The organism is Embleya scabrispora (assembly GCF_002024165.1).
Classification (GTDB): domain Bacteria; phylum Actinomycetota; class Actinomycetes; order Streptomycetales; family Streptomycetaceae; genus Embleya; species Embleya scabrispora_A.
In genome coordinates, this window is record NZ_MWQN01000001.1 from 5,327,672 (window position 1) to 5,558,357 (window position 230,686).

Below are 230,686 nucleotides of genomic sequence, written 5' to 3' on the forward strand. Positions count from 1 at the left end.
TACCAACTGCCCAACTGCATCCAGTTCGTCTACGCCGACCTGAACGAGAACGAGTTGCAGCGGCAGCGGTTGCGCGCCGCGCCGCCCGCGCACCGGGCCGCCGCCGACCGCAACGCGCACCTGACCACGCAGCTGGTGCCGCCGCTGAACACCTATCCGGAAGTGGCCCGTTCGCTGCGGATCAACGCGGCGGAGGAGACCATCCCCTGGCTGCCCGCCCGCGAGGGCGAGCCCCGGGTGACCCCGCTGCGGCGCGGCGCCGGGCAGTTGCCCACCGTCGGGCGCGCCGCCCTGTTCGAGACCTTCCGGCACGGACTCGCGCCGGCGATGGACCCGTTGCGCCGTGCGGTCGGCCTGATCAGCAACGGCAACGACCACCTGATGGCGCTCAGCGGCAGCCAGAACAACCGCAACACCTGCGACGTGTTCGTCGCCTTCTCCATCGCCGGCGGCACCGGGTGCGGGATCTTCTACGACTACCTGCACCTGATCGGCGAGGCGTTCTCGCAGGGCTACGACGGGATCAAGATCTACCCGCTGGTGCTGATGCCGTCCGCGTTCGACGAGGAACGCGGGGGCGGCCGGCCCGCAGTGCTCAACGCCGGGCGCGCGCTGCTCGACCTGTTCCAGCTGGTCGACGACCAGAACGGGCAGTACGCGCAGGAGGAGTTGGACACCGGCCTGGGCGCGCCCGCGGGCAACCTCGCGGTGCGCTACCCCGGTCTGGAGTCGACCCGGCTCAAGGCCGGCACCGTGCAGACCGGCTTCCTGTTCAGCCGCACCAGCGGCATCGAGCGCGAGGACCTGCATCGCTCGGTGGTCTCGCTGGTGATGTCCCTGATCGGGACCGGACTCAACTCCGGCGCACCGGAGTTGGAGAACGCGGTCGTCCAGGGCGACCTCTACCAGTCGTTCGCGGACAGCTTCATCAACGAGGGCGTGCGGCGCGAGGTGCCCGCACCCAGCGGGATCGGCGCCTGCGGGGTCTCCACCAGCCTGGTCGCGTCGATGACCGTGCCGGTGGACGAACTCGCCGACATCGTGGCCGGTCGGCTGCTCGCCCAGGCGGTGCGCGATCTGACCTCGGACGTGCGGGTGTCCGCCGAGGCCAACCTGGAGCAGATCAAGTCGTTCATGTCGGTGGCGGGCCTGAGCGAACTGTGGTTGTGCGCGCCGCCGCACGTCGCCGACCCCTCGCCGGCCAAGGGCGCCGCGGGCATCATGCAGGCGCTCAACGCCCGAACCCGGGCGATGGAACAGGCGTTGCGCCAGCAGGAGGCGCAACTGCGCACCCATACGGCCCAGTTGGCCGAGGAGTTCAACCACGCCCGCGGGATTCGCCAACTGCTGGCCGACGGCGACCTGTTCCGGGCCCGCCGGGTGCTCTTCGGCGACCGGCGGCTCTACTCCGACGCGGATCGGCCCGGGGTCGCCGGTCTGCTCGCGCACTGCAGCACCGAGCCCGCCCCACCCGCCGGGGTCAACGTCAACGCGCCGCACATACCGGCCATCAAGGACCGCGCGGGCGGGGTGGTCAAGGCCAAGTGGGGCGACCCCGAGGTGCAGCGGGCACTGGCCGCCCAGCAGCGCTGGTTCGAGTGGCGCTCGCGGCGCAACTGGCATGCCCAGTGGGGCGCTCAGGCCGAGGTGTGGGACCGCAAGATGGTCTATCTGCGGCATGTCGTGGACGGTCTCGCCCAGGCGTTCAACGACCACCGCGACACCGAGGAGGCCAACTTCGCCCGGGCCACCCGCGAGTTGTACCGGCAGCGCTCCGGCGTGTCCTACCTGCTGCCGCCGCAGGGCAACCTCGAGTCGTTCTACCGCCAGGTGCTGCGCCGCTTCGTGGACCGCGAACGGCTGCCCGAGACCGCCGGCGCCGCGCAGATCGTCGGCAAGCTCCTCGGCACGGGCATCTGGCAACGCGCGTACGAGATGGGCGAGGAGCGCGAGGGCGGCCCGGCCGCGGTCACCTACGTGCGCGACCAGATCAAGCAGCAGGTCAAGTCCCTGTTCGTACAGGCCGGCGAGCTGAACGCGCAACCGCTGCTGCCGCCGGTGCGCGACCTGCTCACCCGTGCCGCCACCAAGCGCGGCGCCTCGGTGGGCGAGGAGGACCTGGAACAGTTCGTGCAAAAGCTCGCGGGCATGTTGCCCAACGGCTTCTCGCCCGAAGGCAGCGGCGAACTCAAGGTGCTGATCGCGCACCCGGGCACCGCGCACGACGCGGACGTGCGGCAATACCTGGAACGGATGCTCAACATCCCCAACGAGCCCTCCCGCAAGATCGAGTTCCGCGCGGTCGAGCAGGAGTCGATCGTGGTGGTGCTCTTCCGCAGCGCGATGAGCCTGACCGAGGTGCCCGAGGTGCGCCAGGTGCTCGCGCAGTGGTCGCGCTCGCTGGACCGGCAGGACCCGGTCGACTTCCTCAAGTGGCGGCAGCGGCTGGGCTTCACCTACGACTGGCTGGCCACCACCGAGGGCCACCGGGCCTACATCCTGCACCGGCTGTTGTGCGCGATGTGGAACGGCCAGGTCGAGGTGGCGCGCGGGGACCGGTCCTCGCCCGAGGTGGTCGACATCCGGCTGCCGCACGGGTCGACCGTGATGAAACTGCCGCTGCGCCCGTTCGACCGGGCCTCCTCCTGGGGCAGCCTGCTGCGCGCCTACGAGGAGTGGACGCTGACCGACGACGCGTCGGTGCGACGGGAGTTCGCCAAGCAGCTGATGCTCACCTACCCCGAGGGGCTGGGCTCGCGGGTGCGCGAACCGGCGCCGCTGTACCGGCACTTCGTGCACGAGGTGGCCCCGCGCCAGGTGCGCACGCTGCACGAACTGCGTGACCGGTTGCCCGAGCGCAGCCGGGGCTGGGCGGAGGAGCTGCTGCGGTTGTGGGAGATCACCCTGCCCGCCGCGCTCGACCTGTCGTTCTCGCACCAGGGCGCCAACCGGGACTCGTTGCGCGAGCTGGAGTATCGGGACGAGGAGGACGGGGGATACCCGGGCGCGGGGTACGACGACGCACCCGGTGACGGATGGGATCGCGCGGACGAGCGCGGCCGGGAGCGGGACCGCCGGAGGGACGAGCGCGACGACGCGTGGGACCGGGAGGCGGACCAGCGGGCCCGGGAGCGCAAACGCGACCGCGACCGGGACGAGCGCGGTTCGGAGCGGGAGCGGCGCGGGCCCGAGCGGGTGCGGGACGAGCGGGATCCGTGGGACGAGCGGAATGCGCGGGACGTGCGGGAGGGGCGCGGCCTGCGGGATCGGCGGGACGCGCCCGATGCGCGGGACGCGCGTGACGTGCCGGAGGCGCGGGGTCTTCGCGGCGAGCGTGATGCGCGCGATCCGCGCGACGTTCGGGACGTGCGCGAGGCGCGCGAGGTGCGGGACGAACGGGAACGGGTGCGCGAGGACCGGGAACGGGAGCGGCGCGAGGCGCGTCGACCCCGGGACGACCGGGAGGACCCTCGGGAGCAGGAGCGCGAGCGGCGGGCCGTTCCGGAGCCGCGCGGCCCGGTGTTCGAGAAGGAGGAGCGGGAGCGGCGGGACGTACCGGAGCCGCGCGGCCGGGACGCGTGGCGCGACGCGGACTCGCCCGAGGCGACCCGACCGAGCCTGGACAAGCCGGCGCCGCGGTGGGACGACCGGGACGACAGGGACGACAGGGATGCCTCGGAGCGCCGTGGGCGGACCGAGCGGGACGAACCCTACGACCCGTATCCGCCGGCGCTGCCGCGCGCGGACCGGGACGCGCGCGGTGCCCGGGACGCGTACGACCCGCGCCCCGCGCGTGATCCGTACGACCCGCACGACCGGCCCGGCCTCGACGAGCCCGATCCGGACGACCACACGATCCGCCTCGACGGCCTGGACCGCACCCGACGGCTCGACCCGCCCGAGGACCACGACGAGCGCGAACTGCCCGGGGGTGGCTGGTGACCGACACCGCCGTTCCGGGCGCGGGCATCCCGCGCCCGCTGGTGATCGTGGTCGACCTGCGCACCGAGTACGACACGGTGATGGCGGCCCGGACCTTCGCCGACGTACAGACCGCCTACGCGCGCACCCGGGTGCCCGCCGGGACCCGCAACGTGGACGCCGACCGGGTGCTCGTGCTCGACTCCGTCGACGAGTTGGTGGCGCACCGGCACGCGTACGAGCGGATCTTCGCCGGCATGTACAGCAAGGTCGTGTGCGTCGCGGTCGGCGCGCCCGTGGACGGCTCGATCGTGCTGCGCCGACCCGGCCAGCTCGCGGGCAGCGACGCGGCCACGCTGTGGGTCGGCGACGTCCGGGGCACCGAATGGGCGCCGGGACGGGCACCCGGCGTGGTGCTCACCCCCGACGACGCGGACGCGCTCGCGCCGCTGGTCGACGTGCTGAGCCAGCCCGAGGTGTTCGACCAGGTGCTCGCCGGGGTGACCGAGATGCCCCGCTCGATCGCCGCCCCCGGGATGAACGTGTTCGTGCACCGGATCCGGGACGACGCGGTACAGCGGGCCCGGATACGCGCCGTGCAGCGGCTGGCCGGCGCCGAGGGCGGGGTCGACGAACCCTGGCCGGAGCCGCTGGCGGCGCTGGCCGACGAGCAGGGCGCCGGGTTGGCCACCACCACCGGCGGGGTGCGCGAGTGCGTGCGTCCGGACGGTGTGCTCGGGGTGCGGTGGGCGCATGCCGAGCAGGGGTTCAAGCGGGCCCAGCAGCGGCTGACCGCGCTGGCCGCGCCGGTCGCGCTCTACGGCTCGGCCGGGCGGGGCGGGCGCTCGATCGACGGCGAGATCGCCGACGCGGCGACCGTGCTGCGGGACTACCGGGACCTGGTCCGGCAGACCGTGGGCCGGGGCGCGGCCGGATTCGACGCGGACGGGCGGGCCTGGCTGGACCAGGTCGGCGTGGTCATCCCGGAGCCCCCCGGGCTCGGCGCGAACTCGGTGGCCGCGGCCCTGTACACCCGTACCGCCGCCGCCTTCGACCGCCCCGAGGGGCTGCGCGGGCTGGCCGAACGACTGCGCGAACTCGCCGACCGGATCACCCCCGGGGCGGGCGCCGCCCGGGCCCACGAGGTGGACCAGAGCTGCTCGGACGGCTTCCTCACCCGCTACCTGCGCCCGGCCGCGTTCCCGCTCGGCCCGGCCCACGTCGGCATCGTCGCCGGCCTGCTGGTCGGCGCGTTCCTGACCGCCCTGTGGCCCGCCTTCGGCGTGGCCGGCGCCGGGTTGGCGGTGGTGCTCGCGCTGTTCGGATCGATCCTGATCACCGCCCGGCGCCCGGACCGCGAGGGCCGGGCCGTGCTGCCGCCCGAGGCGCTGCCGATGATCGTGGTCACCGGCCTGGTGACCCTGGTCGGCGCGGTCTGCGGGGTGCTCGCGGGGCGGGCGTGGGATCCGCCGACCGGCGTCGGGCCGCTCGCCCTGGTGCTCGGCCTGGCCGTACTGCTCGTGCTGCCCGGCCTGGACTGGCGGTTGCGGGTGCGGCACTGGGACCACGTGCTCGGCCTGGGCGCGGCCACCCGTGCGCTGCACGGGCTGCACGGGCTGCTCGTGCGCACCGTGTGGAACGACTGGGCGCTGGCCGGCCCGCGCCGCGAGGCGGTGGACCGGGCCACCGTGCTGGCCGCGTTGCTGGAGGAGAGCGCCACACTCCTGACCGACGACGCGGCCGCGCTGGAGCGGCAGTTCACCGGCGAGCCGGCCGGACCGGACCCGGCCGCGGACACCTTCGGCAGCGGCGGTCGCCCGACCCCGGGCTTCCCCTCCGCGCCGGCGTACCCCGGCGGAGGCAATCCCGGCACCGGCGGCTACCCGCCGCCGGGGCGCCCGGTACCGCCGTATCCCGGCGCGGAGGCCTTCGGCACCGGTGCCTACCCGCCCCCCGGCCGTCCCGCGCCGCCCTCTGGCCCGCCGCCGGGCGCGGCCGGGGCGAGCCTGTACGACACCGTGCTCGGCGACCTCGTGGACGCGCTCCACGCCGCGTTCGAGCCGCTGTGGCCGCTCCTGGAGCGCGACCCGGCGGAGGTCTCCCGGCGCGGCGCGGCGCCCGAACTGCGACCCGTGCTGCGCGCGTACGCCGACCACCTCGCGCACAACGGGGTACAGGCCGCGCCGCCGTTCGGCCGGCAGGGCCAGGACCGTCCGCACGTCGGCGAGGCGGTCGGCGGCGACGCGGACCGGATCGCCGAACTGCTCGGGCAGCCCGCGGCGCACTCGATGTTGCAGCTGTGCGCGAGCGACCAGCTGATCCTGCTCGACCACGCGCCGACGCACACCGTCAGCGTGCGCTTCGCCCCGCGCGGGGTGCGCCCCGCCGTGCGCGAGGCGCTGCGCGAGCGCCGCACCGGGCACCCGATAGAGCACGAACTGGTGTGGACCGGCGGCGGGCGGATGGCCGGCGTGTTGCGCCTGCTGCCGCTGCTGCCCGGCTCGGTGGACGACGCGCGGATCTGGGAGGAGAGCGCCGGCGGCGCCGACCGACCCGGTGCGGGTGACGACCGGTACGACGGCGGATGGGCGCCGTGAGCGGGGGCGCGGGGCAGGCGGGCGAGCCGTCGGCCGAGGGCAAGCTCGGCTACACCGACCCCGAGGGCTACTCGGTGGAGCGCCGGGTCGAGTTCGGCCCGGACCGGCCGGCCCCGCCCGGGCAGCCGTTCCGGATCCGCGACGTGCGCGACGTGGAGGACGGCAGCGTCTTCGTGCAGAAGCGGCTCGGGCGGCTGGACCCGCGACGCCGGGTGGGCGCCGAGGCGAGCCTGGAGACGGAGATCCGGGTGCTGCTGCGCCTGGTGCGCACCTTCGGCGGCGCCGGATATCCGCGCGAGCTGGCCCGGGTGGCCGGACACGACTTCGACGGGGTCGAGCCGTTCCTGCTCCTGGAGGCGAGCCCCTGTCCGCCCGCCGAGGACGTGGTGGGCAAACTCCTCACCGAAGAGCAGGACGCGTTCCGCCGGGCCATCTTTCGTACCGTGCGCTACCTCGAGTCGGCCGGCGTCGTCCACGGCGACCTGACGCCGAGCAGCGTGCGCTGGCAGCGCGAGCAACGCCGGCTCCAGGTGGTCGACTTCGGCCACGCGGCGCTGGCCGGCGAGCCGCGCAGCAGCCTGGGCACCGCGCTGTGGGCCGCGCCGGGGCCGCTGCGCGGGCCCGGACCGGCCGATCCGCACGACGACGTCTGGTCGGCCGCGCAGGTCGCCTACCACGTCACCACCGGACGCCCGATCCGCCAGGGCCGCGTCCCGGTCGGCGTGGAGACCCAGGGCCTGCTGCTCGACCTGTTCCAGGGCGTGTTCGAGGCGGACGCGGTACGCCGCCCGGGCGCCGCCGAACTGCTGCGCCGGCTCGGCGAACCGGACCCGTACCTGGCGGGCCACGCCCAATACGACCCGCTCGCCGAGGGGCGGCGCGGCTACGAGGCGGCGATGGAACGCAAACGGCAGCGCATGCCGCTGCCCGGACAACCGCCGCCGGCGTACCGGGCGGGCGCCGAGGACCGACCGCCGCCGGTGCTGCCGCCCAGGCCCCCGGAGCCGCCGGGCAGGCCCGGCGAGCCGCCGAGGACCGGACGGTTTCGGCTCTTCGGGAAGGACCGGATGGGGTGAACACGACGGGCCGGGTCGGACCGGGCACATCGGACGAGTCGAACGCGACGGCAGGTGAGGTCGGCTGATGTTGCATCAGATCGTGTACCGCTGGGACCCGGACGGGCTGCTCGGGCGCCGCGGCATCGTTCCGGTCGCCACCTCGCTGGGGCGCGACGAGGTGTTCGGTTGGCACACCCGCACCGGGCTGGCCGAGGCGGTCACCATGGACTACGGCGACCCCGCCTGCCCGGCGTCCAGCGTGTGTCTGCTCGACACCCCGCTCGGAGTGGCGCTGATCCGCCGGGAGTTCTCCGCCGACGCGCGCCGCCAGCGGCTGAACAACTCCGCCCACGTGCTGGTCGGCCCCCGGGACGCGATCGCGCCGTTCGACGCGATCGCGTGGGGCTCGCTGGAGCGGCGCGCGCCCGGGGCGTTGGACCCGGACCGGGTCCAGCCGGGCTACGGCCTCAAACCGCTGCCCGACGAGCGCCTGGCCGCGGCCTTCGAGGTCGCCGCCGGCGACCTGCACGAGCGGTCCCAGCGACTGGCCGACCCGCTCGAAGTGCTCGTCGCCGCCGTGCTGCGCCGCCCCCGGGCCCGGCTGGCCCTGCTGCCGGCCGGCGCGGAGGACGCCACCGTGCTGCTGTGGGGCCTGCAACACCTGCTCACCGCGCTGCTCCCGGGACCGTGGACGTTCTCCACCTTCGAGGTCGACGACGCGGTCGACGACCCCAACGGGGCGCCGCGCTTCATCGCGCTGCCCCGGGTGCCGTCCGGTCCGCCCGGGCCGCGCGTCCGGGTCGATCTGACCGGCCACGGCGAGCCGTTCGACCCGCACCGCGAACTGGCCCGGCGGATCGTTCGGCACTACGTGGGCTCCGGCTGGTCGGGCTTCCACCGACTGCTCAACGTACCCACCGAGGTGCACACGCTGCCCGAGGCGGACCGGGTGAACGCGATCCGGCAGCGGCTGGACGCGCTGGGCACCCGCCAGGAGGCCCGGACCACCCGACCGCGCGAGGAGCCGCCGGCGGGCCAGGCCTCCGGACCGGTCGGCGCCCCGCCCGGGACCGCCGGCCGGACCCCACCACCCCGCGAGCCCGCGCGCGGGGCCGGCGAGACGATCACCGTCGTCACCGCGTCCGCCGGCGCCCCGGCGGCCGATCCCACCGACTCGAATCGACCCGTGGTGCGCTGCCCCTTCTGCCTGGACCTGGTCCGCTGGAACGAGAACGACCTCTACGAGCGCGACGCCCGGCTACGCTACGAGCGGGTCGACCTGAGCACGGTCACCGACCCGGTCAAGCGGCACGACCGCATGATCACCACCTTCATGCGCTGCCCCAACCCCACCGGCGACGAGGAGCGCGAGCACTTCCTGCCGACCAACTACATGATCCACGAACCGCCGCTGGTGGTCGGTCTCATCGGCGACGGCCTCTCGGGCAAGACCCACCTGCTGGCCGCGATGATCGCCGAGATCGACGCGGGCGGGTTGCGCCGATACGGGGTGACGCACGTGCCGGTGGACGCCGGCCACCACCAGGAATACCTGCGGGACCGGGTCGACCTGTTGCAGCGCGGACAGATGCTCGGGACCACGGTCAACCACCAGGGAAACCTCGTGCAGTTCGCCGACGCGCTGCTGCTGCGCGCGGGCGGGCGGACCCGGCCGATCGCCTTCTTCGACGTCAGCGGCGAGGACCTGGCGCGGGGCGGCAGGGAGATGCAATTCCTGGCCGCCGCGGACGCGTTCGTGTTCGTGGTGGACCCGGTGGTCGCGGTGGACCTGCCGGAGCTGCGCCGGCTGACCCGGGACGGCGAGGACACCGCGGGCCTGCGCCGGGGCGACCGCACCTTCGCCGCGGTGATGGACCGGCTGCCGCGTACGGCCGCGCTGCTCGACCAGCCCGTCGCCGTCGCGGTGACCAAGTCCGACCTGATCCGCTTCGAGCCGCCCGTGGACGCCTGGTTGGGCTCGCAGCCGCCCCGACCCGGGGTGGTGGACCCGGCCCGCACGGACGCCGAGAGCCGCGACGTGTACTCGTTCCTGTACGCGCACGACGCCGGCGCCTGGCTCAGCCCGTTCGAGGAATTCCGGCGCTGCACCATGCACTTCGTCTCGGCGACCGGCGCGCGAGAGCGGGACGGGCACTTCCCCGGCGGCATCCGGCCGCGCCGGGTTCTGGAACCGGTGGTGTCCATCCTCGCGATGTGCGGCATGCTCGATCAGGCCGGCATCGAGCGGGTGGGGGTGTGAGATGGCAGCGGACGCGGTGGACGCCACAGCGGATCGACTGGACGAGATCGTCTATCGCTGGAGCTACGATCACCTCCTGGGCGGGCGCGGCATGGGCCCGGTCGCCACGTCGCTGGGTCTGAGCGAACTCCGGGACTGGCACGGCGGCTTGGAGCAGCACGTCTCGATGGACCGCTCGTTGCCGGAGACCCCCGCCTGGAGCTTTTGCCGGGTACGCCTGGAGAACCGGCACGCGCTGGTGCTGCGCGAGGCCGCGGTCCACGCCGGCAACCGACCGGGAACCAACGCGCACGTCCTGGTGGACCCCGAACTCAGCGTCGGGGCGCACACGATGCTGGCCACCGCGTGGCTGCACGAGGAACGCGGCGGCGGACTCACCGGGTCCAGGACCCCGCTCGCCGAGGTGCCCGAGAACGCACCGCTGCGCGGCACCACGATCCGCCCGGAGGCGTTCGACCCGGCCATTCTCGGACAACTGCGCGAGCGGGCCCGGGCCCGGCCGGAGTTGCTGGAGGTGGTGCTCGCGGCCGTACTGCGCGACCATCACCGCACCTTCACCCTGCATCAGAACGACGTCGGCGCGGACATGGTGCCGCTGCTGTGGGGCGTGTTCGACCTGGCGCAACCGATCGCGCCCGGCATGTGGACCTTCTCCACCTACGAGACCAGCGACGCGGCGCTGAAGCCGCGATTCGTCCTGGTCCCGCGCTGGCCGAACGCGCCGGAGCCGGCCAACCGGTTGCGGATCGACCCGCGCGCCGAGCCGCAGCCGGGGCAGGACGTGTTCCGCGACGCCGCCGGCCTGCTGGTGCAGTGGTACTGCACGCGCCCGTGGACCGAGGTGGATGCGCTGCTGGCCCGGATCGAGACGGCGATCGGCGCCGACGGGGCTTCGTATCGGGAGGTCGCCGATCTGGTGCTGGCGCTCGAATCGGACGCCACCCGGCCGGCACCGGCGGTCGCCGCCGCGCCGGAGCCCCGGGCGCCGGAGCCGCCGCGGGCCGCACAGGCCCCGCCGGCCTCGCGGGGACCGCAGGGACCGCCCGTGCCGCCCGAGTCGCAGGCCGGCGCCGAACGTTGGGAGAACGGCTATACGGAGACCTGGATCAACGGGAGCGAGGACGACGAGCAGGACTGCGCGGGCGAGACCGGTGGGTATCCCGAGCGGGATCGGTACGGCCGGGGCGCCGCGCCGGGATACGCGCGGCCGGGCCCATCGTCGCCCGGGCCCGGGCAGTCGGGTTCGGCGCTGTCGGGGCCCGGGCAGTCGGGTTCGGCGCCGCCGGGGTCCGGGCGGTCCGGGCAGGCCGACGCGTGGCGGGCGGGCGACGGGGCGAACCGGGCCGGGCCGATGCCGGCATATCGCCCGACGGTGGGCGGCGACGGGCCGGTCCCGCCCCGCCCGGACCGGCTCGCCCCCGTGCCGGGGGCGTCCCCCCGGCCCGAGTCCGGCTCGGGCAGCCGTCCGGTGTTGCCCCCGAACGGTCCGACGGGCCGACTCGCGCGCGGCACGTGGGACCCGGGGGAGTGGGAACGCCTGGGCGCGTCCCGCAACGGCTACGCCGCGCTGGAGGCGGCCGACGGGCTGCTGGCCCGGAGTAGCGGGCACGAGACGAGCGATTTCCGCGACGTTTTGACCAAGGTCGACTCCGCCTCGCTGGCGGTCGCGCTGCTGCTGGCCCGGCCGCCGCTGTTGGCCCCGGTGGTGTACCGGCTGGATCGGCTCCTGCATCCCGCCTACGGCGACGGCGGTCGGCCGGAGCGGCACACCAGGCAGACCTACGCGAGGGTGCTCGGCCGGTTGTCCGAGGACATCAACACCCTCGACACCTGCGGCGCCCCGAGGGAGACGCTGTGTCGGCTGGTGGAGATGGTGGCCCGGCACACCGTGGCCGAGGTCAAGCGGCCCAGATTCGGCGCCGACGTGCTGCCCACGCTGGCCGTCGACGTCGCGGGCACGGTCTGGGCCCTTCGGACGTCCTTGCGGGTGTGGGCGGATTATCAGAACGTGCTCGTGGACGTGCTGTGTTCCTCCCGCTATCGCGAGCCGTTTCTGCTCGAGATGGGGCGACTGACGGTGGAGAGCTTCCAGACCATGCCACACAGGACGGGACCGTAGCCATGACGGCACGCACGGCACGCACGGCGCAGCCGGGAGGGAACCAGCCGCCGACCGGGGCCGAGGCGGACGGGTTCCGCCAGATCGTCTACCGGCGCCAGGACGACAGCCTGCTCGGCGGGCGCGGCCTGGGGCCGATCGCCTCCTCCGTGTCTCGGGACGAACTGCTTGGCTGGCACGACGAGTTGCGCGAGCACGTGGCGGTCGACGCGGAGGACCGGGGGGCGCCGGTGACCAGCGTCGCGCTGGTGCACACCGGTCGCGGCGCGGCGGTGGTCCGGCGCGAGTACGTGGTCGACGGGAACAACGCGCGCGTACTGCTCGACCCCGGCCGCGACCTGGGCCCGCATGCCGCGCTCGTGCTCACCCAGGAGGCCGTGTGGGCGGGGGAGCCGGCCCTGGAGGACATCCCGCGCGGCTACGGACTCGCGCCGCTGGCCCCGGACTTCGTGGCCGCCGCGCTGGACGGGCACGCCGAGCGGCTGCGCGGCCGGGCACGCGAGCAGGCCTATCTGCTGGAGGTCGCGGTCGCCGCCGTACTGCGGCACCCGGGCCGGTTCTTCTCGTTCCGCCAGGCGGACGTGGGCATCGATCCGGTGCCGATGTTGTGGGGGTTGTCCGACCTGCTGCTGTGGCTGGTGCCGGTGTCCTTCACGTTCTCCACCTTCGAGACGCTGGACCACTCGGGCAAGCCGAGGTTCGTGGTGCTGCCGCGCCGGCCGCGCGACGCGCAGCCGTGGGCGGGCCGCTACCGGTTGGTGGTGGGGGAGGAGCCCAAGGCCGGTTCGGACGTGCACGCGCATGCGGCGGCGCTGCTGGTGAGCCGGTACACCGACACCGACTGGCCGGGGATCCACCGGCTCCTGGAGGGCATGCGCGACCTGCGGCCGCTGCCGCACGAGCGGGCCGAGGAGCGGTCCCGGGAGATCTGCGCCCGGTTGGGACGGCGGGGCTCGGGGTCCGGGTCGGGTGCGGCGGCGGTCGCGCCCGCGCGTGTGCCCCTGTACGAGCCCGCGCCGGTGCCGGTGCCCGCGCCGCCGCGCGCCGCCGCGGTCGCGCCGGCGCCGGTTCGGGACCGGGGGCTGGCGAGCGAGAAGGCGCTGGTGGCCGCGGCGGAGCGGGTACGGCGCGGCGACGCGGCGGAGCGCGTCGAGCGGGAGCCCCGGGTGGTGACGGTGACCACGGCCGAGGAGGAGCCGGCGTTCCCCTACCCGGCGGAGCCCTCGGCGCCCCGGGCCGCGTCGACCGTGTCGCCGCCCCGGCCGTCGCTGCCGTACTCGGCTCCGGCCGCCGCGAGTGCGGACGCCGCGGATGTGACCTGGTACGCCGACGACGGTGCGGTGTTCGAGGAGATCGAGGACGCCTTCACCGGGCCGTGGCCGGGCTTCGAGGAGGAGCGCGGCGAACTGCCGATACCCGCGCTGCCGCACACCGACGACGACCTCGACGCGGACCCGGACGCCGAACCGGGCGCGGTCGGCGGACGCGAGAGCCCGCCGACCCCGGGCACGCCGCCGACCAGCGCCGGGAACGCGCCGTGGAGCGTGTGGGCCGAATTCGGCATCCCGGACACCGAGGTGAACAAGATACGGCGCGCGGTCAAGCGTCTTCCGGACAAGCCGACGCTGCGCGAACGCGCGCTCGGCGGCGGCGCGGCCAAGACCGAGGTCGCCGCGATCGACAACATCGTCACCCTCGCGGTCGCGCTGCGGTTGGCCGACCTGCGGGTGTTGCCGGTGATCGCGGACCGGCTGACCACGCGCCTGGAACAGCGCCGCCGCCAGCTGGCCCCCGAGGCGTGGAACCCGGACGACATGCGGGCGATGCGCGAAACGGTGCTGGACGCCGAACAGTTCGGGGACCGCCTGGAGGCGGCCGGCGCGGGCGAGAAACGCACCCGCAAGCTGCTCGAACAGCTCCTCGTGGTGGTGCTGGCCCCCAAGACCGACACGAAGGGGGTGCTGCGCCAGATCGCGATCTGCGTACTCTCCGACCGCCGGGACCGCTCCCCGAACCCGCTGATCGAGGAAATCCTCCTCAACAGCCAATGGGGCGAGGACTTCCGCACCGAACTGGGCCGCCGCTGGTCCGAACAGAACCCACCCCGCTGAAGCCTCCCGGCGCCGGGGACGGGTGATGGCCCGCGGCGCGGCCGGGGTGGTGTGGTGGTGGGGCCGGGTGTGGCGCGAGGGGCTCGCTCGGCCTGTTCGGGGCGGGGCGGAAAAAATGTGGCCGACCGTGTCGAGATCGCGTGGCCGGCTTCGTCCCCGGGGTGAGCGCGACCACAATGGGCGCACCGCCTTCGAGGAGAACGATCATGGCCAAGTACCTGCTGCTCAAGCACTACCGCGGCGCTCCGGCCTCGGTCAACGACGTGCCGATGGACCGTTGGACGCCGGAGGAGATCACCGCGCACGTGGGATACATGAACGACTTCGCGGATCGCCTGAAGGAGACCGGCGAGTTCGTCGACAGTCAGGCGCTGACCCCGCAGGGGGCCTGGGTCCGGTACGACGGCGAGGGGCGCCCGCCGGTCACCGACGGCCCGTTCGCCGAGACCAAGGACCTGATCGCCGGTTGGATGATCATCGACGTCGACACCTACGAGCGCGCCGTCGAGTTGGCCGGGGAACTGTCGGCCGCCCCCGGCGCGGGCGGCAAGCCGATCCACGAGTGGCTGGAGGTGCGCCCGTTCATGAGCCCCTCGCAGCACACCATCGCGGAGTGACGTGACCACCGGCATGAACGAGACACTGCTCCGCGGCCTCACGCCGAGCGTGCTCGGGATCCTCGTCCGCCGCGGAGCCGACTTCGCGGCGGCCGAGGACGCCGTACAGGACGCGCTGGTCGAGGCGATCCGCGTCTGGCCGACCGACCCGCCGCGGGACCCGAAGGGCTGGTTGGTCACCGCGGCGTGGCGCAAGTTCCTCGACGCGACCCGCGCGGACGCGGCCCGGCGCCGGCGCGAGGACCTCGTCGACGAGGAGCCGGCGCCCGGGCCCGCGCCCGCGGCGGACGACACGCTCCGGCTCTACTTCCTGTGCGCGCACCCGTCGCTGACGCCGTCCTCGGCCGTCGCGCTCACGCTGCGTGCCGTCGGCGGGCTGACCACCCGCCAGATCGCCCAGGCGTACCTGGTGCCCGAGGCGACCATGGCACAGCGCATCAGCCGGGCCAAGCGCACGGTCGCCGGCGTGCGGTTCGACCGGCCCGGCGATGTGGCCACGGTGCTGCGCGTGTTGTACCTGGTCTTCAACGAGGGCTACTCCGGTGACGTGGACCTGGCCGCCGAGGCCATCCGGCTCACCCGGCAGCTCGCCGCCGCGATCGACCACCCGGAGGTCGCGGGCCTGCTCGCGCTGATGCTGCTCCACCATGCCCGGCGCGCCGCCCGGACCTCGCCGGACGGCGGCCTGGTGCCGCTCGCCGAGCAGGACCGGGGCCGGTGGGACACCCGCATGATCGCCGAGGGCGTGGCGATCCTGCAGGCGGCGCTGGTCCGCGACCGGCTGGGCGAGTACCAGGCCCAGGCCGCCATCGCGGCGCTGCACGCCGACGCGCCGGCCGCCGAGGAGACCGACTGGGTGCAGATCGTCGAGTGGTACGACGAGCTGATGCGCCTGACCGACAACCCCGTGGTCCGGCTCAACCGCGCGGTGGCCGTGGGCGAGGCCGACGGACCACGCGCCGGACTGGCGGCACTCGCGGCGCTGGACGACTCGCTGCCGCGCCACACGGCGGTGGCGGCGTACCTCCACGAACGCGACGGCGACCCGGCGACGGCGGCACGGCTGTACGCCGAGGCGGCCCACAAGGCCGGCAACCTCGCCGAACGCAACCACCTGACCCGCCGAGCCGCCCACCTCAACGCCCTTCGCTGACCGCGGAGCGGGAATGGGGTGTGGGGTCGCCGCCGGTCCTCATGCGCCGGACGGGCTGGGGGTCGGCTCGCCTGTGCCCGATGCCGGATCGGTGGCGGGTTGGCCGGCCTGCGGCCCGCTGGTCCTCAAGCGCCGGACGGGCTGGCTGTGCGCTCGCCTGTGTCCGATGGCCGTCCGGCGGCGTGTCGGCCGGCCTGCGGCCTGCTGGTCCTCATGCGCCGGACGGGCTGGGTTTTGGTTCGCCTGTGCCCGATGCCGGGCCGGTGGCGTGTCGGCCGGCCTGCGGGCCGCTGGTCCTCAAGCGCCGGACGGGCTGGGGTTTGTGGTCCGAGCGTTTTTGGTTCGGCCTGCGGGCCGCTGGTTCTCAAGCGTCGGGCGGGCTGGGGTTTGTGGTCCGAGCGTTTTTGGTTCGGCCTGCGGGCCGCTGGTTCTCAAGCGTCGGGCGGGCTGGGGTTTGTGGGCGGAGCGTTTTGGCTTGGGTTGGTTCGGTTTTCGGGCGGGGTGGGTTTTGGCTCGTCTGTGTGCCGGATCGGCGGCGGGCGGATCCGTTCGATGGGTCGGGTGGCGGGGTTGGTTGGGTGACCGTTTCCGCCGGTGATGGACCTCGGGGGTCAGCGTTGTACCGTCCAGCCGCTGTTGCGTAGGGCGAGGGTGAGGGCGTCGGCGCGTTGGGGGGCGACCTGGAGTTCGACCAGGCCGGCCGGGCGGCCCTGGGCGTGGTCGATGCGGATGTCCTCGATGTTGACCTCGGCGCGGCCGACGTCGGCGAAAAGGCGGGCCAGTTCCCCCGGGCGGTCGGGGACGACCACCGGGATCGCCTCGTAGACGGCGGCCGGTTCGCCGTGCTTGCCAGGAATCCGCGCGTGGCCGGCGTTGCCGCGCCGCAGCAGCGCCTCGATGCCGCGCGTGCCCACCTCGCGCTTGGCCGCGTCGTCGGCCGCCAGCGACCGCAACGCGCCCACCACGGCGTCCAGATCGCCGGCGAGGCCCGCCAGCACGTCGGCCACCGCGTCGGCGTTGGCGCCCAGGATGTCGATCCACAGCCGCGGGTCGGAGCCCGCGATCCGGGTCACGTCCCGCACCCCCTGCCCCGCGAGCCGGGTGTCGGTGTCCTGCGCGTGTTCCAGCCGCGCGGCCATCAGCGCGGACACCAGGTGCGGCGCGTGCGACACCAGCGCCACCGCGTGGTCGTGGTCGCGCGGCTTCATCACCACCGGTACGGCGCGACACAGCGACACCATCTCCAGCGCCCGGTTGAGCGTCTCGGTGTCGGTCTCCCGCGAGGGCGTGAGCACCCACGGCCGCCCCTCGAACAGGTCGCCGCGCGCCGCCAGCGGCCCGGAGCGCTCCCGCCCGGCGAGCGGATGCCCGCCGATGTAGCGCCCGAGGTCGCAGCCCAGCGCGGCGACCTCGGCCAGCGGCTGCTCCTTCACGCTCGCCACGTCGGTGTAGCTCAGCGCCAACCGCGACTCCTGTACCTGCCGCAGGGTTTCCGCGATCCGCCCCGGCGGCACCGCGAGCACCGCCAGGTCCACCGGTTCGGCCGGCGCCGCGTCGAGGCCCGCGCCCATCGCCGCCGCCGTCTGCACCGCCGTCTTGTCGTGGTCGCGCAGATACACCGTGACCCCGCGCGAGGTCAGCGCGAGCGCGACGGATGTGCCGATCAGTCCGGTGCCGACCACGGCGGCGGTACGCACGACGGGAACTCCAAGGGGCGGGTGACGGAATAATGGGGGAACCGACCAAGGCTATCCGTGACGGTACCCTCGGGCGGTGTCCTATCGCCCCGCGGCCTCCGCAGCGCCGCCCGGTTCGGCAATACCCGCGACGGCCCCCGGGCCGGCAAGCAGCCAGACAAGTGAAAGGTCGGCGACCGTGGAAGCCCGTACGCCGCTCGCGACCGCCGTGGTCGCCATCGACGGCCCGTCCGGTTCCGGAAAGTCCAGCGTCTCGCGTGCGGTCGCCGCCCGCCTGGGCCTGCGCTACCTGGACACGGGCGCGATGTACCGGGCGATGACGTGGTGGATGCTCACCAACGGCGTCGACATCCACGACCCGGCCGCGGTGGCCGCGGCCTCCGACAAGCCGCAGATCGTCTCCGGGACCGCGCCGGACGGGCCCACCATCACCGTCGACGGCCGGGACGCGGCCGGCCCGATCCGCACCGACGAGGTGACCAAGGCGGTCAGCGCGGTCAGCGCCGTGCCCGAGGTGCGCACCCGCCTGGTCGACCTGCAGCGGGCGGTGATCGGCGCGGGCGGCATCGTGGTCGAGGGCCGCGACATCGCGAGCGTGGTGGCCCCGGACGCGCCGGTCAAGGTGTACCTGACCGCCTCCGAGGCGGCCCGCGCCGCGCGCCGCAACGCCGAGCTGACCGGTACGCAGGCCACCAGCGTCGAGGACACCCGGGCCGACCTGGCCCGCCGGGACGCGCTGGACTCGGGCCGCGCGGTCGCGCCCGCCGGGATGGCCGAGGGCGCGATCCTGGTCGACACCACCGAGCTGAACCGCGAACAGGTGGTCGACCACCTGCTCGCCCTGGTCGCGGAACACGTGCGGTGACCGCGACCCTCGGCGCCACCGCCAAGCCCGCGCCTACCACGCCCGCACCCCCCAGGCCCCCGCTCGCCGGCGCCGCGCACTTCATCGGCGAGCCGCTGCTGCGCAGTTTCTGGAAGGTGCGCGCGCTGGGCACCTGGCACGTACCGACGAGCGGTCCGGTGATCCTGGCGGGCAACCACGCCAACTTCGTCGACGGGCCGATGCTCTTCGCGTTCGCCCCGCGACCCACGCAGGTGCTGGTCAAGCGCGAGATGTTCGCCGGCGCGCTGGGCCCGATCCTGCGCGGGATCGGCCACATCCCGGTCCAGCGCGGCGTCGCGGACCGCCGGATGATCACCGATTCGCTCGACGTGCTGGCCGCCGGCGGCGCGCTCGGGGTGTTCCCCGAGGGCACGCGGGGGCAGGCCGACTTCTCGGCAGTGCACAATGGACTTGCATATCTGGCATTGCGCTCCGGGGCACCCATCGTCCCGGTGGCCTGCCTCGGCACCGGTGCGCGGGGATCCTCGATCGGTGCATTGCCGGGTCTGCGCTCCCGGATCGACGTGGTCTACGGCAAGCCCTTCCGGGCCGTCGAGAACGCCGACCGCCGGGCCACCCGCAAGGCCGTCCAGGCCGCGTCCGACCGCATCGTCGAACGGCTCACCGCGCACCTGCGCGAGGCCGAGCGGATGACCGGTCGCGCCAGCTGACCAGGACCCCGACCGAGCTCACCCGAACCGCTACCCGAACGAGGAACACCCCCATGGAGCAGCACGCCGACGCCACGACCGAGGGCGCCTTCGACCCGGAGGCGTGGGAGGCGGGCTACGACCCCGACGAGTGGGTCGACGTCGAAGGGGACGCCCCCGCCCGCGGCGGGCACGACGGGGAGGCGTCCGGCCCGCTGCCGGTGCTGGCCGTCGTCGGACGACCCAACGTGGGCAAGTCCACGCTGGTCAACCGGATCATCGGGCGCCGCGAGGCGGTCGTGGAGGACACCCCCGGGGTGACGCGCGACCGGGTCTACTACGAGGCCACCTGGAACGGCCGCCGCTTCACCGTCGTGGACACCGGCGGCTGGGAGCGCGACGTGGTCGGCATCGACCTGTCGGTGGCGGTCCAGGCCGAATACGCGATCGAGTCGGCGGACGCGGTGATGTTCGTGGTCGACGCGATCGTCGGCCCCACCGACAGCGACGAGGCCGTGGTCCGGGTGCTGCGCAAGGCCGGCAAGCCGGTCGTGCTGGCCGCCAACAAGGTCGACAACATGGCCCAGGAGGCGGACGCCGCCGCGCTGTGGTCGCTCGGCCTGGGCCAGCCCTGGCCGGTCTCGGCCGTGCACGGACGCGGCAGCGGCGACCTGCTCGACGCGGCGCTCGCGATCCTGCCGGAGGCCCCCGCACAGCGCTTCGGCGTCACCGAGGGCGGCCCGCGCCGGGTCGCCCTGCTCGGCCGCCCGAACGTGGGCAAGTCGAGCATGCTGAACAAGGTCGCCGGCGAGAACCGGGTGGTCGTGGACAAGATCGCGGGCACCACCCGCGACCCGGTCGACGAGCTGATCCAGCTCGGCGGCAAGACCTGGAAGTTCATCGACACCGCCGGCATCCGCCGCCGGGTGCACCTGACCCAGGGCGCCGACTTCTACGCGTCGCTGCGCACCACGGCCGCGCTGGAGAAGGCCGAGGTCGGGGTGATCCTGATCGACGCCAGCGAGCGGCTGACCGAGCAGGACACCCGGATCATCTCGCTCGCCGTCGAGGCGGGGCGCGCGATCGTGATCGCGTACAACAAGTGGGACCTCATGGACGAGGAGCGCCGCTACTACCTCGAACGCGAGATCGAGCAGGACCTGGTCCAGGTCACCTGGGCGCCCCGGGTGAACGTCTCGGCGCTGACCGGGCGGCACATGGAGAAGCTGGTCCCGGCCATCGAGACGGCGCTGGCCAGCTGGGAGAAGCGCATCCCCACCGGGCAGCTGAACGCGTTCCTGGGCACGCTGGTGGCCTCGCACCCGCACCCGATCCGCGGCGGCAAGCAGCCCCGCATCCTGTTCGGTACCCAGGCGGGCACCAAGCCGCCCCGGTTCGTGCTGTTCACCAGCGGCTTCCTGGAGGCCGGCTACCGTCGCTTCATCGAGCGCCGGTTGCGCGAGGAGTTCGGCTTCCCGGGCACGCCGATCGAGATCCGGATGAAGGTCAGGGAAAAGCGGGGTCGCAAGACCGGTCGGTGAGTGCGGCGGGCTGTGGTGGCCCGTGGACGACCAGGAAGGGCCTGGACGCGCACGGCGTCCGGGCCCTTCGTCTTCGCGTCTTCGTCGTTTCGGGATCCTTGCGCGCGCACCCTCGGGCTACAGCGGCAGGTGGCCGTGCGGGCCCGATGCGCGCGACGGTTGGGCGGGGACCAGGGACGCGCCCCGGTGCCGGCCGTATGGGGAGTAGCCACCCTGGGTGGGCAGCGTGAAGTTCGGGAACGGGGGGTCCTGCGCGTAGGCGTGGCTGATCGCGGCGGGCGCGCCGTACGAGGGCCGGCTCGCGGCGTAGTCCTCGTTCGTACGCTCGTGCGGGACCGCGCGGAACATCCGCCGCCACTCGGTCTCCAGCGTGTTGTAGATCGGCGTCAGGACGTCGTGACCGGACGACGCGGCGGCCCCCACGGAGAGGGCGGGGTGGCCGAGGGCCCGGCTGCTGATGGAGTCATCGAAACTGAACACACCGGGTCCAACGAGCGGAAGCTGCGGCGGTTGCGGGGGCGGATTCGAACGGTTACTGGATATATACGGAGTGCTACGGGTGGTGGGGGCGTTTGGGTGTTTGCGGTGGCGGCGGCGGGTGGGGCTGTGGGGCGCCGTGTGGCGAGGGCGGGGTGGGCGTTGCGGTCTCAGGGGGTGGCGGGGGGTCGGAGTCGTGTCGGCGGCGGTGCTTCTTGTTGGGCGCTTCGCGCCGGCTCGCGAGGGGCCACTTTTCTGCTCCCCCGCTTCGCTCCTCCGCAGAAAAGTGGCCCCTCGCTCGGGGCCGGCTGTCCCTCCGCTTCGCTCCGGGCCATCCGGCCCAAAACTGGCGGCTCCGCCGCTCTCCGCGCTGCGCGCGTCGATCGCGTGGGCGGCCCCCCTCGTGGGCGCTGACGCGCCATGGGGGTGGGGGCTTGCGTGGGGTGTCCCACCGCCTCTGGCGGCCGTGTTCGTGCGGAGGGTGGGGGTCAGGTGTGGGTGTGGATGACCTTGATCATCGCGGTGGTGATTTTGGTTAGGTCGTTCGGGGGTGTGATGTAGGGGGGCATCGTGTAGACGAGGCGGCCGAAGGGGCGGATCCAGACGCCCTGTTCTACGAAGGCGGGTTGGATCGTCGCCATGTTTACCGGGGTGGCGAGTTCGATGACGCCGATTGCGCCGAGGACTCGGACGTCGACTACGCCGGGCAGGGTGCGGGCCGGGGCCAGGCCCTTGCGTAGGCCGTCGGACAGGGTGGTGATTCGGTCGCGCCAGGGTTCTGAGAGGAGCAGGTCGACGCTGGCTGCGGCGATTGCGGCGGCCAAGGGGTTGGCCATGAAGGTTGGGCCGTGCATGAACGCGCCGCCCTCGCCGCGCGAGATGGTTCGGGCCACCTCGTCGGTGCAGAGCGTGGCGGCCATGGTCAGGTAGCCGCCGGTCAGGGCCTTGCCCAGGCACATGATGTCGGGCGCGATGCCCGCGTGGTCGCACGCGAACAGTTCGCCGGTTCGGCCGAATCCGGTGGCGATCTCGTCCGCGATCAGCAACACCCCGTGTCGCGAGCACAGTTCGCGGATCCGGCGCAGGTAGGCCGGGGAGTGGAAGCGCATACCGCCCGCGCCCTGCACGATCGGTTCGAGGACGACGGCCGCCACCGTCGAGCCGTGTCGGTCCAGCAACTCCTCGATCCCGGCGGTGTCTTCGTCGCGCAGCGGAGTGTCGAAGCCCGCCGGCGGGATCGGCGCGAACAGGTGCGTGGGCAGGACCCCGGAGAAGAGGTGGTGCATCCCGCCGATCGGGTCGCACACCGACATCGCGCCGAACGTGTCGCCGTGATAACCGCCGCGCACGGTCAACAGCCGGGTGCGCTCGGGCCGGCCGCGCCCGCGCTGGTACTGGAGCGCCATCTTCAGCGCCACCTCGACCGCGACCGAGCCGGAGTCGGCGAAGAACACCTTGGTCAGCGGCTCGGGGGTGATCTCCACCAGGCGCCGGGCCAGCCGCACGGCCGGCGGATGGGTCAGCCCGCCGAACATCACGTGCGCCATCGTGTCCACCTGCGCGTGCGCGGCGGCGTTCAGGACCGGGTGGTTGTAGCCGTGGATCGCGGCCCACCAGGACGACATGCCGTCGACCAGCTCACGCCCGTCGGCGAGCCGGAGCCGGACCCCGTCGGCGCCGACCACGGGGAACAGCGGCGCTTCGCCCTCGGTGCTCGCATACGGGTGCCAGATGTGCCGCCGGTCCTGGGAAACCAGTTCGTCGCCGTAGGCCGCGTCGTAGTGCTCCATGGCTCGGCACGCTATCGGAGCGTCGGGAGGCGACCCGGTACAGGTCGCCTCCCACGCGGGCCGCGCGCGGTCGAGGCTGCCGCGCGGCCGGGTCAGATGCCGCTGACCGGGACCGATCCGGCCGCGAGCAGGTTTCGCCGACCCGCCTCGCCGAGCGCGGCGGCCAACTCGTCGTTGCCGGTGTGGATGCCGATGGTGCCGACCGGGGCGGCGAACAGCAGTACGACGCTGTGCGTCTTGGCGGCGTTCAACCACGCCTCGGGCACCTCGGCCGGGGTCTGCGCCTGCCACCACGCCTCGGTGCGCCCGCCCGCGCCCGGGAACAGCACCGCGGTCAGGTAGCCGTCGGTCATCTGTACCGACCAGCCGCCGAGCAGCGGCGGCAGCGTCTCCTCGGGGGAGGCGATCGGCGCGAACCCGCGCTCGCCCAGCAGCGACAGGAACTCGTCCTGCGCGCCGGGCGTGCCCGGACGGGCCACGGCCGCCCCGGGCTCGACCACGAGCGCCGCGTAGGTCACGCCCGCGCACACCACCATGCTCCCGGTGATCGAGATCGGCACCGGACCGCCCGGCACCACGGTCTGCACCGCGAGCCCGGGGTTGGCCTGCGCCGCGAGCAGTGGCTCGACCGCGGCCTCGGACACCGGGATCACCTGGGAGGGGATGCAGCGGGTGTGCGCGAACGCGAGCACCGCGGTCTCCTCGGCCAGATACAGCAGCGCACTGGTTTCCACGGAGGTGGTGTCGCCCTCACCGCGGCACGAGGCGCACGCGTAGGTCTGGGGGCCGGTCTCCCCCGCCACCAGGCGGGCGGCCTCGTCGTCGCCGATCTCGGCGCGGACCTCGGGGCTGACGTCGAGCAAGCGTGACACGGAAGGCTCCATCGGTAGGGGGGTGTGCGACAGTGAGGGATCGCCGCTTGCGTTCTCGCGCCGGGACGTTACCGCCTGGTGACGTTGTGTCACCTGGAGAATGCGGGAACGTCACCCCTATGGGGCATGTGCGCCCCGCCCGCGCCACGGCCATTCGGGCGACGGCGCCGGAGTGCGCGCCCGTGCGCGGCGATTGAGGTGCGGAGTGCGCCGTCGAGTGGTCATTCGATGACCGAGGGTCATGGATGTGGCCATGTCGTCACGTCGGAATTACGTGATGATCACCGGGAGATCACAGTGAATGGGTGAGGTCGAATGCGATAAATGGTGGTGAATTTGGACATATGGGTTTGCGTTGATGAGACGTGAATCTCTCTATGTTTCCTCTCGGAATCACTCGGGCAAGTCACGCCCGGTAACAAATGCGGGATACAACTTTCTCGGGGGACTCGGGAAAGGCGTTCGACCCCGGACGTGCGCCGCTGCCGTGACGTTTTTGCACCGGCCGTACTCCCGCATCCAGCAGCCCGCGGCGCCGGCGCCCTCTTCACGGCGGTGCTCCGGCCCGGAACCGGTATCAACCGTTCCGTTCCTCCGCGGCCCGAACCACGAGGTATCCGTGTCCAGACTCCGGGCCGAAGGCCTGTACAAGATTTTCGGCCGTCGAGCCGACGACGCTCTCGACCGGCTGCGCGCCGGCGAAAGCCGGGACGACGTACGAGGGGGCAGCACCGTCCCCGCCGTCATCGACGTCTCCTTCGAGGTCGCCGAAGGCGAGATCTTCGTCGTGATGGGCCTGTCCGGCTCCGGCAAATCGACCCTGCTGAGGATGCTCAACGGCCTCCTGGACGCCACCGCCGGCGCCGTCTACATCGACGACCGGGACCTGACCACGTTGCCCGCCAGGGAATTGCGCGACGTGCGCGCCCGGCGCATCAGCATGGTCTTCCAGCACTTCGCGCTGTTCCCGCATCGCACGGTGCTGGAGAACGCGGGCTACGGCCTGTCGGTCCAGGGGGTGCCGGCCGCCGAGCGCGACCGGCGGGCCCGTGAGGCGCTCGCCCTGGTCGGCCTGGCCGGCTGGGAGGAGTCCGCGCCGGGCGAGTTGTCCGGCGGCATGCAGCAGCGGGTCGGCCTGGCCCGCGCGCTCGCCACCGACGCCGACATCCTGCTGATGGACGAGTCGTTCAGCGCGCTCGACCCGCTGATCCGTCGCGAGATGCAGGACCAACTCCTGGAACTCCAGGAGAAGTTGCACAAGACCATCGTGTTCATCACGCACGACCTCAACGAGGCGATGCGGCTCGGTGATCGCATCGCGGTGATGCGCGACGGCCGGGTGGTGCAGATCGGTACCGCCGAGGACATCCTGACCGACCCCGCCAACGACTACGTGGCGTCCTTCGTCGCGGACGTGGACCGTACCCGGGTGTTGACCGCGGGCTCCATCATGGAGGACTCGCGCGCCACGGTGACCAGCGGAGAAGGGCCCCGCGTCGCGATGCGCACGATGCGCGAGGCGCAGACCACGGCGGCCTTCGTGGTGGACACGCGCGAGAACGGCCGCCGGTTGCTCGGCGCGGTCACCGATGCCGCCGTCACCGAGGCGGCGCGGGTCGGCGAGCGCACCGTCCGGCCGGACCCGGGTCTCGACGTGGTCACGGTGACGCCGCAGACGCCGGTGGCCGAGTTGTTCGCGCCGAGCGCGGAGAGCAGGCTGCCGCTCGCGGTGGTGGACGAGGGCATGCGACTGGTGGGCGTGGTGCCCCGGGTCAGCCTGCTGGCCGCCCTCGGCAACGCCGCGGGGGGATCGGGCGAGGCCGACGGCGGCACGCTCGGGGTCACCGACACCGGGAGCGTGAAGATGCTGGTGCCCGCGGGGCCGGGGGAGAAGTTGGTACCGGTCGGGCCGGGGGAGAAGTTGCTCCCGACCGGCGCGGACGGTGTGGGCGGGTCCGGCGCGGCGGCGGTCGACGCGGCCGGGGTGCGGATACCGGCGCCGGCTGCGGAGTCGGTCGTGGAGCGGGTCGGGGCCGAGGGCGAGGTGCGCGACGATGCCTAGGATCCATCTGGGCGACTGGGCCGAGAGCCTGGTCGACTTCATGCGCGACCACTTCTCCTGGTTGTTCGACTTCATCCGGAGCGTGGTCGGCGGCGCGGTCACCCACCTGGCCGATTGGCTGACGGATTCGCCGCTGCCGGTCGTGGTCGTGCTGTTCGCGGTGATCGGTTGGGCGGTGCGCGGGCCGGTGTTCGCGCTGGTCGCGGCGGCGGGGTTCCTGCTGATCGACGGCCTGGAGATGTGGAAGCCGGCCATGTCCACGCTGGCCCTGGTGCTGGTCTCGGCGGTGATCGCACTGCTGATCGCCATCCCGCTGGGCATCCTGACCGCGCGCAGTCGCGCGGTCGGCACGGTGTTGCGGCCGGTGCTCGACTTCATGCAGACGATGCCGGCGTTCGTGTACCTGATCCCGGCGATCACGTTCTTCGGCATCGGCGAGGTGCCGGGCGTCGTGGCCACCGTGGTCTTCGCGCTGCCGCCCGGGGTGCGGATGACCGAATTGGGCATCCGCAGCGTCGACGCCGAAATGGTCGAGGCGGCCGAGGCGTTCGGCACGAGCGAGTGGCGGATCCTCAAGGACGTGCAGTTCCCGCTCGCGTTGCCGACCATCATGGCCGGGGTCAACCAGGTCATCATGTTGTCGCTGTCGATGGTGGTCACCGCCGGCATCGTCGGCGCGGGCGGCCTGGGCAGCGAGGTGTTCGGCGCGTTGTCGAACAACAACGTGGGCCTGGGCGTCGAGGCCGGCGTCGCGGTGGTCGTGCTCGCGATCTACCTGGACCGTACGGTCGGTGCGGCCGGACAGCGGGCCGAGGCTCGGGCCAAGCGCGCCAAGGCCGTGCGCGGTGCCGACGGCTTCACGCCGAAGTGGCTGCTCGACTGGCGTCCGCGCCCGGCCGTGGCGGTCGGCGGCGTGGTGACCGTCGCGCTGGTCGCGGGGCTGCTCGGCGGCTTCGGCCTCGGTACCTCCGACGGTGGTCGCAAGAAGATCACGGTCGGCTGGATCCCGTGGGAGGAGGACGTCGTGGTCACCAACATGTACAAGCAGCTGTTGGAGAAGCGCGGCTACGACGTCACGATGAAGCAGCTCGACGTGGGCCCGCTGTTCCAGGGTCTGGCGCGCGGCGACATCGACCTGTTCCTGGACGCGTGGCTGCCCACGCTGCACAAGAAGTACCTGGACGAGTACGGGTCCAAGCTCGAGGAGATCGGGCGCTGGTACAACAACGTGGACGTGCAGCTCGCGATCCCGAAGAATCTGCCGTACGCGTCGGTCGAGGATCTCAAGGGCCACGAGAACGAGTTCGGCGGCCGGATCGTCGGGATCGAGCCGGGCGCGAACATCATGGACCTGACCGAGAAGAAGCTGATCCCGGAGTACGGGCTCGACTTCGACCTGGTCAAGAGCAGTACGCCCGCGATGATCGCGGAGCTGGACCGGCAGATGGCGGCCGGCAAGCCGATCGTGGTGACGATGTGGCGTCCGCACTGGGCGTACACGAAGTACGACATCAAGCCGCTGGCCGACCCGAAGCAGTCGTACGGCGCGCCGGGGTGGATCAGCTCGATCGGCCGCAAGGGCTTCGCGAAGGACTTCCCCGACGTCAACACGTGGGTGAAGAACCTGAAGCTGGACGACTCGGTGCTCGGTCCGCTGGAGAAGAAGGTCTTCGTCGACTACGCGGGCAAGCCGAACGCGGCGGCCGAGGGCGTGAAGGCGTTCCTGAAGGAAAACCCGGACGTGGAGCGGAAGTTCCTCAGCGAACTGCCGCCCGCGGGCGGCACATCCGGGACGGGCGGCACCGAGCGGCCGAAGCACGACGGCGGCAAGGACGGGCAGAGCGCCCGGCCGCAGTCGCTGCCGGCGGCCACGCGGGAGCGGGCGGAGGCGTCCTGACGGCCGGTTCCCCAGGTGGGTGACGCGGTCGGCTGACGCAACCGCTCGGGGAGGGCATCGCGCGAGGTTCGCGCGGCGCCCTCCTTCGCGTTGCCGGCCCGCGTCGGGTCAGGAGCGGAACTTCCAGTCGTCCTCGGGGGCCTTGGGGTTGATCGGTTCGCACCGGAGGCCCCACTTCGAGGCGCCGTCGGCGAAGGCTCGGAAGAACTGTTCGGTGGGTTGGCCCAGGGTTCGGCCCGGGGGGTCCTCGCCGTTGTGGCGGGTGAGCTGGTAGGCCACGGTGTGCTTGTCGCACATGCCGATGACCTTGCCCTCGACGGTGCCCGAGAGTTGGGCGTCGTTGGCGATGCCGCCGGTGGGCAGCCGCTCGGACAGGATGGCGCGTTCGCCCGGGGCCTCGGTGCCGGGGGCAAGGTAGCCGTGCACGATCGCGAAGGAGAGCACCCGCCGGTTGTCCAGGAACAGGTCGCAGCCCTGGATCGCGCCGGCTCCCTCCGGCGTCGCGGCGGCCGTCCAGCGCGCGCGCTGATCGCCGGCGGCCTGGGGGCCGAGCGCGGCGGGGTCGAGCATGCCGCAGACGGGGGCGTCGGTGATCGGCTTGGGCTCGCTCGCGGGTTGGATGGGGCCCGGCCGGGGGGCGGGGTCCGACTCGCAGCCGGCCGCCTTGGCCACGCCGTTGGCCAGGTCCACCGCGAGATTGGCCAACTGCTGCCGCTGGTCCGGCCGGTCCGGGGTGCCGGCCGGGGCGAGGGTGCGCGCCCGGACCAGCATCGGAACCGGGTCCTCGACGTTCTGCACCTTGCAGTTCTGCACCAGCCACGCGTCGTCCGCGCCGGCCATGCCGTACAGCTTGTTTTCGCCGTTGCCCAGCGGCGCCGACCCCGTGGTGGTCAGCCCCGGCAACTGCACCCGCTCGGCGCCGGCCATGTTGAACAGGTACGCCGAACCGACGAACGAGCGCTCGCCCGCCGTCACCTGGCAGCGCAGCACGGGGTAGTGCGGCAGCGGCGTATGGTCCTTGGCGGTGAACGCGGGCGCGGCCGGGAGCAGCGCGGTGACCGCCGAGGTGGGCAGCAGACCCGCGCAGACCGTGTCGCCGACGGGTGTGGTCTCCGACCCCGTGGGCGTGATCGCGGAGGGTTCGGCGGAGGGGGAGGCGGAGCTCGAACAGCCGGCCACGAGCACGCCGGCGGTCAGCAGGCTCGCCACGTGTACGGCCGGACGCAGCCTGGAGCGAAGCATGCGGCCCAGGATATCGGGCGGCTCAGCGCCGGTTGGTCCTCACCCACCACCCGGTCAACATGCCCGCGGCGAACGTCCCGACCAGGACGATCCACAGCGGCGCCGCCAGCGTCGGGATCCAGAATCGGATGCTCACCGAGCCGGTGTTGGCCAGCACGAACCAGACGCTCAGGACGACGATCACCGCGACGCCGATCGTGCGGTACGAGATACCGCCGATATTGCCGCCCGTAGTGCCCGATTGAGGGGTCTTTGCCATGCCGCAGATCCTATCTGCGTAGTCGGTTGGTCACTTTGAGGCGCGCCGACTTGACCATCTCTTGAAAGTTGCTTGCAGCAACAAAGCTTGCTATGGTTGTACCAAGCAACGAGTGTCGGGGGTGGGGAAGCCGCGTCCGGGCGCAGAGCATCCGCAGCAGAAGGGGTAGGTATGAGCAACGCACCGGCCGCAGCGCCGGCCGCGCAGACATCGGCGGAGCCGATGTCCCACCGGCAGATCATGGAGGCCCTGTCGGGGCTGCTCCTGGGCATGTTCGTGGCCATCCTGTCGTCCACGATCGTGTCCAACGCCCTGCCGCGGATCATCTCCGACCTGCACGGCAGCCAGACCTCCTACACCTGGGTGGTCACCGCCACACTGCTCGCGATGACCGCGACCACCCCGATCTGGGGCAAGCTCGCCGACCTGACCAGCAAGAAGCTGCTGGTCCAGCTCGCGCTGGTGATCTATGTGGCGGGCTCCGCGCTGGCCGGCCTGTCGCAGAACACGAGCATGCTGATCGGCTGTCGGGTCATCCAGGGCGTCGGCGTCGGCGGTCTCACCGCCCTCGCGCAGGTGATCATGGCCGCGATGATCTCGCCGCGCGAGCGGGGTCGCTACAGCGGCTACCTCGGCGCCACCTTCGCGCTGGCCACCGTCGGCGGGCCGCTGATCGGCGGCGTGATCGTGGACACCCCGTGGCTGGGCTGGCGCTGGTGCTTCTACGTCGGCGTACCGTTCGCGGTGGCCGCGATCGTCATCCTGCAAAAGACCCTGAAGCTGCCGGTGGTCAAGCGTGAGGTCACCATCGACTACCTGGGCGCGACGCTGATCAGCGCCGGTGTGTCGGTGCTCCTCGTGTGGGTCTCGCTGGCGGGCAAGAACTACGCCTGGGTCTCCTGGCAGACCGCGGCCATGGTGCTCGGCTCGCTGCTGCTGATCGCGCTGGCCATCCGGGTCGAGGGTCGGGCGGCGGAGCCGATCATCCCGCTGTGGTTGTTCAAGCAGCGCACCATCGTGCTGGCCGTGCTCGGCAGCCTCGCGGTGGGTCTGGCGATGATGGGCTCGTCGGTCTTCCTCAGTCAGTACTTCCAGATCGCCCGCGGCAAGTCGCCGACCGTGTCCGGCCTGATGACGCTGCCGATGATCGGCGGCCTGGTGATCGCCTCGACGGTGGTCGGCAAGCTGATCACCGCGACCGGGTTCTGGAAGCGCTACCTGGTGATGGGCGGCGTCTCGCTGACCCTCGGGCTGACCCTGATGAGCACCACTCGCGCCGACACGAACCTGTGGGTGCTCGGGGTGTACATGTTCCTGCTCGGCATGGGCATCGGCGCGCTCCAGCAGAACCTGGTGCTCGCGGTCCAGAACGCGGTGCCGGTGCACCAGTTGGGCGCGGCCAGTTCGGTCGTCGCGTTCTTCCGCAGCCTGGGCGGTGCGGTCGGCGTATCGGCGCTCGGCGCGGTGATGGCGACCAAGGTCACCGGCTACCTCTCCGACGCGGGGCTGAAGTCGGGCGCCGGCGGCGGGGGCGGGATCCCCAACGTGCACCACCTGCGGGAGCCGGCGCGCGGCATCGTGGAGAACTCCTACGGCCACGCGGTGGGCGACATCTTCCTGTTCGCGGCGCCGTTCGGGCTGCTCGCGCTGATCGTGGTGCTGTTGATCAAGGAGGTCCCGCTGCAGACGGGCCAGGCGGTCGTGGTGGCCAAGGCCGAGCAGCGGCAGCCGGGAGCGGAGGCGGACCCGGCGTCGGGCCGCGAGCCGGTACGGATCGACAAGGTCGAGGCGCGCACGCCGTAGCCGGCCACACGCACCACGAGGGCGGCCCCGATGGGGACCGCCCTCATGGTGCGTGTGGGGCCGGGCTCAGTACTGGTAGAAGCCGCGGCCGGTCTTCTTGCCGAGCAGCCCGGCGTCGACCATGCGCAGCAGCAGCGGCGGCGAGCTGTACAGCTGCTCCTTGAACTCGTCGTAGAGGCTGTCCGCGACCGCCTTGATCGTGTCCAGGCCGATCAGGTCGGTCAGCCGCAGCGGGCCCATCGGGTGCGCGCAGCCGAGCACCATGCCGTTGTCGATGTCCTCGGCCGAGGCGAAGCCGGACTCGAACATCCGGATCGCGGAGAGCAGGTACGGCACCAGCAGCGAGTTGACCACGAAGCCGGCGCGGTCCTGCGAGCGGATCACCGTCTTGCCCAGCACCTCGGACGCGAACGCCTCGGCGCGCGCCGCCGTGCTCTCGTCGGTGAGCAGCGAGGGCACCAGCTCGACCAGTTTCTGCACCGGCACGGGGTTGAAGAAGTGGATCCCGACGACCTGCTGCGGCCGGGACGTGGCCATGCCCAGCTTCATGATCGGGATCGAGGACGTGTTGGACGCCAGGATCGCGTCCTCGCGCGTGACGACCTTGTCCAGGGTGGCGAAGATCTGCGTCTTGACCTCCTCGATCTCGGCCACCGCCTCGATCACCAGGTCACGATCGGCGAACTCGCCCAGGTCGGTGGTGTACGTGACCCGCGCCAGCGCCGCGTCGCGATCGGCCTCGGCGAGCTTGCCCGCCTTCACCCCACGATCGATCGACTTGGTCACCCGGGTCCGACCGGCCTCGGCCGCCGCCGCGTTGGTCTCCGCCACCAGCACATCGAGCCCGGCCTTCGCGCAGACCTCGACGATCCCGGACCCCATTAGCCCGGCCCCTACCACCCCTACGCGCCGTACATCGCTCACCGCGTACTCCTCGCTCCACTACTCGCTACCGTGTTCGCCTCCTCGCATCCTCTCAGGTGCGGGTCAGCGGGCGTCGATGCGCTGGACGGGTTGCCCGGTGAGCTTGGCGATGACCTCGAAGTCGCGGTCGGCGTGGAGAAGGACGAGGTTGTGCCGAGTTGCCGGAGAAACTCCAGGCGAACCGGCTCGCACAGGCCGACGCGCCCGGCCTCGAACGGCTCGTCCCACGCTTCGCTGGTTTACCTGCGGTAGAACCGGACGAGTGCAGACGTGTCCACGAGGTACGAATCCTGGGTCATCGAGGGTTCTCCAGCGGCTCGTACTCATCGGGAAATCCGAAGATCGAGAAGTCCAAGGCGCCTTCGTCGACCAACTTCCTCATGCCCTCGATAGCCGCCTTACGGCGCCGGACGTCTTCGGTGAGGAGTCGCAGGGCCTCGTTGACGGTGTCACTCTTTGTTGCGGTTCCCAGTATCTGTGCGGCGACTGCCAAGTTTTCACTGTCGAGGTCGGTCACGGTCTCGGACATGGCAGTTCCTCACGGCGGATCCGTCACTCGAAAAGAGCATATCTCCGTCTGCCGCCATTGAGCCGAAGGGCGCAACGGCCCATGTATGGCCTCTGACCAGCGCAAGGTTGCCAAACAGAGTCGCCCGGATTCACTCGAAAAGGCGATCTTCTCGGCTGTTCTCAGTGGGGCGCCACGTCCATGTCCGGTAGGGGGTACGGGAACTTCGCGCTTACCGCGCCGTCGACGGTGAGGACCTGGCCGCTGAGGTAGCGGGACAGGTCGGTGGTGAGGAACAGGAGGGGGCCGGCTATGTCGGCGGGGAGGGCCACGTCGTTCAGGGGGGCGTTGGCGGAGTTGGCCTTGCGGCCCGGTTCGCCGAGGTAGGCGGAGACCCTTGGGGTCCAGACGACGCCGGGGGCGACCGCGTTGACGCGGATGCCCCGGGGGCCCAGTTCGACGGCGGCGGAGCGGACCAGGGAGATCAGGCCGGCCTTGGCGGCGCCGTAGGCCGCGTGCATGGGGGCGCCGGTGAGGCCGGACACCGAGGCGACGAAGGTGATCGCGCCGCCGCCGTGCGCGGCCAGGTGCGCGCCGCCCAGTTGCAGGGCGAGCAGGGCGTGGCGCAGCACCACGTCCTGGTGCCAGGTCCAGTCCTCGTCGGTGATCGAGAGCAGGTCGGCGTAGCGGCTCATGCCGATGATGTCGACGATCGCGTGTGCCCGGCCCAGGCGCGCCTCGACGTCGGCCCACATGCGCGTGGCGTCGGCGCGGGAGGTCGCGTCGCCGGACCAGGCGATGCCGTCGACCTCCTCGGCGATGTCGGCGGCCAGGTCCGGATCGCGGTCCACGGCGAACACCCGGGCGCCGCACTGGGCGAGGGCGTGCGCGGTCTGCCGGCCGATGCCCTGGCCCGCCCCCAGCAGCACGACGCCGCGCCCGTCGAGGCGGAATCGGGCCGGGTAGTCGGGGACCTCGGAGTCGTCGGTTCGGGTCATGGCGCCGACGCTAGGCAGGACCTGACGCAGTGTCAATCATCGCTCCGGGCCTGGGTGGTGCCGGAACTGACGGTCTGTCAATCGAGCCCCGGGCGTGGCAGTGTACAAATGGTTGACCCAGGCAATCAAAAGGGGAGTGCGGTATGGGCGAGCACATGGGCCACGGCGTCAAGCAGCGGGACCGGGTCCGGATGACGGACGAGGAGGTCGCCGCGTTCCTGGCCGGGCGGCACTCGATGACGATGTCCACGCTCAACGCCGACGGCAGCATCCACTCGATCGGCATGTGGTACGGCTTCCTGGAGGGCGACGTCGCCCTGGAGAGCAAGGCCCGTGCGCAGAAGGTGCTGAACGTGCGGCGCAATCCGACCATCACCTGCCTGGTCGAGGCCGGCGAGTACTACGAGGAACTGCGCGGGGTGTCCATCGTCGGCAAGGCCGAGGTGGTCGAGGAGCCGGAGCGGATCTGGGAGTTGGGGGTGAGCGTGTTCAGCCGCTACGCGGCGCCGTACACCGAGGAGTTGCGCCCGGCCGTGGAGATGATGCTGAACAAGCGCGTGGTGATCAAGGTCGTCCCGGACCGGATCGTCTCCTGGGACCACCGCAAGCTGGGTCTGCCGTCCACTCGCCCGAACTGAACCCGGCGCGCCCGCGCCCGACCGCCACAAGCCGCCTGCCGCCCGGCCGCGCGGATCTGGCGACCCAGGATCCAGTCAGGTAGCCTGTCCGCTTACTTGATCGAGACAAGTATTGGTGAGGGAGTACACAGTGCCGATCGGATTCGCCACCGAGCATCGGGCGTTCGCGGAATCGGTAGCCGGTTTCGTCGCTCGCCACGCCTCGATCGAGAGCACCCGCCGCGCCGCCGAGCAGCTGTCCGCCGGCGCGCCGCCGGACTGCTGGGCCGCGCTGGTCGCCCAGGGCCTGACCGCCGTGCACCTGCCCGAGGAGTACGGCGGCGCGGGCGCCGGGCTGCTCGAACTGGCCGTCGCCGTCGAGGAGACCGGCCGCGGCCTGCTGCCCGGCCCGTACCTGCCCAGCGTGCTGACCAGCGCCGTACTGGCCCGCCACGCCGGCCCCGAACCGGCCAAGGCGCTGCTGCCGGCATTCGCCGAGGGCGCCACCGGCGCGGTCGCCGTCGTACCGGACCTGACCGCGCGCGCCACCCCGGGCGGCTGGCAGATCCACGGCGTCGTCGAGCCGGTCCCCGGTGCCGTGGGCGCGACCTACCTGCTGCTCGGCGCCCGGACCGACGCCGACCCGACCCGGGCCGAGGAGATCTGGTTCGTGGTCGAGCCCGGCGCGGCCGTCGAGGTCACCGCGCTCGGCCCGCTCGACCTGGCCCGGGGCGTGGCCCGGGTGCGTACGAACGGCCTGGAGATCCCCGCGTCCGGGGTCCTTCCCGGTGTCACCACCGCCCGGGTGCGCGAACTCGCCGCCGTCCTGGCCGCCGCCGAGGCCGTCGGGGTGGCCCGCTGGTGCTTCGAGACCGCGCTGGCCTATGTCAAGGTCCGCGAGCAGTTCGGCGTCGCGGTCGGCTCGTTCCAGGCCGTCAAGCACAAGGCTGCCACCCTGTTCACCCGGCTCGAACTCGCGGGCGCCGCCGCCTGGGACGCGGCCCGGGCCGCCGACGACGACGCCCCCGACGCCGGGGAACAACTGGCCCTGGCCGCCGCCGAGGCCGCCGTGCTCTGCCTGCCCCTGGCCCGTGAGGTGGCGCTCGACTGCATCACCATGCTCGGCGGCATCGGCTTCACCTGGGAGCACGACATCCATCTGTACTGGCGCCGGGCGATCTTCCTCGGCCAGTGGCTCGGCCCGGCGGGGGAGTGGACCGCACGGCTCGGTCGCGCCGCGCTCGCGGGCGGCCCCACCCGGCGCTTCGACCTCGAACTCGACGAGGACGACACGGGCGCCTTCCGGGCCGAGGTGGCGGCGAACCTGGCGGCGGCGAACGTGCTGCCCGAACCCGCCCGCCGACAGCGCCTCGCCGAACTCGGCTATGTCTCGCCGCACTACCCCAGGCCGTACGGGATCGCCGCCGACCCGGCCCAACAGGTGGTCATCCAGCAGGAGTTCGCCCGGATCGGGCTGACGCCGCCGAGCACGGTCATCGGCGAGTTCGCGCTGCCCACGATCATGGCGCACGGCACCGAGGCGCAGCGCGACGCGTACGTGCCGGCCACCCTGCGCGGCGACATCGTCTGGTGCCAACTGTTCAGCGAACCGGGCGCCGGCTCCGACCTCGCGGCGCTGGCCACGCGCGCCACCAAGGTCGAGGGCGGCTGGCGGCTCAACGGCCAGAAGGTGTGGAACTCCAAGGCGCACGAGGCACACTTCGGGATTTGTCTGGCCCGGACCGACCCGGACGCGGCCAAGCACAAGGGCATCACGTACTTCGTGGTGGACATGGCCACGCCCGGCATCGACGTGCGGCCGCTCAAGCAGGCCAACGGCCGGTCCGAGTTCAACGAGGTCTACCTGGACGACGTGTTCGTCCCCGACGACGCGGTGGTCGGCGAGGTGAACGGGGGCTGGCGGATCGCCCGCACGACGCTGGCCAACGAGCGGGTGATGATCGCCGGGGGGCCGGGCATGCAGGCGTTCGGCAAGCTGGTCGCCGACCTCGCGGGAGATGCTCCCGCCGCCGTCGACGACCCCGCGCCGCTCGCCCGGCTCGGCGCCTTCGCGGCGGAGAACTTCGCGCTGCGCGCCCTCACCCTGCGCTCGACCCTGCAGCGCCTGTCCGGGCTCGACCCGGGCGCCGCCTCCAGCGTGCTCAAGCTCGCGGTCACCGAGCACCAGCGGGCCGTGGTCACCGCGCGCCTGGAGCGGTTCGGCCCCGGCGGCACACACCTCGACGGCCCCGCCGGCGAACCGCTCACCGAGTACCTCTCGCTGCCCGCGGTCCTGCTCGGCGGCGGCACCCGGGAGATCCAGCTCAACGTCGTCGCCGAACGCATCCTGGGCCTGCCCCGGGGGTGAACCCGGCGACCGCCCGGGGTCCTCGACCCCGCGTCCCGCGACCGACAGACAGCGTCCACGGCCGGCAAGGTCCACGGCCACCAGGTCCACGGCTATCAGGGAGACCACGTGCACATCGCCTACACACCCGAGCAGGAGGACCTGCGACGGGAACTGCGCGAATACTTCGCGCGGATCATGACGCCCGAGATCCGGGCCGAGCAGGCCGCGGGCGAGACCAGCCTGATGGGCAAGGACGGCGCGTACTGCCGCGTCGTCAAGCGCATGGGCGAGGACGGCTGGCTGGGCATCGGCTGGCCCAAGGAGTACGGCGGCCAGGACCGCACCATGCTGGAACAGCTGATCTTCACCGACGAGGCCACCCTGGCCGGCGCCGCGGTGCCGTTCCTGACCATCAACACGGTCGGCCCGACCCTGATGGAGTACGGCACGCAGGAGCAGCGCGACTTCTTCCTGCCGAAGATCCTCGCCGGCGACATGCACTTCTCGATCGGCTACTCCGAGCCGGGCGCGGGCACCGACCTCGCCGCGCTGACCACCAAGGCGGTCCGCGACGGCGACGACTGGATCATCAACGGGCAGAAGATGTGGACCTCGCTGATCCACGTCGCCGACTACGTGTGGCTGGCCGCGCGTACCGACCCCGACGCGCCCCGGCACAAGGGGCTGACCATGTTCCTGGTGCCCACGAACGCCGAGGGCTTCTCCTGGACCCCGATCAAGACCATGGGCGGCCAGACCACCTCGCAGACCTTCTACGAGAACGTCCGGGTACCCGCGTCGGCGATGGTCGGCGAGCTCAACGGCGGCTGGAAGCTGATCACCGGGCAGCTCAACCGCGAGCGGGTGGCGCTGTGTTCGGCCGCGGGTATCCAACTCGCGCTGCACGAGACCCGGCGCTGGGCCGAGCGGGCGGTGTTGCCGGACGGCTCGCGCGTGATCGACCGGGAGCACGTCCAGGCCAACCTCGGCCGGGTGCACGCCAAGGTGGAGTTCCTCAAGCTGGTCAACTGGAAGATCGCCTGGGCGGTCGACCACGGCGCCAAGGTCGGCCCGGCCGATGCCTCGGCGACCAAGATCTTCGGTACCGAATTCGCCACCGAGGCCTACCGGTTGCTGATGGAGTGCCTGGGCGAGGACGCCTACCTCCAGCAGGACTCGCCGGGCGCGGTGTTGCGCGGCCGGCTGGAGAAGATGCACCGCACGGCGCTCATCCTCACCTTCGGTGGCGGCACCAACGAGGTACAGCGCGACATGATCGCGATGCTGGGCCTCGGGCTGCCCCGGCCGCCGCGCTGACCCGCCGTCACCACGCTGACAAGGACAGGTGAAATGGACTTCGGTTACACGGAAGAACAGCAGGACCTGGTGGGCCTGGCGGGGCGGATCCTCGGCGAGCGGGTCACCCACGAGGCGCTGACCGCGCTGGACCGGCGGGTCGAGCAGGACGGCGCGCCGCGCTTGGACCGCGAATTGTGGGCGGAGCTGGCCAAGGCCAACCTGCTCGGGATCGGCCTGCCGGAGGAGTTCGGCGGCTCCGGCTACGGCGTGTTCGAGCAGTGTCTGATCCTGGAACAGATCGGCCGCACGCTCGCACCGGTGCCGTTCGGGCCCTCGATCGCGGTCGCCGCGGCGCTGCTGAGCCGGCTGGGCACCGACGAGCAGAAGACGGCCTGGCTGCCGGGGGCGGTGGACGGCTCGCGGATCCTGACCTACGCGCTCGCCGAGCCGTACGGCCGGGACGGCGCCGCGCCCGCGACGAAGGCGGTGTGCACGGACGGGGTCTGGCACCTCGACGGGGTCAAGACCGGAGTGCCGGCGGCGACCGTCGCCGACCTGATCCTGGTGTCCGCGGACCTCGGCGAGGGCCACGCGGGTGTGTTCCTGGTCGACCCGAAGGCGCCCGGCGTGCGGATCGAGGCCCAGCTGACCACGGCCAAGGAGATCGCGGGCCTGGTCACCCTGGAGCGGGCCTCGGGCACCGCGCTCGGTGGTCCCGACGCGGCGGTGAACCTGCGCGAGCTGGCCACTCTGGCGCTGTGCGCGACCCAGCTCGGGGTGACCGAGAAGGCGATGCGCGAGACCGCGAAGTACGCGAGCGAGCGGGTGCAGTTCAAGCGGCCGATCGGCTCGTTCCAGGCGGTGGGGCACCGGCTGGCCGACGCGTACATCGACGTCGAGGCGATCCGGCTGACCACCTGGCAGGCGGCCTGGCGGGTGGCCGAGGGCCTGGACCCGGCCGAGGCGATCGCGACCGCGAAGTTCTGGGCGGCCGACGGCGGCCACCGCGTCGCGCACGCCGCCGTGCATGTGCACGGCGGGATGGGCGTGGCCGAGGAACACTTCGTGCACCGCTACTTCAACCACGCCAAGCAGCTCGAACTCTCCCTCGGCGGCGCCACCGAGCAGGCGCTGCGGATCGGCGCCGGCTTCGCGGCCACGCCGGCGGGGGAGTTCGCCTGACCGGCTCGCCCGAGCCCACCCCAGGTGCGGCCCCGCCGGCGCCGCATCCCGTGATCCCCGGATTTTCTGGAGACGAACAGACATGAGCGAACCGCACGCCCTGGTCGAGCGGGACGGCCCCGTCCTGGTCATCACGATGAACCGCCCCGAGGCCCGCAACGCGGTCACCGGCGAGATGGTCGAGATCCTGGAGGCCGCCTGGGACGAGGTGAACGACAACCCCGAGATCCGGGTGGCCATCCTCACCGGAGCCGGCGGCGCGTTCTGCGCCGGCGCCGACCTGAAGGCGATGAGCCGGCGCGCGCCCGGCGACGCGTTCAAGGGCGGCGAGGGCAGGCCGGCCATGGACATGTCCGTGATGAAGTGGTGTCTCAAGGGCTTCACCCTCACCAAGCCGTTGATCGCCGCCATCGAGGGCCCGGCCATCGCGGGCGGCACCGAGATCCTTCAGGCCACCGACATCCGGGTGGCCGGCGAGTCGGCCCGCTTCGGGGTTTCCGAGGTGCGCTGGGGTCTGTTCCCGCTCGGCGGGTCCGCCGTGCGCCTGCGCCGGCAGATTCCGTACACTGTCGCCGCCGACCTGCTGTTGACGGGCCGCCACATCAAGGCGCCCGAAGCCAAGGAGCTCGGTCTGATCGGGCATGTCGTACCCGACGGCGGCGCGTTGGGGAAGGCGAAGGAGATCGCCCACCAGATCGCCGCCAACGGTCCGCTCGCGGTTCAGGCGGTCCTGCGCGTTCTGCGTGAAACCGACCAGTTGACCGAGGAAGATGCGTTCAAGCTGGAATCGCAGATCGGAATGCGGGTATTCATGAGCGACGACGCCAAGATCGGTCCGCGAGCCTTCGCGGAGAAGAAGACCCCGGAGTTCAAGGGCACCTGATGTGCCATCGGAAAACTTCGGCATGAAACGGGCCCGCCGGGTCAGGGACGGCAATCCCCCGGCGGGTCCTCATCATCTCGACGCGTGTGCGCTCACGCGGGTTGCGTCGATCGACCGAAAAATTTCGGCGATGTCGCGGCCGGGCGCCGGGAGCGCACCTCGCGGGCCGATTCGATCGCGGTCAGCAGAGCCAGCACGACCCAGAGCGCGATCATCAGGCCGCCGTTGCCCAGCGACGTGCACGACCAACCGGTCAGCGCCGCGAACAGCCAGAACGCGGCGACGTACACGGCAGGGGCGTCGCGTCGCCGCAGGAACGCGACCAGGAAGACCAGGGCGAGCAGCGCGAACGGCACGATAGCGGTGAACTCCTCGCCGGTCGGGTCGGTCGCGCTCCAATGGTCGGAGTCGCCGTAGGCGGAGAACGGCTGCCGTCGGTAGCTTCGGCGGTAGGCCGGCGCGAACAGGGCGGCGGCCAACACCGCGAGCGGCCCCCACACCAGCACCACCGCCAGCCGCGCCGACCACAACAGCGCGACGGCGGCGAGCACCGCCGAGGCCAGACACAGGTAGTTGAACCCCTTGAACCCCTCGGGCCGGGTGCTCAGCCACGCGGCCGCCAGCATCGCGCCGCCCGCGACGGCGAGCAGACCGTCCGCGCCGAGCCGGAAGCGGACCGCCCAGGGGCCGCCGGAGCGCTGCGGCGCCGAGTCGACGGACGGCGGGAGATCGGGCCGCCACGGCGGCGGGCCGAGGTCGTATGGGGGCGGCGGGCCCGGGTCGGGCGGCCGGGCCCGCGTCGGCGCCGGTGTCGGCGGCGACATCGCAACGGGCGGCGGCCGGTCGGTGCCGGTGGTCGCGACCGGATCGGGGGTTCGCCCCGGCTGCCGGTCGGCGTTCGGGTTGTGGGCGGTGTCGGGGGCGGGCCTGCTCGCGGCCGACCGGCCCCGGACGTCCTCCAGCGCCGTGCGCAGCCGACTCGCGGTCGGAAACCTTTCGTCGGGGTGCTTGGCCAGCAGCCGCAACACCACCGCGTCCAACTCCTCGGGCACCTGCGGGCGCATCGCCGACGGCGGGGTGGGCGGCCTGGACAGGTGCTGGTGCATCACCGCGAACGGCGAATCGGCCAGGAACGGCGGCCGGCCGGTGAGCAATTCGTAGATCAGCGCGCCGAGCGAGTACAGGTCGGTGCGGGCGTCGACGTCGCGCCCCTCGATCTGCTCCGGGGACAGGTACGCGGGGGTGCCCACGGTCATCCCGGTCGCGGTCAGCCGGGTGGTCGTCTCGGCGAGCACCTTGGCGATGCCGAAGTCGAGCACCTTCACCCCGCCCGTCGAGGTCAGCATGATGTTGGCGGGCTTCAGGTCGCGGTGCACCACGCCGTGGCCGTGGCTGTGCACGAGCGCGTCGGCGACGTCGTGGGCGATCGAGACGGTGCGGCCGATCGGCAGCGGGCCCTCGCGCAGGGCCTCGGCCAGCGTGCGACCGTCGACGAACTCCATCACCAGGAAGGGGATCGGCTCGGCGCCGGTGGTGTCCTCGCCGACGTCGTACAGCGTGGCGACGCCCGGGTGGGACAGGCCGGCGACGGTGCGCGCCTCGCGCCGGAACCGGTCCCGGAACTCCTGCTGCCGGGTCAGCTCGACGGGCAACACCTTGACCGCGACGGTGCGGCCCAGTTCGCGGTCGACGCCGCGCCAGACCACGCCCATCCCGCCGTGCCCGACCGACTCCAGCAATTCGTATCTGCCACCCAGAACGCGCATGTCTCCCCCGGAGTTCGGTCGTGGATCGTGCCTGGCCGGGCAAGTCCGGAGCAACCGGCTGTTCGGGGACATATGCCGGGCCTTCGTGGCGAGAAAGTACCGCCGCGCGGGCAGGTTCCGACAGCGCTTTGCCGGAACGTGGCGCGGCTATTCTTTTGATCGAGTCAAGGGTAAGTTGGCCCGACCCTGCCTCCGACCGGATGGGATCCCCGCCTCGGCCCCGGATCCCCGGTGTCGGGAGCATCCGTACATCCGCCGTGGGAGCCGACCATGACGTCCGTCAGCCCGTCGTTCAACCTCGCCGACCTGTTCGAGATCGTGGTGGACGCGATCCCCGACCGCACCGCGATGATCGCGGGCGAGGTACGCCTGACGTACCGGCAACTGGACGAGCGGGCCAACCGGGTCGCGCACCACCTGCTCGGGGCCGGGATCGAGCCGGGGGACTTCGTCGGGATCCACGCGTGGAACCGCGCGGAGTGGGTCGAGGCGATGATCGGCTGCCACAAGGCGCGGGCGGTGCCGATCAACATCAACTACCGCTACGTCGAGGCCGAACTGCGCTACCTGTACGAGAACTCGGGCATGGTCGCGGTGATCGCCGAGCGCTCGTTCGCCGGCGCGACCGCGGCGATCCGGGCCGACTTCCCCACGCTGCGGCACGTGGTGATCCTCGAGGACGGCGCGACCGAACCGGCCGAGGACACCGTGGGCTACGAGGACGCGCTCGCGGCGGCCTCGCCCGCACGCGGCTTCGGCGCGCGCAGCGACGACGACCTGTACGGCCTGTACACCGGCGGCACCACCGGGATGCCCAAGTGTGTGCTGTGGCGCGGCGAGGACATCTTCTTCGCCGCCCTCCAGGCCGGGCGCGGCGCCCGGCCGAAGCTGCGCACGCCGGACGAACTCGCGCGGACGGTGCGCGAGTCGGCCGGAATGACCACGCTCGGCCTGGCGCCGATGATGCACGGCGGCGGGCAGTGGTCGATGTGGAACACCTTCTACATGGGCAACACGTTCCTGATGTGGACCGGGCGCGCCTTCGAGGCGGACGCGGTGATGGCGCTGGCGTCCCGGGAGAAGGCGCTGTCGATGGCCGTGGTCGGCGACGGCATGGGCCGGCCCCTCGCGGACTGGTTGGCGGCCAACCCCGACACCTACGACCTGTCCGCGCTCAAGGCGATCAGCAACGGCGGGGCGCCGATGAGCGCGGCGGTGCGGACCGCGCTCGAACAGGCCGGGATGTTCGTGATCGACAGCTTCGGCGCGTCGGAGACCGGCGCCGCCATGCGGCAGACCGGTGCGCCGGGCACGGCCACCCGGTTCGCCTCCTCGGAGACCACGACGGTCCTGGACGATCGCCTGGTGCCGGTCGAGCCGGGCTCGGGCGACGTGGGCCGACTGGCCGTCGGCGGGCACATCCCGCTCGGGTATCACGGCGACGACGAGAAGACGCGGGCCACGTTCGTGCGGGACGCGAACGGGCGGCGCTGGGTACTGCCGGGCGACTACGCCCAGTTGGACAAGGACGGCAGCATCCTGCTGCTCGGGCGGGGCAGCGCGACCATCAACACCGGTGGCGAGAAGGTGTACCCGGACGAGGTGGAGGACGCGCTGAAGTCGCACGCGGACGTGTTCGACGCGGTCGTGGTCGGTGTCCCCGACCCGCGCTTCGGCCAGGCGGTCACCGCGCTCGTGGTGCTGCGCGAGGGCACCGACCCGGGAGCGGAGGCGATCACCGCGCACGCCCGGACCCGGATCGCCGGCTACAAGACGCCCAAGCGCATCCACTTCGTCGAGTCGATCCCGCGCACGGCGGCGGGCAAGGTGGACCTGCGGGCGGCCAAGGCGCGGGCTGAGGAGTTGTCGCAGTCGGCGCGGCCGGGCGGCTGAGTGCGGCGGCGTCGGGGCCGGCTCAACCGAGCACCTGGGTGAGGGTGTGGATCAGCAGGCCGACCAGCGCGCCGACGACGGTGCCGTTGATCCGGATGAACTGGAGGTCGCGGCCGACGTTGATCTCGATCTTGCGGCTGGTCTCCTTGGGATCCCAGGCGCCGACGGTGTCGGTGATCAGCGCGGTGATCTCGTCGCGGTAGGTGGTCACCACGTAGGCGGCGGCCTGCTCGATCCAACGGTCGGCCTTGCCGCGCACGCGCGGGTCCTCGGCGAGCCGGGTCGCCAGTGCACGGATCGCGTCCGTGGCCCGGTTGCGCAGCGCGCTGTCGGGGTCCTCGGTGGCCTCGACGAGCATCGCCCGGGCGGCGCCCCACACCGACGCGATCAGGTCCTGCACGGCCGGGTGCGCGATGGTGCGGTCGCGCAGGCGCTCTATCTGGGCGATCATCGCCGGGTCGTGCCGGAGGTCGCGGGCCACGTCGGCGAGGAAGGTGTCCACGGCGAGTCGGGCCGAGTGCTCCGGGTCGTCGCGCACCGCGCCCGCGAAGCGCACGAGTTCGCGGTGCACCTTGTTGGCGATCTGCCGGTCCAGGAAGCGCGGGGACCAGCCGGGGGACTCCTCGCTGACCACGCGCAGCACGGCCTCGCGATGCGTCTCCAGCCAGTCGTGCGCCTTGGTCGCCACCAGGTCGACCAGGCCGTGGTGCGCGCCGTCGCGCACGAGCCGGTCGAGCAGTTCGCCGATCGGCTGGGCCACGGCCTGGGCGGAGACCCGACGGGTGATCGCCTGGCCGAACACGTTCTGCACGTCCTCGTCGCGCAGCACGGTCAGCGCGGCGCGGGCGAGCGCGCCCAATTGCTCGGTGACCCGTTCGGCGTGTCCGGGGGCGGCCAGCCAGGTGCCGGCGCGCCGGGAGACCTCCATGCGGGCCAGGCGCTGCCGCACCACCGCGTCGGAGAGGAAGTTCTCGCCGACGAACTCGCCGAGGTTGCGCCCGAGGGCGTCCTTGCGGGTCGGGATGATCGCGGTGTGCGGGATCGGCAGCCCGAGCGGGCGCCGGAACAGCGCGGTCACCGCGAACCAGTCGGCCATCGCGCCGACCATTCCGGCCTCCGCCGCCGCCTGTACATACCCGGCCCACGCCCCGGCCCCGCGAGCCTCGGCCCACCGCGCCAGCACGAACAACACGACGGCGAACACCAAAAACCCGGTGGCGATCACCTTCATCCGCCGCACCCCACGCAACTTCTCCACCTCGGCGGCGGTGCGACCGGCGCCGACGACGGGTCGAGAACGTGGGGCCGGGGCCACGGGTTCGGCCAGATCTTCCATGAGGGTCATTGTGAAGATCTGCCCACCCGAAAACCCCCCACGACACCACCCCACCAGGTGGCCCTCCTCACGCCCCCCGACAAGATCGCCACGGCCAAGCGCTTCTTCTGGACGAATATAAGCCAGGCGTTATATTTGACGCGTGATTCGCTCGCGGAAGCCCGATATCAGCGGTACCGCGAGGAGCAAAGGAGCAACGATCATGAGTCCCGCACGGCGCTGGCAGGACGTCAAGGCCGATGCCCACCGAGTCAACCCGGTTTTGGCCGATCCCGGGGTCCAGTCGCGGGCCCGGGCCGAACTGGACGCCTACGTCGTCGGCTTCCGCCTCAAGGAACTGCGCAAGTCCCTGGGTCGGACACAGGCCGAGGTGGCGGCGATTCTCGGCGTGTCCCAAGCGCGCGTGTCCCAGATCGAGACCGGCGACCTCGAGGCCATGGAGCTGGAGACATTGCGCTCGTACGCGGCCGCGTTGGGTGGTCGGCTCGACGTCACCGTCAGCATCGGCGACACGTCCTTCCGGGTGGCCTGACCGGTATCCCGTCGACGGGCCATCAGCCGGTGCGGCCCGTCGACGGGATGCGCGTGGCTCGGTTCTCGGGGTCCGGACCGCTCTGTGTGGATCGCTCGTCGATGGGTGAGCGGTGGGGCGGGGTCAGGTTCGGCGGGCCGGGGTGGTGAGGATGCCGTTGAGGAGGACTTCTATTGCCCAGGCGTCGCGTTCGTCGCCGGAGCCTTCGGTGAGGGTGGGGCGCATGGCGACCAGGTGGGGGTATGCGGTCGCGGACAGGCGGGCGAAGGTTTCGTTCATGCCGGCCACCGCGCTCTCCTCCGTCTGGCCCTGTTCGCCCTTGGCGGCGTAGGCGGACTGTTCGGTCGCGGCGGCGGTGATGTAGAGGTTGATCAAATCCAGGGCGAGCGAGCGGGTGAGGTCGTCGATGCCCGCGCCGGCGAGCAGGCCCAGGATCGTTTCGGCCAGGGCCAGCGCGTTGGGGCCGGTCGGGACGTCGCCCAGGGCCACCGACGCGATGCCGCGCCGGTTGCCGAGGACGGTGACGGCGTCGCCGATCAGGGTGGTCAGCTCCGCCCGCCAGTGCGGCACGGGCGCGCCGACCGGGCCGACGGCGGGCAGCGGGATCTCGCCCACCACCCGGTCGTAGACCAGCGCCAGCAGTTCGTCCCGGTTCGCCACATAGACGTACAGCGACGCCGCGCCCGTGTCGAGCGCCTGGGCGACCCGCCGCATGGTCACCGCCTCCAGCCCGTCCGCGTCCAGGATCGCGAGCGCGGCGGACACGAGCGCGTCGGCGCTGAGCGCGGCCTTGGCCGGGCGGGTGCGGCGGCTGACCGGGGCGGCGGGGGCGGACCGTCGAGGTGCGCCGGGAGGGTTCGACATGGTCCGAGCATAACGCCTTGACGGAACGCCGTTCGGAACGTACGTTGTTCGTAACGAACACCGTTCGGAGCGCGCAGGCCCCGGTCGACGCGCCACGACGGCCCATGCATACGTACGCAAGGACATCGATCCCCATGACCACCCTCGTCACCGGCGCCCGCGGCAGTGTCGCCCGCGGCGTCGTCACCCGCCTCCTCGCCGCCGGCCGCGACGTCCGGATCGCGAGCAGCGACCCGACCGCCCTCGACCCGGCCCCCGGCGTCGAAGCCGTCCGGTTGTCGCTGGCCGAGCCCGCCGCCGACGCCGCCGCCGCGCTGCGCGACGTGCACAGCGTCTTCCTCTATGCCGAGGCCGCCGGCATCGCCGACTTCCTGGCGGCCGCCCGTGCCGCCGGAGTCCGGCACATCGTGCTGCTGTCCTCGGCAGCGGCCGCCGCGCCCGACCCCGCCGCCAACCCGCTCGCCGCGAGCCACCACGCGGTCGAGGTCGCCGTCGCCGAATCCGGCCTCCCGTACACGGTGTTGCGCCCCGGCGCGTTCGCCGGCAACACGATCGGCTGGAAATACCGGCTGCTCGGCGCCGACAGCATCCAACTCCCTTATCCCGACGCCCAGCTGGCCCCCATCCACGAGGACGACATCGCCGACGTCGCCGCCGCCGTGCTGTTGACCGGCGACCGCCTCGGCGAGACGCTCGACCTCAACGGCCCCGAATCGATGTCCTTCGCCGACCAGATCGCGATCCTGTCCGATGTCCTCGGCCACGAGCTGCCGTTCGTCGAGGTGAGCCGCGAGGAGGCGCTGGCGGATCTGACCCGACACATGAACGAGGGCTACGCCAACGCCCTCCTCGACCTGTGGCAGCACTCCGTCGACCCCGAGCCCGTCTCCGGCACCACGGAGGCGATCACCGGCCGGCCCGGGCGCAGCTTCCGCGCCTGGGCCCTGGACCACCGCGAGGACTTCGCCGGACTTGCCGCCCCGCGCGGGTAAGTCCCCCGCACACAGGCCGACATGGGCCGAACCCGCCGGTCGGACGGACATTCCGCCCGACCGGTGCACGCTTTGGTGGGGTTCTCACTCCCGCGTTCCCCACGGGGCCTCCGTGCTGTCTACCCTGCTGTCCAGACCGGCCGTTTACCGAACTCTGGACGCACATGACCGTCGCGCTTCACACCGGCGCGGGTGCCGCAATCGAGGTACGCCGCGCACTCCAGGCTGATGAAGCCAGGGACGTGCCCGCCCATACGTGGGTCGGCCCGATCGTCCGGGTCCGCCCGCAGGGCGAACGGCACTACGAGGACGTCGCGTACATCGACGCGGCGCCCACCGACGGCATGGGCAGCTCCCCTTCGCGGCATCTGGTCCTGTGGGCCGACCGCGCCCGCCGACAGCGGATCGCCGCGGTGGGGACCTACTCCGCCGCACCCGACTACGCGGTCTACAGCATCACCGGACCGGCCGGGGAGCACCTGGCGACGGTGCACCGCGAGCAGGGCAGCATTCGCCGACTGCGCCGCACGTCCTGGACGATCCGCCCGGCCGAGGGCCCGACGCTGCACGCGGCCAAGGGCACCACGTTCGGCTGGATCGCGTGGTGGGCGCTGTCCCCGCTGTGGGGGCTGATGACGGCGGTGGCCGTACTGGGCGGAAAGGCGCCGAGGTTGCCGCTGCGCACCATCTGGCGCCACGACGGCAGGCGCGTCTTCGAATACCTGGGCAGCATGGGCACCACGGACTCCTACGAGTTGCCGCCGGGTCGGGCCGACTGCCGGATACTCCTGGCCCTCGCGGCCCTGCACAACAGCCACCCGGGCTGGTACGACCGCCTGTAGCGCGTGTGCCGGTACGGTCGCGACCGCTGCGGCCGGACCGGGCTCAAGCGTCGGTCGGCGCGGGGGCGGGGGTCCAGGCGGCGACCAGGTCCAGCAGGCCCGGGAAGCGGTGGTCCAGGTCGTCGACGCGGACGTGGCTGCGGCGTTCCAGGCCGTACTGGCGCTGCCGGATCAGGCCGGCCTCGCGCAGGGCGCGGAAGTGGTGGGTGAGCGAGGACTTGGGTTGGCCGAGCCCGAACCAGCCGCACGTGTGGTCGAACTCGGTCGAGTCCAGGAGCAGCGTGCGCACGATGCCCATCCGGAGCGGGGTGCTCAGCGCGCCCATGACCGCTTCGAGGCGCAACTCCCCGGCCGCGGGCTCCGGCAGCGGCTCGGGGGCGTCGTGGGGGACCGGGCGGACGACCGCGTTGTGGGCCACTGGGCATCTCTCCTCGCCGTGGGCGGCCGTGGCCGGCCGCTGCTGTACGAGTTGCATCGTACTGCACTTCATGTTCGAATCGACTCGTACAGATAGTACGACTCGACTCGTACAGCCGCGTCCTGGGGGTTCCATGTCACCGACCGACGTTCGCCACGCGCCCGCGCCCGCCGTGCCCGCTTCCGTCCCGCCCGCGCCCGCCTCGCCCGCCCGGATCGGGCTCGCCGCCTGGCCGGTGACCGCCGTGTTCGTGCTCTCCAACGCGGCGACCCCGCTCTATGTCCTCTGGCGGCGCGAACTCGGCTTCTCCTCCGGTACGTCGACCGTGATCTTCGCGGCCTACATCGTCGGCCTGCTCGGCGCGCTCACCGTCGCCGGCGTGCTCTCCGACCGGATCGGCCGCAAACCGGTACTGCTGCCCGCGCTCGGTCTGGCCGCGCTCGCCTGCCTCCTCTTCGCCACCGCCGCCTCGGTGCCCGCGCTCGTCGCCGCGCGCCTGCTCACCGGCATCGCCGTCGGCGCGACCGTATCGGCCGGGATGGCCGCGGTCGCCGACATCGCCGGATCGGCACACCGGCGGCTCGCGGCGTTGGCGGCCTCGTCCGCGATGGTGCTCGGCGCCGGGCTCGGGCCGATGCTCGCGGGCGGGTTGTCCGAGACCGTACCCGGGCCGACCAGCACCGTGTTCGTGGTCGAGGCGGTGCTGCTCGCCACGGCGTTCGCAGTCGTGTACCGGCTGCCGCTCGCCCGACCGGCCACCGCGCCTCCCGCGGCTGCCCGGTGGTTCCGCGTGCCCTCCGTGCCCGCCGCCGGCCGAGGCCGACTGCTCCTGGGCATCGCCGTGTTCGCCCCGGGCATCACCGCCACCTCGTTCGTGCTCTCGCTCGGCCCCACCCTCCTGGCCGACCTCCTCGACACGTCGAGCCGGATCGTCGCCGGCGCCACGGCGTTCGCCATGTTCGCCGCCGCGACCGGCGCGCAGTTCGCGGTGCGCCGGTGGGCGGTGCGCACGGTGCTGCTCGCCGGGGCCGCCGCGATCGCCGCCGGCATGATCGTGCTGATCGCCGCCGTACACCTCGCGTCCGCGCCCCTGTTGATCACGGCCGCGATCCTCGCCGGCGCCGGTCAGGGCCTCGGCCAACTCGGCGGCCTCACCCTCCTCGGCGCGCATGTCCCGCGCGAGCGCGCCGCCGAGGCCAACGCGGCCCTGAGCGTGGGCGGTTACCTGCCCGCCGGCCTGCTCCCGGTCGCCGCCGGCTACCTGAGCGACGCGGTGGGCCTGCGTACCGGAACCACGACGTTCGCGGCCGTCCTGATCGGCGCGGCCACCGTCGCGGCGGCCCTGGTCCTGACCAACCGCGCGGCAGACGACCGCGGTTGAGGTCGCGATCCGGCTCGGTCCGGCGACACGTCCCTGCGGAAACACCCTCGACTGCCCCAGGATTTCCATTACTTGACCCGAACCCGGTTGGTTCCCGCGGGTATCGAACGTAAGTTGGTCGGCGTCGTTCGATCACTACGGGGGCAGTGGCGCGCGGCGGCCGCAAGCGGGTCGCCCCGCATCGAACGGGCGGGCGCGCCTCGCGTCGGCCCCGGCGGCCTCGGTTCGCCCACTCCCGGAACGTCGTACGCACACGACGTCCTACGGGGAGGCGATCGGGGATGGGCAAGACGAAGACCGGTCCGAAAGGCGGCGATTCGGGCGCCTCGGGCACCGGTCACGATACGACCAAGCCGAGCGGCGGGGCACCGACCACGACCGTGCCCAAGGCACCCAAACGTCCCGGCGGCGACACCGGTGGCACACCCGGCGGCCCGCCAGCCACCACCACCTCCAAGACCGGCGCACCCGCCGGGCCGCCGCCCAGGGGCGGCAACGGCTTCAGCCACAAACCGGAACACGTGGAGTCCGGCGCCCGGGGCATCGACGCCTCCGCCGCCCGGATCGAGGCCGCGCACACGAAGTTGACCGGCGTACTCCAGGCCAAGGGCTCGTTCTGGAACAAGGACAGCCTGGGCCAGACCTTCGGCAAGGTCTTCGAGCCGCTGTCCACCGGCCACACCCGAGCCGGCGGAGCACTCCAGCAGGCGGTTGCCAAGACCGCCGGGAATGTGCGGGTCGGCGCCAAGAAGACGGCCGCCACCGAGGAGGCCAACCTCAAGAAGTTCGGGCAGCGGATCGACGGCGACCCGAAGAAGATCGGCGACGCCGACCGCGACGGCAAGGGCCCGTCGGGCAACGCCGCGCAAAAGCCCGGCCCGAACCGCACGCCGGTGTACTTCGTCGACGAGAACGGCCGGGTCCACCAACTGGTGAACGGCCAACTCGTGCCGGCCACCCACGGAGGCACGAACAGCGGCATCGACCGGGTGCTCAATCCGGACGGCACGATCAGGGTCAACATCAAGACCGACGCCAAGGGCAATCCCGAGGTCACCCCCAAGGGAAAACCGAAACGGGTCCCGGTGCCGGGCGGCAAGGGGAGATACGACCGGTTCTCGAAGAAGGAGCAGGCGGACAACGACAGCGCCAGTCCGCGCACTCCCGTGCAATCGCGGCCCCTGCAGCACCCCACGGACCTGTCCCAGGCGGTGGAGGACGTGCGCCGGGCGGGCAACGACTACGGCGGGAACAACTACGCGTCGCTGCACTACCGGGACCCCTCCGGACAGGCCGGCGGCGACTTCATCCTGGTGGGCAGCAGCGGCCAGAACGGCGGCCACTCGGAACGAGCGATCGGGTTGCCGATGGTGCACAACGGCATGCAGAACGACGTGACCCGGCTGTATACCGAACGTGCGCCCTGCCAGGTCTTCCCGCGGACCGGCGGGGCCGGCTGCGACCTGTGGGTCGACATGCATCTCAACGGCCCGGGGCGCAACTCCCCGCTGGAGGTGAGCCACGTCGCGGACTTCGATTCGACCCGGCTCGACGGAGCGGACCGCAACGGTCCGTTCAACCGCTACATGTTCGACCTGGAGCAGCACCACCGGGCCGGCAACACGAGTCCGCTGGCCGGTGTATACACGTACCGGTATCCCTGAGCCCGACGCTGGAGTAATGGATGATCTTCGACATCGACCGGGGCCGGCTCCTGGAGGCGTTTCCCGAGCGGCGGGTCGTGCGTGCCTCGCGCGCCGCACTCGCCGAGGTGGAGGGTCGGGCCGAGGATCTGGACTTCCTGTGCGACGTGGGCCTGCCGCAGGGGCTCTTCCAGATCGCCCCCGCGCTGGCCGGCGAGGAGGGCGCGCAGCCCTCGCGCCTGTTGGATCTCGGCGACCCGGACGAGGGTGTGGACCTGCCCGAGTTGGACGGCGTCGGTCCGGTACTCCTGCTGGGCGGAATCCAGCACTGGTACGTCTTCCTGCACCTGGAAACCGGCCGGATCCACGCCTTTGCGGAGGACGGGGCGGACTACTGCACGATCAACGGGGACCTGTCCTCGCTGTGCACCATGTTGTGGCTGTTGGAAAAGGAGACTCCGCGCACGGCACCGGGAACCCGGGGGCCGGGCAACGACGAATACGCGCACGTGGCCGACTCCGTTCGGGCCCGGATCGAGCCGCGCGACCCGCTGCCCTATCAGGGGGACAGCCTGTGGGTCTTCTATTTCGGCTCCTACGTCGACGGCCTGTATCCACTGAGCTGAGCCGAGCGATCGAGCCGAGCGATCGGGAAGGAAACCCGCACCACCATGAACGTCGACCTCTCCGCCGCCCTCCACCAGCGCTTCGGCCGGGACGGGCTGCGCACGTACGCGTCGCCGGACCTCGACGGCCTGCCGCTGCCCGTGCAGGTCGGCGCGTACTTCATCGCCGCGGAGGACGAACACCCGCTCACCATGGGGGCGTTCGCCGACGCCGTCGGTGAGGTGCTGCCCGATGCCGGACTTCGGGACCGGGTTCGGCTCGGAACCGATCAGGGGGCGGAGCTGTACGTCGCCGGCGACGGATCGGTGCGGGCCCTGTTCCTGGGCGTCGACCTGCCCGCGATGGCCGTGGCGAGCAGCGTGGAGGCGTTCGCCGACGGGTTGTTGACGCTCGACCAGGTGTTGCCCCGGATCGCCGCCGTGGACGAGCCGATGGAGGGGTTCCCGCTGTACCGGGAACTGCGCGAGGCGCTGACGGCGGCCGATCCCGCCGCGTTCGTCGAGCGCGAGTCCTGGTGGCCGCGGGTCCTGGACGACGTGCGACTCCCGCTCAACATCGGCAGTTCGGCCGCCTTCGAGATCGTGGACGCCGGCGGCGAACCGCGCATCCTGACCGAGTCGTCGCGCCCGGGGCTGCCGCATCCGGAGGAACTGCTGTGGTACCGGCTGGCGGCCGCGGGAGTGGACGCCGAGGACGTCCGGCGGGTCTACTGCGAACTCGAACCCTGCCTGATGCCCGGCCACTACTGCGCGCTGTGGATGGGCCGCCTGTTCCCCGACGCCGAGTTCACCCACGGCTTCGGCTACGGGGAGACCGCGCAGTCCCGGGAGGACGGCGTGCGGGCGCTGATGACGCACATCGCCGAGCAGGCGGGAAACCGCTGACGAAGCGCCACACGGACCGGGCACGGCACAGAGCGGTACGAGCGGTACGAGCGGCACAGAGCGGTACGAGTGGTGGAAATCGGGGGACGGAAACCGTGGTCGACCAGGACGGGCATCGGCTGCCGCACATGACGGGTGGGCGGCACCTCGCCGCCCGCGCGCTGCTCGGGTGGCTCGACGATCCGCGTTCGCCCCGGTTGTGCCTGGTCGGCGGCTCGCCGGGGGCGGGCAAGTCGCACCTGCTGGCCTGGCTGTACGCGGCCACCGCCGGGGCGGGCACGCCGCCCGCCCGCCGACTGCACGCGTTCGTCCCGGCCGGCGGGTCGACCCTGCCCGGGGTCACCGTGGAACTGGCGCGGCACCTCGGGGTCGCGGCCCGAACACCTCGCCACCTCGTTGCCTGGGCGGCCCTGGACCCCCGGCGCACGGTGATCACGATCGCCGATCTCGACCACGCCGGCGTGCCGGGCCGCCCCGGGGAGGGCGCCCGGATCGTCACCGACCTGCTCGACCCGCTGCTCGACCTGCCGCACGTACGGCTGCTCGTGGAGTGCGCGGACGCCGCGACCCGGGCCGCGTTCACCCGGGTCGCGGGGCCGGCCGCGCTCGATCTGGACGAACCCAGGTGGACCCACCCGGGCCGATTCGCCCGCTGGTACGCCGAACTGCTCGCCGCCACACCGGGCACGTCGCCGCCGGCCGCCGACGCCGCCTACCCGCACCCCGGCCTGGCCCGGCTCGCCGCCCGCGTGGACGGGGCCTCGGCGTCGTTCCTCGCGGCGGCCCCGGCGGCGGCCGACCTCGGCGGCCCGGCGGAGCGGTTCGCCCGGATCCACCGGGCGTGGTGGGCGGGCCTGACCGAGGACGTGCGCTCGGCCGTGGCCGCGCTGTACGGACTCGACCTGCCCGTGACCGCCCGGCAGTGGGCGATCGCCTGTTCGACCCTGTATCCGGGACCGGCGCCCGGTTCGGGCGGCGCCGCGACGGACCCGCCGATCGTGGCGGCGACGCGCGCGTTGCCCCCGCTGCTCGACGGCGGCGACACCTGGGCGCTGCCGGCCGGACCGCTCGCCGACTTCGTGGCGGGGCAGCGCCGGGAATGCCTCGATCCCGGCCGCGCGCCCCGGGTGCACGCGGCACTGCGGCGGGACGCGGACGCGGGCATCGTGGACCTGGCCGGGCTCCACGACGCGGGGGAGGAGCGGCTGTCGGCGATCCTGGAGCACAGCGTGCGGATCGGGGACGCGGCGGCGCTCGCGGTCGACCCGATCGTGCAGGCGCTGGCCCGGCCGCACGTGGTGGCCGGTGCGCTGGTGGCCACCGGACAGTGGGCGGACCCGGCGCAGACGGCGTTTCGCGGCGCGTACGGCACGCTGGTCGCGGAGCCCGCGTCGGGGATGCGGGCGGCCCTGCTCGCCATGCACCGACTCGGCCGCGACGACGACGCCGCGCGTCGACTCGCGGCCCGGGCCGCGGCGCCGGGCTGGCGGGCCGAGTGGGCCCGGTGGGGCGAGGGCGACCCGCAGCGGCCCGACCGGTGGCCGGGACCGGTGCTCGCCGCGGCGTCGGGCCGCGGCGCGCTGGCGGGGCAGGCGCTCCTGGTGGACGACACCGGCACGATCCGCACCGTGCGCGGCGCCGACGGCGGCATCGTCGGCCGAGTCGGCGCCGCCTTCGGGCCGATTCCGCTCCGCGCGCTCGCGAGCACCTACGGCGGCCGGGTCGCCACGCTGAACCGATGGGGCGGCGTGGACGTCCTGGACGCGGCCTACCACGGCCCGCGCGGTGCCCTGGAGGCCGGATTCCAGCGCCTGGTCGACACCTGCGGGGCCGAACCGACCGTGCTCTGCGCACACCCGCTGCCCGCGCTCGGCGACGCCGAGGGCGCCGTGTGGTGTTACGCGCCGGCCCCGACCTCGGCCCCGGCCGGCGACGAGCCGCCGCCGCGCGGCGTGTTCTCCGCGCCGCTGCACACCGGCCCGGTCACCGCGCTGGGCGCGGTCCGCACCGGTGCCGCCGGAGCGCCGACGCTGGTGATCAGCGGCGGGCGCGACGGCCGGGTGCGGATGTGGAGCCCGGGCGCCGAGCCGGGCCCGGACGCGCTGGACGCCCGCGCCGCCCCGGTGACCGCGCTCGCCTGCGAACAGACCACCGAGGGCCTGCTGATCGCGGTGGCCTGGGCGGACGGCCCGGTCCGACTGCGCCGACCGGGCGACGATACGACGGTGGAGCTGAACCCGGGTCTGCCGGTGACCGGGATCGCGGTGTCGGTGGAGGGCAACATCGTGCTGGGCACGGCCGCGGGGGTGATCGGCGTCCGCCTCGAACGGCCCTCCGGATGACGGCTGTTCGGTGGTTCGGCGTGAGCGTGGGACGGGCCCACCCGGCCCGAAAAGGATGTACAAGGCCGGAATCGGTGCGTAGCGTCGACGGGACGCGCCCCGCCGGTTCGGGCGTGGGCGAAGACGACGGGGGTCGACTGTGGGCATCACCGTACCGGGCTATCTGGACACGGCACTGGACGTCATCGGGGTCGACTGGCCCAACCTCGACGAGGACGAGTTCAAGGAACTGGCGGTCGCGTACCGCGAGTTCGCGGACGAGATCGACGAGGCGCGGGCGGACGGCAAAAATGGCGCGGCCTGGATCCTCTCCGGCACCAGCGGCATGGCCGCCGAGGCGTTCGAGGCGCACTACGGCAAGCTGAACAACGAGCATCTGCACGATCTGGCCGAGGGCGCCCGGATGTTGGCCAAGGCGCTGGACGCGGCGGCGGTGGTGATCGAGGTGGCCAAGGGCAGAGCCATCGCCCAACTGATCATCCTGGCCGAGGCGATCGCCGCCGCCGCCGCGGCGGCCACCTTCACCCTGGGCCTGTCCGCGATCGCCGGCCTGGCCGAGGTCGCCATCGTGCGCACCGCGGTCAAACGCATCTTCAAGGAACTCGAGGAAGAGTTGATGGCCAGGGTGATCGAGATCGCCACCGCACCCGCCGTCGCCGCCCTCGAAGGCACCGCCAACGAACTGCTGTCCCAACTGGTGGAGAACGAACTCGGCGCGCGCAACGGCTACGACCTGGACACCGTGATAGACGCCGGCAAGCAGAGCGGACGGGACGCCATGCCGACCGCGTCCGGCATCGTCACCACGCTGAACCCGGTGGCCTGAATCCGGTGGTCCGAACCCGCCGGCCCGAACCGGGCGTCCCGGCTCGCCGGCGCGCACCCGAACGCCCGTTCGAGCGTCTTGACTTCGTGCCGCCGCGTCGGGATCCTGCCGGCGGGGCGGCATCGCCACACCGCGCCCTGCCGCAACCACCGAGAGGAACCGCGGATGAGTCGCGACCAGGGTGGGGCGTACGCGTCGGCGTATCGGCGCAGCCTCGACGATCCGGACGGATTCTGGTTGGCGGCGGCCGAGGCGATCGACTGGATCACCCCGCCGACCCGGGCCCTGGACGACCGTGCCGCGCCGCTGTACCGCTGGTTCCCCGACGGCGTGCTGAACACCTGCTTCAACGCCCTGGACCGGCACGTGGCGGCCGGCCGCGGCGATCAGGCGGCCATCGTGTACGACTCGCCCGTCACCGACACCCGGCGCCGGCTGAGCTACGCCGAACTGCTCGACCTGACCGCACGGTTCGCCGGTGTGCTGCGCGGGCTCGGGGTCGGCCGCGGCGATCGGGTCGTGCTCTACCTGCCGATGGTGCCCGAGGCGGTGGTGGCGATGCTCGCCTGTGCCCGGCTCGGCGCGGTGCACTCCGTGGTGTTCGGCGGATTCGCCGCCCACGAGTTGGCGGTGCGGATCGACGACGCCCGGCCCACCGTGGTGGTGGCCGCGTCCTGCGGCATCGAGCCGACCCGCACCATCGCCTACAAACCGCTCGTGGACGCCGCCCTGGCCGAGGCCACCCACCGCCCGGACCACGTGGTGATCCTGCAACGCCCGCAACTGATCCCCGAGTTGGCGGACGCCGACGTCGACTGGGACACCGCCATGGCGAGCGCCGAGCCGGTCGGGTGTGTGCCGGTGGCGGCCACCGACCCGCTCTACATCCTCTACACCTCCGGCACCACCGGTCCGCCCAAGGGCATCGTCCGCGACAACGGCGGCCACGCGGTGGCACTGCGCTGGTCGATGGAGAACATCTACGGCGTGCGGCCGGGCGAGGTGAGCTGGACCGCCTCCGACGTCGGCTGGGTCGTCGGCCACTCGTACATCGTCTACGCGCCGCTGCTCACCGGCTGCACCTCCGTGCTGTACGAGGGAAAACCGGTCGGCACTCCCGACGCGGGCGCGTTCTGGCGGGTGGCCGCCGAGCACCGGACCACGATGCTGTTCACCGCGCCCACCGCGTTCCGCGCGATCCGCAAGGCGGACCCGGAGGGGAAACTGCTCGCCGGACACGATCTGTCCGCCCTGCGCGCCCTGTTCCTGGCCGGCGAACGCCTCGACCCGGAGACCTACCGCTGGGCCGGCGACCTGCTCGGCGTGCCCGTGGTGGACAACTGGTGGCAGACCGAGACCGGATGGCCGATCGTGGCCGACCCGATCGGACTGGAGCCACAGCCGACCCGGCCCGGCTCGCCGACCCTGCCGGTGCCCGGCTACGACGTGCGGATCCTGGACCCGGACGGCGTCGAGGTGCCGCCCGGCACGGACGGGTGCGTGGTGCTCAAACTGCCCATGCCGCCCGGCACGTTGACCGGGCTGTGGGGCGACGACGCGCGCTATGTCGCCTCCTACCTGACCGCCTTCCCCGGCCATTACCTCACCGGCGACGGCGGGCGCAAGGACGCCGACGGCTACGTCTACGTGATGGGCCGCACCGACGACGTGATCAACGTGGCCGGACACCGGCTGTCCACCGGCTCGATGGAGGAGGTCCTGGCGGGCCATCCGGACGTGGCGGAGTGCGCGGTGATCGGGGTGGCCGACGAACTCAAGGGCCAGGTGCCGCGCGGCCTGGTCGTGCTCAAGGCCGGCGTGGACCGGGAACCGGCCGAGGTGGCGGAGGAGTTGGTCCGCCGGGTCCGGGACACGATCGGCGCGGTGGCCGCCCTGCGGCGGGTGGACGTCGTCCCCACGCTGCCCAAGACCCGGTCCGGCAAGATCCTGCGCCGCACGATGCGCGACATCGCCGACGGCAAACGACCCGAACCGCCGTCCACGATCGAGGATCCCACCGTCCTCGACGCCCTGCGACCGACGCTCGTCGACGAATAGGAGCGGCGGATCGGGTGCGGCGCGATCAGCCCGCGTAGGACGCACGCGGCGGCGACTGCGGGCCCAGCGGCCCGGCCAGCCAGGTGTCGTACAACCGCTGCCACGACCCGTCGCGCTTCATCCGCTCCAGCAGCCCGTTGGCGAAGCGCACGAAGTCCTCGTGCGCCAACGGGAAGGCCATGCCGTGCGGTTCGTCGCTGAACGCCGGCCCGACCAACTCGGTGTCCGAATCCTGCGCGCGAAGTCCCTGCAGCAGTGCGGAGGTCGTCGAGACCGCGTCCACCTCGCCCTGCTGCAACGCGACCAGGCAGTCCGTCCAGTTCTCCACCGCGTAGGGCACCACGCCCGCCGGATCGTCGCGCAGGAACACGATCGAGGTGGTCGCCCGCACCGTGCACACCCGCCTGCCGCGCAGATCGGCGAGCGCGTGCACATCGGAGTCGCGGCGGACCAGCACCCGCTGGCCGTCGGTGTAGTAGTCGCTGCTGAACGCCACCTCGCGCTTGCGCTCGCACGTGATGGTCATCGTGTCGATCACCACGTCCACCACCCCGGACCGGAGCACTTCGGGCCGCTGGGCCTGGGTGATCACCTTGTACCGGATGTGCGCGGAGTCGTCGGGGCCGCCGAAGATCGCCTGCGCGAGGGTCTTGGCCATCTCGATGTCGAAGCCCTGGATCCGGCCGCTGCGCCGATCCATTTCGGCGAAGTAGCGGGTGTTCTGGTCCACCCCGACGATCAGGTAGCCGCGCCGCTGGATGGTCTCCATCGTGGACCCGGCGGGCATCCGACCGCCGGCGGGCAACGAGTCGGGCGGGGTCAGGCTCCGGCGCGGGTCGCACGGCGCGGCGGTGGACGGTTTGGGGTAGTCGTCCGGGCCGGCCGGATGTGCTCCCGAGACGACCGGGTCGGCGGCGGTGCGGACCTCGGCCGGCGGCGGGCCCGACGAGCCGGTACAGGCGGACAGCGTGGCGGCCAGGGCGACGGCTGCCGCCGTGGTCGCCGTGCGGCGGGCTCCCCAATGCATGCCATCCCCCGTGGGCCGGTGTTCCCGAGTGCCGTTGGGGTCCGATTATCGATCGGATCCGCCGGAGATCCGGCCCGGTTGCGCAAACAATGGGGGGTTCCCTCGGAGTGGTCGATCAACTTTGGAGCGCGTGTGACGGGCTATGGCATCACCGGGCACATCAACCTCGCGGCGGGGACGGCGCCGTTGGTCGATCGTGCGCTCCGGGATCTGCTCGCCGGTGTCGCGGCGGACGAACTGGTCGGCTACAGCTGCCTGGCGGCCGGTGCGGACGCGATCTTCGCCAGGGTCGTGCTCGACCTGGGCGGCCGGCTGGTGGTGCTGCTGCCGTCGGCCGACTACGCCGAGTCCAGGGTCGGCGCGGCCTATCGCACGACCTTCGACCACCTGCTGGCGGCGGCCGACGACGTTCGGGTGATGCCGTACCCCCGCGCCTCCCGAGACGCCTACGCGGCGGCCAACGAGAATCTGATCGCGGCGGCCGATGTGCTCTTCGCCGTCTGGGACGGCCGGCCCGACGACAACCGGGGCAGCACCGCCGAAGCGGTGACCCGCGCCCGCGCGGCCGGCAAGCAGGTCCACGTGGTGTGGCCCCGGGGCGCGGCCCGGGCCTGAACGGCCGGGGGCGGCGCGGGAGTTGCCCACGATGGTCGACCGGATGTTCGGGAATGCCGGGGGGAGCGGTACACCTGACCCATGAAGCCCTGCGCGTCGGTTCCCGTCTCCGTCGGCGTCCACGAACTCGCCTTCCTGGCCGGTGGCCCCGGCCGTGTGGTGGACACCACGATCGTCGGTCCGCGGGTTCGGGAAGTGCTGTGCGTAGCCCGGGACGGCCGGTTGACCGCGCCGGCGCGCACGGGGGAGGGGCCGATCGAGGACACGATCCTGGCCCTGGTGCCGGCCGGGAGCGGAGCCGATCTCACCGAGGTACGGCTTGCGGCGGCCGTGGATCCGGCGATCCTGGCGGTGCGGGATCGGCTGGTGGCGGCCGGATTGATGCGCCGGGCCCCGCGACCGTTCGGCCGGCGGGCGGCGATGGTGACGCCGGCCGGGGAGCGGTGCCTGGGGCGGCGCGCCGGGAATGGGGCCGGGTCGACTGGGCGGCGGAGGGCCCGCCCGACGTGATCGGGGGAGCGGCGCTGTTCGGGCGACGCGGGCTGTACGACGCCGAGATGGGCGCCGCCTTCCGTGCGTCCGACGTGCGGATCCGGCGGCTGCGGGAGGGAAAACGCCGCAAGCGCCCGGCGGACGGGGGTGGTCGGGAGATGTTCGACCCGAGCAGCGGCTACAACCCCACCTTCGGCCACAACCACAACATCGGCAGTCACTCGGACGCGTCGGGCGGTTGCGCCGGTTCGTACTGAGCCCGAAACCGGCTCCGCCGGTCGTCGGGTGGACGACCGGCGGACCGTAGGTGGTGTATCCGTGACCTCGCCTAGCGGTGTGAGTCCGCCTCGGTGGGGTGCTGCCGAGGGGTGGCGCCGTACGGGGGTGCGCCCTGGGCGGTGGGCTTGCGGGCGTCGATGACGGCGAGGACCAGCGTGCCCAGGCCGGCGAGGCCGGCCAGTACCGAGATGCCGGGGAGCACCATGCCCAGGATCATGTTCTGGGCGTCGCGCCAGGCGGAGTCGGTGAGCCGGAACAGCCCTATTCCGACGGCGGTCACGCCGAGCAGCGCGATCACCGCGTGCCAGAGCAGCGGTTCGGCCGGGCGCTGCTCGGTGGTGGGGCGCTGCTCGGTAAGTCCGAGCGGGAAGGGCAGGCCGGCGCCCGGTTGCGGGGCAGCCGTCGCGGCGGCTGCGGGGGTCGCGGTCGGGAGCGGCGGTGCGGCGGCCGGTGGCGCGGGGGCGGGCAGCACCGAGGTCGCGCCGGCCGGGCTCGCGGCCGGGTGCTCCACCTTGACCGTCTCGGCCCCGGCCCCCGCCGGTGCGGGACCGTCGGGCTTGCGCGGGACCTTGACCGACTCGGCGTTGTCGCCGCGCCGCACGACCGGCACCTTGACCGGCTCGCCGCCGTCGTAGCCCCCCTCCGGCTTGCCCGACCCGGGCGCGGGCGGCGCGGGATCGGCGGCCGGCGCGCGGCCGGCGGGCACCGCCACGGGGGTGGTCGCGTCGTCGTCCGCGACCCCGGCGGCCTTCGGCGCACCCTTCGCCCCGGCCTCGCCCTTCGGCTTGCCGTCGCGGGCGGCGGGCACGGTCACGGGAGCGGTCGCGTCGTCCTCGGCGCCGTCCGTGCCCGAACCTGCCTCGGTGGCGGGCTTGGCGGGCTTGCGGCTTCGCGCCGCCGGGGTGGCCGCAGGAGTTGCGTCGTCCTGGGCGTCGTCCGTGTCCGAACCTGCTTTGGTGGCGGGCCTGGTGGGCTTGGACTTGCCGCTCCGCGCCGCCGGGGTGGCAACCGGGGTTGCGTCGTCGTCGGCGTCGTTCGGGTCCGAACTCGGCTCGCTGGCGGGCCTGGTGGGTTTGCCGCTCCGCGCCGCCGGGGTGGCGTCGTCCTCGGGGGCTTCCGTGTCGGAATCCGGCTTCGGGGTGGGTTTGGCCCTGCCGGTCCTGTTGCCTCGTGCCGCCGCGCCGGCAACGGGCGTTGCGTCGTCCTCGGGAGTGTCCGCGGCGGAACTCGCGGCTGCCGTGGGCCTGCCGGGCTTGGCGCCGCGGATTGCCGGGGTGGTTACGGGAGTCGCGTCGTCCGCGTCGCCGTCGTTGTCGGCCGGCGCCGGGACGCCCGGCTTCGCCTTCGTGCCCTTGGCCGCCGGTCCAGCAGGCTTCGCCTCGGTGCCGTCGGCCGCCGCATCGGGCCGATCCGCCTCGTCGTCCGCCTTCCGGGCCGCCGCCGTGCCGGTGCCCGGCTTCGTCTTCCCGGTCGCCTTGGCCCCGGAGGCCGCAACGGCCGGCGGTGCGGCCGCGGGTGTCGCGAGCGCGGCCGACGCCGCTACCTCGGCCGTCTCCGCCGCCGGGTCCGAACCGTCCAAGCCGTTCGCGTCGCCCGGTTCCACCGTGTCCGCCTCGTCGGCGTCCGGTATCTCCACCCGCTTGGCCGAGGCCGACGCCGCCTCCGCCGCGTGGGTCGCGAGCAGGGCCGCCGTCGCCTTCGGCAGCCAGTCCGCCGCCGGGTCGGCCGCCGCGAAGCGGGCCACCAGGTCGGCCGCGGCAGGTCGCGCGGTGGGCCGCTTCTTCAGGCAGTCGGCGACGATCTCGCGCAGCCAGTCCGGGAGTTCGGTCAGGTCCGGCGTCTCCCGGACCACCCGCTGGGCCAGTTCGGCGGCCGACCCCGTGCCGAACGGCGCCACGCCCGCCGCATGGCAGAGCACACCGCCGAGGGCGAAGACGTCGATCGCCGGACCGATGGATCCGCCGGTGACCTGCTCCGGCGCCGGCAGCGCCGGTATCTCCACCACGCCGGTCCGGTTCAACCCGGCCGCACCCAGCGCCCGGGCCAGCGCGTAGTCCGCCACCCGGGGCCCGTCGGCGGCGAGCAGGACGTTCGCCGGCTTTAGGTCACGGTGCGTCAGACCCGCCTCGTGCACGGCCGCCAGGCCCTCGGCCAACCCGGCGCCCAGCGCGCGCAACGTCCGCTCCGGAAACGCCCCGTGCGCCTCGACGGCCGCCTCCAGGGACGGGCCGGCGACATGCTCGACCACCAGCCACGGCGGCGTACCGTCGGCATCGGCGTCCAGGACGTGGGCGACATGCGTGCCCTCGACCTCGCGCGCGGCCGCCATGTCCGTACGGAATCGTTCGAGGAACTTCTTGTCGGCCGCCAGGTCCGACCGCACCAGCTTGACCGCGACCTGCTCACCACCGGGTGCTCGACCGAGGAACACGGTCCCCAGGCCGGCCCGACCGAGTCGGGCCGACAGTCGGTACCGCCCGACAACCCCGGGATCGCCCGGCTTCAGCGGATCCATGACTGCCGCCCCCTCCACGTACGTGCGTTCTGTGCCAAGGCAGGGAGTGGCCCCAGGGCATGCCGACGGCCCTGTCGGTCTCGCCTCCCCGCGGACTTCGCCGCAGCCTACCCCTCGGGCCGGGGTGTCACCGAGGACCCGGACCGCCCCGTCGATCTCCTGTTACCGACTCCGGACGGGCGCCGGAAGACCGGGACATGTCCGGATTCCGACGTTCTGCCGGACCGTGTGGGCACACTGGCTTCGCGGCAACCACAGTCCGATACGACGAGGGAGTCGGACCGATGGCGATCGTTCTGGGGCCGAATCGATACGGCAAGGCGGAGGTGCGCGTGGCCCGGGTGACCCGGACCACCGCGACCGAGCACGAACTGTGCGATCTCGACGTCTCGATCTCCCTGTCCGGCGACCTCGCCGACACCCGTCTGCGCGGCGACAACGCCCGGGTGGTGCCCACGGAGACGATGCGCGCCGTGGTGTACGCCTTCGCCCAGGACCGACCGCTGCCCTCGACCGAGGAGTTCGGCCTGCGCCTGGCCGGACACTTCGTCGACGCGCACGCCTCGATCGACACCGCGCGGGTGCGCCTGCTCGAACGCCCCTGGGTCCGGATCGCCGGCACGCACGGTCCGCACCCGCACGCGTGGACCCGGGCGGCGGGGGCGCGCTGCGCCGGGGTCGTGCACGGGCCGGAGGGCGTCGAGGTCTGCTCCGGCCTGGCGGACGTGGCCGTGCTCAAGTCCACCGGATCCGAGTTCCACGGCTTTGCGACGGACCGCTACACGACGCTCGCGCCGACCCGGGACCGGATCCTGGCCACCACCGTGCGGGCGCGTTGGCGCCATCGCCGCGACGGCGACGCGCCGGCCGACTGGGACGCCTCGTTCCGCGCCGCCCGGGACACCCTGCTGCGCACCTTCGCCGACACGCACAGCCTTTCGCTCCAGCAGAGCCTGTACACGATGGGCGAGGCGGTCCCGGCGGAGCAGGAGCACCCGGCCGAGTACGCCTGACGCTGCCCAACCACCACCACGTCGAGGTCGACCCGAGCCCGTTCGGTCAACCCAACCAGGGGGAGGTGTACGAGGTCACGGACCGGCCGTACGGCCTGATCGAGGGCACGGTCCTGCGCGACGACGCCGCCCCGGCCCTGGCCGACCTGCCCTGGGAGTAGCGTCGGGGCCCGCTACGCCTTGGCGGGCGGCTCGGCGATCTCCCGGCGACCGCCCAGGGGGATCACCAGCGGGACGCCCGAGACCGGGCACGGGATGACCGACGTGCGCAGGTCGAACACCTCGTGGACCAGTTCGGGGGTGACGATGTCGGCGGGCGGACCCGCCGCCACGACCCGGCCGGCGCGCATCGCGACGAGATGGTCGGCGTAGCGGCACGCGTGGTTCAACTCGTGCAGGACCATCACGACGGTGCGCCCGTCGGTGCGGTTGAGGTCGGCGACGAGTTCGAGCACGTCCACCTGGTAGGCGAGGTCGAGGTAGGTCGTGGGCTCGTCGAGCAGGAGTACCTCGGTGTCCTGGGCGAGCGCCATCGCGATCCACACGCGTTGCCGCTGGCCGCCGGAGAGTTCGTCGATGGAACGATCGGCGAGGGCGGCGGCGCCGGTGACCTCGAGGGCCCGGTCGACCACGGCTTCGTCGGCCGAGGACCACTGCCGCCACCAGCGCTGGTGGGGCGTACGGCCGCGGGCGACGAGGTCGCGCACGGAGATCCCGTCGGGTGCGCTCGGCGTCTGCGGCAACAGGGCCAGCCGCAGGGCGAGTTCGCGGCCGGGCAGGTCGGCGATGTCGCTCCCGTCCAGATGGACGACGCCGGCCGCCGGCTTGAGCAGGCGGGCCAGGGCGCGCAGCGCGGTGGACTTGCCGCACGCGTTGGGGCCGACGAGCGCGGTGACCTTGCCGGCGGGAATGTGCAGGTCGAGGTCGTCGGCGACGACGCGGTCGCCGTAGCCCAACCGCAGGCCGCGGCCGGACAGTCCGGTGGTGTCGAGTGCGCCGGCGGTCATGTCAGCCTCCCTTTCCGGCCCGGTTGGTTCGGGCGAGCAGCCACATCAGATACGGGGCGCCGACCGCGCCGGTGACGATGCCCACCGGCAACTCGGTGGGCGAGAAGGCGAGTCGGGCGGCCAGGTCGGCGGCGAGCAGGGTCGCGGCGCCGACCAGTCCGCTCGCGATCAGCGGGATGCCGGCGGTGCCGGTCAGGCGGCGGGCGATCTGGGGTGCGCCGAGCGCGACGAAGGCGACCGGTCCGGCCGAGGCCGCCGCCACCGCCGCCAGGCACGTGGCCACCACGAGCAGCGCGATCCGGGCCCGGTGCAGCGGCATGCCCAGGCTGAGCGCGGTGTCGTCGTCGAACTGGAGGAGTTGGTAGGGGCGGGCCAGCGCGAGCGTGAGCGGCACCAGGACCAGCAGCGCCAGGCCCACCCAGCGCACGTGCGCGTAGTCGCGCCCGTTGAGGCTGCCGGTGAGCCACACCATGGCCCGCGACGCCTGGTCGATGTCGGCGCGCGCGAGCATCCAGCGGGTCAGCGCCATCAGCACGCCGTGCATGGCCAGGCCGACCAGTACGAAGCGGTAGCCGGTGATGGTGCCGCCGCGAAAGGCCATCACGTAGATCAGGGCCGCGGTGAGCAGCGCCCCGGCGAGGGCGCCGAAGGGCACGGCGCCGAAGGACGCGGCGCCCGCCGAGGTGACGCCGCCGAGCAGGATCGTGCCGACCGCGCCCGCGCTCGCGCCGGCGGAGATGCCGATCAGGTCGGGTCCGGCCAGCGGATTGCGGGTGACGGCCTGGAAGACGGCCCCGGCCAAGCCGAACGCGAGGCCGACGAGCAGTGCGGTGAGGGCGCGCGGCAGCCGTAGTTCGCGCACGATCAGGTCGGCGTCGCCGGAGCCGACGCCGAGCAGCGAGTCGACGACGTCGCGGACCGGGATGGAGTAGGTGCCGATGGACACCGACGCGACCAGGCCGCACGCGATGACCGCGAGCAGCGTGGTGGTGACGATCGCGACGCGCGGGCGTACGGACACGCCGACGGGGCCGAGTTCGACTCTCATCGGGCGTGCTCCTTGAGCTTGCCGCGCTTGACCAGCGCGATCAGGAACGGCGCGCCGAGGATCGCGGTGACCACGCCCACCTCGAGTTCGCCGGGGCGCGCCACCACTCGGCCGACGACGTCGGCGCCGATGGTCAGGGTCGCGCCCGCGAGGCCGGAACACGGTACGAGCCAGCGCGCGTCCGGGCCGGTGAAGGCCCGCACCACATGCGGAACGACCAGGCCGACGAAGGTGATCGGGCCGGCCGCGGCGACCGCGGCACCGGCGAGCAGGATGACCGCGAGGGCGCCGAGCGCGCGGGTGGCGCCGACCTTGACGCCGAGGGTCGAGGCGAGGTCGTCGCCCAGGGCGAGGGCGTTGAGCCGCCCGCACAGGCCCAGGGCCAGGAGCAGCCCGACGGCCACGAACGGCAGCAGGCGCACGCCGAGATCGGTGTCGCGCCCGGCCAGCGAGCCGACCGCCCAGAAGCGGTACTGGTCGAGGGTGCGTACGTCCAGGAGCACGAGCGCGTTGGTGAACGCGTCGAGCAGCGCGCTCACGGCGGCACCGGCGAGGGCGAGTTTGGCCGGGGTGGCGCCGCCGTATCCGGTGCCGCCGACGAGGTAGGCGAGCAGGCCCGCGACCGCGCCGCCGAGGAAGGCGAACCACACGTACTGGTAAGGGCTGGTCAGTCCGAGCAGGCCGATGCTCGCGGCGACCGCGCAGGCCGCCCCCGCGCTGACCCCGATCAGCCCGGGGTCGCCGAGCGGGTTTCGGGTGATGTCCTGCGCGACCGCGCCCGCCACGCCGAGCGAGAGGCCCACGAGCAGGCCGAGGAACGTACGCGGCACGCGCAGGTCCCGAACGATGACCGCGTCCCCCGCACGACTGCCGCCGAGGGCGTGCAGGACGTCCGCGAGTGGAACGGTCTTGGCTCCGATGGCGAGCGACGCGAACACCACGATCGCCAGGGCCGCGAGCAGTACGGCCGCCACCGTGACCCGGCGGCCGGCGCCGTGGCGGACGGGCTCCGCCGGCCGGGCGGGAGCCGCGCGTGGAGCGGCGAGATCGATGTTCGAAGGCACGAACGTAAGGTAAGGCACGCCTAATACCCGGAAAGCACGACCCTGCCGCTTGTGTCTGGATAGGTAAGGCTAACCTCATCCCCACTTCCCGGATGCTCCCGGATGCGGACGGCCGCGCGCCGCACCGGGTCCGGGCGTCCCGCCGTATCGCTCATCCCTGGAGGGCACATGCTCACGCTCGGACGCCGCAGACGGCGCGCCCGTCTCGGCCTCGCCGCACTCGCCATCGCGCTGACGGCGGGCCTGACCGCATGCGGCGAGGGCTCGGACGACAAGGCCGAGGGCGCCGGCGGGTCCACGGCGGCGTCCTCCGGCGGGGCCGCCTCCACGGCCTCCTTCCCGCGCACCATCACGCACGACAAGGGCACCACCACGATCAAGGAGAAGCCCAAGCGGGTCGTGGCGCTCGACAACAGCCTCGTCGAGGCGGTCGCCGGCCTCGACGTCCCGCTGGTCGGCGGCATCGGCTCCTACCGCGACCAGAAGGGCTTCCCGGCCCGCCTCGGCGACGCGGTGAAGAACACCAAGGACGTCGGCCCGCTGGACAGCCCCAACCTCGAACAGATCGCGCTGCTCAAGCCCGACCTGATCGTCTCCGCGACCGTGCGACACGACCAGCTCTACGCCCAGTTGGCCAAGATCGCGCCGACCGTCTTCGTCAAGACCACCGGCCCGACCTGGAAGGACAACGTCAAGCTCGTCGGCCGGGCGCTCGGCGAGGACGACAAGGCCGGCGCCAAGCTCACCGCCTACGAGACGCGCGCCAAGAAGATCGGCGACGCGATCAACACGAAGGCGAACAAGCCGACGGTGTCCATCGTGCGCTTCGTGGACGGCCCGACGCGCATCTACCTGAGCAAGACGTTCAGCGGCATCATCCTGAGCGACATGGGCCTGGCCCGCCCCGAGAACCAGCGCGACCCCGAGAAGTTCAACATCGAACTCAGCGAGGAGCAGATCGGGCAGGCCGACGCCGACCACATCTTCATGACCACCTTCTCCGGCGGCGAGGAGCGCAAGAACAAGTTCCTGGCCAACCCGCTGTGGCAGCGCCTGAAGGCGGTACAGGCCGGGCACGTGTACGAGGTCAAGGACGAGAGCTGGATGACCGCGGTGTCCCTCCAGGGCGCGGACGTGATCCTGGACGACCTGGCCCGCACGTTCGGGGTCGACCCGGCGAAGTAACCGATCCGGGCCGCGCGGCGAACGGCCGCGACGCGACGACGGAGGAGGCCGCCGACCGTGCACACGGTCGGCGGCCTTCGGCATGTTCGTCGCGGGTCGGGCGGAGCCCGTCCTCAGTCGCGAAACGCCAGCATCGGGATCAGCGCGTTGTCCACCAGGGATTCGATCTCGGCGTCGGTCATCGGCACGCCCGAGACGGTGAAGCGCTGGCACAGGAACGTGGGCCCGGTCAGCACGCACTCCGGGGCCAGCGCGCCCTGGCGGGCCTCGCCCCGGGCGATGGCGTCGGCGATCACCTCGGTCAGCAGCGCCGTCCACGGGCCGACCACGCGCTGCTCCCACATCTCGGCGAACTCGTGGTGTCGGCTCAGTTCGCCGCACAACATGCGCGTCCCCAGGCCCAGCGGGCCGAGCATGCTGCGCGCGATGGCTCCCAGGTAGACGATCAGGTCGCCGCGCAACGCGCCCGGGAAGGACAGGGATTCCGGGTCGGGCAGCGTCGCGGAGATCGCGTCGGCCACCATGCCCACCTTGTCCGGCCAGCGCCGGTACAGCGCCGACTTGCCGGTTCCGGCGCGGGTCGCGACGCCCTCGAAGGTGAGGCCCGCATAGCCGCGTTCGCCCAGCTCGGCGAGCACGGCCTCGGTGATCGCCCGCTCCAGCGTGACGCCGCGCTTGCGGGGGCGCTGTCGGTAGTCGGTGACCAGCAGGGCTGTCTCGACGTGACCGGCGCGTACTCCAGTGCTCACTGTCACCTCCGACTGCCATGCTACAGAAAACGTTTGCGTTCTCTAAGGCATAAGCTCTAGATTCACGTAGAGAACGCTCACGTCCACTAGCAAGTCCACTAGTAGCAATGCGAGGCAATCCATGACGACGGCACCTCCCGAGGTGGCCGGTTCGACCGGATCCCCGTCCGCCGAGGCGCCGCACGCGCGTCGCGGACTGGCCCTGGCCCTGCTCGCAGGGGCCCAGTTGATGATCGTGCTCGACGCGACCATCGTGAACATCGCCCTTCCCGACATGGGCAAGGCGCTCGACATCAGCGAAACATCGCTCTCCTGGGTGATGAACGCCTACATGCTGACCTTCGGCGGCCTGCTGCTGCTCGGTGGTCGACTCGGTGACCTGTTCGGCCGACGCCGGCTCCTGGCGCTCGGCCTGATCGTGTTCACGGTCGCGAGCCTGCTCGGCGGGTTCGCCGGCAACGAGGCCATGCTGCTCGCCTCGCGCGCCCTCCAGGGCGTGGGCGGCGCGATGGTGGCCCCCGCGGTCCTGTCGTTGGTGACCACCACCTTCGAGGAAGGCCCGGAACGCAACAAGGCGTTCGGCGTCTACGCCGCGGTGTCGGGCATGGGTTCGGCGGTCGGCCTGCTCATGGGCGGCCTGCTCGTGGAGTACCTGTCCTGGCGCTGGGTCATGTTCGTCAACGTGCCGATCGGCATAGCCCTGGTGGCCGCGCTGCCGCTGGCCATCCCGGACGACGCGAAGACCGGCGAGAAGGCCGTCTGGCGCGGCCGGTTGGACATCCCCGGCGCGCTCACCTCCACCCTCGGTGTCACCGCGCTGGTCTACGGCGTGATCCGGGCCGCGGACAAGAGCTGGGGCGACGGGCTGACCATCGGCTCGCTGGCCCTGTCGGCGGTGCTGATCGCCGCCTTCATCGTGATCGAGCTCAAGGTCGAGCGACCGCTCATGCCGATGCGGCTGTTCCGCAACCGCAACCGCTCCGCCAGCTACGTGGTGATGGCGCTCGCCGCCGGCGGCATGATGGGTTCGTTCTTCTTCATCACCCTCTACATGCAGCTCGTCGCGGGCTACTCGCCGATCAGGTCCGGTCTCGCCTATCTCCCGCTGTGCGCGGGCGTGATGGTCTCGGCCCAGTTCACCAGCGTGATGTTGCCGAAGATCGGCCCGCGGGTGCTGCTGACCGTGGGTCCGGTCCTGGCCGCGGTCGGCCTGTTCTACTACGCGATGCTCGACGTCGACTCGGGCTACGTCACCGGCCTGCTGCCCGCGATGATCATCTTCGGTCTGGGCATGGGCCTGATCTTCGTCGCGATCATGGCCACCGCGGTGGCCGGCATCGCCCCGGAGGACGCGGGCATCGGATCCGCGATGCTCAACGTCACCCAGCAGGTGGGCGGCGCCGTGGCGATCGCGGTGCTGACCACGATCTACTCCAGCGCCAAGGACGACAAGCTGCGGGACGAGGTGGCCAAGCTCGGCGGCAAGGCCCCGGACCTGCACGCGATCAAGGCCGCCCTCACCGAGGGCTACACGGCGGGCTTCATGACCGCCGGCATCCTGCTCGCCGTCGCCGCAGTGATCGCCGTCGCGGTACTGCGGGTCGACAAGTCGGAGCTGCCCGCCGAGACCACCGGCGGTCTGCACTAGGACGGGCATCAGCCGTCGTCGCCGGGCGGTCCTCCGCTCGCCCGTCGACACCTCGACACCCGGGCCGGTTCCCACGAACCGGCCCGGGTGTTCGCGGTCCGAGAGTGCGACACGTCCGAAAAGAACCGATCAGTGGAGTAATTTCCGCTTCGCCGGCCACTCTTCGTGTTCGATGCCTGGGGGATTCCCCCGTGTTTCGGTCCAAGCGGGACGCGGCGTGGGCGGCGGAGCGAGCAGGCGGGTACCCTGCGACAGGCAGCGGGTGCTCCGCCCCGGGGCACCTCTATCGCGACGACGGGACGACCGGCGCCGTGGCACTCCTCCCGCCTGTTCCTGTCGAAACAGCCGCTCGGCGGGGATGATGGGCGGTGGAGCGACTTCGGGGGGATTGTGACGGAACACGGATGGCCGGGTGAGCCACCGGCCAAGGGGGATCCGGAACGGATCGGCCCCTACGCGGTGCTCGGCCGACTCGGCGCCGGCGGCATGGGCCGTATCTATCTGGGGCGTTCGCCCTTCGGGCGACTGGTCGCGATCAAGACCATCCGCTCGGAGCTGGGCGGCGACCCGGGCTTTCGCGCGCGCTTCGCCCAGGAGGTGGCCGCGGCCCGCCGGGTCAGCGGCGTGTTCACCGCCGCCGTGGTCAACGCCGACCCCGACGCCGCGGTGCCGTGGCTGGCCACCGCGTACGTGCCCGCGCCCTCGCTGGAGTCGCTGGTGCGCGCCTGCGGCCCGCTGCCGCCGCGCGCGGTGCGCTGGATGGCCGCCGGCATCGCCGAGGCGCTGGAGTCCGTACACGCCGCCGGCCTGGTACACCGCGACCTGAAGCCGTCCAACGTGCTGGTCGCCAGCGACGGCCCCAAGGTGATCGACTTCGGCATCTCGCGCGCCGCCGACTTCGGCTCGCTCACCATGACCGGCGTCGCCGTCGGCACCCCGGCGTACATGTCGCCCGAACAGGCGCAGGGCGTGCGCGACATCACCCCCGCCAGCGACATGTTCTCGCTCGGCGCCACGCTGGTGTACGCGGCCACCGGGCACTCGCCCTACCCCGACCGCAAGCCCGCCGAGGCGCTGCTGCGCCTGGTCACCGGCTCGCCGGACCTGGAGGGGCTGCCGACCGAGCTGACCGGCCTGGTCAACCTGTGTATGCAGCGCGCCGCCGAACACCGGCCGAGCCCGACCCAGTTGCTCAACCAACTCGCCCCGCTCCTGGACGACAGCGACGCGGACAGCCAACTGCCCGACAACGCGTCGGCGATGGTGCAGCGGTTCGAGAGCCAGTACCGGCCCACGATGGGCCCGCGCACGCCGCCGGTCCGCGAACTCGTCGAGCCCGACGGGGAGCAGCGGCCCGAACTGCCGGAGAACGTGCGTCCGGACCCGAACAACATGGGCAAACTGCCCAACCAGGTGCGCCAGGAGCCGCGTCCGGCGCCGCGCCCGGAGACCCACCGGCCACCGCCGCCCCAGCGTCCGCCGACGAACCCGACCCGCAAGCCGCCGCCCCGGCCGCCGGCCCCGCCGACGAACTCGCCCACGGGCGGCCCGCCGGGCGGCTCGCGACCGGTCTCGGGACGACCGGTGTCCACGTCCTCGCCTTCGCCGGCGCTGCCGACCGAGCGGGTGGCCCGGCCGCCCGCCCCGATACCCAACTCTCCGGTCACGTGGCCGGAGAGCGGTCCCGACGTGCCCCGCCAGCACCCCACGCCGCCGCGCACCCCCACCGGCGGCATGGAGGCCGCGCCGGTGTGGCGGTTCGCCGCGACCGGCGAGATCCTGACCCCGCCGGTGCGCGCGGGCTCCGGGCGGACCGCCCGCGTACACGTGCACAGCAACGACAACGGGCTGCACACCCTGCATCTGGCCACGCGCGAGTGGCGGTTCGACTCCTCGGGCTGGTCGCACCCGCCGGCCGTGGACGGCGAGCTGATGTACCTCAGCAGCCAGGACAACCACGTCTACGCCCTGGAACTGACCTCGCGGCAGTGGCGCTGGAGCTTCCCCACCGGCGGTGAGGTCGTGGCCGCCCCCGTGGTCGCCGACGGCACCGTCTACTTCGGGTCCAGCGACAACGCGCTCTACGCCGTGGACGCGGCCACCGGGCGCTGTCGCTGGCGGTTCCCCACCGGCGGCTGGGCCACCTCGCCCACCGTCGTGGACGGCACGGTGTACTTCGGCTCCAGCGACCGCTGCGTCTACGCGCTGGACGCGGCCACCGGCTGGTGCCGCTGGCGCTTCCCCACCGGCGGCTGGGTGTCCTCGCCGACGGTGGCCAACGGGATCGTGCACGTCGGCAGCACCGACCAGTACCTGTACCTGCTCAACGCCGGCGACGGCGCGATGCGCGGCTGGTTCGGCGCGGGCGGCCCGGTCGCCCAACCGGCCACCTCGGGCAACCTGTCCTTCTTCGGCAGCGGCGACGGCGGCCTGTACGCGGTCGACGTCAACACCACGCGCTGCGTGTGGCGTTACGGCGCCGAGGGCTGGGTCACCTCGCCCGTGGTCGCCGAGGACATGGTGTACGCGGGCAGCAGCAACGGCTCGGTGCTCGCGGTCGGCATGGGCGGCGAGCCCCGCTGGCGGTTCACCACCGGCGGTCGGGTGACCTCCCCGATCGTGGCCGACGGCCTGCTCTTCGTGGGCAGCGCCGACCGCCACCTGTACGTCCTGGACGCGGTCACCGGCAAGGGCCCGTCGGCCGGGACCAACGGCTGAGCGCGGGGCGGGCGAACGCGCCCGCCCCCGACCCCCGCGACACGCGACGATCCCGGAGCCGTCGCCGGCGAACCGCGGTTCGCGAGCTTCGACTCCGGGATCGTCGTCGGGTGTTCGATCCGGGTCAGCGCGCACCGATGGGGGTGTAGTCGCGCAGCGCGACGCCCGTGTACACCTGGCGCGGACGGCCGATCTTGGCCTTCGGGTCGGCGATCATCTCCTGCCAGTGCGCGATCCAGCCCGGCAGCCGGCCGATCGCGAACAGCACCGTGAACATCTCGGTGGGGAAGCCCATCGCCCGGTAGATCAGCCCGGTGTAGAAGTCCACGTTCGGGTAGAGCTTGCGCTCGACGAAGTAGTCGTCGGCCAGCGCGCGCTCCTCCAACTGCATCGCGAGGTCGAGCAGTTCGTCCTTCTTGCCCATCCGGGACAGGACGTCGTCGGCGGCCTTCTTGATGATCGTCGCGCGCGGGTCGCGGCTCTTGTACACCCGGTGGCCGAAGCCCATCAGGCGGACGCCGTCCTCCTTGTTCTTCACCTTGTTCACGAACGCGTCGATGTCGCCGCCGTCGTTCTTGATCTGCTCCAGCATCTCCAGCACCTGCTGGTTGGCGCCGCCGTGCAGCGGGCCCCACAGCGCGTTGATGCCGGCCGAGATGGACGCGAACATGTTCGCCTGGCTGGAGCCGACGAGGCGCACCGTCGAGGTCGAGCAGTTCTGCTCGTGGTCGCCGTGCAGGATGAGCAGCTTGTCCAGCGCGTCCACCACGACCGGGTCGGCCTTGTACGACTCGGCCGGGACGGCGAAGGTCATCCGCAGGAAGTTCTCGACGTAGCCGAGCGAGTTGTCCGGGTAGAGCATCGGCTGGCCGACCGACTTCTTGAACGCGTAGGCCGCGATCGTCGGCAGCTTGGCCAGCAGCCTTATCGCCGAGAGCCGGACCTGCTCCTCGTCGAACGGGTTGTGGCTGTCCTGGTAGAACGTCGACAGCGCGGACACCACGGACGACAACATCGCCATCGGGTGCGCGTCGCGCGGGAAGCCGTCGTAGAACCGCTTGACGTCCTCGTGCAGCAGCGTGTGCTGGGTTATCTCGTCGCGGAAGTTGTCCAGCGCGCTCACCGACGGCAACTCGCCGTAGATCAGCAGATACGCCGTCTCCAGGAAGGTCCCCTGCTCCGCGATCTGCTCGATCGGGTAGCCGCGGTAGCGGAGGACGCCCTCCTCGCCGTCGATGAAGGTGATCGCCGATTTACACGCGGCGGTGTTGACGAACCCTCCGTCGTAGGTCACCAGCCCCGTCTTTGCGCGCAGCGTCGAGATGTCCATGGCGGTGTCGCCGATGGTGCCCTCGATCAGCGGGAAGGTGTGCTCGTTTCCTTGGTGGCGCAGTACTACCGAGTCCTCGCTCATGGGGGTCCCCTACTTCTCGGCTCAGGCTCCGGCAGCCACCCGGATCGTGTCCGTGCGGTTCCGGTCTTTGTGACATGTGTGCATCAGTACGAATAGCAGGCGCACGAGGCGGCCTCGCAGCCACCTCCCACCTGGGCGACAAACCGTGAGCCGCGTCACCTGACCCAGGGTGCCGGGTCGCAACGCCCTTGGTCACCGCCGACTCGGGGCGCGACGGTGCCCTGTGTTTCGGCTTCCCGCTTCGGGGGTCACCCATGCGGCGTCATGATGAGGGGCACACGATGGGGCGGCCGGGGGGACGTGGCGTGACCGACGACGGACGACGGGGGCCGGCGCCCCTGGACGCCTACGATCCGCGCCGGATCGGGCCCTATCGGGTGTTGTCCCGGCTCGGCCGCGGCGGCATGGCCCGGGTCTTCCTGGGGCTGTCCCCGGCGGGTCGGCTGGTGGCGATCAAGACGATCCTGGCCGAGTTGGACCACGACGAGGACTTCCGGCGGCGGTTCGCCCGCGAGGTCCAGGCGGCGCGGCTGGTGAGCGGGGTGTTCACGGCCGCGGTGGTGGCCGCCGACCCGGCGGCCGCGCGGCCCTGGCTGGCCACCGCGTACGTGCCGGCGCCGTCGCTGCGCGAGGTGGTCGACGAGTGCGGCCCGTTGCCGCCGGACGCGGTGCGGTGGCTGGCCGCCGGGGTGGCCGAGGCGCTGGGCGCGATCCACGGGGCGGGTCTGGTGCACCGGGACCTGGCCCCCGGCAACATCCTGGTCACCTTGGACGGGCCGAAGGTGATCGACTTCGGGCTCGCCCTCGCCCAGGACCAGGACACCGTCAACCTGGTCGGCACCATCGCCTACATGGCCCCCGAGCAGGTCGAGGGCGAATCGGGCACGGTCCGCTCCGACGTGTACGCGATGGGCGCCACGCTGCTGTTCGCGGGCGCCGGGCACGCGCCGTACCAGGGCAGTGCGATGCGGGTGATGAGCGCCGTGCGCAACCGCGACCCGGACCTGAGCGGGCTGCCGGCGGAGCTGCTGCCGCTGGTCGAATCGTGCCTGCGCCGCCGGGCCGATCGGCGGCCGACCCCGGAGCGGGTGGTGGCCGACTTCGCCGAGCTGCTGACCGGCCGTCGGCGTCCGTACGAGGCGGCCGCGTGGTTGCCCCGGCCGGTGCTGGACCTGCTGCACGAGCACGAGCGGCGGATCCGGCCCGGCGTGGACACGCCCCGGCCGCGCGCCCCGCGCCCCGCGCCGGAGCCGGAGGCGGTGCGCGCGCCCACGCCCGAGCGGCCGCGCCAGGGCGGGGCCCACCGCACCGGACCGGATCGGCCGTCGCCCGCCGAGCCGACCCGGCCGATGCCCGCGCCCGGCCCCACCCGGCCCTACACGCGCGAGCCGTACCGGTCGGCGCGGGCGCCGATGCTGGACCGGATCCTGTACGACCTGCCCGGAGCGGGACCGGCCGGCGTGCTCGCCTCGTCCCTGGCCGACGCCGACCTGCGCCGGTGGCACCCGGTGCTGGCGCCGATGATCGACCCCGAACCCGGCGCAGGGCGCGCGGCCGACCGGCCCGCGGTCCGGTTCGGCCCGCTCGGTGGTCGCCCGACGCTGATCCGGCGCACCCCCGGCCGCGCGCTGGTGCTGATGGCCCCGGCCCGCGCCGACCCCGCCGCGGTCTCGCTCGCCGGCCCCCGGCACGCGCTCGCCCTCGGCGCCGCCTCGGGGGATCCGGCCGGCCTGGAGCAGCCCACCGGCCGGCCCTCGCCGCGGCTCGACCCGAAGGTGCTCGACGCCGAACTGGCCCGCTGCGCGCCCCGCCTGCGGGCCCGCGCCGGCACATCCGCCGACGTGCTGACGGACGTGGTCGCGGCGGTGCTCGCCCGACCCGACGAGACCTTCGCGCTGTCCGAGGCGGACGGCGTACCGGACCCGGAGGCGGTGTTGTGGGGCCTGTGCGACCTGGTCGGCCCGCTGCTCCCGTACACGCTGTCCTTCTCCACGCTGGCCGCGCCGGAGCCGATCGACGAGCCGCGCCTGGTGGTGCACGCGCGGTGGCCGGAGCGGGAGGCGCGCTCGGCCGGGCGGCGGCGCCATCGCATCGTCCCGGGCGAGGAGCTGTACTCGATGGGCGACGTGCACCGCACCGCCGCCGAGGCCCTGGTGCGGTGCTACACCGGCCCCGACTGGACCGGCGCGGCGGCCGGGCTGACCCCTTCGGGCCCGCTCCGCGCAGCCGCGCCCGCCGACCGCTCCCGGCGCGTGCTGCGGGCCCTGGAGGGGCGCTGAGCGCCCGCCGTACCGGCTACCCCGGCGGTCGGAGCAGCCCCGCGGTCAGGCCCTCCAGCAGGCCCCGGCCCAGATCCTCGCCGAGCGCGGCGGCGCCGCGCAGGTCGGTGACGAACATGCGCAGCGCGCGGAAGGTCTCCCCGTACGCCCGCTGCCGCTCCGGCGGCAGCAGCGGGATCTCGATCCGCCGCACGTCGACCCGCACGATGCTGGAGCCGTAGCCGGCCCGCCGCGCGTGCGCCGGGTCGGTCAGGAACCCGGCCAGGAACCACGGATCCAGCGCGGCCGGGTCGGGGCGCAGCAGGTGCAGGTTGGGCCCGAGGACCGCGTCCTGCTCGGCCGACCCGGCGACCCGGACCGCGCTCGCCCACCCGTGCTCGTCGCCGCCCAGCAGGGTGGGCACGATCACGTCCCCGGCGTGGATCCGGGGGTGCTGCGCCTCGTCCGCCTCGGCCGCGGACAGGCGCCCGCTCGGCGGCACGGCGGCGGCCAGGTCGGCGGTGGTGAGCATCGGCACGGTCGGGCCGGGGGGCGTCTCGTGGCCGACCCGCCCGGGCCGCGACGCACTGCGGTACAGGGTGACCGCGCCGGTGCGGGCCAGGTCGGCGAGCGCGACCGAGCGCCACGTCCCGGCGCCCTCCTCGGCGGCCGGCACCGCGGGCACCAGGTGCGGCAGCCGGGCCAGCAGGGCGAGCAGCCGGGCGCGGGTGTCCTGCACCCGCTCGGCCACGTTCGCGTCGGTCTGCGCGGGCAGGTTGTGCGCCGGGGTCAGGTCGACGTTGTCGTCGAGGAGTTCGATCAGCGGTACCGCGCGGTGTCGGCCCGGGATCTCGGCCAGGCCCGCCGGGTCGGCGCGGAAGTCGCGCCAGGCGCGCAGCGCGGTGTCCGCCGCGACGGGGTCCGCCAGGTCGTCGAGCTCGGCGAACAGCACGTGTGAGGGCATTCGCTCGCCCGAGGGCCGCTCCAGGATCCACAGGTGCAGCGCCACCCCGAACGGCGGCGCGGCGCCGGCGGGCAGGCCGAACACCGCGCGCAGCGCGCCCCGGCGCAGCAGTTCGGCCCGGATGCGGCGGCCCGAGCCGCGGGCCGCCACCGCCGGCGGCATCAGCAGTACCACCCGCCCGCCCGCCTCGGTGTGGCCGAGCGCGTGTTGCACCCAGGCCAGTTCGGATTCGGTGCGCGGTGGCAGGCCGTACTCCCACCGCTGGTCGTAGGCCAGTTCGTCGTGCCCCCAGTTGCGGTCGTTGAACGGCGGGTTGCCCACGACGGCGTCGAAGCGGGCGCCGGGCCACGCGTCGGCGCGCAGTCCGTCGCCCTCGGCGATGGCGATGTCGGTATCCGGTGCGGCGTCCGGATGCAGCGCGAGGCGGACCCGGATCAACCGGGCCAGGGCCGGTGCCTCGGTCTGCCCGCGCAGCGTGCGCGCCGAGCGGACGAAGCCGAGCAGCAGGTCACCGTGGGTGGTCGCGGGGTTGAATACGGTGACCGGCTTCTCCCGTCCGGCGCCCGCGAGTTCGGCGATCAGCGCGACGGTGGCCGCCGGTGTGGCGCCGCCGGGGCTGGCGGGCGACTCGGCGAAGCGGGCGTACAGGTCGGCGAACACGGCGGGCGCGCCGCGGGTCGCGGCGAGGTCGCCGGCGGCGCGGAGTCGATCGGCGTGCGGGCCGACCGGCGCGGGTGCGCCCGCGAGCAGGTATTCGCCGATGTCGGCGAGCCGGTCGGCCACGTCGCCGTCGGCCGCGATCAGGCGCCACAGCCGCTCCTCGGGCGCGACCTCGGCGATCTTGCCCTGGGCGCGCAACCAGCCCTCCACGTCGGCCAGCGCGAAGGTGGGGCTCGCGTCGCTGCCGCCCACGGGACGCGGGAAGTCGTCGAAGCGGCGACGCCAGTTGCTCACGGCGGCGCGCCCGACACCCGCGATGCGGGCGATCTCGGCAGCGGTGACCTGGGGGCTGGTGGGCACCGTCTTCTCCTCTGACCTGGGGTGTGAACTCCGGGAAGTCAATCATAGAGAAGCGACGCAATGTCGGCGAGGATGCAGTGTTGACATCGTTCACAGCTACTGTTTCCATTGACCCAGGCAGCAAGGTGCAACCCCGGAAACACCCGCACCGTCCGTCTGTCTCCGCAGTGCCTGCGAGCAGCGACTCCGAGCAATGACACCCATGCAGTGCTTCCGAAGGGAAAACCTCATGTCCCCGATCGCTCCCCGGCCGACCGTTCTCCGGCAGCCCGCTTCGACCGCGACCCCGCGGGGCCGGCGCCGGGGCCTGATCACCACCGTGGCGGTCGCCGCGACGATCGCCCTGACCGGCTCACTCGCCGCATGCGGCCCGAAGAAGGACGAGGGCAAGGCGTCCAGCGCGACGGTCGAGTCGCCGAAGACGACCGGCGCGGCGGACACGAGCGCGGCACCCGGCGCCGGGCCGGCCAAGACGGAGAAGAGCGACAAGGGCGACAAGAGCGAGCCGAAGGGCGGCACCGACAAGGTCGCCCAGGACCTGCTCGCCTACCTGAAGACCACCAAGCACGGCGGTGTGGTTTCCGAGGTGCGGATCGCGAAGCAGTACGAGCGCTACGAGGTCACCGTCAACACCACGCTGCCCGCCGAGCCCTCCATCACCGAGGACATCAAGGGCGCCAACGCCCGGATGGACAAGGGCCGGAAGCTCGCCGTCGAGGCCCTGCAGTGGACCCAGGACTCGGCCACCCTGACGATCTCGTCGGTGTCGGTGCTCGACAAGGAGAAGGGCACCGCCGGGATCGAGAACGGCGCGGAGAAGGACGGCGACAAGGCCGGCTCGGAGAAGTACGCCGCCGACATGCTGGCCAAGCTGAAGACCACCACCTACGGCTCCGTGGTCACCAAGGTCCGGATCGCCAAGACGTACTCCGGCTACGACATCGCCGTCATGACCACGCTGCCCGCCGAAGTCTCGCTCACCGAGAACCTGACCGCCGAGAGCGCCCGGATGGACAAGGCGGGCAAGCTCGCCAACGAGGCGAAGCAGTGGGCGCAGAGCAACACCGGCCGCAAGGTCTCCTCGGTCGAGGTGCTCGACGTGGAGAAGGGCATGGCCGGGATCGAGAACGTGGGCTGAGACCCGGGCCGGGATCCGGGCCGGGATCCGGGCTTCCGGGTCCTTCGGACCTTTCCGGCCATTCGGGCCGATGAACTTTCATCCGGGGGGATGGGGGCCACGAGGGCGATCCGCCGAAGGGCGGGTCGCCCTCGTGCGTTGTCGCGGACCCGCGTCGTACCCAAGCGCAGATCACATCGCGGATCGCTTGAATGACTCGGTCAAGGATCCTAGGGTCCCCGCCATGGCCACCTCCAGCTCCACCGGGTCCGCGGCAGCCGCGCCCGATCCCGTACTCGCCGCCCTGACCGCCCCCGACGGCCCGTTCGCGCTCGTCGAGGAGGACGTGCTCGGCGTCCCGCTGCGCGTCCTGGCCGAACGGCCCCGCTCGATCACCGCCTTCGTCGAGCGGGCGCGCGGGTTCGGGGATCGCGAGTACCTGGTCCACGAGGACCGCCGGATCACCTTCACCCGACACGTGCGTGACGTCGCCTCGACCGCGCACGCGTTGCGCGAGCGGTTCGGGGTCGGACCGGGGGATCGGGTGGCGATCCTGGCGGCGAATCGGCCCGAGTGGTTGACCGCCTTCCAGGCCGCCGCGGCGCTCGGCGCGATCGCGGTGGGCATGAACGGGTGGTGGGCCGGCGACGAGATCCGCTACGCCGTCGCGGACTGCGCGCCCACCGTGCTGATCGCCGACCGGCGCCGACTGGAGCGGCTGGGCGGCGCGGTCGCCGCCGCGGGCGAAACGGGCCTGCCCGTGGTGGAGATGGAGGGCGACTTCGCCGCGCTGACCGAGCACGCCCCCGACGCCGACCTGCCGCCGGGCGCCGCCGACGAGGACGACCCCGCGCTGATCCTGTACACCTCCGGCACCACCGGCCGGCCCAAGGGCGCCGTACTCACCCATCGCAACGTGGTGGCCATGCAAAACCTCCAGGCGCTGCTCGCCGCCCGGGCGAGCGCGCACCTGCCCGCCGCCGCCCGGGCCCAGGCGCCGCCCGGGAGGTGGCTGGTCAACAGCCCCTTCTTCCACGTCTCGGGCCTGCTGGCGGGCGCGGTCGCGGCGCTGGCCGGTGGGCAGACGATGGTGCTCTACCCCGGGCGGTTCGAGGTGCCCCGACTCCTGGAACTGATCGAGCGCGAGCGCTGCACCACGTGGTCGCTCGTGCCCACGCTCGGCTGGCGGGTGGTCAACCACCCCGACACCGCGCGGCACGATCTGTCCTCGATCGTGCGCCTCGGCGGCGGCAGCGCGGCGTTCTCGCCCGAACTGGTGCGCCGGCTCCAGGAGGTGTTCCCGAGCGCCAAGGGGGCGCTCGGCGTCGGGTACGGGCTGACCGAGTCCGGCGGGGTGGCCACCACGGCGGGCGCCGCGCAACTGGAGGGCGAACCGGGGGCGATCGGAACGGCCGTGCCGACGGTGGAGGTGACGATCCGTTCCGAGGACGGCACCGAACAGCCGGACGGCGTCGAGGGCGAGTTGTGGATCCGCAGTCCGCTGGTGATGCGCGGCTACTGGCGCAACGAGGAGGCCACCGCGAAGGCGCTCACGCCGGACCGGTGGTTGCGCACCGGCGACCTCGGCTTCGCCCGCGCCGGCCGTTTCCACCTCGCCACCCGGCGCAGCGACCTGATCCTGCGCGGCGGGGAGAACGTCTACCCGGCCGAGATCGAGCACTGCCTGGACGCGCATCCGGACGTCGCCGAGTCGGTGGTGGTCGGCGTACCGCACCCGGAGTGGGGCGAGGAGGTCAAGGCGATCGTGGTCCCGGCCCAGGGCAGCCCGGTCACCGCCGCCGAGCTGGGCGCCTACGTGGCCGAGCGGCTGGCCCACTTCAAGGTGCCCGCGCACTGGGAGTTGCGCGCCGAGCCGCTGCCCCGGACGCCGACCGGCAAGGTGATCCGCGCGGTGGCCACGGGCGGCCGCCCCGCCGACCTCGTCGAGGAGTGAACGACGCGAGCGGGGCCGCCGGCCGTGATCGCCGCCGGCCCCGCTCGGGAGCACCGCCGCGCAACGCGGCGCCGGGTCAGTCGTTCTTGTGCAGGTCCTCGTTCAGCGCGCCCCACGACTTGGTCCGGGCGATCGCCTCGATCGTGCCGGTGACCGAGTTGCGGCGGAAGAGCAGGCCGTCGCGGCCGGAGAGTTCGGCGGCCTTGACCACCGTGCCGTCCGGGGTGGTCACCCGGGTGCCGGCGGTGATGTAGCAGCCCGCCTCCACGACGCAGTCGTCGCCGAGCGAGATGCCGATGCCCGCGTTGGCGCCGAGCAGGCAGCGCTCGCCGACCGAGATGGTCTCCTTGCCGCCGCCGGACAGCGTGCCCATGATCGACGAGCCGCCGCCGATGTCGCTGTGGTCGCCGACCACGACGCCGGCGCTGATCCGGCCCTCGACCATGGACGCGCCGAGGGTGCCCGCGTTGAAGTTGCAAAAGCCCTCGTGCATCACCGTGGTACCGGGCGCCAGGTGCGCGCCCAGGCGGACCCGGGTGGCGTCGGCGATCCGGACGCCGGCGGGCACCACGAACTCGGTCATCCGCGGGAACTTGTCCACCCCGGCCACCTCGAACGGCACGCGCGCGGCGCGGGCGCGCAGCCGGGCCGCGGCGAGGCCGTCCACCGGCACCGCGCCCAGGTTGGTCCAGGCGACGTTCGGGAGCACACCGAACAGGCCCTCCAAGCTCTGCCCGTGCGGGCGGACCAGGCAGTGGCTGAGCAGGTGCAGGCGCAGGTACGCGTCGTGGGTGTCCACCAGGGGGGCGGCCAGCGAGGCGATCACCGTGCGCACGGCGACGACCTCGACCCCGCGCACCGCGTCGGCGCCGAGGCCCGCGATCGCGTCGGGGCCGAGCGCGGCCAGGGCCTCGTCGGCCGACAGCCGCACCGTCTCGGTCTTGCCGTCGGCGTCGCCCGAGGTCAGCTCGGGTGCGGGGTACCAGGTGTCCAGGACGGTGCCATCGGCGGCGATCGTGGCGAGGCCGGCGGCGACGGCACCAACGGGGGAGGAAGCAGCAGTGTCGATCACCCCGCTACCGTACCGAAGGCCCGGGCCGACACCGAGCGCCGCCCGACGACGTCAAGCCCGATCGGCGGGTCCCACCGCTCGACACGGCGCACGTCGCGCGCGACTACGTTTCCGACCCCCGCGTGGCCCCATCCCGGAACGGCCAGGTTTCCGTGCGGTCGTCGTCCACGTCCGGGCGGATGTTGCCGCCGTGTGGGATGCCGTACGGGCTGTAGCCGCCCGGGTATTCCTCGACCCAGTCGGCGGACTCGGCGCGTTCGTGGTCGATCGGTGGCCGCGCGGTGCTGCCGACCAAGGCCTTGACCATCTCGGTCGCCCGCATCTGAACCGGGATCGCGCCGCAGGCCATCGCCGTCTGGCGGGCCCGTTCCAATTCGCCGATCGCGTCCTGCTTGTGGTTGTCCTTGCGCAGCCGGTCGCCGTAGGCGAGCAGTGCCTTGGCGTATTCGTAATTGGCGCCGACGCCCTCCAGGGCGACCGCCGCGTCCCACAGCGCCTGAAGCGCGTTGGGATTGTCGTCCAACTCCGCGGCCACTCGCTTGGCCTGACCGGCGGCCACCGGGGCGTAACACGCGTCGGCGCGGGCGACCGCCTGCTTCGCCACCTTCTTGGCCAACTCCTGATTCTGCAAAGGACCTTCGAGACTCAGTGCCTGCGCGAGCAACAGTCCCCACGGGCACCACGCGGGGTTGTCCATGCCACGAGCGCGGAGCTTTTCGCCGAGGTCGGTCAGCGGCTGGATCACCTCGGTGTGCCTGCCTTGAGCGATCCGCAACTCGGCGAGCACGATCGCGGGCACCGGCAGCACGCGGGCCGCCTGGTCGGCCTTCGCCGCATCGTCGAAGCCGACCCGCCTGGAGGTGTGTTCGGCCAGTTCGAGGTCGCCCTGCGCGATCAGGGTCTGGATCAGCACGCCCGCCGCATACCACTTCGACGGCGTGTTCTCACCGAGTTGCATGGCCATGTCCAGGCCGATCTCGGCCTGTTCCCGAGCCTCCTGGAGCCGGCCCATCCGATACAAAAGCATCGCCTGGAACGCGTGGCCGTAGGACAGATGCGAGCGCTGGCGACCATTGTCGCGCAGCTCGGCCATGCCCTTGTCCAAGAGCGCGCGGGCCTCCTTGAACAGGTCGCAGTGAATGAACGTCAGAATGAGCACCATCGGGATCTCGAAGCCCCAACCGTCCTCGATCCAACTGAAGCCCGCGCGCTCTCCGTTCGGCGCCTCCGGACCGAGCGCCGCGCGGGCGAACTTGGTGGTGGTCTGCAGCCGGCGCCCGCTCAGCACGCCGTACCAGGCGACCAGAGCGAACAACGAGCAGTTCGTGCGCGTGGTGGCGTGCTCGGTGTTCAGACGCACGGTCAACCGCTGGAGGTCGTGCGCCCGCGAGGCGAAGCTGGTGTCGTCCTCCCAGAACGCGGCCCACATGAACAGGTCGGCATACAGCCGGTGGCGGGTCCGGCCGACCGGGGTCTTCTTGATCTCCTCGTCCAGGAGTTCGATGCTCTTGCGGAGTTGGCCATTGAACGCGAGCGAACGGCCCAGTTCGCAGACGATGTTGGTGCGCAGTTCGGCGCCCGGCGGGCACGCGGCGAGAGCCCGCCTCAACGGTTCCAGGCTGGCCGGGGGATTGTTCACGAAGTAGGCGCGGCCGATGTTGTAGTGGATCTTGGCGTGCATTTCCTTCGGCGCGAGCTGGGCGAGCGCGTGTTCGAGGTAGCGCACACCCGCCTCGGGCACACCCGACGCCAGACATTCGCGAGCCGCGCTCACCGCGGTTTCGGCGGCCCACTCGTCGATGGTGCCGAACACCTTCAGGAGGTGGGTGGCGGCGCTCTGTGCGGAAAACCCGTCCTCGCGCAACATGTGGGCCGCCCGAAGGTGCATCGCGCAACGCTCGCTGAGCGCGAAACAGTGGCTGTAGACCGCGCGTTGCACCAGCGAGTGGGTGAACCCCCACGCCGATCGCTCGTCGTCGACGGCGGTCAGGATCTCCTGCCCGTAGAGGTCCGCCGCCGCCGTCATGACGGTCTGCGGGCTCAGCCCGGTCAGCGTGGCGATGCGCTCGACGTTCATGTGCGGCGTCAGGATCGCGGCTGCCATCGCCACCCTGCGCGCCGCGGGCGCGAGTCGGTTGAAGCGCTCCTCGAACTGGTCCTTGTGGTAGGCGTACGCGGCGTGATCCGCCATCTCGGTGCCGTACCGCGCGATCCCGGCGGCCGTCGGCGGGATCCCGGTCTCCTCCACGTAGCGCAGGAGTTCGCGCAGGGTCTGCGGCAGGCCGTTGACGTAGCGGTGGCAGTGGCGGACGAACTCGTCGTCGACGTGCCGGTCGGCGAACCGCCGGCGGATCACCGAGGCGACGCCGTCGACGGTGAGTGGGGCGAGTTTGCCGAACTCGGTGGCGGCGACCTTGTTCAGCGCCCGCAGTGCCGGGCGCAACGGCTCCTCGATCTCGTCGGGTCGATACGAGATCACCAGCAGGATCGGCAACTCGACGACCTGTAGCGCGAATCGAGCGAGCCAGTCGAGCGAGGAGGAATCGGCCCAGTGCACGTCGTTCACCACGAGGAGCAGCGGTCCGCCATGCGCCGGCAGGTGGCTGCGCATGACCGCGTCGAGGCCGGCGCGCACGTTTTCCGGATCCGGCGGCGCCTCGGGCTGACGCGGTTGCGTGCCGAGGATGGGGGCGAGGACGCCGTACCACTCGCCGAGTCGCTGCCGCCGGCCGGCGTCGTCGAGCCGATGGATCTTGACGAACAGCCGCTTCACCAGGCCGTAGACGCGGACCTTCTCCAGGTCGTAGCCGGTCACCGCGAGCGTTTCGAAGCCCTCCGTCCGCGCCGTGGCCTCGGCCCACTCCAGCACGGCCGACTTGCCCATGCCGGCCACACCCTGGACGACCGCGACGCGGCCCGAGCCGGTTCGGCGCACAACGGCCATGTTTTCGCGGAGTTCGCGTTGCAAGAGGTCGCGCTCGACCAGAGGCGTAGGCTCCGGGGCAGAGGCCGGATCGGGTGTGTGCTCGCGCCCCGTGCCTTCCGGGCGCGCTGCCGTGCGTCCTGCCGTCATCGCGCAACCTCTCTGCCGTGCGTTCCCACCCCGAGCCCGCGCGGATCGATTACGCGCCGTGGCGGATCACTTGCGCTACCCATCCTGCGCCAAGTCCGCAAGCCATGTCTTCGACTTGGCCGAGAAGTCCTGTCGACGTCCTCTCTTCGAGTGGCCCGATTTCGGAACGGGAACGGATGTGCGGTCGATTCGGCAACCGGGCGCTTGGTACGCGAGCATGCAGCCGGGGCTCGTGTTCGACCGCCGGCGGGCCCGCAGAACTCGACGAGGCATGTTCGACCAGAAAGGCCGTGACACCCGTGTTGGGACCGCAGATCGGTGTACCCGTCACTCCTGCCGCGTCGGTGCGGATCCCGCCCGAATCGGGCGAGTTGCGCTATCAGCGGTGCGGCGCCTGCGATACGGCGAACTTCGCCCCCACCGAGATGTGCCGTGGCTGTTCGTCGCGCGCGCTCCAGTGGGCCACCAGCGCCGGGCGCGGCAGCGTGTACAGCTGGACCGTGGTGCGCAGGCCCCAGGCGCGCCCGTTCGGCGGCGCGCACGCGGTGGCGATCGTGGATCTGGACGAGGGCTATCGCATGCTCACCAACCTGGTCGAGGTCGAACCGGCGGAGATCCATTCGGGGATGCGGGTGCGGGTGGACCTGCGACCGACGGGGGAGGAGCGGGTGTTGCCGTTCTTCACGCCCGACCGAGGCTGAGACCTTTCGCACTCCCGCCGAGCGTCCCGGGCGGAAGCCGGCGCCCGGGACGTCCGACCGGCCGCGTCCGGGCGGGGCCCCGACGAGCAGCCGGTCCGAGCAGCGGGTCCGCGCCGTCCGGACGCAGCCGGCGGCCGGACAGGCCGGCCGGGGCCGGGCGTTCGCCGAGCGCCCGGCCGACCCGGGTCGGAGCCGCGATCCCGCGGGCGGCGCGCACCGGCGGGCTCCCCCGAGCGGCGCGAGCAACGCGCCTCGCCCCCGGCGGCCGCACGACCGTGCCGCACGCCACCTCGCGGCCGTCGTCCGGGCGCACCCCCGACGATCCGGTCCCGGCGCATCGATGGGCCCACCGCCGGCGCGCGGGGTGGGAGCGCGGCGCGGCGCGTGGAGCCCCGACTGTTACCCGCGCCCGCGCCCGGCGCAGGCGCGTCGGCAACGTTCGACGGCGAGTGTCACGCGAACGGTCGCGGATCCCGCGCGCCGGAGCAGATCCAGGCGCGCGCTGCCGCCACACAAGGGAGTGATGGGTGTCATGCCCTGATCGTATACCCCCTAGGAGTATTTGCCGGTTAGGATTCGATTCCGGTGGGGTCGCGCATCATCGCGGTCGCCTCGGGTAGACCGCCGAAACAGGGCCCGTTCGAACGCAGCAGGAAGACAGGAGACGCGATGACCACCACCGCGATCGCCGCTCTGGCGACGTTGTTCGTCGGCCTCGCCGGCTGCCTGTGGCTGCTCACCCGGGCACGCCGCGCCGAGCGCATGACGGCCGCGGTGTTGATGTGCATGTTCGCGTCGCTCGCGCTGGTGTTCTACTCGATCGGCCAGGGCGGTATGGGCGCCCTGGATGCCGCGCTGCTGCTCGGTGTGGCCGCTCCGGTGGGCACGCTGACGGTCGCGGCCCGCGGTCGCGGCCTCGGCCGCACGGCCGCCGGTCGCGACCATCGTGCCCGGTGATCCGCCTGCCGTGACCGATCAGGTCCGGCCGCCGCCACCGCGACGCAGGAGGAAGGACACACACAGCCAGACCAGCGTGGTGGTGCAGCCCATGATGATCAGCGCGAACGCGATCACCACCAGGTAGGCGCCGGACGTGGTGATCAGCGCCGCGAACACCGCCGCGAACAGCACGACGAGCAACAGCACGTGCCAGGTGCCGGAGAGTGTCGGTCGGCGCATCCTTCGGCGGGCGCGCCCCGAGGCCGGCATCGAGCCCGCGCCCGGGACGACCCGGCCGCGCACACCGCCGCGCCGACGGTTGCGGGAAGGACGCATCGTGCGCAGCGCGAGGTCCAACTCCTCGTCCTTGCGCAGCTCGTACTCGATCTCCTCCAGCATCCGCCGCTCGTTCGGCGTCAGACGCACTTCCTCCATCATGTCGTTCGCCCCCTACCGCAGTTCCGCCCGCATCCCACGAGTACGGCCGAACGGTCGTCGCGACACGGCAGGGACAGCCGACGGCGCGGACCGTACTCAGAGGGTCCCCCGCAGGTGGCGATGTGACACCTGGCAGAACGAGAGATGACAGGTGGTGACATTTCCTCGGATCGCTCTGCGGGCCCGGGGACGGGGCGTCCGGTGAGCCGGCGCGGGCCCGCCGGCGTGCGTGCCTCCGCGCGCGCGAGGCCGCCGGGTAGGGTCACCCGTTATGGCCAACGGAACCACTGACGAAAGGTCGGGCGAGGCGCCCGACAAGCCCGCCGAGCTGCTGGACCTGCGGGACAGCATCGACAACATCGACGCGGCCCTGATCCATCTGCTGGCCGAGCGGTTCAAGTGCACCCAACGGGTCGGCGTGCTCAAGGCCGAGCACCGGCTGCCGCCTGCCGACCCGGAGCGCGAGGCGGTACAGATCCGCCGGCTGCGCGCGCTGGCCGAGAGCGCGAAGCTCGACCCGGACTTCGCGGAGAAGTTCCTCAACTTCCTGGTCGCCGAGGTGATTCACCACCACAAGGCGATCGCCGGCGCGTGATCGCGTGATCGATCGCCGTCCGGCTCGTTGAAACGAACGCGGACATCGGCCGCCCCGCGTCGGTGCGGTCCGGCCATCTCCCCTGCGCCGCTTGCTACTTACGGGGGAAGATCGCGCGCCCCCCGTCACCGGCACCCCCCTCGCGCGTTGGACGTCGTGGAACCCCGGTTCCACCGTCTATCGATCGATGGGAATAACTACCAGTGAACAAGCTCACCAAGGGTGCGGTCGTCACCGCCGCCATTCTCGGCGGTTCGGTTACGGTTGGGGGCCAGGCGTTCGCCGCCGCCGAGGCGGACGGCGCCGCCGTCGACTCGCCCGGCGTGCTCTCCGGCAACAACATCCAGGTGCCGGTGCACGTGCCGGTCAACGTCTGTGGCAACACCGTGAACATCATCGCGGCGATCAACCCGACGTTCGGCAACACCTGCGTGAACGGTGACGGCGTGGAGACGCCGATGCCGGGTCACCCCGCTCCCGGCCACCCGGGCCACCCGGCCCCGCCGCCGCACCAGGTCCCGCCGACCGACGACTGTCCGCCGGAGCTTCCGCCGCCGCCGCCCGTCCCGCCGACCGACGACTGCCCGGACCCGACCGGTCTGGCCTCCATGGCGAGCGGTGCCGCCGGCGCGATGATGGGCTGAACACCCACGTCACGGCCGTACCGGCGGCGGCCCCGGCACACCTCCCAGGTGTGCCGGGGCCGCCGCCGGTTTCCGGGCCGGTGCAGGCGGGTCAGCCCACCGGGGTGCGCTCCACCGGGCGGGGCTCGCGCAGCCGACGCGGCGCGGGCTTGTCCTTGGGAGGCTTCCCGAACGCCTCGCAGACGCCGTACACGGCGATCACCAGACAAATCATGGTGAATCCGCCCAGCACCCCGAAGAAGCCGCGCAGCGCCTCGGTGCGGTCGGCGTCGCCGGTGATCAGGATCAGTACGCCGAGCAGCGCCCCGGCGATCGCCATCGCGGCCACCGCGCGGGCGAACTCGACCACCTCGTAGCGGACCCGCTCCGGGCCCCGTCGCGGCGGTCGCCAGGGCAGCGGGCCGCCCAGGAAGTGGTAGCCCACCCGCTGGTCCACCCAGCGGATCGCCCGGTGCCCGAAGACCGCGGTCATCCCGATGTACAGCGCGGCGATCCCGTGCCGCGACCCGGCGGTGGCGCCGCCGCGCAGGTCCACCACGGCGACCACGAGCAGGATCACCTCCAACAGCGGTGTGCCGTACAGGAACACGTTGCTCAGCCGGCGGCGGTGCAGCACGTAGCGGCTGAGCAGGCCCAGGGCGATCAGCACCCAGAAGCCCACCTCGCAGGCAACGATCATGGCGACGACCACGGTGATCCCCCCTTCGGACGGCTCGGGCCCGCCCGACCCCGCGCCCGGGGCGGGCGACGGCGGTCTCGAACGGACCCCACCAGCGTCTCCCGGGCACGCCCGCGGCGGATCGTCGGCAGGGCGGATTCCGCCGTACAGACAACGATGTAGTCGGCGCACGACACGTCGTGGCAGGCCCGGCCCGGGATCGGGGGATCCGCGCCGCGCGTGCCGGATAGTGTGCTGAGCAAGGCCGAACAGCAGGGAGAGCACATGGCGCAGGAGCAGCCGGACGGTCGGGTCATGGTCGAACTGGTGGACCCGCAGGGGAACACCATCGGCCTCGCGGAGAAACTGGAGGCACACCAGCCGCCGGGTCTGCTGCACCGGGCGTTCTCGGTTTTCCTCCTCGACGAGCGGGGCCGGGTACTGATGCAGCGCCGGGCCCTGACGAAATATCACTCGCCGGGACGCTGGTCCAACACGTGTTGCAGCCACCCGTTCCCGGGCGAGGAGCCCCGGGAGGCGGTGCTGCGCCGGCTGACCGAGGAACTGGGCGCCAAGCCCACCGTCCTCGAACCGGCCGGTCTGGTGACCTACGACGTCACCGACGAGGTCTCGGGCCTGGTCGAGAAGGAGTTCAACCACCTCTTCGTCGGCCTGGTCGGCGGCGAACTCGGACTCAACGCCGAGGAGGTCGACGACGTCGCGTACGTGCCGCTCGACGAACTCGACGCGTGGCTGGCCGAGCACGATCACACCGCGTGGCTGAGCGCGGTGCTCGAACCGGTGCGCGCACCGCTGGCGGCGCTGGCCGCACGCTGAGCGAACACCCGAGCGGAGAGGGCGGGCCCACGACACCGGGCCCGCCCTCTCGCTCGTGTCCGTCCCGCCCCGTCAGGCCGGGGGCGGCGTGGTGCCCTGGTCCGGCCAGCTCGGCGCGGGCGCCGGGACGAGCGTGGCGCGATCGGGCTTGGGCGCGGCGCCGCCGAAGACGTACTCGGTGCGCAGGTGCCGCGTCGCGCCGGTGGCCACACCCTTGTCCACCACCGTCGTGCTCACCTCGGAGTACGCGGGCAGGTGGGTGGCCGGGTCCAGCCAGAACACCGCGCGCACCGGCGACCCGCTCTGCCGACCGAAGTTCTCGATCTGGTACGGCCCCTTGGTGAAGTCGGGGATCGTGGCCCGGAACGCCCGGAGCAGCAGATCGGTGTTGGCCGCCGCGCCGCCGTTCTGCTGCGGCTTCAGGTCCACCGTCAGCCGCAGCCAGGACTTGCCGTTCTGCTGCGCCGGTTCCACCGCCGAGGGGGTCAACCAGCCCGGGGTGGCCTCCAGTTGGGCGGCGAAGGTCTTCGCCTGCTCGGCGGTCAGCCCGGTCGGCAGGATGCCGTCGCCGACGTACTTGCCCTCATGGGACATGTCCACGACACACGTGCGCTTGGTGTCGCTCCACTGCTCGAGCGCGTTGTTGTAGCTCCACTCCCGGCCCGCCTCGCACTGGGAGCGCTTGATCGGCGCGCCGGCGGCGACCTGGTAGGCGCGGTCGGTGAACGCGGACTTGCCGCCCGCGTCGTACCAGGACCACAACTCCTCCTTGACCGTCGCCTCCTTGGCGGTGTCGCCGGCCGCGGTGCGCACCCCGTGGTACTCGACCACCTGCTGCGTGGTGGTCGCCGCGACGAGCGCGGCCCAGACCGCCCTGGGGTCCTTGTCGCCCGCCCCGCCGGGTGCCGGGGCGCCGGCCGACGGCCCCCCGGTGCCGCCCGCCTTGTCCCCGCCCTTTTTCTCCTTGCCCTTGCCGCCGCCGGAGTCGGACGAGCACCCCGTCAGCACGACGGCGGCGGCCAGGCCCGCCGCCGCCCACGTGCTCCACCGTCGTCCCACGCCCCCGTGTCGCATGCACCACTCCTCGCCTCGGTCTCACCGAACGCTGCGTCAGCACGCATACCGTACGCGTGAGCGAGCCGGGCGGAGCGGGAACGGCCCCGCCCGGCGGAGGTGCTCAGGCCAGGGACAGTGCGGCCAGCGCCGCGTTGACGATCGAACCCGGCAGCAGGTCGTGCAGCTCGTACAGGTCCTCGATCCGGCCGGTCTGGCCGAACTGGTCCACGCCCAGCGGTACACACGGCACGCCGAGCGCCGAGCCGAGCCAGGCCAGGGTGTGCGAGGACGAGTCGTGCACGGTGACCACCGGCGCGCGGTACGGGAACGCGGTACGCAGCGCGCCCGGCGCGGACGGAGTGGTCGCGGTGCGCACCCCCTGGCGCAGCGTGCGCTGCCAGGCGGCGTAGAGCCGGTCCGCCGAGGTGATGTCCACGACGTGCGCGGCGATGCCCTCGTCGCGCAGCTCGTGGGCGGCGGTCAGCACCTCGGGCAACACCGCGCCGGACGCGGCCAGGTACACGCTCGGCGCGCCCGGCAGGTCGGGCGCCTCCAGGAGCCGGTAGCCGCCCGCGAGCACCTGTCGGCGCAACACCGCGTCGCCGAGCCGGGTCCGGGCGGCCTCGAACGGCGCCTGGTCGATCGGGCGGGTGGTGAGCCGGAAGTAGTAGGCGCCGTTGTCCGGTTCGACCCCGTGGTCCGGGCCGCCCGCGATCCGCCCCACCGCGTCGCACAGCAGCCAGTCGAGGGCGGAGCCGTAGGCGGGCTCGATCAGCGTGGTGCCGGGCAGCTCCAGGCCGATCGAGGCGGTGATGGTGGACTGGTGCGCGCCGCCCTCGGGAGCCAGGGTGACCCCGGAGGGGGTGCCGGCCACGATGAAGCGCGAGCCGGAGTAGACGGCGTGGATGAACGCGTCCAGGCCGCGGCAGACGAACGGGTCGTAGACCGTACCGATCGGGATCAGCGGCTGGCCGGACAGGTCGCCCGCCAGGCCGAGTTGTTCGAGCAGCAGGAACAGGTTCATCTCGGAGATGCCCAGTTCGATGTGCTGCCCGCCGGGGCCCTCGATCCACTTCAGCGCGCCGTCGCCGGACCAGGCCCGGCGCTCGGTGGGGGAGAACACGCCGGTGCGGTTGATGAAGCCGGCCAGGTTGGTCGAGGTGGCCACGTCCGGGGCGGTGGTGACCAGGTACGGCGCGAGCGCCGGGTCGCGGGAGAGGTCGACCAGGACCCGGCCGAAGGTCTCCTGGGTGGAGACCGGCTTGCCCATGCGCTGATTCGTCGAGGAGGCGACCGGCACGCCCAGCGGGCCCGGCCGGGGCGGGCGGGCCAGGTGCTCGCGGCGCTGCCCGGCCAGGATGCCCTCGGGTGTGGCGGCGTCGAAGCGGTCCCACTCGGTGCGCTCGCTCAGACCGAACTCCGCGCGCAGCGCCGCGACCTGATCGGTGGTCAGCAGCGCGGAGTGGTTGCGCGGGTTGCCCGCGAGCGGCAGGCCCCAGCCCTTGACCGTGTAGGCGAAGACCACGCTGGGCCGGTCGGTGACCGCGTCGCAGCGCCGGTAGGCGTCGAGCAGGGCGGCGATGTCGTGCCCGCCGAGATCGGTGACCAGCGTGTGCAACTCGGCGTCGGGCACGTCGGCGACGGTGGCCGCGACGTCGGCCGGCGCGCCGTCCAAAAAGTGCGCGCGCACGTCCGCGTCGGCGAGGCCGAACAGCGCCTGGTACTGCTCGTTGGGCATCGCGTCGAGCCAGGCCCGCAGCGCCGCGCCGCCCGGCCGGTCGAACGCGGCCTGGAGCCGGCGTCCGTACTTGACCTCCACCACATGCCAGCCGGCCGCCTCGAACTGGCCGCGCCACTGGTCGATCCGGACCCCGGGGACCACGCGGTCGAGTGACTGCCGGTTGAAGTCGACCAGCCACATCACGTTGCCCAGGCCCTGGGTGGCCGGGTCGGCGATGGCCTCCCAGATGTTGCCCTCGTCCAATTCGGCGTCGCCGAGCAGTGCGACGAAGCGGGAGGCGGGACGCGCGCCGAAGTGCGCGTCGACGTAGCGGCGGGCCGCCGCGCCGAACAGCGGCGCCGCCGCGCCCAGGCCGACCGAGCCGGTGGAGAAGTCCACCCATTCGCGGTCCGGGTCCTTGGTCCGGGAGGGGTACGACTGGAGGCCGCCCTTGGCGCGCAGCGTGGTCAGGTAGGACCGGTCCAGGTTGCCCAGGAGGTATTGGATCGCGTGGAAGACCGGCGAGGCGTGCGGCTTGACGCTGATCCGGTCCGGGCCGTCGAGGTGGGCGAACCACAGCGCGGTCATCGCCGAGACCAGCGACGCGGAGGACGCCTGGTGGCCGCCGACCTTGATGCCGTCGGCGTTCGGCCGGTCGTGGTTGGCCGAGTCGACGATGCGCGTCGCGAGCCACAGGACGCGGCGCTGGACGGCTTCGAGGACGGACAGGTCGATGCCGAGAGCGGACGCGGCGTGGTCCGTGTCGCTGCGGTGCATGGTCACCTCAAGATGGGTCGGGGTGGCCGAAGCATACGGCGATCGTCTCACCATGCGATACGCGCGCCGGGGGGCGGCGGGCGGGCGCGGCCGGGTCCCGGCCGCCCGGGACCGGGGGCGGGCGGCCGGCGTGGCCTGCGGGCGGCCTCCGACAGGGCCTACGCGAAGCGCTCCCGCAGTGCCGCCAGGCCCGCTCCGTACGTGCCCTCGGCGAAGACCGCGTCCACCGTCTCGACCACGTCCGGCTCGCCCTCGTAGGTCGCCGACCAGACCACCTCGCTGCCGTCCGGGTGCGGGTGCACGGCCAGCGTGCCGACGTAGTCCGTCACCGCCAGTGGCACCTGGATCAGCCGGTAGCTCATCCGGTGCGCGGCGTCGTCGTGGCTGAGCAGTTCCTCGCGCGAGAGCACCTCGCCGTCGATCGCGAACGCCCGCACCGCGCCCGGGGTGTTGGCGTCGCCGCCGCCTTCGATCGTGCTCGGCGGCACCACCGGGTGCCAGTCGCCCAGGGCACCGAAGTCGCCGATCACCGCCCAGACCCGGTCGGGTGTGGCGGCGATCACAGCGGAACGGGAAAACTCGTGCATGAACGAACTCCTGTCGGTTCGAAATTACGCGCGTGGAGGTGCGACGATGCAATTCGGCGCGCGTCGGACGTGGTTTCGGCCACGATTCGATCCGGGTCCGTGGCGGGTCCGCAATACCACCGGGTGGTTGGTCTCGACCGAATAAATCACCCGCCCGATGTGGCCTGTCTCCTGGACGCGGAAACCACTTGGCGCCTAGAACCGTTGCAGGGCCGGACGGGTCACCGAACGGACGAGGCCGGAAAGGGGCGGCGGGGACGTGTTGTACGGACTTGTGCTGACGGCTTTCGCGGCGGCCATCCTGGTGACCGCCCCGCGCGTACTGCGCCGGGCCGAACGCAGCGGCTTCAGCCCCCGGCACGTGCAGCGTGCCTGGCGGGCCGCCGCGGGCGGGGTGCTCGCCTCGTTCGCGCTCGCCGTCCCCGTCTACACCCCCGACCTGTGGCAGGCGCCGATGCGCGCGGCCGGATTCGACCCCGGGATCGGCATGCCGCACGTGCCGCTGCCCGCGCAGATCACCGTCGCGGTCCTCGCCCTGCTGCTCGTGGCGTTCGGCTGGCACCGGGGCGCGGGCGCGATGCGCGACTATCGGCGCGCGCTGCGGGTGCAGCTGGACCGGCTGGAGAACTCCGCGCCGCTGCTCGACGAGGAGGACGGCGGCCGGCCGCGCCTGGTGATCGTCGAGGACGAGGCGCCGCGCCTGGTGCTGCTGCCGTCCCGGCCGCCGCGCGTGGAGGCCACCACCCGGGCGTTGGACCTGCTGCGCCCGGAGGAGCTGAACGCGGTCCTGACCCACATGGCCGGGCACCTGCGCCGGCGCGACGCGCAATGGATGGTCTGCGCCGACACGTTGGCCGACGCGTACTCGGGGGTGCGCTTCTTCGCCGACTGGGCCGACCACGCGGCCGAACTGTCGGAGAAGGCCGCCGACGCCGACGTGCGCGGCTCCATCGCGCGGGCCAATCTGCGCCGGGCCATCGTCAAGCTGTCCGGGCCGGGCCAGGCGGGCGGGCCGTTCTGCCCGTGCTTCGCGTGGCCGCAGCAGCGCCAGGAGGAGCTGATCGTGCACCGGACGCACGCCGCGGCACACCCCGAGGTGGCCGTCGCGGGGGTCCGGGTGGGCGCTCCGGTCGCGTCGGCGGGGTTGCGGGTGCTCACGGCGGCGGCGCTGCTCGTACCGTCGGTGATCGTGTTGTCGCCGCACTTCCTGTACATCTGAGGCCGCCGGGGCGGGCGGGACGGGGTCCGGAGCGCTGCGCGTAATCTGCCGAGCATGATCGACGGCGAAGTGTGGTTGCGTTCCGAAGGCGCCGAGGCGCGGATTCTGCCGGACGCCGGGTGCCGGCTCGGCTCGCTGCGGGCGCACGGGCTCGAACTGCTCCGGACGCGGGGGGAGCGGCCCGAGGAATGGGGCAGCTATCCGATGGTGCCGTGGGTGGGCCGGATGGGCGGGGCCCGGTTCGAATTCGCCGGTGCGGTCCACGAGTTCCCCGCCGACGCGCCTCCGCACGCGCTGCACGGGCTCGGATATCGGGCGGCGTGGAAGCAGGTGGCCGGGGACGCCGGGTCGGCGGCCTTCGAGCTGGCGCTGACCGATCCGTGGCCGTTCGCGGGACGGGTCGAGCAGACCTTCACGATCCGGCCCGACGGGCTGACCACGGTGCTGCGGGTCGAGTCCGACGCGGAGGCCTTTCCGGCCCAGGCGGGCTGGCATCCGTGGTTTCGGCGGCGGTTGGCGATCGGCGAGCCGCTGGAATTGTCCTTCGAACCCGCCTGGCAGGAGGAGCGCGGCCCGGATTACCTGCCCACCGGACGGCGGATACCGGTCGTCCCGGGGCCCCGGGACGACTGCTACGGAACCCCCGGCGGCCTGGACGCGACGCTGCTCTGGCCGGGCGCGCTGCGGTTGCGGATGACGTCGGACTGCGATTACACGGTGGTGTACGACATGCCCGCGGACCACGTGTGCGTGGAGCCGGAGACCGGCCCGCCCAACGGGCTGACCGCGCCCACCACGCACCTGGTGCGCCCGGGGGAGCCGCTGATCGCCACGACGACCTGGACGTGGGCTTCCGTCGGGGTATGAGCGGGCGCCGGCGGGCGTCCCGTGTCAACGGGGCGTCAACATGGGTCCATCGATGATCAAGGGCGCGGTAGGGGCGGGGTTGCCCGGTATGCGGTGGTCGTAGCGTCGGATTCAGGGCTCGCGCATGGTGGCGGGGCCGGACTTCGGAGGCTGTCGTGTCGGACGTGTTGATCACCGACGAGGAACCCGCTGCTACGACCCCCGCTCGGCGCGTGGTGATCGTGCCGGTGCGGGCAGAGGCCGGGGCGCGGGTGGTGCGGTTGTGCCGAGACCCCCTGGGCCCGGGTCCTGGTGGCGTTCACCTCGGTGGCGCGGCTGCGGGCGGTGTTGGGCGTCGAGCAGGAGTGGATCCGACTCGGCGCCGGCGCGGCCCGCTCGCTCGCGGACGAGATCGGCGTCGAGCGCATGCTGGTCGATCCGGGCCTTTCGGCACCACCGGTGGACCGGCCTCGGGACGAGGCGGGGCGCGAGGCCGACGGCGGCGAGCCGGCCGCGGCCGACGCGGGCGCCGCCGAAACCGGACCCGGGGCGGGTGCGGTGGTGGTCGTCGTGTTTTCCGTGTCTGCCTGATTCTTCGTCACCCATGTACGCGCACCAGGGAGTTGCCATGTCCATATCGCTTGCCGAGCCGGTTCTCGACGCGGGCCTGTGGCCTCGTTCGACGCGGCCGCGAGGGGCGGATCTCGTGGTCGGCGGGTTGCCCGCGGCCGAACTCGCCGAGCGGTTCGGGACGCCGCTGTACCTGCTGGACGAACGGCACGTGCGGGACACCTGCCGGGCCTATCGCCGCGCGCTGCCCGGTGTCGAGATCGCCTACGCGGCCAAGGCGTTCCTGTGCCGCGGCCTGGTCGCCTGGCTGCGCGAGGAGGGCTTCGGGCTCGACGTCTGCTCGGCCGGGGAGTTGGAACTCGCCGCCCTCGCCGGGATGCCCGGGGAGCGGGTCATCCTGCACGGCAACGCCAAGTCCGGCGACGAACTGCGCGCGGCGCTGCGTCTGGGCGTGGGGCGGATCGTGCTGGACAACCCGGCCGAGATCGCCCGGCTGGCCGCGTTGGTGGCGCCCCGGCAGCGGCAGCGGGTGATGGTGCGCGTGGTGCCCGGGATCGAGGCCGGCGCACACCACGCGATCCGCACCGGCGGCGAGGACCAGAAGTTCGGCCTGTCCATCGCCCGGGGCGACGCCGAGGACGCGGTGCTGCGGGCGGTGGCCCAACCGCACCTCGAACTCACCGGCCTGCACTGCCACCTGGGTTCGCAGATCGGCTCGGTACGACCCTGGCTGGCGGCCGTCGGCACGCTCGTCGCGTTCCTGGCCGGGCTGCGCGACCGGCACGGGATCGTACTGCCCGAGCTGAATCTGGGCGGTGGCCACGCAATCGCCTACCGGAGCGGTGAACACGCGCTGGACATCGAGTCGTTCGCGATCGACGTGCGCCGCCGGCTGGCCCGGCAGTGCGCGCTGTACGAACTGCCCGTGCCGCGCCTGATCGTCGAGCCGGGCCGGGCGATCACCGGGCCGGCCGGGGTGGCGCTGTACCGCGTGCTGGTGGTCAAGCGCACCGCGCACCGGGTGTTCGTCGCGGTGGACGGCGGCATGGCGGACAATCCCCGGCCGGCCCTGTACGGCGCGCGCACCACCGTGCGCCTGGTCGGCCGGGCCGGCGCGCCCGGCACCCGGCAGGTCACCGTGGTGGGCCGCTACTGCGAGTCGGGTGACGTGTTGGCCGCCGATGTCGAACTGCCCGAGGACGTGCGCCCCGGCGACCTGCTCGCGATGCCGGCCGCCGGGGCGTACCAGCAGTCGATGGCCTCGACCTACAACCTGGTCGGCCGCCCGCCGGTGGTGGCCGTGCGCGACGGCCGGGCCCGCGTGCTGCTGCGCCGCGAGGGCATCGCCGACCTGCTCGCCCGCGACGTCGCCGAGTAGCCCGGTCCGCTCGTCACCACCCGCCCGACTCGGGTGATGGGCCGACGGACGGGTCCCGGTCATGAGGTCCGTCCGCACCGGGCCGGCCGTCGCGTCAGAGCCGGACCATCGGCAGCTCCGACTCGCGGTCGCCGTTCGGGCCCGCCTCGACGCGGTACGCCCGCGCCTTCGGGAGTTCGGTCACGAACCGGTACGGCTCGCCGTCGACGAGGTGGATCGCCGCACCGTCGTCCAGCGCGTAGCCGGGCGCGAGGGTGCCCGCCGCCACGGCCGCGTGGTAGGCCGGGCGGCGGCCGGGTTCGCCGTCGTAGTGCGGACACACGCTGCCCCGGGCCCAGCCGAGCCCGTCGGCGAGCGGGCGCAGCCGGGGTCCGTAGGAGTCGGTGATCCCGCCCTCGAACCAGCACAGCGCGCCCGCGCTCAGTCCGCACACCACCAGGTCGCGCCGGGCGGCGCGGGCGGAGAGCGCGGCGTCGAGGCCGTGCAGGCGCCACAGCGCGAGCAGGTTGAGGGTGGAGCCGCCGCCGACGTAGATCACGTCCGACTCGGCCAGTATGTCGACGAGTTCGGTGTCGGTGCGCTTGAACAGGCTCAGGTGGTCGACCGCACAGTCCCAGGAGGCGAACGCGTCGCGAAACCGCTCGACGTAGCTGTCGGCGTCGCCGGAAGCGGTCGGTACGAAGCACACGTTGGGGCGGGGGCGGCCGGTCAGGTCCAGGACGTAGCGGTCGAGCGCCGTCGCCCCGTCGTTCATCGAGAATCCGCCGCCGCCCATGGCCACCAGGTGTGTCGTCATCGGCTCATCCTGCCGGGTGCGTACCGCCCGCGACGAGGCATTTTCCGCCGGTACGGGCGCGGGCCGGCGCGCCGATCACCCGGCTCGCAGCCGGGCGGCGTCCGCCTCGGGGAGCCGGCGCACCGCCTCGCGGAACGTCACCCCGGACATCCGGGGCCGGTGCGCCTCGGTCCACGCGATCACGTAGCCAGGATCCCGCCTCGAGATCTCCCGAAGCACCCAGCCGATCGCCTTCCGGACGAAGAACTCCTTCTCGTCCAGCATCGAATCCGCGTAGCGGTCGAACCGGACCAGATCGGGTGCGCCGGCCCGGACGCCGGGCAGCAGGGCGAGCAGCGCCGCGCGGCGGACCCAGAAGTCGGTGTCGGTTGCCCAGGCGTCGGCGGTGCCGAAGTCGGCGGGAGTGCGGCCCATCAGCGGCCCCGCGACCTTCTCCGCGAGCGTGTCCACGTACACCCAGCCGGCCGCCTCCCGGATGAGCCGCTCGATCAGCGGCAGGTCGGCGCGGGTGAGCACGCGCAGGTGGATCCGCAGCAGTTCGATGGCCGCGAAGCGGCTCTCGTGCAGCCGCCGGGTCCACAACGCGTCGACCCAGGCGAGCAGTTCGGCCCGGGTCGGCGCGGGCCGGGCGCGCGTCGCGGCGGTCACCGTCTTGCGCAGCACCGGGACCGTGACGCCGAGGAAGTCGAGACCGCTCTTGAGATACGCCTTCTCGGCCTCGGCGCGCGCCGGTGTGCCGAGGCCGGCGAGGTCGGTGAGCAGGGCCGTGGTGGCCTCGTCGGGATCGAACATGGGCCCACCGTAGGTGGCGCGGGTCACGGTCCGCGGATGCGCGGTGGGGCGGTTTCGCTTGACATGAAGTCGACTTGAAGTTCGAGAATTCTCGCATCGCGACCGGGGGAAGGTGCTCCGGTCCCATCAACGTTGGTCCCGTCACCGCCGGCCCGTCCCGAACGGGCCGGCACACAACCCAGGAGTGCACGATGCGCGCGATGCGATTGAACGAGTTCGGTCCGGCCGAGAACCTTCGCTTCGAAGAGCTGGCGACACCGGAGCCGGGCCCCGGGGAGGTGCGCATCGCGGTCGCCGCGGCCGGGGTGCACCTGGTCGACGTGATGTTGCGCACGGGTCGGGTGGAAGGGCCGTTCCCGGCGCCGGAGTTGCCCACCACGCTCGGCCGCGAGGTGGCCGGCACCGTGGACGCGGTCGGCGCCGGGGTGGATCCGACCCTGGTCGGTCGCCGCGTGGTGGCGCACCTGGGCAACCGGGGTGGCGGCTACGCGGAGTTCGCGATCGTCGACGACCAGGCGCTGCTGTCCCTGCCCGACGACCTCGGGGCCGAGGTCGCGGTGGCGATGGTCGGCACCGGGCGCACCGCGATGGGCATCCTGGAGGTGGCCGCGATCGGCCCCGAGGACGTGGTGCTGGTCACCGCCGCGGCCGGCGGCCTGGGCACGCTGCTGGTCCAGGCCGCACACCGGCTCGGCGCGGCGGTGATCGGGGCGGCCGGCGGGCCGGCCAAGGTCGAGGCGGTGGCGAAGATCGGCGTCGACCTCGCGGTGGACTACAACGCCGCCGACTGGGCCGACCGGGTGCGCGAGGGCTTCGGCGAGAGGCCGGTGACGGTGCTGCTGGAGAGCGTCGGCGGCGAGATCGGCCGCACCGGTCTCGACCTGGTCCGCCGAGGCGGTCGGGTGGTGACCTACGGCTGGTCCTCGGGCGCGGCCATCGCCGACCTGGACGAGGTCGCCGAGGCGGCCGGGGTGAGCGTGGAGAACCCGCTGGGCCCGCGCATGATGAACCGTCCGGGCGGCATCAAGGCCCTCGCCGAGCAGGCTCTGGCCGCCGCCGCGGCGGGCGAACTCACCCCGGCGGTGACCACGTTCGCGCTGGCCGAGGCCGCCGCCGCGCACACCGCGCTGAGCGACCGGCAGACGGTCGGGAAGGTCGTACTGATCCCCTGACGCCGCACGATCGTCGCACGACCGCCCCTCGGCGCGGGTCCGCCGACGCCGACGCGGGGCCACCGGCCGTCCCTCGCCGCCGGCCCGCCGTTCGACGATCGAGCGGCGGGCCGGCGCGGTTGTGCGGGTCAGCCCGATGTGTCCCGGTTCGCCGTGTCGATCTCCCGCTCCAACGCCGCGAGTTCCGCCCGCTCCTCCGGCGGGATCACCGCGTCGAGGTCGGCGAACCCCTCGGGTTCCCGCTCGTGCGCGAGCGTGAGCACGATGCCCTGGCCGGGCGTACGATTCGCCGCCTGGAGCGCCGTCGTCGCCGGTCGGCGCCGCTCCTCGTACCGGGCGAGCGCGTCGATCGGGTCCGCGTGGGCGGCCAGTTCGCTCGCGAGTACCGCCGCGTCCAGGATCGCCTGCGCCGCGCCGTGGCCGCCTCTCGGGAAGGTCGCGTGCGCGGCGTCGCCCAGCAGGGTCACCCGCCCGTCCGACCAACTCGGCAGCGGCTCGCGGTCGATCAGCGGGTACTCGTACGCCACGTCCGCGTCGGCGATCACCGCCGGCACATCCAGCCAGTCGAATTCCCAGTCGGCGAAATAGCCCACCACCGTGTCCGGTTCGGCCGGCCGCTGCCAGTCGCCGCGCTCGGGCGGCGGGCCGGCCGACGGGCGCTCGGCGAGCCAGTTCAGCAGCGCGGGCCGGTCGCCCTCCGCCGCCCGCAGGGGGTGTGCGACGAAGGTCTGTACGCCGTCCCCGGCGATGATCATGGTGTGGCCGGTGAGCAGGTCCGGCGCGGGCGAGATCCCGCGCCACTGCACCCGACCGTGCCAGGACGGCGGCCCCTCGCCCGGATACATCAGCGCGCGCCCGGCCGAGTCGATCCCGTCGGCCGCGATCAACACGTCGGCCTCGTCGGTGACGATGTTCCCGTCCCGGTCGGTCAGTTCGACCGTGACCCCGGCCGCGGTCTGCGCGTATCCGCTCAGCCGCAGGCCGGTGCGCAGCGACTCGGGGCCCAACCAGGCCAGTTGGGCGCGCACCAGGAGCATCTGCAACTCGCCCCGATGCACCGACAGTTGTGGCCAGGCGTGGCCGGCGGCCAGGCCGCGCGGCTCGGTGTGGATCCGGCCGCCGAAGCGGTCGTGGTGGACCAGTTCGGTGGTGGCCACCGAGATCTCGGCGAGGTCGTCGTACAGGCCCAGCGCGGCCAGTTCGCGAACGGCGGGCGGTGGCAGATCGATCCCCACCCCGTGCGGGCGGATCTCCTCGACCGCCTCGTACACGGTCACGTCGGCGATACCCGCCGCGTGCAGACTCAGAGCGGTGGCCAGCCCACCGATGCCGGCTCCGGCGACGACAACGCGCACGAGTGCCCCTGTACAGGTGGAAGGGATGTTGTCGCACGCAGGGTACGCGTCGACCGCACTCGCCCGTTCGGGGGGTGGCGCCGAACCGTGTTCACGGGCCCGGACGGCGGAACATAACGGGACGCGGGGTGCATCGGGCGGCGAGAATCGACCCATGGCCTTCGCTTCGAGCAACCGCGCGAACCCCACCGGATCCCCCCGACCCCGTCCGGAGCTTCCCGAACTCCCTTATGCGGCGTGGGCGGACACCCTGGACACGCTGCACCTGTTCGCGCAGATCGTGGGCAAGGTGAAGTTGGCCGCGAGCCACCCGCAGAACCACTGGTGGAACATCACCTTCACGGTGGACGCCCGTGGTCTGACCACCCGCCGGTTGAGCGTGGCCGGGATCGCGTTCGACATCGCGTTCGACTTCCTCGACCATCGTGTGGTCTTTCGTACCGATCGCGGCGAGGTGCGCGAGATCGCGCTCGTGGACGGGCTGAGCGTGGCCGCGTTCGACGTCGCCGTCCACGGCGTACTCGCCGACCTCGGGATCGACGTGCCACTGCTGGAGAAGCCCTTCGGAGTGCCGCACCTGACCACGCCGTTTCGCGAGGACACCGGGCACTGCGCCTATCGGGCCGAGTACGCGCAGCGGTTCTGGCGCGTCCTGACCTGGTCGGCGGACGTGTTCGAGGAGTTCATGGGCTGGTTCGACGGCAAGAGCTCACCGGTCCAGCTCTTCTGGCACTCGTTCGACCTCGCGCTCACCCGGTTCTCCGGCAAGCGGGTCGAGCCGCCGATGAGCGGGGTGGACCCCGTCACCGCCGAGGCGTACTCGCACGAGGTGATCTCGTTCGGCTTCTGGGCGGGCGATCCGACCGTGACCTACCCCGCCTACTACTCCTACGCCGCGCCCAAGCCCGCCGGCGTCGAGCGGCAGCGGCTGTCCCCGCGCGAGGCGGTCTGGTTGCCGGACGGCTCGCGCTCCACGCTGGAATACGACGTGGTCCGCCGGGCCGAGGACCCGCGCCGCACCCTGCTCGGCTACCTCCAGTCCAACTTCGCCGCGAGCGCGACGCTCGCCGGCTGGCCGACCGACGAGCTGCGCTCCAACTGGTGCCCGACCGGTGAGCAGCTGCACGCGCTGGCGCGGGCCGGCGTCTGAGCCTCCGCGCCGCGGGTCGGCTCATCGGCTCATCGGCTCGTCGGTTCAAAAGCGGCCCTCGGCCCGCCTGCGCAGATCGCGCCGACGCGCCTCGCGGACCAGGGCGAAGCCGAGGACCACGGCCACCACCACGACCGAGGACAACAGCTGCGGCCGGGCGTCGGCGTCGAACAACATCAGGATCGACACCGCCGCGAGCGCGAGCATCACGAACCAGGTCAGATACGGGAAGCCCCACATCCGGATGAGCAGCCGCTCCGGATCCTCGCGCTCCATCCGCCGACGCAACACCAGTTGCGCGGCGGCGATGGCGAACCAGACGAAGAGCAACATCGCGCCGACCGAGTTCAACAGGTGTTTGAACACCTGCTCGGGCCACCACACGTTGAGCAGCGCGGCGAGGAAGCCGAACGCCGAGGAGGCCAGCACGGCCGTCCGCGGCACCCCGTTGCCGGCCACCCGGGACAACCCGCGCGGACCCTCGCCGCGCCGGGACAGCGAGAAGGCCATCCGGGACGCGCCGTACAACATCGAGTTCAGCGCGGACAGCAGCGCGGTGAACACCACGACGTCCATCACGTGGGCCGCGCCCGCGATGCCGATGTCCTCCAGGACGGACACGTACGGGCTGCCCAGCCGGTCCGAGTTCCACGGGAGCAGCGTGGCGATGATCGCCACCGAGCCGATGTAGAAGAGCAGGATGCGCCAGACCGCGGTACGCACGGCGCGGGCCACGTTGCGGGCGGGGTCGTCCGACTCCGCGGCGGCGATGGTGACGATCTCCAGGCCGCCGAAGGAGAAGGCGACCGCGAGCAGGCCGGCGATCACCCCGTCCCAGCCGTTGGGCAGGAAGCCGCCGTTGCCGGTGAGGTTGTCGAGCCCCGGCGCGTCGGTGTCCGGCAGCCACCCCACGATGGCCAGCACGCCCAGCACCAGGAAACCGACGATGGTCACGACCTTCACCGTCGCGAACCAGAACTCGGTCTCGCCGAACGAGCGCACCGTGAGCAGGTTCGCGCCGGTGAACACCAGCATGATCAGCAGCGAGAACGCCCAGATCGGTACGCCCGGCGCCCACCCGTGCGCGATCGCCGCCGCTCCCGACGCCTCGACGGCGAGCACGATGGTGACCATCCACCAGTACAGCCAGCCGACGGTGAAGCCGGCCCACCGGCCGAACGCGGCTCCCGCGTACTCGGAGAACGAGCCGCTGCGCGGGACGGCCGCGGCCATCTCGCCGAGCATCCGCATCACCAGCAACACCAGCACCGAGGCCAGCGCGTAGGAGATCAGGATGCCGGGGCCGGCGGTGTGGATGCCGGCGCCGGTGCCGACGAACAGGCCCGCGCCGATGGCGCCGCCGAGCGCGAGCATGGTCATGTGGCGGGGCTTGAGGGCATGGCCGAGGTGGTGGGTGCCTGCGGCGGAGTGGGCCGGGGCGGGGCCGGCCTCGCCCGGGGTGCCCGAGGTGCCTGCGGTGCCCGAGATGTCCGGGGTGTCTGGGTTGCTCATGGGTGGCGCTGATCCTGGGGACGGGAACGGGCGTGCGGACGGTCAGTATGGCCTAGCCCACATCGCCCCCGGCAAACCCGGACAACCCCCCGATGTTCGAGTGCCCGCCCCGGCCCCGGGGTCGCCGCTCACCCCTCCCGGGCGTCGATCGCGGCGAAGTCGGGCTCGCGGCGTTCGGCGAAGGCGGTCAGCGCCTCGATGTTGGCGGGGCTGCCGAGCAGTCGGCCGAAGGCCGCGTCCTCGCGGCGGCGGGCTTGGGCGACGCTGTCCCCGAGGCCGTCCAGCACGGTGCGCTTGGCCTCGATCAGCGACGGGATCGACTTGGCGGCCAGGATCCGGGCATGCCGCATGGTCACCGCCATCAGCTCGTCGGCCGGGCAGACCTTGAACACCAGACCCATCTCCAGGCACTCGGCGGCGCTCAGCCACTCGCTGCTCAGCAGCGCCCACATCGCGTTCTGCCGGCCGATCAACTGCGGAAAGGTCACGCTGCTGCCCGCCTCCGGCGCGACCGCGAGCGAGGTGAACGGGCACTTGAGCCGGGCGGTATCGGCCATGAAGGCGAGATCCGCGAAGCCCAGGACGGTCGCCCCGATGCCGAGCCCGAGTCCGTTGACCGCGACCAGCAACGGCTTGGGAAACGCCTGGATGCGATCGACCATGCCGCCGAAGCCGTGCCGGCCCTTGACCTTGGTGCCGCTGTTGAGTTGCGCCATCTCGATCAGGTCGGTTCCCGCCGAGAAGGCCCGACCCGCGCCGGTGAGCACCACGACGGCTACCGCGGGATCGGCGGCGGCGTCGATCAGCGCGTCGGCGGTCGCGTCGTACAGCGCCTCGTTGAACGCGTTCAGCGCCTCGGGGCGGTCGAGGGTGAGAGTCCGGACGCGGTCGGCGTCCTCGATCCGGATCACGGCTGCTCCTGGTGGTGGGGGTGGGGTGGATGCGCTCTGGGGTTCGATGGACAGGAAACCTTACTTAGTTGACCGAGTCAAGTGTCTCGGCGATCGGGTGGTCGCGGCACTTCGAATGGGTCGGTTGTCCCGTGCTTCACGTGCGTAACGGCCCGGTGGCGTGGGAAAGTCCTCGAACGGTACGTCGGGAATACGGAATGCCGCGCATATCGGGTCTTGATCCATAGCCGCTAAGGAGCCGTCGTGGAGTTCGACGTCGTTGTGGAAATTCCTGCGGGCAGTCGGAACAAGTACGAGATGGATCGCCGCACGGGACGCATCAGGCTCGACCGCATGTTGTTCACGTCCACCGCCTATCCCGCCGACTACGGCTTCGTACATCGCACCCTGGGCAGCGACGGCGGCCCGCTCGACGTGCTGGTGCTGCTGGACGAACCGACCTTTCCGGGCTGTCTGATTCGCTGCCGCACGGTCGGGATGTTCGTGATGAGCGACGAGAAGGGGCCGGACGAGAAGGTGTTGTGTGTACCCGCCCGTGATCCGCGGCGACACGCGATACAGGACATCGCCGATGTCCCGGCCTTCCAATTGAACGAGATCGCGCACTTCTTCGAGGTGTACAAGGACCTCGAACGCGGCAAATCGGTGGAGGGCTCGCACTGGGAGGGGCGCGACGCCGCGGAGAAGGAGATCGTGGCGGCGTATGAGCGGCGCGAACTGGACGCGGGGGAGTGGGCGTTCGAGGGGCGTTGAGAGCGCCGCCGATCCGGCCCGACCGGGGGCGGTCGGACCGGGTCGGCGGCGTGGGCGGGTGAACTTGCGTCGGGTGCTTCGGGTGCTTCCCCCGGGTTGGGGAGCTACGCCCGGTGTACGACGCGGCCCGCGACCACCGTCGCGGTGACGGGGAGTTCCGGTAGGTCGTCGGGAGGGCAGGTCAGCGGGTCGCCGCCGAATACGGTCAGGTCGGCCCGGCAGCCGACGGCGATCCGGCCGGCCGTCCTCTCCTCGCCCGCCGCGTAGGCCGCCTGCGTGGTGTAGCCGGCCAGGGCCTGACGGGCGGTGAGGCCGACCGAGGCCCCGTACGCCGCGCGGCCGATCTCGCCCGCGGGTCGGCGCAGTTGGGCGCCGGCCAGGGTGCGTCGCGGGTCGAACGCGGCCACCGGCCAGTCCGAGCCGAGCGCGACGTGCCCGCCGGCGGCCAGGATGTCCGCGCAGCGCCAGGCCTTGGCCGCCCGCTCCGGGCCCACCCGGCGCGACCAGTTGTCGGATTGGTCGGGCAACGACCAGTCCATGTGCGTCGGTTGCATCGACGCCACCACGTCCAGCGCGGCGAAGCGCGGCACGTCGGCGTCGCTCAGCACCTCGGCGTGCTCGATGCGATGCCGGGTACCGAACGGCGCGGCGTGCTCGGCGTAGACGTCCAGGGCGCGGGCCACCGCCCGGTCGCCGATCGCGTGTGTCCACGCCGGCAGGCCCGCGTGGGCGGCGATGGCGACCGCTTCGGCGTACCGGTCGAAGTCCTTCCACTGGGACCGGTGCGACTGGCCGCAGCAGTCCGGCTCGTGCAGCCACGCGCCGCCGCCGTCGATCGCCCCGTCGGCGAAGAACTTGATCGCGGCGAGCTTGACCAGCCCGTCCGGCCCGCCCAGGGACCGCAGTTCGCCGATCCGCTGCGCCAGGTTGTCCACCTCGCCCGGCGGACACCACGGCGCGAGGTGGACCCGCATGCTCAGCCGCCGCTCCGCGTCCAGCTCGGCGAGCGTGTCGACGGTGCCCGGCGCGTCGTCCAGGATGTGTACGCCGGTGACCCCGTGTCGGTTCTGCTCGGCGAACAACTCCTCGACCCGGGCCGACATCTCGCCGCGCGGCATCGGCGGTACCGCGCGGTAGCCCAGGAAGCACGCGGTCATCTCGTGCAACTCGCCGGTCGGACCGCGCTCGTCGCAGACGATCTCGCTCCGGTCGGCGAACTCGCGCGGCCCGGTCAGCCCGGCCAGGCGCAGCGCGGCCGTGCTCAGCAGCGCGGTGTGGCTGTCCGACATCCAGATGAACGCGGGCCGACCGTCCACGGCGGCGTCGATCAGGTCGCGGTGGATGGCCCGGCCGGCGAATGCCGCGTACTCGCCGCCGAAGCCGACCACCCAGTCGTTCGGACCGCACGGCGCGGCCTGTTCGGCGAGGCGGCGCTGTACCTCGGCCAGGGTGACGGCGCCGACCAGGTCGGCCCCGCGAGTGCTGCCGGCGCCCATCACGGAGTGCTGGTGACAATCCGTCAGGCCGGGGGTGACGGTGTGTGCGATCGCCTCGAGCACCTCGGTACGCGGGCCGATCAGCGCCCGGGCGTCGGCGCCGAGCGCGACGATCACCCCGTCCCGGACGGCGATCGCGTCCGTGACCGGCCGGTCCCGATCCATGGTCAGTACGTGCGCGTCGGGGATGACGAGGTCGGCGGTGGTCATGCGGTGCTCTCCACGGGGGTCGAGGGTTCGGGGTCGGTGCCGCCGTCGGCGAAGCTCGCGCCGACCCGCACCTTGTCCTGGGGGCGCTTGATCAGCAGGTACAGCACGCCGGTGCCGACCACGATGGCGATGCCGATGACGGCGGCCCACACCTGGTAGGCGGGGGCGTCCGGCGGCGCGAGGATTCTGCGCGGCCAGGCGATGTTGACGAATTCGAAGGCCAGCCAGGCGACGGCGAGCACGTTCAGCGGGGTGCCCCACCGGCCGAGCCGGACCAGGCCGGCGGGCGTCCAGGTGCCGCGCAGTCGGGCGATCAGCGCGGCCAGCGCGATCAGCAGGAACTGGAGGTAGATGGCGGCGCTGCCGAAGGTGATCAGGCTGCCGATCGCGGAGCTGTCCAGCGCGAGGAGCAGGGCAGAGCAGCTGATCGCGGAGGTGATCAGCAGCGCGCCCACGGGGGCCTGCCGCCGGTTGATCCTGCGCAGTGCGCGGGAGGCGGGCAGTACGTCGTCGCGGGAGACCGAGTACACCGCGCGCGCGGCGGACGCCTGGGAGGCGAGCGCGCATGCGACGAAGGCGATGATCACCACCACCACGAAAGGCTTGGCCGACCACGAGCCGAACGAGTTCACCACCGCGGTGGTGACCGGGTCCAGGTCCTCGCCGTGCACCACCGCGGCCGGGTCGGGATGGGCCAACTGCACGGCGACGGCGTTGAGTACGACCAGGCCGCCGACGCTGGTCAGCGTCCACCAGATCGCGCGGGGTACCTGCCGGGCGGCGTCCCTGGTCTCCTCGGAGGAGGCCACACACGCGTCGAAGCCGATGAACGCCCAGCCGCCGACCGCGAGCACGGTGAGCAGGGCCGAGAGGGTCGAGCCCCCGGACAGGGACTGTGCGCCCATCGTCTCGGTGAGGATGCCGAAGCCGTTCTCCCGGAAGAGCAGGAGCAGCGCCAGACCCACCCCGAGCGAGGCCACCGCCTCGGCCGCGATGCCGGCGGCGAGTACCAGGCGCAGCACGTCGATGCCGAGCGCGTTGACGGCGGTACAGCAGAGCAGGAATATCGCGGCCACCGCGACGATCCGGCCGGGTGTGGGCTCGGCGTCGAACAGGGCGAAGAACCAGGGTGCGCCCAGATAGACGATCGTGGTGTTGGCGAACACCACCGCGCACAGCGCCACCCATCCCGCGAGCCACGCGTAGGTGGGCCCGAGCAGACGACGGGCCCACTGGTAGGCGCCGCCGGCGATCGGATACTGCGAGGCCAACTCGGAGTACACGCACATCAGCAGCGCCTGGCCGAGCAGCGCGACCAGGAGCACCCACACCCACGCGGGGCCGGCGACGGTGGCGCCGACCTGGACGACCGCGTACAGGCCCACCACGGGGGAGACCGTCGCGAAGCCGATGGCGAGGTTGCCCAGCACGCCGAGACTGCGCTTGAGCTCCTGCTCGTAGCCCAGTTCGCCGAGCCGTGCGGCGTCGTGGTCGGGCGCTTTGCCGGTGGGGATCGGTGGGCGAGAAGTGCCGTGGTTCATCGGGACCTCGCAGCGGGAGCGAATAAAACTTACTAAGTTAGTTTGAGGACCATAGCCCCCGGCCGGGTGTAGGGGAAGAGGTGGATTCCGGCTAGGTTGGCCACGCGGAGTGACCGACGACGGCGCTCGCGAACGGCACGAGGTGAGCGCACGATGGGTCGACCCAACCGCCCCAAACTCGACCGGGAACTGATCGCCCGCGCGGCGGTGGACCTGGTCGACGAGCACGGCATGGGCGCGCTCACCATGCGGGCGCTGGCCACCCGCTTGAACGTGCGGGGGCCGTCGTTGTACAACCACGTGTCGTCGAAGGAGGAATTGCTCGACGCGATCACCGTGGTGATCACGAGGGAGATAGACCGCGCCCCGCTGGACGACCCGGACTGGCGGGTCGGCATCACCGCATTCGCCCGCGGCTACCGCGCCGCGTTCCTGCGCCACCCCGACGCGCTCCCGGTGATCGCCCGCCGGCCGGTGTCCACGGAGGAGGCCCTGTCGGCCTATGACGCCGTCGTTCGCACGCTGATCCGCATCGGCCTCCCCCCGGCCGAGGCGGCCGAATTCTCGGCGGCACTCGACTACCTGGTGGTCGGCTCGGTGATCGAGACGTACGAGGAGGGCTTCGCGCGGTCGGCCGAGGAGTACCGGGCCGATTACCCGTCACTGGCCCGCGCTCTGACCGCCGGAGACCGCGACACCCTCAACGCCCGCGGCTTCGAGAGGGGCCTGCGCCTTCTCCTGGACGGGCTCGCGTCCCGCCTGAAGCCCTGACCACGCCACCAGCCACCCGTCGGTCCGCCGCCTGCCGCTCCGGCCTCCCGTCGCCCGTCGCCCGTCGGTCCGCCGTCTGCCGTTCCGGCCTCCCGTCGCCCGTCGGTCCGCCGTCTGCCGTTCCGGCCTCCCGTCGCCCGTCGGTCCGCCGCCTGCCGCTCCGGCCACCCGCCACCCGCCACCCGCCGCTCGCCGGTCCGCCGCCTGCCGCTCCCGCCACCCGCCACCCGCCGCCCGCCGGTCCGCCGCCCGCCGGGCCGGCCACCCGGCTCCCGCCGGTCCCGGCTCCCGCCGGTCCCGCCACCTGCTTCCCGTCGCGCGCCGGTCGGGGTGGACGGGGCGGAGTCATGGTGTCGGCGTTGGGTGGGGGGCGTTGACAGTGGTGTATTGAATGCCGTTCAATTCGGATTGAACGGCATTCAATACGGAGGTCCGTGTGGGCTCCTGTGGTGCCCATGGCGCTCGTAGCGGCCGAAGGACACGCGGCTCCCGACGAAAGAAGTGGTGAGATGACGAACACCCCTGTCGCCGACGGCTTTTCGATGCCGGCGGAGTGGGTGCCGCACGAGCGCACCTGGATGGCCTGGCCCAGCCGCAACGAGACCTTCGCCGAGGAGGACCTGCACACCGCGCGCGCCGCGTGGGGCCGGGTGGCCGGGACGATCGCCCGCTACGAGCCGGTCACGCTGATCACCGACCTGGGCGAGTCGGACACCGTGGCGCGCTACGTCGACCGGCCGCTCACCGTGCTGGAGAGGCCGCTCGACGACGCGTGGATGCGCGATATCGGGCCAACCTTCCTGACCGACGGCCGAGGTGGCATCGCCGCCGCCGACTGGGTGTTCAACGGGTGGGGCGCCCAGGAGTGGGCCTCGTGGGAGCACGACCGACACATCGCGGAGCATGTGATCGAGGCGGCCGGCGTCCGCCGTTACGCGTCGCGGATGGTCAACGAGGGTGGCGGGATCCACGTCGACGGCGAGGGAACGGTGCTGATCACCGAGACCGTGCAACTCGACGAGGGCCGCAACCCCGGGTGGACCAAGGAGCAGGTCGAGGCCGAGTTGAAGGCGTTCCTCGGGGTGCGGAAGGTGATCTGGCTGCCGCGCGGACTCACCCGCGACTACGGCCTGTACGGCACGCGAGGCCACATCGACATCGTCGCGTCGTTCGCTCGACCGGGCCTGGTCCTCGTCCACGTGCAGCCCGATCCGGCGCACCCGGACCACGAGGTGGGCAAGGAGAACGCGGCTCTGCTGCGCGCGGCCACCGACGCCGAGGGGCGATCCCTCGAGGTGGTGGAGATCCCGGCGCCGACCGTGCTCGAAGCCCACGACGACTGGGTCGACTTCAGCTACATCAACCACTACGTGGCCAACGGCGCGGTGATCCTGTGCGCGTTCGACGACCCGCGGGACGAGGAGAACGCGGCGACCTTCGGCAAGCTCTTCCCCGGCCGCGCCATCGAACTCGTGGACGCCCGGGACATCTTCGCCAACGGCGGCGGCATCCACTGCATCACGCAGCAGCAGCCGAGGGCCTGACGGGCACGGTGGCGGGTGTCCGGTCGGCGGGCGGCCGGCGGGGGGTCAACGCCCTGGCAGCGGTGGTGTGTTGCCGGGGGCGGCCGCTGATTCGCCCGGCACGGCGGGTGGTTCGGCCGGCTTCGGGATCGGGGCGGTGACGGGTCGGCCGCGCTCGCCGGCGCCGAACGCGGCCAGGGTGAGCAGGAGTACGGCCAGGGCGACGGTGGTGGCGGTCGGTATGTACCAGCCGGCGTCGGTCGCGGGTTCGATGAGTGCGGCGAGCGCCGCTATCCCGCCCGCGTAGAGGAGGGCGCCCGCGAAGGCGGGTATGCCGCGCCGACCGGCACCGGCGGCGACCGCGCCCGCGATCAGCGCGAGCAGCAGCAGCAGGCCGGACAGGCCGATCAGGGACGGCCCGAAGTCGTCACCGGTGCAGCCGCGTCGGCCGAAGTCGTCGCACGAGCCCAGGGCGGCGGCCCGGATCGCGTATGTCCCGATCAGCCAGCCCGCCGAGGTCGCTCCGGCGAACGGGAGGAGCCACCCGCGAAGGGAGGCCGTGACGGGGTGGGACGCCGGTGCGTCGGTGCTCATGGTCGGAGGCTAGGCGGCGTGCGGGACGCGCGGATGAACGACCGGGAAGCGCGGGATGAAGGCTGCGTGGCCCGGCGGGCGGGCGGACCGGGTGGGGGAGGAAAGAGACCGGGCAAGGGCGGGATCGGAGCGGAGGGGAGCGGTTCGAGGTTCCGGGCCGAGCCACCCGTGGCGGGTCGATCCCGGCCCCTCGGCCCTGACCCTCCCGCCCCCGCCGGGTGGTCGGGTCAGGACTTGGGCGTCGCGCCGTGTGCGGTGGCGAAGGCGGCGATCCGGCCGGCGAATTCCGTGTCGGTGGCCGTGATTCGGTTGCCGGCGTCGTGGGTGGTCAGGGCGAAGGTCAGGGTGCCGTAGAGGATGGTGATCCGGGCGTGGTGGTTCGCCTGGTCCTCGGCGGCGGCGACGGTCGCGTAGAAGGCGGGGACATCGGCGCGGGCGCAGGTGTACGTCGCGGTCAGTTCCCCGTCGGTGACCTGCCAACCCGGGAGGTCGGCGAGGGCCTTGGTCAGTTCGGCGTCGGTGAGCGGCTGGGGTGCCACGGTGGGTCCTCTCGTCGGAGATGGGCGCGGACGGCCGGGGTCGCGGGCCGGGAACCGGTTCCGGTCGCGTCATCGGCTTCCGCCAGTATGGCGGCGTCGGTTCGCCGGGCGCGGTATTGAACGACGTTCTAACATGGCGGCAGGCGGGGTCCGCCGTCGAACGAACCAGGGGTGCTGAGCATGGCGGGGACACGGCGCAAACGGCTGGAGCAGCCCAGGGAGGTGGTGCTCCAGGCCGCGATGGACGCGATCGCCGAGCACGGGCTGGCGCAGCTGACCATGGCGGGCCTGGGCAAGCGGATCGGGATCAGCGGCGGCCACGTCGCCTATTACTTCGGGTCCAAGGAACAACTCCTGGTCGAGACCCTGCGCTGGAGCGAACAGGGATTCGCCGAGCGGCGACGGGCCCTGCTCGGTGCGACCGGGGTGCCGCGCGCCGAGCGGCTGGCCGGCTACATCGACCTGTACCTGCCCGACGAGCGCGCCGACCCGCGCTGGACGTTGTGGCTGGAGGTGTGGACGCGCTCCCTGGCCGACCCGGACGTGTCGGCCGCGAGCGCGGAGATCGAGGGCCCGTGGATCGCGGATCTGCGGGCGATGATCGCGCCGCACCCGGACCCCGACGGGTACGTGTTGCGCCTGCACGCGCTGCTCGACGGGCTGGCCACGCGGATCGTGATCGGCGCGCCCGGTCCGTCGCGGGCCGAGATGGTTCGGCAGGCGATCGGGTTCGCGGTACGTGAGGCGGGCGTCGATCCGGCCGCCGAGCCGGGTGCGGAGCCCGGTACGAACCACACGGACAGGTGATCGGAGGCCGAATTCCTCCTGTCCGGCGCGGCCCGGTCGCATCGTGGACGGATGAAGTGGTGGCGGAACCCGAAGCTGCTCGCGGTGCTCGGCACGGTCTTGGCCGTGCTGGTGGCCGTGGGCCTGGCCCATCGCGACGGGCCGGCCGGGACCGGTCCGGCGACGGCCGAGGGGGCACCGGTCGGCGCTCCGGTGTCCCCGAGCGCCCCGGCTTCGAGCGCCCCGGCTCCGGCGGTTCCGACCCACGCTGCGCCCGCGAGCCCTCGGGCGACGAAGCTCTCGTCCGCGCCGAGGAATGTGCTGCCCGACCTGGTCGGCGCCGACCTGCAGGAGGCGTGGGACGGCGCGCGCCGGGCCGGCTACCGGTTCGTCACCTCGCACGACGCGAGCGGGCGGGGGCGGCGGCAGTTCATCTTCAGCAGTTGGAAGGTGTGTGACCAGAGTCCCGATCCGGGGCCGCTGGACAAGGGACTCCGGGTCGAGTTGGGCGTGGTTCGGCACGATGAGAAGTGCCCCACCGGCGCGGCGCCGACCACCGAGCCCAAGGTGGTCGACGGCCGGATGCCGAACCTGGTCGGGCGCAGCGTCATCGTCGTGCGGCGCGGTCTGCGCGGTGCGGCCCACGTCGACGTGGACGACCTCGGCGGCGGGCGGCCGGTGCTGATCGAGACGCACTGGGTCGTCTGTACCCAGCGACCGGCCGAGGGGCAGCCGGTGCCGGACACGGTGGGGGTGGGCGTGGTGAAGTACGGCGAACGGTGCCCGGATTGAGGCTCGGCCCGGCCGCCGTCGGTCAGAGCCCCAGCGCCTCGCGGGCCGGGTCCACCAGCTTGCGTACCGTGCGGCCGTCGGCGAATCGGCCCAGCGCGGTCATCGTCCAGATCGGTCCCTCGCGGACCAGCTTGCACATCAGCACACCCGTGCGCGGCTCGGAGCCGGACAACTCGAAGCGCACCAGTTCGGTGTCGGTGGTGTCGTCGACCAGGCGGCAGAAGGCGCGCGAGACCTCGGTGAACTTCTGCCCCAGGAACGAGTTCACGGTGAAGACGAGGCCGGTGACGTGCGGCGGGAGTGCATCCAGGCAGACCACGATCGACTCGTCGTCGCCCTCGCCCTCGCCGGTCAGGTTGTCGCCGGTGTGCCGGATCGCGCCGCCCAGGCCGGACAGTTTCATGAACCAGACCGCGACCACCTTTTTGCCGTGCGCGTCGAAGGCGATGCAGGAGGCGTCGAGGTCGATGCTGCCGCCGGACTTGGCCGGGTCCCAGCCCAGTCCCATGCGCACCCGGGTCAGCGGCGGTGCGCCGGTCTTGACCAACGACACCGACTGGTCCTTGCGCAGGCTGACCCGACCCTTGTCGAGGTTGATCGGGGCGGCGGCGCCGGTGCCGGTGCGGGTGGTGGTGCCGGTGGGCAGCGGGGCGGTGCGGGCCTCGACGGGAGTCGGGGCCGGCGGCGTGGGCCGCGTCGTCATCGGGCGGCGTGGGATCGGCGGTGGGATCGGCGCGGGCCGGGGCGGCTCGTGTGGAAGCAGCGGGGCGACCGGCGGAGTCGGGGTGTCGTCGTACGCCGGGGCCTCGGGGCGGGCGGGTGGTACGTCCGCGTTTCCGGCCGGTTCGGGGCGGCTCGGCGTCGCCGGTTGCGGGCGGGTGGGCGGCGGGGCCGGGTCGTCGTCGACCGAGACGCCGAAGTCGGTGGCGATGCCCGCGAGTCCATTGGCGTAGCCCTGGCCGACCGCGCGCACCTTCCATACGCCGCCGCGCCGGTACAGCTCCAGCAGCACCAGCGCCGTCTCCCGGCCCAGGCCGTGCGGGGTGAACGTGACCAGCGCCTCTCCGGACGGGTCGCGCACGGTCGCGGTGGGCGGGGTGGTGCCGCCGAAGGTGACCGGTGCGCCCGGGCCGCCGTCCAGGCTCAGCGTCACCATGATCGTCTGTACGTCGGCCGGCACCGCGGTGGTGTCCACGTGCACCGCGGCCGGTCGGCCGGGGCCGGCCGCCAGATACCGGACGCCGGGTCCGTTCGGCTGGTTGTAGAAGACGAAGTCGGCGTCGGAGCGCACCTTTCCGGCCCCGGCGAGCAGCAGCGCCGATACGTCCACCGGCGCCGTGAAGGCGACCTCCACCACCACGGCGGCCACCGCCAGCGGGCAGTTGCCACCCTTCGAGAGCGTCACCGACATGCGCACCCCTCCGGTTCACGGACCCCACCGGGCCGGCCGGTACGAGATTACCGACGCCGGGCCCCCACCGCACCGAACCAACCAGAGCCCCCCAACCCGACCCCCAACCCCAAGCGTTGCGCTCCCCAACCACCCCGACGCACGCCCCCGGCCACCCGTCCCCGGCACCCGCCACCACACCCGGCAGCACCAAAACCCGCATGCCGGGCGCCTACTCACCGACAGCCCTCAACCGCCGCCCACCCACCTGTCGCCCGCCGCCGGCTCCCGACCTCCGGGCCGCCCGCGCGCCCGCCGCGCGCTCCCTCTGCTCCGGCTCCCCGCCGCTAGCGGCGGATCAGCCCGGCGTCATACGCGAGTAGGCCCGCCTGGGTGCGGTTGGCGCAGGCGAGTTTGGTGAGCATTCGGGAGACGTAGCTTTTTACGGTGGTTTCGCTGAGGAACAGGCGCTCGGCTGTTTGGGCGTTGGACAGGCCCTCTCCGATGCAGGTCAGCACCTCGACCTCGCGTTCGGTCAGGGACGCGACGGCCAGGGCGGCGCGTTCGCGCGCGGCGTTGCGGCCGGAGGAGGCGGTCACCAGGTCGCGGGTCACCGCCGGGGACAGGACGGTGTGGCCGTCCATGGCCACCCGGACCAGGCCGATCAGGTCCTCCGGCGGGGTGTCCTTGAGCAGGAAGCCGGCCGCGCCCGCGTGCAGGACGCGCAGGATGTACTGCTCCAGTCCGAACGTGGTCAGCACGATCACCCTGGGCGCGCCGGGCAGGTCGACGATCTGTTCGATGGCGGTCAGGCCGTCCACGCCCGGCATGTGCAGGTCCATCAGGACCAGGTCGGGCCGATGGCGCAGGACCGACTCGACCGCCTCGGCGCCGTCGTACGCCTCGCCGATCACCTCGATGTCGTCGGCTACGCCGAGAATCGTGCGCAGGTGGGCGCACACCATACGCTCGTCGTCGACGAGCAGGACGCGGATCATACGGGCTCTCCGGTGGTCGTGGTCGGGGCGCCGGCGGGCAGTGTGGCCAGCAACTCGTAGCCGCCGTCGGGCAGCGGACGGGTGCGCAACGTCCCGGCCACCAACTCGACCCGCTTGCGCAGACCGAGCAGGCCGCTGCCGCCCGACCCCAGGGCGACGTCGACCGCCCGGGTGGGAGCCGAGTTTCGCACGGTGATCCGGACCTCGTCGCCCACGTAGTGCAGGCGGATGTCCACCCCCGCCCCCGGCGCGTGTTTGTGCACGTTGGTCAGCGCCTCCTGGACCACCCGGTAGGCGGCCCGGCCGACCACCGGCGAGGTCGGGTGCGGCTCGCCGAGCGTGACCAGGTCGACCGGGATGCCCGCCGAGCGCGAACCGGCCACCAGATCCGATACGTCGAGCACCGCGCGCGGGCCGACCACCACCGAGCCCATCTGCCGCTCCGATCGGCTCACCGCGACCAGCCCGCGCAACTCCTCCAGCGCCTTGCAGCCCACCAGGCGCAACTCCTCCGCCGACGCCCGTACGTCCTCGTCCCGGGCGCGGGTGCGCAGCGCGCCCGCCTGGAGCACCATCAGGCTGACCCGGTGGGTGATCACGTCGTGCATCTCGCCCGCGATCCGGGCCCGTTCCTCCAGCCGCACCCGTTCGAAGCCCAACTCGCGCTCCCGAACCACCTGTTCGGCCCGATCCGCGCGCAGTCGGCGGCGCGCGGCCACGTAGAGGCCGAGCAGGACCGGGACCAGCGCGAGGCTCGCGGCGGCGACGACGTCCAGCGGCGCCGGCCGGCTCCACGGTCGTGTGGCCGCCACCACGAGCCCCCCGATGAGCCCCCACGCGCGCCGTCGGTCCTCGACACAGGCTCCCGCCGCATAGGCCGCGAAGTAGAGCGCGTGGGTCGGATACACCAGACCCACCGCGCAGATCGCGGCGCCCGCACCGAACGGCGCACGTCTGCGGTACAGCAGCAGCGCGCCGCTCAGCACCGCACTCGCCTGGTGCAGGTACGGCCAGCCGATCAGGCCGGCGCCGCGCCCCATGCGCAGCGTCAGTCCCAGGGCGACGGCGATCGCCGCGACCAGCACGTCGAACCCGAACGAGCGGCGACTCGCCCACCAGGCGCGGATGCTCACCCGGTCACGGTAACCGGCCCCGGGAGCGGATCGCGCGAACGGCACCGGCGGTGCGCCGGCACAGGAGGCCGGCGCACCGCCGCAGCTCGTGGGACTGTCGATCATCGGCCCGCGGTCATTCCGTGGAGATCGCGGCCAGCACGTTCATTCGCGAGGCCCGCAGCGCGGGCAGCAGGGCGGCGAGCAGGCCGACCACCCCGGCGCCGACGACCACCGCGACGATCGTCCCCCAGGGGACGGTCAGCACGTCCAGGCCCTGCGAGGCGAGCATGCGCTGCGCCGCGACACCCCAGCCGACCCCGAGCGCCAGCCCCAGGACCGCGCCGAACACGGCGATCACCGCCGACTCCAGGCGGATCATCCGCCTCAGCTGGATCCGCGACATGCCGATCGCGCGCAGCAGTCCGATCTCGCGCGTGCGCTCGATCACGGACAGCGCCAGGGTGTTCACCACCCCCAGGATCGCGATGATGATCGCCAACCCGAGCAGGCCGTAGACGAGCCGCAGAATGATGTTGGTCTGATCCTGCACCGTCTGCTTGTAGTCGGCCTGATCGCGCAGTTGTACCTGCGGGTAGGGCTTGAGCGCGGCCTCCAGCGCGGCCCGAACGGTCGAACTCTTCGCCCCGTCGGCGACGTTGGCCATGATCACCGAGTCGAGCAGGTCCGGGACGAGCTTGGCCAGCGTGTCCAGGCCGACCGCGCCGGAGCCGGCGCTCGCGACACCGATGCCCTCGTCGTCGATCACCGCACCCACCCGCAGATCGGCGGTCCGGCCGTTGGGCGTGCGCAGCGTCACCGTGCCGCCGACGCCCAGGTCGTGCTTCTTCACGTAGGACCTGGGCAGCGCGATCCGACCCGGGGCGAGCCCGTCGGGGGCGGATCCGGCGGTGTACTTCTGCTTCAACATCGCGTCGATGCCCGGATCCGCCCCGGTCACCGTGATGTTCTCGGACGATCCGTTGAACAGCACCTTCGCCTCGGTCTCGCGCTGGCGCACCACATTGCTCACGCCGGACACCTTGCGCACCGTCTCGGCCACGTCGTGCGAGAAGTTGAGCCCGCCGTCGCTCTCCAGGGTGTAGTCGGCGCCCAGGCGCTGGTCGATCTGCTTGCCCACCGAGTCCTTCATCGACGTGGCCACTACGGACAACGAGGCGACCAGCGCCACGCCGATCATCAGCGCGGCGGCGGTGGCGCCGGTGCGGCGCGGATTGCGCAGCGCGTTTTCCCGGCTGAGCCGGCCGACTGTGCCGAACAGGCGCGGGAACGCCCCGGCGAGCCACGGGATCACGGCGCGGGCCAGAACCGGCCCGAGCACGATGAAGCCGACCAGGGTGCCGACGAGGCCGCCGGCCAGGGCGAGCCCGTGCGCCGCGTCCAGCTTGGTCGCGGAGGCGCCGATCGCCAGGCCGAGCGCGCCGAGCGCGGTGACCGCGGTGCCGCCGACGGCGCGCCCGCGCAACGACTTCACGGGCGGCGCGCCGGCCTCGCGCAGCGCCGCCATCGGGCTGACCCGGGCCGCCCGGCGCGCGGGCAGGTAGGCGGCGACCAGGGTCACCACGACCCCCACCGTGTAGGCGATGATCGGCGTCGCGGGTTTGATCACCAGCGGCGCGCCCTTGAGGTCGACCCCGAGCGACTTCATCAGCGTCAACAGGCCCTGGGCCAGGCCGAGTCCGCCGAGCAGCCCCAGCGTGGAGCCGACCACCGCGAGCAGCGTCGCCTCCACCAGCACCGAGCGGTTCACGTCGGCCCGACCGGCGCCGATCGCGCGCATCAGGCCCAACTCGCGCGTGCGCTGGGCGACCAGCATCGAGAAGGTGTTGAAGATCAGGAACGTGCCGACCAGGAGCGAGACGCCGGCGAAGCCGAGCAGCGCGTACTTGATCACGTCGAGCGCCTGGCCCAGATCGGCCGAGGCGTCGTCGGCCTCCTCTGTGCGGGTCCTGACGTCGACGTCCGCGCCCAGTTTGGCGACGACCCGCGCCTTCAGCTCCTTCTGGTCCACGCCGGGCTCGGCGGTCAGCGATACCGACGTCACCACGCCCGGCTTGCCGAGCAGCCGGTCACGGGCGGCGGCGCCGTCCAGGAACAGCATGGTCGTGCCGGGGTTGATCGTCTTGAAGTCGGCCAGGCCGACCACGGTCGCGTCGAACGCGCCGGGCGCGGCGACCACGTGCACCTTGTCGCCCAACCGCACCTTGTTGTGGTCGGCCGAGTCGCTGTCCAGGATCACCTCGCCGGGACCCTGCGGCGCCTTCCCGTCCGCGAGCACGACGGAGGACTGCTTGGTGGGGAACCAGTCGGCCGCCTGTACCTGGGGGTCCGACGTCAGCCCGACCTTCTTGCCCTTTCCGTCGACCACGATCACGTTGGTGACCGTGACGTCGGGATGCGCGTCGGCCACGCCCGGCACCGAACGGGCGGCGGCGACGATCGAATCGGGCACGGTCGGCTGCTGGCCGCTCTTGCCGAGCCGGTCCTCCCGGAACTCCTTCTTCGGCTTGACCGTGACATCGGCCGCGGCGGTGCGCGAGAGTTCGTTGAACGTCTTGCCGATCGTGTCCGTGAACATCAGCGTGCCGGCCACGAACGCGACCGAGAGCAGGATCGCCAGCGCGGACAGGATCATCCGCGCCTTGTGGGCCAGGAAGCTGCGGAACGTCGCTTTGAGCATGTCGGCGCCTCAGTTCGCGGAGCGGGCGAAGCGCTGCATGCGCGCGAGCACGGTGTCGGCCGTCGGCGACAACATCTCGTCCACGACCCGACCGTCGGCCAGGAACAACACCCGTTCCGCGTAGGAGGCCGCGTTCGGATCGTGGGTGACCATCACGATGGTCTGGCCCAGGTCGTAGACGCTGCTGCGCAGGAAGCCCAGGACCTCGGCGCCGGAGCGCGAGTCGAGGTTGCCGGTCGGCTCGTCGCCGAAGATGATCTGCGGTTTGCTCGCCAGCGCGCGGGCGCACGCGACACGTTGCTGCTGGCCGCCGGACAACTCGCTCGGCCGGTGCCGAAGCCGGTCCCGCAGGCCGACGGTCTCGATGACGGTGTCGAGCCAGGCCCTGTCGGGCTTGACCCCCGCGATGTCCATCGGGAGCGTGATGTTCTCCAACGCGGTGAGCGTGGGCAGCAGGTTGAAGGCCTGGAAGATGAAGCCGATTTGATCCCGCCGCAGCCTGGTCAGGTCCCGGTCCTTGAGCCCGGTGATCTCGGTGTCCCCGATCCAGCTCTGTCCGGAGGTCACCGAGTCGAGGCCGGCCAGGCAGTGCATGAGGGTGGACTTGCCGGACCCGGAGGGGCCCATGATCGCGGTGAACCTGCCGCGGCCGATCTCCACGTCGACCTCGTCGAGCGCGACCACGCGGGTCTCACCCTCGCCGTACCACTTGGTCAGCGCTCGGGAACTGGCCGCACTGCCCTTGGCCCGATCCTCGTGATCGATGCGCCGGTACGCGTCGGGTTCGGCGGGCCCACCCGACGGGGAGGTCGGGGTCGGGGGGCGCCGGCGGATTCCGGGAGACATGCGGGGTGCTCCTTGCGGTGGGGTCCTGACTACCTCCCCAGCCTTCGCCCCGGGCGGGTGCGCCCGATAGCCGCGAACGTGGCCACCGCTGTCACTAAAGTTGCATCCAGGATTTCCTTTGTTGTCACGCCGTCGATGTCAGGCGAGCCAGCACCAACCCGCCCACGATCAGCGCCAGCGCCGCGATCCGTCCCGCGCTCAGCGCGTCGTGCTGGATGGTGATGCCGAGGGTGATCGCACCGACGGTCCCGATCCCGGTGAACGCGGCGTACGCGGTGCCCACCGGCAGGTCCCGCATGGCCACCGACAGCAGATAGACCGCCGTCGCGCCGAGCAGGAAGCAGATCACGGTCGGCAGCGGCTTGGTGAATCCCTCGGTCGGCTTGATGCTCTGCGACCACACGACCTCGACGAGGCCCGCCGCGAGCAGGATCAACCACGCCATCAGTACCCCTCCACGAGTGAGCGTCCCAGTTCCGCGGCGCGCTCCAGCGCCTCCGCGTGCGAGGAACGGTGCTGCTCGAGCCGCCCGGCCAGCGCCGGGTCGACGAGCGAGTTGGTCAGTTCGGTACCGAGCACGATCGCGTCCGTGACGGCGTAGTGCCCGGTGAAGAAGTCCAGGAGATAGCGCGTCTGGTGGTCGAACGGGGCCCGAGGGGTGCCCGGCAGATACGACCCGCCGCGTGCGGAGGCGACCACGAAACGACGCGGCGCGAGCGACATCTTCGGGAAGGTGACCTGGTCGATCCACGCCTTGAGCTGCGCGGACACGCCGAAGTTGTACATCGGCGCGCCGATCAACACGACGTCCGCGGCGACCAGTTGGGCCAGGAGCGGTTCGACCGTGGCCCACGCCTTGCGCTGCTCGGGCGTGCGCACGGCCTGCGGGTAGTCGGCGATCGTGGTGATCCCCTCGCGCAACATCGTGTCGCAGATCTCGGTCCACGCCTGGTCGATCGGCGGGACCGGCCGCGCGGTGAGGTCCCGGTAGGTGTACTCGGCGTCCGACCGCGCGCCGCGCCAGGCGTCGGCGAAGGCGGCGCCCAGGGCTCGCGAGAACGAGTCGGCGCGGGCACTGGAGTCGAGGTGGAGCAGGCGAGGCATGGTCACTCCCGAGAGCTAAGTGGACGGGCTGTCCGCTTCATCGACGCGACCATAACAGGCAAGCGGACGGACCGTCCACTTAATCGGCCGCGCCGCCTCGGATAAATGGACGACGTGTCCACTTGCTGGTTAGGGTGGGGATCATGACGAAACGCACCGACTTGCTCACCGGTCTCCCGGTCGCCGCGGACGGTGCGGCGCCGCCACGGGAACGTGCGGACGCCGCCCGCAACCGGGCCCGCGTGCTGGCCGCGGCCGAGGAGTTGTTCGCGACCGGCGATCCGGCCGAGGTCACGATGGAGGACATCGCCAAGGCGGCCGGCATCGGCCGCGGCACGCTCTATCGCCGCTATCCGGACCGGGCCTCCATCGCCCGCGCCCTCCTCGACGAACACGAGCGCGCGCTGCAACACGAGATCCTGCGCGGCGCACCGCCGTTGGGTCCCGACGAGCCGGACCCGGCGGCCCGCCTGGCGGCCTTCTACGCGGCGATGGTCGACTTGCTGGAGCGGCACGTACACCTGCTCCTGGGCGCCGAGGCGGGCAGCGCCCGCTACCGAACGGGCGCGTACGCGTTCTGGCACACGCACGTACGGATCCTGGCCGCGAACACCCCCGACCCGACAACCCTCGCCGACGTGCTCCTCGCCCCGCTGGCCCCGGAGCTGTACCGCCGCCAACGCGACCAGCACATCGAACCGACCCGGATCAAGGCAACACTGACGGCACTGGCGCATGCGATGTTGGCGGGGGTGTGGGGGAGGGGGTGGGGGTGGGGTAGGGGGGCGGAGCCGTGCCTGGGTGGGGGTTTCGGTGCTGGGGGGTGGGCGGCGGTTGTTGGGGCGGGGGGTGAGGTGAGGGGGTGGGTGCAGGTCGGGTGGATGGGCGGCGGGGGCGGGGGCGGGGGGTCGCCGGCGTGTGTGTCGGGAGGGGGATCGGGGGTGAGGCGCGGTGCTGGGGTGAGGCGCGGCGGGGAGTCGGGGTCGTGGGGCGAGCCAGAGGGCAGGCGGAGTCGTGGGGTGAGGTGCGGCGGGGGCGGAGTCGCGGGGTGAGCGCGACAGAAAGCCGAAGAGGCGAAGCGGGCAAGGCGGGAGGCCGGAGTCGCGAAGTGGGCACGGCGGGAAGCCGAAGTCGTGTCGGCGGCGGCGGCTTTTTATTGGGCGCTTCGCGCCGGCTCGCGAGGGACCACTTTTTCTCTCCCCCGCTTCGCTCCTCCGAGAAAAAGCGGCCCCTCGCTCGGGGTCGGCTGTCCCTCCGCTTCGCTCCGGGCCATCCGACCCACAAAACCGCGGCTCCGCCGCTCTCCGCGCTTCGCGCGTCGATCACCACCTCGACCAGGGTCGTGGGCGCTGACGCGCCGACGGGATGCACCAACGACTCGGCCCACCGGGCAAGGCCCACATCGCGGCGGTGGCCAGGTGGGGTGGGACGCGCGTCGTGTCGCGAGCCTGGCCTCCCCGCCCCTCACCCCCGTGGCGCGTCAGCGCCCACGACCCAGGCCGCCCACGCGATCGACGCGCGCAGCGCGGAGAGCGGCGGAGCCGCCGCTTGTCTTTTGGGCTGGGCGACCCGGAGCGAAGCGGAGGGGCGCACAGCCGCGAGCGGGGTGCCGCTTTTCTGCGGAGGAGCGAAGCGGGGGAGCAGAAAAGCGGTGCCTCGCGAGCCGGCGCGGAGCGCCCAACAAAAAGCCGCCGCCGCCAACACGACTCCGGCCCGCCCCTGCGCTCCCGCCGCGACTCCGGCCCAGCCCGCTGCTCGCTCTGCGTCTTCGGCTCTCGCGCTGCTCACTTCGCGCCTTCGGCTTCCTGCCGTGCTCGCTCTGCGTCTTCGGCTCTCGCGCTGCTCACTTCGCGCCTTCGGCTTCCTGCCGTGCTCGCTCTGCGTCTTCGGCTCTCGCGCTGCTCCCGCCGCGACTCCGGCCCAGCCCGCTGCTCGCTCTGCGTCTTCGGCTCTCGCGCCGCTCACTTCGCGCCTTCGGCTTCCCGCCCCGCTCACCCCGCAACTCCACCCCGCCGCGCCTCACCCCGCGACCCCCGCCCCGCCCCGCCCCGACCGCACCACCCCGCCCAGCCCCACCCCGCCCCGCCCCAGCCAAAACGACGCCTCCATCGGCACCAAAACGTCCCAACCACCCCACACGCGACCCATCTCTCCGCCCATCGCTCCACCCATCCGCGCTCGCCCCAACCCGCCCCTGCGCCCCGGTTCCCGCTCGACGGCCCAGCGCGGGGCCCGTTCGTCAAGCCCAGGCGACTCAACCATCGGGCGCTCATACTGGGTGTCACGGCTTGGAGTGCACGGGCGACCTGGGGATCGGGGCGGAGCGCGGTGGATCCGGTGCAGGGGCGGTTGTTGGCGACGGCGATCGGGGGTGCGTTGCGGCGGTTGACGGCGCCGCCGGCGGGGGCGCGGCTCGTGGACGTGCCCGTGCGGATGGGTGGGCGGGTGGCGCGGCGGCGGGAGCGGCGCGAGGTGCGTACCGCCGACGTGGATCGGCTGACCCGCACGCTGACCCTTCGACTGGCCGACGTCGAGCCGGACTTCGCCCGCCTGGCGCCGGCCGAGGGTGAGCGCATCGTCGCGGCGGTCGTGCGTACCCTCGGCGGCACGGTGACCATGGACGACGTCCAGGCCGCGGGCCTGGATCCGGCCGCGCTGCGGGGCCGGATGGAGGCCCGCGCCGAGGCGTCGGCGGAGCGCGCGGCGCCGCTGTACGGGGTGTTGCTCGACGAGTGTTGCGCGCAGATCGTGGACTTCTTCACCAAGCAGCCGGAATTCCTGGCCCGGACCATGGTCGAACAGGCGTCCGGCCAGGCCGAGTTGTTACGCCGCGTGCCGGAAGCGGAGGCGGTGGACGAGGAGTTCGCCCGACGCTACCGCGCCGGCCTCCGGGCGAAATTGGACCGGGCCAGGCTGTTCGGGGTGACCGAACTCGACCCCGAGGACAGCACATACGAGTTGACCACGGCCTACGTGAGCCTCGTGGTGCAGACCCGCCGCGAACCCGGGCCGCTGCGGCGGTGGGACGACGAGGCGGTGCAGGCGGACACCGCGCGCAGCCTCCTCGAGGACGCGCTCGCCCGCCGCGACCGCTTGGTCCTCGAAGGCCCGGCCGGGTCGGGCAAGAGCACGCTGCTGCGCCGGCTCGCGGTGCATGTGGCCTCGGGCGATCTCCCGGACCGGCTGGCGTCCTGGGCCGGGCGCGTGCCGTTCCTGCTGAAACTGCGGGCGATGGTGGTGGACGACCGGCTGGTGCTGCCCGATGTCGCCGACTTCGTCACCGCGTCCGGGTCGACGCTGGGCGGCGAGCAGCCGCCGGGGTGGGCGGCCCGCCGGCTGCGGGCGGGGCGGGCCGTGGTCTTCGTCGACGGCTTGGACGAACTGCCCGAGGAGCACCGGGCGGACGCTCTCGACTGGGTGGAACAGCTGTGTGTGGACTACCCGGACGCGGCCTACCTGCTCACCTCCCGACCCCGGGTGTTGTCCGAGCGACGGCATCGGCGATTCCGGCAGGCGGGCTTCGTCGCCGGTGAACTCCAGCCCATGTCGAGCGCGCAGGTCGAACTGTTCGTCGACCGCTGGCACCGCGCCCAGCCCGGAGACCCGGACGATCTCGCGGCCTGCGCCGAGCAGTTGAAGCACACCCTGGACAGCCGCCGGGACTTGGCCCGACTCGGCACGAACCCGCTGTTGTGCGCGCTGATGTGCGCCCTGCACCGTCACGCCGACCAGGCCCTCCCCGAGGGCCGCACCGAGTTGTACCGCTCGGCGATGGCGATGCTGCTCGGCGGCCGGGAACGAGCCCGGCGCATCTCCACCGGCCGGGTGCGTCTCCAGCCGACGCAGATGGAGAAGATACTGGCGGCGCTGGCGATGTGGATGACGCTCAACGGCCGCCGGTCGATCCCGGATCGGGTCGCGGTGTCCTGCGTGACCGACGCGCTGACCCGTTTCCGACAGACGACCGAACCGCCCTACACCGCACGGGAGGTGCTGGACAGCCTGGTCGACCGCAGCGGCCTCCTCCAGGAACCGGAGTCGGCCGTCCTCGAGTTCCGGCACGCGAGCTTCCAGGACTACCTGGCGGCACTGGAGATCATCCGCTCGGAGCACGTCGACCATCTGATCAACCACGCGCACGACCCGCTCTACCACGACGTCCTGATCATGGCGGTCGCCCGGACCCAGGACGACCCGTCGCGACAGCGGGAGTTGCTGGACGGTTTGATCGCGCGAGCGGAGACGGACGAGGAGCATCGTGCCCGGTTGTGGCTGCTCGGCGTCGCGTGTGTGTCCGGAGCGGGCATGGTGGACCCGGAGCCCGCGGCCCGGTTCCGGGAGGAGACCGCCAAGCTGCTGCCTCCGCAGGACGCGCGTGCGGCGGAGGATTTGGCCACCGCGGGGGAGTTCGTGCTCGATCTCCTCGCGGACCTGACCCGGACGCAGCGAGTCTCGGACGAGATCGCGACGAATATCGTGCGGGTGGCGCGCCGAATCGGAGGCGAGGCGACGATCCCGCTGCTGCGTCGATTGTGTGACCGGGACTCGACCCGGATCCGCCTGCAACTGTTGGGAATGTGGGAAACCCTCACGGATCGGGAGCGCTACTACGAAACGGTCTTGACCCACGTCAGGATCGACGACTGTCATGTGCCGATCCCCGATCCGGCGGCTCTGGGACTGCTCGCCGGACGTCCGGACGTGCGGAGCATCAACCTCCCGGCCGAACTGTCGGAGCTTCCCGTGTCGGCGCTCGCCGCGCTTCCGCGGCTCGATGCGCTCGGAGTCGCCGACACCTCGATCACCGACCTCGGCCCGCTGGCCGAACTGCCGCAGGTCACCTCGTTGACGCTCGGCCCCGCACAGCGCGCGGAGCCGGCGCTGTTGGCCCCCCTGCCGTGGATCACCGCCTTGCACTTCAACGGTGACCGCTTGGTGGGGAGTGTGCGCGTCCTGCCGGAGGCGCCGAACCTGAGCCACATCTATCTACACGACACGGGCGTTCGAGACCTGTCGGGTCTGACGAAGTACCCGAACCTGCGCATGCTGGGCATGGTTTCCACCCCGGCCACCGACCTGGGCGCACTACGCGACTCACCCACGCTCGAAACGTTGCTGATCGACGGATCCCTGGTGACGGACCTCTCCCCGCTGATCGACCTGCCACGCCTTACCCACGTGGGCATCGCCGCGTGCCCGGTAACCGACCTGAGCCCCCTGGCCGACCTCCCGGCCCTGGAGTGGCTGCGGATCGACAAGACACAGCGGGACCACCTCGGCGCGCTCGCCGACCGGGTCACCGAAGGCCGACTCGAACTGGACGTGACCGCGGACTTCGACTGACCCCCTCGACCGGACCTACTCCTCCGACGGCGTCGCCACCCGCAACCGGTTCCCGTCCGGATCCCGCAGGTGCACCTCCCGCGCCCACGGCTGCTCCTCCACCGCCACGCCGAATTCACGGGCCACCTCATCCACATCGGCGACCCACACATACACCAGCGTGTCCGGGCTCGCATCGCCCGCATGCTCGCTGAGAAACAGCTTCACCTCACCCCTCGCGACCTCCACGAAGGCCGGAAAGTGCGGCTCGAAGCGATGCTCCCACCGCTTGACGAACCCCAGACGGCCATACCAGGCAACGGACTCGGCGGCGTCGACCACGCGCAGGATCGGGATGGCTTGTTCCCTCATAACAGACACCCTCGCATCCCACTCCGACATCCGGCCGGTTCCTCGCCGAGTGCCGTGTCATCCGGGGGCCAGAGGGTAACGGCTCGGCGGAGGCCCGGGCGGCCCGCTCGGTGCCCAGCGCACGCACCATCCGCATCCGTGGAGGACCCATGGCCATCGCGTCCGTCAATCCTGCTACCGGTGAGGTGATCGAGGAGTTCGCCGAGATGGGGGAGGTTGAGATCGATGCCCGGATCGGGCGGGCCGATGAGGTGTTTCGGGGGCATCGGGGGGACTCGTATGAGGCTCGGGCCCGGGCCATGCGGCGGGTTGCCGACATCCTGGATGCGGAGCGGGACGAGGTTGCGGCGGTCATGACCGCCGAGATGGGGAAGACGCTTGTTGCCGCTCGGGCCGAGGTGGGCAAGTGTGCTCGGCTGTGTCGGTTCTATGCCGAGCGGGCGGCGGGGTTTCTCGCGGACGAGCCGGCCGATGCCGAGGCCGTGGGGGCGCGGCGGGCCTATCTGCGGTATGAGCCGCTCGGGCCGGTGTTGGCGGTGATGCCGTGGAACTTTCCGTTGTGGCAGGCCATGCGGTTCGCGGCGCCGGCGTTGATGGCGGGCAATACCGGGCTGCTCAAGCATGCGTCGAACGTGCCGCGCACCGCGCTGTACATGGGTGAGTTGTTCACCCGCGCCGGCTTTCCCGAGGGGGCGTTCCAGACGTTGCTGATCGGGTCGAAGCTGGTCGAGCGGGTGTTGTCCGACCCGCGCGTGGTGGCCGCGACGCTCACCGGCAGCGAGGGGGCCGGGCGGTCGATCGCGGCGATCGCCGGGCGCGAGTTGAAGAAGACCGTGCTCGAACTGGGCGGCTCCGATCCGTTCCTGGTGCTGCCCTCCGCCGACGTCGAGGCCGCCGCGCGGACCGCGACCACGGCCAGGACCCAGAACAACGGGCAGAGTTGCATCGCGGCCAAGCGGTTCATCGTGCACGCCGACGTCTACGACGCGTTCGCCGAGGCGTTCACCGCGAACATGGCCGCACTGCGGGTCGGCGACCCCACCGCCGAGGGCACCGACGTCGGCCCGCTCGCCCAGGAGCAGGGGCTGCGCGACGTCACCGAGCAGGTCGAGGACGCCCGGGCCAAGGGCGCCCGGATCCGGTGCGGCGGCGAGCGTCCGGCCGGCCCCGGCTGGTACTACCCGCCGACCGTGGTCGCCGACCTGACCCCGGACATGCGGATGTACACCGAGGAGGTGTTCGGGCCGGTCGCCGGGCTGTACCGGGTCGCCGACCTCGACGAGGCGATCGACCTCGCCAACGCCACACCGTTCGGCCTCGGGGCCAACGCCTGGACCACCGACGAGGACGAACAGGCCCGCTGCATCGCCGAGTTGGCCGCCGGGGCGGTGTTCGTCAACGGCATGGTCACGTCCTACCCGGAGCTGCCCTTCGGCGGGATCAAGTCCAGCGGCTACGGCCGCGAACTCGCCGCGCTCGGCATCCGCGAGTTCTGCAACGCCAAGACGGTCTGGGTGGGCTGAGCGGCGCGTCGGCGCTACCGCTGCCGGATCACCGCCTCCTGCACCACCGAGGCCACCAGCACGCCGTCGTGGTTGTAGAACTCGCCCATCGCCAGACCGCGCGCGTCCTGCGCGGACGGGGACGCCTGGGCGAACAGCAGCCACTCGTCGGCCCGGAACGGGCGCAGGAACCACACCGCGTGGTCGAGCGAGGCCATCTGGAGCGTCGCCGGGTTGGTGATGTACGGCTTCGCGGCGGTGCCGGCCAGGGTCAGGTCGGACATGTAGGTCAGCCCGCACACGTGCAGCAGCGGGTCGTCGGGCAGCTGCTTGGCGGCGCGCATCCACACCCGCTGGTGCGGGATGCCGTCGACCATGTGGGTGCCCGACGAGCGGTCCTCCGGGACGAAGCGCAGGTCCATCAGGAGCCGGGTCTGCGACTCCTCGTAGTGCGCGCGCTCCTCGGCGGACAACTTCTCGTACGGGTCCGGCAGATCCTCCGGCAGCGGTACGTCGGGCATCGCGCGACGGTGTCCGGGCGTCTCCTCGGCCACCTTGAAGGACGCCGACAGGGTGAAGATCGCCGCGCCGTGCTGTACGCCGGTCACGCGCCGGGTCGCGAAGGAGCGCCCGTCGCGGACCCGGTCGACCTGGTACACGATCGGCGCCGTGGTGCTGCCCGGGCGCAGGAAGTAGCTGTGCAGCGAGTGCACGTGCCGCTCCGGGACCACGGTGCGGCCCGCCGCGACCAGGGCCTGTGCGGCGACCTGGCCGCCGAAGGCGCGCAGCGGGGCGCCCGCGTGGCACCAGCCGCGGAAGATGTTCTCCTCGACCTGCTCCAGCCGCAGCAGGTCGAGGAAGGTCTCGGCCCGGCCCGGGCCCTCGTCGGCAAGATCGTGTTCGCTCACCCTGCCCATGATGGACTACGGCCGCGCGGGGCGTCGCTCAGCCCGTCGACGACCGCCGGCGCCCCCGCTGCGCCGGCCGCTCCGTCGCTCAGCCCGCCGCACTCAGGAACGCCTTCACGATCGGCCCGGCCGACTGCCCGCCGGTCACCCCGCCCTCCACCCAGACCGCCACCGCGATGTCGCCGCGGTAGGCGACCATCCAACCGTTGTTGGGCCGACCGCCGCCGACCTCGGCGGTGCCGGTCTTGGCGCCCACGTCGCCGCCCAGGCCGCCGAGCGAGGCGTGCGCGGTGCCCTCGGTGACCACCGCGCGCATCAGCGTGCGCAACTGCCCGCTCACGGCGGGGGACAACGAGCGCGGGGCCCGCCACAGGCCCTCCTGGTCGGTGAGCAGGTGCGGCTGGCGGAAGGTGCCGGACTTGGCGGTGGCCACCACCGAGGCCATGGTGAGCGGGTTCATCTGTACCTGCCCCTGGCCGATCATGTTCGCGGCCTTCATGGTGTCGTTCGACGCGGCGGGCACCCGGCCGTCGAACGAGACGATCCCGGTCTTCCAGTCGCCGCCGATGCCGAAGCAGTCGTGCGCCATGGTGGACAGGTCCGCGCCGGTGAGCTTGCCGGACAGGTTGGCCATGGTGGTGTTGCAGGACTGGGCGAACGCCACCTTGAAGCTGCCCTCCGGAAACGCGCGGCCCTCGGAGTTGGTGAACCGCATGCCCCCCGCGTCGGCCGATTCGGGGCAGCCCACCTTCTCGTCGAGGCCCACCACACCCTTGGACAGCAGCGTGGCGGCGGAGACGATCTTGAGCGTCGAGCCGGGCTGGGTGGTGGCCAGGAAGGCGTTGTTCTGGCCGGCGGCCGGATTGTTGGCCACCGCGACGATCTCGCCCGTACTGATCCGCACCGCCGCCAGCGAGGCGGTCCGCGACTCGCCCTTGACCGCCCGCTCGGCCGCCGTCTGGAGCTTCGCGTCGAGCGTGGTGGTGATCCCGCCGTCCCGGGGCGCGGCGGTGACCGGCTCGCCGAGCGTGGCGAGTTGTCTGACCGGGGTCCGGGTGGCCGCGTCGACCAGCCGGACCACGCCGCCCGGCTTGGCCTGCTCGCCGGGCTTGGCCTTGCTCGCCAGGCCGGTACGGATCGCCGCCAGGGACGGGTTGTCGGTCGCGGACAACGCCGTACCGTCCTTGGCCCGCAGCACGTCGCCGCCCACGCCGTCCTGGTTGGGCGCCAGTTCGAGCGAGGTGCCCGCGGTCAGCTCCGGGTGCAGCGCGGCCGGGGACCAGGCGACCAGGTAGCCGCGATCCGCGCTCTTGGCCACGTCGAGGGAGCCGGTGTACGACCAGTCGCCGGCGTGGCCGAGGGTCAACTTGGCGGTGAACGGCACCGGGACCGTTCCGTCCGGTCGCGCGGGGGCCGGTTCGCCCATCGTCAGCGTGCGGGCGGTGACCTTCAGCCCGTCGTTCAGGGCCGACAGCGCCGTGGACGCGGCGGTCGCGTCGCTGGTGAGCCGGGCGGCGCCGGCCCAGTTGCCCGCCTGCCATTCGCCGAGGAACAACCGCGCGGCGTTGCGCGGGCTCTGCTCGGCCCGGGTTGCGGTCTCGCTCGACCGCGCGGTCGGCGTCGAGGCGTCGTCCTCCCGGAGGAACGAGTAGGCCCCATAGCCGGTGCCGAGGACCAACACCAACGCCAGGACCAGGAATATCCAACCGCTCCGGCGGGCCGCCCCGCCGTGGTCCGCGTCCTCGTAGCCGCCTAATCGGCCGCCGTACTCACGGTCGTCGCGCGCTTCGCTCCGGTTGTGCTCCGCGTCGTGCATGCCCACCCCCATGCGATGCCACCGGCTCCGGCGGCAGGGGCGTGAGTTTACGGGCCCGCCAAAGAGTCGGTGGGCTCAAAGGCCGTTTTGTCACCGAGGGGAAAGCGCACGTGTTCGAAGGGCGAGCCGTTCGGCGGCCCGAGGCGGACGCCCCGCGATCACGTCGTCAGCAGCGCCGCCAGCCGGGTCGTCAGGTCGTCGGCCCGCGCCCCCATCACCCGGAACGACTCGATCGGCTCGCCCATCGGGTCGTCGAGTTCGTCGCCGGGACGGGCCAGTCGGTTCGCCGGTCGCCGCGCGTCCACCCCGGCCACCCAGTCGGCGAGCGGCAACGCGCGGCGCGGGCCGAACGCCTCGCCCAGGCGCACCAGTTCGCCGAGCAGGAAGGTGCGTGGCAGGGCGTCGGCGGCGAGCGCGTCGATCGCCCAGTGGTGCTCGCGGGACATGCCGATCACCAGGTCGGCGGCGCGCAGCAGGTCGGCGGTGAGCTTGCGGCTGCGGTGTGCGGGCGCGTCGATGCCGTACTCCGTCAGCACCAGGGCGCTGTTGTCCGCCATCGGCCGGGCGTTCCAGTCGATGGTGCCCGCCGAGGACACCTCGCTCGGCAGCGCGGACCCGGCCAACCGGCCGCGCAGCATGGCCTCGACGACGGGGGAGCGGCAGATGTTCCCGCTACATACGACCAGCACCGATGCAGTCACGCCGCGGATCCTAGAACGCCGCGCGCGCGGTCCTCGGGCCGCCCCCGGGCCGGATTCCCGGTCGGACCCGGACGGGGATGACGGGTGATCAGTAGGCTGACCGCGCTGAGGGGGCCAGGAATCGGCGCAGGAAATGGGGCGAGGGCTTGTTCGGGATCATCCGGCCGTGCCGGCATCGACTGTCGGAGAAGTTGCAGAGCGAGTGGATGGCGCACCTGTGCGGCATGTGCCTGGCGCTGCGGGACGACCACGGGCAGGCTGCGCGCGTCGCCACCAACTACGACGGGTTGATCATCTCGGTCCTGGTCGAGGCGCAGTCCGCCCGGCCGACCGCGGACGGACGACGCAAGGCCGGCCCCTGTCCGCTGCGCGCGATGCGCCGGGCCGAGGTGGCGATGGGCGAGGGTGCGCGGCTCGCGGGCGCGGTGTCCCTGGTGCTCGCGTCGGCGAAGATGCGCGACCACATCGACGACGGCGACGGGGTGTACCGGCGGCGCGCGGTCGCGGGCGGCGCGCGCCGGGTCGCCGAGCGCTGGGCCCGGCAGGGTGCGGGCACCGCGCTCGACGTGGGCTTCGATACGGCGGTGATGGTCGAGGCGGTGGACCGGCAGGTCGAGGTCGAGGCGCTGGCCGGGCCGGGCGTGTCGGTGCTGGTGGTGACCGAGCCGACCGAGACGGCCACCGGCGCGGCGTTCGCGCACACGGCGGTGCTTGCCGAACGGCCGGACAACGCCGAGTCGTTGGCCGAGGCGGGCCGGTTGTTCGGCCGGCTCGCGCACCTGCTCGACGCGGTCGAGGACATCCACGCCGACCGGGCGGCGGGCGCGTGGAACCCGCTGTTGGCCACCGGGACCGGGCCGGACGAGGCGTACCGGTTGTGCCGCGACGCGGCGACCGGGATCCGATTGGCACTGGCCGAGGTCGAGTTCGTCACCGGCGCGCTCGCCCACCGACTGCTCGTGCACGAGGTCGACGAGGCGATCGACCGGTCGTTCCGGCACGCGGGCTTCCCCGTCGAGAAACCCTCCTGCTCGGTCGGCGGCAAACACGGCGGCGGCTGCGCCAAGCACGGCGAGCGGGCCGAACCCCGGCTCGCCGCACGCCCCGACGGGTCCTGGCCGAACCAGCCGCCCAACCAGACACCCACCCAGCCGCCGCCCGGCAGCCCGTACGACCCGAACAGCCCGTGGGGTCCGCCCGGCGGCCCCACCCCGCCCCCGCCGCCGCCCGGCGGACACAACGTGTTCGTCGCCTGTGCGATCTGGGCCGGGTTGTGCTGTACCTGCCAGTGGTGTTGCCGGGAGACCTTCGAGGATCCGTGCACCGGTCAACAGCGGCAGGGGTGTTGCCACAAGTGCGACTGCGGGGACTGCTGCGAGGGATGCGACTGCTGCAGCAACTGTTGTGAATGCTGCGAGTGTTGCTCGTGCGACTGCGGCTGCTGAGCGCGCCCGACCGCGCGCGGGCGCTCGCGCCGATCTGTTCGCGGGCGCTCGTGCCGACCCGCACCCGGGCGCTCCCGCCGGGAGTGGCGTATCCGACAAGGTGTCGGAAAGCCTAGAAAATCCCCGAACTGGCATTCGACGGTAAAAACGCCCAACCGTAACGTCTTGGCAAAGCATCTTCGGTCCGATTGACCCTGCTTTCGCCGCCCAACCACGATCAGCGATGACCGGGTGTCGTGCGATCGGCACCCGGTGTCACCGATCTCGGGCCGGTTCCGCCGGCCCGATGCCGTGTGCTCTCCGGGGCACGCGGCAGACGGGAGGGGGCCGTTCATGCACGACACGACGCACGCGACGCACGCGAAACGCCCATTGCCCCGGATTGCCGAACTGCCCGGCGGCGCGCCGGTACGAGCCGGGCACGCACCGGCCGACCAGGTGTCCCGGGACCGGGTCACCCTGGTCGTGCCGGCCCGCAACGAGGCCCGCAATCTGCCCTGGGTGCTCCAGCAGATACCCGAAGGCGTCGACGAGGTCCTGCTGATCGACGGGGACTCCACCGACGCCACCTCGCTGATCACCCGCCGCTACCTGCCGGCCGCCCGGGTCATCCCGCAGTCCGGCCCCGGCAAGGGCAGCGCCCTGCGCACCGGATTCCGGCACGCCACCGGCGACATCATCGTCACCATCGACGCCGACGGCAGCATGTCGCCGCACGAGATCCCGCACTACGTGCACTTCCTGGGCAACGGCTACGACTTCGTCAAGGGCTCCCGGTTCGTCGGCGGCGGCGGATCGCTGGACCTGACCGCGCTCCGCAGCCTCGGCAACCACGCGCTGATGGCCCTGGTCAAGCGGCTGTACGGATATCGGCTCACCGACCTGTGCTACGGGTTCTGTGCGTTCCGCCGGTGCTTCCTGGAACACCTGGACCTGCGTTCGACCGGCTTCGAGATCGAGGCCGAGATGATCGTCCGGGCCCTACGCGCCGGGCTGCGGATCGCCGAGGTACCCAGCCTCGAACTGCCGCGCCGGAGCGGCCGATCCCACCTCAACGCGCTCCGCGACGGACACCGGGTGCTGCGCACCGTCCTGCGCGAGCACGCCGGCGCCGCCCGCCGCCCGGAGCGAGCGGGGGAGGACGCTTGACGCCCCACCGAGAGCCCGATCCCGACCCGAGGCCGCTGATCCCGAGGCAGCGCCCGGCCGAACCGAACGCCCCGCTGCCCGGCCCGCGCCCACCGGCCACGCCGACCCCGATCGCCATCCCGCGCCCGGCCACGCCGACCGCCGCCTCGCCGACCGCGGCCGAGCCCAGGGGCGAACCGCCGGCGTCACCCGCCGAGTCCGCCGGATCCTGCGAGCCGGCCGAGCCCGCCGCCGTCCCACCCGCCCCGCCCCCCGACCTCGTGCACGTCCGGGTCCTCGACCTCGCCGCCGACGCCGAGCCGAGGCTGAGCACCCCCGACGGCACCCCGGCCGACTGCCCCGCCGGCGCCGTACTCGCCCTGGTCCGGCACGCCGGCACCCCCGTCGGCCTGCTCGACCTCGAACTGCCCACCCCCGGCCCGGAACGGCTGATCGCCTGCGCGACGGCCCGCTTCGGCACCCCCGCCGCGCCCGACCACGCCCCCGGACCGCCCGGGCCGCCCGCCCCGCGCGGCACGCCCCGGGTCAGCGTGATCGTGGCCACCCGCGAGCGGCCCGAACTGCTCGCCGCGTGCCTGCGCACCCTGTTGTGGCAGACGTATCCCGACATCGAACTGATCGTGGTGGACAACGCGCCCACCACCGACCGCACCGCGAGCGTGGTCCGCGGCGGTTGCGCCGGCCTGGTGCGCTACGTGCGCGAGCCGCGCCCCGGACTGGCCCTCGCGCACAACCGGGGCATCGCGGTGGCCACGGGCGAGTTGCTCGCGTTCACCGACGACGACGTCCTGGCCGACCCCGGCTGGATCGCGGCCCTGGTCGCCGGCTTCGCCCGCGCGGGCCGGCCCGCGTGCGTCACCGGCCTGATCCTGCCCGCCGAACTGCGCACCCCCGCGCAGGTGATGCTCCATCACCACGGAGGCTTCGCCAAGGGCTTCGAGCCGATCCTGTACGACCCCCAGGCGCCGCCCGCCGACCCGCTGTTCCCGTTCACCGCGGGCCGGTTCGGTTCGGGCGCCAACATGGCCTTCCGGGCCGACGTACTGCGCGCGATGGGCGGCTTCGACCCGGCCACCGGCGTCGGCACCCCCGCGCGCGGCGGCGACGACCTGCTCGCCTTCTTCCGCACCATCGTGCGCGGACACCGGATCGGCTACGAACCCGGCGCGCTGATCTGGCACCGGCACCGCGCCGATCGGGCCGCGGTGGCCGCCCAGGTGCGCGGGTACGGCACCGGCCTGGGCGCCTATCTGACCGCCGCCGTACTGCGCGAGCCGCGCACCCTCGGCGCACTCGCCAGACGCACCCCCGACGGAATCCGGTACGCGCTGGCCCGGACCCGCGCGCCCGGGCGGCCCGACATCCCCTGGCCCGCCCGGCTGGCCGCGCTGGAGCGCCGTGCGCTGGCCGCCGGTCCGCTCGCCTACCTGCGCTCGCGGGTGCGGATGCACGGCGTGCGCACGCCCTGGGAGCAGGCGGAGTCCGGCCGGTGATCCAGGCCGGGCTGCGCCGGTCGGCCCGACCCCGGGTGGACCCGCTGCTGCGCAACGGGCATGTGCTGACCGTGGGTTCGCTGCTGACCTCGGCGTTGGGCGCGGGCTACTGGGCGCTCGCGACCCGCTGGTACGGGGACGCGACGGTGGGGCGCACCTACGCGGCGGTGTCCGCGATGATGCTGCTCTCCGGCCTGGGCCAACTCGGTCTGGCCAACGTGCTCGTGCGCTTTCTGCCGCAACCGGGCGCGGACCGGCGCGGGCTGATCCGCGCCGCGTACGCCGCCGCGTTCGGCGCGACCCTGGTGGCCGTTCTCGGCTTCCTCGCGCTGATCCCGCTGTGCGCGCCGGGCCTGGGATTCCTGCGCGAACCGGCGGCCGGCTGCTGCTTCGCGGCGACCACCGTCGCCTACGCGCTGTTCGCGCTCCAGGACGGCGCGCTCACCGGCCTGCGCCGACCCGGCCTGGTGGTGGGCAAGAACAGCGGCTTCGCGATCGCCAAACTGGTCCTGGTCGCCGTGTTGGCCGCGCTGTTGCCCACGCTCGGCATCCTGATGTCCTGGACGCTGGCCCTGGTGTCGACCCTGCTGGTGGTCGACACCCGGCTGTTCGCGCGACTGCCGCCCGCCCGGGAGCCCGCGCGGACGGCGGGCGTCACCCCGGGCCTCGACCCGCGCGTCACCTCCGGTCCGGCCGCGGGCGACCACCGGCATCCGCCGACCCGGCACCCAACCCCCCACCCCGGCCCGCGATTTCGGCCCGGGCCCGGGCTGGTGCGGTACGCCGGGGCGGACTACCTCGGCACGCTGTGCTGGCTCGCCGCGACCACCGTGCCGCCGATCATCGTGCTCGAACGTGTCGGCGCCCGGGAGAGCGCCTACTTCTCGCTGGCCTGGGTGGTGGCGAACACGCTCTACCTGGTCGGGCTCAACATGGGGGCGTCGCTGCTCGTCGAGGCCGCCGCCGGCACCGCCGGGCTCGCGGCCGGCTGCCGAAGAGTGCTGCGCCACACCGGGGCGCTGCTCCTGCTCGCGATCGGCGCCCTCGTCCTCGGCGCGCCGCTGGTGCTGCGCGTGTTCGGACCCGGCTACGCCCGCAACGGCGCCGGGCTGCTGCAACTGCTCGCCCTGTCCGCGCTGCCGCACCTGGTGGTCGCGACCGCGATCAGCGCCTGCCGGGTGTTGCGCCGGATGCGTGTCGTGGTCGCCATCCAGGCCGGCCTCGCGGCGACCGTACTGACCCTGACCGTCGTCCTGTTGCCCGTGCTCGGCCTGCTCGGCGCCGGCATCGCCTGGCTCGGCGCCCAGACCGCGACCGCCCTCGTGCTGCTCGCGGCCCGCCGGATCTGGCTCCCCACCGTTTCCGGGAGGCCCGCATGACGGAGACCCCACCGCGCACCAGGCGCCTGGCCTGGGTGGCCATCCGCGCCGAGCAGGCCGCCGCCAGGCGGGCCCTGGTCCGCGCCCGCGGCGCCGGCCCTGCCGTCGACCGCACCCCGCCGCGCCCCACGCTGACCGTGGTGGTCTGCGCGTACACCATGGACCGCTGGGACGACCTCACCGCCGCCCTCGGCTCGCTCCGGGCCCAGGACGAGGCGCCCGCCGAGATCATCCTGGTCGCCGACCACTGCCACGAACTCGCCGCGCGCGCGAGCGCCGCCTTCCCCGACGTCACCGTGCTGCGCAACCGCGGCCGACGCGGCCTCTCCGGCGCCCGCAACACCGGCGTCGAGGGCGCGCGAGGCGACGTCGTGGCCTTCCTCGACGACGACGCCGTCGCCGAACCCGACTGGACCATGCGCCTGCTCGACGGCTACGCCGACCCGAACGTGCTCGGTGTCGGCGGCCGGATCCGACCCAACTGGGACACCGGCCGCCCGACCTGGTTCCCCGCCGAGTTCGACTGGGTGGTCGGCTGCACCTACCGGGGCATGCCCGAACAGGCTGCGCCGGTACGCAACCTGATCGGCGCCAACATGTCCTTCCGGCGCAGCGTGCTGCTCGACGTCGGCGGCTTCCGCACCGACCTGGGCCGCGTCGGCACCCGGCCGCTGGGCTGCGAGGAGACCGAGCTGTGCCTGCGCGCCGCGGCCCGACACCGCGGCGGCGTGCTCGGGTACGAACCGGCCGCCGTGGTCCGCCACCGGGTGCCCGCCGCGCGCACCACCTGGCGCTACTTCCGGGCCCGCTGCTGGGCCGAGGGCCTGTCCAAGGCGGCGGTCAGCCGACACGCCGGCACCGGCCGCGCACTCGCCTCCGAACGCTCCTACCTGGCCTCGACCATCCCGCGCGCCCTGGTGCGCCCGTTCGCCCCGGAACCGGGCCCGCCCAAGGCCACCGTCCCCGCGCTGGTCCTGGGCGTGCTCACCACCGCGCTCGGCTACGCCGCAGGTCGGGCACGCGGTCTGGGCCGGGACCCGCTGCCCACCCCCGCCGCGCTCGCGTTCCGCGCGTCCGGCCGGCTCGCCCTGCCGCTCGCCGCACTGCTGTGGATCCTGGCGATGCGGATGCCGGTCGCGGTGGACCGGATGGGCGGACTCGGGCTGCTCGACGTGCTGCCCGCCCTGTACTGGTGCGCACTGGCCGTGCTCACCGTCGGCTTCGCGGTGAGCCTGCTCGATCGCACCGCCCGGACCCGGCGCTACGCCCTGTACACCGGAGCCCTGGTGGCCATGCTGCACGCCACGCCGGCGGTGCTGTACGAGCACCTGCGCTACGCGTGGGCCTGGAAACACGTCGAGGTGGTCGACCAGTTCCTGCGCACCGGCCGGACCCTGCCGGACGCGGGCGAGTTGGCGCCCTACCACCAGTGGCCCGGATTCTTCTCCGCCGCGGCCACGGTCGTGCGCGGGTCCGGCACGCCCGACGCGCTGACCATGGCGACCTGGTCGCCGCTCGCCTTCGACCTGCTGCTGATCGGCCCCCTGGTCCTGCTCTACCGCACGCTCACCCGCAACCGGCGGATCGTCTGGGCGGCGGTGTGGATCTACTTCGCCACCGCCTGGGTCGGCCAGGACTACTTCGCCCCGCAGACCTTCGCGTTCGTCCTGTACGTGACCATCCTGGCGCTGGTCCTGGACCGCGACCGGCGCCCGCTCGCCACCGTCGGACTGTGCGCGCCTCTGGTGCTCGCCGTGGTGACGGCGCATCAGCTCACCCCGCTGATGCTCGTCGTCGCGCTGGGCGCGCTGACCTGCTCCCGCGCCCATCGGCCGGTCGCCCTCCCGCTGCTCGGGCTGACCGCGGTGGCCGTGCTCGGCTGGGACCTGACCGTGGCCCGACCCTTTGTTTTCGACCAATTCGGGTCCACCTGGGCCCAGTTCGGCGACTTCGAGTCGAACGCGCACGCCGGCATGGTCAATCTGGGCAGCGCCGAACCGGGACAGGTGCTGGTCGCCCGGGTGGACCGGGCGCTGACCGCGGGCGTCGCGCTGCTCACCGCCGCCGCGCCGATCCGCTGTCCGCGCCTGCGCCGCTCGCCCGCCATGCCGCTGGTGCTGGCACCGCTGCCGCTGCTCGCGGCCGGTGCGTACGGCGGCGAAATTCTTTTCCGCGTCTACCTGTTCGCGTTGCCCGCCGCCGCCTTCCTGATCGCCGGATGGCTCGCCCCGCTGTTCGGCGACCGGGGCCGGCCGCGCCCGCGCGCGGTGTTGCTGCCGGTGCTGTTCGCGCTGCTGCTCACCGGGTTCGTGTTCGGCTACTACGGCAAGGAGCGCCAGAACCACTTCGACGACGGCGAGATCGCCGCCCGGCAGGAGTTGGCCCGGGTGTCCGCGCCCGGCGATCTGATCGTCGCGGCGAGCAACAACTTCCCCGGCGCCTACGCCGATTACGAGCGGCAACGACATCGCTGGTTCGCGATGGAGACGCCCGCCCTGCGCGAGGGGGTGGTGCGCGATCCGGTGGCCGGGCTGAGCGCGCTGGCCGACGAGTATCCGGGCGAGACGGCGTACCTGTTCCTGACCGCCGGTCAGCGGGCCGAGTGCGAGCAGACCGGACTGCTTCCGGCGGGCACCCTCGGCCGCATCGACCGCGCGCTGTCCACCGCGCCCCGGTTCACCCTGCTGCTGCGCGACCGGGACGCGGTGATCTACCGGATCGGCCCACGACCGGGACCCGTGCGATGACCGGCCCGATCCGGACCCTGTGGCCCGCCGCCGCCGGATGGGCGGCGTTCGGCGCGCTCGAACTGCCCGCCGAACACCCGCTGCGGGTCCTCGTCGTGGTCGCCTTCCTGGCCGTCGGGCCGGGCTACGCGCTCGCCGGCGATGGCGCGAGCGTGCCGGCCACGGCGGTGACCTCGGTGGCCGGCAGCGCGGCGCTGTGCGCGCTGACCGCCGAGGCCTACCTGCTCGCCGGCGCCTTCTCCGCCCCGCGCGTGATCGGCACCCTCGCCGGCCTGACCACCACCGCGGCGCTGATCCGCGCCGTCGTGCGTACACACACCCGCCGAGAGGAGCTTCGATGAGATCCGAGGCCGCGGTACCGGTCCTGCTCTACCACGCGGTACGGGACGACCCGCCGCCGTGGATCGCGCCGTTCACCGTCACTCCGGCCGAGTTCGGCCGACACCTGGACCGGGTGTCGGCGAGCGGGCGGGTGCCGATCGGCCTGGACCGGTTCACCGAGGCCCTGCACGGCGGTCGCGACCTGCCCCGGGAGAGCGTGCTGATCACCTTCGACGACGGCTACGCCGACTTCGCCCGGTACGCGCTGCCGCAACTGGTCGAACGCGACCTGCCCGTGACGCTCTACGTCACCACGGACGCGCTGTGGCCCACCCCGAATCCGGTACTGCCGCCGGCCGCCATGCTCAGCTGGCGCGAACTGCGCCGGATCGCCGACGCGCCGGGCCTGACCATCGGCGCGCACGGCTGCACGCACCGCGAACTCGACACCCTCCCGATCGAGTCGATGCACCGCGAGATCGCCTGTTCGCGGCAGCGCCTGGAGGCCGAACTGGAGCGCCCGGTCACCTCGTTCGCCTACCCCTTCGGCTACAACGACGCCGCCGTGCGGGCCGCGGTGCGGCACGCGGGCTTTCGTACCGCGATGGCGGTGCGCGACGCGCACAGCTCGCGCGAGGACGATCCGTGGCGGATCTCCCGGCTGATGGTGCGCGCGGACACCGGGCCGGACCGCCTGGACGCCTGGCTGGCCGGCGCCGGCCCCCGGGTCGCGCCGTTTCGGGACGGGCTGCCCACGCTGGGCTGGCGGGCCTGGCGCCGGATCAGGGCCCGTCGGCGCGGCCGGCCCGATCCCCGGCACGAGCACTCCGATCCGGTGGCCGGCCGGGCCGGTTGAGGTGACCGCCCGACCGGGGCCGGCGCGCGCGGACTCAGCGCTCCCAGACCCGCACCGCCCGGATCCGCATCTCCGCGCCGGTCACCGTCTCGGGGACCGGCTCCGGGTAGCCCATCGCGAGGGTGAACAGCACCTCCATCGGCTCGTGCGGGACATGTGCCCGGTCGGTCACGGCGAACACCCGCTCGCCGTCGATCGACCACGTCAGCCGATCCGGCCGCCAGTCGAGGGTGAACCGGTGGAACGCGCCGGACCAGTCGCGTTCGGGAGAGGCGTGCGTCTCCGCGTCCGGCCGGCCGTCGGGCCCGGTCCAGTGCACCGTGGCCCGGGCCAGGCCGTCCAGGCCGATCAGTTCGACCACGTCCAGTTCCGGAGGGGTGCGCTTGGCGGCGGGCATCAGCCAAAAGGCCGGGAACGAGAAAGGCTCGCGAGGCAGCCGCAGTTCGGCCTCGACCCGACCGTACGTGAAGGTGAATCTCGGCCGCCCCGACCAACTCGGCCGCCCGGTGGACAACATGCCCGAGACCCACGGGTAGGCCACGCCGTCCGAGCCGGTGGTGGGCCGGCGCGCCGCGGTCAGGATCGCCTGCCCGTCCCGCACCCGGACCTGCTCGGGCAGGTACCACTGCTGCTCGTGGTTGCCCGCGTTGGTACAGCCGGCCACGTTCCAGTCGTAGCACGTCACCCAGCGCTCGGCGGCGAGCGCCGACCCGGCGAAGTCGTCGGCGAACAGCAGCCTCGGCCCCGCCGGCGGCGCCGACTCGCACCCCGCGAGCAGCAGCGCCGGCACCACCACCGGCAACACCGCGGCGAGCCGTCGGCGGACCCGCATCGCTCGACCCGTCCTCATCGAACCCACCCACTCTCCTCAGTGCCGCCGCCGGCGCACGGCCAGGGCGAGCGCGCGTACGGCCGTGACCGCCGCCGGCAGCGGATCGTCCAGCGCCAGCCAGGCCGCCTCCACCCCGCCGTGCCCCGGCGCGCGGCCGGGCGGCCGAGCCGCGCCGCAGCGCCCCCGGTAGGCCACGAACGCGGCGAGATCCAGGTGCTCGGCGACGTAGCGCCGACCCTCGCGCTGGCCACCCGAGGGGATCGGCCGCCCCGTCAGGTCCAGATGCAGCGCACGCACCACGTCGAGACCCCGCGCGGTCTCGAACATGCGGAACTGGGCGCCCACCCGGGGATTGAAGTCGACCAGCTTGTAGCGTCCGTCGCGCAGGTCGAGCCGCCAGTCCAGATCGGCCGGACCCCGGTAGCCGAGCGCCCGACACAGCCGGGCGGAACGGCGGGCAAGCCCCGGGTTGGCCAGCGCCCGGGCGTACGTGGTCACCCCCGCGTGCGGCGGCCAGGAGCGGAGCTTGAGACCGGTGAACACCGGCGCGCACCGGCCGTCCGGCGCGGCGTACAGGTGCACGATCCAGTCCTGCGCCGCCTCGCGCGGCACGTATGCCTGCAACAACACCCCGCGCGGCTCGCCGACCAGCGCGAGCAGCACGCGCCGGTCGTGGACCAGCGTGGTGCCCGGCACCACCGGCGCCCGCAGCCGATCCCACGGCGCGAGGTTCTTCACCACCACCGGAAAGCCCAACTCGGCGGCGAACGCGACCAGTTGTCCACGGTCGGCGGGGAAGCGGGTGGCCGGCGCGGGGACCCCGTGGGCCAGGCAGCGCCGGTAGAGCCCGCGCTTGCCCGCCAGCCCGGCGGGCAGTTCCGGGTCGATCTTGGGCAGCAGGAAGCACTCCGCGAGGCGGTCCTGGGCGCCGGCGGCCAGCAGCGCCGCCTCGTCGTCGGTGGGCACCAGGACCGCGCGGGCGGGCAGTCGGCGGCCGATGCCGAGCAGTTGCTCCACCAGCGCCCGCGGGTCCTCCAGGCCGGTGGTGGGCCACACGTGCCGCCGACTCAGGTGCCGGGACAGGGCGGTGGGCGTGTACGCGTCCTCGACCACCGCGTGCACCGGCACACCCGCGCGCCCGAGCGAGCGCACCGCGCCGACCGAGCCCTGGTGCAGCGGATAGCGGCCGACCTTGAACAGCAGCGCGGGCACCGAACGATCCAGCTCGACTCCTCGGACAACCATCTCGTCGCCTCCCCGTCCGGACCTTTCTAGCAGCGCGAACCGACCTTTCACCGGATAAGCAAACAATCCACTCGAATATCCGAAGGGCACCGCCATGACCGTGGCCATCGTCGGAGCCGGCCCCTACGGCCTCTCGCTCGCCGCCCACCTGCGCCAGCTCGGGGTGACCGCACGTGTGTTCGGCGAACCGCTGGAGAGTTGGCGGCGGCACATGCCGATCGGCATGCTGCTGAAATCCAGGCCCGACGCCTCCTCGATCCCCGCACCCAGGCCCGGATTCACCCTGGCCTGCTTCCAACGCGCCCGCGGCGAGCGCCCGCTGACGGGCGATCAGCCGGTGCCGCTGGAGCTGTTCGTGGCCTACGGGCGGTGGTTCGCCGACCGCCTGGTCCCGGACGTGGAGCGCGAGCGGATCACCGGCATCGAGCCCGCCGGGCACGGCTTCGTGCTCGCCCGGGACGGCGGCCCGGACCTGGCGGTCGACGCGGTGGTGCTGGCCACCGGCCTGGCCGCGCACCGCTACGTTCCGGCCGTGCTCGAACACCTCGGCGACGACCTGGTCTCGCACCCCGCGCAGCACCCCGACCTGGCCGAACTCGGCGCGGACCGGGACATCGTGGTGATCGGCTCCGGCCAATCGGCCCTGGAAAGCGCCGCGTTGCTGCACGAGGGCGGCGCCGCACGGGTGCGGGTGTTCGGCCGCGCCGGGCGTATCCGGTTCGCCGCTCCGCCCCGGGCCCGGCGGCTCACCCCCGACTCGCCGCTGGGAGCCGGCTGGACCATCGCCGCCGCCGCGCGGGGCCAGGCCGCGTTCCGGCTGCTGCCCGCCTGCGTCCGGGTCGACCTGGCCCGGCGCATCCTCGGCCCGTCCGCCGCGTGGTGGTTGCGCGATCGGCTGGACGGGCGGGTCCCGGTCCGGGACGCGCAGACCGTCACCCGGGCCCGGCGCGAACCCGACGGGCGGGTGCGGATGTGGCTGCGGGACCGGACCGGCTATCAGCGCCAGGTACACGCCGACCACGTGCTCGCCGCGACCGGCTACCGGGTGGACCTGGCCGCCCTGGGCTTCCTGCCGCCGCCCCTGCGGCGCCGGATCGCCACGGTGGGCGGACTGCCCGCGCTCGACGCGTCGTTCGAGACCACCGTGCCCGGCCTGTACGTCACCGGCCCGCCCGCCGCCGCCACCTTCGGCCCGGCGATGCGCTTCGTCCACGGCGGCGACTTCGCCTCCCGCCGCCTCGCGGCGGTACTGGCAGCCCGCTTCCAGGCCTGACCGCCGCCGACCCCCGCGGCGCGTCAGCGCCCACCACCTGAGCCCCCCACGCGATCGACGCGCGCAGCGCGGAGAGCGGCGGAGCCGCAAAACTCGGCTGGGCGACCCGAAACGAAGCGCATGGCCACCCAGCCCCGATCGAGGAACCACTTTCCTGCGGAGGAGCGGAAAACCCCCGCCGCCCCCCGTGGCGCGTCAGCGCCCACGACCCGGTCCGCCCACGCGATCGACGCGCGCAGCGCGGAGAGCGGCGGAGCCGCAGAACTTGGGTCGGATGGCCCGGAGCGAAGCGGAGGGACAGCCGACCCCGAGCGAGGGGCCACTTTTCTGCGGAGGAGCGAAGCGGGGGAGCAGAAAAGTGGCCCCTCGCGAGCCGGCGCGAAGCGCCCAACAATCAGCGCCTATGCGGCTCCAAGCGCACCACGATCGACTTGGACGTCGGAGTGTTGCTCTCATCGGCCGTGCTGTCCAGCGGCACCAGCACGTTGGTCTCGGGGAAGTAGGCCGCACAGCAGCCCGCGGCGGTGTCGTACGACACCACCCGGAAGGCCTCGGCCCGCCGCTCCGACCCGTCGTGCCACTCGCTGACCAGGTCGACCAGCGCGCCGTCGGCCAAACCCAGGGCGGTCAGGTCGACGGGGTTGACGAACACCACCCGGCGACCCTGCTTGATCCCGCGATAACGGTCGTCCAGACCGTAGATGGTGGTGTTGTACTGGTCGTGCGAGCGCACCGTCTGCAGGATCAACCGACCCTCGGGCACCCGCAACACGGCGAGTTCGTTGCGGGAGAAGTTGGCCTTCCCGGTGGTCGTCGGGAACCGCCGCGCGTCCCGCGGCCCGTGCGGCAACACGAACCCGCCGGGCTCGCGCACCCGGCGGTTGAAGTCGGTGAAGCCCGGGATCACCCGCTCGATCCGGTCCCGGATCAGGTCGTAGTCGCGCGCGAGGTCGCGCCACGGCACCGACACCCGATCACCGAGCACCCGTTCGGCCAGCCCACAGACGATCGCCACCTCCGAGCGCAACTTCGGCGAGGCCGGCGGCAGTTTGCCGCGCGACATGTGTACCGCGCTCATCGAGTCCTCGACGGTGACGAACTGGTCCCGCTCGGTCCTGCCCAAAGTGGGCAGGATCAGCGCGCGCCGCCCGGTGACCGCGTGCGAACGGTTGAGCTTGGTGGACACCTGCACGGTCAGCCGCGTGGCCCGCAGCGCGGCCTCGGTGGCGGCGGTGTCCGGCGTCGCCGAGACGAAGTTGCCGCCCACCGCGACGAACACCTTCACGCTCTCGTCGCGCATCGCCCGGATCGTGTCCACCACGTCGTGCCCGTGCGCGCGCGGCGGCGCGAAGCCGAACTCCCGCTCCAGCGCGTCCAGGAACGCCGGCGCGGGCTTCTCGTAGATGCCCATCGTGCGGTCGCCCTGCACGTTGCTGTGCCCGCGCACCGGACACACCCCCGCGCCGGGCCGGCCCACATTGCCGCGCAGGAGCAGGAAGTTGACCACCTCACGGATCGTCGGCACCGAGTTCTTGTGCTGGGTCAGGCCCATCGCCCAGCACACCACGATCCGCCGCGAGCCGAGCACCCGCCGATGGATGCGCTCGATCTGCTCGCGCGAGAGCCCGGTCGCCTCCAGCACGTCGGCCCACGGCGTGGTCCGCACGTCGGCCGCGAACTCCTCGAACCCGTGCGCGTATTCGTCGATGAAATCGCGATCGAGCACGGTGCCGGGGGCCGCGTCCTCGGCTTCGAGCAGCAACCGGTTCAGCGCCCGGAACAGCGCGAGGTCGCCGTTCACCCGGATCTGCGCGAACTCGTCGGTCAGTTGGGTGCCCGAGCCGAGCACTCCGGAGACCTTCTGCGGATTCTTGAACCGCAGCAGACCGGCCTCCGGCAGCGGGTTGACCGCCACGATCGAGGCGCCCGCCTGCTTGGCCTTCTCCAGCGCGGACAACATCCGGGGGTGGTTGGTCCCCGGGTTCTGACCCACCACGAAGATCAGGTCGGACCGGTACAGGTCCTCCAGCGACACGCTGCCCTTGCCCACCCCGAGCGTCTGGGTCAGCGCCGAACCGCTCGACTCGTGGCACATGTTGGAGCAGTCCGGCAGATTGTTGGTGCCGAACGCGCGGACGAACAGCTGGTACACGAACGCGGCCTCGTTGCTGGTGCGGCCCGAGGTGTAGAACGCCGCCGCGTCCGGCGAGTCCAGCGCCGCCAACTCCTCGGCGATCACGCCGAACGCGTCCTCCCACGAGATCGGCGCGTAGTGCGAGGCGCCTTCGGCGAGATACATCGGCTCGGTCAACCGGCCCTGCTGGCCCAGCCAGTAGTCCGACTTGTCGGCCAACTCGGCCACCGGATGTGCGGCGAAGAAGTCGGCGCCCACTCGGCGTACCGTGGCCTCTTCGGCGACCGCCTTCGCGCCGTTCTCGCAGAATTCGGCGACACTGCGGTGGTCCGGCTCGGGCCAGGCGCACCCGGGGCAGTCGAAGCCCTGCTTCTGGTTGACCTGGACCAGGGTCAGCAGGCTGCGCTTGACCCCCATCTGGCGGCCGGCGTGGCGCAGCGACCAGGCGACGGCCGGCAGCCCGGCCGCGTACTCCTTGGGCGGCCCGACCACAAGCCCCTCGTCGCCGACGTCGTCCACGGGCGGCTTGCTGACCATGCGGGTGCTCCTGCGGCTCGAAGCGGTCGTATCGACACGACTCGACACGACCCTGATGCCCCGTACGTTACGCCCCCGGGTTTCGCCCACCGCAGCTCAGCGGCCCCGGAGCAGCACCGTCCCGCGGGCGGCCCCGTCCAGGCTCTCGGTGTGCAGCCGTTGCGGGGCCACCCCCAATTCGCCGGTCAGCCGGTGCGCGGTGGCCCGGACCAGGGCCGCCGACCCGCTGACGAACACGTCGTGGTCCGCCCAGTCGCCGTACCTGGCCAGCACGTCGGGCAGCGCGCCCTGGTCGCCCGCGAACGAGCGGTCGTGGGTGACCGCGGGGATCACGTTCAACCACGGGTACACGTCGGCCATCGCGGACAGCGCGCCCAGGTCGTACAGGTCCGTCCCGTACTTGGCGCCGATGAACACATGCGCGCGGTGCGCCAGCTGACGCTGCGCCATGTGCTCCACCAGCGCCTTGATCGGCGCCAGGCCGGTGCCGTAGGCCACGCACAACGTCCGGCGCAGCGTCTCGCCGCGCAACACCAGGCCGCCGCGCGCCGGGCCGAGCCGGATCCGGTCGCCGACCCGGGCCCGGTGTACCAGCGCGTTGCTCACCCACCCCGCCGGCACCGCCCGCACGTGCAGCTCCAGCCGGCCGTCGACGCGCGGGGCGTTGGCGATCGAGTAGTGCCGCCACACCCTGGGCCACCACGGGGTCTCCACCGTGACGTGCTGGCCGGGGTGGTAGGGCAGCGGGCGATTCGGCTCGACGGTGATCACCGCGATGTCCCGGCCGCGCGGCTCGTGGGCGGTGATCACCGCGTCCCACCACGCCGGCGCGTCCTCGGCGTCGTCGGCGGCGGCCTCGATCATCACCGCCGCCGCCCACGTGTACACCTCCACCCAGGCCGCCTGGAGTTCCGGCGTCCAGCGTTCGCCCAGGTAGCGGGCCAGCGCGCCGATCAGCGCGCTGCCGACCGCGTCGTAGTGCTCGTCCAGCACCCCGTACTTACGGTGGTCCCGGCCCAATCCGCGCAGGTAGCGGCGTAACTCGTGCGGTTCGTCGCTGCTCGCGCCGACCCGGAGCAGCGCGGCGAGGAGGCGGTCGCGCTGGTGGTCCATGGCCGGCGGGAACAGCGCGCGCAGGTCGGGGCGGCGCAGGAACAGCAGCGCGTAGAAGTGCGAGACCAGATCGTGCGCGGCGGGCGCGACGGCCTCGAGGCTGCCGCGGAGCAGATCGGCCCGGGAGGGATCGGGACTTCCGGACATGACGGACCGCATCCTCGTGTGCTCGGAGAGCGACCCGACAGCCGGACATGTACCACCGAAGCCGGAAACCGCCGGTCGCCCGAAGGGGAAGTGACCCGACAGTACGCGCCGGTCCGATTGCGGAGGGTGGGTAATGCGGTAAGCCCGCCGCGGGCAACCGCGACGGGCTTACGCTTGAGGATTTCTTACGCCGTGTGGGTGACACCGCGTCAGGGGCGGTATTCGCTGAAGCTGCCCCCGATCCTCGCGTCCTGCTCGGCGCCGGCGACGACCGGGTCGGCGCCGCCCAGCACCTTTTCGGCGAAGTCCTTGAGCGGGACGGCCGACCAGCCCGGTGCGGCCGGGTACGGCTTGCCCTGGGCGAGCGCGGTCAGCGTCGCGGCCCGGGCCGGGTTGGCGGCGCCCGAGGTGGTGGTCAGGCCGCCGAGCGCCGGGACCGTCTCGTTCTCGTTCGCCCAGCGCTCCTGCCACACCGACGAGGCCATCACCCGAAGCAGATTGGTCGCCCCGATCGGATGTCCGGTCTTCGCCGACACGGCCAGCACACCGGCCCACACGCCGACCGTCGCGGCCTTTCCGGCGGTGGTCCCGGGCATCGGGAAGGCGCCCAGGTTGCGGGCCGTCTCGGGGGAGGTGCGCAGCAGTTCGGCCACCACCCAGTCCGGCTGGATCGCCATCGCGGCCTTGCCGGCGGTGAGTACGGCGGTGATGGTGCCGGCCGGGTCCTTGTACTCCTCGACGTTCTTCGGCGCGCTCGAATAGGACTGGAGCTTTTGGAAGAACGCGATGCCCGCGCGGCCCGCGTCGGTGTTCAGGCGCCCGGCCCAGCGCTCGTTCTGCTGCACGGCTATCTCGCAGCCGTTCGCGTACAGGCACGCGGCGATCGTCTGCCAGGCCCGGCCGACCAGGTGCAGCGCCTCGAACTTCGGGTCGCTCGCATAGTGCTGCTCGAGCTTGTCCAACTGGGTGATCCACTCGTCGCGCGTGGTGGGCACCACGAACCCGGCCGGATCGCACAGCCGCTTGTCGTACACCACGACCGGGGCGTACACGTCCATCGGCAGCGCGTACAGCTTGCCGTCGACGGTGCAGGCGGCCCGGGCCGCCGGATGCCAGGCGTCCGCGTTCAACCGCTTCGCGTACGGGGTCAGGTCGAGCAGTGTGCCCTGCTTGACCCGGCGGGCCAGGCCCAGGCTGTCCACCTGGAAGAGGTCGGGGCCGTTGCCCGCGGCGAGTGCGGTGTCCAGCTTCGACGGGTCGGCGATCTCCTGGACCTCGCTGCGGAGGGTGCCGAGCGGGTCCACCTTGACCAGTGCGGCGGCCAGGTCGGTGTTGGTCTTCGCCTGGTCGACGCCCGGGGTGAAGAGCTTGTCCAGCCACATGGTGAGCGTGTACGGACCGCTCTCGGCGGTGGGCGGCTCGGGGGCGGTCGGCGGCCCCGGCGGCACCGGGGCGGGGGTGGTGGGATCCGGCTTGGGCGGCGGGGCGGCGCTCTTGTCGTCGTCCCGAGTGAGCAGCCACGCCGTGACCCCGCCACCGGCCGCGACGGCCGCCGCGACCGAGCCGGCCACGATCATCCGGCGCCGGGAGGTGCCGGCGCCTCCGGCGGGCTGCGGCGGTTGCGGGCCCCAGCCACCGGGCGCGCTCGGGTACTGCGGCGGCCCGCCGGGGTAGTGCGGCGCGGCCCCCGGGTACGACGCGCCGGCGCCATACCGCGCCCCCTGGCCGGGGGACTGCGCGGGTTGCCCTGCCGGGTACTGCGGTGCCCGGCCGGGGTGCTGCACGGGCTGCCCTGCCGGGTACTGCGGTGCCTGGTTCGGGTATTGCGGTGCCTGGCCGGGCGGCTGTGCGGATTGCCCCGCCGGGTACTGCGGAGTCCGGCCCGGGGGCTGCGCGGATTGCCCTGCCGGGTATCGGGGTGCCTGGCCCGGGGGCTGCATGGGCTGCCCGGCCGGGTACTGCGGTGCCTGGCCGGGCGGGTAGCCCGGTGTCGCCCCCGCGGGCGGTTGCGGCACCGGGCCTGCCGGGGGCTGCACCCCCGGCGGGTACCCGGGGGCCTGGCCGGCCGAAAAGTGTGGGGCCGCGCCTCCCGGCCGGCCGGGAGGCGGGCCCGCCGGCTGTTGCCCCGCCGGCCCGCCGGCGACGTGCGCGGGCGGACCGGCCGGCTGCCCAGGGGGCGGCGGCACGGCCATTGGGGCATACGTGGGCCGAGGCGGTGGTTCGGCCGACGGGTCGTCGTCCCTCGACGCGGGTGGTTCCTCGTTCCACGACGACACGGTGCGGCTCCTCCGAGAGTGGGCGACAGGCATGGCCGGGTGCCATGCCTGCGCAAACCCTAGGCCGCGCGGTGACCGTTGCCGCCGGGGAGATCCGTCAGGTGGGGTCGACGCCGAATTCGCGGGCCACGATCGTGTTCGCCGCGGCGGCCGCCGCCAGTGGGTCGGTGCCGGCCAGCGTCTGCCGGGAGAGTTCGGTCAGCGGACGCTCCGACCACCCCGGGGCGACGGGATACGCCCGACCGCCCACCGGCAGCGCGGACAGCGCGGCCTGGATCATCGGATTGTCCGACGGCACCGCTCGATCCAGGCCGCTGCGGACCGGAACCAGTCGGGCCTCCGTCGCGATCCGGGCCCGCCAGCGGTCGGTGGCGACCAGGGAGAGCAGGTCGATCGCCGCCTCCTTGAACAGGCTCGCCGCCGACACCGCCAAGACCGTGCCGCGCACCCCGACGGCGGCCGGCTTGCCCGCCGTGCGGCCCGGGATCGCGAACGCGCCCAGCACCGGGCGCAGCGCCGGATTCGCCGCCACCACCGCGTCGTACAGCGAGGCGTCGGCGATCACCGAGGCGACGCCGCCCTTGGCGACGCGGGCCGTGGTCGCCGGGTCGTCGTTGCCCGCCCCGACCGCGTCCGGAGCGTACGACTGGAGGTGTCGGAAGAAGCGGGCCCCCTCGACCGATCCGGGCAGGTCGAGCGTGCCGCGCCAGGCGTCGCCCTCCTGCACCGCGATGGTCCCGTCGTCCTCCCACACGCACGAGGCCAGTACCGGCCAGGCCCCGCCGGGTACGTACAACGCGCGATAGTCGGGGTTGGTCGCGTTGGCCTGGCGCAACTTCTCCAGGTCCGCGACCCACGTCACCCGGTCGGTCGGCACGCCCACCTGCGCGGCCTGGAACAGCCCCTTGTCGTAGAGCACCACGGGCACGCCGGCGCCCAGGGGCAGCGCCATGATCCGGCCCCCCGAGGTGACCGCGGCCCGCACGGCGGGGAACCAGCTGCCGCCGTCGAACCGGCTCTGCAGCGGGGTCAGGTCCATCACCAGGTCGGCCGCCTTGAACCGGGCCAGGGCGAGCAGGTCGAGCTCGAACACGTCGGGCCCGCGACCCGCGCGCAGCGCCTGTTCGAGGGCCTGGGTGTAGCCGGCCCTCGGCTGTACCCGACTGCCGATCCGCAGCCCGGAGCCGGTGGTGCTCATTTTGCCGAATTCCAGGCCGAGTTCGCCGAGCAGCGCGGCGGGGACCAGGCTCTCCGTGGTCCAGACGGTGAGTTCGCGGACCGCGCCGGGCACGGCCGGCCCCGGCGTGCGTGCCGTCGAACTCGGCGCCGGCGCCGACGGCTTCGGGGCGGCCTTGGGCGTCTTGTCGCCACCCCGGCTCAGCGCCCATGCCGCACCGCCGCCGCCCAGGACGGCGGCGCCGGCCGCGACGGCGAGGAAGCCGCGGCGGGACTTGGCCCGGGAGGAGCCGGCGGCCCGGTGTGCGCGGGTGGGCGGTTCGCCTCCGGCGGGCGGTGCGGCGGATTCGGTTCGGGGCGCGCGGTGGGTCCGGGCCGGGGTGGTGGGCGGCGCCGGTTCCGGCTCGGGGACAGGCGGCGCGGCGGGGGAGGGAACGGTCGCGGGCGTGGGCTCGGGCTCGGCCGGCGGGGTCGCGCCGGGCGGCGGGGCCGGTACGGTGTCGGCCGCGTACGGCTCGCTGCCGGGCATCGGCTCGGGCGGCTCCCACGGGTTGGCCACCCGCTCGGCCACCCACGTCGCGGTGGCCGCGGGCAGCCAGCTCGGGCCGGGAGTGCCGGCCGCCACCCGGGCCACCTCCTCCGGACTCGGCCGCCGGTCCGGGTCCTTGACCAGGCAGGCCGCGATCAGGTCGCGCAACGACGCGGGCACGTCACCGAGTTCCGGCTCGCCCTCGGCGACCCGGTCGGCCGGCGAGCGCTCGTCGCCCCGGTCGAACGGGCCCGCGCCGGTCGCGGCGAACACCAGCACCGACCCGAGCGAGAACACGTCGCTCGCCGGACCCACCGTCAGATCCCGTACCTGCTCCGGCGAACGAAAGCCGGGGGAGTCGAGCACGGTGCCGATCACCACGCCGTCGGCGGTGACCGACGAGCCGAGCGAGGCGTGCGCGATACCGACGTGCGGCAGCCGCGGGCCGTTCGGATCGAGCAGCACCGCGCCGGGGTCGAGCCGGCCGTGGTACAGCCCGGCGGCGTGCAACAGGCCGAGCGAGGTCGCCAGTTCGCCGGCCAGCGCGCGCAGCGAATGGCCGGGGAGCAGGCCGTGCCGACGGACCGTCTCGGCCAGCGTCGGACCGGGCACGTGCGTGGTGGCGTACCACAGTTGCCGGCCGGTGGTGTCGGCGTCCAGGACCACGGCGGTGCCGGGACCGGGCAACCGCCGCGCGGCGTCCACCTCTTCGCCGAAGCGGGCGCGGAAGCCGGGATCACGCCCGAGGTCGGCCCGGATCACCCGCACGACGACGGGGGCGTCGTCGGGCGCGGCGCCCAGATAGGTCCGAGCCGTGGTCCCTTCGCCGAGCCGGCCCACCAATCGGTAGGCGCCAACGCTCGAAGGGTCCTCGTCGTGCAGCGGCCGCATGGCAGAAACTCCGTTTCGCTCACCGGTGTGAACGGTGCCGAAGTCTGCCATGAAGCGCGCCCGCTTCCGGCCACCCGTTCGGCGGCGCCCCCGCCGAGCCCGTCATATCCGTAAAACACCGGGCGGCGTGCCTCGGAGCGGCTCGCCCGCGCGGCAGGGGACCCGCGCGCGGCGCCGCGCGCGGGTCCCGCCGTACCTATCGCGACCGGGGCAGCCCCAGCCGGTGCTCCGCGATGTTGTTGCGCTGGATCTCGCTGGTGCCGCCGTAGATCGTGGTCACCGGCGCGTCCCGCGCGGCGTGGTCGACGAACCACGCGTCGCCCGGCTCGCCCAGCAGCCCCTCGGGTCCGGCCATGTCCAGGCACGCCTCCGCCGCCCGGTTGTAGGCCTCGCTCGCGTACAACTTGGCGATCGAGCCCTCGGTGGTGGGCAGGCCGCCCGCACTGGCGATCAGCGCCGGGCGCAGCGCGAGCAGTGCGGTGATCTCGTTGTCGATCGCGATCCGGGCCAGCCGCTTGCGCACCGCGGTGTCGTCCATCGCCCCGGTCTCGGTCGCCCACCGGGTGAACCGGCGCAGCAGCGACACGCCCTGGTTCATGTTGCCGAACACGCCCCGCTCGTAGGCCAGTGCCACCTTCATCACCTCCCACCCGCCGTGCACCTCGCCCAGCCGCCAGCGGTCGGCGACGCGGACGTCGGCGAAGTAGGTGATGTTGGTGCGGTCGCCGCCCATCGTCTCCACCGCCTGGAAGGAGATGCCGGGCAGGTCGGTCGGTACCAGGAACATGGTCAGGCCGCGATGTTTGGCCACGTCCGGGTCGGTGCGGGTCAGCAGGATCACGTAGCCGGCCTCGTGCACGAGCGTGGTGAACATCTTCTGTCCGTTCACCAGCCACACCGGCTCGTCCTCCGGGTCCCCGGGCACCCGTTCCGCACGGGTGGCCGCCGCCGCGACGTCCGATCCCGAGCCGGGTTCGCTGTAGCCGAGCGCCGCGATCGCCTCGCCCCGATGGAACCGGGGCAGTACCTCGGCCAGATGGAACGCGCTGCCGATCTGCTCCACGACCCCCGCCACCAGCATGGTGTTGGCCAGCCCGTAGAACGGCGCGTCGGCCAGCCCCAGTTCGTCGAAGAAGACGTACAGCTCCAACGGGTCGCGCCCGCCGGCCCGACCGGGTCCGGCCATGCCCTCGGCGATCACCCCGGTCGCGGCCAGCGCGCGGTGGAACTCCCAGTCGTGGAAGGTGCCGGTGCGCCGGGCCCGCTCGATCATGTCCTCGGTCAGGTGCTCGGCGACGAAGCCCCGGATCCACCGCCGGAACTCCTCCACCGATTCCTTGGGTCGAAAGTCCATCAGACGCCTCCCACCGCTCCGAAGAGATCGTCGGCCAGCGCCCGGTACTCCTCGTCCGGATCGCCCAGTACCAGCGGCCAGCCCCGCGCGCGCCGGAAGTAGAGCTGGATGTCGTATTCGAGGGTGACGCCGTATCCGCCGTGGAAGTGCACCGCGCGATAGGTCGTGGTCCGGGCCACCTCCGCCGCGGCCAGGAACGCCATCACCGCGAGCCGGCCCGCCTCGGCCGGATCGCCCTCGTCCGCGCACCACGCGGCACGCGCGACCAGCAGCCGGATCCCGTCCAGCGGCCCGACCAGGTCGGCCAGCCCCTGCTGGACCGCCTGGAACGCGCCGATCGGCCTGCCGAACTGTTCGCGCTCCAGCGTGTACGCCACCGCCGACTCCAGCGCCCGCTCGGCGAGCCCGGCCAGTGTGGCGGCCGTGTACAACTGCCACTCCCGGCGCAGCGCCGCGTGTCGCCGGGCCGCGTCCTCACCCCGCGCCAGCACCACCCGCCCGCCCCGGTCGTCGCGCACGTACCGATCGGCCAGCGGCGCGGCCGCGTGGTTGACCGGCGCGGTCATCGGCGCCTCGCCCCGTACCGCGACGAGTTCGTCCTCGTCGAGCGCCACCACCACATCCGCCACCGCGCCGCCGGGCACCAGTCGGGCCAGCCCGTCCACGGTCGGCCGCAGCGCCGGTGCCGCGATCAGCGTGCCGTCGGCCACCCCGGCGCACCACGGCGTGTCGAGCAGCAGCCGGGACGCGGCCAGGTGTGCGCTGAGCGGCACCGGCGCAAGCACCCGACCGGCCTCGTGCAGCAGCAGGATCAGATCGGCGCGGCTCGCACCGCCGCCGCCGGCATCGTCGGGCAGCGCCATTCCGGGTACGCCCATCGCGGCCAGGCGCCGCCACAGATCGGCCGCGAAGCCGAGTGGTTCGGCCGCGCGTACCACGGAAATCGGGCATCGGTCCGTGAAGAACTCCGAAAAGGCGCTCCGTACCGCCTTTTGATCTTCCGTCGGTTCAAGATCCACCGGCGACCTCCGTTCACACCTCACCGCTCGCACGAGCCGGCCGGCGCACGCTAGCCGGTGTCGCCGCACCCTTCCATGGCATCGCGGGGGCGAAGTGACCGATGTGCCGGAGATCTCGATCCCATGACATTACTTGCCGGTAGCTGACTGGGAGGTTGCTCTTTGCGAAGATCGGCTGCCCGAGTGACATCCGACGAGAACAGTTGCTTTCCGCCGTGCGGGTCCTGGGGGATCGAGCCGATCACCCATACGATCCGAGGAATAACGGAAAGCGAAGGGAGAGCCCGCTGTGCGTGCATATCGCCACGTGGCGCTGGTGTTGATCGCCTTGCTGGGTGCGGCCCTGATCATCTTCCCGCTGGCCGCCGGCCTGCCGAAGAAGACGCAGGCCGTCGACGACCTGACCAATGCCTTCCGGCCCGCCTTCACGCCGCAGGCCATCGAGCAGAGCCGCACCGACCTGAAGACCATGAACGAGATGCTGGAGCAGCTCCAGGCGGAGACGCTGCCCGGACTCGCCCAGCAGGCCGGGATTCCCACGCCCTCGCTGATCAACCTGATGGGCACCACCGCACCCGAGGTCGGCAAGGGTCTCAAGGAGATCCCGACGATCATGCCGCGGTTCAACAAGCTCGCGGGCACGATGGACGCGCAGGCCGGGAACTTCCGTCAGGCGGACGACATCCCCTCCGCGGACGCGCCGAACACGGCGGTCACCTACCTCTATCTGATCCCGGGCATCGTGCTGCTCGTGGTGGGCGCCGGCGGGCTGCTGTTCTCCTTCGTCGGATCGCGCGCGGTGGGAAGCACGGTGTGCCTGGTGCTCGCCGCCGTGGTCGGCCTGGGCATGGTCGTGGGTACCTTCGCCACCGGCGTGATCGGCAAGACCAAGGCCTCCGAGAAGATGTTCACCGCGTTCCGGCCGACCTTCACCGACGCCGGGTACAAGCAGGCGCACGACGACCTGGACACGCTGGGCAAGATGGCCGTCGGGATGAAGACCAAGTCCATCCCGTCGATGGCCGCGCTCCTGCGCAAGCCGGTCCCGCAGTTCACCGCCGAGCTGGCCACGCAGTACCCCAAGGTCGGCAAGGGCCTCGCGGAGACGGACCGGATCCTGGCCAAGTTCAACGCCCTGGTCGAGAACATCGGCGCCAACATCGACACCTTCGACAAGGCGGACAGCATCCCCAACAAGGACACCGAGGTCTCGGTCATGCCGTGGCTGCTGCTCGGCCCGGGTGCGGCGGTCCTCCTGCTGGCCGGCGTCGCGCTGGTGATCCAATTCACAGGGCGCGGCAACGGCTCCGCCGACCCGAACACGGGGGCGCCGAGGCAACCGTCCGGTGCGGCGGTCTGACCGTCCGACGGCCACACAGCGGAACCGTTCGTCAACCGTGTGTCTAGGTTGTCCGGATTATTCCGGATGTAGGACCAAAAGAAAGAAAAGACTGGTTCCCTGAATGTCCGGGAACCGGGTGTAAAGCGGCCCTTGGTCGATCGAAATGCACGTGCATCGGCGCGGTGCAGACGCAGAAATCGTCGATGCACGTGCATCCGGTCTTGCAGTTGGGGTCGGCATCCTCATAATGAAGTGTGTGCATGTGCACGCGCATGTGCATGGACGCTCTGTGAGGCGAGTCCTCTGGCGGCGTTCCCAACAGGCCGGGGACCAGTACCCGCTCGGAGGCACGGATGACCGTCGCGAGTCCCGCAGGGTTCCGGACGTCGACGTTTCAGTGGATGGAGCCTCTGGCCGGGGATATGGGCCCAACATCCGATATCGCGATACAAGCCCTCGCCGCACGCCGCGAGTCGGTCAAGGCCGCCCGTGACTTCACGCAGTCGGTGCTCGCCGGCTGGGGCGCCGCATGTCTCGAGGACGACCTCGCCCTGGTCGTGTCCGAGCTCGTCACGAACGCACTGTGTCACGGTCTGGGTGCGGGCCGCGACGACGCGACGGATGTCGCGCACAACATCCAACTGGCGCTTCTGCGCAAGGGCGAACGCGTCATGTGCGCGGTGCAGGATCCGGGCGAGAGTCTGCCCGAGGCCCAGGCCGGCGGCGAGGACGAGGAGTCGGGCCGCGGGCTGTACCTGGTGGGCTGCTTCAGTGATTCCTGGGGCTGGTTCCCGTTGAACGGTATGGGGCGACGCACCGGAAAGGTCGTCTGGGCCATGTTCGAGATACGCGGCTGATCCACACGTTCCGCAATATGGGGACCGCATTGCGTGGCGGCATTGTGTTGCAGGGAAGCGGCGAGTTTTAATTCACATTCGCCGGCGGCAACGAATGCGGCGGTATCCGAGTCACCCGGCGCCAAGCGTTTACCCGTCGATCCCGTCGACGGGTTTTCTGCATTCTTACGCCCGTTTCGTCCCGCGCGGCTTAAGCAGCTTTTACGCTTCCTTTGAAACCTTGAGGAATGCATGAGCCCTCACGTGTGGGTGAACTCCGGCTGCGCTATCATCGCCGTTGTACGCTGCAAATGCATGGTCAGATGCACGTGCATGCGTAAGTCGGACCGGTTTTGGAAGAAATTGCGACGGACCGGGACGAAGGAACGACACGTGCCGCAACCGGGGGGCGGGCGACCGCCGTCGGGTCGCTCGGCGAGAGGTCCAGGAGAAGCGTCATGCAGGCAACGCACAACGGGGTATCGGCGACCGCGCTCGACGGGGTCACCTGGCAGAAGAGTCGCCGCAGCAACTCGCAGGGAAATTGCGTCGAAATGGCCGCGCTGCCGGACGGCGACGTCGCGGTCCGCAATTCGCGCCACCCCGACGGGCCGGCGCTGATCTATACGCGCGCCGAGATCGAGGCGCTCATCCTCGGGGTCAAGGACGGGGACTTCGACAACCTGCTGGCGTGACGACCCGCCCGGGGCGCTCCACCCGGGTGGGTGTGCCCGACGGTGTCGGTCAGTTCTCCTTCAGGATGCGCTGGAGCAGATCCACGCTCTTGTCCGGCGGCATACCGTCCACGCTCAACCGGTCCATCACCTCGGTGTACGCGTCCACCTCGTCCCGCTTGTCCAGATAGAGCGCGCTGGTGAGCTGCTCCAGGTAGACCACGTCGGGGAGGTCGCTCTCCGGGAAGCGCAGCAGCAGGAACGGACCACCCTCGGCCGCGTGCGCGCCGAACCTGAACGGCATGATCTGAATCGTCACGTTGGGCAGGGCGGCCATCTCGATCAGGTGCCGGACCTGATCGCGCATCACGTCCCGGCCGCCGATCGGGCGACGCAGGGCCGCCTCGTCCAGCACCACCCAGAGTCTGGGCGGCTTGTCGCGGTAGAGGATCGACTGGCGCTGCATCCGCAGACCGACGCGCCGGTCGACCTCGGCCGCCGACGCCGAGGGTTGTCCGGCGATCACCACGGCCCGCGCGTACTCCGGGGTCTGGAGCAGACCGGGGACGAACTGCACCTCGTAGGTGCGGATCACCGAGGCGGCCTCCTCCAGGCCCACGTAGACCTGGAACCAACTCGGCAGGATGTCGTTGTAGTTGTGCCACCAGCCCTGGGCGTTCGCCTCCGCCGCGAGGCCCAGGAGGGCGGCCCGCTCGGTCTCGTCGCCCACGCCGTACATGGTCAGCAGATCAGCCACGTCTCGCTCCTTGAAGCTGACGCGCCCCAGTTCCATTCGGCTGATCTTCGATTCGGAGGCGCGGATCTCGTAACCGGTCTCCTCCCGCGTAATGCCCTTCGCTTCGCGCAGACGGCGAAGCTGGGAACCGAGGAGAATACGGCGAACCGTCGAGCCGCTCCCCGGCTGCGTTGCGGGCATCTGCTACCTCCGGCTGAATGGACCAGCGCATAGTATGCCGGCGCGTTGCCACGCGTCCTCGGATCATGGTTACAACAGCACTCTCTTGACGATGTGCCACCACCCACCCGGATCGACCATGTGCCGCACACTCGGCTTGTCATGTTCGGGCTCCGAGCCCCAGCCGCCCATGCTCGCACAGGTGATACCACCTAATCGATGCCGTGGCACCGCGAATCCCCCTCTACCGACGGGTAATCCGGAAGTTTCCGACGAACCGACGGCCCGATACGCACGCTACGCGCGCGCTTGGTGACACGCGTCGCATCCTGGGCCGAGCGGGTGACGTGGGCGCACTCGTGCACTCGGGTGAGGCGGTCCGCTTCCTTTCGGCCGAACTCGTGGCCGAAGGCGGCACGAAAGCACTCCGGCGCCCGCGCCGAGACCACCCGAGAGACCACCCGAGAGGACCCCGACGACATCCGATTCCCGCTGTCGGACGGGCTGTCTACGGTCTTCACATGTCCTCCCCGGTACATTCCTTCACCTATCTGCGGCCGTCCGCGCTCGGCGCCGTCGACGGCTCCCCCTCCCTCGGCCTGCAGACCTGCGGCGGGCTCGGCTCGCGCGGCCTGGCCCCCTTCCCGCGCTTCTTCTCCGGCTTCCTGACCGCGCCCGAGGCGGCGGCCGGCGGCCTGCTCGCGGTCGCCGACGTCGCGGCGGCGCGCTACTACCAGCCGATGCGGCCCGGTTCGCTGGATCCGGTGGTCACCGGCAACGGGGACCGGCTGCGCTTCGAGTCGTTCTCCGCCTGCTGCGGGGTGCACGCGCGCCTCGACGTGCTGCCGGCCGGCATCGACGGCGAAATGTTCGGCACCGGCACCACCAACGTGGACGTCAACGCGCCGCTGCGCGAGGCGCTGGCCCGGGTCGGCGGCGCCGACCCGCTGCACCTGGCCGTCGGCCCCGACGACGTCACCGTCACCACCTTCGACGGCCCGGTGGTGGAGAAGAAGGTGCCGCTGCCCGAGCGCTGGCTGCGCGGCTTCGCCGAAGTCCAGGTGATCTCCGCCGGGTTCGACCTGCGCGCCGAGGTCGGCGCCGGCGAGGCGGTGCGCTTCCTGCGGGCGCTGCCGCGCGGCTCCCGGCAGGCGCTGTGGGCCGTCCCGGCCGGGCGCTCGCTGCGGCTGACCGCCCGCCCCGTGCCCGGCGCGGTGTGCCTGCCCGGGCCCGATCGCCTCCAGGCGCTCACCAGGCTGCTGCGGCACGCGCTCGCACTCCGTATATACGGACCCGCCGTACAGGCGCGCAGCACGGCCGTGTCGTCCGCCTGGGAGGTCGAACTGCCGGGCATGCGCCTGACGTTGACCCTGTCCCCGGACCCGGCCCGCGGCTTCTCCGGCGAGGGCGCGGTGCTCACCGGCCTGGCGGCGCACACGAGCGGCGCCGACGCGGACCTGATCTCCGCCCTGCTGGCCTGGGAACCCCGGGTCGAAATCGGCGAGTTGGCCGCCCGATCGGGTCTGGACACCGAGCGGGTGCGGGCCGCGCTGGTGCGCCTGGGCACCTCGGGCCGGATCGGCTACGACGTCGCCGAGGCGGCCTACTACCACCGCGAGCTGCCCTACGACACCGGCAGCGTGGAGCGGATGAACCCGCGCCTGCGCGACGCGCACGCCCTGGTCGCGGCCGGTGCCGTCACGCTCACCGGCGGCGGCGAACATGCCTCGGTGCGCAGCGGGGACCGTACCTACGGCCTGCGGTTGGCCGGTGACGGCAGCTGCACGTGTCAGTGGTGGGCCGAGTATCGCGGCGGGCGCGGGCCCTGCAAACATCTGCTCGCCACGCAGATCGTGCGCGGCCGGGCCGGGGCCGACGCGGGCGGCGGCGCGATCCCCGGCACCGCGAACGGCGGCCCGACCGCGACCGAGGCCCAGGAGGCGAACCGATGACCGACACCACATCGACCGACGCCCGGTCCACCGGCGCCGGCCCGACGGGCGGCGAGTCCGCGCGCGAGCCCCTGACATGGGAGCGGGTGCTCGCGGTCGTGGACGACCCGGGCCGGAACATGGACGACCCCGCGCCGATCGTCGCGCTGTTCGCGGGCCGCACCGAGGCCGAGCGCCGCGCGCTGTTGCCCGCCTACAAGGACGCGGTCCGCACCCGCCGCACCGGCGGCTTCGAGGTACGCCCGCTGCGTCCGCTGCGCCACGTCGGCGTCGCGCTCCTGGGCGGCCCCGCCGGCATCGCCCAGTGGCTGCTGCGCGAGGACATGACCTGGCCCGAGAAGTTCGGCCAGGAGGCGATATACACGATCCTCGCCGAGCGCGATCCGGCCTGGATCCCCGACATCGCCACCCGCATGGCCGCGCGGCTGCCGCTGGACCCCTGGGGCAATCAGTGGCACGTGGTGGACGCCCTGGTGCGCGGCGCCGGGCTGCCCACGCCGACCACGCCGGGCTTCGTGCTGCGCTGGATGTTCGAGGTGGCCGGCCGGTGGCGCGGCTCCGGGCGCCCGCTCGCCGAACACCTGGCCGCCGACCGCTACTTCCCGGACCTGATGCCCGCCCTGTTCGAGGTCGCCGGGGTCGGGCAGAGCCTGGACACCCCGACCGGCGGGCCGAACGCCGTGCGGCCGGGCTGGGACACCGCGCTGGCCGCGCTCGCCGACGCCAAGACGATCGAGCGCGACGTGCTCCTGGACGGCTGCCTGTCCCGGCTCCTGCGCGGCGAACGCCCCGGCGCACTGCGCGGGTTCATTCGCCTGCACGAGGCGCTGGCGCCCACCGACGACGAACTCGCCGCCCGCGCCGACGGCTACCTGCGGCTGCTGCCCGACGCGCCCTCCACGGTGGCCGCACTCGCCCAGGCCGCGCTGCGCCGGGTGGACGGCGCGGACCGGCTCGATCCGGAGCGGATCGCCGACGCGAGTCGCAGTGTGCTCTTCCGCGCCGAGAAGACCCTGGTACGTGCCCAACTCACCTGGTTGGGCACGGCGATCAAGCGGCACCCGGCGCACGCGGGCGTCCTGCTCGCCACCGCCTGCACCACGTTCGGCTCACCCGCCGGCGACCTCCAGGAACGCGCCGTCGCGCTGATCGCCAAACACGTGCGCACGCTGCCGCCCGACCAGGTCGACCTCGTGCTCACCGAGGTGCGCGACGCGCTGCCGATGCTCGGCGACGCGATCCGCCCGGAGGCGGCCGCGCTGATCGGGGAAAGCGGCGCGCCCGAGCCCGAGTTCGTGGTCCCGCTCGGCCCGCCGCCGCCGCGCGAGTTGCCGCCGCCGATCTCCTCCATGGCCGAACTGGTCGAGGAGCTGGCGGTGTTCTTCGGAAGCACCCCCAACCCGTGGGTCGACCCGCGCGGCCAGGCGACCGATCCGCTCGCGGTGGAGCGGATCGTGGCCGCCCTGCTGCGCGAACACGCCCGCGACCGCGAGGCGTTGCACGCCGCGCTGCTCCCGCTCACCGAGCAGCACGGGCACATCGTCCACCAGCAGTGGTTCGCCCGTCAGGTCCGGGGCGCGGTCGGCGCCATGGTGGCCGCCGCCACCGGTCACGGCGGCCGACAGAGCTGGTTCCGCAGCCTGTTCGGCAAGGGCGACGCGGCCGAGCACGACCTGATCCCCGGCGAGAAGCGCGACATCGAGCGGATCGCCCCGCCGCAACGTTTCCTGCTCGCCCGGCTGTACGAGGTCGGCACCCGGTTGCGGGTGCCGCACTCCGGCCCCTACCTGGCCGAGATCGCCGACGCGAACGGCTTCGTGGACCCCGAGGCGCTGGTGACCGGCCTGGAGACGTGGGAGGCGTCCGGGCACAGTCCCTGGCGGCGCGACGTCGACCAGGCGCTGCTGCGGCTGCCGTTCGACCTCGACCCCGCGCTGATCGCCCGGGCCGGCCGGCTCACCTCGCCGGCGGGCCGGCGGTTGGCCCGGACGATGGTGGCCGGCGGCCCGGCCTCCGGGCTCGTCGGGCGCGGCCGATTCGAACGGATCCACCGCACGTACTCCGCCCCGAAGGGCGGCTGGGTGCACAGTGACGGGCCCCTGGCCACGGTCGCCCCCGGCGACCCGGACACCGTGCCGGAGACCGCGCGGGCGCTGTACGGCCAGGCCGACCCGGGTGCCGCCGCGCGCACCGCGGCCTGGTCCGAGGACGCCGGGCCGGACCTGCACTGCTGGCCGCTGCTGCTGCCCCGGGACCGGGACGTGATCGCGGCGCACCTGGCGATCTGTACCCAACGCGGCATCGACGGCACGAGTCGCGGTGCCGAGGTGCTGCCGGCGCTGGCCGAGTCGTTCGGTCCGCTGGGGCCGGGAATGTCGTTGGCGATGGCCTACGCGCTGGGCGCGCAGGCCGCCGAGGACCGCACCGGCGCGGTGGACGCGTTCGTGACGCTGAGCGCCCGGGACGACGCGTGGGACACCGAGGCGCTGGGCCGCGATCTGGGCGAGGCGGTGCGCGTCCGCGGCCTCAAGACCACCCGCGTGGTCGCCTCGCTGCGCGACGCGGCCCGGGCGGGGGCGACGGGCACCGTCTGGGGCACGCTGAGCGGCTTCCTGCCGGATCTGCTGGCCGGGACCAAGGCCACCGGGCTCGGCGACGTGCTCGCGCTCGCCGCGGAGACCGCGGCCGGTTCGGGCGCGCGCGGGGTGTCCATCCCCGGCCTGACCGAACTCGCCGACCGCAAGGGCTCGTCCCGGGCGGTGGTGGAGGCGCGCCGGCTGCGCAAGGTGCTCGGCGGCGAGACCGGCTGAGCCGGGCCGGGCAGGGTCGAGGCCGCAGTGCCGGACGAGTCGGGATCGACCCGTCCGGCACCGCGGCCTCGGCCCGCCGGCCCGGTGCTCGGCGTGCGCGCGGGACGGGTCAGTCCTCGTCGAGTGCCCTCACCCGCGCCAGGGTGATCCCGTCGGCGACCGGGAGCATCACCGGCTCCACCCGACGGTCGGCCTTCACATGCTCGTTGAACGCGTGCACCGCGGCCGGCGTCGGGTCGCCGTCCGGCTTCAGCACCTGCCCGCCGTAGAGCACGTTGTCCGCGATCAACAGACCGTTCGGCCGCATCCTCGGGACCAGCGCCTCCCAGTAGGAGATGTAGCCGTCCTTGTTCGCGTCGATGAACGCCAGATCGATGTGCGGATGCGAGGGCAGCGCGTCCAGCGTCTCCAGGGCCGGCGCGATCCGCAGGTCGATGCGATCGGCCACGCCCGCCTCCCGCCACGTCTCGCGGGCGATGTCGGTCCATTCCTCGGACACGTCGCAACACAACAACCGGCCGTCCGCGGCCAGCCCCTTGGCGATGCACAGCGCCGAGTATCCGGTGAAGGTGCCGACCTCGACCGCGACCCGCGGCCGGACCACACCGGAGAGCAGCGTCAACAGCGCGCCCTGCTCGGCGGGCACCTGGAGCCCGGCCAACCCGCCCATGCCTCTGGTGCGTTCGATCACCGTGCGCTGCGCCGGGTCGGGCGCGAGCGAGTGGTCCAGGACGTAGTCGTACAGCTCCGGGGTGACGCGCACCTGCTTGTCGAAGGACATCGGTCAATTCTCCTCGGGTCGTTCCGGGCGCTCGGGCGGTTCGGGGAAGGCCGTGTCCCAGGGCAGCAGCAGCCCGAAGTCGCGGACCAGGAGCCGCAACACCTCGTGATCGTCGGCGAGCCGGCGCTCCTCGGTGGAGCCGTCGCTGCGCACCACGGTCAGCAGTCGGCCCACCACGTAGGCGCGCTCGTGCGGGCCGCTGCGCTGCACCCGCAGGGTGTGCCGGAACGGGGAGCCGGGATGGGTGGCGACGTACCAGTTCGCCACCTCGTAGTCGACCAACTCCCGGCGCTGGAGCGTGAACTCGTAGACGGTGAACCACCCGTCGTCGCCGTACACGGTCTGCAGCAGCCACCGGTCGTCCTCGCGCACCAGCCGGTAGCGCCACGCGCCCTGCGGGCTGGACACCCCCGGCAGCAGCGGCAGCGGCTCCAACAGGCCGCCGCTGCCGAAGCCGACGTCGGCGATGTAGGGGTGCGCCTCGCCGGGCACCTCGACCGCGAGCAGTATGTGGGTCAGCGGGCGGATCGCGTCGGAGCCCATCCGCACCCGCGCGGCCAGCCGGGTCACCCCGAAGCCCAGCGCCTCCAACACGCCCGCGAACAGCAGGTTGTGCTCGAAGCAGTAGCCGCCGCGGCCCTGCCGGACCAGCTTGTCCTCCAGGTCGGCCGGCTCCAGCGAGGGCACGCCGCCCAGGACGACCTCGACGTTCTCGAACGGGATGCCGACGACGTGCGCCAGGTGCAGCGAACGCAGCGTCGCCCACGTGGGCGCCCGCTCACCGGACCAGCCGATCCGGGCGAAGTAGGCGTCGAGGTCCGGATGGTGCTGATGGCGCTGTCGGCGCAAGAGCCGTCTCCTTCGGATCCGGCGCCCGGGTCCGGGCGTGGACCGATTCTCACACGCGTGTCCGCGCGGGTGGCACGGCTCGCGCGGCGTGCCACCCGATAGGTTCGGATCGGGTCGCACAGCGCCCCGGCCCGCGCCGTGCGGGCCCTCACGTGCACGGAGGTCGTCATGAGCGAGCAGCAGCCGGAGTCGCCGTCGGCGGCGGACGAGCGCGCCGTCGAGGAGTTGGCCGGGCGCATGTTCGAGGCCGCTCGGGTCGGCGACGCCGAGACGCTGGGTACCTACCTGGACGGCGGGCTGCCGGCGAACCTGGCCAACGACCGGGGCGACACGCTGGTGATGCTCGCCGCGTACCACGGACACGCCGACGCGGTAAGGGCGTTGCTGGCGCGCGGCGCGGATCCGGACCGGGCCAACGACCGCGGTCAGACGCCGCTCGCGGGCGCGGTGTTCAAGAACGAGCCGGAGGTGGCGGCGGCGTTGTTGGCGGCCGGCGCCGACCCCGACGCGGGCACGCCGAGCGCGCGCGAGACCGCGCGGATGTTCGGCAAGGAGGACATGCTTTCGGCGACCGGTGGGTAACAAAACCATGACCCTCCGTCAGTTCCCGCTCGCGCCAGGGACAGCCGGGCGTGAGGGAGTCGGGGGAGGCGCACACGATGTCCGACCAAGCCGCGATACCGCGACTCGACCTGGACGGATTCCCCACGGGCGCGGGGCTGCTGCACCTGAGATCGGATCTGCCCGAGGCCCTGGACGGCACGTTTTCCCCCTGGTGCGATCGACACCACGACGACCTGCTCAAGGTGCCCGGCTTTCGGCGCGCCCGCCGCTTCGTGCTGTGCGGCGCGTTCACCAACGGTGAGGCCGAGGTCGGGCCGCCGGCCGCGCGGTACCTGACCGTGTACGACCTCAAGCACGTGGGTGTGCTCCCCGCCGCGGGCGACGACGTGCACGACGCCGCCCGCACCCCGCTGCCGCCGGAACTGATCGGCGCGATCACCTCGTCCCGGCTGGACTGCCGCGAGGTGCGGCGCTGGCCGAACGTGTCGGCGAGCCGGCTGTTCCCGGCCGGCGACAAGGTGCTGCACCTGACCGCGCACGGGTCCGGCACGGCGATGGGTCGCTGGTTGCACGAGGAGGCGGTGGCCGAACTCCTGCGCTCACCGGGCGCGGTGGGCCTGCGCTGGTTCGACGCGGGCAACGGCCTGCACGTGCTGCTGTGCGAGGTGAGCGGCCCGATGTGGCCGCTGCCCCCGCACGTACCGCAGGACCTGGGCCCGGCGGTATGGAGCGGCTACCGCCAGGTGTATCTGGCCGACGCCCCCGCTTGACCGAGCGGCCGGGCCCAAGCCCCCGAAGTCGGCGTCACACCTCGGAGCGCACCACCTCGAACCCGGCCGCCTCCAGATCCGGAACCACCCGCGACGCGTCGCCCTCGACCACGACGGCCAGTTCGTCGGGCCGCAGATGGATCGCCGCCGCACGAGAGACCGCGGCCAGGTCGGTGGACCCGATCTCCGCGTACTCACGCGTCACGTGATCGTCCGGAAGGCCGTGCACGATCGCCTCGATCAACCTGCCGCCGATGCCGCCCGGCGTCTGCAGGTTGATCGGCATGCTGCCCAGCGCGTGGGCACGGGTCGCGGCGAGTTCGTCGGCGGTGACCCCGTCGGAGTGCATCCGGCGGATCTCGGCGATCGTGTCTTCCACCGCCGCGGCGGTGACCTCGGTGTGCACCGCCGCGGACATCGTGAACGCGCCCGAACGGCGGCCGTGGCCGAAGCTCGCGTGCGCGCCGTAGGTGTAGCCCTTGACCTCGCGCAGCAGGTGGTTGAGCCGCGAGCCGAAGCTGCCGCCCAGCACCTCGGCGCACAACTCGACGGCGATCAGGTCCGGGGTCGAGCGCGGCGCCGCGGTGTGCCCGATCCGCAACACGGACTGCACCGCGCCCGGCCGGTCCACCACGATCGCCTGCCGGGTCGAGGGCGCGCCGGTGAACTCGGCGAGTTCGGCGGGCCGGCCGGTGCCGGTCGCGCCCGCGAAGACGATCGTGCCCAGCGCCTCGAGGTCGATCGTGTCCAGGTCGCCGACCACGGCCAGGGTGCCGGGCGCGGTCATCCGGTCCGCGTGGAAGGCCCGGATCGCGTCCGCGGTCAGCGCGGCGGCGGTGTCCGGGGTGCCGCCGAGTACCCCGCCGAGCCGGTGAGCCGGCCCGAACAGGGCCTGTCGGAAGGCGAGTTGGGCGCGGGTGCCGGGCTGCGCCCAGGCGGTCTTCAGGGAGCGCACGTGGTCGGCGAGGAAACGCTCGACGTCGGCGTCGGTGAAGGCCGGGCGGCGGATCGCCTCGGCGACCAGGTCCAGGCCCGCGGTGAGCCGGTCGGCGGGCAGGTCGAGGCCCACCTCCTGGGTCTCCCACCCGCAGGCGATCCGCCACTGCGCGCCGAGGGCCTCGACGGCCACGCCGAACGCGTCGGCGTCGCGATCGAGGCTGCCCTCGTCGAGCAGTGAGCAGGTGATCCGGGCCAGGCCGTCCAGGCCGACCGGTTCGTGCAGCGCGCCGCTTTCCATGACCGACTTGGCCCAGGCCAGGCGGTGTCCGGGCAGGTGCGCGCCGACCACCTCGCCGCCGGCCACGGTGACCCGGCGCACCTCGGGGAAGCGGTACGGGCGCGGCTCGGAGCCGGTGGGCCGCTCGGCGACCAGGGTGTGTCGGGTCCCGACGTGTGCGCTCATGCGGCGGCCTCCGGCTCGTCCGTGTCGATCCCGGCGCCCGCCTGGGCGGCCTCGGGCAGGAACTCCAGCACGATGCGGTTGTCCGCGTGCAGGATCTGGCGGGCGACGCGGTGCACGTCGTCGGCGGTGACCGCGAGCAGGTGGTCGAGGTGGTCGCGGATCGACTCGGCGTCGCCGAAGCGGGTGGTGAAGCGGCCGATCGCGTCGGCCCGGCCGCCGGCGGTGGACAACTCGCGCAGCCAGTCGCCGGCGAGCATCGCCCGCACCCGGTCGAGTTCGGCCTCGGTCACCCCCTCGTCCGCCACCCGGTCGCACACCGCGACATAGGCGTCGAGGAGTTCGCCGGGTCCGGTGCCCTCGCTCGGCGCGCACGAGCCCATCAGGACCGACTCGTGGTTGAGGTAGCCCCACGCGGACAGGAACGCGCCGCTGGACTGGGCCAGATTGCGGGCGGTGACCAACTCGCGGTACAGCCGGCTGCCCCGGCCGCGTCCGACGACCGCGGCGAGCACGGTCGAGGCGGGCCCGTCCGGGGTGCCGAAGCGCGGCGCCCGGTGGCACAGGAACAGGCGCGGCGTGGGCACGTCCCGGTACACCGTCACGTGCCGCCCGGCGCCGAAGCGGGCGGGCAGCGGGTCGGGGCAGGGCTGCGGGAAGGAGCCGCGCGGGGCGATCCCGCCGAAGTAGCGCTCGGCGAGTGCGACCACGCGGTCCGGGTCGACGTCGCCGACCACGGTCAGCACCGCGTTGTCCGGCGCGTAGTAGGTCTCGTGGAAGGCGGTGAAGTCGGCCAGTTCGGCGCTGTCCAACTCCTCCATCGAACCGATCGTGGACGTCGCGTAGGGGTGGCCCGGCGGGTAGGCCAGGGCTGTCATCTCCTCGCTCCAGGTCCCGTACGGCACGTTGTCGTAGCGCTGCCGGCGCTCGTTCTTGACCACCTCGCGCTGGTTGTCCAGGGTCTCCTGGGTCAGCGCGAGCGAGCCCATCCGGTCGGCCTCCAGCCACAGCGCGAGGTCGAGCCGGCCCGAGGGCACCGTCTGGTAGTAGTTGGTCCGGTCCGGGTTGGTCGAGGCGTTGATCCCGTCGCCGCCGCAGCCCTCGACGGCGGCGAAGTGCCCGCCCTTGTCGACGTGCGCGGAGCCCTCGAACATCAGGTGCTCGAAGAGGTGGGCGAAGCCGTGCTTGCCCTCGACCTCGTGCCGCGAACCCACGTCGTACCAGAGGTTGACCGCGGCGAGCGGCACCGTGGTGTCGGGGCAGACCACCACACGCAGACCGTTGGCGAGCCTGGTCCGGTGCAGGGCCCACGGGAAGTGGGCGGAAGTTGACGGCACGTCAGGCTCCTCCGGGAGTGCGGCGATCGACGACGAACCGCCATTGTTCCAGGCGGGCACGGTCGGCGGGCGCGACCCCGAACGCACGACGACCACCCGCCCGGGCGCGTGCCCTGGGCGGGTGGTCGTCGTGCGTGGTCGTCGTGCGTGCCGTGCCGGGGAGTTACTTGACGAGCGCGGCGAACTTGGCCAGCGACTCGATCAGCGCCTCCTGGGTGGCCTTGGTGACCTTGCCGGCCATCATCTGTACCGCGCCGCCCTTGACCTCGGACTCGATTCGCAGGATCGAACCGTCGCCGGACGCCTCGACGATGAAGATCTCGGTCATGATCACGCCCATCGGGCCCTTGCCGTCGAGGGCGAGGGACTTGCCCGCCTCGACGTCCTTGATCGTCCACTTGATGTCCGCCGGGAAGCCCATCAGCTTCATCTTCTCGTCGTACGCCACGCCGGCTTCGAGCTTCTCCGGGGCGCCGTTCGGGAACTCGACGTGCGGGACCATCCATTCGCCGAAGACGCTGTAGTCGGTCAGCTTCGCCCACACGGCCTCGGGACTGGCAGCGACCTCGACCTGCTCGTTGATGACGGGCATGCGTGTGTCCTCACGGTTTCGATCTGTTTCGATCTGCGGAGAGCTTGCGGCTCGGAGCATGGAGTGCACGGAACGTACCGCCGATATGTGACACAGTCAATGGTGTCGAGGAGTAAAAAGAGAACGTGTTCTAGTTAGCGTGTCGCCCGCGTTGACTACGCTCGGGCGGCATGACGAGCACGCTGCCGGGGATACCGCCCGGCCCGGAAACCGGGGCCGGGGGAGGGGCCGTCCTCGAAGCCGTGCTGGAGCGGATCACGTACCAAAACGACGAGAACGGCTGGACCGTCGCCCGGGTGGACACCGGCCGCAGCGGCACCGAACTGCTCACCGTGGTCGGCGCGCTGCTCGGCGCGCAGCCCGGCGAGTCGATTCGGATGCGCGGCCGGTGGGGCAGCCATCCGCAGTTCGGCAAACAATTCCAGGTCGAATCGTTCAGCACCGTGCTGCCGGCCACCGTGCAGGGCATCCGCCGCTACCTCGGCTCCGGGCTGATCAAGGGCATCGGCCCCAAGACCGCCGACCGGATCGTCGAGCACTTCGGGGTGCGCTCGCTCGATGTGATCGACGAGGACGCCACGCAGCTCATCCAGGTCCCGGGTCTGGGTCCCAAGCGCACCAAGCTGATCGCCGCCGCGTGGGAGGAGCAGAAGGCGATCAAGGAGGTGATGGTCTTCCTCCAGGGCATCGGGATCTCCACCTCTCCGGCGGTGCGGATCTTCAAGGAGTACGGCGACGCGTCGATCACCGTGGTGCGCACCGAGCCCTACCGGCTCGCCGCCGACGTGTGGGGGATCGGCTTCAAGACCGCCGACGCGATCGCCAAGGCGGTCGGGATACCGCACGACGCGCCGCAGCGGATCAAGGCCGGCCTGCAATACACGCTGTCCGAGGGCTCCGACAGCGGCCACTGCTACCTGCCCGCCGACGTCCTGGTCGACGCGGCGGTGAAGATCCTCGACGTGCCCTCCGACCTCGTGGTGCGCTGCCTGAACGACCTGATCGCGGAGGAGGGCGTGGTCTGCGAGGAACTGCCCGGCCCGGTCACCGTGTCCGGGACGCAGGGCGATCCGGTGCAGGCGGTCTACCTGGTGCCGTTCCACCGCGCCGAACTCTCCCTCGCCGGGCGGGTGCGCGCGCTGCTGGGCGCGCGCGAGGACCGGCTGGCCGCGTTCGCCGACCTGGACTGGACCCGGGCGCTGAGCTGGCTGCGCGGCCGCACCGGCACGGCGCTGGCACCCGAGCAGGAGCAGGCCGTACGGCTCGCGCTGACCAGCAAGGTCGCGGTGCTCACCGGCGGCCCGGGCTGTGGCAAGAGCTTCACGGTGCGATCCGTGGTCGAACTGGCCCGCGCGCGCGACGCGAAGGTGATCCTGGCCGCGCCCACCGGCCGGGCCGCCAAGCGGCTGGCCGAGCTGACCGGGTGCGAAGCGGCCACCGTGCACCGGCTGTTGCAGCTCCAGCCCGGCGGCAACGCGGCCTACGACCAGGACAAGCCGCTCGACGCCGACCTCGTGGTGGTCGACGAGGCGTCCATGCTGGACCTGCTGCTCGCCAACAAGCTGATCAAGGCGATACCGGCGGGCGCGCACGTGTTGTTCGTCGGCGACGTGGACCAGTTGCCCAGCGTCGGCGCCGGCGAGGTGCTGCGCGACCTGCTCGCGGCCGAACGGGTGCCCCGGGTGCGGTTGACCCAGATCTTCCGCCAGGCCCAGCAGTCGGGCGTGGTGACCAACGCACACCGGATCAACGCCGGCCGCCCGCCGGTCACCGACGGGCTGAACGACTTCTTCCTGTTCCCGGCGGAGGAGACCGAGGACGCGGCCACGTTGACCGTGGACGTGGTCGCCCGGCGCATCCCGCGCAAGTTCGGTCTGGACCCGCGCCGCGACATCCAGGTGCTCGCTCCCATGCACCGCGGCCCCGCCGGCGCCGGCGCGCTCAACCTGCTGCTTCAGCAGGCGCTCACCCCCTCGCGCGAGGGCCTGCCGGAGAAGCGGTTCGGCGGGCGCGTCTTCCGGGTCGGTGACAAGGTCACCCAGATCCGCAACAACTACGACAAAGGCGCCAACGGTGTCTTCAACGGCACCGGCGGGGTGGTCGTCGCGCTGTCCCCCGAGGAGCAGAAGCTCGTGGTGCGCACGGAGGAGGACGAGGAGGTCGACTACGACTTCGCCGAACTCGACGAGCTGTCGCACGCGTACGCGGTGACCATCCACCGCTCCCAGGGCAGCGAGTATCCGGCGGTGGTGGTGCCGGTGACCACGGGTGCCTGGATGATGCTCCAGCGCAATCTGCTCTACACCGCGATCACCCGCGCCAAGCGCCTGGTGGTGCTGGTCGGCTCGCGGCGCGCGCTCGGCCAGGCGGTGCGCACGGTGTCGGCGGGCAAGCGGTTCACGGGGCTGGCGCACCGGCTGCGCTAGGGGTGGGCCGGGGCGGTCGGGCCGCGCGTGATCCGGCCCCGCGTGGGCCGGCTCCGGGCCCGGAAACGCCGGACGCCGCCACCCCGAGGGGTGACGGCGTCCGAAGCGGTGGCGCGGGGTGCCGGCTAGCGGATCATCCGCAGGCCGATGCGCTCCACGCCCTTGCGGGCCATCGCCATCGCGGGCACGAGCAGGGCCAGGGTGACCTGGGTGGTCGCGCCCATGTTGAGCATCCATTCGCTGCCGGGCGCGTCGGCCGCCCAGGCGATCAGGCAGCTCATGCTCAGCCCGATCCCGGCCATGACCAGGATCGCCATGTTGCCCTGGGGCTTGGGGTACTCGATCCGACTGACCATCAGCCCGGACACGGCCACGATCAGCACCGCGGCCGGCGTGAACGGCAGGTCGAGCAGCACGATCGAGACGACCGTCATCGCGCCCATCGGGATGGGCATGCCCTGGAATACCCCTGGACGCCCCGGCGTGGTCGCGAATCTGGCCAGCCGCAGGACACCGGCGATCAGCACCGACAGCGCCACCAGTACCGCGGCCGGCGCCTGACCCGCGTTCACCGGCACGGCGGCCCAGGTGACCACGAAGAACGCCGGCGCGACACCGAAGGTGATCACGTCCGCGAGGTTGTCCAGCTGCGCGCCGAGCGAGGACATCCGCAGCTTGCGGGCGACCATGCCGTCACACAGGTCGCACAACGCGCCGACCAGCATCAGCACCACGGCCGCCGCCATGCCGCGCTCGGCCGAGACGCCGACGTCGCCGCCGCGCTGCGCCATCACCGAGCAGGCGAGGAAGTAGATCGCCATGAACCCGCACGCCGCGTTGCCCAGTGTGAGCACGTCGGCGACCGAGATCCGCGAGGACAGGCACGCCTGCGGATCGTCCTCGACCGGGGTGCCCAGGATGTTCAGCTCGGCGACATCCAGGTCGGCCGTATCGTCGTAGTCAGTCCCGGTCAAGACGTGTCTCTCCCGCCGTCGTCCGTTGTCCCACGGTCACCGCGGGCTCGACGCCCGGCGGCAGGTACACGTCCACGCGCGAGCCGAACCGGATCAGGCCGATGCGGTCGCCGCGGGCGACCTCGGTACCCGGCTCCAGATACGGCACGATGCGCCGCGCGACGGTGCCGGCGATCTGCACCAGCTCCACGTCGCCGATCGCGGTGTCGAAGATCCACACAACGCGCTCGTTGTGTTCGCTTTCCTTGTTGAACGCCGGAACGAATCCGCCGGCCTTGTGCTCCACGGACTTCACGACGCCGTCGAGCGGCGCACGGTTCACGTGCACGTTCAACGGGCTCATGAACGTCGCGACCCGGGTGCGGCCGTCGGGCCAGGGGTCGATGCTCTGGACCACGCCGTCGGCCGAGGCGATCACGCCGTCGCCGATGACGCGCTCCGGGTCACGGAAGAACCACAGCATGCCACCGGTGAGCGCCAGCGTCGGCACGGCCGCGAGGGCCCAGCGCCGGTTGCGCAGTGCGGCCAAACCGGTCAACGCGCCGGTCACGGCCGTCGGCACCAGCCAGGGAGAAGCTCCCTTGGCCAGGCGCGGCCGTTGCGTCGGCACGAACCCCGCCGAAGCCGGCGAGGGGGAATCGTCACTCATCGAGAACCTTTGTCGGGGGGCGTGCCCGTCGGTAACGGGCGGCACTCGGCGGATGCTACCTAGACGGAGGGCCATCGCGCTTCCGGCGGTGATTGCTCACGACGTACCGACTTTGCCCAAATCAGCGTAATTCGGACGCCGATCGAGTCATTTTCGGTCGTGGAACCGGTTGCCCGTATCCACAAGGTTGCCCTCCGCGCATGCCCGCTGTGAAGAGGCCGCGGGTCCCGCTCCCCGTACGCGGTCCGTGGCATCGATCACGTTGGCCGTAGCGTCCCTGTGGTGCCTGCCCCATGGTGAAGGCCAGGCCGGATCGTCACGAAACCGTGACACGGCGGAGGGTCGGTGACCCACCGCCGTGTTCCAAGGGTAAGGGGAGTTATGTGACGTTCCGTCAGTTGGGCGGCGAAACAAGGCCGACCATCGTGCCCGGGCGCTCCCCGGTGGGCTCGGCGTCGAGCACGGTGGGCACGCCGCGCACGATGGTGGCCCGTACCCCGGCCGGTCCGCGCGTGAAGCGCCACGAGCCGTCCGGGTTGTCGTAGCGCTTCTCCTCCGGCCGCACCTCGATCTCGTCGAGCGCGAACACCACGAGGTCGCCGGCCAGGCCGGGGGCGATCACGCCCCGGTCGCCCAGGCCGAAGAAGCCGGCGAGCTTGCCGGTGAGGTTGTGCACCGCCTGCTCGACGCTCAGCAGGCCGGTGTCGCGCACGTAGCGGGTGAGCAGATAGACGTTCTCGCCGGAGCCGCAGAACAGTTGCAGGTGCGCGCCGGAGTCGTTGATGTTGGTCAGCGTGTGCGGCTCGGCGAACAGGCCGGCCACGACGGGCTCGTCGAACGCGTCCGGGATGCCGCGCAGGCAGGACAGGATCCCGTTGTGGCCGATCCAGGTGGCCAGCGCGTCGGAGATGTGCAGCCCCTCCCGGTCGGCGTACTCCTTGAGCGAGATGCCCAGCGGGCCGTGCCCGGTCTCCGAGATGGCCAGGATCAGCGACTCGGGGCGATCCAGTCGAGATGTCGACGACGAGACCCGGTTGTCCCAGTCCTCGCGGGCCCGGGCCCGCCACTGCGGATCGGCCAGGGTGGCGAGCTTGGTCTCGGCCGGACCGTTGATCCAGTGGTTCCACGCGGCGACCCGCTGGAAGGTGAGCGCGCGCTCGAAGTTGAAGAACGGCTCCAGCGGTTTATGCGGCACGTTGGGCCAGAAGTCGACCCCGTCGGCGCGCAGCCTGCGGTGCAGCGCGATGGTCTGTTCGCGCAGGTAGTCCTCGCGAACGGTGGACGGGATGGCGGTCCACTGGGCCCGGATCCCGCGCGGCTTGCAGATGCGGGCGAAGCGCTCCACGTCGGCGTCGATGTTGTCCGGTTCGTTGAACCGGGTGATCAGTTGGAGGGTGGCCCCGGGGTGCCGGGCGAGCACGTCGGCCAGCGCCTCGAACTCGGCGTCCTCGGCGAGCCGGGTGGGCACGGGCTTGAGGTAGCGGTCCTTGTCGAAGACATTGGTCGACAAGCCGATAGCTCCATGAGTCAACGACTCGTCAAGCAGCGCGGCCATCTCGGCGATCTCCTCGCCGGTCGCCGCGCGCCCCCAGGACGCCTCCGCGCCCATCACCGTGGTGCGCAGGGTCAGGTGCCCGACGAACCCGGCCACGTTGACCGAGACGGCCTGACCCTCGACCGCGCGGCGGTACTCCGGCCAGCGCTCCCACGTCCACGGCACCTTGTCCTGGAAGGCGGAGAGGGGGAGGTCCTCCAGAAAGCAGAACAGATCGAGCACGGGCCCACGCGCACTCTCCCGCAACGGCGCCACCGACATCCCACAGTTGCCGAACACGACGGTGGTGGTGCCGTAGGCGGGCAACGGATCCAGATCCGGGTTCCACCACATGGCCCCGTCGACGTGCGTGTGCGCCTCGATGAACCCGGGCGCGACGTAGGCCCCGCCCGCCTCCACGACGCGCTCGGCGCCCCCGGCCGGCGCGAGCCCGGGCCCGACCTCCACGATCACGCCACCCCTGATCCGCACGTCGGCGGGGGTGGGGGGCGCTCCGGTCCCGTCGACGACGGTGCCTCCACGTACTAGCAGATCGGCCATGGGGCTTCTCCCTATTACTGGTGATTGCTGGTGATCACTGGTGATCGCCGGTGCCGGACCTGCCGGGGGGCGGGTACGGCTGGCAGCTTCCGGCTGGATTTACGTTACGTGTTGTAACTTAACCTGGTGAACTATTCAAGGGGGGTGAGCGGTTGGCGCGGGAGAGGGGCGGAGCGGGACGGAGCGGGGTGACGGGGCGGGAGGAGGGCGGCCGGGTCGGGTCCTCCGCGTGGCCTTCGAGGGGGTCGGGCGCTTGCGGCGGGCGTTGCGCCTTGGGTTGCGGGTGGCCGGTGCGGGGTTTGTCCGGCGCCAGGGGCCGGCCGCCGCCGGCGCTCGGGGCTCCGAGACGGAGGGCTCCCGACGAGACGGGTGTGTTGGTCGGCGAAAACCGGCTGGCAACGGGGGGCAGGGAGGGCGGCCGGGTTGGGTCCTCCGGGGGGGCTTTCCCGAGTGGGTCTGGTGGCTTTCGGCGGGCGTTGCGCTTGTGGTTGCGGGTGGCCGGTGCGGGGTTTGTCCGGTGACAGAGGTCGGCCGCCGCCGGCGCTCGGGGCTCCGAGACGGAGGGCTCTCGACGAGACGGGTGTGTTGGTCGGCGAAAACCGGCTGGCAACGGGGGGCAGGGAGGGCGGCCGGGTTGGGTCCTCCGGGGGGCTTTCCCGAGTGGGTCTGGTGGCTTTCGGTGAGCGTTGCGCTTGTGGTTGCGGGTGGCCGGTGCGGGGTTTGTCCGGTGACAGAGGTCGGCCGCCGCCAGCGCTCGGGGCTCCGAGACGAAGGGCTCCCGACGAGACGAGCGGCTTGCTCACCGAAAACCGGCTGGCAACGGGGGAGCGGGAGGGCGGCCGGGTTGGGTCCTCCGGAGGGCTTTTCCGAGTGGGTCGGGGCGCTTCGGGGGCGTTTGAAGAGGAGTTGGGGTTCGAAACCGGATCGCGATCGGTGGTTGTGGGCTTCGAGCTTCGGTGACCTGCGGTTTTGTGGTGTCGAGGGCGTAAGTAGGACGTCGAGTGCCGGTTTCGTGTGCCCCGGCCCCCTCGACGCCGCTGTGAAGACCGAATTCGCGCACTCACAGCCGATTTCAGGGGTTACGACCCCACCGAGGCCGTCGAGGAGACCGAAAGTGCCCACCGGGCGCCGAAGCCGGATCCCGAGGCGCCCGAAACAGCGGCCACCCGCACTGACCTGCGGTTTTCTCCCACACCGAGGTTCCGGCACCTGCGCAATCCGGGTTCGTGAACCTTCGTCAGCCACATGCCACCGCCCGCCGAAAGCCACCCGACCCACTCGGGAAGGTTGCCCGGAGGACTCGACCCGGCCGCCCTCCCTGCCCCCCGTTGCCAGCAGGTTTTCGGTGAGCAACGTGCTCGTCTCGTCGGGGTTTCGAGTCTTGGAGCCCCGTACGCTGGCGGCGGCCGACCCCTGTCACCGGACAAACCCCGCACCGGCCACCCGCAACCACACGCGCGACGCCTGCCGGAATCACCCGGCCCACCCGAAGAGGTGCCCCGGAGGACTCGACCCGGCCGCCCTCCCTGCCCCCCGTTGCCAGCAGGTTTTCGGTGAGCAACGTGCTCGTCTCGTCGGGGTTTCGAGTCTTGGAGCCCCGTACGCTGGCGGCGGCCGACCTCTGTCACCGGACAAACCCCGCACCGGCCACCCGCAACCACACGCGCAACGCTCACCGAAAACCACCAGACCCACTCGGGAAAGCCCCCCGGAGGACCCAACCCGGCCGCCCTCCCCGCCCCCCGTTGCCAGCCGGTTTTCGCCGACCAACACACCCGTCTCGTCGAGAGCCCTCCGTCTCGGAGCCCCGAGCGCCGGCGGCGGCCGACCTCTGTCACCGGACAAACCCCGCACCGGCCACCCGCAACCCAAGGCGCGACGCCCGCCGGAAACGCCTGGCCCCCTCGGCGAGGCTCCGGCGGCAGGGCTGACCCGCTCCCACCCCCCGCCGTGTCAGCGCCCTTCGTTGCCACCGCCACCGGTCGGCGGGCGGCGGATGCCTTCGAAGATTCGGGCGAAGCTTTCCTTGCCGTGGCCTGCTGTGATTTGGCGGTCGATCAGGTGTTGTACGACGGCGATTACCTCCGTGCCCACGCCCTGGTCTCGGCCGGCCTCGGCGATGGTGTCGACGGCGGCCTTGTTGAACGTCAGGCTCTGGGTTTCGGCCGTGTAGTCGGCGCTGTCGAAGTGCTCCGCGTGGCCCGCCAGGCCGCCGGTCATCGCGGTGAGCCAGGGGGCCGCCATCTCGGCGAACTCGGCTGCCGGGACGCCTTCGCTGCCGACCAGGGCGGCGCCGTAGGCGAAGCCGGCGAACATCGAGTACATCGAGCCGAGCAGGGCCAGGTCGTAGAGCGAGGCCAGGCCCGCGTCCTCGCCGAACCAGCGTGCGCCGCCGAGCAGTTCGAGCAGGTTGCGGTGGGTGTCGAAGGCCGCCTGCGAGCCGCTGTACAGGAGCGAGGCGACGGGCAGGCCGATCATCTCCGGGATGGCCATGATCGCGCCGTCGAGGTATTCGATCCCGTGTTCGGCGGCCCAGGTCGCGGTCTCCCGGGCCTGATTCGGGGTCACCGTGGTCACGTTGACCACCAGGCGGCCGGCGAGCGGGTCGACCAGCGCGGCCAGCGTGTCGCGGACCGACGCGTCGTCGAGGAGGCACACCACGACCACCGGCGAGGCGCGGACCGCTTCGGCGGCGCTCGGGGCAAGCGTGACGCCGCCCTGGGCGACCAGGTCGTCGGCGCGGCCGGCGGAGCGGTTCCAGACGGTGGTGGGGTGACCGCCCCGGTGGATCGCGCCGGCGATGGCCCGGCCCATCGCGCCGAGGCCGAGGACGGTTACGGGGGTGTGGGGCTGCTGCGCGTTCATGGGTTCTTCTCCAGGTGTGACGAGGAATGGGAGGGGAGGGGACGGGAGGGGACGGGAGGGGAGGGAGTGGGAGGCGGGCGAGACGTTGGTGTTCGGCGCCGGGATCCATCCTTGATCGACGCACTCCAGTCGACAAGTACCTACTAATTTGTGAGGTACTAACGAATTGGTAAGTATCGAGGCGGGCAGCCATGGCGCCGGCCGTTCGTGTCGCCCTCCGGCTCGGAATCGGGGGAACTCCCCACGTCCTGCGAACAGGTGGTCGGTTTTCGCCCGGACGTCTTTCGGCGTCCATCCGGGACCGGCACAATCGCCGCCATGGCGATGATCGAGACCCGCGAACCCGTCGGCGAGCGGCTGAAGTCCGGTGTGCTCGGGCTTCTTTCCGGCGGCGTGATCGGCGGCGCGCTGGGCTGCTTCGTGGTCGGGTGCATCCTGGAGCGCTGGCAGATCTGCGTGATCGGGGTCGGGCTCTTCCTGCTCAACATGGCCGCGTGGGCCGTCGGTGGGCGCGTCCAGCGGACCCGGGACGTCCGCGCGCCGGCCCGCCTTGCGCTGGCCGTGATCGAGAGCCGGCGCGCCCTCGGCAGCGATACGGCCGACATCCCGGTCGAGTTCGAGTTGACCGTGGCGCCGGACGAGCGCACGGCGTACCGGGTGAAGATGCGTCAGGACCTCAACCTGGTCGACATCCCCGACTACCGGCCGCGTGGGGTCGTGGTCGTGGAGTACCGCCCCGACGACCTGTGGGACGTCAAACTCGTCACCGAGCCGACCGAGGAGTGGGCCCGGCGGGCGAGTGTGGAGACGGTGGACTCCGCGCCGGAGTCCGCCATGGTCGAGGCTCCGGCCGGTGACGGTTCGTTCTGCCTGCTCGCCACACTCGGCCTGCTGGTCGGCGCGGGGATCGTGGTGCTGCTCTTCCGGGCGGAACTGGCCGACGAGATCGGCGATTCGACTACGACGACCACGTCCTCCTCGTCCTCCTCCTCGTCCGAGACGACGGTCACGAGCAGCGTCTCGGCGAGTACGACCGTCTCCGGCACCGCGTCGTCCGACTCGATGCTGGCCGATGGGGAACTCCGCCGGCTGGTCGGTTCGCTGGTGAGCGGGATGCACACGGGCAATGCCGCCACGTTCACCATCGACGAGCACGGGATCTCGATGAAGGGCGTGCTCGGCACCCCGGCCGACCCCGGCGCGGTGATCGACGTGAATACGCTGCCGCTGGAGCGGTTGCCCGCACTGGTACGCACCGCGCAGACCAAACTGGGCATCGCCGAGCCGAATTCGTGGCGGATCACCTTCGAGCCGGCCGCCGGCTCCGGGGCCGTGGTCATCCGGGTGACCGTGACCGGGTCCGAGGGGAAGGCGTCGCTGGAGGCGGATACCGAGGGCCGGATCACCAAGCGCAATCCGCGCTGAGGTCGACCGGGCCGGTCCGTCGCGCTCGCGCCGGCACGGGATCATCGGGTTCGTGATCCGCCGTCACCGTCCCGCGAACCCGGGTGAATCCTTTTGCGCCCGCCGCGCCTCTCATGCGTGTGCGGACGACCACCTCGTCCGCCCGCATCCCATCGGGAGGACCCCATGACCGTAGTCGTCATCGTCGTCGCGGCAGCCGCGCTGCTGCTGTGCGTGTGCACCGTCACGCTGCGCCGCCGGAGGCGTCAGCGTGGCTGACCACACCTGGCCCGGCGCGGTCCTGGTCGCCGCCGCGCAGCGCGGGGACGTCGACGCGCTCACCGCGCTGGTGCACGGCTCCCACCCGCACGTGCGCCGCTTCGCGCACACATTGTGCGCCACCCCCCAGGACGCGGAGGACGCCGCCCAGGAGGCGCTGATCATCCTCTATCGCAAGATCGGCATGCTGCGCGCCTCGGGGGCACTGGCGTCGTGGATGTTCCGGATCGTCCGCAACGAGTGCCTGCGTCGCACGCGTGCCCTGGTCCACCACGCGTCGGCCGATGGGTCCGACCCGTTCGACATCCCGGGCGGCGCCGCGCGCTCCGCCGAGGAGGACGCCCTGCTGCGTCTGGAGGCCGAGCGGGTCGCGGCCGCCGTCGCGGCCCTGCCCGACGACCTGCGGCAGGTGCTGGTCATGCGGGACATCCAGGGGCTGCCCGGCCGGATGGTCGCCGACCGGCTCGGGATCGGCACCGCCGCGATGAAGTCCCGCCTGCATCGAGCCCGTTCGGCGGTACGCGAGGCCCTGCGCGACGAGCCGTCCCGTAGTGAGGAGAACCGACGATGACGCCCGACTCGACTCCGACCACGCTCGCGAAGACACGCGCCGCCGAGCCCGATTCGGTTCGGCCGGCCGCCCACGACGCGCAGGCCGCCCTCGCCGCGCACGCCGTTCACGTCGTGCCCAAGCCCGGCGGCTTCGCCAGTGCCACCGTCCCGCGCCATCTGGCCCGGGGCGCCGTCGGGTTCGGCGCGCTCGTCGCGTCACTGGCCCTGCTGCCGGTCGCCGGTTGGGTGAGCCTGCTGCTCGCGCCGGTCGGCCTGCTCGCGTTGCGCGGTTGCCCGATGTGCTGGGCGATCGGCCTGATGGAGACCATCTCGGCCGGCCGGCTGCGCCGCTCCTGCGCGAACGGGAGGTGCGAACTCACCCGCCCCGCCAAGTAGGGGCCACGCGTCCGGCGGATCCTGCCGAGCCGGGATCCGCCGGGCCGACCCCGGCCCAGGACCCGAGCCCCGCCCAGGACCCGAGCCCGGCCGGAAGCCCAAGCCCACCCCCGCAAACCGCGAAGACGCGGCCCGGCCTCACAGCCACGACATGGCGGACCCGTCATCGCTGTTGTCGTAGCCCGGGATCACGTGCTCGTAGGTCTCGTACGGGTTCGTGACGTCGAAGATGCGCGGGTTGTCGAACTGGACGTAAAGCGTGCGCCGACGGGCGGCCCCGGTCGCGGCCGGGCCCGCGTGCATCCCGCACCCCATGTGCACGGTCACATCGCCCGGTTCGGTGGTCATCCCCACCACCGGCAGCCGTGCCCACTGCTCCGCCGTGTAGCGCTCGTGCGCCACCGTGCCCCACGAGCCCGCGAGCGCGTACAGCTGTGAACTGTCCTGGGTCACCGCATCGAGCCGGATGCCCACGTGCACGCGCGGACACGTGATCGGACAACCGCCGAGTGCGCAGTCCTTGTGCCAGGGCAGGTCCGGGATGGACAGCGGCTCGGGCGCGGTGCCGAACTCCTTGAGCACGGCGATCTGTCCGGAGTCCCGGTCGGTCACCGCGACCACGTCCTGACCCGCGAGGCCGCACAACATGCGCACGGTCGGGTCGTCGGCCAGCGCGGCGATGCGCGGCGAGCGCATGCCCAGATAGGTCAGCCGGTAGGGCGAGCGCCGACCGGCCGGGTCCGCGGCCCACAACGAACCCCGGTCGCCGTCGCGGCACAACCCGCGAATGCGGTCGACCTCACCGGCCAACTCCTCGACCCGGTCCGCGTCGAAGACCTGACGTACCACCAGATAGCCGGTGGTGCGCAGGAAATGCGCCATCTCATCCGGTTCGTCCCGAGTGGTGAAGTCGCGGTGCAGGTCGATCGGCCGATCCGCCAGGTCGCGCAGATCGAGGGCCTCGGGGTGGTAGATCGGCGTGCCGGAGTACATGCAGCGGATCGCCGGCTCCCAGGTGTCCCAGTCGGCGAAGGTGCCGCGTACGAAGCGCACCGCGTGCGACTCGACCAGGCCGCGGCTGGTGCGCAGTTCGTACAGGTAGTCCTGCCACGCGCCGGAGGCCAGCTCGACGACCAGTTCGGCGTCCGCACTGACCCCCGGCACGATGCGCACCTCGCCCCGGTCCTCGACATAGCTGTACGCCGAACCGTCGGGCATGCACAGGGCGATCGGGGCGCGGCCGGCCACGTCCCAGGCGACCCGTTCGCCGAGCCCGCCCTCGAGGCGACGCGGCAGTTCCACCCGATGGAACGAATCGAAGCACACGACCGGCCAGCCCAACACACTGAACGTGCCTCGGTCGGCGTCGTGCGCCACCGCCGATCCCGCGCCCGCTATCCCCATTGCCCCGTCCTCCCCGTTGTGCACCCGGCACACCGGCCGGGTCGTCACCAACGGTAGGCAAACAGCGTCAGAACAGCGTCAGAGCAGCGCGAAAGCGCAAGGTGACAGCCAGTCAGCTCCCCAGCGGTACGCCGGTGTCCGGCGACTCCCCGAGCAATCGCACCGCGTCCTGAAGCGTACGCTCCGCGTGTCCGGGCAGGCCCAGTTCGACGCAGCGCGCGTGTGCCGCGGCGAAGTGCGCGCGGGCCGCGGCCTCGTCGCCGACCAGCGCGGACAGGCCGCCGAGCACCCGGCGCACCGGGCCGAGCGAGGAGCCGGTCCAGTCCAGGTGGTCCGCGTACGGCGCCAGCGCTTCGGCCACGAGCAATCCCCGCTCGGTGTCGCCCAGTTCCAGGGCCACCTCGCCGAGCCGCATCAACGAGCCGGTCCACAGCAGGTCCACCGGGATGGTCGCGAAGCCCGGTACGCACAGGGCGTGGAACTCCTCGCGCGCAGACTTGGGATCCGCCGACGCGGACGCCGCCCAACACGCCTGTACCCGCCACCAGGACACGTCCCGGGACCAGCCGGCCGCCACCCCCGCCCGCCGCGCCATCACGCCCAGCCGGCCCTGCTCCCAGCGCACCGCCAGGATCTGCGACAGGTTGAACGAGCGCACCGCCTCGCGCGGCAGCCCCGAACGGCGGGCCAGCCGCAGCGCGTCGGCCAGTACGTCCGCGGCCCGCGCGGTGCGTCCGCGCAGCAACTCCAGGCCGCAGCGGTAGATCAGCACCTCCCACGTGAACCACGGGTGGCGCAACCGGCGGGCGACCCGCTGCGCCTGCGCGTACTCGCGCTCCGCGGCCGGGATCGCGCCGCACACCACCAGGTCGTAGGCCTGGTTCAAGTGGCTGCGAAACAACGACTCCTGATCACCGGTCAGCCCGGACAACACGGTCAACTCGCTGCTCATCCGCAGCCGCTCCTCGACCAGGTCGGGCCCGGACGCGGCCAGGTGGTGCGCCTCCAGGCCCTGGGCCAGCGCATCGTGCGAGCCCGATTCGCGGGCCGCCTCCAGGGCTTCGTAGAGCATGCTCAGCCGGGCCTCGCGGTCCTGTCCGAAGGTGAGCGCCACCGCGAGCGCGGCCAGCAGCAGCGAGCGCAGCGCGATGTCGGCGGGCAGCGCGGACGCGATCGGCAGCGCGGCCAGCGCCTCGCGCAGCAGGGCGACCAACTCCAGGTCCACGCCCACCTGGTACACCTGCCCCAGGCGGACCATGGCCAGCGCCACCCGGCCGAGCCGACGCGAGTCGGAGAGCGCCCTGGCCTCCTCGGCGGCGCGGCGCAGCACCTCGCGGCAGCGCCGGTCGCCGCACCGGTCCAGCGCGGCGCCGCGCGAGAGCAGCAGGTCGCAGCGGGTCTCCGGGGCGGGGTCGGTGACCATCGGCAGCACCTCCAGGGCCTGCCGGTAGTGCTCGGCGGCGACCTCGAACGCGCCGCCGTCGCGTGCCTCGTCGCCCGCCCGGCGGGCGTAGTCCAGGGCCCGGCGGGCCTCGCCGAAGCGGCAGGCCAGTCGGAAGTGGTGGGCCAACTCGGGCAGGTGGGCGTCCCGATCGCCCCGGGCCTCCAGCGCGAGGCCCACCTTGCGGTGCAGTTGCAGGCGGCGCGCGGTGGGCAGTTCCTGGTAGAGCGTGGAGCGGACCAGGGCGTGGACGAAGGTGAAGCGGCCCGGGCGGTCGGTCTCCTCGCCGCGCACCACGTGCGCGCGTTCCGCGTCGTCGAGCGCGTCCACGACGGTGTCGAAGCCGCCGGGGTGCACCGCCGCGACCAGGTCGATGTCGAACGCCGGACCGACCACCGCCGCCACGGTCAGCGCCTCCAGGGTGGACTGCGGCAGACCGAGCAGCCGTTGGCGCAGCACGTTGCGCACCCGGCGCGGAACATCGGCGGGCACGCTCTTCCCCAGCGCCGACCAGTCGCTGACGTCGGCCCACTGGCGCAGCAGTTCGGTCGCCAGGAGCGGATTGCCGTCGCTGAGTTCGCGCAGTACGTGGGCCCGGACGCCCTCGGCACGCGGCGGCAGCGGGCCGGCCAGTACGTGGGCCAGTTCGACCAGGGCGGCCACGTCCAGGCCGCCGAGCGGCACATGCAGCGGGTGCAGGTCGCGGTAGAGGTCGGCGATCAGCCGGGTCATCGGATGCACCGAGCCCAGACCGGTGTCCCGGAAGGCGATCACCATCACCGCGCGGGTGCCGACCAGGGCGCGGGCGACATGCCGCAGCATCAGCATGGTCGAGGTGGAGGACCAGTGCACGTCGTCGAGCAGCAGGATCAGGTCGCGCTCGCCGGCGGCGTGCCGGAACACCCCGGCGACCGCCTCGAACAGCCGATAGCGCTCGGTGTCCGAGTCGGGCGGCCCTTGCGGCTGGGTCAGGCCCGCGGGCTCCAGCGGCAGTTCGGGCAGCAGCCGGTGCAACTCGCCGCCCAGGTCGCCGACCCGCTCGCGCAGTTCCTCGGCCGCCACGTCGCCGAGATGGGCGCGCAGCATGGTCACGAACGGTTGGAAGGGCGCGGCCACGCCCTCGTCGCTGCGTCCGGTCAGCACCAGAGCGTCCCGGCCGGCGCGGGTGGCGAACTCGCCGAGCAGAAAGGACTTGCCGATGCCGGCGTCGCCGCTGACCAGGATCACCCGCGAGCCGACCTCGGCCCGGGTGGACTCCTCGAGCAGGCGCAACTCGGCGGAGCGGCCCACGATAGGCCCGGGCGCTCCGTGCGGGAACACGTCGTGCGCCGAGCGGGTCGGGGCGGGCGCGGGCGGCGCGTCCAGGCCGGGGGTCGGTGAGGCGAAGCGGGCGGCGGGCGCGGGCACCGGCAGCGGTTGCGGCGTGGCGTCGCCGAGCAGGCGCAGGAACGCCGACTCGGTCTCGGGCGAGGGGCCCACGCCCAGTTCGGAGTTGAGCAGCCGCCGACACCGCTCGTAGGCGCGCAGCGCGGCCGCGCGGTCGCCGCCGGCGGCGTGCGCGGTCATCAAAAGGCGGTGGCTGCTCTCCCGGAACGGGTCCAGGTCGACCAGTTGGGCGGCGCGGGTCACGGCCGCGTCGGCGCGGCCCAGGTGCAGTTCGGTGGTCACCGACACGGCGAGCGCGCGCAGTCGGGCCGAACGCCAGCGGGTGCGGCGCTCGTTCACCCAGTCGCCGTCCAGGCCGGGCAGAAACGGCAGGGCGAGGATCTCGTGCGCGTCGTGCGCGCGGGTCCTGGCCTGCGCGAACGCGCCGTGCACGGCCAGTGCCTCGGCCTCGATCAGGGCGCTTTCCGCGGCCTCCACGTCGACCTCGGTCCCCTCGGGCAGGGACAACACGTAGCAGCCGGCCCGGTGGCGCAACACCGACGACGCGTCGTAGCCGGCCTGCCCCAGGAAGCCGCGCACCCGGCTGAGCACCCCGCGCAGCGCGCCCTCCCACGACTTGGGGGCCTGCTCGGGCCACAGCAGCGCGGCCAACTCCTCGCGCGGCACCGGGTGTCGGCGGCCGAGCGCGAGTGCGGCGAAGACGAGCCGGGCCTGCGGTCCGCCCAGCAGGTCCTCCGCGGCGCGACCCGCGGGGCCGTCGACGCAGACATGGCCGAGAACACGTACCCGGACCACCATGCGACGGACCCCCCTCCTGCTGTCGTCGGTGCGACGACCGATTCCCCGGCGCCGGTCCGGGAGCGGTTCGAAGGACCCCGCGCGCCACATCGTACGAACCGAACGGTGCGCCCGGCGGCCAATTGCGCCGGCGCCCAGGTCACAACCCGGCCAATCGCTTGATCCCTACCAGGGTTTGTCGCAAGCTTCGATCCGCACCCGCGCGCTCCCGAACGGGCGGTCGATCGGGCGGTCGGACGGGTCCGTTCGCGGGGCGGGTCGTCGGCGTGGACGATCGGCGGCGGGGCAGACGGTGGGTGGGCCCGGACACGCGGGTCCGACGGGTTGTCGACGGGATCGATGGGTTCGGTGGGATCGAGCGGGTGACCGGGGACGGTCGGGCCCGTTCGCATCCGGGCGGGGAGGAGCAGGGATGAGCCTGGACGATTGGCAGTTGCCGCCCGCGCGGGAGGGGCGGCCCGCGCCGGAGGAGTTGGAGGCGCGGCGTCGCGGCACGGCGGCGTACCGCGAGGAACCCGAGGAAGGGGTGGCGGTCGCCCGACGCCTGGTGGGCGGCGTGCCGTGCACGTTCCTGGAGGTGCCGGTCCCGGCGCTGACGCTGCTCTACTTCCACGGTGGCGGCTATCGCATGGGCGACGCCGAGGGCTGGCTGGGGATCGCGTCGCGGATCGCGCTCGCGGCCCGGGCGCGGGTGATCCTGGTCGAGTACCGGCTCGCGCCGGAGGCGCCGTTCCCCGCCGCGCTGCACGACGCGGCGAGCGTGTACGACGCGCTCGTGACGGTGGAGGAGGAGGGCCTGGACGCGGCGCCGTTCGTGGGCGGCGACTCGGCGGGCGGCGGGCTGGCGGCGGCGCTCGCGATCGCGGCCCGGGGTGCGCGGGTGCCGATGCCGGCGGGCCTCGTGCTGTTGTCCGCGTGGTTGGACCTGACGGTGACCAAGCCCACATACGACTCGAACGCGGCCACGGACCTGTTCATCTCGAAGCGGTCGCTGCGCGAGGCCGCCGAGATCTACCTGCAACTGCACGACCCGAGCGACCCGTTGGCCTCCCCGCTGTTCGCCGACCTGTCGGGCCTGCCGCCGATACTGCTCCTGGCCTCCTGCCACGAGGCCCTGCTCGGCGACACCACGGCATTCGCCTCCCGAGCCGCCGCGGCCGGCGTCCCGGTCCAGGCCCACCTGGTCCCCGACGTCCCCCACGCCTGGCCCGCCATCGACCCGGAAATCCCCGAATCCACCACGGCCATCGGCACGATAGCCCGATTCCTGACGACGACGTCGGCGCCCTGACGCCAAGCCGGGAGCCGGCCGGCCCGGGGCGCGCGGCCGGCCCGGCCCGAGGCCAGGGAAGGCCGGCCCGCGCACCCGAGGCAACGGTGGGCGGTGGGCGCGACCTTCCCGGAGCCCACCGAGGCCCCACCGCCACCCGGCTCGGCGCGAGGCTCCCGGCGAGGCCGTGTGGCCACGAGCACGGCATGATCGGAGCCGTGAGTTCCATCGAATACGTCCTGCCCCTCGTCGCCCACATCGAGAAGGACGAGCCCCCGGCCCGTACCGACGCCCTCGAGGCCGCCGCGCGGGCGGTTCTCGTGCTGCTCGCCGACGTGCGCTCCACCGACCCCGAAGGGGACTGGCACGAGGTCGTCGAGGCCTGGCAGGGGCATCGGATCCGCAAGGTGGTGCGCCGGGCCCGTGGCGGCGAGTGGCGTCGCGCCGGTGCCCTGCCCGGGATCACCGTGGCCCACCGCACCGCCGAGGTCCGGGTGTATCCGCCCATTCCGCTGGACGGATGGCCCAAGGATCTGGCCAGGTTGCAGGTCTCCGGCACCGACCTGGACGAGCCGGCGCCGCCGCCCGCCGCCGACCCCGGGCAGCCGGTGTTGTGGTTGAACCCGTCCCTGGAGATGACCGCCGGCAAGGCCATGGCGCAGGTCGGGCACGGCGCGCACATCGCCTGGATGGGGCTCGGTCCGGGTGCGCGAAAGGAGTGGGCCGCGCGTGACTTCGACCTCGCGGTTCGAGTCGCCGACCCCGCCGCATGGCCCGCGCTCGCCGGCAGCGGCCGGCCCGTGGTGCGCGACGCGGGCTTCACCGAGATCGCGCCGGGATCGTGCACCGTGGTCGCGGACGTACCGTGGCCGACCCGCTGAACGTGGCCCCGCACCGCCCCCGCCGCATCGAGCGAGGTGACACCGGGTGACGTTGCGTCACCGGGACGGCCGGGCGCGCGGGCCATGTCGCTCCGCGTAGCGCCCGGGATGATCCGTGTACGCTGCAACCGAGACCCGTACGTGACCGGATCGTCACTGCCCCGGTTCCCGCGGCCCACTACGGTAGGTCACAGGCCGGGCCGACCACCCGGCTCCCGAACCACGTGTCCAGGTCCCGCCCGGATCCGTCGGTGCCATCCGCTGGGGGACGGGTTCGCCGATCGCTCCGGCCGCCCTGTCTCGCGCGGCTCGGGACACCATGGGCGAGGGGACTGCCGGCGCGTGACTCTTCAGGTGATCAAGGACGATCTCCAGGGCTGGACCGTGCTGCACGTCCTCGGGGAGGTCGACTACGCCGTCGTCCCCGAACTGCGTGAACACGTCAGACGCGCGGTCGCCGACGGCGATCATCGGATCGTCCTCGACCTCACCCGGGTCGAATTCCTCGATTCAACCGGCATCGGCACCCTCGTCGCGGCCCGCCGACTGCTCCGCTCCACCGGCGGCTCGCTGCGGCTGGTGATGCCCGGCAACAACGACCACCACGTCAACCGGGTCTTCACCGCCCTGGGCCTGCGCCGCCTCTTCGACGTACACCCCGACCTCACCGAAGCCCTGTCCGACGACATCCCCACGGACGAGGACCTGAGCGCCGCCGGCTGACCGGTTGCCGGAAAAACACCGAGGCGGCTCCGCCTCCGCTCCTACAACACCGCGTCCGCCGCCGTCAGCGTGGCGCCCGCGCCGGGGACGTGGGTCAAACGCGTGGCGAAGGCCCGGTAGGCGGCGGCCAGTGCCTCGCTGGGGACGCGCCGGTGGCCCAGTACGTCGGCGAACCACCGGGTGAAATCCACGAACAGCGCGTCGTCGTCCAGGAACAGCGAGACGGCGAGCGTATCGACCGCACTGGCCAGGCCGTCGCGCATGGTGGTGTCCGAGCGTTCGCCCTCGATCGGGGCCAGGGCCGACATGCCCGCGGCGACCAGCGGGGTGCGCAGCAGGCCGACGCCGTCGTGGGCCGGGTCGGGCAGGTGGCGCAGGCGCGGGGCCGGCGTGGTGACGGTCGGCCAGTCGGGGCCGGTCAGCATCTCGGCGGCGCGTTCGGCGGTCGGCGCCCAGCCGTTCGCGCCGACGACGCCCGCCCAGCGGCCGTTCGGGCCGAAGCCGGGACCGCCGACCAGCACCGGCACCCCGACCCGGCGGGCCACCTCCACCATCGCCCGCGCACCCGGCAGCGCGGTGGAGACCGTACAGCTCAGCACCACCGAACCGGCACCCGAGTCGGGCACCACCCGGGCCAGTTCGCCCGCACCCGTACCCGGCGGCAACACCGTGGTGTCGATACCGCGCAGCCGCAACAGCGCGGCCAGGATCCGGGACGCGAGCCCGTGCCAGTCGCCCTGCGCGCAGCACACCACGATGCGGGTCTGCGAGCGCGGGCGCGCCGTCGCGTCCGCGACCAGGTGCACCACCCGCCCGGTGACGTGCGAGGCGGCGTGCTCGCGCGCCACCGTCCACTCGCCCGTCGCCCACCGCTCGCCCACCACGCGCAGCGCCGGGATCACCAGGTGGGTCAACACCTCCTCGCCCGGTACCCCCCTGCCCAGCAGGTTGCGGACCAGGTTCAGTGCCTCGACTTCGTCGGCCCGGCCCAAGTGTGCGAGGAACAGGTCGACTTCGTCGGAGACCACGTGCGTCATGCGCCGTCCGGATGCTCGTCGGGACCGGGACGACCGAGCTCGGCCAGGATCGGCAGCGCCTCGCGGTCGTCCCGATAGGGGATGTGAATGGCCAACAGCACCACGTCGTCGATCACCGGGGCGTCGCCGAGATGCTCCAGCAGCCGCTGTTCCAGGCGCTCCACCAGCGCCTCCACCGGCATGCCCGCGCACGAGGCCAGGTCGTGCCGCAACGCCTCCACCCCGTACGCCTCGCCGTCCGCGTCCCGCGCCTCGGTGACCCCGTCGCTGTACAGGAGCAGGGTCGACCCGGCCGGCAGCGGCAGTTCCCGCTCGCCGAACACGGTGCCCGGGATGCCCGCCACCAGCGGATCGGTGAGCGCCATCGCGGTGACCCGACCCGCCGGGTCCATCCACAGCGGCGGCGGATGCCCCGCGCAGGTCAGCCGGACCCGCGCGGAGCCGTCCGGATGCACCGAGCAGTCCCCGGTGATCGCGGTCAGCACCAACGAGGGGTCGCCGAGGGTGAGTTCCGCGTCGAGCAGCGCCATCCGACGCGCGGGAGCGCAGCCCGCGCTCGCCGCCGTGCGCAGGATCAGCAGCGAGCGCGAACTGAACATGCCCACGGGCGTGCCGCGTCCGCACACGTCGCCGACGGAGAACGCCCACGTGCCGTCGACCGGAGTGGGATGCACGGCGTAGAAGTCGCCGCCGAGACCGTTGGTCAACGACACCGGGCGGTAGCGGGCGGCGATCCGCGCGCCGGGCACCTCGGGCAGCGGGCCCGGGACGAGTGCCCGGGCGAGCAGCAGGGTGCGCCGGTCCTGTTCGACGTACAGCCGCGAGGTGCGCAGGGCCACGCCCACCCGTTCGGCGTAGTCCACCGCGAGTGCGATCTCCTCCTCGGCGAACGGCTCCGAGGTCGCCGAGCGCACGAACGTCAGTACGGACGGCGCGTCGTCGTCCGTGGGCACCGGGACCACGAGGGCGCACCGCGCGTCGACGGCGAGCAGGTCCGCGACCGCCTCGTCCGGCACCAGTCGGCCGAGCAGTTCGCGATCCATCAGCGGATGCAGTTCCTGCCGGCGGGTGCGCAACACCCGGCCGACGCCCGCCGGGGCCGTCCACGCCGCGCCCAGGCCGGTGGTCACCCGGGCGATCGGGGCGCCGGTGGCGGGCGCGTAGGTGGTGCGCATCCGGCCGTCCTCCATGCTCGGCACGGACAGCGCGACCCAGTCGGCCAGTTCGGGCGCGGGCAGCGTGGTGACCAGATCGGTCAGCCGGCGCGGGTGGGTGGTCGCGGACAACACCCGGCCCGCCTCGGCGAGGAAGACCTTGCGCCGCCGCTCGGCCAACAGCGCGTCCTCGCGCCGCCGTTCGGCCGTGGTGTCGCGGACGTACCAGGCGTAGTGTCCATTGCTCAGCACCGCCCGGCGCCCGTGCACGCGGCGATCGTCGACCTCGCCCCGCCACGTGGTCCCGGTCGCGGGCAGGGTCGGGAAGGCGGTGCCCACGGCGCAGTCGGGCAACACCCGCCCCGCGGCGGGGTTGACGTGGCACACGGTGCCCTCGGGGGTGAACACGATCACGCCGGTGTCGCTCTCGTCGAGCACCTCGGCCGGCGACCAGCCGGGCGGCGCCGTCTCGTCGAGGGCGTGCGGCGGCTCGAAGCCGTCGGTCGGCCGAGAGGCGGCCGACTCCTGCGTGCTGTTGCCCCGCTCGTCACTCGAGGGGCGTGGTCCGGTCATGGCTACGGAATCCCTTGCGTCCGTGCGTTTCGAGCCGGCTCGCGCCGGCGCTCGCGCAACCTTCACGGTACGACCGCCGAGGTCGGCCGCGGGTGGCTTCCGACGGAATCACACCTATAGGGGAAGACGGTCCACGAGCGACCGATCCGGCGAGTAGGGTGCCGATGCGGCCCTGCGTTCCGGGATGGATGTGTAGGTTCGTCCCGGGACGCGCGCATCGTAGCGAGCGGTCGCGTGCCGCGCGACCGAACCGACACTCGACCGGGTGGAGTGGTCCCCATGAGCATCGACGATCTCCCGCCGGACGACGTCGATCACACATCGTTCTCGGCCAGACCGTGCGTGGTGCACACGGCCCTGGAGGCCGATCTCGGCGGCATCGTGTCCGTGCACGGCGACATGGACATGACCGCGGCGCCGGCCTTCCGCCAGGCGGTGGACCGCCTCGTCGACGAGGGCGCGCGCAGCCTGCGGATCGACCTGTCGGGGGTGCCGTTCATCGACTCGTCGGGCCTGGGCAGCCTGGTCTACGGCTACCGCCGACTGCGCGACCGGGACGGGGACGTCGTGGTGTGCGGTGTCGGGCCGCAACCGGCGCGGGTGTTGCGAATCACCCATTTGGATCGGATCCTCAGCGTGGAACCGACGGGTGTCCTCCGGAACCGGTGAGCACCGAACACCGCTCGCGCTGTCCCCGCGCCCGTCCCACCCCGCGCGGTCCCCGCGCCCGTCCGCTCCGGCGGCGCACTCACCGGCCCAGGCCGGCCTCCAACTCGCTCGCCGTGCGACTGCGGATCAGGTCGTTGACCGCCTCGCCCGGTCCGACCTGCTCGAACAGCGCCGGCGGCCGGAAGGTGACGTACATCGTGCGCCGCCCGCCCACCCCCGCGGGCGGCGGCGACGCGTGCAGTACGTCGGCCACGTGCACCGTCACATCGCCCGGCTCGGTGGGCACCGCGACATAGGGCAGGTTCGACAGCTCCTCCTGCGTCGGTTGCGGGCAGGTGCGCCCGTGCGAGCCCGGGATCGCCTCCAGGTAGCCGGTCTCGGCGCAGGAGCCGGTCAGTTGGATGCCGATCGCCACCGACGGACACATGATGTGGTGGCCGCCGAGACCGCAGTCGGTGTGCCACGGGATGTTGGCCAGGCCCTTGAGCCGACCGGCCGGCTTGAGCAGGACGGATACCCCCTCCATCCGGTCCATGGACGCGGCCAGGTCGTCGTGCAGCAGACCGGCCAGCCGGACCAGGCGCGGATCGCGGGCCAACGCGCCGATCGGCGCGGAGCGTTCGCTCGCGTAGACGATCCGGCACAGCACCGCCTCGCCCGACTCGGTCTCCGCCCACCAGGACCGGTCGTCGTCCGGCCGGGCCTCGGCGGCGAGCCGGTCCACCTCCGCGTTCAGGGCGGCGATCTCGGCGGCGGAGAACACCCCGCGCACCCGCATCACCCCGGTCGCCTCGAAGTGTTCGGCGAGTTCCCGATCGGAGCGGTCGAGGGTGAGTTCGGCCGCCGGGTCCACCGGCGCGCCGTGCCGGTCGTACAGCTCCGGGCCCTCGGGCAGGTAGATCTCGATGCCCTGGTAGAGCGCCCGCAACGCCGGTTCCCAGCGGAACAGGTCGAGCACCGTGCCGCGTTCGGTGTGCACCTCGCCCGCGATGGCCAGCGCCGCGGCGGTGCGCAGCAGGGTGACCAGGTCGGTCCACGCGTCGGGGGACAGCCGCACCACGCAGCCGGCATCCGGGTCGATCCCCTCCACCACGCGCAGTCGGGAGTCCTGGGCGCGATAGGTCCACGCGCCGGTGCCGACTCGCAGACCGAGCGGGTCGAGCCCGGCGAGGCCCGCCTCGGCCCGTTTGCCGTGCGCGCCGATGAGCAATCCGGGGACGATGTCCCGGTGGTACGTTTCCGCGTCGATCCGGTCGTGCCCGAGCATCCTCGCGACCTCCTGCGCTGTACGTTGCCGCGCAGTATGCCGGGCCGGAGCGCTGTGTCACCAGAGCGTTGCGCGCTTTGCCCGAAGTCGGCGCGAGCGGCCGGTCGACGACCCGCCCCCGGCCGCGACCCGTCGACCGATCGCCTTGTCACACGCGGTCGATGACGGTTCGTCAGCTATTTTGGCCGGATCATTGACGGTTCGTCAGTTCTCCGGGGAGGACGCGTCCTCGCGGACTCGGGACACCTGCGGGTAGGCGCGGCGCAGATGCGCGGCCACCGCACCGGCCGCGGCGCGCGGGTCGCGGGCCACGATCGCGGCCAGGATGGCCCGGTGGTCCGCGCGCAACGCGCCCGTGTCCGGCCCCAGTTCGGCCACCGCCCGGCGCTGGTGCCGGCGGACGGTGTCGCGCAGCGCGCGCATGAAGGTGGTCACCAGCGCGTTGCCCGACAACTCCGCGATCGTGGTGTGGAACTCGGTGTCCAGTTCGTTGAACCGGTCCGGGGACAGGTCCGGGTCGTCCATCGCGGCCACGATCGCACTCAGCCGGTCGAGGTCGGCCTCGCCCGCGTGCCGCGCCGCGCCCTCGACCGCCCACGACTCGATCAGCAGCCGGGCCTCGACCACGTCGTCCACGGCGAAGTTGGCCAGCCCCAGATGCAGCCGGAGTACGCCGGTCAGCGCGGGGCCCGCCGAGCCGGCCAGGACCGCCCCCGCCTCCGGGCCGCTGCCCGGGCTGGCCACCAGCACCCCCATGGCCTCCAGGACCCGCATCGCCTCGCGCACCGAGGGGCGGCTGACCCCGAGCGCGGCGGCCAACGCGCGCTCGCCCGGGAGCTTGTCGCCGGCCCGCAGTCGGCCGCTCGTGATCTGCTCCTCGATCTGCGCCACGACCTCCTCGAACGCGCGTACACGCTTGACCGGACGCCAGTCGGGGCCGTCTGTCACGGGGGCTCCTCGGATGCGGGCGTCGCGGATCGCGAATCGGGGGGTGTCTTGTGGCCAAGCATGCCATGCCCTTAGCGTGAGCACACCACAGTGTGGTCAGACCACATGATCCGACAGTCGCGAGGAGGCCGCCCGCATGCGCGTCGGGCTGTTCATCACCTGCGTCAACGACACGCTCTATCCCCGCACGGGACGGGCCGTCGTCCGCCTCCTGGAACGGCTCGGCTGCACCGTGGACTTCCCCACCGCGCAGACGTGCTGCGGCCAGATGCACTGGAACACCGGCTACGGCAAGCGGATCGAGCCGATGGTGGCCGGATTCGCGGACACCTTCGCCGGCTACGACGCGGTGGTCACCCCGTCCGGGTCCTGCGGCGCGATGATCCGGGACAACCACCCGCGCGCCGCCGCACGCGCGGCGGATCCGGGGTTGTCGGCCCGGGTCGCGGCGGTGGTGCCGAAGGTGTACGACCTCACCGAGTTCATCGTGGACGTGCTCGGCGTCACCGACGTCGGCGCCTACTTCCCGCACCGGGTCGTCTACCACCCCACCTGCCACTCCCGCCGCCTCCTGGGCCTGGGCGACCGGCCGACCGCGCTGCTTCGCGAGGTGCGCGGCCTGGAGCTGGTCGACCTGCCGGGCGAGGAGGAGTGCTGCGGCTTCGGCGGCACGTTCGCGGTGAAGAACCCGGACGTCTCCACCGCGATGGGCGCCGACAAGGTGCGGCACGCGGCCGGTACGGGGGCGGAGGTGCTGTGTGCGGCGGACAACTCGTGCCTGATGCACATCGGTGGGCTGATGGATCGTCAGCGGACCGGCATGCGCGTTGTGCACCTGGCGGAGATTCTCGCCTCGACGGCGGGTTAGGGGGTTGGTGTACCCGCCCGCTCCACCCGTTGCCGCCTCCGTATCGGCTGCGGACTCACAGGCGGCGGTGTGGCCCCTCCGGCCTGTGAGCCGACCTGCCTCGACCCGTTGATCGGAAAGCTTTCGCCATGACCTCACCGCCCACGTTCCTGGGTATGCCGCCGTTTCCCGAGGCCGCTCGATCGGCCGTTTCGAATCCCCAGCTTCGCCATAATCTGCGTAAGGCAACCCATACCATCCGGGACAAACGTGCCCATGTGGTCGGCGAGCTTTCCGACTGGGCCGAGTTGCGAGCCGCCGGGGCGGCGATCAAGGACCGGACGTTGCGTCGGCTCGACGAGTACCTGCTCGCCGCCGAGGCGGCCGTCGCCGCCGCCGGCGGCACCGTGCACTGGGCGGCGGACGCGGCGGAGGCGAATCGCATCGTCGCCGATCTGGTGCGGGCCACCGGGGAGACCGAGGTGGTCAAGGTCAAGTCGATGGTCACCCAGGAGATCGGGCTGAACGAGGCGCTGGCCGCCGAGGGGATTCGGGCCTACGAGACCGATCTGGCCGAGTTGATCGTGCAGTTGGGCGACGATCTGCCGTCGCACATCCTGGTGCCGGCCATCCACCGCAACCGGGCCGAGATCCGGGAGATCTTCGTCCGGGAGATGGCCGAGTGGGGGGTGCCGGCGCCGCCCGGGCTGAGCGACGAGCCGGCCGCGCTGGCCGAGGCCGCGCGACGACACCTGCGGGAGCGCTTCCTGTCCGCGAAGGTCGCGGTGTCCGGGGCGAACTTCCTGGTCGCCGAGACCGGCACGCTGGTCGTGGTCGAGTCGGAGGGCAACGGGCGGATGTGTCTGACCCTGCCCGAGACGCTGATCTCGGTGGTCGGCATCGAGAAGGTGGTGCCGACCTGGGCCGATCTGGAGGTGTTCCTGCAACTGCTGCCCAGGAGTTCGACCGGGGAGCGGATGAACCCGTACACCTCGATGTGGACCGGCGTCACCCCCGGCGACGGCCCGCGGGACTTCCACCTGGTGCTGCTCGACAACGGCCGTACCGACGTGCTGGCCGACACCACCGGGCGACAGGCGCTGCGCTGCATCCGGTGTTCGGCCTGCCTGAACGTGTGTCCGGTGTACGAGCGCACCGGGGGCCACGCGTACGGGTCGGTGTACCCGGGGCCGATCGGCGCGATCCTGGTGCCGCAACTGCGGGGCGTGGCAACCGGGAAGGTGGACCCGCAGACCGCGTCGTTGCCCTACGCGTCGTCGTTGTGCGGTGCGTGCTACGAGGTGTGCCCGGTCGCCATCGACATCCCCGAGGTGCTGGTGCACCTGCGCGAACAGGTGGTCGAGGGCGGCGGTCATCGGGCCGAGCGGGCGGCGATGCGGGCGGCCGAGTGGGTGTTCGACGACGCGAAGCGGCTGCGCACGGTACAGCGGGTCGCGGCCCGCTCGCGTCGGCTGCTGCCCCGCCGCGCGCCCGGGCCCGGTGCGGCCTGGTCGGACAGCCGGGCCCTGCCGGAGGTGCCGGCGCAGTCCTTCCGCGACTGGTGGGTGCGCGAACGCGGCGCGCCGCCGGCGCGACCCCCGGCTGCTCCGGCACAACCGCCGGTGGAGAAGAACCGGATCGAGGAGGACGACCGATGAGTTCGCGTGCAGCGATCCTGGCCCGGGTCCGCCGGGCGCTCGCCGACGTGCCGAGCGACGACGACTTCCCGGTCGCGCGCGACTACGCACGGGCGCATGTCGCCGAGGGTGTGCTCGAACTGTTCGTCGCGCACCTGCGCGACTATCGGGCCGTGGTGCACGAGGTCGCCGAGGACGCCCTCCCGGACGCGGTCGCCGCGGCGGTTGAGCGGCGCGGGGCCCGCACCGTGGTGACCCCGGCCGGGCTGCCGCCGGCGTGGACGGCCGGGCTCGCCGAGGGGGTGTGCCTGGCGGACGGCTGGGCGTACGAGCAGTTGTACGACAATAGTATTAATAACAGGCCTACGGTTGCCGACCGTGCCGACCGTGCCGACATCCTGACCACGTCCACCCTCGACACCGCCGACGGCGTACTCACCGCCGCCGCCGTCGGCATCGCCGAAACCGGCACGATCGTGCTCGACGCCGGACCCGGCCAGGGCCGTCGGGCGCTGACCCTGGTGCCGGACTGGCACCTGTGTGTGATGCGCGCCGCCGACGTGGTCGCCTCGGTGCCGCAGGCGCTGGAGCGACTCGACCCCGGTCGACCGCTGACCTGGATCTCCGGGCCGTCCGCGACCAGTGACATCGAGCTGGATCGGGTCGAGGGGGTGCACGGGCCCCGCACCCTCGAAGTGCTGATCGTGCGGTGACGGGCCGGCGATCATTTACAGTCCATAGGCGTGGCACCTGATACGAACGCACTCGTCCGCTCGACCAAGAACCTGATGGAGATGGTCGATCTCCTCGGCAACACCAGCCCGCCCGAGGCGTACGACGCGATCGCCGAGCAGTTGGCAAACACGCGGCGTCTGCTCGGCCGGCTGACCGCGCCGGCGCCGACCACGCTGTGCAACGAGCATCCGCACGGTCCGGTCGACGAGGACGCGCGGGACAAGTGCCTGTTCTGCGAGAACCGGCGGCGGCGCGGGCGAGCCCGGGACGCGGCCGACGCGCGACCGCGTTCGGCGCCGTGTCCCCGGCACCCCGAGCGCGGTCTGCTCGCGCTCGGCGAGGCGTGTCCGCTGTGCGGCGGCCCCGAGGGGGTGTCGATGCCGCGTCAGGGCGTGCCGAGCGTGCGCGACCCGCGGCCGGCGCCGTTGGCCGGTGTCCGGGGCGTCGACATGCGGCTGACCGTGCTCACCCGGCAGCTCGCCGGGATGGCGGGCGAACCGGGCCGGGACGCGCGCGGGGAGGCGCTGCTCGCCGCGGCGATCGACGCGCTCAAGGGCGCCCAGGGGCTGATCCAGGCGGCCAACGCGTTCTCCGAGGGGCGCGGCGACGAGGCGTACAACACCGCCACCCGGGTCGCGCGCGGCCTGCGCGCCACGGCCGCCGAGGTGCTGGAGGACCTGTGAGCCGGGTGGGGCGCGGGGGCGCGAGGGCGCCGCGAGGGCTCGGCCGCGCCGGTCGTCAGTCCTCGTAGGTCGAGGCCATCGGGTCGTGTCCGTTCCACACGACGAAGACCGACGAGGTCTGTCCGTGTCGGACGAAGTCGACCCGGATCCACCGGTCGCCCGGCCACACCTTGACCGCCCACCCCGGGTTCGGCGACGCGGCGATCAGCGTCGCGGTGGTCGCCTGGTAGCGGAACGACGCCCGCCCGCCGCGCACCTCGAAGCTCTGCACCGCCGCGGCCGGCGGCTGCTCCCGCAACTGCGCGGGCGGCGCCGCCGGCGGGGCCTTCGTGGTCGGCGGGATGGTGGTCGGGGGCGGGGACGGCGAGGTGGGCGGCGGGGTGCGGTTGACGGCCGAGATCAGGTCCGGCGCCTCGGAGGTCGGCGGCGCCGAGGGTGTGGGCGGCGGCGTGGACACCGAGGGCGGCGGTACGTCCCCCGCCACCGGGCTCGGCGGCCTGGGCGGTTCGAACACGGTCTCGCGCAGCACACTGCGCACTCCCCACCAGGAGAGCGCGACGGCGACCGCGGTCACCGCGAGCCACACCGAGATCGACGTGATGATTCTCCGCACGGGCCCCATCCTTCCGCCCCGGGCCCGCCCGTCCCCGGCGGGGTGGCGGCGAGAGCACGGGTCTGTCCCGGGCCGGCGCCGGGGGAGCCGAGAGCACGGGCCCCTCCCGGGCCGGGGGGAGCCGACGTTACGGGTACGGTTCCGAACCATGGCACAGGTGCTCGTTGTCGAGGACGACCAATTCGTACGTTCGGCGCTGATCCGCTACCTCACCTCGTCCTCCCACGCGGTGCGCAGCGTGGGCACCGCCCTGGAGGCGCTGCGCGAGGTGGCCCAGTACTCGTTCGACGTGGTCATCCTGGATCTCGGCCTGCCGGACCTGGACGGATCCGAGGCGTTGAAGATGTTGCGCGGCATATCCGACGTCCCGGTGATCATCGCGACCGCCCGGGACGACGAGGCGGAGGTGGTCCGGCTGCTCAACGCCGGCGCCGACGACTATGTGACGAAGCCGTTCTCCGGGGAGCATCTGGGCGCCCGGTTGTCGGCCGTGTTGCGCCGCGCGCGTGGCGGCAGTACACCCGAGGTGTTCAGCACCGGCGGCCTGCGGATCGACACCCGGCGCCGCGAGGCGCACCTGGACGGCCGCGAACTGGAGCTGACCCGGCGCGAGTTCGACCTGCTGGCGTTCCTGGCCGCGCGGGCCGGCCGGGTGGTGCCGCGGCGCGAGATCCTGGCCGAGGTGTGGGGTCAGGCGTACGGGGACGACCAGACCATCGACGTGCACCTGTCGTGGTTGCGCCGCAAGCTCGGCGAGAAGGCGCGGGAGCCGAGGTATCTGCATACCGTGCGGGGTGTCGGGGTGAAGCTGGAGCCCCCGGCGTGAGACTGCGCTCCGGCGGGCGCGGGGCGGCCGGGCGGCGCGGGGAGGGCCGGTCCGGGAGTCGGGCCGCGGGCGCGGCGGAGCGGGCCGGCGGGTCCGCCCGGGTCTCGAAGCCGGCACGCGGCCCCAGGCCGGCCCGGGCGCCGAGGGGGTTGCGCGGCACGCTCGTCCGGGTCTCGTTGGCGGTGACCTCGATGGTGGCGCTGGCGTTCCTGATCCCGCTGGTCCTGGTGATCCGGGAGATCGCCGCGGACCGGACCTTCACCGATGCCGAGCGGCAGGCCGCCGCGCTGCAGCCGGCGCTGGTGATCACCACCGATCGGGCCGCGCTGGAGCCGGCGATCGCGAGTGTGCCGGCCGGATCGGGTGGGCGGATCGCGATCCACCTGCCCGACGGCTCGGTGCTCGGGCGACCGCGGGCGAGCGAGCACAACGTGGCGGGCGCGCGCGAGTCGGCCCGCTCGTTCCGGGTCCGGGCGGGCGGCGGCTGGGCGCTGTTGCAGCCGGTGGTGCTGGACCAGGGGCGGATCACGGTGATCGAGGTGTACGTCCCGGACGGCGATCTCGACCACGGCGTGGGCACCGCGTGGCTGGTGCTGACCGGGGTGGCGGTGGTGCTGGTCGGCGGTTCGGTCCTGGTCGCCGACCGGCTCGGGGCGCAGGTGGTGCGCTCGGCCCGGTCGTTGGCCGCCGCCGCGCGTTCGCTGGGTACGGGCGACCTGGAGGCGCGGATCGCCCCGCAGGGCCCCTCCGAACTCCAGGAGGCCGCCACGTCGTTCAACACGATGGCCGATCGGGTCGAACAACTGCTGGCCAACGAGCGGGAGGTGGCCGCCGACCTGTCGCATCGCCTGCGCACCCCGCTGACCGCGCTGCGGCTGAACGCGGCGGCGCTCGGGGACGATCCGGTGGCCGAGCAGACCCGGCACGCGGTGGCGCAACTGGAGCGCGAGGTGGACGAGTTGATCCGCGGCGCGCGGCGTTCCAGCGCGAGCATCGAACGGGTGGGCTGCGACGCGGCGGAGGTGGTGCGGGCCCGGATGGACTTCTGGTCCGCGCTGGCCGAGGACGAGGACCGCCCGTGGCAACTGGTGGGCGCGGAGGTGCCGGTACGGGTCCCGGTGTCGCGGGGCGACCTGGCGGCCGGTCTGGACGCGATGCTGGGCAACGTGTTCCGGCACACCGAGGAGGGGGTGCCGTTCTCGGTCACGCTGCACGCGGGCCGGGAATCGGTGATCCTGCTCGTCGCCGACGGCGGTCCCGGCATCGCCGACCCGGAGACCGCGCTGCGGCGTGGGCACGGGCAGGGCGGCGACGGCTCGACCGGCCTGGGTCTGGACATCGTGCGCCGGCTCGCGGAGGCCACCGGGGGAGAGGTCGGCCTGGGCCGCTCGGTGCTCGGCGGCGCGGAGGTGAGTGTGCGGTTGGGCGCGGGCCGTACCGACGCGGTCACCCGGCGCAGTCGTAGGGCCGGCAAGAGTCGGCGCGGACGGCGCAGGACCGGTGTCGGCTGAGTGATCCGGCGCTCTCGGCCGGTTGTCGACGGTGTCGATTTTCTCACCGTGAGTCACTGCTCGTGCGCCCCCCGGAACCTCGGCGACGATTCACTCTTAAGAGGGCCTTAAACCCTCGTCCCGGGCCCAATCCGGTCGGGTCGACAGGTGTTCTTCGGCCACGGTTTTCACTAGCCTTCAGAACGACGGTCCATTCGGAACCAACGGGACTCCCCCCTTTCCGAGTGGGCCAGGCGCAGCCCAATCCCCCCAGGGTCTGTAGCCGTTCGGGGATTTGATCCCCGGCCGTTCGTGTCCCCACCCCCACCCGGGGCGCGACGGCATCCGGCCCGAGAGCGTGAGCTCTCGGGCCGGCCTTCTTTGCGCCCTCGCCGGCGCCGATCGCCCTACAGCGCGCCGACGCCGTGCAGGAACGCCTTCGTCTTCTCCGGGTCGTACATGAAGTCCTCGAACTCCGCCGGGTTGTCGAACGCGCTCATGATCGCGTCGCAGACGGCCGGGCAGTCGTTGCCCGCGCCCATCAGCATCCGCACGTGCTCGGGCGGGGGGCCGAGCAGGGCGGTGGAGAACTTCACCCCGTGCCGGGCGCGGTCCCAGAACGTGGCGAAGAGCAACTCCATCCAGTCGGCGTCGAACGGCCGATCCCCGTGCGCGACGATCGCGTTCAGGTACAGGTCGGCGGCCCGGGCGGCGTTGTTGGCGCCCTGGCCGCTGAGCGGGTCGTTGGTCACCAGCACGTCGCCGATGCCCAGGGCGACCCCGCCGGAGGGGAGTCGGGCGACCGGCTTGCGCACGATGGGGGAGAAGCCGCCGCTGAGCACGCACATCGGGTCGGTGAGTTCGGCCCGGCTGATCCGGTCGTGGTCCCACGGTGCGAACTGGCGGACCACGTCGCGCATCAGCGCCCAGTAGGCCTGCGGGTCGCGCACGCCGCCGAACACGTCCAGCGGCCCGCCGGGGATCGCCTCCAGCAGGATGATGTCGCACGGCCCGGACAGGGTCAGGCCCGGGAACATGATGATCTCGCCCGCCTCGGGGATGGCGTTGACGTGCAGCGCGTCGTGCCCCACCGCCGGCCTGGGCGTCGCGCCGTGGAAGTAGGCGACGGCCAACTGCCGCTGCGGGGTGGTGAATTCGGACTTCTCGTGGTCCCGGTCGAACATCGACACCAACTCGCCCTTGCCGGCCGCCACCACCACCAGGTCGTGGGCGCGGGTGAACCAGTCGATGTCGGACACCGCGACCGGGTGCACCACCAGGTTGCCGCCCCGGGCCACGAACAGCTCCATCCAGGCGGGCATCTTCATCCGCTGGTCCACCGACTGCGCGCCGCCCAGATCGCCCAGCCAGTCCACCACGGGCGTGCCGTCCGGGCCGGGGATGGTGAAGCCCGCCCGGTCGATCGGCGGCACCCGGTCGGCCCACAGGTCCAGTCCGTGCGGCCGTTCGAGGGCGATCGTCGACGGCATCATGATCTGTGTCGAGGTCACCCGGCCCGCGCGTATCTCGTCGGGCGTGCGCTCGGTCATCACGGTCACGTCGTAGCCGTGGGCGAGCAATCCCAGGCCGAGCTGGAGCCCGGATTGGCCGGCACCGACGATGAGGATCCTGCGCATGGCTGAAGTCCCTTCCCCTGATCAAGTCGCATGCATCGTATGGCTCGCGCTGCGTGTTCACGGGGGCACCGACGGGAACTCGGGGGCCGCCGACCGGAGATCGGCCCTCGGCGGGTGGGCGCGTAGGCGGGCGTCGGCGTCAGGGGCGGGGCGCCGTCCACCGCTCGCGGGCGCTCCAGTCGGAGTCCCGGCCCCGGTCGTCGCGAATCCGCACGCTCCAGTAGTACGTGGTGCCCGATTCGTAGCGGAACCCCGAAGGGCGCACCCCGACGCGCTGCGCGGAGTACACGACCCCGCTGTCCCACACGTCCGGGTCGACGCCGCCGGCGAGCACCGTGTCCAGGGAGGCGGGATCGGCGGAGATGACCAGTCGGTAGGTGCGCTGCCGGCGGTCGTGACCGAGGCCGCCGTAGCGGACCGCCCAGCCGATGCCGTCGGCCCCCGTCCGCGCCTCGTCCGACAGCGCGACCACGGTCGGCGCGCGTCGGGACGCCGGCGATCCGGAGCGGGCCGCGTACCCGAGGAGGCTGCCCACCAGGACCACGCCGGTGAACAGCACCAGCCCCGTGCGCAGCACCGGACCCACCCGCCCCACGCGTCGTGCCGATCCCACGAGCACTCCCGACCCCGGAGGCGGATGATCACGCGACCCTAGACATGTGACACGCGTCACCGGAAGCCCCCGCGACCGGCGCCCGGAGCGCCGCCGCCGACGCGCGGGCGAGGTCGTATCCGGGTTGGGTCCGGGGCGGGGGCGGCGAGCAGGCAGGATAGACGGGTGACTCTCATCGATCTGCTCCCCGCCGAGGCCGACCCCGACGCCCTGTACGAGGCCTTCGCCGCGTACGCGGAAGAGCGCGGCCTCACCCTGTACCCCGCGCAGGAAGAGGCGCTGATCGAGCTGGTCTCGGGCAACAACGTCATCCTGAACACGCCGACCGGCTCGGGCAAGAGCCTGGTCGCCGCCGGCGCGCACTTCGCCGCGCTGGCCCGCAAGGAGCGCAGCTTCTACACCGCGCCGATCAAGGCGCTGGTCTCGGAGAAGTTCTTCGACCTGGTGGCCCAGTTCGGCACCGAGAACGTCGGCATGATGACCGGCGACGCCTCGGTCAACGCCGGCGCGCCGATCATCTGCTGTACCGCCGAGGTGCTGGCCAACATCGCGCTGCGCGACGGCGCGGAAGCCGACGTCGGCGTCGTGGTGATGGACGAGTTCCACTTCTACGGCGACCCGGACCGGGGCTGGGCCTGGCAGATCCCGCTGATCGAGCTGCCGAGGGCGCAGTTTTTGCTGATGTCGGCCACGCTCGGCGACATGGACCACTTCCGGGCCGACCTGAAGCGGCGTACCGGCCGGTCCACCACGATCGTCAAGTCGGCCACCCGCCCGGTGCCGCTCTACTTCTCCTACCGGGTCACCCCGCTGCACGAGACCATCGAGGAGTTGCTGACCACGCGTGAGGCGCCGGTGTACATCGTGCACTTCACCCAGGCGTCGGCGGTCGAGCGGGCCCAGTCGTTGATGAGCATCAACATGTGCACGCGCGCGGAGAAGGACCAGATCGCGTCGGTGATCGGCCGCTTCCGGTTCACCACCAAGTTCGGCCGCCAGCTCTCGCGCTGGGTGCGACACGGGATCGGCGTGCACCACGCGGGCATGTTGCCCAAATACCGCCGGCTGGTGGAGCGCCTCGCCCAGGCCGGGCTGCTCAAGGTGATCTGCGGCACCGACACCCTCGGCGTCGGGGTCAACGTGCCGATCCGCACGGTGTTGTTCACCGCGCTGTCGAAGTACGACGGCCAGCGGGTGCGCCGACTGCGGGCGCGCGAGTTCCACCAGATCGCCGGGCGCGCCGGGCGGGCCGGCTTCGACACCGTGGGCAACGTGGTGGCGCAGGCCCCCGAGTACGAGATCGAGAATCTCAAGGCGCTGGCCAAGGCCGGCGACGACCCGAAGAAGCGCCGCAAGGTGGTGCGCAAGAAGGCCCCGGAGGGCTTCGTCGGCTGGAACGAGGAGACCTACACCAGGCTCCAGGAGGCCGAGCCGGAGCCGCTGGCGTCCCGCTTCCGGGTCACCCACGCGATGCTGCTCGCGGTGATCAACCGGCCCGGCAACGCGTTCGAGGCGATGCGGCACCTGCTGGTCGACAACGACGAGCCGCGCGCGCAGCAGTTGCGGCACATCCGGCAGGCGATCGCGATCTACCGCTCGCTGCTCGACGGCGGCGTGGTGGAAAAGCTCGACGCCCCGGACGAGGAGGGCCGCATCGTGCGGCTCACCGTGGACCTCCAGGCCGACTTCGCGCTCAACCAGCCGCTGTCCACCTTCGCGCTGGCCGCGTTCGACCTGCTCGACCCGGAGGCCCCGACCTACGCGCTCGACGTGCTCTCGGTGGTCGAGGCGACCCTGGACGACCCCCGGCAGATCCTGGCCGCGCAGTTGAACAAGGCCAAGGGCGAGGCGGTCGGGCAGATGAAGGCCGACGGCATCGAGTACGAGGAGCGGATGGAGCGGCTGGCCGACATCCAGTACCCGCGCCCGCTGGAGGACCTGCTCGAACACGCCTACGCCATCTACATGCGCAGCCACCCCTGGGTGGGCGACCACCCGCTGTCGCCCAAGTCGATCGTGCGCGACATGTTCGAACGGGCGATGACGTTCGGCGACTACGTCGGCTGGTACGAACTCGCGCGCACCGAGGGCATCGTGCTGCGCTACCTGGCGAGCGCGTACAAGGCGCTGAACCAGACCGTGCCGGACGACGCCAAGAACGAGGACCTGCACGACATGATCGCGTGGCTGGGCGAACTCGTCCGCCAGGTCGACTCCAGCCTCCTCGACGAGTGGGAGAAGCTGGCCAACCCGGACGCCACGCAGGAGGAGTTGGACGACATCGAGGGGCGGACCGCGCCCGTCACCGCCAACGAGCGCGCGTTTCGGGTCCTGGTGCGCAACGCGCTCTTCCGGCGGGTGGAACTCGCGGCGCTGCGGCGCTACTTCCAGCTCGGCGAGTTGTCCGAGCAGGAGGGCGACACGGCGTGGGACGCCGAGCGCTGGCAGGACGCGCTGGCGGACTACTGGGACGAGCACGACTCGATCGGCACCGGTCCCGACGCGCGCGGGCCCAAGCTGTTGCAGATCACCAAGGAGGACTCGGCGTGGCGGGTCCGCCAGGTGTTCGACGACCCGGCCCAGGACCACGACTGGGGCATCACCGCCGAGGTGGACCTGACCGAGTCGGACGAGACCGGGCGCGCGGTGGTGCGCGTGGTGGCGGTGGATCGGATGTGAGCGGCGGCCGGCGTGGGAGCGGCGCGCGCGGCGGTGCGGGTGATCGCGGTTGCTCGGATGTGAGTTCGGGCAGACTGGGCCGATGACGAAGAAGCGGCTCGCCGTCGACGCACACGGCTCGATCCTGTCCCGGAACTCGCACAACTCGGTGCTCTCGATCGGGTCGGAGGGTTCGGTGCTCTCGATCGGCTCGGTGGGCTCGGTGTTGTCGATCGGCTCGGTCGGTTCGGCGCTGTCCTTCGGGTCGGTCGGCTCGACCCTGTCGTGCGTGTCGATCGGCTCGTTTTTGGGCGTGGCCTCGGCGTTCTCGGCGCAATCGGTGTGGTCGGCCTTCTCGTTCCAGTCCAGCGGCGGCCTGTTCGACGCCCACAACAGGCGCCGCAATGCCCGCCGGGCGGCGCTGCCGGCGGCGGTGACGGTGGCCGCTCTCGCCACGACCGTCGCGCTGGGCCGCCGGTCCCGCTGACGGCGCCTTTCGGCGGAGCTACGCCCGGACGTCGGCCCAGGCCGGGCCGTAGGGGCGAGCTCGTCCGCGCCCGGGACGCCGTCCGCCGCGTCCTCCTCCCATCGGCGGGCCTCGGCCCGGGTGAACGCGCGTACGCCCCGCGGCGTCGCCGTAGGCCATCCCGGCGTCCGGGCTGCCCAAGCTCGCGCCTGTGCGGGCGGGTGGCCGCCCACCACCAGGGGCAGGTCCGGCGACCCGGGCGCCACAACACGCGCGCGCTCGCGGGCAGGAACGGGTTGACCCGCTCCTCTGGCGAGTTCGTCGAGAGGCCCCAGGTCGGCCCCCACCAACCGGGATCCTCAGTGGACCCTGGTCGCGGCGTTGCGGAGTACGCCGGGGACCAGGCGGCGGTGCACGGCGGACAGCGGGGGCCAGATCAGCCGGCCGAGGGTGCGTTCGTAGCGCAGGAACGTCGCGAGTGCGACCTGCCCCTCGCTCGTGCGGACGACGAGGTTGGCGGTGAGGTGTGGGGACGCCGTCGCCAACCGAATCCAGTCCGGCCCGCGTTCGGCGACGCGCCAGCCGGCCACCGTGTCCGGCGAGCGCCCGTGAGTGAGCCGCAGGCCGAGCAGGCCGCGCCAGATCAGGCGTTCCCCGGCGTTGGGGACGTCGCCGAACATCGCCCGGGCCCACTGCTCGGGTGTGGCGTCGCCGGCCGCGTCCGTGGTGAAGGTGAACACGTCGACGTAGTCGAAGTCGGGCAGCGCGGTGAGGGCGTGGAACGACTTGGGCAGGTCCTTCCGTCCCACGACGCCGTCGACGGTGCCCGCCGGGCTGCCGCCTTCGGGGTTCGGACGGCCGTACTCCCGCCAGGCGCTTTCCCATTGCCGGGTCAGCGCCGGATAGACGACGAGGTGGCGGAACGGCGCGATGGCGGCCATGTAGAGCCGGCCGAAGGTGCCGTTGGGCTTCACCAGGACCGCCATGCGCAACTCGTAATCGCCGCTCGCGGTCGGCACCCATCCGAGGTGCATGATCGTGTGGACGGTCTTGTTCGCCAACTCCCGGGCGCACTCGGTGTCCAGCTCGTACACGGGGGTGAGCGGCATCTCCTCGGACTCGAAGCCCGGGTTGTCGCGCAGGTCGGCGGGCAGGCGATCGCGCAGGGACGGGACCCGTGCCGCGAGACCGGTCCTCGGGTCGTCCCAGCCGAGCAGGGCACCGATCTTCCAGCGCGCGGCGAACAGGAACCGGGCCGGCGCACTCTGCTTCGCGAGCCCGCCGGCCGCCCGCAGCGCGGCGAGCATGGTCGGGAAGTCGTCCGGCCCGGCACCGGGTGTGCGGAACGACCACACGTCCTCCACCCGGAAGTCGGGGGCGAGTTCGTGAATGCGCCACGGCCGGTCGGTGTACGCGGTGCGGGGGAGCTTCATGGGCAGGACCGCCTCGGGTGCGCGATATACGGCTGCGTATAAAATGAGGTTAGCCGTTTTATACGGCTCCGTACATCAGCACCGAAAGTGAAGTGGGGCACATGGTGGGAACGCCGCGCACGCCGCGGGACCGGTGGGTCGAGGAGGGGCTGCGCGCCCTGGCCGCCGGCGGTCCGGACGCGGTCCGCGTCGAGGCGCTGGCCAAGCGACTCGGCGTTACCAAGGGCGGGTTCTACGGCTACTTCGCCGACCGCGGCGCCCTGCTGGAGGCGATGTTGGAGACCTGGGAGCGGGAGAGCACCGACGAGGTGATCGACCGGGTCGAACGGGAAGGCGGCGACCCGAGGACCAAAATCCAGCGCGCGGGCGCGCTCACCTTCTCCAACGACCGCCTGCTGCCCATCGACCTGGCCATCCGCGACTGGGCCCGTCGCGACGAGGCGGTCGCGGAGCGACTGCGCCGCGTGGACGCCCGGCGCATGGCGCTGCTGCGCGAGATGATCGGCACGTTCTGCGCCGACCCCGACGAGGTCGAGGCCCGCAGCCTGATGGCCTTCGCGATGGCGATCGGCGGCCACTTCCTGGACCTCGACCACGGCCCCCGAACCAAGGCCGAAGTCCGAGCCCACGCCGCCGACATCCTCCTCGCCCGCCCCAGACCGAAGCCCAAGCCCTGACGAGGCAGGCGCCTCGGACGGGCCGGGGCATGGGCCCGGCCCGGTACATCTCGGCGGCGGGCGCGGTGGTGCTCTTGTCGGCGAGGGCGCCGTAGTCGTATTCGACCATCCACCGGTCACCGTCGTGCCACACCCGGGTGATGGTGGCGCGCCGTGCGATCGGCCAAGCGGCACATGCAGGCGTGCCGCTACGGCGTTCTCCTCGACGATCCGCGTGTACGGCGTGCGGCCGTTGCCGCCTATCACGTTGTGGCGAGTCTTCTCCGCAAGCGGGGCGATGCGGCCTCGGCCTGGATCGCGGCCGACCGGGCCGCGCAGGCCGCTCGCGCATTGGAGGACCCTGCCGCAATCGGCAGCGCCGCGAGGATCGTCGTACACGCTATGGGCGGGGTCGGCCACCATCGCCAGGCCATCCGTCACGGAGTCGACACAGCCCATGACCTGACCCGCTACCTGCGCAGGGACACGCCCGAACTGATCTCCGTCTTCGGCGCACTGCTCCTGCGGGCAGCCTGGGCGGCGTCGGAGATCGACCACGCGGATACCGTCGCAGCCCTCCTCACCGACGCCGAGCATGCCGCGGCCATGCTCGGCGTCGACGGCAACCGCGAGTGGACGGCGTTCGGCCCCACCAACGTCGGCGTCCATCGTGTGTCCCTGGCCCTCACCCTGGGCAATGCCGGACACGCGGTCGAGGCGGCCCGCGGCGTCGACGTCACGGGCTTGGAGGTCGCCGAGCGACGCGCGGTCTTCTGGCTTGACGTGGCCCGGGCCCTAGCCGCCTGCGGACACACCGAGAAGGCCGGAATCGCGCTGCTGACGGCAGAGGAACAGGCACCCGAAGAGATTCACTCCCGCACTGCGGCCAGGAACCTCACCGGCCAACTGGTGCGTTGCGACGAGTACGGTCGGCTCCCGGAACTGCGTTCTCCGGCCGTGCGATCGGGAGTGTCGTGGTGAGTCGTGTGCTGTATCTCGTCGTCTGTGCGGCGGGGCCCGCGCCGTATGTCGAGGTGTTGCTTCGGGACGCGGTGGGGCGGGGGTGGGATGTATGTACCATCGCGACGCCGGCGGCCGAGGGTGGTGGGTTCGTCGATGCGGCGGCTGTCGAGGCGGTGACCGGGAGGGGGGTTCGTTCCCGCTATCGGCGTGCCGATCAGCCCGGGCGGTGGCCCAAGCCCGATGCCGTGGCCGTGGCTCCCCTGACCATGAACACCCTCACGAAGTGGGCCGACGGCCACGCGGACACCTACGCGCTCGGCGTCCTGACCGAGGCCGTCGGGCTCGGCCTGCCCAGCGTGGCGCTTCCGTCGCGCGTGCGGTCGGGGTCAGTCCAGGTCCAGGTCCTCCGCCGGTTTCGGGCTCGGGCGCCAGGTCGGGCCCGGGGTGCGCTTGGTGCCGGCGAAGGCGGTCAGGTCATAGGCCGACTCCGCGTGCACCGCCAGGTCCAGGCCGCGTTGTTCGTGGTCGGCGTGGGCGCGGAAGCCGATGGTGCGGTCGATCACCTTGGCGATCGTGTACGTGACGCCGAAGGAGAACGCCGAGACCACCACTATCGCGACCAACTGCTTGCCGAGCAGCGCCGCGCCGCCGCCGTGCAGCAGGCCCGCCGGGCCGCCGGTGACGCCGTCGGCCGCGAACAGGCCGATCAGCAGCGTCCCGACCACGCCGCCGACGTAGTGCACGCCGACCACGTCGAGCGAGTCGTCGTAGCCGAAGCGGTGCTTCCAGCCGACCGCGAAGCTGCACAGGACGCCCGCCACGAGGCCGATCACCATCGCACCCGGCATGTCCACCACCCCGCACGCCGGGGTGATCGCGACCAGGCCGGCGACCGCGCCGGAGGCCGCGCCGAGCGTGGTGGCGTGTCCGTCCCGGCGCTTTTCCACCGCGAGCCAACCGAGCAGCGCGGTACATCCGGCCGCCTGCGTGTTCACCAGCGCCTGCGCCGCCAGTCCGTTGGCGCCGAGCGCGGAGCCGCCGTTGAAGCCGAACCAGCCGAACCACAGCAGCCCCGCGCCCAACACCACCAGCGGCAGGTTGTGCGGCCGCATCGGATCCCGTTTGAAGCCGATCCGCGGACCGAGCACCAGGGCCACCGCCATGCCCGCCGCGCCGCAGTTGATCTCCACCACGAGGCCGCCCGCGAAGTCGAGCGCACCGAGGCGATGTGCGATCCAGCCGTCGGGGCCCCAGACCCAGTGCGCGAGCGGGACGTAGACGCAGGCCACCCACACGGCGCAAAAGAGCACCCATGCCTTGAACCGGGTGCGGTCCGCGATCGCCCCGGAGATCAGTGCCACGGTCAGGATCGCGAAGGTCAGTTGGAAGGCCATGAACAGCAGTTCGGGCACCGTGCCGTGCAGATCGGCGGGCTTGGTGCCGGCCATGAACACGCTGCCGAGATCGCCGAGCAGACCGCCGCCCACGTCGCCGCCGAAGGCCAGGCTGTAGCCGAAGGCGATCCACACCACGGTCACCACCGCGATCGCCACGAAGCTCATCATCAGCATGTTCAGCACGCTCTTGGCCCGCACCATGCCGCCGTAGAAGATCGCCAGGGCGGGGGTCATCAGCAGCACGAGCGCGGTGGCCACGAGCAGCCACGCGGTGTCTCCGGCGTTCAGGGCGTCGGGGGCGACGGCGACGGTCATGCGGCTCCCTCATGGGCCTGATGGGGTTTCAGGTCAGGGTGCGCAGCGCGGGTTTCCTGGCGTATACCTCGGTGTTACGCGCGGGTTAAGGAACCGCCCGTGTGTTACGCGCGCATTGCCCGATGGTGAGCGGATGTGCACGGGGTGAACGCCCCGACACGCCGGTGAAACACGGATGGCCGACCCCGGTTCACCCCGGCACCAGGCTTTGCCCCCGCGCCCGGTTCACCCCGGTGCCCGACCGCCCGAGCGCCGGGTGACCAGTCGGGCCACCGCCCCCAACCGCTCGCCGTAGTCGCCCACCCGACGGCCCGTCACGGCCTTCAGGCCGTTGAGCGTGAGGGCGACCGCGACCCGCCCGGCGGCGTCGAAGACCGGGGCGACCAGGGTCGAGATGTCGTAGGTGGTGCCCGGGTCGACCGCGATCAGCTCGTACTCCTCCTCGCCGAGCGCCGCGACCAACTCGGCCAGCCGGTCGCGCAGCAGCGGCGCCTCGCGGGGGTGTTCGGCCATACGCTCCAGCGTGTCGCCGATCCGGGTCCGGGTCGGGCTGTCCAGGGTGATCGAGTAGCCGCGTTCGCGGACCGCGCCGAGTGTGGCGGGCAGGTGGATCCGGGCCGTGCCGCGTACCCGCTCGTCGAGCCGGTCCAGCCAGGCGTCCACCTCGTCGGGCCGGGACCACGCGTGGAACACCTGCCCGAGCGGCGGCACCATGCGCAGCCGCTGCCCCACCCGGACATCGGCGGACGCCAGTTGCGGCCGGCCCTCGACGGCCAGGATCACCACCTCGTCGCCGATCGCCACGCTCGCCACCAGCTCGGTGTCGAACTCACCGGCCAGTGCGCGCAGTTCGGCCCGGGCCAGGTCCACCGCCCGATTGCCGCGCAGCGCCGCGTCGCCCAGCGCGATCGGCGCCGGGCCCAGCTCGTACGTCTTGCGGCGCGGATGCCGCACCAGGTAGCCGCCGTCCTCCAGCGCCTGGAGCACGGAGAGCGCGGAGGCGAGGTTGATGCCCAGCGCGGTGTGCAGCTCGGACAGCGTGTACGCCTGACCCGGGTGGGCGGCGAAGAAGTTCAGGATCTCCACCGCGCGACCGGCGGCGAGGGCGGGACGGACCATGAGGGCGACTCTCCGACCCGGCGGGCATCTTGTGGCCGATACCTCGCGGGGCCACACTCGGCAGCACGGAATACGGGATTCGGAAAAACTTTTCGATATGCCGAAACATACCGCCTTCGAAGCCGACCTCGGGAGTCGCCCCATGAAGCTCGACGTGCTCTACGAAGTGGACGTGCCGCGCCCCTGGCCCGGCGAACACCCGCACGGCCAGCGGCAAGCCGAGCAGCGCGCCTACCGCGAGGCGGTGGAGCAGATCCGGTTGGCCGACCGCATGGGGTTCCACACCGTCTGGGCGGTCGAGCACCACTTCCGCGAGGGCCGCTCGCACATGCCGGCCTCCGAGGTCTTCCTCGGCCACCTCGCCGGCCTCACCGAGCGCATCCGGATGGGCTTCGGCGTCACCCTCACCCCGTTCGGCTTCACCCCGCCGCAGCGGATCGCGGAGAAGGTCGCCACCGTGGACATCCTGTCCGGCGGCCGGGTGGAGTGGGGGACGGGGCGCTCCACGCCCATGGAGCAGACCGCGTTCGGCGTGGACATCGCCCGCTCCCGCGACGACTGGCGGGAGGCGATCGAGATCGTCACCGGCATGTGGCGCGAGGAGTACTTCGAGTACGCGTCGGAGCGGTTCACCTTCCCGCGCCGGATGGTCACCCCCAAGCCCTTCCAGGACCCGCACCCGCCGTGCTGGATGGCCGCCACCTCGCAGGGCTCGGCGGAGATCGCCGGCCGGTCCGGCCTGGGCATGTTGTCCTTCTCGATCATGCAGCCGCTGGAGACGATGGCCGCCCAGGTGGCCGCCTACCGCGCGGCGGCGGCCGATCCCACACCGCTGACCGACGTGACCACGAACAAGGTCGCCGCCTACACGCTCGTGCACACCACCGCCGGCAAGCGGGTGGATCGCCGGGTCTGGGACTCGGTCGCGTGGTGGTACAAGAACCTGGCCATGTTCACCCTGGAATGGGAACTGCCGCACCTGACCCCGGAGGAACGGGACCGCACCTTCCCGCTCCTGAAGCCGCTGTTCGAGGGCGAGGTCCCGGTGGACACCTTCGACGCCGCCGACATGATCGTGATCGGCGACGTGGACACCTGTGTACGCAAGCTCAAGCGCTACGCGGACCTGGGCGTGGACGAGCTGATCTGCTACGTCCAGTGGGGATTCCTGGAACACCGGGAGATCATGCGCACCCTCGAAATCCTCGGCAAAGAGGTCATTCCGGAACTTGAGAGATACCGACCAAACAAATAGTGGGCACGTGCGGTCGGTTGCTGATAGTTCTTGGCGCCGTGAGCACCTCCATATTCGTGTCGCGAGCGCGACGCATCATCCCCGCCGGCCTCGTCTTGGCCCTGGCCGTCGGCTGCGGCGGGTCCGGCGGCGGGTCCGAGCCCAAGGCCACACCCAATGCCGAGTCCAAGACCCAGCCGCCGGCCGGCGGCGCCCCCGCGCCCGCCGGCACCACCCCGCCGACGGCCAAGCCGATCGGGGCGGACGACCCGGCGCTGAAGGAGTTCTACGGTCGCCAACTCGCCTGGGCCAAGTGCCCCGACGACAAGCGCACCAAGGGCGACGAGGGCATGCTCGAATGCGCGAAGTTGCGCGTGCCGCTGGACTACGCGAACCCCGCCGCCGAGTCGATCGAGCTCCAGGCGTACCGCCGCAAGGCCACGGGAGAGCGGCTGGGCATCCTCGCGGTCGATCCCGGCGGCCCGGGGTCGGGAGTGCAGGGCATGACGGCGAGCTTCGCGCTACGCCCGGCGCTGGGCGAGCGCTACGACATCGTGGGGATCGACCCGCGCGGGACCGGCGGAAGCAACCCGGTGACCTGCGTCGACGACGCGGGCACGGACCGGTACAAGGGCATCGACCCCACGCCGGACGATCCCGCGGAACTGGAGCGGATCACGACCTACTTCAAGGAGTTCGCCGACGGCTGCACCGCGCGCGCCGGCAAGATGCTCGCGCACCTGGGCACCGAGGACGTGGTCCGGGACCTCGACGTGTTGCGCGGGGTGCTGGGTGAGGACAAGCTCAACTACTTCGGCTACTCCTACGGCACTTTCCTGGGCGCGGTGTATCTGGAGAAGTTCCCCACGCACAGCGGCCGGTTGGTGCTGGACGCGCCGATCAACCCGGCCCTGGACCGGGTCGCGGGGGCGCGCAGCCAGGCGCAGGGCTTCGAGCGGACCTTCCAAGCCTTCCTGACCGACTGCCTCAAGCAGCGGGACTGCCCGCTCGACGGCACGCCGGCCGAGGCCACGCGGAAATTGGCGGATCGACTGCACGAGTTGGGCCGGACACCCCTGACGACCGCCCAGGGCCGCACGATCGGGGAGGGCGAGGTCGTCAACGTGATCGCGCAGGGCATCTACAGCGAACGGTCCTGGAAGGACCTGCGCATCACGCTGCGCGCCTACCTGCGCGACGACGCGGCCAAGGCCGCCGCGGAGACCGACCCGTGGCTCGGGCGGGACCGCAACGGCGCCTACCCCGGCGACCACACAGCGGCCAACCTCACCATCAACTGCGCTGACGGGCGGTCGTTGACCATGGCCGAGGCCGACCGGCTGGCCCGCGAGGTGGCGGACACGATGCCGATCACCGGGCCCGGGACGGTCTGGTCGTTCGCCGCCGACTGCCGGCCCAACGGGACCGACCGGGCCAGGCCGATCCAGGCGCCTGGGGCACCGCCGGTGCTGGTGATCGGCTCGACCGGGGATCCGGCGACGCCGTACGAGCAGGCGCAGGCGCTCACGCCGCAATTGCCGGGCGCGGTGCTGCTCACCCGTGAGGCCAACGGGCACGGGTCGTACAACAGGGGCAATACGTGTGTCGACGGCGCGGTGGAGACGTATCTGGTCAAGGGTGAACTGCCCGCGGCCGGCACCCGCTGCGGCTGACTTCGACGCGGCTCGGGGGCGGGGCGCGCATCACGATTGCGGCTCTCGCCCCCCTGTCGCGTCCGCGCGTTGTACGGTCCGTGAGTGACAGTCACATCACTCGCGACGTGGCCCGTCGACTACCCGAGCGACTATGCGGTGGTCGACGTGGAGACCACGGGGCTTCGGAGTTCGGATCGCATCGTCTCGGTGGCCGTGGAGGTCCTGGACCGGCACGGCACCGTCACCGATCGTTGGTCGACGCTGGTGGATCCCGGGCGTGATCCCGGACCGGTGCACATTCACGGGCTGACCGCCGAACGGCTGGCCGGGGCACCGACGTTCGACCGCGTCGCGGAGGATCTGGCCGAGTATCTGACCGGGCGGGTCCTCGTCGCGCACAACGCGCCGTTCGACTGGCAGATGTTGACGTCGGAGTACCGGCGGCTGGGCACGGCGTGGCCGATGGAGCGTCGGTTGTGCACGATGGCGCTCGCGCGGCACCTGGAACTGCCGGTCGGCGACTACCGGTTGGCCACGCTCGCCGAGCACTACCGGGTTCGCCAACTGCGGGCGCACGACGCGGTGGACGACGTGCGGGTGCTCTCCGAGATCTTCCGGTACGGCCTGCACGAGGCGGCCGGCGCGGGCCTGCCGCTGCCGCTGACCGCGCCCGGCGACGAACCGGGGCAGCGCCGCGCCGCGGTCGCGCGCGGTCGCAACGCGGAACGCGGCACGCCGGCCAAGGCGCCGTGTCCGTGGGTGAATCCGGGTCGGCTCGACCTCGGCGTCGGGCTGGTCCAGGGCATGCGCGTGGCGTTCACCGGCGCGACCGAGCGGCCGCGCGAGGGGTTGGAGCTGCGCGCGAGCGAGGCCGGGCTGTACGTCACCGGCTCGGTCAGCGGCAGGACGTCGGTCCTGGTCACGAACCACCCGCGCAGCGGCAGCGGCAAGAACCGCCGGGCGGCGCAGGCGGGGACGCCGGTGATCGACGAGGCGACGTTCGTCGAACTGGTGGCCCGGGTGCGGCCCGGGACGGCGCGGGTCGGGGTGGTGCCGGCGCCGCGCGGGGAGGGCGCGAACGGCCCGGTGGAGGTAGTGGTCCCGGAGCGGGCCGAGGCCGTTCCCGCCGAGGTTGTCGCCGCGTCGGACTCGGCCCGGGGCACCACCGCTCCCGCGCCCGACTCGCCGCGGGCCGGCGCCCGTGCGGCCGTGCGCCAGGTGCTGGTCCTCCAGGGCCGCGACGAGCACTTGGACGGCGGTCGGGTCCGGCAGCTCGTCCTGGAGTCCGGGGCCCGGCTGCGGATCAACCTCACCTCGACCGTGGACACCGTGGTGGTGCTGCCCGGCGCGGCGGCCGACCCCCGGATCGCCCGGGCCGAGGGGTTCGGCGCGGTGTGTCTGACCGAGGCCGAGTGGTCCGCGTCGGTGTCCGCGACCCCGACGGCGCCCGCGACGTCCGGCCGGCCCGACACCGGCCATCTGCCGCGCGGGGGCACGGTCGAGCTGCCCGGCGGGGCCAACCCCGGCCGGTGGACGCTGAACGCCTCGTGGGCCTGGGATCGCCCCGACGAGGAGATCGACATCGTGGCCTTCCTCCTCGACGAGCACGAACGGGTACGCGGCGACGCCGACTTCGTGTTCTGGAACCAGCCGGCCACGCCGCTCGACCTGGTCGTCCTCGACGCGTCGGGGCCGGCCGAGCAGACGGTCACCCTCGAACTGGACGCGCTGCCGCGTGATGTACGTCGCGTCGTGATCGCCGCCGCCGTGGACGGGACCAGTACGTTCGACGCGGTCGGGCCGATCGAACTGGACGTCGCGCCGTTCCAGGGGACCGCGTTCCGCCGCTCGGTGCTCGACGCCGCGACGGTGGAACGGGTGCTGCTGCTGGGCACGTTCTACCGGCTGGGCACGGGTTGGAAGTTCCGTACCGAGGGCCAGGGCTACGAGTTCGACCTCGCCGGCCTGGCCGCTTCCTTCGGCGTGGACATCGCCTAGAACCGGTCCGACTCGTCGACATGACGACCGCCCGACCGGCCGGTAACCGGAGTGCGATTCGGTCGCCGGGCGGCGGAGTGGTTTGCTTGACCCGGCCGACAGCAATCGAGGGCAAGGAGTGGTCATGGCGCAGGTCAGGGCAACCGCACACACGACTGTGGCGGCGGAACCGGAGGCGGTTTTCGCGGCCGTCGCGGATTACGCGGACGTGCGACCCAAGCTGCTCACCGAGCACTTCTCGGAGTACGACGTGCGCGAGGGCGGCAAGGGCGCCGGTACGGTCGCGCACTGGCGGCTGCAGGCCACCAGCAAGCGCTCGCGCGACTGCCTGGTGACGGTCACCGAACCGGCTCCCCTCACACTCGTGGAGACCGACGCCAATTCGTCGATGGTCACCACGTGGACCGTCTCGCCCGCCGGCGCGGGCAGCCGGGTCGAGGTCGTCACGGTGTGGAACGGGGCCGGCGGCATCGGGGGCTTCTTCGAGAAGACCTTCGCGCCGGCCGGGCTGAAGCGGATCTACGACGGCGTCCTGGCGAAGCTGCCCGACGCACTCTGACCCGCGCCGACCCGAGCCGGCGCGCTCCAACGCGCTTCGACGCGCTTTCACGCGCCTTGACGCGCCGGAACGGGTCACGCGGAACGGAAGAGGCCGCCGGACCCACCGCGAGGTGGGTGCCGGCGGCCTCGGCGCGTTCGGGCCCGGCGACGGGATCAGGTGAGCAGGGAGCCCGCGCCGATGCCGAGGGCGGCGGCGGAGACCAGGCCGAAGAAGGCGACCCAGAACGCGCCCGGTATCCGGGTCAGATCGGCGAGTTGGTCCGCGTCCGACCACGGCGCGCGGCCGCGGCTGCGCATCTGCTGCAACTCCAGGACCGGTCGTACGCCGGACACCAGCAGGAACCACACCAGCAGATAGGCGAACGCCGCCTGGATCCGGGCACTGGCCAGCCACGAGATGGCCAAGATCACCCCGGCGGTGACCAGCAGTACCAGGGCGCCGAACCAGTTGCGTATCGCGATGAACATCAGCGCGAGCAGCACCAGCGCCACCCACAACACCATGGTGATGTGCGCGCCCGCGAGCAGCGCCGCCCCGCCCGCGCCCAGGATCGACGGCGTGATGTAGCCGGCCATCGCGGTGAACACCATGCCCAGGCCGGTGGGTTTGCCCACCGACACGGTCACCCCGGAGGTGTCCGAATGCAGCCGGATCCCGGACAGCCGGCGCCCCATCAGCAGCGCCACCATCGCGTGTCCGCCCTCGTGGGCGATCGTCACCACCGTGCGCAGCGGTCGCCAGGTCGGGCGGTACAGCACCACCGCGACCGCGATCGCCCCCGTCACCAACGCGAGCCAACTCGGCGGATCCGGCTGGGTCCCGACCACCCGGTCCCACATGTCCTGCAACGACACCGTGTCGACGTTGCTCACGCCGCCCCTCTCGTCCTACGTCCCGACCGCTGCCCCCGCCGCGAACGCTACCGTCCGCCGCGCACCCCCGATCGCCCGCGCACCGTCCCGTGACGCGACTGTCGCCGACCCGGGGCCTGCCCGGACCGGGGGTCAGCCCGTGGCGGCGGCGCTCGCGGCTTCGGCGGCGGCGTCGATCCGGCGGTCGGCGACCTCGACCCGGACCCCGCCGCCCAGCACGAGCCGATCACGCGGGGCGAGGACCACCTCGGTGTCCACGGCCAGGGATCGGCCCGGCTCGTACGTCGCGCCGTTCCACCGCTCCACCTCGGTGCCGTTGGCGGAGCCGAGATCGACCGCGACCACGTGCTCGCCGGCCCGCCCCGACGCCAGGCGAAGGAGTAGGTGCTGTCGGCTCACGTAGCGCACCGCCTCGCCGAACCGGTGCCCCCGACCGCCCAGGTCGTAGCCGTTGTCGATGCGCCCCCGGCCGAGTACGAGGGCATCGCCCACCTCCAGCGGAAGGCGCTCGATCGACGCGCCGCCGGCGTGGTCGGCCAGCGCCACCTCGCGCATCGTCCGGCGCGCGCCCGCCGCCCGGAGCACGCTCGCGCAGCCCGGACAGACCGCCCGCCCACCGTCGTCCACGCACGGCCACACCGGCAGCCGCCCGCTCCAGGTACGCCCGTACACACACGACGCCTCGGCGCAGCGCCACCGGGTGCGCACGATCTCCGGATGCCGCGCCGGGTCGGGACAGCGGTCGCCGACGTCCTCGACGCGAGCGACGGGCGACTCGGGCCGGATCCCGGCGGGCACGAAGCGCACCACGCCGTCCGCATCCCGCCGCCAGTGGTGGAACCGCTCGGGGTGCGCCTCGATCCACGGGTGTCGGCGGCGAAAGTCGAGGAAACGATCCCCGCTCAGCACGTGCAGCCCGCCGGCTTCGGCCCGTTCCAGGATCACCGTGTCCGCGACCGGCACCAGACTCGCCTCACCGAGCCCGACAAGCCGCCGCAACGCGTGCGCGTCGGCCGGGCTCAGGGTGTACAACAACGCCCGGTCGACCACGAGTTCGACCCGCGCGTCGGCCCCGTGGCGAGCCCGCCAAGCCGCCGTGGCGGCATCGACGCGAGCCGGAATCGGCCCTTCCGCGCCGGCCGGTTCCCAGTCCTCGGAGTGGCATACATCGGCCACATCCACGATCGCGTCCCACATACCGTCCCCCTGCTCGAACCCTGCCCCATTCCTATCCGAAACCCGCCCGCCCCGCCGCGCCACACGCCGCCGTACGCACGCGGCAGGCGGTTGGCACGACCACTACTCGGTGATACTTTGTAGTGGTACTCGGTGTCACTCAGTACCGGGGCAATCGAGGAGAACCCGCGATGGACGACCTGACGGAGATGTTGAAGGGCACGCTCGAAGGTTGCGTGCTCGAAATCATCGCCGGCGAGGAAACCTACGGCTACGCCATCACCCGTCGGCTGAACGAACTCGGCTTCGCCGACGTCGTCGAGGGGACGGTGTACACCATCCTGCTGCGACTGGAGCGGAACGGCCTCGTCCAGGTCACGAAACGACCGTCCGGGGTCGGTCCGCCGCGCAAGTTCTACGCCCTCAACGACGCCGGACGCGAGGAACTCGCGAGGTTCTGGGCGAAATGGCAGTACGTCTCGTCACGCATCGACAAGCTCAAGGAGGGCGGCGGATGAACTTCCGCGAGACGGTCACCGGCAGCGATCTCACCAGGGAATGGAAGGCGTTCGAAGCCCGGGCCAAGGCCCTGCCGGACGGCCACCGGGCGGCGTGGGAACAGATCAAGGCCAACCTCTTCCTCTACGGGGACTTCACCGGCCGCAACCTGCTGCCGATCCTCGACGGCGCCCTGGGGCTGCTCGAGGAATCGGTGGCGGACGGGCAGGGCGTGCACGAGGTGCTCGGCGACGACATCCCGGGCTTTTGCGCGGCGCTGGTCGGCGGAAAAGGGGCGCGCACCCATCGCGACCGATGGCGCGAGCAGTTGAACGGGAACGTCGCACGGAAACTGAGCCGGCTGGGAGGCTGACGTGAGCATCCGGGACATCATCGAGGGCAAGAAGCAGTGGCGGGCGCATACGGCTCGGGTCAAGGCGCTCCCGCCCGACTACCGCATCGTCTACAAGGAGATGCAGACGTACCTGTTCAAGGTCGGCCCGCTCGACCTGCCCGACGGGCCCCTGCTCCCGGGCATCGTCGACTTCTTCGAGGAGGGCGCTGCCGCGGGCAAGGGGGTCCTGGAGCTCATCGGCACCGACGTCGCCGCGTTCTGCGACGACCTGATCAAGGACTCCCGCACCCGTGCGGACGCCCTCCGGGAGTCCATCGGCAGTCGCCCCGGCCCGGCCGAGAAGTAGCACCAGCCGCGTCACACCGGTCGCCCGGTCCCCAGTCGCGGAGCGGGACGCCGCTACGACTCGCCCATGGCTTTGCGGAGCCAGCCCAGGGAACCGGTGCCCAGGAGTTCGGCCGCGATGCGCTTGGCGGACTCGGTGCGCATCCGCTTCTGCGAGTTCACGATCCAGCGCTCGGCGTTGGCGTGCCCCTGGTCCCGGTACTCGACGGCCTGGACCAGGCACTCCAACTTGTCCGCGTCCCCCGCACAGATCGCCTCGGGCGCGAGATCCCCGGTGCGGCTTTCCCCGGTGTCGTGCCACACACTCAACAACGCGGCCCGCGCCGGATCGGCACCCTCCATCTCGGCGATGATCGAGGCCAACAGGGCGGCCCGCCACGAATGCTCGGCCACGCTCTCCGGATCCTTGACCCCCGCGATCCACCACCCGGTGCGCTTGTGGTTCTTCAGCGTCCCCGCCTCGAAAAGAAAGTTCGCCACCACACGGTCGTCGTCAGCCACGCCAAGCCCCTTGCCTGTCGACCGGCAACGTGATTCGACCGGCCACGTGATGCGGATGTCGGCGATCGTAGTCGGGAGTCCGACGAGGTCACTGCCGATGCTCTCTCGGCGTACCTTGGCAACAGGCGCACACACCACCTCCGGGGGCATTCATGGACGTGCCGGCTGACCTGACGATGGGCGAGCGGATCGAGTGGTTGCGGAGGCGGCGTGGGATGAGCCGTCCGGTCCTGGCCGGGTTGTGTGGCCGCGGGCCCGACTGGCTCAAGAAGATCGAGTCCGGTGAGCGTGAACTGCGCGATCACAGACTGATACTGCGGTTGGCGTGCGTTCTCGGGCTGACGGATCTCGGGGTCCTCACCGGTGCCGGCGCCGGGGAGGTGCTGCAGCCCGTGTCACCGGCCCTGCATCACGAATCGATCCCCGGCATCTGGGCGGCGGTGAAGAAGCGGAACCACTCCGCCGTTCGGCCTGCGGAGGCACCGGACGTGGCGGCGCTCCGGGCGCGCGTCGATGCCGCCTGGCGGCTGTGGCACGGCTCGCGGTTCAACCGCAGCGAGGTCGGCGCGCTCCTGGCCGATCTGATCGGCGACGGCGAGGTCGCGGTTCGAGTGCTCGACGGGCCGGAGCGGCGTGAGGCGTACGCCGTCCTGGCCACGATCTACCACCTCGTACAGCAGCACATCGCCTATATCGCGCCTGCCGAGCTGGTGTGGGTGGTGGCCGATCGCGGCATGTCGTCCGCGCAGTACGCCGACACGCCGGAGGCACTCGCGGGGGCCGCCTGGTGCTACGGCAACGCGTTGCGCGAGACGGCCGACGGCGACGAGGCGCTGGCGGTCGTGATCGACGCGGCGGATGCGATGCGTCCGCACCTGGACGACCTCGGCGAGGACGCGCGGGGCCTGTACGGCGCGCTGCACCTGCATGCCGCGATCACGCACGCGAAGTCCGGCCACGACGGCGATGCCTGGGCCCACTGGCAGCGCGGCGACGCGACGGCGAAGTCCCTGCCGGCGGGCTACCTGCATCCGTGGACGGTCTTCGGGCGGACGAACGTGGACATCCACGCGGTCTCGGTGGCGGCCGATCTGCGGCGCGCGGGAACGGCGTTGGAGTACGCGGACCGGATCGATCCGGAAACCATGCCGTCGATGGAACGCCAGTCGCGACTGTGGACGGAGAGCGCCCGCAGCCACGTCCAGCGGGGCGAGCACACGGCGGCCCTGCACCTGATGAAACGCGCGGTCACGGTCGGCCCGGAGGCGGTGCGGTTCACCCCGGCGGCACGGGGCGTGATCGCCGAGCTGTGGCGGACCACGCGCGGTCCCCTCCGGAACGATGTCGTGCAACTCGCGGAGAACGTCGGCATCGTCGACTGAGCACGCACGAACAACAGGGACGGATTGACCCTTCCGGGTGGAGGGACGATCTGTCCCTGTTGCCGTCTGCATCCTCGTCCAAGGTTGCGTGACCGTTCGCCGTTACCGCGAGGAATGCCATGAGCCGACGCAAGTTCACGCACACCGTGCCAGTTTCACCGATCGGGCGGCTCGACCCGGTCCTGTCCGCGCCCGATCGCGTCCTCCGCCCGGACGCGGTGCTCCCGGCGGTGACGCCGTGACGCCGCGCAGCGACATCGTCGTCCGGGTCAGCGTCACCGAATCGGGTGACTCGTCTCGCCCGCATCGCATCGTGTTGCCCGGTCGCCCCGAACTGGACCTGACGCGCGCAGAGTTGACCGCGCTGGTGCACGAGGCCCGGATGCGTCTGGTGCGGACGCTGCCGCCCACGGGGATCGGCCGGATCTCGAACTCGGGCGGCTGAACCATGCTCGACGCCGCCCGCGAGGAGGCCATGCCCCCGCCATCCCGTGACCGGCCGGCCGCCCTCGTGCGGCTCGCCGCTGCCGCCGCCGGGCGCGACCGGCTCCAGGGGTGGCAACCCGATCCCGCGACGACGGCCCGTCAGCGGCGGGATGCGCATCGCCGGGAGTGTCGTGCCGCCGGGGCCGCGCTGCGTGACGCGGTTGCCGACGCGTACCGGGCCGGGATATCCATCGAAGTCGTCGCCCGCGTTGCCGGGTTCTCGCCCGGCAATGTGCGGATGGTCCTGCACCGCGCGCGCACCGCCCCCGAGCCGAGTCCGTTTCGCATCCCAGGAGAACTCGTGTCCACCCCACCCCCCTGGTCCGTCGGCGAGCACCTGTGGCGCAGGCTCGACCACGGGCTGCACCACCTCGGCACCATCACCCGCGTGTGGCACGACGGTGACCGGTGGATGGTCGAATACGACTACGGCGCCCTCGCCGACAAGACCACCACCGCGCCCGCCGCCGAGATGTACCGGGCCGGGCCCATGACCCGGCCCGTCTGAGCGCCCCTGCGACAGGGTCGATCCGGTCCGGTGCGTTCGGCGGGATGAGCTTCCGACGCAATTCACGCTCAGCTGCGGATGGTGGCGGTGAGGCCGGGGTGGGTGGTGGTGAAGGAATCGAAAAGTTCCCGGAGTTGCCTTTCGCGACGTTCGCGGACGTCGCGAAGGAGGATGCGTGGCGGGTAGCGGGGGAGTTCGTGGCGCCACTGCCGTTCGAGCGTGGCGAGAGCGGCGTGCAGGCGTGCGTATTCGGGGTTGTCAGGTGAGTCGGACGGGTCCGGATCGTCGTGGCCGTGGGTGACGGCGAGGCCGGAGGGTCGGTCGAGGTACACAGTGGCTTGGGAAAAGAAGGTCGGTCCCTCCCGCGGCCCCAGGTCGACACCGTAGACGAGGTCCGTGTTCCAGGAAAGCGCGTCCATGACGGACTCCAGGAGCCGTTGCGCCTCCGGGCGGCCCGGCTCGGTCAGTCGCCACTCGAGGACTTCCAGGGAACCGATCAGCGGCCAGAACATGAACGTGGCGATACCACGCTTGCGACCGCGCACGCCCGTCAGCGCGCGTCTCAGACGCTTCGCCCGGGCATCCTTACGGCGACTGCGACTCATGGGAACGCTCCTTCGTCCTCTCGAATGACGTTGGGATTCCGCGCGTCGAACCCGCCCGGCGTGCCCCGCGACCACGACCGTAGCAACGCGGCCGAACACGCCGTCGTGGGTCCCACCGGGCGTGAGGCGCAAACTCGCTCGCTCCGCCGGCTCACACGTTCTAACGTGCCCACGTGTCTTCGACCATGCCCACCACCCTCGCGCTCTCCGCCCAATCCACCACCACGGGGGAGTTGTTGGCCGGAGCTGCCGTTGGGCGTGGGATGGCGGTTGTCGTGCTTGGCGGGCCCCGGCCCGAGCTGCGGGGCGCCGCGGCCTACTACGGCGGGCCCCGGTTCGGCGACAGCGTTGCCGCGTCGCTGGATGTGGCGCTGCTGGAGCCTGCGGACGACTGGCTCGCCGCGTTGCCGGAGCGGTGGACGCGGCGGGGGATCGTCGCGACGACGATGGGTGAGGCGCGGCGGTTGCGGACGCCCGCGTTCGTGAAGCCGCCCAGTGACAAGTCGTTCGAGGCGGCCGTGTACGCGGACGGCACCCGGCTGCCCGCCGCCGTCCCCGACGCCACGCCGGTGCTGGTCGCCGAGATCCGGACCTTCGTCGTCGAGTACCGGCTGTTCGTGCTGGACGGCGTCCCGCACACGGGTTCGCGCTACGCGACCTTCGGTCGGCTCGACCCGATGCCGCTGACCGGTGATCCCAGGGCCGGGGAAGTGTTCGCCTTCGCCCGCGACCTGCTCGCCGAGCACGGCGCGGGGTTGCCGAGTGCGGTGGTCCTGGACGTCGGCCTGGCCGGCACCGCCGACAGCGCCGAGGAGCACTGGGTGGTGGTCGAGCCCAACATGGCCTGGTTCAGCAACATCTACGCCGCCGATCCGGCCCGATGCCTGGACGTGATCGTCGCCGCCGCCGGCCCCCGCGCCGCGCTGCGACCGGCCGACACCCGCTTTGCCCGGGCACGACCCGCCGCACCCGCCGACTGCGGGACCGGTGTTCGCTCGCCCTACTGCCTGCCCGGCGAGCCGTAGGGCCTCCCTGGGCCGGCTTCGGCTGTCAGGTACGCGTCGGCCAGGGTGGTCACGCAGGTCAGGTTCGTGCCGAGGCCGGGGCGGATGATCCAGGTCATCGACGAGCCCGGCTGGGGGCGCGGGCCCGGGAGGGTGAGGCAGCCGCCGTGGCCGACGTAGTGGTAGCGGGCGCCCTGGGCCGGGCCGACCGCGCCCTGCCAGGCCTCCGCGCTGCCCGGTCCGACCAAGTAGGCCCACTTGCCCGCGTGCTCCTCGCCGATCACCGCCCCCACGGGGGCGCCCGCCGCGACCAGCACCGCCAGCACCGCCCGCCCCAGATCGGCCCGCACCACCACGGCGTCGAACAGCCGGCCGGTGTCCGCCGCGCGGCGTGCGCCCGGGTTGGTCAGCCAGGTGTGCCGCGTATCGCGCGGATCGCGGGTGGCGGCACTGATCCACGCGATCCCGGCCTGATTCACGCCGGCGTCTTGCTCCCGCAGCACGATTCCTCGCCTCCCAAGGTTCGGGACACCGGCGCGGCCCCGGGCGCGACCGGACCCCCGCGAGCCCTTCGGCGGGTGCTCGACGGGTCGCTGTAAGTAGCGTCCTCGGTACGGGCATCAAGTGCAAGTCAAACAACTCACCCGAC

At 72.5% G+C, this 230,686-nt stretch carries 187 protein-coding genes and 2 pseudogenes (1 of these 189 only partly in view); 105 read left to right on the forward strand and 84 right to left on the reverse strand.

Annotated features, from left to right (window positions below):
• From B4N89_RS23595 to B4N89_RS23630, 8 genes are all read left to right on the forward strand, one after another.
• On the forward strand, window positions 1-3,942 hold the 3' portion of the coding sequence (locus B4N89_RS23595; RefSeq protein ID WP_201260889.1) for a tubulin-like doman-containing protein. Its footprint begins 171 nt before the window's first position; 3,942 of the gene's 4,113 nt are visible here — the last part of the coding sequence; the start codon falls outside the window, past its left edge; it ends in the stop codon at window positions 3,940-3,942.
• On the forward strand, window positions 3,939-6,518 hold the full coding sequence (locus B4N89_RS23600) for a hypothetical protein (RefSeq protein WP_078977805.1): 2,580 nt from the start codon (window positions 3,939-3,941) through the stop codon (window positions 6,516-6,518). The genes B4N89_RS23595 and B4N89_RS23600 overlap by 4 nt, the downstream gene beginning before the upstream one ends.
• On the forward strand, window positions 6,515-7,594 hold the full coding sequence (locus B4N89_RS23605) for a protein kinase domain-containing protein (protein WP_161500794.1): 1,080 nt from the start codon (window positions 6,515-6,517) through the stop codon (window positions 7,592-7,594). Before B4N89_RS23600 ends, B4N89_RS23605 begins: the two co-directional genes overlap by 4 nt.
• A gap of 67 nt (window positions 7,595-7,661) precedes the next feature.
• Window positions 7,662-9,836 (forward strand): TRAFAC clade GTPase domain-containing protein, encoded by a 2,175-nt coding sequence (locus B4N89_RS23610; protein WP_078977807.1) that lies wholly within the window; start codon window positions 7,662-7,664, stop codon window positions 9,834-9,836.
• 1 nt (window position 9,837) lies between these two features.
• Window positions 9,838-11,955: a hypothetical protein gene (locus B4N89_RS23615; RefSeq protein ID WP_078977808.1), complete on the forward strand. Its 2,118-nt coding sequence runs from the start codon at window positions 9,838-9,840 to the stop codon at window positions 11,953-11,955.
• A 2-nt stretch (window positions 11,956-11,957) separates the two neighbouring features.
• Window positions 11,958-14,066: a hypothetical protein gene (locus tag B4N89_RS49065; protein WP_078977809.1), complete on the forward strand. Its 2,109-nt coding sequence runs from the start codon at window positions 11,958-11,960 to the stop codon at window positions 14,064-14,066.
• A gap of 206 nt (window positions 14,067-14,272) precedes the next feature.
• Window positions 14,273-14,683: a YciI family protein gene (locus B4N89_RS23625; protein WP_078977810.1), complete on the forward strand. Its 411-nt coding sequence runs from the start codon at window positions 14,273-14,275 to the stop codon at window positions 14,681-14,683.
• A 13-nt stretch (window positions 14,684-14,696) separates the two neighbouring features.
• A complete protein-coding gene (locus tag B4N89_RS23630; protein ID WP_078979577.1) occupies window positions 14,697-15,836 on the forward strand; it encodes an RNA polymerase sigma factor in 1,140 nt (379 codons plus the stop codon).
• A gap of 611 nt (window positions 15,837-16,447) precedes the next feature.
• Here B4N89_RS23630 and B4N89_RS23635 read toward each other — a convergent pair.
• A complete protein-coding gene (locus tag B4N89_RS23635; RefSeq protein ID WP_078977811.1) occupies window positions 16,448-17,533 on the reverse strand; it encodes a prephenate dehydrogenase in 1,086 nt (361 codons plus the stop codon).
• A 178-nt stretch (window positions 17,534-17,711) separates the two neighbouring features.
• Here B4N89_RS23635 and cmk point away from each other — a divergent pair, with 178 nt between their 5' ends.
• From cmk to der, 3 genes are read left to right on the forward strand one after another with little or no spacing between them, the layout of a single operon-like run.
• Complete coding sequence (gene cmk, locus B4N89_RS23640) at window positions 17,712-18,398, forward strand: (d)CMP kinase (RefSeq protein WP_078977812.1); 687 nt, start codon at window positions 17,712-17,714, stop codon at window positions 18,396-18,398.
• Window positions 18,395-19,090: a lysophospholipid acyltransferase family protein gene (locus B4N89_RS23645; RefSeq protein WP_101897159.1), complete on the forward strand. Its 696-nt coding sequence runs from the start codon at window positions 18,395-18,397 to the stop codon at window positions 19,088-19,090. The genes cmk and B4N89_RS23645 overlap by 4 nt, the downstream gene beginning before the upstream one ends.
• Window positions 19,091-19,143: 53 nt before the next feature.
• Window positions 19,144-20,610 (forward strand): ribosome biogenesis GTPase Der, encoded by a 1,467-nt coding sequence (gene der, locus B4N89_RS23650; RefSeq protein ID WP_078977813.1) that lies wholly within the window; start codon window positions 19,144-19,146, stop codon window positions 20,608-20,610.
• Window positions 20,611-20,727: 117 nt separating this feature from the next.
• On the opposite strand, the gene B4N89_RS23655 is transcribed toward der, so the two are convergent.
• The 3 genes from B4N89_RS23655 to B4N89_RS23665 all read right to left on the reverse strand — a co-directional run bounded on the left by B4N89_RS23655 (window position 20,728) and on the right by B4N89_RS23665 (window position 23,749).
• Window positions 20,728-21,090, reverse strand: a complete 363-nt coding sequence (locus B4N89_RS23655) for a hypothetical protein (protein WP_078977814.1) — start codon at window positions 21,088-21,090, stop codon at window positions 20,728-20,730.
• Between the two features lie 485 nt (window positions 21,091-21,575).
• Window positions 21,576-22,877, reverse strand: coding sequence for an adenosylmethionine--8-amino-7-oxononanoate transaminase (bioA, locus tag B4N89_RS23660; RefSeq protein WP_078977815.1), 1,302 nt, complete (start codon window positions 22,875-22,877; stop codon window positions 21,576-21,578).
• Between the two features lie 92 nt (window positions 22,878-22,969).
• Window positions 22,970-23,749 carry a hypothetical protein gene (locus tag B4N89_RS23665; protein ID WP_078977816.1) on the reverse strand — a complete coding sequence of 260 codons (780 nt, stop codon included), beginning with the start codon at window positions 23,747-23,749 and terminating at the stop codon, window positions 22,970-22,972.
• A 619-nt stretch (window positions 23,750-24,368) separates the two neighbouring features.
• Between B4N89_RS23665 and B4N89_RS23670 the strand changes: the two genes are divergently transcribed.
• On the forward strand, window positions 24,369-25,811 hold the full coding sequence (locus B4N89_RS23670) for a quaternary amine ABC transporter ATP-binding protein (RefSeq protein WP_078977817.1): 1,443 nt from the start codon (window positions 24,369-24,371) through the stop codon (window positions 25,809-25,811).
• Window positions 25,804-27,708 (forward strand): ABC transporter permease/substrate binding protein, encoded by a 1,905-nt coding sequence (locus B4N89_RS23675; protein ID WP_078977818.1) that lies wholly within the window; start codon window positions 25,804-25,806, stop codon window positions 27,706-27,708. The genes B4N89_RS23670 and B4N89_RS23675 overlap by 8 nt, the downstream gene beginning before the upstream one ends.
• Window positions 27,709-27,816: 108 nt before the next feature.
• On the opposite strand, the gene B4N89_RS23680 is transcribed toward B4N89_RS23675, so the two are convergent.
• Together B4N89_RS23680 and B4N89_RS23685 are read right to left on the reverse strand one after the other, a co-directional pair.
• Window positions 27,817-28,950: a hypothetical protein gene (locus B4N89_RS23680; protein ID WP_078977819.1), complete on the reverse strand. Its 1,134-nt coding sequence runs from the start codon at window positions 28,948-28,950 to the stop codon at window positions 27,817-27,819.
• A gap of 22 nt (window positions 28,951-28,972) precedes the next feature.
• Complete coding sequence (locus tag B4N89_RS23685) at window positions 28,973-29,209, reverse strand: LapA family protein (RefSeq protein ID WP_078977820.1); 237 nt, start codon at window positions 29,207-29,209, stop codon at window positions 28,973-28,975.
• A gap of 171 nt (window positions 29,210-29,380) precedes the next feature.
• On the opposite strand from B4N89_RS23685, the gene B4N89_RS23690 reads away from it, so the two are divergent.
• On the forward strand, window positions 29,381-31,012 hold the full coding sequence (locus B4N89_RS23690; protein WP_078977821.1) for an MDR family MFS transporter: 1,632 nt from the start codon (window positions 29,381-29,383) through the stop codon (window positions 31,010-31,012).
• A 66-nt stretch (window positions 31,013-31,078) separates the two neighbouring features.
• On the opposite strand, the gene B4N89_RS23695 is transcribed toward B4N89_RS23690, so the two are convergent.
• The 3 genes from B4N89_RS23695 to B4N89_RS23705 all read right to left on the reverse strand — a co-directional run bounded on the left by B4N89_RS23695 (window position 31,079) and on the right by B4N89_RS23705 (window position 33,442).
• On the reverse strand, window positions 31,079-31,936 hold the full coding sequence (locus B4N89_RS23695) for a 3-hydroxybutyryl-CoA dehydrogenase (RefSeq protein WP_078977822.1): 858 nt from the start codon (window positions 31,934-31,936) through the stop codon (window positions 31,079-31,081).
• A 295-nt stretch (window positions 31,937-32,231) separates the two neighbouring features.
• Window positions 32,232-32,465: a hypothetical protein gene (locus B4N89_RS23700; protein ID WP_078977823.1), complete on the reverse strand. Its 234-nt coding sequence runs from the start codon at window positions 32,463-32,465 to the stop codon at window positions 32,232-32,234.
• A 161-nt stretch (window positions 32,466-32,626) separates the two neighbouring features.
• Window positions 32,627-33,442, reverse strand: coding sequence for an SDR family NAD(P)-dependent oxidoreductase (locus tag B4N89_RS23705; RefSeq protein WP_078977824.1), 816 nt, complete (start codon window positions 33,440-33,442; stop codon window positions 32,627-32,629).
• Window positions 33,443-33,585: 143 nt separating this feature from the next.
• Here B4N89_RS23705 and B4N89_RS23710 point away from each other — a divergent pair, with 143 nt between their 5' ends.
• From B4N89_RS23710 to B4N89_RS23730, 5 genes are all read left to right on the forward strand, one after another.
• Window positions 33,586-34,080 (forward strand): pyridoxamine 5'-phosphate oxidase family protein, encoded by a 495-nt coding sequence (locus B4N89_RS23710; protein WP_078977825.1) that lies wholly within the window; start codon window positions 33,586-33,588, stop codon window positions 34,078-34,080.
• 130 nt (window positions 34,081-34,210) lie between these two features.
• On the forward strand, window positions 34,211-36,427 hold the full coding sequence (locus tag B4N89_RS23715; RefSeq protein WP_078977826.1) for an acyl-CoA dehydrogenase: 2,217 nt from the start codon (window positions 34,211-34,213) through the stop codon (window positions 36,425-36,427).
• A gap of 108 nt (window positions 36,428-36,535) precedes the next feature.
• On the forward strand, window positions 36,536-37,726 hold the full coding sequence (locus tag B4N89_RS23720; RefSeq protein WP_078977827.1) for an acyl-CoA dehydrogenase family protein: 1,191 nt from the start codon (window positions 36,536-36,538) through the stop codon (window positions 37,724-37,726).
• A 33-nt stretch (window positions 37,727-37,759) separates the two neighbouring features.
• Window positions 37,760-38,890: an acyl-CoA dehydrogenase family protein gene (locus tag B4N89_RS23725; RefSeq protein WP_078977828.1), complete on the forward strand. Its 1,131-nt coding sequence runs from the start codon at window positions 37,760-37,762 to the stop codon at window positions 38,888-38,890.
• A gap of 82 nt (window positions 38,891-38,972) precedes the next feature.
• Window positions 38,973-39,773: a crotonase/enoyl-CoA hydratase family protein gene (locus B4N89_RS23730; protein WP_078977829.1), complete on the forward strand. Its 801-nt coding sequence runs from the start codon at window positions 38,973-38,975 to the stop codon at window positions 39,771-39,773.
• Window positions 39,774-39,865: 92 nt separating this feature from the next.
• Here B4N89_RS23730 and B4N89_RS23735 read toward each other — a convergent pair whose 3' ends face one another.
• Window positions 39,866-41,539 (reverse strand): protein kinase domain-containing protein, encoded by a 1,674-nt coding sequence (locus B4N89_RS23735; RefSeq protein ID WP_161500795.1) that lies wholly within the window; start codon window positions 41,537-41,539, stop codon window positions 39,866-39,868.
• 270 nt (window positions 41,540-41,809) lie between these two features.
• Between B4N89_RS23735 and B4N89_RS23740 the strand changes: the two genes are divergently transcribed.
• Window positions 41,810-43,432 carry an acyl-CoA synthetase gene (locus B4N89_RS23740; protein ID WP_078977831.1) on the forward strand — a complete coding sequence of 541 codons (1,623 nt, stop codon included), beginning with the start codon at window positions 41,810-41,812 and terminating at the stop codon, window positions 43,430-43,432.
• Window positions 43,433-43,454: 22 nt separating this feature from the next.
• Here B4N89_RS23740 and B4N89_RS23745 read toward each other — a convergent pair whose 3' ends face one another.
• On the reverse strand, window positions 43,455-44,768 hold the full coding sequence (locus B4N89_RS23745; protein WP_235618746.1) for a DUF445 domain-containing protein: 1,314 nt from the start codon (window positions 44,766-44,768) through the stop codon (window positions 43,455-43,457).
• Window positions 44,769-44,970: 202 nt separating this feature from the next.
• Between B4N89_RS23745 and B4N89_RS23750 the strand changes: the two genes are divergently transcribed.
• A complete protein-coding gene (locus B4N89_RS23750; protein WP_078977832.1) occupies window positions 44,971-45,300 on the forward strand; it encodes a helix-turn-helix domain-containing protein in 330 nt (109 codons plus the stop codon).
• A gap of 123 nt (window positions 45,301-45,423) precedes the next feature.
• Here B4N89_RS23750 and B4N89_RS23755 read toward each other — a convergent pair whose 3' ends face one another.
• On the reverse strand, window positions 45,424-46,164 hold the full coding sequence (locus tag B4N89_RS23755) for a TetR/AcrR family transcriptional regulator (protein ID WP_078977833.1): 741 nt from the start codon (window positions 46,162-46,164) through the stop codon (window positions 45,424-45,426).
• A gap of 134 nt (window positions 46,165-46,298) precedes the next feature.
• Between B4N89_RS23755 and B4N89_RS23760 the strand changes: the two genes are divergently transcribed.
• Both B4N89_RS23760 and B4N89_RS23765 read left to right on the forward strand, forming a co-directional pair.
• Window positions 46,299-47,156, forward strand: coding sequence for an SDR family oxidoreductase (locus B4N89_RS23760; RefSeq protein ID WP_161500796.1), 858 nt, complete (start codon window positions 46,299-46,301; stop codon window positions 47,154-47,156).
• Between the two features lie 164 nt (window positions 47,157-47,320).
• Window positions 47,321-47,998 carry a hypothetical protein gene (locus tag B4N89_RS23765; protein ID WP_078977835.1) on the forward strand — a complete coding sequence of 226 codons (678 nt, stop codon included), beginning with the start codon at window positions 47,321-47,323 and terminating at the stop codon, window positions 47,996-47,998.
• Between the two features lie 43 nt (window positions 47,999-48,041).
• Here the strand turns inward: B4N89_RS23765 and B4N89_RS23770 are convergent, their stop codons facing one another.
• Window positions 48,042-48,488, reverse strand: coding sequence for an ArsR family transcriptional regulator (locus B4N89_RS23770; protein WP_235618747.1), 447 nt, complete (start codon window positions 48,486-48,488; stop codon window positions 48,042-48,044).
• Window positions 48,489-48,549: 61 nt separating this feature from the next.
• On the opposite strand from B4N89_RS23770, the gene B4N89_RS23775 reads away from it, so the two are divergent.
• The 7 genes from B4N89_RS23775 (at window position 48,550) to B4N89_RS23805 (ending at window position 58,177) form a co-directional block, all read left to right on the forward strand.
• The gene (locus tag B4N89_RS23775) at window positions 48,550-49,797 is read left to right on the forward strand and encodes an MFS transporter (protein ID WP_078977836.1); all 1,248 of its coding nucleotides are present in this window, start codon (window positions 48,550-48,552) and stop codon (window positions 49,795-49,797) included.
• 281 nt (window positions 49,798-50,078) lie between these two features.
• A complete protein-coding gene (locus tag B4N89_RS23780) occupies window positions 50,079-51,461 on the forward strand; it encodes a hypothetical protein (protein ID WP_078977837.1) in 1,383 nt (460 codons plus the stop codon).
• Between the two features lie 20 nt (window positions 51,462-51,481).
• A complete protein-coding gene (locus B4N89_RS23785; RefSeq protein WP_078977838.1) occupies window positions 51,482-52,066 on the forward strand; it encodes an SUKH-4 family immunity protein in 585 nt (194 codons plus the stop codon).
• A 45-nt stretch (window positions 52,067-52,111) separates the two neighbouring features.
• Window positions 52,112-52,951: a nucleic acid/nucleotide deaminase domain-containing protein gene (locus B4N89_RS23790; RefSeq protein ID WP_078977839.1), complete on the forward strand. Its 840-nt coding sequence runs from the start codon at window positions 52,112-52,114 to the stop codon at window positions 52,949-52,951.
• A gap of 95 nt (window positions 52,952-53,046) precedes the next feature.
• Window positions 53,047-55,293, forward strand: a complete 2,247-nt coding sequence (locus B4N89_RS23795; RefSeq protein ID WP_078977840.1) for a hypothetical protein — start codon at window positions 53,047-53,049, stop codon at window positions 55,291-55,293.
• 139 nt (window positions 55,294-55,432) lie between these two features.
• Window positions 55,433-56,119 (forward strand): hypothetical protein, encoded by a 687-nt coding sequence (locus B4N89_RS23800; RefSeq protein WP_078977841.1) that lies wholly within the window; start codon window positions 55,433-55,435, stop codon window positions 56,117-56,119.
• Window positions 56,120-56,284: 165 nt separating this feature from the next.
• Window positions 56,285-58,177 (forward strand): propionyl-CoA synthetase, encoded by a 1,893-nt coding sequence (locus B4N89_RS23805; protein ID WP_078977842.1) that lies wholly within the window; start codon window positions 56,285-56,287, stop codon window positions 58,175-58,177.
• Between the two features lie 25 nt (window positions 58,178-58,202).
• On the opposite strand, the gene B4N89_RS23810 is transcribed toward B4N89_RS23805, so the two are convergent.
• Window positions 58,203-59,204: a glutamate ABC transporter substrate-binding protein gene (locus tag B4N89_RS23810; RefSeq protein ID WP_078977843.1), complete on the reverse strand. Its 1,002-nt coding sequence runs from the start codon at window positions 59,202-59,204 to the stop codon at window positions 58,203-58,205.
• Window positions 59,205-59,336: 132 nt separating this feature from the next.
• On the opposite strand from B4N89_RS23810, the gene B4N89_RS23815 reads away from it, so the two are divergent.
• The 3 genes from B4N89_RS23815 to B4N89_RS23825 all read left to right on the forward strand — a co-directional run bounded on the left by B4N89_RS23815 (window position 59,337) and on the right by B4N89_RS23825 (window position 60,568).
• The gene (locus tag B4N89_RS23815) at window positions 59,337-59,819 is read left to right on the forward strand and encodes a hypothetical protein (protein ID WP_078977844.1); all 483 of its coding nucleotides are present in this window, start codon (window positions 59,337-59,339) and stop codon (window positions 59,817-59,819) included.
• An 81-nt stretch (window positions 59,820-59,900) separates the two neighbouring features.
• Window positions 59,901-60,329 (forward strand): TIGR04222 domain-containing membrane protein, encoded by a 429-nt coding sequence (locus B4N89_RS23820; protein WP_078977845.1) that lies wholly within the window; start codon window positions 59,901-59,903, stop codon window positions 60,327-60,329.
• Window positions 60,326-60,568, forward strand: a complete 243-nt coding sequence (locus B4N89_RS23825) for a hypothetical protein (RefSeq protein WP_078977846.1) — start codon at window positions 60,326-60,328, stop codon at window positions 60,566-60,568. The genes B4N89_RS23820 and B4N89_RS23825 overlap by 4 nt, the downstream gene beginning before the upstream one ends.
• Before the next feature lie 71 nt (window positions 60,569-60,639).
• On the opposite strand, the gene B4N89_RS23830 is transcribed toward B4N89_RS23825, so the two are convergent.
• Window positions 60,640-63,105, reverse strand: coding sequence for a serine/threonine-protein kinase (locus tag B4N89_RS23830; protein ID WP_078977847.1), 2,466 nt, complete (start codon window positions 63,103-63,105; stop codon window positions 60,640-60,642).
• Between the two features lie 284 nt (window positions 63,106-63,389).
• On the opposite strand from B4N89_RS23830, the gene pucL reads away from it, so the two are divergent.
• Window positions 63,390-64,118 (forward strand): factor-independent urate hydroxylase, encoded by a 729-nt coding sequence (gene pucL / locus B4N89_RS23835; protein WP_321170707.1) that lies wholly within the window; start codon window positions 63,390-63,392, stop codon window positions 64,116-64,118.
• A 173-nt stretch (window positions 64,119-64,291) separates the two neighbouring features.
• On the opposite strand, the gene B4N89_RS23840 is transcribed toward pucL, so the two are convergent.
• Genes B4N89_RS23840 through B4N89_RS23850 form a run of 3 tightly spaced genes read right to left on the reverse strand, consistent with a single transcriptional unit; the run spans window position 64,292 to window position 67,237 of the window.
• Window positions 64,292-65,125, reverse strand: a complete 834-nt coding sequence (locus B4N89_RS23840; RefSeq protein WP_078977848.1) for an ABC transporter ATP-binding protein — start codon at window positions 65,123-65,125, stop codon at window positions 64,292-64,294.
• 1 nt (window position 65,126) lies between these two features.
• A complete protein-coding gene (locus B4N89_RS23845) occupies window positions 65,127-66,173 on the reverse strand; it encodes a FecCD family ABC transporter permease (protein ID WP_078977849.1) in 1,047 nt (348 codons plus the stop codon).
• Window positions 66,170-67,237: a FecCD family ABC transporter permease gene (locus tag B4N89_RS23850; RefSeq protein WP_235618748.1), complete on the reverse strand. Its 1,068-nt coding sequence runs from the start codon at window positions 67,235-67,237 to the stop codon at window positions 66,170-66,172. Before B4N89_RS23850 ends, B4N89_RS23845 begins: the two co-directional genes overlap by 4 nt.
• A gap of 168 nt (window positions 67,238-67,405) precedes the next feature.
• Here B4N89_RS23850 and B4N89_RS23855 point away from each other — a divergent pair, with 168 nt between their 5' ends.
• Window positions 67,406-68,422, forward strand: a complete 1,017-nt coding sequence (locus B4N89_RS23855; RefSeq protein ID WP_078977850.1) for an ABC transporter substrate-binding protein — start codon at window positions 67,406-67,408, stop codon at window positions 68,420-68,422.
• A 113-nt stretch (window positions 68,423-68,535) separates the two neighbouring features.
• On the opposite strand, the gene B4N89_RS23860 is transcribed toward B4N89_RS23855, so the two are convergent.
• Entirely contained in the window at window positions 68,536-69,171 is a 636-nt protein-coding gene (locus B4N89_RS23860; protein WP_161500797.1) for a TetR/AcrR family transcriptional regulator, read from the reverse strand.
• A 121-nt stretch (window positions 69,172-69,292) separates the two neighbouring features.
• Between B4N89_RS23860 and B4N89_RS23865 the strand changes: the two genes are divergently transcribed.
• Complete coding sequence (locus tag B4N89_RS23865; RefSeq protein WP_078977852.1) at window positions 69,293-70,819, forward strand: MFS transporter; 1,527 nt, start codon at window positions 69,293-69,295, stop codon at window positions 70,817-70,819.
• Window positions 70,820-71,209: 390 nt separating this feature from the next.
• Window positions 71,210-73,537, forward strand: coding sequence for a PQQ-binding-like beta-propeller repeat protein (locus tag B4N89_RS23870; protein WP_078977853.1), 2,328 nt, complete (start codon window positions 71,210-71,212; stop codon window positions 73,535-73,537).
• Between the two features lie 124 nt (window positions 73,538-73,661).
• Here the strand turns inward: B4N89_RS23870 and B4N89_RS23875 are convergent, their stop codons facing one another.
• Window positions 73,662-74,951 carry a citrate synthase gene (locus B4N89_RS23875; RefSeq protein ID WP_078977854.1) on the reverse strand — a complete coding sequence of 430 codons (1,290 nt, stop codon included), beginning with the start codon at window positions 74,949-74,951 and terminating at the stop codon, window positions 73,662-73,664.
• Between the two features lie 305 nt (window positions 74,952-75,256).
• On the opposite strand from B4N89_RS23875, the gene B4N89_RS51600 reads away from it, so the two are divergent.
• On the forward strand, window positions 75,257-77,230 hold the full coding sequence (locus B4N89_RS51600; protein WP_235618749.1) for a serine/threonine-protein kinase: 1,974 nt from the start codon (window positions 75,257-75,259) through the stop codon (window positions 77,228-77,230).
• Between the two features lie 16 nt (window positions 77,231-77,246).
• Here the strand turns inward: B4N89_RS51600 and B4N89_RS23885 are convergent, their stop codons facing one another.
• Window positions 77,247-79,193 carry an N-6 DNA methylase gene (locus tag B4N89_RS23885; RefSeq protein ID WP_078977856.1) on the reverse strand — a complete coding sequence of 649 codons (1,947 nt, stop codon included), beginning with the start codon at window positions 79,191-79,193 and terminating at the stop codon, window positions 77,247-77,249.
• Between the two features lie 229 nt (window positions 79,194-79,422).
• Here B4N89_RS23885 and B4N89_RS23890 point away from each other — a divergent pair, with 229 nt between their 5' ends.
• Both B4N89_RS23890 and B4N89_RS23895 read left to right on the forward strand, forming a co-directional pair.
• Window positions 79,423-80,331, forward strand: coding sequence for a hypothetical protein (locus B4N89_RS23890; protein ID WP_078977857.1), 909 nt, complete (start codon window positions 79,423-79,425; stop codon window positions 80,329-80,331).
• Window positions 80,332-80,554: 223 nt separating this feature from the next.
• Complete coding sequence (locus B4N89_RS23895) at window positions 80,555-82,264, forward strand: class I adenylate-forming enzyme family protein (protein ID WP_078977858.1); 1,710 nt, start codon at window positions 80,555-80,557, stop codon at window positions 82,262-82,264.
• 76 nt (window positions 82,265-82,340) lie between these two features.
• Here the strand turns inward: B4N89_RS23895 and dapD are convergent, their stop codons facing one another.
• Window positions 82,341-83,336, reverse strand: coding sequence for a 2,3,4,5-tetrahydropyridine-2,6-dicarboxylate N-succinyltransferase (gene dapD / locus B4N89_RS23900; RefSeq protein WP_078977859.1), 996 nt, complete (start codon window positions 83,334-83,336; stop codon window positions 82,341-82,343).
• Window positions 83,337-83,439: 103 nt separating this feature from the next.
• A complete protein-coding gene (locus B4N89_RS23905) occupies window positions 83,440-86,409 on the reverse strand; it encodes an ATP-binding protein (RefSeq protein ID WP_078977860.1) in 2,970 nt (989 codons plus the stop codon).
• Between the two features lie 290 nt (window positions 86,410-86,699).
• Here B4N89_RS23905 and B4N89_RS23910 point away from each other — a divergent pair, with 290 nt between their 5' ends.
• Both B4N89_RS23910 and B4N89_RS23915 read left to right on the forward strand, forming a co-directional pair.
• A complete protein-coding gene (locus tag B4N89_RS23910; RefSeq protein WP_235618751.1) occupies window positions 86,700-87,110 on the forward strand; it encodes a Zn-ribbon domain-containing OB-fold protein in 411 nt (136 codons plus the stop codon).
• Between the two features lie 669 nt (window positions 87,111-87,779).
• Window positions 87,780-88,067, forward strand: coding sequence for a hypothetical protein (locus B4N89_RS23915; RefSeq protein ID WP_078977862.1), 288 nt, complete (start codon window positions 87,780-87,782; stop codon window positions 88,065-88,067).
• Window positions 88,068-88,085: 18 nt separating this feature from the next.
• Here the strand turns inward: B4N89_RS23915 and B4N89_RS23920 are convergent, their stop codons facing one another.
• Window positions 88,086-88,487 carry a hypothetical protein gene (locus tag B4N89_RS23920; RefSeq protein ID WP_078977863.1) on the reverse strand — a complete coding sequence of 134 codons (402 nt, stop codon included), beginning with the start codon at window positions 88,485-88,487 and terminating at the stop codon, window positions 88,086-88,088.
• A 271-nt stretch (window positions 88,488-88,758) separates the two neighbouring features.
• Between B4N89_RS23920 and B4N89_RS23925 the strand changes: the two genes are divergently transcribed.
• Both B4N89_RS23925 and B4N89_RS53060 read left to right on the forward strand, forming a co-directional pair.
• Window positions 88,759-89,082, forward strand: coding sequence for a chorismate mutase (locus tag B4N89_RS23925; RefSeq protein WP_078977864.1), 324 nt, complete (start codon window positions 88,759-88,761; stop codon window positions 89,080-89,082).
• Window positions 89,083-89,285: 203 nt separating this feature from the next.
• The gene (locus tag B4N89_RS53060; RefSeq protein ID WP_078977865.1) at window positions 89,286-89,726 is read left to right on the forward strand and encodes a chaplin; all 441 of its coding nucleotides are present in this window, start codon (window positions 89,286-89,288) and stop codon (window positions 89,724-89,726) included.
• A gap of 91 nt (window positions 89,727-89,817) precedes the next feature.
• On the opposite strand, the gene B4N89_RS23935 is transcribed toward B4N89_RS53060, so the two are convergent.
• Window positions 89,818-90,405: a hypothetical protein gene (locus B4N89_RS23935; RefSeq protein ID WP_143658065.1), complete on the reverse strand. Its 588-nt coding sequence runs from the start codon at window positions 90,403-90,405 to the stop codon at window positions 89,818-89,820.
• Between the two features lie 264 nt (window positions 90,406-90,669).
• On the opposite strand from B4N89_RS23935, the gene idi reads away from it, so the two are divergent.
• Window positions 90,670-91,221, forward strand: coding sequence for an isopentenyl-diphosphate Delta-isomerase (gene idi / locus B4N89_RS23940; RefSeq protein WP_078979582.1), 552 nt, complete (start codon window positions 90,670-90,672; stop codon window positions 91,219-91,221).
• Window positions 91,222-91,293: 72 nt separating this feature from the next.
• On the opposite strand, the gene B4N89_RS23945 is transcribed toward idi, so the two are convergent.
• The 3 genes from B4N89_RS23945 to B4N89_RS23955 all read right to left on the reverse strand — a co-directional run bounded on the left by B4N89_RS23945 (window position 91,294) and on the right by B4N89_RS23955 (window position 95,361).
• On the reverse strand, window positions 91,294-92,295 hold the full coding sequence (locus tag B4N89_RS23945; RefSeq protein ID WP_078977867.1) for a hypothetical protein: 1,002 nt from the start codon (window positions 92,293-92,295) through the stop codon (window positions 91,294-91,296).
• A 103-nt stretch (window positions 92,296-92,398) separates the two neighbouring features.
• Window positions 92,399-94,774: a transketolase-like TK C-terminal-containing protein gene (locus tag B4N89_RS23950; protein WP_078979583.1), complete on the reverse strand. Its 2,376-nt coding sequence runs from the start codon at window positions 94,772-94,774 to the stop codon at window positions 92,399-92,401.
• Window positions 94,775-94,932: 158 nt separating this feature from the next.
• Entirely contained in the window at window positions 94,933-95,361 is a 429-nt protein-coding gene (locus B4N89_RS23955; protein ID WP_078977868.1) for an SRPBCC family protein, read from the reverse strand.
• Window positions 95,362-95,620: 259 nt separating this feature from the next.
• On the opposite strand from B4N89_RS23955, the gene B4N89_RS23960 reads away from it, so the two are divergent.
• The 4 genes from B4N89_RS23960 (at window position 95,621) to lysA (ending at window position 99,374) form a co-directional block, all read left to right on the forward strand.
• Complete coding sequence (locus tag B4N89_RS23960; protein WP_078977869.1) at window positions 95,621-96,580, forward strand: hypothetical protein; 960 nt, start codon at window positions 95,621-95,623, stop codon at window positions 96,578-96,580.
• Between the two features lie 54 nt (window positions 96,581-96,634).
• Entirely contained in the window at window positions 96,635-97,447 is an 813-nt protein-coding gene (locus B4N89_RS23965) for an aldose epimerase (protein ID WP_078977870.1), read from the forward strand.
• Between the two features lie 291 nt (window positions 97,448-97,738).
• A complete protein-coding gene (locus B4N89_RS50780) occupies window positions 97,739-98,017 on the forward strand; it encodes an SAV_915 family protein (RefSeq protein WP_078977871.1) in 279 nt (92 codons plus the stop codon).
• A 37-nt stretch (window positions 98,018-98,054) separates the two neighbouring features.
• Window positions 98,055-99,374 (forward strand): diaminopimelate decarboxylase, encoded by a 1,320-nt coding sequence (gene lysA, locus B4N89_RS23975; protein ID WP_078977872.1) that lies wholly within the window; start codon window positions 98,055-98,057, stop codon window positions 99,372-99,374.
• 94 nt (window positions 99,375-99,468) lie between these two features.
• Here the strand turns inward: lysA and B4N89_RS23980 are convergent, their stop codons facing one another.
• A complete protein-coding gene (locus tag B4N89_RS23980) occupies window positions 99,469-100,170 on the reverse strand; it encodes a peptidase E (RefSeq protein WP_235618752.1) in 702 nt (233 codons plus the stop codon).
• 75 nt (window positions 100,171-100,245) lie between these two features.
• Entirely contained in the window at window positions 100,246-100,962 is a 717-nt protein-coding gene (locus B4N89_RS23985) for a DNA alkylation repair protein (protein WP_078977873.1), read from the reverse strand.
• Window positions 100,963-101,153: 191 nt separating this feature from the next.
• Between B4N89_RS23985 and B4N89_RS23990 the strand changes: the two genes are divergently transcribed.
• Complete coding sequence (locus B4N89_RS23990; RefSeq protein ID WP_078977874.1) at window positions 101,154-102,134, forward strand: zinc-binding dehydrogenase; 981 nt, start codon at window positions 101,154-101,156, stop codon at window positions 102,132-102,134.
• Between the two features lie 128 nt (window positions 102,135-102,262).
• Here B4N89_RS23990 and B4N89_RS23995 read toward each other — a convergent pair whose 3' ends face one another.
• Window positions 102,263-103,489, reverse strand: coding sequence for an FAD-dependent monooxygenase (locus B4N89_RS23995; RefSeq protein WP_078977875.1), 1,227 nt, complete (start codon window positions 103,487-103,489; stop codon window positions 102,263-102,265).
• Window positions 103,490-103,643: 154 nt separating this feature from the next.
• On the opposite strand from B4N89_RS23995, the gene B4N89_RS24000 reads away from it, so the two are divergent.
• Window positions 103,644-104,639, forward strand: a complete 996-nt coding sequence (locus tag B4N89_RS24000; protein WP_078977876.1) for a DUF5996 family protein — start codon at window positions 103,644-103,646, stop codon at window positions 104,637-104,639.
• A 45-nt stretch (window positions 104,640-104,684) separates the two neighbouring features.
• Here the strand turns inward: B4N89_RS24000 and B4N89_RS24005 are convergent, their stop codons facing one another.
• Both B4N89_RS24005 and B4N89_RS24010 read right to left on the reverse strand, forming a co-directional pair.
• The gene (locus B4N89_RS24005) at window positions 104,685-106,151 is read right to left on the reverse strand and encodes an amino acid permease (protein WP_078977877.1); all 1,467 of its coding nucleotides are present in this window, start codon (window positions 106,149-106,151) and stop codon (window positions 104,685-104,687) included.
• 128 nt (window positions 106,152-106,279) lie between these two features.
• The gene (locus B4N89_RS24010) at window positions 106,280-107,062 is read right to left on the reverse strand and encodes an enoyl-CoA hydratase/isomerase family protein (protein ID WP_078977878.1); all 783 of its coding nucleotides are present in this window, start codon (window positions 107,060-107,062) and stop codon (window positions 106,280-106,282) included.
• Between the two features lie 243 nt (window positions 107,063-107,305).
• Between B4N89_RS24010 and B4N89_RS24015 the strand changes: the two genes are divergently transcribed.
• Window positions 107,306-107,815 (forward strand): inorganic diphosphatase, encoded by a 510-nt coding sequence (locus B4N89_RS24015; protein ID WP_078977879.1) that lies wholly within the window; start codon window positions 107,306-107,308, stop codon window positions 107,813-107,815.
• Window positions 107,816-107,919: 104 nt separating this feature from the next.
• Here B4N89_RS24015 and B4N89_RS24020 read toward each other — a convergent pair whose 3' ends face one another.
• The gene (locus B4N89_RS24020) at window positions 107,920-109,521 is read right to left on the reverse strand and encodes an amidohydrolase (protein ID WP_078977880.1); all 1,602 of its coding nucleotides are present in this window, start codon (window positions 109,519-109,521) and stop codon (window positions 107,920-107,922) included.
• Window positions 109,518-111,062: an APC family permease gene (locus B4N89_RS24025; protein WP_078977881.1), complete on the reverse strand. Its 1,545-nt coding sequence runs from the start codon at window positions 111,060-111,062 to the stop codon at window positions 109,518-109,520. Before B4N89_RS24025 ends, B4N89_RS24020 begins: the two co-directional genes overlap by 4 nt.
• Before the next feature lie 153 nt (window positions 111,063-111,215).
• On the opposite strand from B4N89_RS24025, the gene B4N89_RS24030 reads away from it, so the two are divergent.
• Complete coding sequence (locus tag B4N89_RS24030; protein ID WP_078977882.1) at window positions 111,216-111,833, forward strand: TetR/AcrR family transcriptional regulator C-terminal domain-containing protein; 618 nt, start codon at window positions 111,216-111,218, stop codon at window positions 111,831-111,833.
• Window positions 111,834-112,342: 509 nt separating this feature from the next.
• Window positions 112,343-113,377: an agmatine deiminase family protein gene (locus B4N89_RS24035; RefSeq protein ID WP_078977883.1), complete on the forward strand. Its 1,035-nt coding sequence runs from the start codon at window positions 112,343-112,345 to the stop codon at window positions 113,375-113,377.
• A gap of 45 nt (window positions 113,378-113,422) precedes the next feature.
• On the opposite strand, the gene B4N89_RS24040 is transcribed toward B4N89_RS24035, so the two are convergent.
• Together B4N89_RS24040 and B4N89_RS24045 are read right to left on the reverse strand one after the other, a co-directional pair.
• Window positions 113,423-113,950, reverse strand: coding sequence for a hypothetical protein (locus B4N89_RS24040; RefSeq protein ID WP_078977884.1), 528 nt, complete (start codon window positions 113,948-113,950; stop codon window positions 113,423-113,425).
• Between the two features lie 227 nt (window positions 113,951-114,177).
• Window positions 114,178-114,489 carry a 4a-hydroxytetrahydrobiopterin dehydratase gene (locus B4N89_RS24045; RefSeq protein WP_078977885.1) on the reverse strand — a complete coding sequence of 104 codons (312 nt, stop codon included), beginning with the start codon at window positions 114,487-114,489 and terminating at the stop codon, window positions 114,178-114,180.
• Window positions 114,490-114,669: 180 nt separating this feature from the next.
• Here B4N89_RS24045 and B4N89_RS24050 point away from each other — a divergent pair, with 180 nt between their 5' ends.
• Both B4N89_RS24050 and B4N89_RS49925 read left to right on the forward strand, forming a co-directional pair.
• Window positions 114,670-115,296, forward strand: coding sequence for a TetR/AcrR family transcriptional regulator (locus B4N89_RS24050; RefSeq protein WP_078979585.1), 627 nt, complete (start codon window positions 114,670-114,672; stop codon window positions 115,294-115,296).
• A gap of 51 nt (window positions 115,297-115,347) precedes the next feature.
• Window positions 115,348-116,067, forward strand: coding sequence for a hypothetical protein (locus tag B4N89_RS49925; protein ID WP_078977886.1), 720 nt, complete (start codon window positions 115,348-115,350; stop codon window positions 116,065-116,067).
• A 22-nt stretch (window positions 116,068-116,089) separates the two neighbouring features.
• Here B4N89_RS49925 and B4N89_RS24060 read toward each other — a convergent pair whose 3' ends face one another.
• The 7 genes from B4N89_RS24060 to B4N89_RS24090 form a co-directional block, all read right to left on the reverse strand.
• A complete protein-coding gene (locus B4N89_RS24060) occupies window positions 116,090-117,478 on the reverse strand; it encodes a TerD family protein (protein ID WP_078977887.1) in 1,389 nt (462 codons plus the stop codon).
• 326 nt (window positions 117,479-117,804) lie between these two features.
• Window positions 117,805-118,455, reverse strand: coding sequence for a response regulator (locus B4N89_RS24065; protein WP_078977888.1), 651 nt, complete (start codon window positions 118,453-118,455; stop codon window positions 117,805-117,807).
• Entirely contained in the window at window positions 118,452-119,588 is a 1,137-nt protein-coding gene (locus B4N89_RS24070; RefSeq protein WP_235618753.1) for a sensor histidine kinase, read from the reverse strand. Before B4N89_RS24070 ends, B4N89_RS24065 begins: the two co-directional genes overlap by 4 nt.
• 115 nt (window positions 119,589-119,703) lie before the next feature.
• The gene (locus B4N89_RS24075) at window positions 119,704-122,268 is read right to left on the reverse strand and encodes an ABC transporter permease (protein WP_078977890.1); all 2,565 of its coding nucleotides are present in this window, start codon (window positions 122,266-122,268) and stop codon (window positions 119,704-119,706) included.
• Window positions 122,269-122,277: 9 nt separating this feature from the next.
• A complete protein-coding gene (locus tag B4N89_RS24080; RefSeq protein WP_235618754.1) occupies window positions 122,278-123,114 on the reverse strand; it encodes an ABC transporter ATP-binding protein in 837 nt (278 codons plus the stop codon).
• Window positions 123,115-123,238: 124 nt separating this feature from the next.
• Window positions 123,239-123,559, reverse strand: a complete 321-nt coding sequence (locus B4N89_RS24085) for a DMT family transporter (protein ID WP_078977891.1) — start codon at window positions 123,557-123,559, stop codon at window positions 123,239-123,241.
• The gene (locus tag B4N89_RS24090) at window positions 123,559-124,218 is read right to left on the reverse strand and encodes an FMN-dependent NADH-azoreductase (RefSeq protein WP_078979587.1); all 660 of its coding nucleotides are present in this window, start codon (window positions 124,216-124,218) and stop codon (window positions 123,559-123,561) included. The genes B4N89_RS24085 and B4N89_RS24090 overlap by 1 nt, the downstream gene beginning before the upstream one ends.
• Before the next feature lie 143 nt (window positions 124,219-124,361).
• Between B4N89_RS24090 and B4N89_RS52665 the strand changes: the two genes are divergently transcribed.
• Window positions 124,362-125,270, forward strand: a complete 909-nt coding sequence (locus B4N89_RS52665) for a helix-turn-helix domain-containing protein (RefSeq protein WP_321170708.1) — start codon at window positions 124,362-124,364, stop codon at window positions 125,268-125,270.
• 1,276 nt (window positions 125,271-126,546) lie between these two features.
• Window positions 126,547-129,561: an NACHT domain-containing protein gene (locus B4N89_RS24100; protein WP_078977892.1), complete on the forward strand. Its 3,015-nt coding sequence runs from the start codon at window positions 126,547-126,549 to the stop codon at window positions 129,559-129,561.
• 15 nt (window positions 129,562-129,576) lie between these two features.
• Here the strand turns inward: B4N89_RS24100 and B4N89_RS24105 are convergent, their stop codons facing one another.
• Window positions 129,577-129,912, reverse strand: coding sequence for a glyoxalase superfamily protein (locus B4N89_RS24105; RefSeq protein ID WP_078979588.1), 336 nt, complete (start codon window positions 129,910-129,912; stop codon window positions 129,577-129,579).
• Between the two features lie 149 nt (window positions 129,913-130,061).
• Here B4N89_RS24105 and B4N89_RS24110 point away from each other — a divergent pair, with 149 nt between their 5' ends.
• Entirely contained in the window at window positions 130,062-131,435 is a 1,374-nt protein-coding gene (locus B4N89_RS24110) for an NADP-dependent succinic semialdehyde dehydrogenase (RefSeq protein WP_078977893.1), read from the forward strand.
• 14 nt (window positions 131,436-131,449) lie between these two features.
• Here the strand turns inward: B4N89_RS24110 and B4N89_RS24115 are convergent, their stop codons facing one another.
• From B4N89_RS24115 to B4N89_RS24125, 3 genes are all read right to left on the reverse strand, one after another.
• Entirely contained in the window at window positions 131,450-132,331 is an 882-nt protein-coding gene (locus tag B4N89_RS24115; RefSeq protein WP_078977894.1) for an acyl-CoA thioesterase, read from the reverse strand.
• A 79-nt stretch (window positions 132,332-132,410) separates the two neighbouring features.
• Window positions 132,411-134,138: a penicillin-binding transpeptidase domain-containing protein gene (locus tag B4N89_RS24120; RefSeq protein ID WP_161500799.1), complete on the reverse strand. Its 1,728-nt coding sequence runs from the start codon at window positions 134,136-134,138 to the stop codon at window positions 132,411-132,413.
• Between the two features lie 158 nt (window positions 134,139-134,296).
• Complete coding sequence (locus B4N89_RS24125) at window positions 134,297-134,839, reverse strand: low molecular weight phosphatase family protein (RefSeq protein WP_161500800.1); 543 nt, start codon at window positions 134,837-134,839, stop codon at window positions 134,297-134,299.
• 146 nt (window positions 134,840-134,985) lie between these two features.
• On the opposite strand from B4N89_RS24125, the gene B4N89_RS24130 reads away from it, so the two are divergent.
• The 7 genes from B4N89_RS24130 to B4N89_RS24160 all read left to right on the forward strand — a co-directional run bounded on the left by B4N89_RS24130 (window position 134,986) and on the right by B4N89_RS24160 (window position 144,229).
• Window positions 134,986-136,284, forward strand: a complete 1,299-nt coding sequence (locus tag B4N89_RS24130) for a DUF5685 family protein (protein WP_078977897.1) — start codon at window positions 134,986-134,988, stop codon at window positions 136,282-136,284.
• Between the two features lie 333 nt (window positions 136,285-136,617).
• Window positions 136,618-137,433, forward strand: a complete 816-nt coding sequence (locus B4N89_RS24135; RefSeq protein WP_235618755.1) for a glycosyltransferase family 2 protein — start codon at window positions 136,618-136,620, stop codon at window positions 137,431-137,433.
• Window positions 137,430-138,926, forward strand: coding sequence for a glycosyltransferase family 2 protein (locus tag B4N89_RS24140; protein ID WP_235618756.1), 1,497 nt, complete (start codon window positions 137,430-137,432; stop codon window positions 138,924-138,926). The genes B4N89_RS24135 and B4N89_RS24140 overlap by 4 nt, the downstream gene beginning before the upstream one ends.
• Window positions 138,923-140,305, forward strand: coding sequence for an oligosaccharide flippase family protein (locus tag B4N89_RS24145; RefSeq protein ID WP_078977899.1), 1,383 nt, complete (start codon window positions 138,923-138,925; stop codon window positions 140,303-140,305). Before B4N89_RS24140 ends, B4N89_RS24145 begins: the two co-directional genes overlap by 4 nt.
• Entirely contained in the window at window positions 140,302-143,052 is a 2,751-nt protein-coding gene (locus B4N89_RS51610; RefSeq protein ID WP_078977900.1) for a glycosyltransferase family 2 protein, read from the forward strand. Before B4N89_RS24145 ends, B4N89_RS51610 begins: the two co-directional genes overlap by 4 nt.
• Window positions 143,049-143,393 carry a hypothetical protein gene (locus B4N89_RS49075; protein WP_078977901.1) on the forward strand — a complete coding sequence of 115 codons (345 nt, stop codon included), beginning with the start codon at window positions 143,049-143,051 and terminating at the stop codon, window positions 143,391-143,393. The genes B4N89_RS51610 and B4N89_RS49075 overlap by 4 nt, the downstream gene beginning before the upstream one ends.
• A complete protein-coding gene (locus B4N89_RS24160) occupies window positions 143,390-144,229 on the forward strand; it encodes a polysaccharide deacetylase family protein (protein ID WP_078977902.1) in 840 nt (279 codons plus the stop codon). Before B4N89_RS49075 ends, B4N89_RS24160 begins: the two co-directional genes overlap by 4 nt.
• A 34-nt stretch (window positions 144,230-144,263) precedes the next feature.
• Here the strand turns inward: B4N89_RS24160 and B4N89_RS24165 are convergent, their stop codons facing one another.
• Together B4N89_RS24165 and B4N89_RS24170 are read right to left on the reverse strand one after the other, a co-directional pair.
• Window positions 144,264-145,079: a glycoside hydrolase family 16 protein gene (locus tag B4N89_RS24165; RefSeq protein WP_078977903.1), complete on the reverse strand. Its 816-nt coding sequence runs from the start codon at window positions 145,077-145,079 to the stop codon at window positions 144,264-144,266.
• A gap of 18 nt (window positions 145,080-145,097) precedes the next feature.
• Entirely contained in the window at window positions 145,098-146,306 is a 1,209-nt protein-coding gene (locus B4N89_RS24170; RefSeq protein ID WP_078977904.1) for an ATP-grasp domain-containing protein, read from the reverse strand.
• A gap of 94 nt (window positions 146,307-146,400) precedes the next feature.
• On the opposite strand from B4N89_RS24170, the gene B4N89_RS24175 reads away from it, so the two are divergent.
• The gene (locus B4N89_RS24175; protein ID WP_078977905.1) at window positions 146,401-147,579 is read left to right on the forward strand and encodes an FAD-dependent oxidoreductase; all 1,179 of its coding nucleotides are present in this window, start codon (window positions 146,401-146,403) and stop codon (window positions 147,577-147,579) included.
• 394 nt (window positions 147,580-147,973) lie between these two features.
• On the opposite strand, the gene B4N89_RS24180 is transcribed toward B4N89_RS24175, so the two are convergent.
• The 6 genes from B4N89_RS24180 to B4N89_RS24205 all read right to left on the reverse strand — a co-directional run bounded on the left by B4N89_RS24180 (window position 147,974) and on the right by B4N89_RS24205 (window position 158,824).
• Window positions 147,974-150,250 (reverse strand): FdhF/YdeP family oxidoreductase, encoded by a 2,277-nt coding sequence (locus B4N89_RS24180; RefSeq protein WP_078977906.1) that lies wholly within the window; start codon window positions 150,248-150,250, stop codon window positions 147,974-147,976.
• Between the two features lie 96 nt (window positions 150,251-150,346).
• Window positions 150,347-151,510 carry a globin domain-containing protein gene (locus tag B4N89_RS24185; RefSeq protein ID WP_078979590.1) on the reverse strand — a complete coding sequence of 388 codons (1,164 nt, stop codon included), beginning with the start codon at window positions 151,508-151,510 and terminating at the stop codon, window positions 150,347-150,349.
• Between the two features lie 209 nt (window positions 151,511-151,719).
• Window positions 151,720-153,294, reverse strand: coding sequence for an extracellular solute-binding protein (locus B4N89_RS24190; protein WP_161500801.1), 1,575 nt, complete (start codon window positions 153,292-153,294; stop codon window positions 151,720-151,722).
• Between the two features lie 589 nt (window positions 153,295-153,883).
• A complete protein-coding gene (locus tag B4N89_RS24195; RefSeq protein ID WP_161500802.1) occupies window positions 153,884-156,382 on the reverse strand; it encodes a serine/threonine-protein kinase in 2,499 nt (832 codons plus the stop codon).
• 196 nt (window positions 156,383-156,578) lie between these two features.
• Window positions 156,579-157,736, reverse strand: a complete 1,158-nt coding sequence (locus B4N89_RS24200) for an acyl-CoA dehydrogenase family protein (protein ID WP_078977909.1) — start codon at window positions 157,734-157,736, stop codon at window positions 156,579-156,581.
• Window positions 157,736-158,824, reverse strand: coding sequence for an acyl-CoA dehydrogenase family protein (locus tag B4N89_RS24205; RefSeq protein WP_078977910.1), 1,089 nt, complete (start codon window positions 158,822-158,824; stop codon window positions 157,736-157,738). The genes B4N89_RS24200 and B4N89_RS24205 overlap by 1 nt, the downstream gene beginning before the upstream one ends.
• 220 nt (window positions 158,825-159,044) lie before the next feature.
• Here B4N89_RS24205 and B4N89_RS24210 point away from each other — a divergent pair, with 220 nt between their 5' ends.
• The 3 genes from B4N89_RS24210 to B4N89_RS24220 all read left to right on the forward strand — a co-directional run bounded on the left by B4N89_RS24210 (window position 159,045) and on the right by B4N89_RS24220 (window position 161,628).
• Complete coding sequence (locus B4N89_RS24210) at window positions 159,045-160,115, forward strand: hypothetical protein (RefSeq protein WP_143658069.1); 1,071 nt, start codon at window positions 159,045-159,047, stop codon at window positions 160,113-160,115.
• Window positions 160,116-160,498: 383 nt separating this feature from the next.
• The gene (locus B4N89_RS24215; RefSeq protein ID WP_235618757.1) at window positions 160,499-160,954 is read left to right on the forward strand and encodes an ATP-binding protein; all 456 of its coding nucleotides are present in this window, start codon (window positions 160,499-160,501) and stop codon (window positions 160,952-160,954) included.
• A 437-nt stretch (window positions 160,955-161,391) separates the two neighbouring features.
• The gene (locus tag B4N89_RS24220) at window positions 161,392-161,628 is read left to right on the forward strand and encodes a DUF397 domain-containing protein (RefSeq protein WP_020554482.1); all 237 of its coding nucleotides are present in this window, start codon (window positions 161,392-161,394) and stop codon (window positions 161,626-161,628) included.
• 49 nt (window positions 161,629-161,677) lie between these two features.
• Here the strand turns inward: B4N89_RS24220 and B4N89_RS24225 are convergent, their stop codons facing one another.
• Window positions 161,678-162,544, reverse strand: a complete 867-nt coding sequence (locus B4N89_RS24225; RefSeq protein ID WP_078977913.1) for a helix-turn-helix domain-containing protein — start codon at window positions 162,542-162,544, stop codon at window positions 161,678-161,680.
• 500 nt (window positions 162,545-163,044) lie between these two features.
• Between B4N89_RS24225 and B4N89_RS24230 the strand changes: the two genes are divergently transcribed.
• Window positions 163,045-164,475 carry an SWIM zinc finger family protein gene (locus B4N89_RS24230; RefSeq protein ID WP_078977914.1) on the forward strand — a complete coding sequence of 477 codons (1,431 nt, stop codon included), beginning with the start codon at window positions 163,045-163,047 and terminating at the stop codon, window positions 164,473-164,475.
• The gene (locus tag B4N89_RS24235; protein WP_078977915.1) at window positions 164,472-167,285 is read left to right on the forward strand and encodes a DUF6493 family protein; all 2,814 of its coding nucleotides are present in this window, start codon (window positions 164,472-164,474) and stop codon (window positions 167,283-167,285) included. The genes B4N89_RS24230 and B4N89_RS24235 overlap by 4 nt, the downstream gene beginning before the upstream one ends.
• 109 nt (window positions 167,286-167,394) lie before the next feature.
• Here B4N89_RS24235 and B4N89_RS24240 read toward each other — a convergent pair whose 3' ends face one another.
• Window positions 167,395-168,066 carry an O-methyltransferase gene (locus B4N89_RS24240; protein WP_078977916.1) on the reverse strand — a complete coding sequence of 224 codons (672 nt, stop codon included), beginning with the start codon at window positions 168,064-168,066 and terminating at the stop codon, window positions 167,395-167,397.
• Between the two features lie 3 nt (window positions 168,067-168,069).
• Window positions 168,070-168,915 carry an arylamine N-acetyltransferase family protein gene (locus B4N89_RS24245; RefSeq protein ID WP_078977917.1) on the reverse strand — a complete coding sequence of 282 codons (846 nt, stop codon included), beginning with the start codon at window positions 168,913-168,915 and terminating at the stop codon, window positions 168,070-168,072.
• A gap of 168 nt (window positions 168,916-169,083) precedes the next feature.
• Here B4N89_RS24245 and B4N89_RS24250 point away from each other — a divergent pair, with 168 nt between their 5' ends.
• Window positions 169,084-169,497 carry an ankyrin repeat domain-containing protein gene (locus B4N89_RS24250; RefSeq protein WP_078979591.1) on the forward strand — a complete coding sequence of 138 codons (414 nt, stop codon included), beginning with the start codon at window positions 169,084-169,086 and terminating at the stop codon, window positions 169,495-169,497.
• 77 nt (window positions 169,498-169,574) lie between these two features.
• Window positions 169,575-170,249 (forward strand): hypothetical protein, encoded by a 675-nt coding sequence (locus B4N89_RS24255; protein WP_078977918.1) that lies wholly within the window; start codon window positions 169,575-169,577, stop codon window positions 170,247-170,249.
• A gap of 34 nt (window positions 170,250-170,283) precedes the next feature.
• Here B4N89_RS24255 and B4N89_RS24260 read toward each other — a convergent pair whose 3' ends face one another.
• The 3 genes from B4N89_RS24260 to B4N89_RS24270 form a co-directional block, all read right to left on the reverse strand.
• Entirely contained in the window at window positions 170,284-171,651 is a 1,368-nt protein-coding gene (locus tag B4N89_RS24260) for a M16 family metallopeptidase (RefSeq protein WP_078977919.1), read from the reverse strand.
• On the reverse strand, window positions 171,648-172,985 hold the full coding sequence (locus B4N89_RS24265) for a M16 family metallopeptidase (protein ID WP_235618758.1): 1,338 nt from the start codon (window positions 172,983-172,985) through the stop codon (window positions 171,648-171,650). The genes B4N89_RS24260 and B4N89_RS24265 overlap by 4 nt, the downstream gene beginning before the upstream one ends.
• Window positions 172,986-173,148: 163 nt before the next feature.
• Complete coding sequence (locus tag B4N89_RS24270; RefSeq protein ID WP_160161847.1) at window positions 173,149-173,577, reverse strand: type II toxin-antitoxin system Rv0910 family toxin; 429 nt, start codon at window positions 173,575-173,577, stop codon at window positions 173,149-173,151.
• Window positions 173,578-173,747: 170 nt separating this feature from the next.
• Between B4N89_RS24270 and B4N89_RS24275 the strand changes: the two genes are divergently transcribed.
• Window positions 173,748-176,003, forward strand: coding sequence for an ATP-dependent RecD-like DNA helicase (locus B4N89_RS24275; RefSeq protein WP_078977921.1), 2,256 nt, complete (start codon window positions 173,748-173,750; stop codon window positions 176,001-176,003).
• Window positions 176,004-176,128: 125 nt separating this feature from the next.
• Here the strand turns inward: B4N89_RS24275 and pssA are convergent, their stop codons facing one another.
• The 4 genes from pssA to B4N89_RS24295 all read right to left on the reverse strand — a co-directional run bounded on the left by pssA (window position 176,129) and on the right by B4N89_RS24295 (window position 182,586).
• The gene (gene pssA / locus B4N89_RS24280; protein WP_078977922.1) at window positions 176,129-176,977 is read right to left on the reverse strand and encodes a CDP-diacylglycerol--serine O-phosphatidyltransferase; all 849 of its coding nucleotides are present in this window, start codon (window positions 176,975-176,977) and stop codon (window positions 176,129-176,131) included.
• Window positions 176,964-177,626 (reverse strand): phosphatidylserine decarboxylase, encoded by a 663-nt coding sequence (locus tag B4N89_RS24285; RefSeq protein WP_078977923.1) that lies wholly within the window; start codon window positions 177,624-177,626, stop codon window positions 176,964-176,966. Before B4N89_RS24285 ends, pssA begins: the two co-directional genes overlap by 14 nt.
• A gap of 394 nt (window positions 177,627-178,020) precedes the next feature.
• Window positions 178,021-179,721 carry an N-acyl-D-amino-acid deacylase family protein gene (locus tag B4N89_RS24290; RefSeq protein ID WP_078977924.1) on the reverse strand — a complete coding sequence of 567 codons (1,701 nt, stop codon included), beginning with the start codon at window positions 179,719-179,721 and terminating at the stop codon, window positions 178,021-178,023.
• Between the two features lie 1,953 nt (window positions 179,722-181,674).
• The gene (locus B4N89_RS24295) at window positions 181,675-182,586 is read right to left on the reverse strand and encodes an NAD(P)-dependent oxidoreductase (RefSeq protein ID WP_078977925.1); all 912 of its coding nucleotides are present in this window, start codon (window positions 182,584-182,586) and stop codon (window positions 181,675-181,677) included.
• A 318-nt stretch (window positions 182,587-182,904) separates the two neighbouring features.
• On the opposite strand from B4N89_RS24295, the gene B4N89_RS24300 reads away from it, so the two are divergent.
• The 3 genes from B4N89_RS24300 to B4N89_RS24310 all read left to right on the forward strand — a co-directional run bounded on the left by B4N89_RS24300 (window position 182,905) and on the right by B4N89_RS24310 (window position 185,217).
• The gene (locus B4N89_RS24300; RefSeq protein ID WP_078977926.1) at window positions 182,905-184,011 is read left to right on the forward strand and encodes a hypothetical protein; all 1,107 of its coding nucleotides are present in this window, start codon (window positions 182,905-182,907) and stop codon (window positions 184,009-184,011) included.
• Between the two features lie 250 nt (window positions 184,012-184,261).
• Complete coding sequence (locus tag B4N89_RS24305) at window positions 184,262-184,840, forward strand: RNA polymerase sigma factor (RefSeq protein ID WP_078977927.1); 579 nt, start codon at window positions 184,262-184,264, stop codon at window positions 184,838-184,840.
• Entirely contained in the window at window positions 184,837-185,217 is a 381-nt protein-coding gene (locus tag B4N89_RS24310) for a hypothetical protein (protein WP_321170709.1), read from the forward strand. The genes B4N89_RS24305 and B4N89_RS24310 overlap by 4 nt, the downstream gene beginning before the upstream one ends.
• 138 nt (window positions 185,218-185,355) lie before the next feature.
• Here B4N89_RS24310 and B4N89_RS24315 read toward each other — a convergent pair whose 3' ends face one another.
• Both B4N89_RS24315 and B4N89_RS24320 read right to left on the reverse strand, forming a co-directional pair.
• On the reverse strand, window positions 185,356-186,621 hold the full coding sequence (locus B4N89_RS24315; RefSeq protein WP_078977928.1) for a phytanoyl-CoA dioxygenase family protein: 1,266 nt from the start codon (window positions 186,619-186,621) through the stop codon (window positions 185,356-185,358).
• Window positions 186,622-186,733: 112 nt separating this feature from the next.
• Window positions 186,734-190,246: an ATP-binding protein gene (locus B4N89_RS24320; RefSeq protein ID WP_161500804.1), complete on the reverse strand. Its 3,513-nt coding sequence runs from the start codon at window positions 190,244-190,246 to the stop codon at window positions 186,734-186,736.
• A 412-nt stretch (window positions 190,247-190,658) separates the two neighbouring features.
• Between B4N89_RS24320 and B4N89_RS24325 the strand changes: the two genes are divergently transcribed.
• From B4N89_RS24325 to B4N89_RS24335, 3 genes are all read left to right on the forward strand, one after another.
• Entirely contained in the window at window positions 190,659-191,537 is an 879-nt protein-coding gene (locus B4N89_RS24325; RefSeq protein WP_078977930.1) for an alpha/beta hydrolase fold domain-containing protein, read from the forward strand.
• 185 nt (window positions 191,538-191,722) lie between these two features.
• Window positions 191,723-192,397 carry a peptidyl-tRNA hydrolase gene (locus B4N89_RS24330; RefSeq protein WP_078977931.1) on the forward strand — a complete coding sequence of 225 codons (675 nt, stop codon included), beginning with the start codon at window positions 191,723-191,725 and terminating at the stop codon, window positions 192,395-192,397.
• 342 nt (window positions 192,398-192,739) lie between these two features.
• Window positions 192,740-193,120 carry an STAS domain-containing protein gene (locus B4N89_RS24335; RefSeq protein ID WP_101897163.1) on the forward strand — a complete coding sequence of 127 codons (381 nt, stop codon included), beginning with the start codon at window positions 192,740-192,742 and terminating at the stop codon, window positions 193,118-193,120.
• Between the two features lie 41 nt (window positions 193,121-193,161).
• Here B4N89_RS24335 and B4N89_RS24340 read toward each other — a convergent pair whose 3' ends face one another.
• Both B4N89_RS24340 and B4N89_RS24345 read right to left on the reverse strand, forming a co-directional pair.
• On the reverse strand, window positions 193,162-194,157 hold the full coding sequence (locus B4N89_RS24340) for a cobalamin B12-binding domain-containing protein (protein ID WP_078977933.1): 996 nt from the start codon (window positions 194,155-194,157) through the stop codon (window positions 193,162-193,164).
• Window positions 194,154-195,884, reverse strand: coding sequence for a PP2C family protein-serine/threonine phosphatase (locus B4N89_RS24345; RefSeq protein WP_078977934.1), 1,731 nt, complete (start codon window positions 195,882-195,884; stop codon window positions 194,154-194,156). Before B4N89_RS24345 ends, B4N89_RS24340 begins: the two co-directional genes overlap by 4 nt.
• 279 nt (window positions 195,885-196,163) lie before the next feature.
• Between B4N89_RS24345 and B4N89_RS24350 the strand changes: the two genes are divergently transcribed.
• Entirely contained in the window at window positions 196,164-196,553 is a 390-nt protein-coding gene (locus B4N89_RS24350) for an STAS domain-containing protein (protein WP_078977935.1), read from the forward strand.
• A gap of 79 nt (window positions 196,554-196,632) precedes the next feature.
• On the opposite strand, the gene B4N89_RS24355 is transcribed toward B4N89_RS24350, so the two are convergent.
• Both B4N89_RS24355 and B4N89_RS24360 read right to left on the reverse strand, forming a co-directional pair.
• Window positions 196,633-197,820, reverse strand: a complete 1,188-nt coding sequence (locus B4N89_RS24355; protein WP_078977936.1) for a phytanoyl-CoA dioxygenase family protein — start codon at window positions 197,818-197,820, stop codon at window positions 196,633-196,635.
• Between the two features lie 204 nt (window positions 197,821-198,024).
• The gene (locus tag B4N89_RS24360) at window positions 198,025-198,768 is read right to left on the reverse strand and encodes a FadR/GntR family transcriptional regulator (RefSeq protein WP_101897164.1); all 744 of its coding nucleotides are present in this window, start codon (window positions 198,766-198,768) and stop codon (window positions 198,025-198,027) included.
• Between the two features lie 136 nt (window positions 198,769-198,904).
• On the opposite strand from B4N89_RS24360, the gene B4N89_RS24365 reads away from it, so the two are divergent.
• From B4N89_RS24365 to B4N89_RS24380, 4 genes are all read left to right on the forward strand, one after another.
• A complete protein-coding gene (locus B4N89_RS24365; RefSeq protein WP_078977937.1) occupies window positions 198,905-199,636 on the forward strand; it encodes a (Fe-S)-binding protein in 732 nt (243 codons plus the stop codon).
• Between the two features lie 128 nt (window positions 199,637-199,764).
• Window positions 199,765-201,273, forward strand: coding sequence for a lactate utilization protein B (locus B4N89_RS24370; RefSeq protein ID WP_235618759.1), 1,509 nt, complete (start codon window positions 199,765-199,767; stop codon window positions 201,271-201,273).
• Window positions 201,270-201,965 (forward strand): LutC/YkgG family protein, encoded by a 696-nt coding sequence (locus B4N89_RS24375; protein WP_078977938.1) that lies wholly within the window; start codon window positions 201,270-201,272, stop codon window positions 201,963-201,965. The genes B4N89_RS24370 and B4N89_RS24375 overlap by 4 nt, the downstream gene beginning before the upstream one ends.
• Window positions 201,966-201,995: 30 nt before the next feature.
• Complete coding sequence (locus B4N89_RS24380) at window positions 201,996-202,670, forward strand: hypothetical protein (protein ID WP_143658070.1); 675 nt, start codon at window positions 201,996-201,998, stop codon at window positions 202,668-202,670.
• A 55-nt stretch (window positions 202,671-202,725) separates the two neighbouring features.
• On the opposite strand, the gene B4N89_RS49930 is transcribed toward B4N89_RS24380, so the two are convergent.
• Window positions 202,726-203,283: a hypothetical protein gene (locus B4N89_RS49930; RefSeq protein WP_161500805.1), complete on the reverse strand. Its 558-nt coding sequence runs from the start codon at window positions 203,281-203,283 to the stop codon at window positions 202,726-202,728.
• Window positions 203,284-203,431: 148 nt separating this feature from the next.
• On the opposite strand from B4N89_RS49930, the gene B4N89_RS24390 reads away from it, so the two are divergent.
• Both B4N89_RS24390 and B4N89_RS24395 read left to right on the forward strand, forming a co-directional pair.
• Window positions 203,432-204,109, forward strand: coding sequence for a response regulator transcription factor (locus tag B4N89_RS24390; protein ID WP_078977941.1), 678 nt, complete (start codon window positions 203,432-203,434; stop codon window positions 204,107-204,109).
• A 149-nt stretch (window positions 204,110-204,258) separates the two neighbouring features.
• A complete protein-coding gene (locus tag B4N89_RS24395; RefSeq protein ID WP_078977942.1) occupies window positions 204,259-205,620 on the forward strand; it encodes a sensor histidine kinase in 1,362 nt (453 codons plus the stop codon).
• 386 nt (window positions 205,621-206,006) lie between these two features.
• Here the strand turns inward: B4N89_RS24395 and B4N89_RS24400 are convergent, their stop codons facing one another.
• A complete protein-coding gene (locus B4N89_RS24400) occupies window positions 206,007-207,236 on the reverse strand; it encodes a styrene monooxygenase/indole monooxygenase family protein (RefSeq protein ID WP_078977943.1) in 1,230 nt (409 codons plus the stop codon).
• 139 nt (window positions 207,237-207,375) lie between these two features.
• Window positions 207,376-207,849 carry a hypothetical protein gene (locus tag B4N89_RS49080; protein ID WP_143658071.1) on the reverse strand — a complete coding sequence of 158 codons (474 nt, stop codon included), beginning with the start codon at window positions 207,847-207,849 and terminating at the stop codon, window positions 207,376-207,378.
• A 165-nt stretch (window positions 207,850-208,014) separates the two neighbouring features.
• Between B4N89_RS49080 and B4N89_RS24410 the strand changes: the two genes are divergently transcribed.
• Together B4N89_RS24410 and B4N89_RS24415 are read left to right on the forward strand one after the other, a co-directional pair.
• Window positions 208,015-210,528: a DEAD/DEAH box helicase gene (locus B4N89_RS24410; protein WP_078977945.1), complete on the forward strand. Its 2,514-nt coding sequence runs from the start codon at window positions 208,015-208,017 to the stop codon at window positions 210,526-210,528.
• 82 nt (window positions 210,529-210,610) lie between these two features.
• On the forward strand, window positions 210,611-210,994 hold the full coding sequence (locus B4N89_RS24415) for a hypothetical protein (RefSeq protein WP_078977946.1): 384 nt from the start codon (window positions 210,611-210,613) through the stop codon (window positions 210,992-210,994).
• 338 nt (window positions 210,995-211,332) lie between these two features.
• Here the strand turns inward: B4N89_RS24415 and B4N89_RS50785 are convergent, their stop codons facing one another.
• Together B4N89_RS50785 and B4N89_RS51615 are read right to left on the reverse strand one after the other, a co-directional pair.
• On the reverse strand, window positions 211,333-211,782 hold the full coding sequence (locus tag B4N89_RS50785; RefSeq protein WP_235618974.1) for a DUF2867 domain-containing protein: 450 nt from the start codon (window positions 211,780-211,782) through the stop codon (window positions 211,333-211,335).
• A 42-nt stretch (window positions 211,783-211,824) separates the two neighbouring features.
• A pseudogene (locus B4N89_RS51615) lies at window positions 211,825-212,406 on the reverse strand (DUF2867 domain-containing protein); the annotation flags it as partial.
• A gap of 101 nt (window positions 212,407-212,507) precedes the next feature.
• Between B4N89_RS51615 and B4N89_RS24425 the strand changes: the two are divergent.
• The 3 genes and pseudogenes from B4N89_RS24425 to B4N89_RS52670 form a co-directional block, all read left to right on the forward strand.
• Window positions 212,508-213,083 carry a TetR/AcrR family transcriptional regulator gene (locus B4N89_RS24425; protein ID WP_201260890.1) on the forward strand — a complete coding sequence of 192 codons (576 nt, stop codon included), beginning with the start codon at window positions 212,508-212,510 and terminating at the stop codon, window positions 213,081-213,083.
• 153 nt (window positions 213,084-213,236) lie between these two features.
• On the forward strand, window positions 213,237-214,043 hold the full coding sequence (locus tag B4N89_RS24430; RefSeq protein ID WP_143658072.1) for an XRE family transcriptional regulator: 807 nt from the start codon (window positions 213,237-213,239) through the stop codon (window positions 214,041-214,043).
• A 5-nt stretch (window positions 214,044-214,048) separates the two neighbouring features.
• A pseudogene (locus B4N89_RS52670) lies at window positions 214,049-214,327 on the forward strand (flavoprotein); the annotation flags it as partial.
• Window positions 214,328-214,411: 84 nt separating this feature from the next.
• Here the strand turns inward: B4N89_RS52670 and B4N89_RS24440 are convergent.
• Both B4N89_RS24440 and B4N89_RS24445 read right to left on the reverse strand, forming a co-directional pair.
• Complete coding sequence (locus B4N89_RS24440; protein WP_078977950.1) at window positions 214,412-215,737, reverse strand: ammonium transporter; 1,326 nt, start codon at window positions 215,735-215,737, stop codon at window positions 214,412-214,414.
• Window positions 215,738-215,962: 225 nt separating this feature from the next.
• Window positions 215,963-216,856, reverse strand: a complete 894-nt coding sequence (locus tag B4N89_RS24445) for an IclR family transcriptional regulator (RefSeq protein ID WP_161500806.1) — start codon at window positions 216,854-216,856, stop codon at window positions 215,963-215,965.
• 142 nt (window positions 216,857-216,998) lie between these two features.
• Between B4N89_RS24445 and B4N89_RS24450 the strand changes: the two genes are divergently transcribed.
• The 4 genes from B4N89_RS24450 (at window position 216,999) to B4N89_RS24465 (ending at window position 222,302) form a co-directional block, all read left to right on the forward strand.
• Window positions 216,999-218,111 (forward strand): LLM class flavin-dependent oxidoreductase, encoded by a 1,113-nt coding sequence (locus B4N89_RS24450; protein ID WP_078977952.1) that lies wholly within the window; start codon window positions 216,999-217,001, stop codon window positions 218,109-218,111.
• A 38-nt stretch (window positions 218,112-218,149) separates the two neighbouring features.
• The gene (locus B4N89_RS24455; RefSeq protein WP_078977953.1) at window positions 218,150-219,763 is read left to right on the forward strand and encodes an alpha/beta hydrolase; all 1,614 of its coding nucleotides are present in this window, start codon (window positions 218,150-218,152) and stop codon (window positions 219,761-219,763) included.
• A gap of 84 nt (window positions 219,764-219,847) precedes the next feature.
• On the forward strand, window positions 219,848-221,743 hold the full coding sequence (locus B4N89_RS24460; protein WP_078977954.1) for an exonuclease domain-containing protein: 1,896 nt from the start codon (window positions 219,848-219,850) through the stop codon (window positions 221,741-221,743).
• Between the two features lie 124 nt (window positions 221,744-221,867).
• Window positions 221,868-222,302, forward strand: a complete 435-nt coding sequence (locus B4N89_RS24465) for an SRPBCC family protein (protein ID WP_078977955.1) — start codon at window positions 221,868-221,870, stop codon at window positions 222,300-222,302.
• A gap of 155 nt (window positions 222,303-222,457) precedes the next feature.
• Here B4N89_RS24465 and B4N89_RS24470 read toward each other — a convergent pair whose 3' ends face one another.
• Window positions 222,458-223,177, reverse strand: coding sequence for a M50 family metallopeptidase (locus B4N89_RS24470; protein WP_235618760.1), 720 nt, complete (start codon window positions 223,175-223,177; stop codon window positions 222,458-222,460).
• Between the two features lie 132 nt (window positions 223,178-223,309).
• Complete coding sequence (locus tag B4N89_RS24475) at window positions 223,310-224,374, reverse strand: FHA domain-containing protein (protein ID WP_078977956.1); 1,065 nt, start codon at window positions 224,372-224,374, stop codon at window positions 223,310-223,312.
• Between the two features lie 170 nt (window positions 224,375-224,544).
• On the opposite strand from B4N89_RS24475, the gene B4N89_RS24480 reads away from it, so the two are divergent.
• From B4N89_RS24480 to B4N89_RS24490, 3 genes are read left to right on the forward strand one after another with little or no spacing between them, the layout of a single operon-like run.
• Window positions 224,545-224,871: a PadR family transcriptional regulator gene (locus tag B4N89_RS24480; RefSeq protein WP_078977957.1), complete on the forward strand. Its 327-nt coding sequence runs from the start codon at window positions 224,545-224,547 to the stop codon at window positions 224,869-224,871.
• A complete protein-coding gene (locus B4N89_RS24485; protein WP_078977958.1) occupies window positions 224,868-225,224 on the forward strand; it encodes a DUF1048 domain-containing protein in 357 nt (118 codons plus the stop codon). Before B4N89_RS24480 ends, B4N89_RS24485 begins: the two co-directional genes overlap by 4 nt.
• Before the next feature lies 1 nt (window position 225,225).
• Window positions 225,226-225,552: a DUF1048 domain-containing protein gene (locus B4N89_RS24490; RefSeq protein ID WP_078977959.1), complete on the forward strand. Its 327-nt coding sequence runs from the start codon at window positions 225,226-225,228 to the stop codon at window positions 225,550-225,552.
• 53 nt (window positions 225,553-225,605) lie between these two features.
• Here the strand turns inward: B4N89_RS24490 and B4N89_RS24495 are convergent, their stop codons facing one another.
• A complete protein-coding gene (locus tag B4N89_RS24495; RefSeq protein ID WP_078977960.1) occupies window positions 225,606-226,052 on the reverse strand; it encodes an HD domain-containing protein in 447 nt (148 codons plus the stop codon).
• A 152-nt stretch (window positions 226,053-226,204) separates the two neighbouring features.
• Between B4N89_RS24495 and B4N89_RS24500 the strand changes: the two genes are divergently transcribed.
• The 4 genes from B4N89_RS24500 (at window position 226,205) to B4N89_RS24510 (ending at window position 228,428) form a co-directional block, all read left to right on the forward strand.
• Window positions 226,205-227,434 (forward strand): helix-turn-helix domain-containing protein, encoded by a 1,230-nt coding sequence (locus tag B4N89_RS24500; protein WP_078977961.1) that lies wholly within the window; start codon window positions 226,205-226,207, stop codon window positions 227,432-227,434.
• A 119-nt stretch (window positions 227,435-227,553) separates the two neighbouring features.
• On the forward strand, window positions 227,554-227,676 hold the full coding sequence (locus tag B4N89_RS52675) for a hypothetical protein (protein WP_268812521.1): 123 nt from the start codon (window positions 227,554-227,556) through the stop codon (window positions 227,674-227,676).
• Window positions 227,673-227,879: a hypothetical protein gene (locus tag B4N89_RS24505; RefSeq protein WP_078977964.1), complete on the forward strand. Its 207-nt coding sequence runs from the start codon at window positions 227,673-227,675 to the stop codon at window positions 227,877-227,879. Before B4N89_RS52675 ends, B4N89_RS24505 begins: the two co-directional genes overlap by 4 nt.
• Before the next feature lie 30 nt (window positions 227,880-227,909).
• A complete protein-coding gene (locus B4N89_RS24510) occupies window positions 227,910-228,428 on the forward strand; it encodes a hypothetical protein (protein WP_143658073.1) in 519 nt (172 codons plus the stop codon).
• A gap of 68 nt (window positions 228,429-228,496) precedes the next feature.
• Here the strand turns inward: B4N89_RS24510 and B4N89_RS24515 are convergent, their stop codons facing one another.
• Window positions 228,497-229,033, reverse strand: a complete 537-nt coding sequence (locus B4N89_RS24515; RefSeq protein ID WP_143658074.1) for a hypothetical protein — start codon at window positions 229,031-229,033, stop codon at window positions 228,497-228,499.
• A gap of 185 nt (window positions 229,034-229,218) precedes the next feature.
• Between B4N89_RS24515 and B4N89_RS24520 the strand changes: the two genes are divergently transcribed.
• Complete coding sequence (locus tag B4N89_RS24520; RefSeq protein ID WP_078977968.1) at window positions 229,219-230,058, forward strand: ATP-grasp domain-containing protein; 840 nt, start codon at window positions 229,219-229,221, stop codon at window positions 230,056-230,058.
• Here B4N89_RS24520 and B4N89_RS24525 read toward each other — a convergent pair.
• Window positions 230,034-230,540 (reverse strand): hypothetical protein, encoded by a 507-nt coding sequence (locus tag B4N89_RS24525; RefSeq protein WP_078977970.1) that lies wholly within the window; start codon window positions 230,538-230,540, stop codon window positions 230,034-230,036. The two genes, B4N89_RS24520 and B4N89_RS24525, sit on opposite strands and share 25 nt — an antisense overlap.
• Window positions 230,541-230,686: the final 146 nt, after the last annotated feature.

Coding starts and splice junctions, on each gene's coding strand:
- B4N89_RS23855 (WP_078977850.1), top strand. CDS start 67,406: ATGCTCACGCTCGGACGCCGCAGACGGCGCGCCCGTCTCGGCCTCGCC.
- B4N89_RS24065 (WP_078977888.1), bottom strand. CDS start 118,455: ATGATCCGCGTCCTGCTCGTCGACGACGAGCGTATGGTGTGCGCCCAC.
- B4N89_RS24255 (WP_078977918.1), top strand. CDS start 169,575: ATGTCCGACCAAGCCGCGATACCGCGACTCGACCTGGACGGATTCCCC.
- B4N89_RS49075 (WP_078977901.1), top strand. CDS start 143,049: ATGACCGGCCCGATCCGGACCCTGTGGCCCGCCGCCGCCGGATGGGCG.
- B4N89_RS23685 (WP_078977820.1), bottom strand. CDS start 29,209: ATGGCAAAGACCCCTCAATCGGGCACTACGGGCGGCAATATCGGCGGT.
- B4N89_RS24175 (WP_078977905.1), top strand. CDS start 146,401: ATGACCGTGGCCATCGTCGGAGCCGGCCCCTACGGCCTCTCGCTCGCC.
- B4N89_RS24050 (WP_078979585.1), top strand. CDS start 114,670: ATGGCGGGGACACGGCGCAAACGGCTGGAGCAGCCCAGGGAGGTGGTG.
- B4N89_RS23895 (WP_078977858.1), top strand. CDS start 80,555: ATGGCCACCTCCAGCTCCACCGGGTCCGCGGCAGCCGCGCCCGATCCC.
- B4N89_RS24515 (WP_143658074.1), bottom strand. CDS start 229,033: ATGAGTCGCAGTCGCCGTAAGGATGCCCGGGCGAAGCGTCTGAGACGC.
- B4N89_RS24000 (WP_078977876.1), top strand. CDS start 103,644: ATGGCCTTCGCTTCGAGCAACCGCGCGAACCCCACCGGATCCCCCCGA.
- B4N89_RS24235 (WP_078977915.1), top strand. CDS start 164,472: ATGACCGACACCACATCGACCGACGCCCGGTCCACCGGCGCCGGCCCG.
- B4N89_RS23980 (WP_235618752.1), bottom strand. CDS start 100,170: ATGACGACACACCTGGTGGCCATGGGCGGCGGCGGATTCTCGATGAAC.
- B4N89_RS23755 (WP_078977833.1), bottom strand. CDS start 46,164: ATGTCGAACCCTCCCGGCGCACCTCGACGGTCCGCCCCCGCCGCCCCG.
- B4N89_RS24040 (WP_078977884.1), bottom strand. CDS start 113,950: ATGAGCACCGACGCACCGGCGTCCCACCCCGTCACGGCCTCCCTTCGC.
- B4N89_RS24290 (WP_078977924.1), bottom strand. CDS start 179,721: ATGGCCGATCTGCTAGTACGTGGAGGCACCGTCGTCGACGGGACCGGA.
- B4N89_RS24200 (WP_078977909.1), bottom strand. CDS start 157,736: ATGGACTTTCGACCCAAGGAATCGGTGGAGGAGTTCCGGCGGTGGATC.
- lysA (WP_078977872.1), top strand. CDS start 98,055: ATGTCCATATCGCTTGCCGAGCCGGTTCTCGACGCGGGCCTGTGGCCT.
- B4N89_RS24300 (WP_078977926.1), top strand. CDS start 182,905: ATGGCGATGATCGAGACCCGCGAACCCGTCGGCGAGCGGCTGAAGTCC.
- B4N89_RS24185 (WP_078979590.1), bottom strand. CDS start 151,510: ATGTCCGGAAGTCCCGATCCCTCCCGGGCCGATCTGCTCCGCGGCAGC.
- B4N89_RS24325 (WP_078977930.1), top strand. CDS start 190,659: ATGAGCCTGGACGATTGGCAGTTGCCGCCCGCGCGGGAGGGGCGGCCC.
- B4N89_RS23875 (WP_078977854.1), bottom strand. CDS start 74,951: ATGAGCGAGGACTCGGTAGTACTGCGCCACCAAGGAAACGAGCACACC.
- B4N89_RS24180 (WP_078977906.1), bottom strand. CDS start 150,250: ATGGTCAGCAAGCCGCCCGTGGACGACGTCGGCGACGAGGGGCTTGTG.
- B4N89_RS23705 (WP_078977824.1), bottom strand. CDS start 33,442: ATGACCCGAACCGACGACTCCGAGGTCCCCGACTACCCGGCCCGATTC.
- B4N89_RS24270 (WP_160161847.1), bottom strand. CDS start 173,577: ATGCCCGTCATCAACGAGCAGGTCGAGGTCGCTGCCAGTCCCGAGGCC.
- B4N89_RS24110 (WP_078977893.1), top strand. CDS start 130,062: ATGGCCATCGCGTCCGTCAATCCTGCTACCGGTGAGGTGATCGAGGAG.
- B4N89_RS23890 (WP_078977857.1), top strand. CDS start 79,423: ATGTCCCCGATCGCTCCCCGGCCGACCGTTCTCCGGCAGCCCGCTTCG.
- B4N89_RS23615 (WP_078977808.1), top strand. CDS start 9,838: ATGGCAGCGGACGCGGTGGACGCCACAGCGGATCGACTGGACGAGATC.
- B4N89_RS24215 (WP_235618757.1), top strand. CDS start 160,499: ATGGAGCCTCTGGCCGGGGATATGGGCCCAACATCCGATATCGCGATA.
- B4N89_RS23675 (WP_078977818.1), top strand. CDS start 25,804: ATGCCTAGGATCCATCTGGGCGACTGGGCCGAGAGCCTGGTCGACTTC.
- B4N89_RS24445 (WP_161500806.1), bottom strand. CDS start 216,856: ATGGTCCGTCCCGCCCTCGCCGCCGGTCGCGCGGTGGAGATCCTGAAC.
- B4N89_RS23905 (WP_078977860.1), bottom strand. CDS start 86,409: ATGACGGCAGGACGCACGGCAGCGCGCCCGGAAGGCACGGGGCGCGAG.
- B4N89_RS24440 (WP_078977950.1), bottom strand. CDS start 215,737: ATGACCGTCGCCGTCGCCCCCGACGCCCTGAACGCCGGAGACACCGCG.
- B4N89_RS24340 (WP_078977933.1), bottom strand. CDS start 194,157: ATGACGCACGTGGTCTCCGACGAAGTCGACCTGTTCCTCGCACACTTG.
- B4N89_RS23965 (WP_078977870.1), top strand. CDS start 96,635: ATGATCGACGGCGAAGTGTGGTTGCGTTCCGAAGGCGCCGAGGCGCGG.
- B4N89_RS23775 (WP_078977836.1), top strand. CDS start 48,550: ATGTCACCGACCGACGTTCGCCACGCGCCCGCGCCCGCCGTGCCCGCT.
- B4N89_RS23785 (WP_078977838.1), top strand. CDS start 51,482: ATGATCTTCGACATCGACCGGGGCCGGCTCCTGGAGGCGTTTCCCGAG.
- B4N89_RS24510 (WP_143658073.1), top strand. CDS start 227,910: ATGCCCCCGCCATCCCGTGACCGGCCGGCCGCCCTCGTGCGGCTCGCC.
- B4N89_RS23680 (WP_078977819.1), bottom strand. CDS start 28,950: ATGCTTCGCTCCAGGCTGCGTCCGGCCGTACACGTGGCGAGCCTGCTG.
- B4N89_RS23740 (WP_078977831.1), top strand. CDS start 41,810: ATGACGTCCGTCAGCCCGTCGTTCAACCTCGCCGACCTGTTCGAGATC.
- B4N89_RS24480 (WP_078977957.1), top strand. CDS start 224,545: ATGGACGACCTGACGGAGATGTTGAAGGGCACGCTCGAAGGTTGCGTG.
- B4N89_RS24005 (WP_078977877.1), bottom strand. CDS start 106,151: ATGAGCAACCCAGACACCCCGGACATCTCGGGCACCGCAGGCACCTCG.
- B4N89_RS24365 (WP_078977937.1), top strand. CDS start 198,905: ATGCGCGTCGGGCTGTTCATCACCTGCGTCAACGACACGCTCTATCCC.
- B4N89_RS24080 (WP_235618754.1), bottom strand. CDS start 123,114: ATGTCTCCCGGAATCCGCCGGCGCCCCCCGACCCCGACCTCCCCGTCG.
- B4N89_RS24275 (WP_078977921.1), top strand. CDS start 173,748: ATGACGAGCACGCTGCCGGGGATACCGCCCGGCCCGGAAACCGGGGCC.
- B4N89_RS52665 (WP_321170708.1), top strand. CDS start 124,362: ATGACGAAACGCACCGACTTGCTCACCGGTCTCCCGGTCGCCGCGGAC.
- B4N89_RS24090 (WP_078979587.1), bottom strand. CDS start 124,218: ATGCCTCGCCTGCTCCACCTCGACTCCAGTGCCCGCGCCGACTCGTTC.
- B4N89_RS24315 (WP_078977928.1), bottom strand. CDS start 186,621: ATGGGGATAGCGGGCGCGGGATCGGCGGTGGCGCACGACGCCGACCGA.
- B4N89_RS24520 (WP_078977968.1), top strand. CDS start 229,219: ATGCCCACCACCCTCGCGCTCTCCGCCCAATCCACCACCACGGGGGAG.
- B4N89_RS24160 (WP_078977902.1), top strand. CDS start 143,390: ATGAGATCCGAGGCCGCGGTACCGGTCCTGCTCTACCACGCGGTACGG.
- B4N89_RS24195 (WP_161500802.1), bottom strand. CDS start 156,382: ATGCGGCCGCTGCACGACGAGGACCCTTCGAGCGTTGGCGCCTACCGA.
- B4N89_RS24020 (WP_078977880.1), bottom strand. CDS start 109,521: ATGACCACCGCCGACCTCGTCATCCCCGACGCGCACGTACTGACCATG.
- bioA (WP_078977815.1), bottom strand. CDS start 22,877: ATGGAGCACTACGACGCGGCCTACGGCGACGAACTGGTTTCCCAGGAC.
- B4N89_RS23750 (WP_078977832.1), top strand. CDS start 44,971: ATGAGTCCCGCACGGCGCTGGCAGGACGTCAAGGCCGATGCCCACCGA.
- B4N89_RS23765 (WP_078977835.1), top strand. CDS start 47,321: ATGACCGTCGCGCTTCACACCGGCGCGGGTGCCGCAATCGAGGTACGC.
- B4N89_RS23915 (WP_078977862.1), top strand. CDS start 87,780: ATGACCACCACCGCGATCGCCGCTCTGGCGACGTTGTTCGTCGGCCTC.
- B4N89_RS24310 (WP_321170709.1), top strand. CDS start 184,837: ATGACGCCCGACTCGACTCCGACCACGCTCGCGAAGACACGCGCCGCC.
- B4N89_RS23690 (WP_078977821.1), top strand. CDS start 29,381: ATGAGCAACGCACCGGCCGCAGCGCCGGCCGCGCAGACATCGGCGGAG.
- B4N89_RS23630 (WP_078979577.1), top strand. CDS start 14,697: ATGAACGAGACACTGCTCCGCGGCCTCACGCCGAGCGTGCTCGGGATC.
- B4N89_RS23770 (WP_235618747.1), bottom strand. CDS start 48,488: ATGAAGTGCAGTACGATGCAACTCGTACAGCAGCGGCCGGCCACGGCC.
- B4N89_RS23735 (WP_161500795.1), bottom strand. CDS start 41,539: ATGCGCGTTCTGGGTGGCAGATACGAATTGCTGGAGTCGGTCGGGCAC.
- B4N89_RS23845 (WP_078977849.1), bottom strand. CDS start 66,173: ATGAGAGTCGAACTCGGCCCCGTCGGCGTGTCCGTACGCCCGCGCGTC.
- B4N89_RS24240 (WP_078977916.1), bottom strand. CDS start 168,066: ATGTCCTTCGACAAGCAGGTGCGCGTCACCCCGGAGCTGTACGACTAC.
- B4N89_RS23610 (WP_078977807.1), top strand. CDS start 7,662: ATGTTGCATCAGATCGTGTACCGCTGGGACCCGGACGGGCTGCTCGGG.
- B4N89_RS24415 (WP_078977946.1), top strand. CDS start 210,611: ATGACGAAGAAGCGGCTCGCCGTCGACGCACACGGCTCGATCCTGTCC.
- B4N89_RS23830 (WP_078977847.1), bottom strand. CDS start 63,105: ATGGATCCGCTGAAGCCGGGCGATCCCGGGGTTGTCGGGCGGTACCGA.
- B4N89_RS24060 (WP_078977887.1), bottom strand. CDS start 117,478: ATGTCGGTGACGCTCTCGAAGGGTGGCAACTGCCCGCTGGCGGTGGCC.
- B4N89_RS24250 (WP_078979591.1), top strand. CDS start 169,084: ATGAGCGAGCAGCAGCCGGAGTCGCCGTCGGCGGCGGACGAGCGCGCC.
- B4N89_RS23790 (WP_078977839.1), top strand. CDS start 52,112: ATGAACGTCGACCTCTCCGCCGCCCTCCACCAGCGCTTCGGCCGGGAC.
- B4N89_RS24390 (WP_078977941.1), top strand. CDS start 203,432: ATGGCACAGGTGCTCGTTGTCGAGGACGACCAATTCGTACGTTCGGCG.
- B4N89_RS24035 (WP_078977883.1), top strand. CDS start 112,343: ATGACGAACACCCCTGTCGCCGACGGCTTTTCGATGCCGGCGGAGTGG.
- B4N89_RS23810 (WP_078977843.1), bottom strand. CDS start 59,204: ATGCATTGGGGAGCCCGCCGCACGGCGACCACGGCGGCAGCCGTCGCC.
- B4N89_RS23820 (WP_078977845.1), top strand. CDS start 59,901: ATGAAGCCCTGCGCGTCGGTTCCCGTCTCCGTCGGCGTCCACGAACTC.
- B4N89_RS24400 (WP_078977943.1), bottom strand. CDS start 207,236: ATGCGCAGGATCCTCATCGTCGGTGCCGGCCAATCCGGGCTCCAGCTC.
- B4N89_RS24375 (WP_078977938.1), top strand. CDS start 201,270: ATGAGTTCGCGTGCAGCGATCCTGGCCCGGGTCCGCCGGGCGCTCGCC.
- B4N89_RS24115 (WP_078977894.1), bottom strand. CDS start 132,331: ATGGGCAGGGTGAGCGAACACGATCTTGCCGACGAGGGCCCGGGCCGG.
- B4N89_RS24295 (WP_078977925.1), bottom strand. CDS start 182,586: ATGAACGCGCAGCAGCCCCACACCCCCGTAACCGTCCTCGGCCTCGGC.
- B4N89_RS51610 (WP_078977900.1), top strand. CDS start 140,302: ATGACGGAGACCCCACCGCGCACCAGGCGCCTGGCCTGGGTGGCCATC.
- B4N89_RS52675 (WP_268812521.1), top strand. CDS start 227,554: ATGAGCCGACGCAAGTTCACGCACACCGTGCCAGTTTCACCGATCGGG.
- B4N89_RS24330 (WP_078977931.1), top strand. CDS start 191,723: ATGATCGGAGCCGTGAGTTCCATCGAATACGTCCTGCCCCTCGTCGCC.
- B4N89_RS24025 (WP_078977881.1), bottom strand. CDS start 111,062: ATGAACCACGGCACTTCTCGCCCACCGATCCCCACCGGCAAAGCGCCC.
- pucL (WP_321170707.1), top strand. CDS start 63,390: ATGGCGATCGTTCTGGGGCCGAATCGATACGGCAAGGCGGAGGTGCGC.
- B4N89_RS24370 (WP_235618759.1), top strand. CDS start 199,765: ATGACCTCACCGCCCACGTTCCTGGGTATGCCGCCGTTTCCCGAGGCC.
- B4N89_RS23865 (WP_078977852.1), top strand. CDS start 69,293: ATGACGACGGCACCTCCCGAGGTGGCCGGTTCGACCGGATCCCCGTCC.
- B4N89_RS24225 (WP_078977913.1), bottom strand. CDS start 162,544: ATGCCCGCAACGCAGCCGGGGAGCGGCTCGACGGTTCGCCGTATTCTC.
- B4N89_RS24350 (WP_078977935.1), top strand. CDS start 196,164: ATGAGCATCGACGATCTCCCGCCGGACGACGTCGATCACACATCGTTC.
- B4N89_RS24285 (WP_078977923.1), bottom strand. CDS start 177,626: ATGAGTGACGATTCCCCCTCGCCGGCTTCGGCGGGGTTCGTGCCGACG.
- B4N89_RS23945 (WP_078977867.1), bottom strand. CDS start 92,295: ATGCGACACGGGGGCGTGGGACGACGGTGGAGCACGTGGGCGGCGGCG.
- B4N89_RS24450 (WP_078977952.1), top strand. CDS start 216,999: ATGAAGCTCGACGTGCTCTACGAAGTGGACGTGCCGCGCCCCTGGCCC.
- B4N89_RS24260 (WP_078977919.1), bottom strand. CDS start 171,651: ATGAGCGCACACGTCGGGACCCGACACACCCTGGTCGCCGAGCGGCCC.
- B4N89_RS24230 (WP_078977914.1), top strand. CDS start 163,045: ATGTCCTCCCCGGTACATTCCTTCACCTATCTGCGGCCGTCCGCGCTC.
- B4N89_RS23925 (WP_078977864.1), top strand. CDS start 88,759: ATGGCCAACGGAACCACTGACGAAAGGTCGGGCGAGGCGCCCGACAAG.
- B4N89_RS23955 (WP_078977868.1), bottom strand. CDS start 95,361: ATGCACGAGTTTTCCCGTTCCGCTGTGATCGCCGCCACACCCGACCGG.
- B4N89_RS24170 (WP_078977904.1), bottom strand. CDS start 146,306: ATGGTTGTCCGAGGAGTCGAGCTGGATCGTTCGGTGCCCGCGCTGCTG.
- B4N89_RS23780 (WP_078977837.1), top strand. CDS start 50,079: ATGGGCAAGACGAAGACCGGTCCGAAAGGCGGCGATTCGGGCGCCTCG.
- B4N89_RS23840 (WP_078977848.1), bottom strand. CDS start 65,125: ATGACCGCCGGCGCACTCGACACCACCGGACTGTCCGGCCGCGGCCTG.
- B4N89_RS24500 (WP_078977961.1), top strand. CDS start 226,205: ATGGACGTGCCGGCTGACCTGACGATGGGCGAGCGGATCGAGTGGTTG.
- B4N89_RS23745 (WP_235618746.1), bottom strand. CDS start 44,768: ATGGAAGATCTGGCCGAACCCGTGGCCCCGGCCCCACGTTCTCGACCC.
- B4N89_RS24475 (WP_078977956.1), bottom strand. CDS start 224,374: ATGTGGGACGCGATCGTGGATGTGGCCGATGTATGCCACTCCGAGGAC.
- B4N89_RS24085 (WP_078977891.1), bottom strand. CDS start 123,559: ATGGCGTGGTTGATCCTGCTCGCGGCGGGCCTCGTCGAGGTCGTGTGG.
- B4N89_RS24105 (WP_078979588.1), bottom strand. CDS start 129,912: ATGAGGGAACAAGCCATCCCGATCCTGCGCGTGGTCGACGCCGCCGAG.
- B4N89_RS23710 (WP_078977825.1), top strand. CDS start 33,586: ATGGGCGAGCACATGGGCCACGGCGTCAAGCAGCGGGACCGGGTCCGG.
- B4N89_RS23760 (WP_161500796.1), top strand. CDS start 46,299: ATGACCACCCTCGTCACCGGCGCCCGCGGCAGTGTCGCCCGCGGCGTC.
- B4N89_RS24120 (WP_161500799.1), bottom strand. CDS start 134,138: ATGCACGACGCGGAGCACAACCGGAGCGAAGCGCGCGACGACCGTGAG.
- B4N89_RS24135 (WP_235618755.1), top strand. CDS start 136,618: ATGCACGACACGACGCACGCGACGCACGCGAAACGCCCATTGCCCCGG.
- B4N89_RS24075 (WP_078977890.1), bottom strand. CDS start 122,268: ATGCTCAAAGCGACGTTCCGCAGCTTCCTGGCCCACAAGGCGCGGATG.
- B4N89_RS23805 (WP_078977842.1), top strand. CDS start 56,285: ATGAGTCGCGACCAGGGTGGGGCGTACGCGTCGGCGTATCGGCGCAGC.
- B4N89_RS23700 (WP_078977823.1), bottom strand. CDS start 32,465: ATGTCCGAGACCGTGACCGACCTCGACAGTGAAAACTTGGCAGTCGCC.
- B4N89_RS24165 (WP_078977903.1), bottom strand. CDS start 145,079: ATGAGGACGGGTCGAGCGATGCGGGTCCGCCGACGGCTCGCCGCGGTG.
- B4N89_RS23730 (WP_078977829.1), top strand. CDS start 38,973: ATGAGCGAACCGCACGCCCTGGTCGAGCGGGACGGCCCCGTCCTGGTC.
- B4N89_RS24355 (WP_078977936.1), bottom strand. CDS start 197,820: ATGCTCGGGCACGACCGGATCGACGCGGAAACGTACCACCGGGACATC.
- B4N89_RS49065 (WP_078977809.1), top strand. CDS start 11,958: ATGACGGCACGCACGGCACGCACGGCGCAGCCGGGAGGGAACCAGCCG.
- B4N89_RS24425 (WP_201260890.1), top strand. CDS start 212,508: ATGGTGGGAACGCCGCGCACGCCGCGGGACCGGTGGGTCGAGGAGGGG.
- B4N89_RS23935 (WP_143658065.1), bottom strand. CDS start 90,405: ATGATCGTTGCCTGCGAGGTGGGCTTCTGGGTGCTGATCGCCCTGGGC.
- B4N89_RS23950 (WP_078979583.1), bottom strand. CDS start 94,774: ATGCACCGCAGCGACACGGACCACGCCGCGTCCGCTCTCGGCATCGAC.
- B4N89_RS24485 (WP_078977958.1), top strand. CDS start 224,868: ATGAACTTCCGCGAGACGGTCACCGGCAGCGATCTCACCAGGGAATGG.
- B4N89_RS23625 (WP_078977810.1), top strand. CDS start 14,273: ATGGCCAAGTACCTGCTGCTCAAGCACTACCGCGGCGCTCCGGCCTCG.
- B4N89_RS24220 (WP_020554482.1), top strand. CDS start 161,392: ATGCAGGCAACGCACAACGGGGTATCGGCGACCGCGCTCGACGGGGTC.
- B4N89_RS24030 (WP_078977882.1), top strand. CDS start 111,216: ATGGGTCGACCCAACCGCCCCAAACTCGACCGGGAACTGATCGCCCGC.
- B4N89_RS24320 (WP_161500804.1), bottom strand. CDS start 190,246: ATGGTGGTCCGGGTACGTGTTCTCGGCCATGTCTGCGTCGACGGCCCC.
- B4N89_RS24465 (WP_078977955.1), top strand. CDS start 221,868: ATGGCGCAGGTCAGGGCAACCGCACACACGACTGTGGCGGCGGAACCG.
- idi (WP_078979582.1), top strand. CDS start 90,670: ATGGCGCAGGAGCAGCCGGACGGTCGGGTCATGGTCGAACTGGTGGAC.
- B4N89_RS23990 (WP_078977874.1), top strand. CDS start 101,154: ATGCGCGCGATGCGATTGAACGAGTTCGGTCCGGCCGAGAACCTTCGC.
- B4N89_RS24345 (WP_078977934.1), bottom strand. CDS start 195,884: ATGACCGGACCACGCCCCTCGAGTGACGAGCGGGGCAACAGCACGCAG.
- B4N89_RS23985 (WP_078977873.1), bottom strand. CDS start 100,962: ATGTTCGATCCCGACGAGGCCACCACGGCCCTGCTCACCGACCTCGCC.
- B4N89_RS49925 (WP_078977886.1), top strand. CDS start 115,348: ATGAAGTGGTGGCGGAACCCGAAGCTGCTCGCGGTGCTCGGCACGGTC.
- B4N89_RS23725 (WP_078977828.1), top strand. CDS start 37,760: ATGGACTTCGGTTACACGGAAGAACAGCAGGACCTGGTGGGCCTGGCG.
- B4N89_RS23920 (WP_078977863.1), bottom strand. CDS start 88,487: ATGATGGAGGAAGTGCGTCTGACGCCGAACGAGCGGCGGATGCTGGAG.
- der (WP_078977813.1), top strand. CDS start 19,144: ATGGAGCAGCACGCCGACGCCACGACCGAGGGCGCCTTCGACCCGGAG.